127 protein-coding genes and 1 tRNA gene (1 of these 128 only partly in view) are annotated in these 169625 nt (G+C 55.6%); 99 read left to right on the plus strand and 29 right to left on the minus strand.

Annotated elements, in window-relative coordinates; translation table 11 throughout:
• From LAO21_07015 to LAO21_07040, 6 genes are all read left to right on the plus strand, one after another.
• Positions 1-107: the final stretch of an ABC transporter permease gene (locus LAO21_07015; GenBank protein ID MBZ5552453.1), read on the plus strand. Its footprint begins 676 nt before the window's first position; 107 of the gene's 783 nt are visible here — the last part of the coding sequence; the start codon falls outside the window, past its left edge; the stop codon is at positions 105-107.
• Positions 104-955, plus strand: coding sequence for an ATP-binding cassette domain-containing protein (locus LAO21_07020; protein ID MBZ5552454.1), 852 nt, complete (start codon positions 104-106; stop codon positions 953-955). The genes LAO21_07015 and LAO21_07020 overlap by 4 nt, the downstream gene beginning before the upstream one ends.
• A gap of 81 nt (positions 956-1036) precedes the next feature.
• Positions 1037-2110, plus strand: a complete 1074-nt coding sequence (locus LAO21_07025; GenBank protein ID MBZ5552455.1) for an MlaD family protein — start codon at positions 1037-1039, stop codon at positions 2108-2110.
• An 83-nt stretch (positions 2111-2193) separates the two neighbouring features.
• Positions 2194-3999, plus strand: coding sequence for a hypothetical protein (locus LAO21_07030; GenBank protein ID MBZ5552456.1), 1806 nt, complete (start codon positions 2194-2196; stop codon positions 3997-3999).
• A 38-nt stretch (positions 4000-4037) separates the two neighbouring features.
• A complete protein-coding gene (locus LAO21_07035; GenBank protein MBZ5552457.1) occupies positions 4038-6341 on the plus strand; it encodes a transglycosylase SLT domain-containing protein in 2304 nt (767 codons plus the stop codon).
• 93 nt (positions 6342-6434) lie between these two features.
• Entirely contained in the window at positions 6435-7580 is a 1146-nt protein-coding gene (locus LAO21_07040; protein MBZ5552458.1) for an aminotransferase class I/II-fold pyridoxal phosphate-dependent enzyme, read from the plus strand.
• Between the two features lie 17 nt (positions 7581-7597).
• On the opposite strand, the gene LAO21_07045 is transcribed toward LAO21_07040, so the two are convergent.
• The 4 genes from LAO21_07045 to LAO21_07060 all read right to left on the minus strand — a co-directional run bounded on the left by LAO21_07045 (position 7598) and on the right by LAO21_07060 (position 11105).
• Positions 7598-8530: a hypothetical protein gene (locus tag LAO21_07045; protein ID MBZ5552459.1), complete on the minus strand. Its 933-nt coding sequence runs from the start codon at positions 8528-8530 to the stop codon at positions 7598-7600.
• Between the two features lie 90 nt (positions 8531-8620).
• Positions 8621-9424 (minus strand): zf-HC2 domain-containing protein, encoded by an 804-nt coding sequence (locus LAO21_07050; protein MBZ5552460.1) that lies wholly within the window; start codon positions 9422-9424, stop codon positions 8621-8623.
• Between the two features lie 119 nt (positions 9425-9543).
• A complete protein-coding gene (locus tag LAO21_07055; GenBank protein ID MBZ5552461.1) occupies positions 9544-10128 on the minus strand; it encodes a sigma-70 family RNA polymerase sigma factor in 585 nt (194 codons plus the stop codon).
• 254 nt (positions 10129-10382) lie between these two features.
• Complete coding sequence (locus tag LAO21_07060) at positions 10383-11105, minus strand: hypothetical protein (protein ID MBZ5552462.1); 723 nt, start codon at positions 11103-11105, stop codon at positions 10383-10385.
• Positions 11106-11153: 48 nt separating this feature from the next.
• Here LAO21_07060 and aroC point away from each other — a divergent pair, with 48 nt between their 5' ends.
• Positions 11154-12335 carry a chorismate synthase gene (gene aroC, locus LAO21_07065; protein ID MBZ5552463.1) on the plus strand — a complete coding sequence of 394 codons (1182 nt, stop codon included), beginning with the start codon at positions 11154-11156 and terminating at the stop codon, positions 12333-12335.
• A 59-nt stretch (positions 12336-12394) separates the two neighbouring features.
• Complete coding sequence (gene def / locus LAO21_07070; GenBank protein MBZ5552464.1) at positions 12395-12901, plus strand: peptide deformylase; 507 nt, start codon at positions 12395-12397, stop codon at positions 12899-12901.
• 6 nt (positions 12902-12907) lie between these two features.
• Here def and fmt read toward each other — a convergent pair whose 3' ends face one another.
• Positions 12908-13852, minus strand: coding sequence for a methionyl-tRNA formyltransferase (gene fmt / locus LAO21_07075; protein MBZ5552465.1), 945 nt, complete (start codon positions 13850-13852; stop codon positions 12908-12910).
• Positions 13853-14224: 372 nt separating this feature from the next.
• On the opposite strand from fmt, the gene LAO21_07080 reads away from it, so the two are divergent.
• The 10 genes from LAO21_07080 to LAO21_07125 all read left to right on the plus strand — a co-directional run bounded on the left by LAO21_07080 (position 14225) and on the right by LAO21_07125 (position 28973).
• Complete coding sequence (locus LAO21_07080) at positions 14225-14950, plus strand: PASTA domain-containing protein (GenBank protein MBZ5552466.1); 726 nt, start codon at positions 14225-14227, stop codon at positions 14948-14950.
• A 16-nt stretch (positions 14951-14966) separates the two neighbouring features.
• On the plus strand, positions 14967-15668 hold the full coding sequence (gene rpe / locus LAO21_07085; GenBank protein MBZ5552467.1) for a ribulose-phosphate 3-epimerase: 702 nt from the start codon (positions 14967-14969) through the stop codon (positions 15666-15668).
• Between the two features lie 37 nt (positions 15669-15705).
• Entirely contained in the window at positions 15706-16962 is a 1257-nt protein-coding gene (gene bamD / locus LAO21_07090; GenBank protein ID MBZ5552468.1) for an outer membrane protein assembly factor BamD, read from the plus strand.
• 99 nt (positions 16963-17061) lie between these two features.
• Complete coding sequence (locus LAO21_07095; GenBank protein MBZ5552469.1) at positions 17062-18747, plus strand: response regulator; 1686 nt, start codon at positions 17062-17064, stop codon at positions 18745-18747.
• A 284-nt stretch (positions 18748-19031) separates the two neighbouring features.
• Positions 19032-21803, plus strand: coding sequence for a valine--tRNA ligase (locus LAO21_07100; GenBank protein ID MBZ5552470.1), 2772 nt, complete (start codon positions 19032-19034; stop codon positions 21801-21803).
• 185 nt (positions 21804-21988) lie between these two features.
• Positions 21989-22996: a biotin--[acetyl-CoA-carboxylase] ligase gene (locus LAO21_07105; GenBank protein MBZ5552471.1), complete on the plus strand. Its 1008-nt coding sequence runs from the start codon at positions 21989-21991 to the stop codon at positions 22994-22996.
• A gap of 249 nt (positions 22997-23245) precedes the next feature.
• Positions 23246-24010: a type III pantothenate kinase gene (locus LAO21_07110; protein ID MBZ5552472.1), complete on the plus strand. Its 765-nt coding sequence runs from the start codon at positions 23246-23248 to the stop codon at positions 24008-24010.
• A 178-nt stretch (positions 24011-24188) separates the two neighbouring features.
• A complete protein-coding gene (locus tag LAO21_07115; GenBank protein ID MBZ5552473.1) occupies positions 24189-24977 on the plus strand; it encodes a hypothetical protein in 789 nt (262 codons plus the stop codon).
• Positions 24974-26200 (plus strand): class I SAM-dependent RNA methyltransferase, encoded by a 1227-nt coding sequence (locus LAO21_07120; protein MBZ5552474.1) that lies wholly within the window; start codon positions 24974-24976, stop codon positions 26198-26200. The genes LAO21_07115 and LAO21_07120 overlap by 4 nt, the downstream gene beginning before the upstream one ends.
• 157 nt (positions 26201-26357) lie before the next feature.
• Positions 26358-28973, plus strand: coding sequence for a ComEC/Rec2 family competence protein (locus LAO21_07125; GenBank protein MBZ5552475.1), 2616 nt, complete (start codon positions 26358-26360; stop codon positions 28971-28973).
• A gap of 124 nt (positions 28974-29097) precedes the next feature.
• Here LAO21_07125 and LAO21_07130 read toward each other — a convergent pair whose 3' ends face one another.
• Positions 29098-31839 carry a hypothetical protein gene (locus tag LAO21_07130; protein ID MBZ5552476.1) on the minus strand — a complete coding sequence of 914 codons (2742 nt, stop codon included), beginning with the start codon at positions 31837-31839 and terminating at the stop codon, positions 29098-29100.
• 102 nt (positions 31840-31941) lie between these two features.
• Positions 31942-33519 (minus strand): S41 family peptidase, encoded by a 1578-nt coding sequence (locus LAO21_07135; GenBank protein MBZ5552477.1) that lies wholly within the window; start codon positions 33517-33519, stop codon positions 31942-31944.
• A gap of 230 nt (positions 33520-33749) precedes the next feature.
• On the opposite strand from LAO21_07135, the gene tatA reads away from it, so the two are divergent.
• From tatA to LAO21_07150, 3 genes are read left to right on the plus strand one after another with little or no spacing between them, the layout of a single operon-like run.
• Positions 33750-34073, plus strand: coding sequence for a twin-arginine translocase TatA/TatE family subunit (tatA, locus tag LAO21_07140; GenBank protein ID MBZ5552478.1), 324 nt, complete (start codon positions 33750-33752; stop codon positions 34071-34073).
• A 38-nt stretch (positions 34074-34111) separates the two neighbouring features.
• Positions 34112-34828, plus strand: coding sequence for a twin-arginine translocase subunit TatC (gene tatC / locus LAO21_07145; protein ID MBZ5552479.1), 717 nt, complete (start codon positions 34112-34114; stop codon positions 34826-34828).
• The gene (locus tag LAO21_07150) at positions 34825-35790 is read left to right on the plus strand and encodes a M28 family peptidase (protein MBZ5552480.1); all 966 of its coding nucleotides are present in this window, start codon (positions 34825-34827) and stop codon (positions 35788-35790) included. Before tatC ends, LAO21_07150 begins: the two co-directional genes overlap by 4 nt.
• Positions 35791-35796: 6 nt before the next feature.
• On the opposite strand, the gene LAO21_07155 is transcribed toward LAO21_07150, so the two are convergent.
• From LAO21_07155 to LAO21_07180, 6 genes are all read right to left on the minus strand, one after another.
• Positions 35797-36222, minus strand: a complete 426-nt coding sequence (locus LAO21_07155) for a peptidoglycan-binding protein (protein ID MBZ5552481.1) — start codon at positions 36220-36222, stop codon at positions 35797-35799.
• 215 nt (positions 36223-36437) lie between these two features.
• Entirely contained in the window at positions 36438-37106 is a 669-nt protein-coding gene (locus tag LAO21_07160; protein MBZ5552482.1) for a hypothetical protein, read from the minus strand.
• Between the two features lie 242 nt (positions 37107-37348).
• Entirely contained in the window at positions 37349-38911 is a 1563-nt protein-coding gene (locus LAO21_07165; GenBank protein ID MBZ5552483.1) for a Do family serine endopeptidase, read from the minus strand.
• 331 nt (positions 38912-39242) lie between these two features.
• Entirely contained in the window at positions 39243-40124 is an 882-nt protein-coding gene (locus LAO21_07170) for a DMT family transporter (GenBank protein MBZ5552484.1), read from the minus strand.
• A gap of 24 nt (positions 40125-40148) precedes the next feature.
• The gene (locus LAO21_07175) at positions 40149-40742 is read right to left on the minus strand and encodes a CDP-alcohol phosphatidyltransferase family protein (protein ID MBZ5552485.1); all 594 of its coding nucleotides are present in this window, start codon (positions 40740-40742) and stop codon (positions 40149-40151) included.
• A 30-nt stretch (positions 40743-40772) separates the two neighbouring features.
• On the minus strand, positions 40773-41246 hold the full coding sequence (locus LAO21_07180) for a transcription elongation factor GreA (GenBank protein ID MBZ5552486.1): 474 nt from the start codon (positions 41244-41246) through the stop codon (positions 40773-40775).
• Between the two features lie 462 nt (positions 41247-41708).
• On the opposite strand from LAO21_07180, the gene LAO21_07185 reads away from it, so the two are divergent.
• Positions 41709-43193, plus strand: coding sequence for an oligosaccharide flippase family protein (locus tag LAO21_07185; GenBank protein ID MBZ5552487.1), 1485 nt, complete (start codon positions 41709-41711; stop codon positions 43191-43193).
• Between the two features lie 99 nt (positions 43194-43292).
• Here LAO21_07185 and LAO21_07190 read toward each other — a convergent pair whose 3' ends face one another.
• The 3 genes from LAO21_07190 to LAO21_07200 all read right to left on the minus strand — a co-directional run bounded on the left by LAO21_07190 (position 43293) and on the right by LAO21_07200 (position 45470).
• Entirely contained in the window at positions 43293-44213 is a 921-nt protein-coding gene (locus tag LAO21_07190) for a site-2 protease family protein (GenBank protein MBZ5552488.1), read from the minus strand.
• A 185-nt stretch (positions 44214-44398) separates the two neighbouring features.
• Positions 44399-44665 (minus strand): integration host factor subunit beta, encoded by a 267-nt coding sequence (locus LAO21_07195; protein MBZ5552489.1) that lies wholly within the window; start codon positions 44663-44665, stop codon positions 44399-44401.
• Positions 44666-45029: 364 nt separating this feature from the next.
• The gene (locus tag LAO21_07200; protein ID MBZ5552490.1) at positions 45030-45470 is read right to left on the minus strand and encodes a DUF420 domain-containing protein; all 441 of its coding nucleotides are present in this window, start codon (positions 45468-45470) and stop codon (positions 45030-45032) included.
• A gap of 301 nt (positions 45471-45771) precedes the next feature.
• On the opposite strand from LAO21_07200, the gene dcd reads away from it, so the two are divergent.
• The 5 genes from dcd (at position 45772) to trpD (ending at position 49968) form a co-directional block, all read left to right on the plus strand.
• On the plus strand, positions 45772-46326 hold the full coding sequence (gene dcd, locus LAO21_07205) for a dCTP deaminase (protein MBZ5552491.1): 555 nt from the start codon (positions 45772-45774) through the stop codon (positions 46324-46326).
• A 35-nt stretch (positions 46327-46361) separates the two neighbouring features.
• Positions 46362-46889, plus strand: coding sequence for a peroxiredoxin family protein (locus LAO21_07210; GenBank protein MBZ5552492.1), 528 nt, complete (start codon positions 46362-46364; stop codon positions 46887-46889).
• A 215-nt stretch (positions 46890-47104) separates the two neighbouring features.
• Positions 47105-47638: a gamma carbonic anhydrase family protein gene (locus LAO21_07215; protein ID MBZ5552493.1), complete on the plus strand. Its 534-nt coding sequence runs from the start codon at positions 47105-47107 to the stop codon at positions 47636-47638.
• Entirely contained in the window at positions 47635-48903 is a 1269-nt protein-coding gene (gene hisS, locus LAO21_07220; GenBank protein ID MBZ5552494.1) for a histidine--tRNA ligase, read from the plus strand. Before LAO21_07215 ends, hisS begins: the two co-directional genes overlap by 4 nt.
• Positions 48904-48939: 36 nt before the next feature.
• Positions 48940-49968 (plus strand): anthranilate phosphoribosyltransferase, encoded by a 1029-nt coding sequence (gene trpD / locus LAO21_07225; GenBank protein ID MBZ5552495.1) that lies wholly within the window; start codon positions 48940-48942, stop codon positions 49966-49968.
• A 4-nt stretch (positions 49969-49972) separates the two neighbouring features.
• On the opposite strand, the gene LAO21_07230 is transcribed toward trpD, so the two are convergent.
• From LAO21_07230 to LAO21_07245, 4 genes are all read right to left on the minus strand, one after another.
• Positions 49973-50593 (minus strand): hypothetical protein, encoded by a 621-nt coding sequence (locus LAO21_07230; protein MBZ5552496.1) that lies wholly within the window; start codon positions 50591-50593, stop codon positions 49973-49975.
• A 2-nt stretch (positions 50594-50595) separates the two neighbouring features.
• Positions 50596-51240 (minus strand): hypothetical protein, encoded by a 645-nt coding sequence (locus LAO21_07235; GenBank protein MBZ5552497.1) that lies wholly within the window; start codon positions 51238-51240, stop codon positions 50596-50598.
• 5 nt (positions 51241-51245) lie between these two features.
• Positions 51246-51899 (minus strand): sigma-70 family RNA polymerase sigma factor, encoded by a 654-nt coding sequence (locus LAO21_07240; GenBank protein MBZ5552498.1) that lies wholly within the window; start codon positions 51897-51899, stop codon positions 51246-51248.
• Positions 51900-52093: 194 nt separating this feature from the next.
• The gene (locus LAO21_07245) at positions 52094-52681 is read right to left on the minus strand and encodes a periplasmic heavy metal sensor (protein MBZ5552499.1); all 588 of its coding nucleotides are present in this window, start codon (positions 52679-52681) and stop codon (positions 52094-52096) included.
• A gap of 274 nt (positions 52682-52955) precedes the next feature.
• Between LAO21_07245 and LAO21_07250 the strand changes: the two genes are divergently transcribed.
• The 4 genes from LAO21_07250 (at position 52956) to LAO21_07265 (ending at position 59700) form a co-directional block, all read left to right on the plus strand.
• Positions 52956-54710: an ABC transporter ATP-binding protein/permease gene (locus tag LAO21_07250; GenBank protein ID MBZ5552500.1), complete on the plus strand. Its 1755-nt coding sequence runs from the start codon at positions 52956-52958 to the stop codon at positions 54708-54710.
• Between the two features lie 173 nt (positions 54711-54883).
• On the plus strand, positions 54884-56686 hold the full coding sequence (locus tag LAO21_07255) for an ABC transporter ATP-binding protein/permease (GenBank protein ID MBZ5552501.1): 1803 nt from the start codon (positions 54884-54886) through the stop codon (positions 56684-56686).
• A 47-nt stretch (positions 56687-56733) separates the two neighbouring features.
• The gene (locus LAO21_07260) at positions 56734-58821 is read left to right on the plus strand and encodes an oligopeptide transporter, OPT family (GenBank protein MBZ5552502.1); all 2088 of its coding nucleotides are present in this window, start codon (positions 56734-56736) and stop codon (positions 58819-58821) included.
• 171 nt (positions 58822-58992) lie between these two features.
• Positions 58993-59700: an rRNA pseudouridine synthase gene (locus tag LAO21_07265; GenBank protein MBZ5552503.1), complete on the plus strand. Its 708-nt coding sequence runs from the start codon at positions 58993-58995 to the stop codon at positions 59698-59700.
• A gap of 258 nt (positions 59701-59958) precedes the next feature.
• On the opposite strand, the gene LAO21_07270 is transcribed toward LAO21_07265, so the two are convergent.
• Together LAO21_07270 and LAO21_07275 are read right to left on the minus strand one after the other, a co-directional pair.
• Entirely contained in the window at positions 59959-60945 is a 987-nt protein-coding gene (locus LAO21_07270; protein MBZ5552504.1) for a VWA domain-containing protein, read from the minus strand.
• An 84-nt stretch (positions 60946-61029) separates the two neighbouring features.
• A complete protein-coding gene (locus tag LAO21_07275) occupies positions 61030-61947 on the minus strand; it encodes a VWA domain-containing protein (protein MBZ5552505.1) in 918 nt (305 codons plus the stop codon).
• Between the two features lie 267 nt (positions 61948-62214).
• Here LAO21_07275 and kdsB point away from each other — a divergent pair, with 267 nt between their 5' ends.
• The 9 genes from kdsB (at position 62215) to LAO21_07320 (ending at position 72957) form a co-directional block, all read left to right on the plus strand.
• The gene (kdsB, locus tag LAO21_07280; protein ID MBZ5552506.1) at positions 62215-62985 is read left to right on the plus strand and encodes a 3-deoxy-manno-octulosonate cytidylyltransferase; all 771 of its coding nucleotides are present in this window, start codon (positions 62215-62217) and stop codon (positions 62983-62985) included.
• Between the two features lie 65 nt (positions 62986-63050).
• A complete protein-coding gene (locus tag LAO21_07285; GenBank protein MBZ5552507.1) occupies positions 63051-64694 on the plus strand; it encodes a CTP synthase in 1644 nt (547 codons plus the stop codon).
• 266 nt (positions 64695-64960) lie between these two features.
• Positions 64961-65794, plus strand: a complete 834-nt coding sequence (kdsA, locus tag LAO21_07290) for a 3-deoxy-8-phosphooctulonate synthase (protein MBZ5552508.1) — start codon at positions 64961-64963, stop codon at positions 65792-65794.
• Positions 65791-66747, plus strand: a complete 957-nt coding sequence (locus LAO21_07295; protein MBZ5552509.1) for a KpsF/GutQ family sugar-phosphate isomerase — start codon at positions 65791-65793, stop codon at positions 66745-66747. Before kdsA ends, LAO21_07295 begins: the two co-directional genes overlap by 4 nt.
• A gap of 114 nt (positions 66748-66861) precedes the next feature.
• Positions 66862-67401, plus strand: a complete 540-nt coding sequence (locus LAO21_07300; protein ID MBZ5552510.1) for an HAD-IIIA family hydrolase — start codon at positions 66862-66864, stop codon at positions 67399-67401.
• A 525-nt stretch (positions 67402-67926) separates the two neighbouring features.
• The gene (locus tag LAO21_07305; protein MBZ5552511.1) at positions 67927-70515 is read left to right on the plus strand and encodes a protein kinase; all 2589 of its coding nucleotides are present in this window, start codon (positions 67927-67929) and stop codon (positions 70513-70515) included.
• A 41-nt stretch (positions 70516-70556) separates the two neighbouring features.
• Positions 70557-70991, plus strand: a complete 435-nt coding sequence (locus LAO21_07310; GenBank protein MBZ5552512.1) for a hypothetical protein — start codon at positions 70557-70559, stop codon at positions 70989-70991.
• Between the two features lie 587 nt (positions 70992-71578).
• Positions 71579-72400, plus strand: coding sequence for a phosphodiester glycosidase family protein (locus tag LAO21_07315; GenBank protein MBZ5552513.1), 822 nt, complete (start codon positions 71579-71581; stop codon positions 72398-72400).
• A gap of 200 nt (positions 72401-72600) precedes the next feature.
• Complete coding sequence (locus tag LAO21_07320; protein ID MBZ5552514.1) at positions 72601-72957, plus strand: response regulator; 357 nt, start codon at positions 72601-72603, stop codon at positions 72955-72957.
• 198 nt (positions 72958-73155) lie between these two features.
• On the opposite strand, the gene LAO21_07325 is transcribed toward LAO21_07320, so the two are convergent.
• Both LAO21_07325 and LAO21_07330 read right to left on the minus strand, forming a co-directional pair.
• A complete protein-coding gene (locus LAO21_07325) occupies positions 73156-74358 on the minus strand; it encodes a PP2C family protein-serine/threonine phosphatase (protein MBZ5552515.1) in 1203 nt (400 codons plus the stop codon).
• 227 nt (positions 74359-74585) lie between these two features.
• Entirely contained in the window at positions 74586-75056 is a 471-nt protein-coding gene (locus LAO21_07330; GenBank protein MBZ5552516.1) for a hypothetical protein, read from the minus strand.
• Between the two features lie 521 nt (positions 75057-75577).
• Here LAO21_07330 and LAO21_07335 point away from each other — a divergent pair.
• From LAO21_07335 to bshC, 30 genes are all read left to right on the plus strand, one after another.
• Positions 75578-75928, plus strand: coding sequence for a hypothetical protein (locus LAO21_07335; GenBank protein ID MBZ5552517.1), 351 nt, complete (start codon positions 75578-75580; stop codon positions 75926-75928).
• A 364-nt stretch (positions 75929-76292) separates the two neighbouring features.
• Entirely contained in the window at positions 76293-77237 is a 945-nt protein-coding gene (locus LAO21_07340; protein ID MBZ5552518.1) for a tetratricopeptide repeat protein, read from the plus strand.
• An 832-nt stretch (positions 77238-78069) separates the two neighbouring features.
• Positions 78070-78486: a hypothetical protein gene (locus tag LAO21_07345; protein MBZ5552519.1), complete on the plus strand. Its 417-nt coding sequence runs from the start codon at positions 78070-78072 to the stop codon at positions 78484-78486.
• 1986 nt (positions 78487-80472) lie between these two features.
• Positions 80473-85245 carry a hypothetical protein gene (locus tag LAO21_07350; GenBank protein MBZ5552520.1) on the plus strand — a complete coding sequence of 1591 codons (4773 nt, stop codon included), beginning with the start codon at positions 80473-80475 and terminating at the stop codon, positions 85243-85245.
• Between the two features lie 472 nt (positions 85246-85717).
• Entirely contained in the window at positions 85718-86398 is a 681-nt protein-coding gene (locus LAO21_07355; protein MBZ5552521.1) for a hypothetical protein, read from the plus strand.
• A gap of 55 nt (positions 86399-86453) precedes the next feature.
• Positions 86454-90479: a C39 family peptidase gene (locus LAO21_07360; protein MBZ5552522.1), complete on the plus strand. Its 4026-nt coding sequence runs from the start codon at positions 86454-86456 to the stop codon at positions 90477-90479.
• 335 nt (positions 90480-90814) lie between these two features.
• On the plus strand, positions 90815-91321 hold the full coding sequence (locus LAO21_07365) for a hypothetical protein (GenBank protein ID MBZ5552523.1): 507 nt from the start codon (positions 90815-90817) through the stop codon (positions 91319-91321).
• 149 nt (positions 91322-91470) lie between these two features.
• Positions 91471-91881, plus strand: coding sequence for a hypothetical protein (locus tag LAO21_07370; protein ID MBZ5552524.1), 411 nt, complete (start codon positions 91471-91473; stop codon positions 91879-91881).
• Between the two features lie 135 nt (positions 91882-92016).
• Positions 92017-92874 carry a hypothetical protein gene (locus tag LAO21_07375; protein ID MBZ5552525.1) on the plus strand — a complete coding sequence of 286 codons (858 nt, stop codon included), beginning with the start codon at positions 92017-92019 and terminating at the stop codon, positions 92872-92874.
• 316 nt (positions 92875-93190) lie between these two features.
• Positions 93191-94588, plus strand: a complete 1398-nt coding sequence (locus tag LAO21_07380) for a hypothetical protein (GenBank protein ID MBZ5552526.1) — start codon at positions 93191-93193, stop codon at positions 94586-94588.
• 199 nt (positions 94589-94787) lie between these two features.
• Positions 94788-94859 (plus strand) — tRNA-Gly (locus LAO21_07385).
• Between the two features lie 136 nt (positions 94860-94995).
• Positions 94996-95352: a four helix bundle protein gene (locus LAO21_07390; GenBank protein MBZ5552527.1), complete on the plus strand. Its 357-nt coding sequence runs from the start codon at positions 94996-94998 to the stop codon at positions 95350-95352.
• Positions 95353-95468: 116 nt separating this feature from the next.
• Entirely contained in the window at positions 95469-97004 is a 1536-nt protein-coding gene (locus LAO21_07395; GenBank protein ID MBZ5552528.1) for a UbiD family decarboxylase, read from the plus strand.
• Between the two features lie 480 nt (positions 97005-97484).
• The gene (locus LAO21_07400; protein MBZ5552529.1) at positions 97485-97664 is read left to right on the plus strand and encodes a helix-turn-helix domain-containing protein; all 180 of its coding nucleotides are present in this window, start codon (positions 97485-97487) and stop codon (positions 97662-97664) included.
• Between the two features lie 55 nt (positions 97665-97719).
• Positions 97720-98766 (plus strand): pilus assembly protein PilM, encoded by a 1047-nt coding sequence (locus LAO21_07405; GenBank protein ID MBZ5552530.1) that lies wholly within the window; start codon positions 97720-97722, stop codon positions 98764-98766.
• 5 nt (positions 98767-98771) lie between these two features.
• Positions 98772-99362, plus strand: coding sequence for a PilN domain-containing protein (locus LAO21_07410; GenBank protein ID MBZ5552531.1), 591 nt, complete (start codon positions 98772-98774; stop codon positions 99360-99362).
• Positions 99363-99386: 24 nt separating this feature from the next.
• On the plus strand, positions 99387-100037 hold the full coding sequence (locus LAO21_07415) for a type 4a pilus biogenesis protein PilO (GenBank protein MBZ5552532.1): 651 nt from the start codon (positions 99387-99389) through the stop codon (positions 100035-100037).
• 35 nt (positions 100038-100072) lie between these two features.
• Positions 100073-100612, plus strand: a complete 540-nt coding sequence (locus LAO21_07420; protein ID MBZ5552533.1) for a hypothetical protein — start codon at positions 100073-100075, stop codon at positions 100610-100612.
• Positions 100609-102984 carry a type IV pilus secretin PilQ gene (gene pilQ, locus LAO21_07425; GenBank protein MBZ5552534.1) on the plus strand — a complete coding sequence of 792 codons (2376 nt, stop codon included), beginning with the start codon at positions 100609-100611 and terminating at the stop codon, positions 102982-102984. The genes LAO21_07420 and pilQ overlap by 4 nt, the downstream gene beginning before the upstream one ends.
• 134 nt (positions 102985-103118) lie before the next feature.
• Complete coding sequence (locus tag LAO21_07430; protein MBZ5552535.1) at positions 103119-103481, plus strand: roadblock/LC7 domain-containing protein; 363 nt, start codon at positions 103119-103121, stop codon at positions 103479-103481.
• A 519-nt stretch (positions 103482-104000) separates the two neighbouring features.
• On the plus strand, positions 104001-105077 hold the full coding sequence (locus tag LAO21_07435; GenBank protein ID MBZ5552536.1) for an aminopeptidase P family protein: 1077 nt from the start codon (positions 104001-104003) through the stop codon (positions 105075-105077).
• A 64-nt stretch (positions 105078-105141) separates the two neighbouring features.
• The gene (gene accB, locus LAO21_07440; protein MBZ5552537.1) at positions 105142-105630 is read left to right on the plus strand and encodes an acetyl-CoA carboxylase biotin carboxyl carrier protein; all 489 of its coding nucleotides are present in this window, start codon (positions 105142-105144) and stop codon (positions 105628-105630) included.
• A gap of 102 nt (positions 105631-105732) precedes the next feature.
• Positions 105733-107091, plus strand: a complete 1359-nt coding sequence (gene accC / locus LAO21_07445) for an acetyl-CoA carboxylase biotin carboxylase subunit (GenBank protein ID MBZ5552538.1) — start codon at positions 105733-105735, stop codon at positions 107089-107091.
• Positions 107092-107096: 5 nt separating this feature from the next.
• On the plus strand, positions 107097-107717 hold the full coding sequence (gene thiE, locus LAO21_07450; GenBank protein ID MBZ5552539.1) for a thiamine phosphate synthase: 621 nt from the start codon (positions 107097-107099) through the stop codon (positions 107715-107717).
• Positions 107718-107946: 229 nt separating this feature from the next.
• The gene (locus tag LAO21_07455) at positions 107947-109362 is read left to right on the plus strand and encodes an amino acid permease (GenBank protein MBZ5552540.1); all 1416 of its coding nucleotides are present in this window, start codon (positions 107947-107949) and stop codon (positions 109360-109362) included.
• A 233-nt stretch (positions 109363-109595) separates the two neighbouring features.
• Positions 109596-111185: an amino acid permease gene (locus LAO21_07460; GenBank protein ID MBZ5552541.1), complete on the plus strand. Its 1590-nt coding sequence runs from the start codon at positions 109596-109598 to the stop codon at positions 111183-111185.
• Between the two features lie 408 nt (positions 111186-111593).
• Positions 111594-113687, plus strand: coding sequence for a SpoIIE family protein phosphatase (locus LAO21_07465; GenBank protein ID MBZ5552542.1), 2094 nt, complete (start codon positions 111594-111596; stop codon positions 113685-113687).
• A gap of 78 nt (positions 113688-113765) precedes the next feature.
• Positions 113766-114356: a GGDEF domain-containing protein gene (locus tag LAO21_07470; protein MBZ5552543.1), complete on the plus strand. Its 591-nt coding sequence runs from the start codon at positions 113766-113768 to the stop codon at positions 114354-114356.
• 77 nt (positions 114357-114433) lie between these two features.
• Positions 114434-115327 carry a dihydrodipicolinate synthase family protein gene (locus LAO21_07475; protein ID MBZ5552544.1) on the plus strand — a complete coding sequence of 298 codons (894 nt, stop codon included), beginning with the start codon at positions 114434-114436 and terminating at the stop codon, positions 115325-115327.
• 26 nt (positions 115328-115353) lie between these two features.
• On the plus strand, positions 115354-116994 hold the full coding sequence (gene bshC / locus LAO21_07480; protein MBZ5552545.1) for a bacillithiol biosynthesis cysteine-adding enzyme BshC: 1641 nt from the start codon (positions 115354-115356) through the stop codon (positions 116992-116994).
• Between the two features lie 242 nt (positions 116995-117236).
• Here bshC and LAO21_07485 read toward each other — a convergent pair whose 3' ends face one another.
• A complete protein-coding gene (locus LAO21_07485; protein MBZ5552546.1) occupies positions 117237-117956 on the minus strand; it encodes a methyltransferase domain-containing protein in 720 nt (239 codons plus the stop codon).
• Positions 117957-118141: 185 nt separating this feature from the next.
• On the opposite strand from LAO21_07485, the gene bshB1 reads away from it, so the two are divergent.
• From bshB1 to LAO21_07500, 3 genes are all read left to right on the plus strand, one after another.
• Entirely contained in the window at positions 118142-118882 is a 741-nt protein-coding gene (gene bshB1 / locus LAO21_07490; protein MBZ5552547.1) for a bacillithiol biosynthesis deacetylase BshB1, read from the plus strand.
• Entirely contained in the window at positions 118879-120006 is a 1128-nt protein-coding gene (gene bshA / locus LAO21_07495) for an N-acetyl-alpha-D-glucosaminyl L-malate synthase BshA (protein MBZ5552548.1), read from the plus strand. The genes bshB1 and bshA overlap by 4 nt, the downstream gene beginning before the upstream one ends.
• A gap of 195 nt (positions 120007-120201) precedes the next feature.
• The gene (locus LAO21_07500) at positions 120202-120684 is read left to right on the plus strand and encodes an NYN domain-containing protein (protein MBZ5552549.1); all 483 of its coding nucleotides are present in this window, start codon (positions 120202-120204) and stop codon (positions 120682-120684) included.
• A gap of 8 nt (positions 120685-120692) precedes the next feature.
• Here the strand turns inward: LAO21_07500 and LAO21_07505 are convergent, their stop codons facing one another.
• Together LAO21_07505 and LAO21_07510 are read right to left on the minus strand one after the other, a co-directional pair.
• A complete protein-coding gene (locus LAO21_07505; protein ID MBZ5552550.1) occupies positions 120693-121034 on the minus strand; it encodes an MGMT family protein in 342 nt (113 codons plus the stop codon).
• A gap of 40 nt (positions 121035-121074) precedes the next feature.
• A complete protein-coding gene (locus LAO21_07510) occupies positions 121075-121524 on the minus strand; it encodes a tRNA (cytidine(34)-2'-O)-methyltransferase (GenBank protein ID MBZ5552551.1) in 450 nt (149 codons plus the stop codon).
• Between the two features lie 698 nt (positions 121525-122222).
• Between LAO21_07510 and LAO21_07515 the strand changes: the two genes are divergently transcribed.
• The 11 genes from LAO21_07515 to LAO21_07565 all read left to right on the plus strand — a co-directional run bounded on the left by LAO21_07515 (position 122223) and on the right by LAO21_07565 (position 144707).
• Positions 122223-125084, plus strand: coding sequence for a PAS domain S-box protein (locus LAO21_07515; GenBank protein MBZ5552552.1), 2862 nt, complete (start codon positions 122223-122225; stop codon positions 125082-125084).
• Complete coding sequence (locus tag LAO21_07520) at positions 125077-126618, plus strand: response regulator (protein ID MBZ5552553.1); 1542 nt, start codon at positions 125077-125079, stop codon at positions 126616-126618. Before LAO21_07515 ends, LAO21_07520 begins: the two co-directional genes overlap by 8 nt.
• A gap of 7 nt (positions 126619-126625) precedes the next feature.
• A complete protein-coding gene (locus LAO21_07525; GenBank protein ID MBZ5552554.1) occupies positions 126626-127999 on the plus strand; it encodes a sigma-54 dependent transcriptional regulator in 1374 nt (457 codons plus the stop codon).
• 504 nt (positions 128000-128503) lie between these two features.
• On the plus strand, positions 128504-128875 hold the full coding sequence (locus tag LAO21_07530) for a response regulator (protein MBZ5552555.1): 372 nt from the start codon (positions 128504-128506) through the stop codon (positions 128873-128875).
• Positions 128876-129420: 545 nt separating this feature from the next.
• Positions 129421-131934: a hypothetical protein gene (locus LAO21_07535; protein ID MBZ5552556.1), complete on the plus strand. Its 2514-nt coding sequence runs from the start codon at positions 129421-129423 to the stop codon at positions 131932-131934.
• Positions 131935-132442: 508 nt separating this feature from the next.
• Positions 132443-134008, plus strand: coding sequence for a hypothetical protein (locus tag LAO21_07540; GenBank protein ID MBZ5552557.1), 1566 nt, complete (start codon positions 132443-132445; stop codon positions 134006-134008).
• A 996-nt stretch (positions 134009-135004) separates the two neighbouring features.
• Positions 135005-137779, plus strand: coding sequence for an Ig domain-containing protein (locus tag LAO21_07545; GenBank protein MBZ5552558.1), 2775 nt, complete (start codon positions 135005-135007; stop codon positions 137777-137779).
• Positions 137780-138089: 310 nt separating this feature from the next.
• Complete coding sequence (locus LAO21_07550) at positions 138090-138596, plus strand: UpxY family transcription antiterminator (GenBank protein ID MBZ5552559.1); 507 nt, start codon at positions 138090-138092, stop codon at positions 138594-138596.
• A gap of 1096 nt (positions 138597-139692) precedes the next feature.
• Positions 139693-140448: a FecR family protein gene (locus LAO21_07555; GenBank protein ID MBZ5552560.1), complete on the plus strand. Its 756-nt coding sequence runs from the start codon at positions 139693-139695 to the stop codon at positions 140446-140448.
• 442 nt (positions 140449-140890) lie between these two features.
• On the plus strand, positions 140891-142036 hold the full coding sequence (locus tag LAO21_07560; GenBank protein MBZ5552561.1) for a polysaccharide export protein: 1146 nt from the start codon (positions 140891-140893) through the stop codon (positions 142034-142036).
• 346 nt (positions 142037-142382) lie between these two features.
• On the plus strand, positions 142383-144707 hold the full coding sequence (locus LAO21_07565) for a polysaccharide biosynthesis tyrosine autokinase (GenBank protein MBZ5552562.1): 2325 nt from the start codon (positions 142383-142385) through the stop codon (positions 144705-144707).
• A gap of 113 nt (positions 144708-144820) precedes the next feature.
• Here the strand turns inward: LAO21_07565 and LAO21_07570 are convergent, their stop codons facing one another.
• Positions 144821-145198 (minus strand): four helix bundle protein, encoded by a 378-nt coding sequence (locus LAO21_07570; protein MBZ5552563.1) that lies wholly within the window; start codon positions 145196-145198, stop codon positions 144821-144823.
• 167 nt (positions 145199-145365) lie between these two features.
• Between LAO21_07570 and LAO21_07575 the strand changes: the two genes are divergently transcribed.
• The 14 genes from LAO21_07575 (at position 145366) to LAO21_07640 (ending at position 164342) form a co-directional block, all read left to right on the plus strand.
• Entirely contained in the window at positions 145366-146850 is a 1485-nt protein-coding gene (locus LAO21_07575; protein ID MBZ5552564.1) for a hypothetical protein, read from the plus strand.
• A 186-nt stretch (positions 146851-147036) separates the two neighbouring features.
• Complete coding sequence (locus tag LAO21_07580; GenBank protein ID MBZ5552565.1) at positions 147037-148620, plus strand: O-antigen ligase family protein; 1584 nt, start codon at positions 147037-147039, stop codon at positions 148618-148620.
• Positions 148621-148737: 117 nt separating this feature from the next.
• On the plus strand, positions 148738-150078 hold the full coding sequence (locus tag LAO21_07585; GenBank protein MBZ5552566.1) for an oligosaccharide flippase family protein: 1341 nt from the start codon (positions 148738-148740) through the stop codon (positions 150076-150078).
• A 155-nt stretch (positions 150079-150233) separates the two neighbouring features.
• On the plus strand, positions 150234-151658 hold the full coding sequence (locus LAO21_07590) for an O-antigen ligase family protein (protein ID MBZ5552567.1): 1425 nt from the start codon (positions 150234-150236) through the stop codon (positions 151656-151658).
• A complete protein-coding gene (locus LAO21_07595) occupies positions 151645-152832 on the plus strand; it encodes a glycosyltransferase family 4 protein (GenBank protein ID MBZ5552568.1) in 1188 nt (395 codons plus the stop codon). The genes LAO21_07590 and LAO21_07595 overlap by 14 nt, the downstream gene beginning before the upstream one ends.
• A 39-nt stretch (positions 152833-152871) precedes the next feature.
• Positions 152872-154113, plus strand: a complete 1242-nt coding sequence (locus LAO21_07600; GenBank protein MBZ5552569.1) for a glycosyltransferase family 4 protein — start codon at positions 152872-152874, stop codon at positions 154111-154113.
• A 31-nt stretch (positions 154114-154144) separates the two neighbouring features.
• Positions 154145-155143: an NAD-dependent 4,6-dehydratase LegB gene (locus tag LAO21_07605; protein MBZ5552570.1), complete on the plus strand. Its 999-nt coding sequence runs from the start codon at positions 154145-154147 to the stop codon at positions 155141-155143.
• Between the two features lie 7 nt (positions 155144-155150).
• On the plus strand, positions 155151-155852 hold the full coding sequence (locus LAO21_07610; GenBank protein ID MBZ5552571.1) for an NTP transferase domain-containing protein: 702 nt from the start codon (positions 155151-155153) through the stop codon (positions 155850-155852).
• The gene (locus LAO21_07615; GenBank protein MBZ5552572.1) at positions 155853-156767 is read left to right on the plus strand and encodes an NAD-dependent epimerase/dehydratase family protein; all 915 of its coding nucleotides are present in this window, start codon (positions 155853-155855) and stop codon (positions 156765-156767) included.
• 161 nt (positions 156768-156928) lie between these two features.
• Positions 156929-158746, plus strand: a complete 1818-nt coding sequence (locus tag LAO21_07620; protein MBZ5552573.1) for a carbamoyltransferase — start codon at positions 156929-156931, stop codon at positions 158744-158746.
• Between the two features lie 88 nt (positions 158747-158834).
• The gene (locus tag LAO21_07625; GenBank protein MBZ5552574.1) at positions 158835-159590 is read left to right on the plus strand and encodes a class I SAM-dependent methyltransferase; all 756 of its coding nucleotides are present in this window, start codon (positions 158835-158837) and stop codon (positions 159588-159590) included.
• Between the two features lie 243 nt (positions 159591-159833).
• Complete coding sequence (locus tag LAO21_07630) at positions 159834-160676, plus strand: class I SAM-dependent methyltransferase (GenBank protein MBZ5552575.1); 843 nt, start codon at positions 159834-159836, stop codon at positions 160674-160676.
• A gap of 387 nt (positions 160677-161063) precedes the next feature.
• The gene (locus tag LAO21_07635) at positions 161064-162788 is read left to right on the plus strand and encodes an undecaprenyl/decaprenyl-phosphate alpha-N-acetylglucosaminyl 1-phosphate transferase (protein MBZ5552576.1); all 1725 of its coding nucleotides are present in this window, start codon (positions 161064-161066) and stop codon (positions 162786-162788) included.
• 240 nt (positions 162789-163028) lie between these two features.
• Positions 163029-164342: a glycosyltransferase family 4 protein gene (locus LAO21_07640; protein ID MBZ5552577.1), complete on the plus strand. Its 1314-nt coding sequence runs from the start codon at positions 163029-163031 to the stop codon at positions 164340-164342.
• Positions 164343-164375: 33 nt separating this feature from the next.
• Here the strand turns inward: LAO21_07640 and LAO21_07645 are convergent, their stop codons facing one another.
• Positions 164376-165362, minus strand: a complete 987-nt coding sequence (locus tag LAO21_07645; protein ID MBZ5552578.1) for an NAD-dependent epimerase/dehydratase family protein — start codon at positions 165360-165362, stop codon at positions 164376-164378.
• 1783 nt (positions 165363-167145) lie between these two features.
• Here LAO21_07645 and LAO21_07650 point away from each other — a divergent pair.
• Positions 167146-169625: Ig-like domain repeat protein (locus tag LAO21_07650; GenBank protein ID MBZ5552579.1), on the plus strand; the 2480-nt coding region annotated here is incomplete at its 3' end.

The following is a 169625-nucleotide window of genomic DNA, read 5'->3' on the forward strand; positions in this document are numbered from 1 at the left end:
CCCAGGGAGTGGGACGGAGCACGACCCAGGCGGTCGTGGCCGCTTCCATTCTGATTCTTGCGGTCGACGCGGTTTTGACCCGGATCGCCCTGGTGTTTTTCCGATGACGTCACCTTCCCCATTCCGCATCGAGGCGCCCGCAACCGAAGCGGTCATTGAAGTGAGGGAGGTGGGTCTTTCCTTTGAGGATTTTCGAGTCCTGGACAGGGTATCCTTCGTCGTCAAAGAAGGGGAGACCAAGATCATTCTGGGGGAGAGTGGATCCGGCAAGACGGTCCTCATCAAACTGATTGCCGGGTTGATTCGCCCGGACGAGGGGCGGATTTTTGTTAATCGTCAGGAAATTACGGCGCTCAGTGAAGACAAACTCATGCCCATCCGGAAGAACATCGGGATTGTTTTTCAAGAGACAGCGCTCTTCGATTCCTTGACTGTGCTGGAGAATGTCGCATATCGATTGCATGAAGAAGGAGGACAGGGGGAAGGAGAGATCGAACAACAGGTGCGCGAAGTGTTGGGATTTGTCGGGCTTGAAGATGTCATTCATCTGATGCCGTCCGACCTCTCGGGCGGGATGCGGCGACGGGTCGCCCTGGCACGGGCCTTGATCACCAAGCCGAAAATCATTCTCTATGATGAGCCGACCGCGGGCCTGGACCCGCTGACCGGTCGGACCATTGTGGAAATGATCTTGAAGTTGCGAGACCGGGAAGGCGTGACCTCAGTTTTTGTGACGCACCGTTTGACCGATGCCTTTACGCTTGCCAGCGAGCGGGTAGTGGCGGCAGGAGGCGAGATTGGCTTTGACACCGTCGATTTACGAAGTCCACAATCTCTCGATCTGCATACTTCCTTCATTGTTTTGAAGGACGGAAGGATCGCATTCGAAGGGAACGAAAGGGAACTGTTGCAGGCCAAACAGACTCATCCCTTCATCCGGCAATTTTTGTCGTGATGGCTCGTTTGGGTCGTCCGGGTGAGAGCGAAATGCTGAATCCCCGAACGGAGGGCGTGCTCGAGAAGTTAAGGAGATCCCATGGCTCAATCCAGAAAAGTGACATTGTCAGAGGTGCGGGTCGGGATGCTTGTGGTGGTGAGTTTTGCCATCCTGGTCGTCGCAATTTTCTTCATTAGCGGCAAAGGGGGCGTCTTCACCTCACGGTTCCACGTAAAAACGTACCTGCCCGCCGCCTCGGGACTGAAGGAAGGCGCCCCCGTGTGGCTGGCGGGTGTGGAGGTCGGGAAGGTCGACCGGGTGGCAATTTCCACTAACCAGGATCCGCTCCGGGCGGTTGAAATTTCGATGTCGATCAGAAATGATTATGAAAAGGACATCCGCACCGATTCGAAAGCCCGTCTGGGTTCCATTGGCCTCTTGGGGGACAAGTACATCGAACTTACCCGTGGGATGAGAGGAACGCCTGTCGGGGAAGGCGGGACCGTCGAAGGATCGGAGGAGGCAGACATCAAGAAACTGGTCGAATCGTCAAACGATTTGCTGGCGAACCTGGATGTCCTCAGTGATAAAGTCAAATCGATCACTGAAAAAATCGACAAGGGGGAGGGATCGGTGGGTAAATTTATCAATGACCCGACCCTGTACAACAATGTCTCCCACACCGTCCAGGTGGCCTCTGACCTCATGGACCAGATGAAGCGGGGCCAGGGCTCGATTGGCAAACTCCTGGTCGACACGGAGTTGTACGACCATTTTAATGTGGCGGCGGAGAAGTTAAACCGGATCGCGGATCGTTTGGAGGCGGGGCAGGGTACGATTGGGAAGCTCTTGAAGGACGAGACGCTTTACAACAACCTGAATGAGACCGTCGGGAAGTCAAAAACAATCGTCGGTCGGATCGAGAAGGGAGAGGGGACCCTCGGGAAATTGACGACAGAGCAGGAACTCTATAACAAGATGAATCATGCCCTCGACCGGATCACCGCCCTTGCCGACAAGATTGACCGGGGTGACGGGACTGTCGGACGGCTGATGAACGACAAGGAGTTGTACAACAACCTGAATGCCGCCTCGGCGGAGGTCGTCAAGTTGATTTATGACTTCCGTAAGAATCCGAAACGCTTCCTTACCATTAAGGTCAGGATCTTCTAAATCCGCTCCTGACTTTGTTTTCCGTTGACATTGTCTTCGCTCTCGATAATAATTTTTGAACGTTTCCTAAAGAAAGCTTTCCCATGGCAACCAGCGACGAGATCATTATCAAATTCAAGGACGAGATCCTAGGCAACTTGTCCTCGCAGAATCAGTCCGTCAGGGACCGCATTGGAACACTTCGGGCCCAGTTTCTGGAGAGCATGAACCAGCTCGAAAATGAGGTCAATGCGGCTGCCTCCCCTCTGGCGGAGCGGTTGGAACAGAGAATCCATGAAACTTTTGATTCGTTCTTAGATTCGACTGAACGCCTGAGTCAGCAACAAGCCACTTGGAATGAAGAGATTACAAAACTCAAGGGTGAGGTTGAACAACTCCAGGGGGAAATCAACAATCTGCGTCAGGAGAAGGGTGAATGGACGGAACAGGTCTCTCGATTCAATGAAGAGATTGCAAACACGAAGTCGCAGGTTGAGCATCAGGAGGGCGAGAACAGTAACCTGAGGCTTGAAAAGACCCAGTTGGCCGAACAGATTGCCGGGTTGAATGAAGAGGCGACGAAGCTGAGAGAAGAGATCGAGCTTCAGGAGAGCGGAAAGACCAGTCTGCGCATTGAGATAGGGCAGCTGACCGAACAGATCTTTCGGTTGAATGAGGAGACGGGCAGGCTCAAAGGGGCTGCCGAACAATTTGAAGGAGAGAAAAATAGTCTTCATTCGGAAAAGGCCCAACTAACGGAACAGATCTCGAAGCTCTCGCAAGAGTTGTCTGAGAAGAACGAGCATGTGGGCCGCCTGACTGAGGAGCGGAAGCAACTGGATCAGCGGGTAACTACTCTGGTGGAGGAGCAGACGAAGGAAAGGTCAATTGCAGCCCAAAGCCCTCACCTCCTGTTGCAGCGATTGGTGGCCGCCCTGGATCAGATCGAAGGGAAGAAATCGCAGGTCGATATCCTGACCGCCTTTCTGGACGAAGCGGCCCAGTTTTCGGCGCGGGTGGCCTTGTTTGTGGGAAAGGGTGATTTGTTTTTGGGTTGGCGGTCCAAGGGTTTTTCTTCTGATGCCTTTTCAGATCAGGACATAAAGACGGTTCACTTCTCTTTCGAAAACGAGACGATCCTACGGCAGACCTTTGAGGAGAAGCGCGCCATTCAAGGCAATCTGCTTTCTCATCGAGACAACGGCCTGCTCCTGGAGCGTCTTGGAGCGCCCTTAACCGACTCCTTTGCGGCTGTTCCCCTCGTCGTAAAAGGAAAGTCAACGGCAGTCCTGTATGCGGACGGGGGGACGCAGCCCGACGGCACTTTCGATGTGGCGGCCCTCGAGCTGTTGGTTCGTCTGGTGGCCCTCTCGATCGAGCTATTGGCCTATCGAGCCCGGGTTGTAGCGCCCACACGGCAAGAAGTCCGGGCCGGAGAGCCTGCAGGGGAGGGTGCGCCTGTCTCCCCGGCGGCTGAGGCACGACCCGCTGCCGCGCCACCGCTAATTCCGAGGGTTCCTCCTTCAATTCAGGAATTTCAGACACCCGAGCCCGAACTGCCACCCGCGGCCGAGCAGCCGCTACCCGCCGCCGCGACAGTTCCTTCGGACAGCGAGCAAGAACTCAAGCTCCACAACGATGCCAAACGATTTGCGCGTCTCCTCGTCTCAGAAATCAAGCTTTACAATGAGCAGAAAGTGCAGGCAGGACGCAAGAGCCGCGATCTTTACGACCGGCTAAAGGAAGACATAGACCGCAGCCGCGAAATGTACATGAAGCGTGTGTCCCCGTTGGTATCGAGCAAGGTCGATTACTTTCATGACGAGTTGGTGCGCACGCTCGGCGAAAATGACCCGGGTGCTCTGGGCAGCGATTGCCCCGGACCCATGATCGGGGCGGCGGCGGAATAAATTTTTGCGGGGAGAAGTCTGAGATCGATCGAAAGAATTTGAATGTCAAGCAATCCTCGGGACTAGACGGCGGGCGCGTCGTTTGTTTTCCTGCCCTTCTGCATCATTCCTCCTGGTTGAATCGTGCGGTCGTCCTTCTTGTGTGCCTGCTTTCCCTTCCCGTTGTTGGATGGGGTCCGGGAAGTTGGGCCGCCCCGTCACCCCAATCCGAATCATTAGAGACCCTGGCCAAACAACTGGCGGCAACAGGGGCTCCCTCGGTGGCGCACCAGCTCGCCCTGATCTCCCAGCAGTCAGAAGATCCTGAGGCTGCGGCGCTAGCTTCCTTTGTCCTGGGTTATTCTGCATACCAGAACGGCGATTTCAAAGCAGCGGCCGGGTTCTTTGCCCATCCCAATCTTAACAATCTCATTATTGCAGATTATTCCGTACTATTCCTGGCGCGGAGTCAGCATCGACTGAAGTCTTATGCCGCCGCCATCACCACACTTGAGAATTTTTCGAGCCGATTTCAAACCAGCCGTTTGGTGATCGATGCCAACATCGAACGCTGTCAGGTTTGGAATGAGAATGGCGAGTCTGGTCGTTGCGTTCAGCTGCTGCAGTCGCTTCCTAATCTGGAGACTACGCCTCGGCTCATGCTTGTCTTGGCCCAAGCACATGATTCGGGCTCAAACTGGAGTGCAGAAGCCGGCCTCTTGCAACGAATCGCCTATGAGTATCCATTGAGTCCGGAAGCTCCGCAAGCCAGGGACATGCTCCAAACCCTTCGCCGCCTTCACGCGACGTCGGTTGCTATGCCCTTGGCGGCCGCCGTGTTGGCTCGGGCAGAGACTTTTTATGGTCAGAAGCGATATAAAGAGTCCCTCTCTGACTATCAGAGTCTCCTCATTTCCGGAAAGAAATCAAGCCAGCGCTTGTCAACAGAAGAGCGGGCCTACCTTGGGTTGAAAATAGGCGAGTGCCTGTTGCGTCTCGGACGCCTTCGAGAAGCTGGAAATGCGGTGGCCAAGGCGACTCCGCTGGCGGGGGAGAAAGAGGCCGAACGACAATATACCGCGGCGGAGCTAAAAAGAAAGAAATCGGCACGATCCTCGGAGGACTTTGAACGAGCCGTCATTCAGCTTGAAGAAAAGTTTCCCTCCAGCCCTTGGACAGAGGCGGGCATCTTCTCGCTGGGGAATTACTTCCTCGTTCATCATGACCGTCCCCGCGCCACAGTCGAGTTTGAGAAGATTGTCCAGCGATTTCCCAAGGGCAGAAATGCTTCGGAGTGCCTCTTCCGGGTGGCCTGGAGTGCCTACTTGAGACGAGACTATCCCGCTGCGCAGGCGGCCTTCAAGAGTTTTGTGGGGCTTTATCCGGATTCCAGCCGGGCGGGTCCGGCCCTTTATTGGATAGGACGAATCGCCGAGATGTCGAATCCCCAGGAAGCTGCAGGCTATCTGGCTGAGGTGAGCCGGGCATTTGGGGAAAATGTCTATGCTCAATCGGCTCGCGGGCGGCTGTCCAAATTGCGCCTCCGTGAAGACGAGGAAAAACTGGAACCGGCGCTACCTAATCTCAAGCCAAAGATTTCCCTGGAGGACCCTGCGCCAGCGGAGATGGCGACAAGCGATTCCTTGAAGCGTGCCGATGTATTCAGGAAGCTCTCTCTGCTGGACCTGGCGGCCCGGGAACTGCGCACCCTTCTTGACCGAACCCGCTCGGTCGAAGCCACCAAGGAACTTGCCGGAATTTATTTGACTCGTCAGAACTATGGCGCCGCCATGGCGACGGTGAGACAGGCCTTCCCCGAATACTACCGGGCTTCACTGGACCAGCTGCCCGTGGAGTTGTGGCAAGCGCTCTTCCCGCTGCCTTATTGGTCCACCATCCGTGCCGAAGCACAACGGAAAGGCGTGGATCCCTATCTCGTGGCAGCACTCATCCGGCAGGAGTCAGCGTTCGATACGGATGCTAAATCCCATGCAAATGCGCAGGGGTTAATGCAGTTGTTGCCGCGGGAGGCGCGAAGATATGCAAAGAAGGAGAAGCTCTCTCGTTGGCGCCCTAAAAACATCTACACTCCCGAAATCAATATCCGGTTGGGTGTGGCCTATCTGGTAGACACCCTGCACCGTTTCAACGGGAGATTAGAGCTGGCACTGGCCGCTTACAATGCGGGCGATGACCGGGTGATCGCTTGGACGCAGGAACAGTCAATGGCGGGAATGGCAGAAGATCCCATGGAGTTCATTGAGAGTATTCCGTTTACTGAGACCCGGGATTATGTTCAAATCCTCCTGCGCAATCTCAATTATTACAAAAAAATCTATCCCCAGAACGGGACTACCCCCTGAATAAATTTGCTATAGCGCTTTGAGAGGGCAAGCGTGTCCAAGAAGATCACTTCCTTTAAGTCGGACCAGTTCACAGAGTCTGTGATTCGCGAGATGACTCGACTGGCCATCGAATACAAGGCCCTCAATCTGGCTCAGGGATTCCCCGATTTCCCTGCACCGGCGGAGATTAAAGCCGCCGCGAAGGAAGCGATTGACAGCGACATCAATCAATATGCGATCACCTGGGGGGCGCGATCCTTCCGGGAGGCTATTGCTGGAAAGGTGGAACGGACGCTGGGTCTCTCCATTGATCCGGAGACAGAAATCACCGTCTGCTGCGGGGCGACGGAGTGCATGATGTCGACTATGCTTGCCATCATCAACCCCGGGGATGAGGTGATTATCTTTGAGCCATTTTACGAAAACTATGGTCCGGATGTGGTCATCAGCGATGCGACGCCGCGGTTCGTCCGCTTGCAACCCCCCGCAAAGGATGACTCCACCGGGGTATGGCATTTCGATCGGGAGGAACTGGAGGGGGCCTTCAACCAACGGACCAAAGCAATCGTGATCAACACACCTAACAACCCCACCGGAAAGGTCTTCACGAGGGAGGAGCTGGAGTTTATTGCATCATTATGTCTTCGATGGAACACCCTGGCCATCACCGATGAGATCTATGAACATATCCTGTTCGATGGGGCGAGGCATGTCGCGATGGCAGCCATTGACGGGATGCGGGAACGGACCGTGCTGATCAACGGAATGTCGAAGACGTACAGTGTGACGGGCTGGCGGGTGGGTTATGCGATCGCCCCACCGGGGATCACCAATGCGATCCGGAAGATGCACGATTTTGTCAGCGTGGGGGCCCCGGCACCCCTGCAGGAAGCGGGGGCAGTCGCCATGCGTTTCCCTCCGTCCTACTACGAGCAATTGGCGCTCGGGTACTTGCATCGCCGCGACCGTCTGTTGGAGCTTCTATCACGCGCCGGCTTTCGATGCTTCAAGCCGTTCGGGGCGTATTACATTATGACCGATATTTCTGAGTTCGGTTTTCAAAACGACGTCGGGTTTGCCGAATTCCTGGTCAGGGATGTGGGAGTCGCAGCAGTTCCGGGGAGCAGCTTTTATAAGGATCCTGCCAATGGGAGCCAGTACCTTCGGTTCGCCTTCTGTAAGACCGAGGAAACTTTCAGGGAGGCAGAGATCCGGCTCGGGAAAATCAAAGCCAAGATGGAACGGCAGGGAAGATAGTCTGTTCGGGCCGTTCCCTAATTCTCCCCGATCTTCGCCCTCGCCTCCAGATCCGCGTAGGAAAGCTTTCCTGTCTTATACTCACGCAAATCGCGCACCGAAAAACGGATGACCGTGGAAGTTCGAGTTTCCGGGGAGAACAGGGAGTAATCCTGCGGGACGGGGGCCTTCAGAAGGACCGAGATGTATTCACTCGGCTGTAGCCCGGGGATGGAACTGCCATAGTCGGCAACCGCCCTCATGATGGCGTCCTGCAGGTGCTTCCGCTGGGCCTCCGACTTTGATTCTTCCTCGGAGGGTCTTTCCGTGTCCGTTTCGGCGCCTTCCTCCAGAAGACTCGACTCAAACACATTCAATTGAGGGACGAGATTGGCCTCCCGGAGTTTTGAAAAAAGCTCACGCAGGGCGATTTCCTTATTTGGTCCTTGCGACTGGCGCACATAAGCCTCGATGAGTTTGGAGAAGGTATCCAGCGGCGTCTTGGGGGCGAGGTCGGACTTCGTTTCCACCAGGACACGGGTTGAGGGATCGGATTGAGCGGGGGTGGGTCCCGTCGATTGTGCACGGACCGTCCTTCGGCCAGGGACCACTCCGAACGATTTCTTGAAGATCCAGTTCATGGATCGTTGTTCGCTGAAGTTGGGGAGATACACCTCAAAGATCACACCGTATCCGTCGAGGTAAATGCCTTCAGCGCGGTTCCCTTCGCTGCTGCGCAGATACAAGACGGTCGGATTGTTCTCGTCCCCTTTCTTTGCCACGGTCATGGCGACGGTGCTGAGCGCTTGCTGCCTCACCGTATTGAGGACGTTTTCGACGATTTGGATGCTCCGCTTCATTTGTTCGTGATCGGTGGGGGGAGATTGATTTTGTGCGCCCCACGCGACCGTCGCCACAAGAATTCCAGCTCCCCCGGCGACGCATACAGCTAATTTTCGAAGTGTCTTCATTGATGACCTCTTTCCGTTCTTACTGATCCTAATTTTCCTTCCCTCCCGGCCCGCTCAATGAACGGGGCGCGGCGGGGCATCCTCAAGGAATCATTTAGGTTGATATGAGGCTTTCTGAATCAGATCCACCAACTGTTGCGTCTGTTTTGCCTGCTGCGAAGTGCGTGCGTCCAGCGATGTGAAAGCCATGCGAATCTGCTGCAGGTCGGCCAGCCGCTGTTGCTCGAGATTGTCATACACCGCCACATAATCCAGTTTGTGTTTATCGTTGAGCCGCCTCGCCAGGTCGGCCAGCTGGGTTCGATATCCGGAGGTCAATTGATTCACGAGACGGATCTCCTCAGACTTGACGAGTTGTTCCTGCCGGTTTTCGCTTTCCTGGATCAGCCGGCTAACCTCGCGGAGGATATCGGACCTTGCCGGCTCCTGCGCATTGATGGAAGAGGGCGACGGAAGTACCGCCGGGCTTGCCGGCGAAAGCCGCGGTTCGGCAGGGGTCGAGGGGGCCGAGTCGGGCCGCCGCAGCAGGTCAGCTCGAAATGCAAAGCCGTTCTTTGAGATCTCGATCTCAGTGCCTAAGACGGAAAATGCCACCAGCAGGAGAAAGGCGGAGGCGGTCGCCAACGCCGCGACGTTTCGCAAGCCCCACTGCTCCGGAATCAACCATTGTTTTAGGAATCCCAGGGGGGATGGATAGGGAACCGTAATCGAGAAATCGCGGGCGGCAGGGTCCTTCCACTCGGCGAGATCACTCCGAACGAGCTTGAATTCATTCACCTCGGCGTTGCAGGAAGAGCACGCCTTCAGATGGAGGACCGCTTCAGCCCGTTCTTCCTCCGGGATTTCCTCGTAGAGAAAATCCAGAACCTTCTCTTTGAATTGATCGCAATTCATACTCTTCTCCCCACTGTCTGACTGTCCTTACCGGATACTCAGGGTTCTTTCCCTTGTCACCCGCACTCCCCGTCCTGATACATCCCGTCAAATCCCGGATACATCCTTCCGTCCTCCTTTTAAGCTTCGTGCAGCCCTTCGCGGGCCAGGCGTTTTTTCATTTCGCTGAGTCCCGCATACATCCGCGTCTTAACAGTGCTGGTCGGAACGTTCAGGACCTCTGCAATCTCCTTGAACGTGAGCCCGTGATATTCCTTCAGGATGAGGACAATCCGGCAGTCCGGAGGCAGGTGGTCCATGGCGCCCCGGACGCGGCGGGCTCTGTCTTGCTCAATGGCATGGTCTTCTATGCTGGGTCGCGGCCCAACGTTCCACTGAACCGCTTCGAGATCCGCCATCGTCCCTTTCTCGCGCATTTCGTCCAGTGACTCCCAAGCCGTGCGCTGACGCTTCCGCAGGTGGGAGGTGCTCAGGTTGATCGCGATGCGGTACAGCCAGGATGAAAACTTGGCTTCCCGCCGAAAGTTCTTGAGATTGAGGTAAGCGGCGGTAAACGCGTCCTGACACACCTCCTCTGCCTCGTGTTCTTTACCGAGCATCCGGTACACGAGGTTATAGATCACACGCTGCCAACGTACCACCAGCTCGTCGTAAGCGTGCGTGTCGCCTCGAACGGTCCTCTTTACCAGGGCTTCATCGGTCATCACTACAGTTCACCTTCGCAACGAAAGCGCTTGAGTTTTGACTGGCCTCTTCGCCATTGGCGCGTCAAGGGACCCTCTCCATATTTGCACGCTCCTGAATGTCTGGACTACCGGAAACATGAGGTGACACGGAATCTGCATCCATCCGAAGCCGGATCGGGGCGCTTCACCGCCGGCCACTCTCCGTCCCGCTCAAATCCGCACATTCTATTAGACTTTGTTCATAACAAAAAAGTCGGAAAAAAATTAAGGGCTCATGGAGGCGTCACCGACTTGGGTACCTCGGTAATCGCTGAAGCGGATCTCTTGCTTTGATGAGACAGGAGGTCCAGCGAAAACCCTTTTGAGGCAACTTTAACCAAACCCAAAGGGCCAATGCGCGCAGACCACCAAACTTCGGCGGCCCTCCCGTCCGCAAAGGAGAACCTCTGGTGCCTGGTCTTGAATTTCCCGGCCCTGGTTTCGACGGATTCCTCACCAAGAGTTTCAACCGACACAATCTTGGATGGTTGCACAGCGTGCCCTGACAGCAAAAAGCGTTCTTGAAGAAGGCGGATCGGAATCGCGAGGGCCGGCTCGGTGTTCTGTTTCGTGACGAAATCCCCGGTCGCTCCCTCCAACAAATAGGTCAGGTCCCCGAAAGGGCGGACAACGGAGTTGATGGTGGTGTGGCGATCGGTATCGAGCTCCGTAACCTGCGACTCGACGGTATAAAACTTTACCCGGCCGCGCCACTCTTCGGAGAGAACGGCGAAGCGCAATTTCTTAACTTCTTTCTTCAATTCCTGCTGAGTGACGAGCACATATTCCGAAGATTCACCCGCCCGCCACTCCGCCACCCCGTAGAGCTGAGGGTCCAAGGGCAGTCGCATGGCTGGGTTGGAACGGGGCACCTCCATCGCGGATCGCTGGGACGAGTTGGGGCTCGGCATCAGGACCCCGGCCAGGGCAAGCAGGAAGCAAAGTTTTTGACGCATTCTTTTGGTTTACGTTAGAATCCCTGTTCAGTTTGAGTGAATTATATCATGAGGTTTCATTTCCTTACTTCAGGCGAGTCTCACGGACCGGTGCTGACCACGATCCTCACCGGGCTTCCCGCTGAGGTCCCTGTCGATTTGGATTTTGTCAATGAGGAGTTGGCGCGCCGACAGGCCGGATATGGCCGCGGTGCCCGCATGAAGATCGAGCAGGACCATGCCACGATTCTCTCGGGCATCCGCTTTGGCAGAACGATCGGTTCGCCGGTGACTCTGCAGATCGAGAATCGCGACTGGGTCAACTGGCAGACCGCCATGGATGCGAAGGCAGAGCCCGCTGATGTGGTTGAAAGGAAAACCGTGGCGCGTCCGCGACCCGGTCACGCCGACCTGGCTGGGGCCCTAAAATATAACACCAAGGACCTTCGCAACATCCTGGAACGCTCCAGTGCCCGCGAAACCGCGGCGCGGGTGGCGGCGGGTGCGGTGGCCAAACTCTTTCTCTCGCAGTTCGGGATTGAGGTGGCAAGCCATACGGTCGCGGTCGGGCCCGTAGCCCTCAGCGAATCCCGCACGGTGAGCTTCGACGAAATCCAGGCCCTTCGATCGAAACCTGACTCGCGGTTGAGGTGTGTGGATGAAGAGACAGAACAGGAGATGATTCGCGTCATTCAACAAGCCGCCTCGGAGGGCAACACCGTGGGCGGATGCTTCGAGGTGGTAGGGAAGGGCATTGTCGCCGGCTTGGGGTCCCACATCAGCTGGGAGACCCGCATCGATGGCCTGTTGGCCCGGGCGGTGATGTCGATCCAGGCGGTCAAGGCCGTGGAAATCGGAGAGGGCATCCAGAATGCATTTCGGTTGGGCGCCCAGGTCCACGACGAGATTCTTTACCAGAGCGAGGAGCACAGGTTCTCGAGGGCCTCGAACCGTTCCGGGGGCATTGAAGGCGGGATGACCAATGGCGAAGAAGTTCGACTGCGCGGCTATCTCAAACCCATCTCGACCTTGAAGACCCCGCTGAAGTCCGTGGACATCTCTTCGAAGACGGTCGACGAAGCCGCTTTTGAGCGGTCTGATGTGAGTGTCGTGCCGGCCGCGGGCGTTGTGGCGGAGGCCATGGTTGCCCTGGTCTTGACAGGATGCTTCCTTGAAAAATTTGGTGGTGATTCCCTGGGGGAAACCCGTCGGAATTATGATGGTTATTGCGATCAGTTAAGAAACTTTTGAAGCAAGGAGTTTGGATCTTGGAAAACAGGATTTCGATCGTAGAGCAACATCGGCAGATCATGCGGGTGCTCAGATACGGCGCGGAGGTCCTGCAAGTGAAAGCGGCGCCGGTAGTGAAATTCGACAGCGAGTTACGCAAATTGTTCGACCGCATGATTGCCACGATGCATGCGGAGCATGGTGTAGGTCTTGCTGCACCGCAGGTGGGAGTTTCGCAGCAAGTGGCCATAATTGACATTTCCGGCGGTGAAGATCCGGGCAAGCTCATTCGAATCTGTAATCCGGAGATCATTGAGCAGCATGGGAAACAAAGCGTGGAGGAAGGGTGCCTGTCTTTTCCGGAAATTCGTGCCGTCATTACACGGCCGATGCAGGTTTTGGTGCGCGGGCAGGATCCCGAGGGGAAGGTCATCGAGATCGAGGGTAAAGACCTTCTGGCGCGCGCCTTCTCACATGAGATTGACCATCTCAACGGAGTGCTGATCATTGATCATGTTTCTGCGCTGAAGCGGGACTTGATCCGGAGGCGAATCAAGAAAAAGATGGCGGCGGGCGAGTGGGGATAGGCAGGCTCAGACCAGTTGCTCTCCAGGGGTAATTCTAAAGCCATTCAAAAAATCGATTCCTTCCATGCGGCGGTGACCTGCCGGTTGGACTTCCAGGAGGCTCAAACATGCGCCTCCCCCCGTCCGCACCTGCAAAGCGGAATGCGGTCGGTGAATCAATGTTCCCGGAGGGGATTCTGTTTCCATGTCCCCGGCTTCCGTTGGCTTCCCCGTTCTCCAGACTCGAAGGTACCCTCCTCTAAAGGTAGTGAAGGTTCCGGGCCAAGGGTTCAGTCCGCGAACGCAGTTGTGGATTCTGTTTGCCGGCCAGCCCCAGTCGAGCTTCCCATCTTCCTTTTTGAGAATCGGCGCCAGGGTCGCCTGAGAGTCGTCCTGCGTCCGGGGATGGAGGGAGCCTTCCTCGATTCCCTCCAGCGATTCCATCAACAGTTCGGCTCCTAGTCCAGCCAGTTTGTCATGCAGGGTCTGTGCATTGTCCTCCGGAAGGATTGCCACCGCGCGTTGAAGAAGTATGTTGCCGGTATCCAGGCCCGCGTCCATTTGGAGGGTGGTGACCCCCGTGTGGATCTCTCCGTTTGCTACCGCCCATTGGATCGGGGCTGCTCCGCGATATTTGGGGAGCAGGGAAGCGTGAACATTGATGGCGCCGTATCGGGGCATCTCGAGCATCCAGGGGGGAAGGATCTTTCCGTAGGCGACAACGACAATGACATCGGGCCCGAGTTGCGCCATCGTCTCCCGAACGTCATCGGTCCGAATCTTCTCAGGCGAATAGACAGGGAGATGGTGAATGGCAGCGAACCGTTTGACCGGCGGCGGGGTGGGGGTATGCGAGCGGCCTACGGGACGATCGGGTTGCGAAAACACCCCTGCCACGGTGTGTCTGGATTCCACCAGCCTGGCCAGCGACGGGAGAGCGAAGATGGGTGTACCCATAAAAAGGATATTCATGATTGGACAAGCGATCAGCGGTCAGCAATCAGCGATCAGCTTTCAGCAAGCAATTATCATCCATTAGGTATCAGTTCTCAGAATATGATCTTGTGCGACCGGTAGTTGGCTCTAAAACTTCCCTCCCATCTCTCGGCCTCTGTTGAGCTCTCCTCGAGTCAACCAGCGCTTAGCAAGAATACCGGAGTAAACTCAATATCAAACCTCGACCCTCGAAGGCAAATAGCTGGTTGCTGTTCGTTGATGGCTGACCGCTGATGGCTGATCGCCAATTGCTGATTGCGACCCGAAGTTCGCTATGCTAAACTTTGTTTTTCGGAACGCAAGCAGGAAGGTTGCGCGAATTCTGACGGCGGCAGAATAGCATTTCAGATGCTTGTAGAAAAGTTGAAATTGATCGGCCGGACTTTACTCACCGTGTTCATCCTGGTGAGTGTCGCGTTTCTCAGCGCCCTGACGGCGATGCGATTTGCCATTCGCGGGCAGGTGGTCCGGGTCCCCCAGGTGGTGGGTCTGGATCAGGTTCAAGGCGAGGGTAGGCTTGCCTCCAGCAAACTGCTTCTGAAAGTGGAGTCAAAAGTTTATAATGACTCCCAGCCGGCAGGTGTCATTGTTTCTCAGGATCCTCCGGTCGGCGCCCAGGTGAAGACTCACGGAAAGGTAAGCGTTGTTTTGAGCCTGGGGAGGCGCAAGGTCCCCATCCCGGACCTTATCGGGGGAACCCTGCGGGCCGCGCGCATCAATCTGGTAAGGCGGGGATTGACCCTGGGATTGGTGGCGTCGGTGAGCAGTGGGACAGTGGAAAGGGACCGGATCGTCTCGCAGGAACCTCCGGCAGACTCCAAGGAAGTTTTGAGTCCGTCGGTGGATGTTGTGCTGTCACGCGGCGCGGGAATTGAGGCATACCTGGTCCCCGATTTTATCGGGATGGATTTTCGTCAGGCCTCGGAGATCGTTACTGGGGAAGGATTTGTCCGCGGGGCAGTGAATTTGCAGAGTTATCCGGATGTGGCCAGCGGGCTTGTAATTGCCCAGCAACCCCCCGCCGGAAGTAAAGTAGTGCCTGGCGCCTCGATCGGATTCACGGTGTCAAGATAGGCCATTTACAAAAACGATGATTGATATTCTACCCTCCATCCTTTCCGCAGATTTTGCCCATCTAGCCGACGAAATACGCACCGTGGAGGAAGCGGGAGCCACGATGTTGCATGTCGACGTGATGGATGGGCACTTTGTCCCCAACATCACCATCGGCCCCCCGGTGATCGAGTGCATCCACAAGGCAACCTCGTTACCCCTGGATGTGCATCTGATGATTACAGAACCCGAGCGCTATTTGAGAAACTTTATCGACGCCGGGGCCGATTCGATCTCTGTCCAGGTAGAATCCACAGTCCATCTGGACCGGGTGATCCAGTTCATCAAGAATGAAGGCCGCAGTGCCGGCGTCGTCCTGAATCCCGCGACGCCCCTGACGATGGTGGAGGAGGTCTTGGAGAACGTCGATCATGTGCTCATCATGTCAGTCAATCCAGGCTTTGGCGGGCAGAAATTCATCGATTACAGTCTGGACAAGATTGCGCGTTTGAAGGAAATGATTGAAGAAGCCGAACTGGACTGCCGCATCGAAGTGGATGGCGGGATTGAAAGCGGGAATTTGCGCGAGGTGCTGGAAGCGGGGGCGGAGATGATCGTGGTCGGCTCCCACATTTTCCATGCCGAGGATCCCGCGGAAGCGCTGCGGGAGTTGTTCCGCATCGCCCGGCAGTTTGAGGGGGAATCCAGCGTGGAGTCCACCGCACGATTCGAGTCTTGAATCGAGATTTTCAAAAATGGGAAGGAGAAAGTTGGGCATGTTGAAACGATGGGTGATGGGAATTGGGATCGGCCTGATGATAGGTTCCCTGTACGGGTGCCTGTTCTTTGGGCATAAGAAGGCCGCCGCCGTGGCACCCACGACGGAAACGGAGCCGGATAAGATCCTCTTTGAGCGGGGAGTCGCGGAGATAGAAAAGGGGCGCTATGATGTCGGGCGCTTGACCCTGCAAACTCTGATCAACACCTACCCGGACAGTGAATATCTTTCCAAAGCGAAGCTGCAAATTGCCGATTCGTTTTATAAACAGGGGGGAACGACGGGATTGGTCCAGGCGAAGGCGGAATACATGGATTTCAGGACGTTCTTCCCCAACGATCCTGACGCGGCAGAGGCCCAAATGAAGGCCGCGATGACCAACTATCGACAGATGGAAAAGCCCGATCGCGATCGCACCCAGGCGCGAGCCGCAGAAGAGGAATTCAAATTCATGCTGGCGCAATACCCCAAGAGCCAGTATGCCCCCGAAGCACAGCAGAAACTGCGCGAAGTACAGGAGGTTCTGGCCGAGGGAAATTTTGAGGTGGGCCGGCAGTATTTTTTGCGGCGCTCCTACCGGGCGGCCATGGACCGGTTCCGGGAAACGCTGCAAAAGTATCCGGATTATAGCGGACAGGACAAGACGCTGTGGTTGTTGGCCCAGTCTTTCGAGCGAACCAACAATGACCGGGGCGCCGCGGAGACCTTCTCGAAAATCATTCAGTACTTTCCCAGCAGTGATTACTTTGATAAATCGAAAGAGCGCCTGGCCGATTTGAACATGCCGATTCCGGCCACCGACCCCAAGGCCGTCGAGGTGGCACAACAAGAGGAAGCAAACCGCGCCCACAAGGGCATGATGGGTCATGTGTGGGGGATGATGAGGAAGAGCCCGGATGTCACCTTAGCCCGGACAACCCCGTCACCCATGCCGCCTTTTCCCACCGAAACCGCATCGAAGCAGCCTCCACCCTCCCCCGAACCGGGTGCGGGAGGCGCCTCTGCGGAAATCACCGTGGGTCGGGTGTCGAGTTCGCCCGCCAGTTCCAAAGCGACCCCTGATTCCAACGCGAGTGCCCCAACCCCATCCTCGGGAACCAGCAAGGATGCCAACCCTCCGGCCGCCGCCCCCCCGCCCACCGACGATAACAAACCGGCGGTCAGTCAGGACAAAAAGGACTCATCTTCTGAGACTTCGAAGTCAACCTCCAAGAAGAAAAAGAAGAGCCTAAGAAAGAAAATCTTGAGGTTTTGAGCTTCTTCCGTTTATTATCGGGGGAGTCTTGGGGCAAACAATGCGCCCGATCATCAGAGACGCATAAGGGAGGCGCCCATCCAGAAAGAAGACTTCTCAATGCCTACAAAAATTCTACTCGCGGACGACAGTATTACCATTCAGAAGATCGTCCATCAAACCTTTGAGCATGAATCGGTCGAGTTGACCCTGGTGGGGAACGGGGACGCCGCCATTCGTAAGATGCACGAGGTCGCACCCGATCTCGTGCTGGCCGATATTTTCATGCCGGGGAAGACCGGCTATGAGGTCTGTGAATACGTCAAGCAGCAGCCGGAGCTGGCGTCGGTCCCGGTCATTCTGCTGGTTGGGGCCTTTGAGCCGTTCGATGAGAAGGAAGCTGCGCGGGTGCACGCGGACGATCACCTCAAGAAGCCCTTTGCACCGCAGATGCTGGTGGAGACGATCCGGAAATTTGTAGTGCTTGAACCGAGTGAATTGAAGGGACGAGAATCAACAGGGCCTGAAGCATCTGAAGTGATGCCTCCCCCGCCGGCTCCCGCTGAAACCCAATGGCATGCAGAACAATCCGAAGTCATCCCGTTGGCTCCCCCCGTCGATTTCAGTCGCGCTGTTACCCGACCCCTTGTGGAAGAGCCCCCGCCGCTGCCCTCGGTGGCGCGGGAAGAACCTCAGGAATCGGCGGTCGGGCGCCGAGTGGAACCAGCCCCCCCGGTGGCGGAATTCCCGAACTTTATGGAAGAGAGTGAGGCGCCGCTCGAGATATCACACGTGCATGAACCTCCCGCGGACGAAAGTGTCATGGAAACACAGCGGTTGATGTCCGGACCCGAAATGGTCCCACCCCCACCAAGTTTTGAACGGGTTAGGGAAGAGGCCTCGGCTGCGGCGGAACCAGAGCCCTGGGAAGCGCAGCCTCCGCTGACCTTGGAGGAACCTCCTGTATTTTCCCCTGGGCCGACGACGGAAGTGGAACCCGTGGCCCTGTCGGAGCCAAGCCGAGAGTATTTATCTGAACTAAGAGAGACACCTGTTTTAGAGCCTTCGGAAAGTGCAGCCTTGGAAGCGTCGGCAGAAAGAGGGTTCCATCTCAATCCAGCCTTTCCGGTCGCTGAGGAATTCTCAAAACCCCAGGAGGTTCTGTCTCCACCTTCCCTCCCTGAGACGGCTTCTGAATCAGCCCCCGCGGTAACGGCTCCTGAGATGGCGACATCGCGCACACCTCACGCCGGCGAATCCGAGGAATTGGGATCAGCGCTCACGGATGAGTTTAAGGAGTTTCAACGTGAGCTGGTGCGCCATGCCCCTAACGTCCTGCCTCAACTGGTCGAAGAGCCGCTCGCCGAGGAGCCTCCCTTTCAACCTTCTCCGGTGGAAGGCGTCGCGCCCGTAGAGGAGGAGGTGATGGGACCTCCCGCTCCTTTCATGCCCCGTGAAGAGATCCCCGCGGCGCCACCGCTGGAGCTTGCGGCGATCCCGACGCCTCCACCACTTGATCTTGGAGAACCGTTTGCGCCACCTCTTCTTGATTTTGCGGAGACCCCCGCATTTGCTCCGCCGGAACTGGCGGAAGCCTCCTTGCCTGTCCCAGCGAAGGCGGGAGAGTCTCTGCCGGCCCCAGCGCCGTCTCTCGGTCCCGGAGAACTCTCACAAGAGATGATTGATGCCATTGCGCGGCGCGTCGTGGAACAAATGTCATCTCGCGTCGTCGAGGAGATTGCCTGGGAGGTCGTCCCCGAGATTGCGGAGACGCTCCTGCGGAAAAACATCGCCGAGAAAAAGTGACCTCAGCAACCATCCCCCTGCCTGCCCGCCCGGCCGGCTGCAAAGATCAATCCAGTTTCTAATGTTGATAAGTTCTGATCTCGCCCCCCGGTAGGTGTCCGTTCCCAAGACGATCCCCCGATCCTTCAGTTTCCCCTCCTTCGACCCTCCTTATCGGATGTAAATCGACGATCCTCAGTTCAGGGGATATTGAGCATTCCCGGCAAGTGAAGGGGGAATGATTCATGCTATAATCCCCTGTTTTCAAAGCAATTTGAGAAAGCATCGTGAGGACGTTGCGGGAAATGAAACGCGAAATCTCGAAGGTGTACGACCCGAAGAGTGCAGAGGAGAAGTGGTACCCCTTGTGGGAGTCCAAGGGGTACTTCGTGGCCGACGTGCACTCGACCAAGCCTTCTTATGTCATGGTCATCCCTCCCCCTAATGTGACCGGGACACTGCACATGGGGCATATGCTGGTGTGTACGCTGCATGACATTGTGGCACGCTGGCGGCGTATGAGCGGCGACAACGTGCTGTGGCTTCCCGGAATGGATCATGCCGGCATCGCCACACAGAATGTCGTCGAGCGACTGCTCCTGGAGGAAGAACACCTGACTCGGCACGATCTGGGGCGGGACGAATTCGTGAAGCGGGTCTGGCAATGGAAAGAGAAAAGTGGCGGAATCATTTTGAGACAGATGCGCCGGCTGGGGGCTTCGCTGGATTGGACGCGGGAGCGGTTCACCCTCGATGAAGGACTCTCGCGCGCGGTACGGGAAGTATTCGTCCGACTTTTTGAAGAAGGGTTGATCTATCGTGCCAAGCGCCTGATTCATTGGTGCCCCCGATGTACAACGGCCCTTTCCGACCTGGAGGTGAAATATGAAGAGCGGAGCGGCCGGCTTTGGACGATCAAATATCCGCTTAAACCAACGAGCGCAACTGCCGGGGCTGAGGAGTTTGTCACGGTGGCCACGACCCGTCCGGAAACGATGTTGGGGGACACGGCGCTGGCGATTCATCCTGAGGACGAGAGGTACTTCTACTTGAAAGGCCGGACGGCGATCCTGCCGCTGATGAAGCGGGAGATTCCCATTGTTGAAGAAGGGAGCGTCGATCCTGAATTTGGAACGGGGATTGTCAAGGTCACTCCGGCGCACGATCCGAATGATTTCGAGATAGGGGTGAAGAACAATCTGCCGCAGATCTCGATCCTCGACGAACAAGGGAAGATCATTAATGCCGGGGCGTACAACGGCCTGGACCGCTTCGTCGCGCGCAAGGAAGTGCTTGAGGACCTGAAGGCACAGGGACTGCTGCTCGAAGAAAGCCCGCACGTCCACAACGTCGGGAAGTGCGACCGCTGTGGGACGGTGGTGGAGCCGCTCATCTCGACCCAATGGTTTATGAAGATGAGCGACCCTGATCCTTCGAAGAATCTCTCGGCCCCCGCTCTCAAGGCGGTCGAAGACGGCTATATCCGGTTTGTGCCTTACAACAAGATCAATGTCTACCGGGAATGGATGACCAACATCCGCGATTGGTGCATCTCCCGGCAGCTGTGGTGGGGACATCGCATCCCGGTGTGGTATTGCGATGCGTGCGGTCACACGATGGCGATGGTCACCGACCCGTCCCAATGTAGCAAGTGCCAGAGTGATCGGGTTCGCCAGGACCCGGATGTGCTGGACACGTGGTTCTCCTCGCAGCTTTGGCCGTTCTCCACGCTGGGATGGCCTGAACCGACGGAGGATCTTAAGAAATTCTACCCCACCACCACGATGATCACCGCCGCTGATATTATTTTCTTCTGGGTCGCCCGAATGATCATGAGTGGGCTGCGGTTCATGGGGCACGAGCATTGGCGCGCCGGGAATTCAAGCCTGAAGAGTTACCTGGACTGGACGCCCCTGGAGTGGGAGGCCTCTGTTCCGTTTCACACCGTGTACTTCAATGTGCTGGTGCGCGATGCGGAAGGCCAGAAGATGTCAAAGTCCAAGAAGAACGTCATTGATCCCCTCGAAGTGACGGAACAGTATGGGACCGACGCAGTCCGTTTTACGCTGGCCGCCATGGCGGCTCCCGGAGCCGACATTGCTTTGTCCAAGGAACGTATGGAAGGATATCGGGCCTTTGCCAACAAGATTTGGAATGCGGCCCGCTTCGTCCTGATCAACCTTCCCGAGGAGAGGGTGGAGTTTCATCCCGATGCGGATCTCGACTGCGCGGAAACTGTGTTTGACCGCTGGATCCGTTCCCGTCTCGCTTCAGTCACTGAGGAGGTGAATCATGCCTTGGAAGAATTCCGGTTCCATGAGGCCGCCCATGTGGTCTATCAATTTTTCTGGCATGAGTTGTGTGACTGGTACCTCGAGCTGGTGAAGCCGGCGCTGACCGATGTGCTTGGCCCGCTGGAAACCCGGGCGACGCAGACGCGTTCCCTGGTGGCGGTTTTCGATTATGCTTTGCGGTTGCTTCATCCCTTCATGCCGTTCATCACGGAAGAGTTGTGGCAACAGTTGCCGGGGGCAGGGGAGTCAATTTGTGTGGCACGATTTCCTGGACACTTGATGGAACATTACGCAGACCCGCAGGCTGAAAAGATGGTCCACTTGCTCCAGGGTGTGGTCACAGGCATTCGGAGTTTGCGGGCGGAGAATGAGATCGGGCCTTCCCAGAGAATCCCGGCCCAGGTTTTTCTGGTGGATCCCACCCACATGGGGGTGTTGGAACAGTTTGAACCTCAGATCCGGATGCTGGCCGGACTGAATACACTCCAGCTTTCTACAGGGGGCGTGACCGCCATCAAAGGCCTCAAGCATATTGAAGCGGAATTTGCGGTTGTTATTTCGGCTTCGGCGGTGGGCAACCGTGCCAAAGAGGTCGAACGGTTAACGCGCGAGAACCAGAAGCTGGAAAAAGACATTGAGAACATTAAGAATAAACTCAACGACCCAAAATTCATCGAACGGGCTCCGGAGGTGGTGGTGGCGGAATGGCGTGCGCGCCTGCAGGAACTGCTGACCAAACGTCAGCGCATCGAGGAAAGCCTGAGCGCCTATTCCGAGAGCTGAGAAGAGGTGGGTGGACATGGGCCTCATCTCTGCACGGTGGGAATCAGCGATCATTAAAGCAATTGACGCCACGATGCCGAGGTGATTTTTAAAATGGCGAAAGGCGGCCCTCAGGAAGTTTTTGAATCGGGAGGTCACCACCCATCGCGGACCCGGGCAGCAGGATTTCCCACAGATGAACACCTATGGATGAACTCACCGTCAGGAAAATCGACAAGCTGTTGAACCTCATGGTCGACAACGCCACGGTGGTCGTGTCCGGCGAGAAAATTGCCAGGGAATTGAGTGTCACCCGATCACAGGTGTGGCAATGGGTTGAACGGCTCCGGAACTTAGGCTGTGAAATCCAAGGAGTCCCGGCAACCGGCTACCGGCTGAAAAAGCTGCCCGATCTCCTTGCGCCTGAGCTGGTCCGGCGGGAGCTTGGCTCAAGTTCCTTCGGAAAGACCATCCATCATTTTTTGGAGATCGACTCCACGAACGATTATGCTACCCAGTTGGCAATATCGGGGGGAGCAGAAGGGACGGTTGTCCTTGCCGAGGAACAAAAGGCCGGTCGCGGGCGCATGGGCCACCAATGGCACTCGGAACCCCTGAAAGGGATCTATTGCTCGGTCATCCTCCGTCCCGGGTTGCCTCCGGTGAAGGGGCCCTTGTTGACCCTTGCCGCGGCCCTGGCGGTCCGAGATGCCGTTTGCCGGATGGCCGACCTGAAGGTGGATATCCGCTGGCCCAACGATTTGATGATCGGGGGGAAAAAATTCTGCGGCATTCTCGCGGAGATGAATGCCGAAGTGGGACGGATCAGGTTCGTGGTGCTGGGGATCGGGGTCAATGTGAACCATACCTCTTTCCCCAAGGAGATCTCTCATTTGGCCACCTCGCTGAAATTGGAAACGGGGAAGACGTGGTCCCGGATCGAATTGACGGGACAAATGCTCAGGCGCCTTGAATTGCTTTGCCGCGAGATGGAGAAGGCGGGAGGCGACGGCATCATCAAACGATGGAGTGAGATTTCATCTTTTGCAGAGCATAAGAGGGTGGAGGTTCACTCCAACGGGACTTCGTTTTTTGGCGAGACGGCAGGGTTGGATGAAAACGGGTTTCTTCGAGTGAGACGTGACGACGGACGCACCGAGACGATTTATTCCGGCTCGATTTCCGAGGCGAGCGAGCGCACGAAGGAGTCGTGAAATTCCGGTGTCGCAGAGGAAGACTCAGACACCGCAGCATGGAGGCCATCCCCTGGGATCTTGATCGGGGGAGTCGCGGATTTAAAACCGAGGTCCTGGACAGGTGGATCCACAGATCCGGAGAGGAAGCCGACATTCGCAATCGGCATCAGGCAATGGGATGACGTTATGAACTGAAATGCCATCGGGCCGATTGACGATGGCAGGAGGCGCCGGATTCATCCGGTGGACGGAATGGGGAGGTCATGAATGATCCTTGTGGTGGACGTGGGGAACACGAATACGGTCCTGGGTGTTTATGATGGAGAAACCTTGTTAAACCACTGGCGCCTGGCCACGCGCCCTGAAGCCACCGTCGATGAGTACGGGATCTTGAGCCGCAACCTGTTTTCCCTCGCCCGGATCGACTCGTCAAAGATTTCAGGGGTCATCATCGCTTCGGTGGTTCCTCCTCTCGATCCCATCCTGAGGCAGATGGCAGTGCAGTATTTTCATCTACAGCCGATGTTTGTGGAACCGGGAGTCAAGACCGGATTGGCCGTGAAATATGATCCGCCCCAAGATGTGGGCGCGGATCGGATTGTGAATGGCGTCGCGGCCTGGAAGAAGTATGGCGGCCCGTTGATTGTGGTGGATTTCGGAACAGCGACGACCTTTGATGCGATTTCGAAGAAGGGGGAATACCTGGGGGGAGTGATTGCCCCCGGGATCGTGATCTCTTCGGAGGCGCTCTTTGAGCGCGCGGCGCGACTTCCGCGTGTGGATATTCGGCCGTCGCGGAAGGTCATTGGCACAAGCACTGTCGGTTCCATGCAATCGGGCCTCTTCTACGGCTATGTCGGACTGGTGGAAGGTCTCATCGTGCGGATGAAGAAGGAACTGGGTAGTGATTCGAAGGTCGTGGCCACGGGAGGCCAGGCCGAAATGATCGCCAAGGGAACCGACGTTATTGACCACCTGGAACCGGATCTCATTTTGGAAGGTCTTCGAATTATTTATGAGCTGAATGTTTGAATCGCAGCTCGTATGACCATCACGTCGGGCATTCGTCTCTTTCGCACTTCGGCTGCAGGGCCCGGAAGGACTTTCCCCTCGCAGTCGTGATCCTCCCTGCTCGGAGAGAGACCCCGCAGAAACACTACCCACGATCCGGGTCGAACGTTCGGTCCTGATATCGCCCCCTTGGAACTACATGCGTAACTACTTCAATTACTTCACCGAGGTCGAGGAATACTTCCAGCAAAAACGCGGGGCAGGGATGTTGCTCTCGACCCTGGACTGGGCCCTGATCGACACGTGGCGCGAGGCCGAAATTCCCCTGGAGGTCGTCTTTCGGGGCATCGATGTGACATTCGAGAAATGGGAGAAGCGGCGCGTGAAGACACGGCGCATCAATGGACTGGCGTTTTGCCTCCAAGAGGTGATGACGGCCTACGAAGAACACAAGGAGGCCTCGGTTGGAAAAGGTGCATCGACGACTCGAACGGTGCGGGAAGAACTCTTCAATCCGCAGGAACTGAAGTCATTTTTTGCGGGTGTTCGAGCCTCCATCGGGGCGGCAGCCGAGATGCTTCGGGGTCCATCCTCCGGAATTCACGTGGCCCTCCACGAGGTAATGGGCACCGCGAATATCCCGCCCGTGGCAAATCCTCTGGGTCTGGCCGGGGACCTGGAAAGGCTCGTTGTCTCTCTGGAACAACTGGAACAAGAGTTCCTGTCCCAAGACAATTCCAGCGGAATTGATTTCGAACAACTGGAGCGTCGACTAGGGGCTGTCGAAGAAAAGATGCTGTCCGCGATCAAGAATTCGATCGACGACAGGACACTCGCTGATCTGGAAGCAGAATCCGACCGCGCCCTGGCGCCTTACCGGCAGAACATGCGGGCGGAGATGATTCTAAATTTGCGAAAACAGTTTATGCACAAACGGCTCCTGGAGCACTGGTCTCTCCCCCGGCTGAGCCTCTTTCATCTCCAGTGAATCCACCGATTGAATTGACCATCGAGAAGCTCGTCTATGGCGGCTACGGCCTGGCCTTTAAGGGAGAACGAGCGTTTTTCATTTTAAATGCCTTGCCCGGGGAAATCATCCGCGCCGAAATCATCCGCGAGAAGAAAGATACCTCCTTTGGGAAGACTGTCGAGGTCGTTCGTCCGTCGCCGTTGCGGATTGAGGCCCAGTGCCCTCATTTCATGCACTGTGGCGGCTGTCATCTCCAGCATCTTGGTTACCCGCAGCAACTCCAATTCAAAAGGGCAATCCTTGAAGAGACCTTCCTGCGGATCGGCCAGATAAAGCTTGCGGAGGTTGAGGTGGTGCCAAGCCCTCCGTGGAACTACCGGACCCGCGCCCAGTTCAAGGTGATGAAACGCCCGGGGAACGTCCAGATTGGCTTTTTTGCGGCGCAGTCCCACCGGCTTTGGGCGATCGATCAGTGCCCGCTTCTGGCAGGCAAGCTGAACGAATCACTCCGCGGTATTCAAACGGAGCGAGATAGTTTCTCCACGCCGAATGTGACGGCGGAGGAATTCCAGATTCGGACAACGGGGGATGAATCGCAGTGGGCGATGGATTTTGTAGGGCTGCCGCCGGAGTTCGACTTTGCAGAAGAGAGCCCGACCCTGGTCCCTGACGGAAATCTCACGCACCGGACGCAGGACGGGAATTTTCGTGTGGGGAGCAATTCTTTTTTTCAGGTCAATCGGTTCCTTCTGGAGTCGCTGGTTTCCAAGAGCATTGAAGGTGCTGCCGGGGCTAAGGCATTGGATCTGTTTTCGGGGGTCGGGCTCTTCACGGTCCCTCTCTCTCGAAAGTTTGAGCGGGTGGTTGCGATTGAAGAAAATCCGAGTTCGGTCAGTGACCTGCGGGAGAATCTGAGAGCGAATGGATGCGCCAATGTACAGGTCCTCGGTGGCGACGTATCGGTAGTCCTTCGCTGGGGCCCCAAGGACTGGGAAGACGTCGATTTCGTGCTGTTCGATCCGCCCCGTCAGGGGGTTGAGCGCAGGGTCCTCGGGCAGCTCGTGGAACATCAGGTGCCGGAGTGCGTCTATGTGTCGTGTGATCCGACGTCCATGGCTCGCGACCTGAAGGTCCTCTGCGCGGGAGGGTATCAAATTAAGGGAACCAGACTCTTTGATTTCTTTCCACAGACGTACCATTTCGAAACCGTCGTCCGCCTCCAGCGGCTCCTTTCCTCATGAAGGTGCAATGATTAAAGGACGACCATCCCGCCGAAACTCTCCGAAAGAAACGTTCCAGCTCCCTGGGAGCTTTTGCATTTAGACGAATACCTGATAAAATTGACCGTTATTGATTTTCAGTCCCCCGCAAACTTCCATTTCCCCCCTCTGTTGAGCTATGAAAGCCCCGCTGCTTTGGGTTGCATCAAGTTTCTGTGCGGGCATTGCACTCTCACCTTGGGTGGCGGCCCATCTGCTCCTGCTCCTCTTTATCACGATAGGACTCTTCATCCTGGGAATCATCGCCCACCGGAGGAACGCGCCGCTTCTCGTGTGTCTCTCGGTGTCCCTGATGTTTGCGGTGCTGGGGGTTCTCTGGGTGGCGGTTGATGCGGCCGATTTTCCTCCCCATCATCTGAAGGTGAGACTGGCGCTCAAACAACTTGACTTGAGCCAGCCGTCAAGAGTGGTGGGCACGGTGAATCGTGACCCGGTGAAGACCCCTTTTGGATATCTTCTCCGATTTCAAGTGCACAGTCTTGAAAACGCGAGAAGATTTTATTCTGTCGCCGGCGACGTGCGCCTTGCCCTGCCCATGAATCAGTTGAATGGCTTACCGATGCCATATCCACTCCGGTACGGAGACAGGGTCGAGGCCCTCGTTTCATTGCGCAAACCGAAGGGTTTTCGCAATCCGGGGAGTTTTGACTATGCCGCCCAATTGGAGCGAGAGGGGATCTTTCTCGTAGGAAACATCAAGTCACAGCGTTTACTTCTGAAGAAAGGAAGTGAAGAAGGATCCCTTTGGATTGATCTCATTTACCGGGTCCGGCATCGTCTGGACGCTGAAATAGACCGGGCTTATTCCCATGAGGGGGGAACGCTGACTTCTGCGGGGGCTGCCCTGAAGGCGATATTGCTTGGAAACCGGTACTTTCTGGACCGCTCTTTGGAGCAGGATTTTCAGGCGACAGGAATCTATCACGTTCTGGTCATCGCCGGTCTGCATGTGGGAATCATCGCTTGGTTCCTCTTCATGCTCCTTCGTTGGTTCCGAGTGCCGCGTTCCGTTGCGACCCTGTTTATTATTCTGTTCCTTGTTTCCTATGCATGGATGGTTGAGGCCCGGACTCCGATTGTCAGGGCCGTGGTCATGGCTTCGACCTACCTGGTCGCCTCGCTCCTGGAAAGAGACCGTTCGCCGTTGAATGCAATTGGGCTGGCGGCTGTGCTCATCTGTTGCTGGCAGCCGGGGCAGGTCTATGATCCCGGATTTCAGCTCTCCTTTGCCTGCGTCCTTTCCATTGCGAGCATGGGAACCCCGCTTGTAAGTCGATGGATACTCCCCCGGGTCCAGGCGCTCGATAAGCTGGAAGACGTGGGGCGGGATGTTCACCTCCCGCCCCCGCGGGCGGCTCAACGGGTGCGCCTGCGCTTTAAAGTGGAGAAATTCGACGACCGCCGTTTCCTTCGATTCCTTTCTCCAAGACTGATTGGATGGTGTTACGTTCAGACCCATCGTGTGGTGCTCCGCGTGGCCTCCCTGTTCATCTTTTCGATGGCGATCCAAGGCACCTTTACCTTGCTGATGGCGGTCTACTTCAATCGAGCCTCCTTGTCATCGCCCCTCCTGAATCTCATTGCGGTTCCCCTGATGGGGATCATCGTGCCGATTGGGCTCGTTGAGCTGGCAGTCTCCTTCCTCAGCCATGGAATGGCCGACTTTCTTGCCGGGGGGGTCTCTCTTGGATTGATGTCGTTGATCCGAATCAGCCATCAGGCGGCATCGATAGGGGCCATGAATCTCCGCGTCGTCACGCCTCCCGCGTTGCTGCAACTCATTTATTTGGTCCTCATCCTCGTTTTCGCGTGTGGCGTGTGGTTCAAATTCCAAAGAACGACGCTTGTCAGTGGTTTACTCCTCATGGCGGCCATGTTGATGATCATCCTTTCTCCGTTCTCTCCAAAGCCTGTCTCTCCGGGATTGACACTGACGGTGTTGGATGTTGGACAGGGGGATTCAATGCTGGTTCACTTTCCAGAGGGTCAATTGATGTTAGTGGACGGAGGAGGGCTTGCCGCGGCTGGCTTTCATGAAGGTCAGCAGGAACGTCGGATCGACATTGGCGAGGATGTACTTCTGCCATACCTGTGGAACCAAAGAATCCAACGACTGGACCGGGTCGTCCTGACGCATGCGCATAGCGACCATTTGTCGGGATTGATCCCCGTGTTGAAGCAGTGTTCCGTGGATGAGTTGTGGGTTGGTGAACTCCCGTCTGTCCCGCTGGTGAGAGAACTGCTGGAAATAGCAAACGACCGTGGTGTGAGGGTGCGCAAAGTCCGGCAGGGAGAAAAGCTCTCTGAAGGGGGAGCCGAGACTTTCATCCTTTCAGCGGGTCGGGGGATTGCTCATTTGGCAGAATCCAATGATGCGGATGCGGTCGTCCTGGGCATCCGGTTCAGGCAGACCGCCATGGTGTTGATGGCTGATCTCGGGAGCGCAATGGAAAAGCGGATCTCCTTTAAGGAGCTGTCAGGGGTACGATCCACTCTGTTGAAGGTGGCACACCATGGCAGCAAAACTGCGACCAGTGAGGGGATGCTGGAGGTGTTGAAGCCGGGTGTTGCCATTATCTCCGTCGCATCGCCGAGCCCTTTTGGGCATCCCAGCCCCGAGGTGCTCGATCGGCTCGCGCGTCACCACGTCGCCGTGTATCAGACAGGCAACGAAGGCGCCATAGAGGCGAACAGTGATGGTCAAAAATGGTTGGTGAAAAAGTTGATGCCTTGAAAGGGAAAGAGAGACTCCACAGAGACCGCGAAGCCGCGGTGGGGGACCGTTCTTCAACCATTGCCAGGTCGAGGGCCGCTGTAAAGCAGGCCTTCTTTTCTGCCCATCCCTGCGGCGGACAACGTCAGCGGATATCCGGGTTCTCGACAGCCCCGAAAAAGATGCTATTCAGGAACAGGCGTGACGTGCCTTCCCAGAATGACCTGAAGTTAGGATCGTCCCCGTAAAGGATGACATGTCCGCGTCCGGTGGTTTCACGGATCAAGTAAGCCGTGTTGGGAAACTTCTTCAGGTTGTCCTCCGTGATGAAGCCGCTCACCCGGAGGTTCTCTTTTGGGTAGTAGCCCACATTGTCACCCTTGGCGGTGAGCGACAGAATCGGGCTGGTCATGTTGGCAACGACCACCTCCTTGCCGTAACCAAAAGCCAACGGGTGAGTATTGTCGAGCTGAATTCTCATCAATGCTCCGGGGATCCGGTCGGTCTGGGTTTTCTCCTCCTTCTGTTCCCAGGTTTTCAACTTATCCGCCAGTTCCCGGGCCTCATTCTCTTTTCGACTCTTCTCGTCGGGGGGCGGCGGGCCGGGTGCTGATTCTGAGGGCCGGGCGGGAGTTGCGCCGGGAGCCGGTTGAGCCGCGGCTTTCTCCTCCTCCATTCGCGCGTCATCATCGCGTTTCAAAACGTAGTGGTATGTAACAGAGGAGAGCCCCGATCTCTTTTCGGTTGCAAACACGGCGCCACCCTTCAAGCCAATTAACGTTCCCCCGTCACGAACCCAGGCCTTGAGCCGATCAGTGGTGCCGCGGTCAATCGAACGGGAGTAGCCGCGCCCCGTCCCCATGTCATCGGGAAAGATGAGCACATTGTAGTCCTTCAACTCGCCACCCCGCAGTTGATCGATCTTGAGGGGGGTGAATTCGATGCCATATTGATTGTCGAACATATTCCAGATGGCGCCGTACTCGGAGGGAGCGACCGGTGGACCCGTCACGACGGCGATTTTCGGCTTGCGGATCTCTCGAACGAAATTGGATCCAAGATCGATTCCGGACTGGGAGAGCATGGTGTTTTCCGCGTACACAGCGACATGAAACTCCTTGGCCGCCGAAGCCATCCTCTCGTGAAGAGTCTCGGTATTGCGCGCGACGGGAACCACGATCGAACCGGCCATGAACTGTCGTCCCTGGATCGCGAAGGGTTTGAGCGCCACCGAAGCTTTAATGTCTTCTCGGAGCAGGGTGGCGAGCAACCGGGCTGCGGAATTGGTCCTCCACTCAAATACGTAGGCGGCCCTCGCTTTCCCATCCACGCCGCCGGCCTCGTAGGAGGCCCGCTCCACGTTTTGCGATGAAACAGAAACGGCACTGTCGGTATAGAACGCTTCGATTCCAAAGGCCAAGGGCATGGACCATGCGGTAATGTCGTAAAAAAACTTTTCCTTTAGTGTGGCGTCTGGCTCCAGCAGGGCGCGAACAAGCCGACCCAGCGGCTGGGCGACCCGGACTATATGCGTCCCCTCAGGAAATTGTCGCTCCGGCAGGGTCGCCCCAAAATAGTCATGGATGCCGGGGACGGTGAAATTCTGAGTTGCCTTCAGCACCTCGATACCTTGCGAGAGAAGCAGGTTGACCAGCGATGCCTCTCGTTCAGGGTCAGGGCCGACCGGAATCAAATAGGTCTTCACCGGACCGCGCTGCCCCTGGTCGATGGACTCCTGTTTCCCCTTATAGTAATCCCGCAGCAGGGCCTCTCGATTATGGGCAGTCGTCAGCAAGGTGCTCATCGAACTGGTGACGTGATGGTCGACGCGGTCCCGGAGTGTAAGGAAGGTTTCATCGCGTCGTTTGAACCGGAGTCCGCCCATTCCACCGCCGGCCTGCTCATAGGTCATTCCGACCGCCCCGTTGAAGGCCGGCCACGAGTCCCCATAGGCGGGATAAAACAGATCGAAGTCTTCATGGGTAAAATACTGCCATCCGTGCGCATCAAACGCTTTTGCGTTCTCCTCGCCAAAGATCTTCAGCCATTTGACAACCTGGGATGAAATGTTGGTATTGATCGGAAGCGCGTTCGGAGGGAAGTAATAGGTGGATTCCGCCCCCATCTCGTGGTAGTCGACATGCACCTGGGGGTTCCATTGCCGGTACATCCGGATCCGGTCCTGCGTTTCGCGTTGCGTCTGCCAGGCCCAATCCCGATTCAAGTCGAATAGGTAATGATTGAATCGGCCCCCAGGCCAATTTTCACTGTGTTCAGCTGCATTGGGATCCGGATTGGGACGGATTCCGACTTGTTGCTCGTAAAAATTGACATAGCGCTCATGCCCGTCGGGATTGACCAGGGGATCAATGATGGTGACGGCGTTTTCCAATATGAACCGGGTGTCCGGATCATTGCCCGCGGCCAAACGGTAGATCACTGCAAACGCAGCCTCGGCGCTGGAGGACTCGTTTCCATGGACGTTGTAGCTCAGCCAGCATACCGGCGGAGTCGTCGAGAAAAGAGTCTCAGCGGCCGCAGGGTTTGTCCTCCGAGGATCGCTGAGGGCTTGCAGGTTTTTCTGAATGATGTCGAGGCGCTTAAGATTCTCGGGGGCCGAGATGATCAGGAGATAGAGGGAGCGGGCCTCATAGGTTTCTCCATATTTGACAAGCCTGACCCGGTCGCTCTTTGCTGCTACGGCCCGGTAAAATTGTTCAGCCTGGAAAAAATGCGTGAACTGTTCTCCGACGCTGTGCCCGATCACCGATTGGGGTGTAGGGACCTTCGGATCGAACTCCGCCTGGGCCTGGAGAGGTCGGATAGGGCAAAACAGGAACCAGAGAGCCAACGGGAGCAAGGCATGAACGGATGCGTGACGAGACATGAGTCTCCTTCCCCAAACTGAGTCGGCAGGCGCCCCGATCCACCGCGGACCGGAGCGCCCCACAGCAATCGAACCACTTATCGATGGAGTTTTACTGAGGGATTACTTTGCCACTCGCTCAGCAATGGCTCGCCGCGCACTTTCAGCCAGTGACCTCGCCTCGGGCATGACTGCAACGGCCTTCTGGACCTGTTCGTCCGAGTCCAGGGTCGTGCGGTAAGCCTCGACTTGTCCGAACTGGGATAGGAAGAGCTGGTACTTGAGGGTGCGTTTAATGAAATCGAGGTTTTCCTGAATGTCGGCCTCTTGAAACCGGATCTTCTCGGAGTCCAGGAATTTACGGAAGTCGTTCAGCACCGGTTCGTTGATTTCAAAGTCTTTGCCGATCCTCTCGTGTTCTGCGAGGAAATGGCTCGCAAAGTTGAAGAACGCATATTTTTGAACGAGCAGGGTCTGGAAGGAGTTCACTTCAGGGGATCGAACCTTGACATCAGGAGTGATGCCTCCCCCGCCAAACATCTCGCGGCCGCTGTCGGTCAACTTGATCATGGTGGGTTGATTCTGGTCGTCCTTCTTCCCGTAGAAGTAATCGAAGAAAGACTGATGGTGATAATCGCGTTGGATGAGCCGCCCGCTCGGGGTATACCACTTGGCAACGGTCAGGGCCAAACCTGTATGGTCATCAAGAGGATAGACCGTCTGAACCAATCCCTTTCCGAAGCTGGTTTCTCCCACAATCAAGCCGCGATCATGGTCTTGAATCGCGCCCGCGACAATCTCCGCCGCGCTGGCACTGCCCGAGTTGATCAGGACCACCAGCGGATAATGATGATTGCCATTCCCATGCGGGGCGGTAAACCGCTGTTCCGGGTGGTTCCGTCCTTTGGTGTAGACGATAAGCTGCCCCTTATTCAGAAACGTGTCTGCCACGCGGACCCCTTCGTTCAACAGGCCTCCGGGATTGTCACGAAGGTCCACAATCAGTCCTTTCAGGGAGTCTTCCCCGATGGCCTGCAGTTTATCGGTAAGTTCCTTGTCCGTTGTTTCATTGAAATTATTAATCCGGATGTAGCCGATTCCCCCATCCAAACGATAGGCGAAATCGATGCTCCGCCGTGGAATCTCGTCCCGGGTGATCGTAAATTCAAAAGGTTCTTTGGCGCCTTCTCGCACCACCGTCACCTTGACCATCGTGCCTTTGGGTCCTTTGAGGAGACTGGCCACCTCGGTGGTGGAGAGGTTATCCGTGGATTTGTCATTGACCCGGGCGATAACATCGCCGGGCCGGATCCCTGCGCGGTAGGCAGGCGATCCCACGAAGGGCGCCACCACGACCACCTTTCCGTTGCGTGAAGCGACCGTCATTCCGACGCCAAAGTACTTTCCCGTTTGTTCTTCACGGAGGGCACTAAAGGCCTTGGCGTCAAAAAAGGTGGAATGGGGATCAAGGGTCCTTAACATTCCATTGATAGCGCTGTAAACCGACTTTTGAGGATCGACCTTTTCGGCGTAGTTGGCTTCTACCAGGTCAAGCACCTGTGAAAAGGACTTCGTGACTCCTTCCAAATCGTCGGGAGAGCTGGCTGAAGTGGCCAGCGCATACTTGCCGAGTGTCCCTCCCAGAAGGGAGCATGCGGCAATCACCAGAATCAATATCCATCCACGGCGTCCAAGTTTCATGTAGTCAATCTCCTTGAAAATACAAAACAAAGTATAGCACAGAGGGTTTCCTGTGGGATATGAATGTGTTGGGAACTTAACCGTCAGCGATCCGCTGTCAGGCGACGGCTGATGGCTGAGTGCTGAAAGGTGTCTTGAGCTTCTCTTGACTTCACTGCATGCTTGAAATATCATCAACGGGATTGGAGCGGGAGAAGATTCTGTTAAGGCGGTAGTGCGTTGAGGGGACTATGAATCTCGGGATGCCTGAACTGATTTTCATCTTTGTCCTGGCGCTGCTCATCTTTGGCCCCAAGAAGTTGCCGGAGTTGGGCAAGACGATCGGGAAAGGACTTGCTGAATTCAAGAGAGCCTCCAACGAGTTGAAGAGTTCGCTCGAAGAGGAGATTAGTACCGTCCAAACTTCCGCCAAGGATGCCTTCGGTGAACCCGCCAAACTCCTCGAGGGTGTTCTCGACACCAAGCCTGAGGCCAAGACAGAGGTCAAATCCGAAGCCGTTCCAGCGAAAGAAATTCCAACTCCCACTGAAGGAAGCACCCCTAACCACGGATGACCGCCGAACCAGAGCCGAACCAAACCGCTGAAGGCAGGATGTCTTTTTTTGACCACCTGGAGGAGCTGCGCCGGCGCATCCTGTACTCCATTGTCGGATTTGCTGTTGCCTTTTTCGTCTGCTGGGGCTACTGGGAGCAGATCTATAACTTTCTGGCCAGGCCCATCAATGACGTGTTGGGGGGCGAGAAGCTCATCTATCTTAACCCCACCGAGCCCTTTACCCTGTCCATGAAGCTGGGTTTCATCGGGGGCATTTTCCTGGCATCCCCCTGGCTCCTGTGGCAGTTATGGCTCTTCATCTCCCCCGGTCTTTATAAGAATGAAAAGCGGTTTGCCCTGCCTTTTGTGTTGTTCTCCTCGGTCCTGTTTGTCGCGGGTGGGAGTTTCGGGTATTATCTGGCGTTTCCCTACACGCTCAAGTTTCTGATCGGTTACGCCCCGAGTTTCAAGCCTCAGGTGACCATCAGCGAGTACTTCGACCTGGCGAGCATGGTATTGATCGGACTGGGGATCATCTTCCAGCTTCCGGTCCTCATCATGGTGCTATCGGCGTTCGGACTGATCACCCCGCGATTCCTCTGGAAGAATTTTCAATATGCGATGCTCATCATTGCGGTCCTCGCTGCAATCATTACTCCTACCACAGACATCCCCACCATGCTGCTCTTCATGGCTCCCATGCTGGGTCTCTACCTGATGGGAATTCCGATTTCCTGGATGTTTGCCCGCAAGCGTGCCAAGAAGAGATCATGAGATGTTTTTTGCGAACTGTCGTCGCAATGTGGTTCATCACATCGCTCGTCGCGTGTGGTAAGCCATCCAGCAATTTTTCGGCAACGGACTCGACGGCGAGCCCCGCGGGCAAGGAAGCAAATCCGGGTCGTGTGTTTAACGGAACCCGGGCCTATGAGTATCTGAAGGCCATGGTTGAGGTGGGACCGCGACCTTCAGGTTCAGAGGCTAATGTCGCCACTCAAAAATTCATCCTCCAGACCCTCAAACAGCAGGGGATTGCGGTTGAAGAGCAGCCGTTTCTCGCAACGACGCCCCGTGGGCCGGTTTCGATGAACAATCTGATCGCGAAAATTCCGGGCGTTTCTTCTGAGATCATCGTTCTTGGAGGCCATTACGACACGAAACTCTTCGAAACCTTCCGTTTTGTCGGGGCGAACGACGGGGGATCCAGTGCGGCCTTTCTTCTAGAGATGGCAGGGAACTTGAAGCGTCGGAAGAATCCCTTCACCGTCTGGTGTGTGTTCTTTGATGGGGAGGAAGCCGTGCACGAATGGACCGACACGGACAGCCTTTACGGAAGCCGTTACTTTGTACAATACATGAAATCGTCCAGCCAGCTCTCGAAGATCAAGGCCATGCTCTTGGTGGATATGATTGGAGATCGCGATCTGAACCTGTTGAAGGAAAGCAATTCCACGCCCTGGCTGGTTGACATTCTCTGGAACTCAGCGGCCGATCTGGGCTACAAGAAAAATTTCTTGCCGGAGTCTTTTTCGATTGGAGGGGACGATCACTTTCCCTTTTTGCAGGAGGGCATCCCCGCCATGGACCTCATTGATTTTGACTACGGGTTCTCCAATGTCTACTGGCACAGTGAGCAGGACACGGCGGACAAGTGCAGTCCCCGGAGTCTTCAGATTGTCGGGGAGACGGTTCTGAAGGCCTTGCCCGCCATCGAGGCCCGACTCCAGCGGAAGTAATCTCCATCAGGACTTCAGCCCCATCGCTTTCAGCGTCTTGACATCCAATTTCCCGGTGGCATTCAGCCCATGCATTTGTTGGAACTTCCGGATCGCCCCCTCCATCTGCTGGGAATCCCATACTCCATTCGAAGGTCCCGCCATCGCCCCTGAATCAATGAGCTTTTCTTGAATCTCGCGGGTGCGCTCGGCATCCGGTTTGAGTTGTCCTTTCGGCCTCGCGGACCGTTTCTTTCGGGAGGTTTTCTTCTTGGAACTGAACGACTTTCCTTTATTTTGCTGGAGGGAAGAAGACGGCTTCTTTGCCCGGGAATGAACCTTCAGACGGGAGGTTCTTGAGTTGGGGAGAGCCTTTGAACTTTCATTCCGGGACTGAGCTGACACGGGAGGGGCACTCAGTCCAAGCAACAGCACGAAAAGGCTAACAAGCATGACCGGCCGCAAGGTTCCCTCCGAATTTCGAAGTATAAGAATTGGGCACATTTGAAACGGGTTGGCTGACACATTCACAAATTGACGGGGTAGAGAGGACGGACCTGAAAGAGGAAGGACGCTCAACCCACTCCGCCCTTACTGGAAGAGCGCTCCGCCGTGATCTGCCAAAGGGGAGCGCCCTTTTTCTACTGTCCGGAGGGAACCCCGTCGGACTATCTATTGACCGGGACCTGCATGGTGAGCGGGCGATCCAGACGGATTACCAGGGAAGTTCCCGCGGGCAGTTCGAGGTCCTTGCCGCGTCGCCGCATGGAATCGGCAAGCCCAATGATGGCGCCCACGCCTCCGCCAATAGCGGTTCCCTTGGCCCCACCCGCAATTGCTCCTATCCCCGCGCCGACCCCACCCGCGCCGGCGACCTCGCCGGCATCCCGTTTCCTGGATGATGGACCGGAGATGGTGCCTTCTTTGCCGACCTTGGTCTTATCGGACGTTTCTGCGCCGGTTGTGGAGGCCACAATCGTCTCCGTGTAGCCGTTCGGCAGTTGAATCTTCTCAAAGGCGATATCCAATTTTCCGACGCCATGGGTTCGTCCTGGGCGCTGAACCTCGGCGACGCGGCCGTCGACCCGCGTCCCATAAGGAATCGCCTCTTTGCCATTGACGTAAATCGGTTCACGAAGTGTGGCGCTAAACCTGTCCCCCACGCGGGCGGACTTGGTCGAGAGAGTCGTGTCGAGCGCGACCCGAAGGTTCGTACCCTCTTGAACCGTGACCGTCGCGGAGTTGTCATCACCGCGAGGCTGTGCAAAAGCAACCACCCCGAACGTCCCCAACGCAAAGACAAGAGTGAAATACGCAAGAGCTAATCTCTTCTTCATGAAAATCCTCTCCTTCCTTAGGTCCCTTGGTGCCTTTGGGTGTTGGATGCCTTGGCTCTCGAGCGCGTTGTCCCGGGAAAACCTAACGCTTTGATAATTCAATCTCAGCTTCCGGACGACCGGGGCAACCACAGGGCTTGACTGACGCTCCTCGCTGTTCCGGTTGCGGCCCGCCCAAAGGAGAACCTCTTGGGAGGTTTCACGCAGGCTTCTTCGAAGAACTGTTCCGCAGGTCAGGACCTTTATGGCAGGGTCGTCCCCACGTAAGTCGTGGTCCCTTGCCCTTTGTCCTGCGCCCGCCAGAACAGGAACATGACATCGTCACCTGACTTCAACTTGGCTTCGATCCGACGAAAATCGGTAATGTTATGGACCGGCTCACGATTGATTTCCAGGATGACATCATACCGCTGCAGCCCGACATCATCGGCCACGCTGCCGGGCTCAACTCGAGTGATCAAGGCGCCATCCACTTCCTTCAGGTTGAGTTGACGAGCTATTTGGGGAGAGACGTTTTGAATCGTCATTCCAAATTTGACCTGGCCGGATTCCTTGTCTTCTCCCGTGGTGACCGTTGGCTCGCCGCACCGGTCCGGGAAAACCTTGCATCGATCGAGAATGGTGACCTGGGCGGTCTGATCCTGCCCGTCGCGCAAATACTTCACCGTCACCGTTTTCTCAAGCGGGGTATCCGCGACAACTTGTACGAGATCATCCCAATTGCTGATAAACTTCCCGTCGATGGTGCGGATCACGTCGCCCCGCTTCAACCCGGCTTTCTCGGCAGGACCATCCTTCTCAACATTTTCGACGACGACCCCTTTTCCATCCTTCGCACCAAATGATTTGAGGACCACTTCGCTCTGCGGCCGGCCCGTATGCGAAATGCCGATCGAGCCGCGTTCCACGCGTCCGCGTTCAATGAGTTGATTGTAAACCTTGATGGCCGTGTTGGATGGAAGGGCGAATCCATAGCCCTGCCACACGCCGGTGTTTGTGGCGATGGAGGTGTTGATTCCGATGACTTCGGCATCCATGTTGATGAGCGGGCCGCCGCTGTTGCCGGGGTTGATCACCGCATCGGTTTGGAGGAACTTCTTAAACTGCGCTCCGGGATCGATCTGATCGCGGTTCTTCGCGCTGATGATGCCGGCCGTCAAGGTTTGCTCCAGCCCGAATGGACTCCCCACGGCCAAAGCCCAATCGCCGACGTTGACGCTGTCCGAATTGCCGAACTTTGCGACCGATAATTCGGCTCGAGGCTCAATCTTGATGACCGCCAAATCGGTTTCCGGATCGGCCCCGATCACCTTGACGTTCTTGTACACGTCGCCATTGGCCAATTTAACGGTAATCCGTTCGGCATCCTTGACCACATGGTTGTTGGTCATGATGTAGCCCTTCTTGTCGACAACGAAGCCGGACCCGGAAACTGGGGCAACAAAGCCTTCGGGCGGCTGGGGCCCCTCGAAAAAGTGGAAAAAATCAAAGGGGTCGTCAAACTGGTTCGGCCCGGGGGTCCTCCGAAGCCGATTGCGGTCGGGCTTGATCTTCAGGTCAGCCGTAATATTAACCACCGCTGGCTCGACGGTCTTGGCAACTTGAGAGAATTGTGACGAGAGTTGTCGAGGAGCAGGAATTGTGAGCGGTGTGGCGTCGGCCGCGGCCTTTTTGTCGGCCCGCACTCCATGAGTCACAAGGGTCCCGATTAAGATTCCCACGGCCAGTGTCGAAAAAATGACCAGGCCCGAAAGCAACGCTTTCTGTTTCGAAATTTCCTTCCACCGCTCAATCATTCTAACCATGAAATGCTCCTCTGCAACCCGTTTCTCTTGTCCCTCCAGGCCGGAAAACCCGGCCGTAACACGGACCCTCGCATGCAAACAGTTACCGTGCATTTTAGCACGCGGACTCTTCTTTAGGCGAGTCTCAAAATTCATTCTCAAAATTCATTCTACATCCTGCGCTTGGGTGCCGCCGCACGAAATGTCCTCTTCGTGGCGTCTCTGGAGGCCCATCGCTCAGTGGAGAAAATCCCGGATTTCGAAATCCGGAACTCAGGCTGCCAGGAAGGTGACCCACTCGGCGCGAGAATACCCCAGCCGATCCGGTCGACACTGCTTCATGAGGATCCCACTAGGCCATGGGCTCGATGGATATCTTTTCCTTGCTGCGAATCTCGGAGGCGATGATTCCGATAAAGATCAGGCCGCACCCAGCCGCCATTTGCGCATTCCAGCGCTCATGGAGAGCGTAGTAGGTGACCACCGCGGCAAAGACCGGCTCCATGCTGAAGATGAGGGCGGTTCTTGAGGGAAGGGTATGTTTCTGAGCCCAGTTCTGTGTATAGAAGGCGAGGGCGGTTGCCAGGATGGCGGTCACCAGGATTGCCGCCACAATCCTTCCTGAGAGGTGCAAGGGCGGAATTCCGTTCCTCATCGAAAGGACGCTGGAAGCCACTGCGGTCACGCCAATTTGACCGACCACGAGGACCTTGAGATTTCGGGCGCGCGCATAGTGGCCGACCACGATGACATGAATTGCAAAACCCACGGCACAAAGGAAGGTCAGGAAGATTCCCCAGTCGATGGGACGGAGCGAACGCGTACCCGTGAGCAGATACAGGCCGACCAGCGCGCATGCTGCGCATAGCAGATTGACCGCGGAGGGAATCTTCCGCTTGAGGACCCCTTCAAAGAGAGGAACAAGGATGACCGAAAATCCCGTGACGAAGGCCGATTTTGAGGGAGTTGTCAGTTCCAACCCTTTGACCTGAAGAGTAAAGCCCACCCAGAGAAGCAACCCAATCCAGACCGCGGCAACCAGGTCACTCTTTTGACTCTTTCTGAGATCCCCCCGGAAGAGAACGACCAAGACGAGAGTGGCCACAAGAAACCGCAGGGCCAGAAATTCCAGGGCATCGATCCGGGCGATGGCATCTTTGACGATGGTGAAGCTGGTGCCCCAGATAAAGGTGATTCCGAGCAGGGCAAGCTCAGCCTTGGTCTGGATGGACATGGGGGAGGAACCAGCAGTCAGCTATCAGCTCACCTTCGGGCTATTGAGGGTTTCCTTCCAGGTATACAGGCAACGGTGAAATACTGTGACATTGGAGAGCACCGCAATCACCCACAAGACGGCGGCCATTCGATTGAAAAGGGCCCCGATGATAATCAACACGATCCGCTCTGGCCGCTCCAGGAATCCCACCTTGCATTGAGCGATGAGCGATTCCGCCCGGGCTCGGGTATAACTCACCATCACCGAGCCAGCCATCACAATGGCCACCAGGACGACGTAGAAAAATCGCCTCGCCCGGGCATAGTAGATGAGCAGACCGATGAACAGCACCACATCGGAGTACCGGTCAATCACGGAATCCAGGAAGGCGCCGAAGTCGGAAACGCGGTTGGTCAGCCGGGCGACCTGGCCGTCCAACATGTCAAACAACCCCGCAAAAATCACCACCCCGCCCGCGACTAGAAAGCGGTCCTCGGCAAACAGGTAGGCGGCATAGAGATTAATGAGCAGTCCGACAATCGTCAGCATGTTCGGGCTGATCCGGAGCAGGGACAGGACATAAACGATCCGGTCGATGATCCATTGACAAACCACGCCGATGGTATGAGTGATCATGATGGGTGATGGCGGTTGTGCCGGCAGAGCTCAGGGCTTGGAATCATGAATGGTCATCATCTTCAAGACCTCAAATTCCCGGACCCCCGCTGGAGTGCGGACCTCGATCGCGTCCCCGATCTTTTTGCCTAACAGGCTGCGCCCGATGGGCGAACTGATAGAGATCTTCCCTTGGCTGACATCAGATTCTTCGGCGGAGACCAGCGTATAGACGACTTCGGTGTCACGTTGCAAGTCTTTCAGGGTCACGGTCGAGCCAAATGCGATTTCGCCGCGGGGAATCCGGTCGAAATTCACCATGGAGGCGTCTGCCAGTCGCTTCTTCATTTGGGCTAGCCGCAGCATCAGGTAATCCTTCCGTTCCTTGGCCGCCTGGTATTCGGCGTTCTCCCTTAAATCACCCAGTGCGCGGGCCCGTTCCAGTTCTTTTGGAAGGACATGATGCAGCTCATGCTCCATCCCTTTGATTTCAGCTTCCAACTGTCTGACCACAGCATTCGACATGGCATTTAGAGGTGATTCAGCGGAACCACTGAAGCCTGAACCTTTCCTGCCTCAGGCGCATCCGAATTCGACACCGCATCTCCGGTAAGAGGTTTTATAACACATTCAAGAAAAATGAATCAACCCCGAATAGACCGTAGCCAGGATCGGCCTCCCGACCTTGAGAACCGGGACGACCGCTGTTTATTTGCCGGGATGCATTTCAAATCAGTGTAGAATAGGCGCGATCAGGAGAGACTTGGGGATGAACCGGTGGGAAAACATCCTCCCGCGAACGCCCTGGAAATCTCAGGCAGGATCTCCTTCGTTGCAATCCATTTCAGTACTTGGAAGTCCTCTATCAGCCATGCACCAGCTCGTTCTCCGGGCTGCCCATGACATCCGGCGAAAAAGCGAAACGCGCTCATTGTTAATTCTCCAGAGGAGAACAATCTTCTTCGTTGGTCCGAAACAGAAGCGATCATGAAGAGAATACTCAAGGCAAGCACGATGACAGGGGGCGCCGCCGCTTTCAGCCTTCTCGCCAACGCTGTGCGCGTCAAGATTGTCGCAGTGCTGGTGGGAACTGCCGGATTAGGGGTGATCTCCTACCTCTACAACCTGGTTCAGCTGGCCTCCTCGGTGAGCAATCTGGGGGTTGGGAGTGGGGTAGTTAAGATGACCAGCCAGAACCTCTCCCGGGGTGAAGGGGAAGGGATTGACCGGCTTAAAGTCACCGCATTCTCGCCGACCTTCTGGCTGTCCGTTACGGTGTCGCTGGCCCTGATCGCGGCGTCGAAAAATCTATCCATCTGGCTCATGGGGGACGCGCGCTACGCGACTTACGTACAACTGGTGGCATTAAGCATTCCGTGTCTGACCCTGAGCCAATCCTTGACCTCCGTCCTGAATGGGTTCAAGGCGATCCGTGAGATCGCGCTCATTACAGCGGGGGGGGGCTTCATCACCGTGTTGCTGGTCGCCCCGCTGGTATGGAAATACCACGTGACCGGAGTGGTGCTGCTTCTGGTTTTACAATCAGTGGCGGTTCTGATCCTGACCCTCCTGTTCTATCACGGGAGAATCCCGGGTCTGGGGGTAATTCGGGCCCTCTCTTTCCGGGGATTTGACTCGCGCGTGGCCCGCTCGCTTGCGGCCTTTGGGGTCGCAACCTTCCTGCTCAACGTTTTTCAAAGCCTGACATTTCTGATGGTCCGCAAGCTGATCCAACAGAGATTTGGAGAGCACGGGGTTGGACTCTATCAGGTGCCTTATGGACTCACGCTCCAGTACTTGAATATCGTCTTGATTTCGCTGATGACTTACAGCTTGCCGACGATGAGCGCGCTTCGAGAGGAATCGGCTCTGTCTGCTGAATTGAACCACACGCTGCGGGCTTCGGTACTGGCCATTGTCCCGATTATCTCTGCCCTCCTTGTCTTGAAAAGATTTCTGGTCTTGCTGCTGTATTCTCCCCAGTTTCTTCCCAGCGTGAGTTTGTTGGAAATTCAGTTGATCGGAGATTTCTTCAAGGTCGTGGCCTATGTCTTCGGGGTCGCGCTGCTGTCCCGCCCGCGTCTCATCGCCTGGCTGGTATTGGATCTTTTCTGGGATGCGGTTTTCATCGGTTCCAGTTATTACCTTTTGGGGCGTGTGGGTCTTGTAGGAGTAGCGATCGCATTCCTTGGAGCGTATTTTGTAACGTCCGTCGGGTTCGCACTTTTCGCGAGGCGAAGCATGAGGATCGGCCTCAACGCCGCGAACCTGAAGTTGATCGGGCTGTCGGTTGTGGCTCTCGCGTCGATCGCCTGGGCGGCCCATGCCACGCTGCCCGTCTCAGCCGCAGCCGCAGTCGCTGTCCTGGCCCTCTGGTTAGTGGTGTGTTTTAAGAAGAGCGAGATTCAAAGGGGTCTTGCCATGCTCAGAAATCTCTCGTGGGGCGACGAGAAATCGGCACTCTTGCCTTGAGGTCGGATCGCGTACCTCGCGGCCGTGTTTTTGAGGGGAGGTCTCTTTGGATCAGGAGGTTGATTGGGAGGCCGTCAGGATCTCATCATTGAAATCGCTCTATCGGAAGGAAATCGGCGACAGAGTAAAGCAGAGGACAAAAATAATCAGCGAAACAAAGGCCAGCCACTGACGGCCGGGACCAAGCTGGATCTCCTCATCAATGAGGCGAGGATGGCGCGTTCCCAACACCAGCATAATGCCCGCCCAGAACAGCCATCCCCCCCAATAGACAACGCCCAATGGTATCAAAGTGATCACAAAAATACGCGAGAGGAGCAAATGCCTCTTTCCGAAGACGGAGTACAAAATGTGCCCGCCGTCGAGCTGACCAATAGGGAGCAAATTGAGTGCGGTTGCAAAAACTCCGACCCAGGCCGCAAATCCGATGGGGTGCAGATAGACGTCGTAACCATCGGGGATTTTCATTCGAATAAGCTTTTCCACCACCTTAAAAATCAGTGGATCGCCAAATGCGATCGAACTCCCAGTCCCTGCGGAAATGGGGACCACTTTGGAGAACATCAGGGACATCACAAGGGCCGGCACCGCAAATACGAACCCGGCGATGGGTCCGGCCACACCGATGTCGAAGAGGGCTTTACGATGGGTGATTGGGCCTTTAATCCGGATGAACGCGCCCAGGGTTCCAATCAAGGTTGGGGCTGGAATGAAATAAGGAAGGGTGGCGTCGATTCGATAGATCCTGCAGGCGATATAGTGCCCCATCTCATGGGCCAGAAGAATTCCCAGCAGGGTAAAGGAGAAAGGAACACCCGCCAGCAGAATGGAGGGATGAAAGAAAATCGTCAGGAAGAAATCGAGCGAGGGATCGACGCTGTTTTGGGAATGAAACGCGAGGGCCAGCGCCGAGCCGACGACAAGAGTTGTGAAGATCGTTCCCACAAATAACAGGCCATGGAGCCAATACTTCGGACGTCGCGGGGCCGGATGCGTATAGTCCTCAAGGGACAGCGTCACAAAAGGTTCTGAAGACCGGGATTCAATAGGTTGAGACATCGCAGGAATGAGCCTTTCCCCCTGGGACGACCTTCGGTCCGGGGAAAATAAAAAAGCGAGACCATCCAGCTCTGTCTCGCCTTCAACGAGTTCCTTCGAACCCTGCGAAAACCCTCGCACGGCTCTGTGACTTTCATACACCCCAGCTAATCAAGATGCAGTTCTTTGCCGGGCTTGAATCGAACCGCTTTGCCGGGCTTGATGGCGACTTCAGCCCCGGTGCGGGGGTTGCGGCCAATCCCGGTCTTGCGAGGCTTCACGTTGAAAACCCCGAAGCCGCGCAATTCAATGCGCTCGCCCCTTTTCAAGGCATCCTTCATGGCCTCGAAGACGCCTTCCACTGCCATTTCCGCTTTGGTCTTGGAGATCCCCGTCTTATTCACCACTTCATTCACAATGTCGAGCTTGATCAAGGCGTCCTCCTTTGTTTCCATCACTCTGCAGCGCGGGGCGATGTCGGCATGGAACTCATCCAGCGCAAAGAAAAGAGAACTTATGCTAATGAACCGTGCGCATTTGTGTCAAGGGTTATCTCATCGCCTTGTATTATCGTTGGTTGGGTCTTCACAAAGTTGACGTGGCATGGCACACGGTGAATCGACGATTCTTTGGAGTGAGTGGTGACCTGCCATTTGGTGGGGAAGGCCGGACGGGATCCTACCGGGGGCGAGTAATCAGTCTCCGGTTTCTCGATGCCGGCAGGGCGGCGAGGGCTGACAGGGCCTCTGAATGCCCGGTGTCACTGCCGGCCTACCGGTACTAATTCGTTGCCCGGTACTAGAAGAGATAAACCCCAACACCCGTGAAGATGACTAGCCACCAGAGGACCAGTTCCACACGCATCCATAACTTCCAACGATGAAAACGAAGCCGTTGCGGGAGAAGGTTCGTTCCGGCCACCACGGCGATATAAAGTCCGAGTAATTCAGCCACACCTCCCATCACGGCGTGGATGAGAGCGATCGTGTAATATCGCTCGCCCAGATGTTCCGGCAGCGGCGGCAGGACTTGTCGGTGAAACGTTGGCCACATCAGCCACCCGATCATCACCGCATTCAGAAGCAGTACCGTCGCCTGACAGATTCCGTGCGCAATGAAATGCTTTCGCCGGGCCAGCAGCGCGCCCGCCACCAATGCCACCCCCATGACCAATTGTGCCAGCAGATTGGCGTCCGATTTAAACGAGGCCCCCGTCCCGAGAAATCCCTGTGTGGGCATGCGTGCCGCCTCTTCTTTCTGGGGGGAGGCTGTGCCGTACCACCTGCGCCCCTGCTGAATTGAGTGCAATTAGGATGACCCAGGATTGGGTTTTTTATTCCCGTGGCTTCAACATTGAGGAGGGTCAGGGAGCCGATGAGGTTCCTTTGCTGGCTCGGGCCAAATCCTGGAGCAAGCCACGATGGGGTGTCCGCTGTATAGGTCACAAACCTGGCCCCAATTCGTGTTGCCAAGCAAAATCCATCAATGGTATCTTTGGCGTGCCTTTCGCTTCCCACTCTTCGAGGAGACTTCATCCATCTTGAGCATAAAATCGGACACGTGGATCCGCCGCATGGCGATGGAGCATCACATGATCGAGCCGTTTGCCGACCGGCAGGTTCGAGAGGGAAAGATCTCATTTGGCGTCTCTTCATACGGCTACGATCTTCGGGTGTCCGATGAGTTCAAGATCTTCACAAACATTAATTCGACCGTAGTGGACCCCAAAAATTTCGACGAACGCTCGTTTGTTGAGGTAAGGAATGACGTGTGCATCATTCCGCCGAATTCCTTCGCGCTGGCCCGGTCCGTAGAGTACTTCCGCATACCTCGAACCGTCTTGACAGTGTGCGTGGGAAAATCCACTTACGCACGATGTGGGATCATCGTGAACGTCACCCCTTTTGAACCGGAATGGGAAGGATTCGTAACGCTCGAGATATCAAACACGACCCCGTTGCCCGCAAAGGTGTACGCCAATGAGGGACTGTGCCAGATTCTTTTTTTTGAGGCCGACGAGGTGTGCGAGATCTCTTACAAGGATAAACACGGAAAGTACCAGGCCCAAAAAGGAATCGTTCTTCCCCGGATCTAGCCCTTCACCCTTGCCCGTCGCGAGAGGAGGCCGGTATGCCTTCCCGAAAATCGAAGTTCCAGTTGGGGGATCGGGTGCCTGATTTTGTGCTGCCGGACAGTGAGCATTCCAGGTTCTCTCTTCGGGAGCACGTCGGTCGCGGGCCATTGCTGCTGGGATTCATCCGCGGAACCTGGTGTCCCTTCTGTCGCCGCTTCATGCAGCAGGTGCTTCAGTCAATCGAGGAGATGCAGTCTCTGGGTTGCGAGGTCGTCCTGATTGCGTCACAACCCCTGGCGCCCATCCTTCGATTCTCACGGCAGGAGAAGCTTCCATTTAGGATCCTTGCGGATGCGGACCGTGCCGTGACGCGGGAGTACGGGGTCTACCAGGCCCTCGGGTTGATGGGAGTCAACGTAGCCCGCCCCGCGGCGTTCCTCCTGAATGAAGAGGGCCGAATCCTCTACCAGTTTGTCGGTTCTGCGACGGACCGTCCACCCATCCCCGAAATCTTGAAGATGGTCAGGACCTCTGCGGGTCGGAAGGGATCTCATCCCGCAGCCGGGTACAGAGTGAAGGCCTAATCTCCCTATAATTCTGAGGTCGTTCCCCGCCGGATTCGTTGAGCCCGAATGCAGGCCCCACTCCCTATTCCTTCCCCCTTAACGTTCCGCCCGCGATCCTCGTGTTTCGCGGCTCGTCCTTTCGCAAATGCCCCCGTTTTCTTGCCAATTCAAAATCCTTGTGTTAGGTTTTGCGTTCATTTGCACGTCGTGATGGCAGGGCCAGGGAGAGTGTGATGATCCTATCCTATCAGGGCAAGAAACCCCGGATTGCCAATGGGGTATACATAGCGCCCAGTGCCGACATCATTGGAGACGTGGAAATCGGGGAGCACTCTTCGATCTGGTTTCAAGTTGTGATCCGGGGTGATGTCCATTCGGTTCGAATCGGGACTTGCAGCAACATCCAGGATGGATCCGTCCTGCATGTTCACCGGGGGGAATATCCTTTGACCCTCGGCGACTATGTCACGGTCGGGCACTCCGCCACCCTGCACGGGTGCACGGTCGAATCTAACTGCCTGATCGGGATGGGGGCGACCGTCTTGAACAATGCCCGGATTGGCACTGGTTCCATCGTTGCCGCGGGATCGCTGGTTCCGGAAGACACGGTCGTTCCGCCGCAGAGCCTCTTCATGGGGACTCCCGCAAGATTCATTCGCCGTTTGAAGGAGGCGGAGCAGGAGAAGATTCTGCAGTACGCCAGGAACTATCTCGAGTACAAGGAGATTTATCTGAAGGAGTCTGGCAACTCATTTTCGGCCCCATGATCAAAACCATCCGAGGCACCCGAGACATTTTGCCCCCCGAATCCCGACTCTTCACGTATGTGGAGTCGGTCGCCCGCGAGGTGTTTCGCCGCTTCAATTTTGATGAGATTCGCACTCCGGTCTTTGAAAAGGCGGAACTGTTTGCCCGGAGTGTAGGCGAGGAAACCGACATTGTTTCGAAGGAAATGTACACTTTCACGGATCGGGACGGGACGGCCCTGGCGCTTCGCCCCGAAGCCACCGCCTCCGTGGTCCGGGCATTCCTGGAGCATCAAATGGGCAATGACCCGGGTCTGAAACGATTTTACTACCTGGGTCCCATGTTCCGTCGCGAGCGTCCGCAAAAGGGGCGGTACCGCCAATTTTTTCAGATCGGGGCTGAAGTTCTCGGGGGCGATCACCCTGCCCTCGATGCGGAAGTGATTGAAATGGTCACGGAGTACCTGCACCGCCTGGGCATCAAGGACTTCTCGCTCCTGCTCAACTCCATTGGGGACCGTCAATGCCGCCCTGCTTTCCTGCAGGCCTTGCGGTCGGCCGCGGAACCGGTGAAAGAGAAGCTCTGCGAAAATTGCCGGAGGAGGCTGGTGACGAACCCTTTGCGAATTCTCGACTGCAAGGAGGAGTCGTGTCAGCCTTACATCAACCAGTTCCCCTCGATCTTGGATTTTCTTTGTGCAGAGTGCCGGGCGCATTTTGAGAGACTCTGCGCACTGCTGGACAGCCGCGGCCTCCGCTATCAATTGACCCCGCGCATGGTGCGAGGGTTGGATTATTACACGCGGACCACTTTTGAGATCACGAGCGATCAATTGGGGGCGCAAAACTCCCTGCTCGGAGGCGGTCGTTACGATGGGCTGTCAGAAATGCTGGGCGGACCCGCGGTCAAAGGGATCGGGTTTGCCATCGGTTTGGACCGCTTTGTGCTGGTCCTTTCACAGATTCAGCCGGCCCTGGGGGAGGATCCCGTGCAGTTGTATGTGGCATGGCTGGGCCCGAATGCTTTTTCCAAAGCATACGAACTCACCCAGAAGTGCCGCCAGGTCGGCGTGCGCTGCGTCATTGAATTCGATGAGCTTAAGCTGAAAAAAGCCCTGTCAAATGCAGACCGAATGAAGGCCGGGCAGGTGTTGATCGTGGGAGAAGATGAGATTGCCCGGAATTCCTTCCAGTTGAAGGACATGAAAGCGGGTACGCAGGAGTCCCTCAGTGAGAGCGAGTTACTGGCGCGGCTCTCGGCCTTAGCCGAGGAATCTCGAAGATAATGATCTTTGAGGAGAGAGGACTCGATCTAAAATCTCGTGGAAATCCTGGAAAAAGTTCTTACCTTTCAGTCTCTCGCATTTGAAGAAGCCCGCCTGCTGATGCAGCAGATTCAGCAAGGCACCTTCTCGGATGACCAAATTCGAGCCATCCTTCTCGCGTTGCGGGCCAAGGGGGAGACGGCGGATGAGATAGCGGGCTTTGCCAGCGTCATGCGTGAGAATGCCCTCCCGGTGCATCCGGAATCCCCGATCGTTGTCGATACGGCGGGGACCGGGGGAGACGGGCTGAACACCTTCAATATTTCCACGACCGCCGCGTTTGTCATCGCCGGCGCCGGAGTCCCGGTCGCCAAGCACGGGAACCGGGCAGCATCGAGCCAGAGCGGCAGTGCCGACGTCATGGCAGCCCTGGGTGTGGAGGTGGATCTGCCGCCGGAGGCTGTCGAAGAGTGCCTGCGCGAAGTGGGCATCGCCTTTTTGTATGCGGCTACGTTTCACCGGAGCATGGCCTGCGTCGCCAAAGTCCGCCGCGAATTGGGTGTCAAGACCATCTTCAACCTGCTGGGGCCGCTGACCAATCCCGCCCGAGTCAAGCGACAGGTGATCGGGGTGTGCAGTCGCGAGATTGCAGATCGAATCGTCCGAGTGTGCCAGCGCCTGGGGAGCGAGCACGTGTGGGTGGTGTCCAGCGACGATGGGACCGACGAACTCTCGGTCACGACACTGAGTTACGTGAGCGAGTTCAGGAATGGGGAGTTTTCCAGCTTCGAGGTGATCCCGGAAGAGGTGGGATTTGAACGCGGTGAAATTGATGACCTTCGCGGAGGGACTGCGCAGCAAAATGCCGATTACCTGCGCAACATTCTTCTCGGGACTGACCAGTCGTCACGGCGTGATGCCGTGGTTTTAAATGCCGCTGCGGGAATTTACGTGGCTGGGGCGGAATCGTTTGACGTCGCCTTGCGGCGCGCGCAGGATTCGCTGGACGATGGTGCGGCTTACGAAAAGCTCCAAGGACTGATCGAGACCTCGCGAAGACTCAAGAATCCTCCAAACATCCATTAATGGGTCAGCGCTTTTGACTTTCCGGATTCGTTGGTCGCTTCTTAGGAGTGGCTCGCATGGCGCCAGGTGGAGGGCCTCCCTGCATGCGCTGCATCCGCCGCCCTTCCCGGATCTGCTGAATCATGTGACTGATCCGCTGATCCGTGCGCTGCTGGTACTGCCGGAAGCGCGCGCGTTGACGGACATCGAGCTTGGAATCAACCTCTGACAAGGCGGATTGCAGGTTCTGTTCGTTCTGTTTCTTCACCTCATCGAGCTCTTTGAGTTTGCCTTGCACCTCGTCATCGGGGGCTCCACTGTCCAACATTTGATTGAGCTGTCGCTCCACGAGGCGCTTCTGACGCGCCCCGGCCTGACGCACCCGCAGGTAGTTCTTCACGACAGGAATGGTGGCGGCGTATTGCTCGTCACTCAGTTTCAGCTCTTCCTGAAGGCGGCTGATGTAGAGGGCTTCGATCAATTGCTGGACTTCGTTCTCATTGCGCGGCGCCGTCTGCACCTGGCCGTCCGCCCCGGGTGACTTTTGAGCGGGCGGCTCGGTCTGGGCAAAACGCGGCTCGGTGGTCACGATCCCCAGCAACAGCGCTCCCAGGAGGATTACACAGGCGTGATGTAAACGCGTCATGGCTAACTCTTGAGTTGTTCCTTGATCAGGGCTTTCAATTGCGTCACCTCTTCCGGCCTCAGATCGGGAATATGCTGGAAGGGGTCGGAAGAGAACTCACTCGCCACCCCCATTTCATCGTCGGACGAGCCTTCTGAATCCACCGCGGCCTCGAAGAGATCACTGGCCTGCAGGTTCTGACTCGCGAGGGCATCTTCTGTGGCTTCCACCGGAACACTCAGGTCTGATTCGGGATTCGCCGTTTCAGGGGCGTCCCGTGCCACTTGGATCGGCCCGGTGTGGATTATCTTACCATATCGATATTGGAAGACCGAGACGATTGAGAAAACCAGAACCGCAGTGATCACTGCACCGATCACGGCATAATGGAAGGGAACGAGGTGCCGGAGCGGATTCCAACGTCCCCAGAAAGGACCAGGCTCCGGGACGAAACGGATCTTTCGACTGAGATCATGACGAAATTGCAGGGCCTTGGGCTCGTCCAGATCCGGAGCCGTGTCACTGCGGGCCAGCACCTGCAATACGTCGCGGATCGACGCCAGCTCCGCGGTGCATTCCGGGCAAGTCTCTAGATGCGCCCGCGAACTCTCGTCAGCCCCCCCGGTCTCCGCCCACTCGAGAAGTCGATCACGCTTAAGATGTCTCATAACCCTCAGTCCTTTTCCCCTCGATGCACTGCTCCCACTTTCATCACTTTCCGCAGGTTGGCCAGGCCGAAGAAGACGTTGGTCTTGGCGGTGGAGACAGTGCACTTCAGGATCTTCGAAATCTCTTCGTAACTCAGTTGGTCATACACGCGCAGCTTCAACGCAGCCTGCTGGCGGGGCGGGAGCTTGTCCACCGAAGCCCGCAGTGCAAGAAGCTGCTCATCCTGCTCGACCCGGTCGTCAATACGCACAGAAGGATCTTCGGCCGATTCGACTTCGACCTCTTCGCCATGCGACCGCTGCCGGTGAAGGAAGTTGATGCAATTGTTAATCGCCACCCGGTAAAGCCACGTTTTGAAGCTGGACCGGCGGTTAAAGGTTCGTAGGCCCTGGTAAGCTTTCAAAAAAGCGTCCTGCGCCAGGTCGTAAGCTTCTTCGGGATGGTGAGAATACCGAAAACACAGTCGGTAGATGGGCCGTTGATACGCTCGAACGAGTTCGTCGAAGGCCTCCCGTTCACCTTTCAGGCACCGTTCCACCCGTTCGAGGTCTGTCATCGTCTGTGCGTCGCGACCCGGGTCCTTGGATTCGGCGCGCAGAATACTGCTGGCCATTACCTGCGAGCCGATGTCCGCCCATTGTAGCTTAAGGGTTTTCATTTTTCATTTCAAAAGGGGAGGCCGCTCCACCCGCCCTGTCTCCATTCGGCCCACATCCAGCCTGCCCGGAACGGCCCCGGTTCACGACCCTCCCTGCCATCCCGGGTCCGGGCCCTGCCCGGCCCAGATCCCTGCACGAAAAACAAAGAGTTGCACCAGGGATCCATCAGGCACTCCGCCGTTCCCGCGATTGCTTACTGCGGCTCAGAAGGATTATCCGGTTTGGGGGGTGCCGAAGGCGGCGGTGCCCCTGGGCCTCGCGGGCCGACCCCCATCCGTCCGGAACCTCGCATCATCCCCATTCGCTGCTGCATCCGTTCCTCTCCGAAGCGCTTCATCTGAGCTTGGCGCCACTCATGCAGTTTATTCAACTGGTCGGCGGTGAGTGTTTCCTTCACCGTCAGACGGGTCTGAATCTGATTTTTTAACAAGGCCCCCTGCAATGCAGAGATCTCATTGATCTTCAGGTCAACTTGAGCGTGGTCCACCTTGTCGGCATCCATCAGGCTGGCGAGCTCAAGACGTTTGATCCTCAGATCCGCCTTATTCTTAATGGCTGTCCTGGCTGAGTTCAGGAAAGCGGTTCGGAGCTTGGCATATTGTTCATCTGTGACCCCCAGCTTAGCGCGCAGATTCTGGTCCCGGAGCGCCCTAACCAGGCCTGAGTGTTGATTGACTATGCGCTTGGCGCGAAGCGGTGCGGGACCCGGCTGGGCCCACAGCGTCAACCCCATCGGCAACATAAGCATCGCGCCCAACACGATAACGATTCGACGTCTCATATAAACTCCTCCTTGAATTTACTCAATGACATAGACACTGAAGCTAACAGAAAGTTTAATCAAGGAGTTAGAAAAACTGCTTTCCATGTTGCCGGGTTTGAAAGGCTGGGATAGAATCGCTCGCTTGTGACCGCTGAAAAGTTGGCTTCCACGACTTGAACGGAGGAGAGCCTGTCGCCCCTGGGGAGAGGAAATTGCGCTGGGGGAGGTCCACACCCGGGTGGCAAGCTCTCGCGGCGTTGGATCTTGACTTGGCAAGGGATAGATAGTGTCTATGGGCAAACTTGGAACAAGTCTCCGGCCTCTGGCAGCTTATATCAAACGATATCGCCGCCGGATCGTCCTGGGTTTTCTTTGCGTGGTGACTACCAACGCCGTCGGGATGGCGTTCCCCTGGGTATTGAAGGGCGCGATTGATGATCTAACGAGGGCGCTGACTTATGAGAAACTCATTCGCTATCCTTTGATTCTGATTGGAATCTCCCTGATTCAGGCGGTGTTCCGCTTTTCCATGCGTTGGATCCTCATCGGGGTATCCCGAGATATTGAATATGATTTGCGTAATGATTTTTTTTCCCGCCTCCTGGAACTTTCTCCGCGGTTCTATCATCACAACCGCACCGGGGATTTGATGTCCAAGGCGACCAACGACATCGCCGCGGTGCGAATGCTGGTGGGCCCGGGCATCATGTACACCGCGAACACCGTGCTGGCTACCATCCTGGCCCTGAGCATCATGTTCAGCATCGACGCGCGGTTGACCCTCTACGCGATGATTCCCCTGCCGCTGGTCAGCGTCGCGATGCGGTTTTTCGGCTCCCGGATCCACGAACGGTTTGAGAAAATCCAGGCCATGTTTTCTGATATCAGCGCCCGCGTGCAGGAGAATCTCTCGGGCATTCGGGTCGTCAAGTCCTTCTGTCAGGAGGAGTCGGAAATCGAAGCGTTTAAGCAGACGAACCGGGAGTACATCCAGAAGAATCTTAGCTTGATCCGGCTCTGGGGGACCTTTTATCCCACTTTGGAACTGCTGATCGGTCTGGCATTTGTCGTGGTGCTGTGGTTTGGGGGAATGCAGGTCATTGCGGGAAAAATCTCCTTGGGTTCTTTCGTGGCCTTTAACACCTACCTGGGGATGCTGGTGTGGCCGATGATCGCTTTCGGTTGGGTGATCAACCTGGTGGAGCGTGGGGCGGCCTCCATGGGCCGCATCAATGTCATCCTCGAGACAAGGCCTGACATTGCAGACGGCCCTGAGGTCTCGGTGGCCGCTGGATTCCCCATTGAAGGCGAGATTGAATTTCGAAATCTCTCGTTTGCTTACAATGGCCAGCCGGTCCTCCAGAACATCAATCTTAGAATAGCGCCCGGACAACGCGTGGCAATCGTCGGGCATACCGGGTCTGGCAAATCGACGCTGGTCCATCTCATTCCCCGGCTCTACGATGCCCCGCGGGGAACCGTCTTCATCGACGGAAGAGACATCCGGCAATACCCCCTCGCGGCCTTGCGCTCTCAAATTGGATTCGTTCCGCAGGAGACGTTCCTGTTTAGTGAGACCGTGGCCGAGAACATCGCGTTCGGCGTCTCCGGGGCCGAGCGGCAGTCCATCGTCCGGGCCGCCGAGGTGTCTCATCTCTTTGGCGACGTTCAGCGCTTTCCCAAGCAATTCGACACGATGGTGGGGGAGCGGGGAATTACTCTGTCGGGGGGACAGAAACAACGGTCCGCCATCTCCCGGGCCGTCATACGCAACCCTAAGATCCTGATCCTTGATGATGCCCTTTCGAGCGTCGATACCGAGACGGAAGAAAAAATCCTGCGGGAACTCGATGCGGTCATGCGGAATCGCACTTCGCTCGTCATCTCGCACCGGGTTTCCACCGTGAAGAACTCCGACAAGATCATCGTCCTCTCCGAGGGCCGAATCGTTGAGGAGGGGACCCACAACGAGTTGTTGACCCGGGATGGATATTATGCGGAGCTGTATCAGAAACAGTTGCTGGAAGAAGAGCTGGAACAGATATGAAACAAGCCGTCAGCCATCAGCTTTCAGTTTCGGAACCTTCAGCATATTTCGCTTGGTTAGAAGTGTTGGTTCCCCTCATGCGACCGGATGCTAGATTTAGGAAATGTTTCGATGAAACCCCTGAAATCTGATTTTTGAGAGCTGACGGCTGACCGCTGATCGCTCATATTCCAATGGCCCAATTCCACGAAGAGGAAGCACTCGGGAAGGCATACGACCACAGGCTAATGGCCCGGTTGTTGCGCTATGTTCGCCCTTACTGGCACATGGCAACCGTCGCGATGGGGTGCATTCTTGTCTTCGCCGTGCTGCAGGCAGTCCCGCCGTATTTGACCAAGGTAGCCATCGACCGCTACATCCTCACGCATAACTACGCGGGGCTGGGGAAGATCGGCCTTCTCTTCATTGCAGTTCTGGTGGCCTCATTTGTCCTGGAGTTCTTTCAGACCTTCCTGACCCAGTGGATGGGTCAGCTCATCATGTACGACATGCGTGTGGAGATCTTCACGCATCTTCAGAAGTTGCAGTTGAAGTTTTTTGACAAGAATCCGGTGGGGCGGCTGATGACCCGGGTGACGACCGACGTGGATGCCCTCAACGAGCTTTTTGCGGCAGGCCTAGTCACCGTCTTTGGCGACCTCCTGACCCTGCTGGCGATCCTGGCGGTCATCCTGCGATTGAACTGGCGGCTGGCGCTCGTCAGCTTCGCGGTCATCCCGTTCATCGTAGTCACGACCACGGTGTTCCGCCGCAAGGCGCGCGATTCCTACCGTGACGTTCGAGCGGCGGTGGCGCGTATCAGCGCCTTCCTGCAGGAACATCTTTCGGGGATGAGCGTGATCCAACTCTTCAACCGGGAGGGCAAGAGTTTCCAGCAGTTCGAGACCATCAATGAGCGCCACCGCAAGGCCAATTACGATTCCATCCTGGCTTATGCAGTCTTCTTTCCTATCGTGGAAATCCTGAGTGCGACGGCGGTGGCCCTGATTATCTGGTATGGGGGCCATGAAGTCTTGAAGTCAGCGATCAAAATGGGGACCCTGGTGGCCTTCATCCAGTATTCACAACGCTTCTTCCGGCCTATCCAGGACCTCAGTGAGAAATACAATATCCTTCAATCGGCGATGGCCAGTTCAGAGCGCATCTTTAAGCTGCTGGATACGCCGGTTACCATTGCCTCGCCCAAGACCCCGCACCCCCTTCAGACCGTCCAGGGCTCCATCGAATTTCGAAACGTCTGGTTTACCTACTCCGATGCGGCCGATCCGGCCCCGGAGGAATATGTGCTGAAGGATGTTTCCTTCCGGGTGGATCCGGGCAAGTCGGTGGCCATTGTGGGACATACGGGGGCCGGAAAAACCACTTTGATCAGTTTGCTTCAACGGTTCTATGATGTGAACCGCGGTTCCATCCTGCTCGATGGCATGGACCTGCGTGAATTGGACCTGGGGGAGCTGCGCCGCCACTACGGTGTCGTGTTGCAGGACGTCTTCATTTTTTCGGGGACGTTTGAAAGCAACATCCGGCTGGGGACACCCTGGATTGACGAACAGCAGGTGCAGAATGCCGCCGTGGATGTCAACCTCTACGACTTCATCCGCGAGCTGCCCAACGGCCTCAAGGAAGAGGTGCGCGAGCGCGGCAGCACGCTCTCGGTAGGCCAGAAGCAGTTGATGGCCTTCGCACGGGCCCTGGCGCATGATCCACGAATCCTGATCCTCGATGAGGCGACCTCGAGCGTGGATACGGAGACCGAGCTCAAGATTCGGGAGGCCCTCGCCCGCCTGATGAAGGGGAGGACCTCCATCGTCATCGCCCATCGGCTCTCGACAATCCAGAATGCCGACCAGATCATCGTGATGCATAAGGGACAGGTTCGAGAGATAGGGAATCACCAGGAGCTTTTGGCGAAGCGAGGCATCTATTACCGGCTCTATCAGCTCCAATACAAGGAACAGGAAACGCGAGTGGCATAGAAACGTGATCCGCTAAGTCGTTCTTTCAACTTCCGAGGAAAAACTTCATGGCACAATCTCAGAAGGCGCAGGAGTTGCCCCCCCAGTTCAAACCCTACGTCAGCGCAGAAGAAACGATGGCGGAGCTGACCATGCGAGCCCTGTTGCTGGGAATCCTCATGGCGGTGTTTCTGGGCGCAGCCAACGCCTACCTCGGCATGAAAGCCGGGCAGACCATCTCTGCGATTTTCCCGGCAGCGGTGATCGCCGCCGCGGCTTTTCGACTCCCTTTCTTTCGCGGGACGATCCTGGAGCAGAATATTGCTCGAACCGCCGCCGCCATGGGAGAAGCGTTGATTGCCGGAGCCATCTTCACCATTCCCGCATTTCTCATCGTCCAGGTCAATGGCCAGCGGCTTTGGACGAGCTTTCGCTACTGGGATTCAACCCTCATTATGCTGGTCGGGGGGCTCTTGGGGGTATCGTTTATTATCCTGTTGCGCCGGACGCTGGTGGAAGATGTGTCGCTGCCTTTCCCGGAAAGCGCGGCGTGTGTTGAGATCGTTAAAGCCGGCCAGAAGGCGGACAGCGGGGCGAAGCATGTTTTCTCGGCGCTGGGGTTGGGAGCGGCCATCGAGGTATTAAAGAATTCGAGCGGATTCACCTTGATTCGCGATGTGACTTCGGGTTTCATTCAATTGCCTCGATCAATTGTGCACCATTTCAATGTGAACAAGGTTCCGATCGGCGACGTCGCCCATCAGGGGGCTATCCCGTGGTCTTCTCCGGTGGCCTCACCGGCATTGATGGGGGTGGGATACATCATCGGGCCGAAGTGGGCGGCGGTGAACTTTTCAGGCGGTGTCATCGCGTGGCTGGTGTTGATCCCGTTTGTCCTGTTTGTGGATCCGGACTTGGCTCGCCGGCTCTCCCTGAATGGTCAGCCTGTCGGCCTGGAGGATCAGGCGAATTCCGTGTGGTACAACATCGTCCGTCCGATTGCGGTTGGAGCCATGCTGATCGGCTCGGTGAACACCTTGTGGGGAATGCGCCAATCCCTGGCGAAGGGGTTGATCCACTCGTTCCGCAAGCAGCGTGACGCCTCGAATGACCCCAACGCATCCTCCTCCCGCCTTGAACGTGACCTGAACTTCCGGTGGGTCATTGTGGGCATCCTCCTCCTGCTCATTCCGATGGTCGCCATTTATTACCGTTATATGCACACCATGGGAGGGGCGGTTTTATCGGCCCTAGTCCTCGTTTTGACCGGTTTCATTTTCACCGCGGTCGGGGGGTATCTGGTCGGTATTATCGGGGGTAGCAATCAGCCGGTCTCGGGCCTGACCCTTTCGGCGTTGATCGTGGCAGCACTCATGATGCTGGCCATCGGTCAGCGGGGACCCGCGGGGGTCGCCGCCGTTCTCGCGGTTGCCGCGGTGGTGTGCTGCGCCGCGTCCGCCGGGGGATCCCTCATCCAGGATCTCCGCGTGGGCCATTTGCTCGGGGGGACGCCCTGGAAGATGGAGGTCGCTGAAATGATCAGCGTTACCGTCATCAGTTTTCTGTTGGTCTTTCCGATGATCATCCTGCATGAAGGGAATATCGCGAAAGGGGGCATTGGAATCGGAGATCAAGCACTCCCGGCGCCCCAGGCCGGTCTGATGGCACAACTCGCCAAGGGCATTGTGGGTGGAGACATGCCGTGGGGACTGCTCATTATGGGGATGGCATTTGCCGTAATGCTGATTTTGATCAAGGCCCCCTCGCCTATGTTGATCGCTGTCGGAATGTACCTCCCGTTTGAAACGACCTTCGCGATCTTTGCTGGGGGGATCATTCGTTGGGCTGCCATGACCCTGGCCACCCGGCGGAACATGCCGGAAGACCGGCAAACGGCGCTGGCCAATACCGGTACCCTGCTCGCATCCGGCTTCATTGCCGGCGAGGCGTTGATGGGCGTTGCCCTTTCCGGCCTCGTGCTCGTGGGCCTTCCTTCAGTGACCAAAATGATCACCGGCCGCGATGAGTTGGGATTGCTCCATACGGGGGGTGGATGGCTGTCGATCCTGGTTTTTGCGTGCGTGGCTTATATTTTGATCAGGATTCCGATCCGCAGCGCTGAAAAAGGTGAAGGGGTAAGCGTCCGGCTGGAGTAATTTATATCCGTCCCTAAAGAGACTTTGTGGCTTGGCGCCCTGGCGCGGGAAGGGGTTGCGCGCGGCGCCACAAAGCCCGCAAAGACAGTTAACTTCTTGAAAATACCTGCCCCACGAAAACTAAAGGCCTCCCACCACCCTGTCCAGTCGGCTTCTTCCAGCAAGACCCAGATGACCCTGGACCGGGTCTTATCTCGGCACGGTCTCGCTTCAAGGACGGTGGCTGCAGAATGGATCCACACCGGTCGTGTGCGAGTGAATTCCACCATTGAGCGGAACGAGGGACGCTGGATTGATTTGAAACGGGACCGCATCAAAGTGGATGATCGAGCGGTTTCCACCGCAAAGAAGGTCTATGTAATATTGAACAAGCCGGCCAACGTGGTGACCTCGCACGGCGATCCGCAGGGGCGGAAGACGGTTTATGATTATTTGCTGGGGCTGACTGCCTGGGTGTCTCCTGTGGGCCGCCTCGACAAGGACACCTCGGGTTTGCTTCTGCTCACCAATGACACGGACTTCGGAAACCGGCTGACCGACCCTCAGTCAAAAATCCCCAAGAAGTATTGGGCCAAGGTGAATGCGGTGTTAGAAGAGGAGGAACTGGTCCGGCTTCGGAAGGGGATCGAGATTGAAGCCGGATTGATGACCCGGCCTTGTATCGTCACTTGGCTCCGGAAGTCGGAAAAGTATTCGTGGCTTGAAATCACGATCACGGAGGGAAAGAACCGCCAAATCCGTCGGATGATCGAAGCACTGGGTCGTAAAGTTATCAAACTGGTTCGTTTACAAATCGGGGGCCTCCGGCTGGGCGAGTTGGCGGTGGGGAAGTGGCGGGAGTTGACGAGTGCGGAGGTTCGGATGTTGAAGAACAAGTGAGGGAATGATTGATCGATCATAGGTGTCAGGTGCCGGGTGTCAGGTGTCAGAGAAGAGCATGAGAGAAAAAATGCGAGTCGATGCTCTGGTGCTTGGTCCCGTGGTTTGGCCCACCGATCACAGGGTGCGTTTTTGCGACACCCGACACCCGACACCTGACACCTGACACCTGACACCTGACACCTGACACCCGACACCTGACACCTGACACCTGACACCTTTCTGCCTGATCCCATCCTAAATTGGCAGAATACGCGACTACCCCTTTGGTGCGTTATAACCGCGCTTGCAGCGGACATAGATCTTTTTGGAACTCGATTTGGGCGTGATCTTGACTTGGAGGCTACGCCAGGTCCCATCCCGGCCCGTGTTGGTCGGATAATAGCCCAGGAGATACTGGCTGCGGATGTCGTGGGCAATCTCCTTGGTGACATTTCCGATATCGTTGACGGACTGTGGAAAATAGACCTTTCCCCCAGTGGCTTCCGCCAGTTCTTTTAAGATTTCGGCTTCCTTAGGAAGGCCTTTCTTGAAGAAATGAGATTTGGGAGGCTCGTCGAGCAGGCCAACGGTAAAGATTTGAGCCCCGGATTCGACCGCAAAATCAAACGCCTGCTTGAAGGTGAAATGTTTTCCCGGTCCGGGATTGTCCTTGCCATCCGTCACAAGGAGAATCACCTTCTTATCGTACTTTCCTCTCTTGATGTGATTCAAGGCCAGGTAGACGGCGTCGTAAAGCACGGTGCTGCTTCGAAACTGGACATTTTCCAGGGCCTCGCGAAGTTCTTCGACGTCACTGGTGAAGTCCTTGTCGAGTTCCAGGTAAGCCTCATCCGCGAAATCAATCAGGAACACCTGATCGTTAGGATTGCTCAACTGCATGAAGTCGACGGCCGCGGTGTTGACCTTCTGGCGCTTGGGGTACATGCTTCCACTCGCATCCAGCAACAGTCCCACTGTGACCGGGACATCTTCATGCTTGAAAACCGAAATCGGCTGTTCGATGCGGTCCTCATAAAGATGAAAGTCATCTTTGGTCAGGTCGCTGACGATTTGATCCTTCTCGTCGGTCACCGAGACGTCCACCAGGACCAGGTTGACTTCGACCTTGATTCGCGGCGCTTCCGCCTGGGGCCTCTGGGGAGGACTCCAGAAAGACGGGTGTTGTGCTGCATGCAATGAGAGGGCGAGGATGGCGCACAGCCCAAGAGCGGTCGCCATGAGATGCCTCGAAATGAGCTTCAATCGGCTTCTCCTGAAGGGATTCGATTTATAAGGTCTCGACGTGTTGGTAAAGGAACCATGCCATTAGACGGGAATGAGCCCGCATCAGTTGCTCGGGGCGTAATAGCCCGCTTTGGCATTGACGTTGAGGGGGGGTAGCCCCCGGGGCGGGTTGAGTTTAACTTTGATCTTTCTCCAGTGACCATCATGCTGTTCATTCGATGAAACATACCCCAAAACGTACTCGTTCCGAAGTTCGATGGCAATCTTCGTGACGATATCCTCAAGATCGCCCACGCTGTTCAGGGTGTAGGTGCGTCCTCCGGTGATTTCCGCCAATTCCGTCAGCAGCGCGGGACCCCGCTTTTCTTCGGGCGCATCGGCAAAAGGATTGTAAATGCCAATCGCAAACAGTTGGGCGTCCGACTCCTTGACATACTCCTTGACATCCTTCTCGCTGTAGCGGCTGTGGTTGTCGCCTCCGTCGGAAATGATCAGAAGCGCCTTGCGGGGGTAGCGACCGTGCGCCACCTTCTCGATTCCAAAATAGATCGCATCCAGGAGCGCCGTTTGACCCTTGGCCTTGTCAAAGATCACCTTCTTGGTAATGTCGTCCACCTGCGACGTAAAATCGTGCTCCAAGTACACCCGGTCGCTGAAACCCACGAGGAAAAATTCATCCTGGGGATTGGCCAGTTTCATGAACTGGATGCAGGCTTCACGCGATTTTTCGATCTTGCTGGTCATGCTCCCGCTCGTGTCAAAAATGATCCCAATCGAGATCGGCATGTCCTGGCTGCTGAAATGCACGATGCTCTGTTCGATCTTGTCCTCGTAAACGGCGAAGTTATCCTTCTCCAATCCCGTCACAAAACGGTTGATGGAATCCGTCACGGTGGCGTTGACCAACACCATCGAGACGTTGACCTGCATTGGCTTTTGAAAGTTGAGCGGTTCGGGTTTGGCCTGCTTGTCGTCGTCCGCCTGCAGGACGGAAAGGGCCGCCAAGAGGGAGAGAAAAATGAGGGTCTTATGGGGTTTCATCTATCATCTCTCCTGCACACTGTGACTCCCCGCGTCACATTTGTTGCCCCTGGCTGAATATGATATATACTTTTTAGCACAGGGACAATTCCTGTGCAACAACTTCGTTTGCGAAAGTTTTCTCTCCTCCGGGCAATGCACCCGCGGGATCACCCGGAGAGGCCAATTGGGTCCACAATCGTTCACCCGGATGGTTAGCCCGGCAGCGGTATTCGCAACGCCGGATGGGCATCCCCACAGGTCTGAATGAAGCCACAGGTTCTTGCAGTCATCCCGGCGCGTTACGCCTCCACCCGATTTCCCGGAAAAGTCCTCACTCCCATCGACAACCATCCCATGCTGGAATGGGTCTTCCGGCGTGTTTCCCAGGCGCAACGCATCACTTCAATTTGCATTGCCACGGATGACCGGCGCGTCGAGGCGGCCGCCAGCGCTTTCGGAGCACAGACCCTGATGACCTCCAGGCGCCACCATTCAGGCACCGATCGAATCGCCGAGGTGGCGCGCCAGGTCTCGTTTCCGGTGCTGGTCAATGTCCAGGGGGACGAGCCTTTGATTGAGCCCCGGGCGATCGACGATCTGGTGGCCGGTTTCCTGCGCGCCCGGCGGCGATTTCTTGCAGGAACGCTGAAATCGCCGATCCGCCGCTTGTCCGAGGTTCGGGATCCCAATGTCGTCAAGGTGGTGACCAATGCCCGGGGCGAGGCCCTCTACTTTTCCCGTTCCCCCATCCCGCACGTGCGCGGGCTGGATCTGCGAGGCCTGGATTTTTTGAGACAAAACATTTTTTTCAAGCACCTGGGGATCTACATCTACACGCGGGAATTTCTCCTGGAGTGGCCCAGGTTGAAGCCTTCAAAGGTGGAACTGCTTGAAGCGTTAGAGCAGTTGCGCGTATTGGAAAATGGTTATAAAATGCAGGTCCTTGAAACTTCCTTTTCGTCCCCAAGCGTCGATACACCTCGAGACGTCAGCTTCGTCGAAAGAGAGATTGTTCGACGGAAGATCGAATTCTGATTTTCCGGGCTCAAAACATGCTCCCGGGGCAGAGCAGTTTTTTTGATTGCGGAGGAACCACAGCTATGAAGTACATATTTGTCACGGGCGGAGTCGCTTCCGGATTAGGCAAAGGGCTGGCAGCCTCTTCAATCGGCGCGCTCCTTGAGAGTCGCGGCCTGCATGTGACGTTGATGAAGTTCGATCCCTATCTCAATGTCGACCCGGGGACCATGAGCCCGTTTCAGCATGGGGAAGTTTATGTCACTGATGATGGGGCGGAGACCGACCTCGATCTGGGGCACTATGAACGCTTCACGAATGCCCGGCTGACCAAGGACCATAATTGGACCACGGGACGGATTTATGAGCTGATTATCGCCAAAGAGCGTCGGGGTGATTATCTCGGGAAGACCGTGCAAGTGATCCCGCATGTCACCAACGAGATCAAGGCCGCCATCAAGAAAGTCTCGCACGACGTCGATGTGGTGATCGTCGAGATCGGAGGAACCGTCGGGGACATCGAATCCCAACCTTTTCTCGAGGCCATCCGGCAGATGCGGAACGAAATCGGCCGGGAGAATTCCGTCTTTGTTCACCTCACCCTGGTTCCCTTTATCCATGCCTCGGGGGAGTTGAAGACCAAACCGACCCAGCACAGTGTTAAAGAGCTACGCGGCATCGGGATTCAACCGGATATCCTGCTCTGCCGCACCGACCGGTTCCTTTCCAGGGAGTTGAAGGCGAAGATCTCGTTGTTCTGCAATGTCCCCGAAGACTGTGTCATCACGGCGAAGGATGTCGATATCATTTACGAAGTCCCGATCGTTTTCCACCAGGAGGGGCTGGACCGTTGCCTCGTCCATCTGTTGAGACTTCCCGAACGGGAGCCGGAGCTGGACCCGTGGCTTGACCTCGTCCTGCGTCTGAGGCACCCCCAGGACGTTGCAGTCATTGGCATCGTCGGCAAGTACGTGGAATTTGAAGACTCTTACAAGAGCCTGAAGGAAGCGATCGTGCACGGGGGGGTGGCCAACAATCTCCACACCGACATCCGCTGGGTTGAAGCGGAAGGGATCGAAGGCGATGCCTGGGATGCCCAACTGGCAGGCCTGGATGGAATCCTCGTTCCGGGCGGGTTCGGGAAACGGGGTATTGCGGGCATGATCCGGGCGATTGAATTTGCCCGTTCCAGGAAAGTGCCCTTTTTCGGCATCTGCCTGGGAATGCAGTGCGCCGTCATTGAATACGCGCGGAACGTCTGCGGGCTGGAGGGGGCCGATAGTTCCGAGTTTGATCCCGCCACCCCGCACCGGGTGATTTATAAATTGCGCGAGTTGAAAGGGATCGATGATTTGGGCGGCACCATGCGATTGGGGGCGTGGCCGTGCAAACTGGAGCCCGGATCGGTGGCCCATCGGGCCTACGGCGAACTGGAAATCTCAGAGCGGCACCGGCACCGGTACGAATTCAACCGCGAGTACGAGGAGACGCTGGTCGCCCACGGATTGAAAATTACGGGGACAAGCCCGGATGGAACCTATGTGGAGACTGTCGAAATCCAGGACCATCCCTGGTTCTTTGGTTGCCAGTTTCACCCCGAATTCAAGTCGAAGCCAATCCAGCCCCATCCCTTGTTTCGCGCCTTTGTGGCGGCCGCATATCAGAACCGCACGGCAAGGGCAGGGCACTTGACGGAAGTCCCGGCTGCGGCGAAGGTGCTGCCGTGAGCTAAGAGAAATTCCAAAATCCAAATAGATTCCAAATTTCAAAAACCAAGCTTCAAACCTCAAGCAACAACTAAGTGGAATCGCCCAATTTCATCTTCACAACGGGCCGCATTGGTTAGACCGCAAATGAGATGAAACGACTTTGCATTGTGAATTGGGTTTAAAGCTCCGCTGGAAGTTAAGGTTTGTGGTTTTGACTTCCGTGTGGTAATTGGAATTTGGAATTTTTGTCGAACGCTCCTGACATGTGGTCTAATGTGTTCCCAATGACGCGATCCTTCACAGTCGGCGATTTCAAGATTGGCAACCGTCAGCCACTGTTCCTAGTGGCGGGTCCGTGCGTGATTGAAAGTGAGCGGCACGCGATGCGGATGGCGGAATCGATCGCGCAGATCTGCTCCGACCTGAAGGTCCATTACATCTTCAAGGCCTCCTACGACAAGGCCAACCGCACCTCGGTCCACTCGTTCCGGGGTCCGGGTTTGAAGAAGGGGCTTTCCGTTCTGATGAGGATCAAGCGCTCCCTCCACCTGCCGTTGCTCACTGACATCCATGAAATCTCGCACGTGGGGCCAGCCGCCGAAGTGTGCGATGTGTTGCAGATTCCCGCCTTTCTTTGCCGTCAAACCGATCTGCTGGTGGCGGCCGGAAAGTCCGGGCGGGCCATTAATATAAAGAAAGGGCAATTCGTGGCGCCCTGGGAAATTCGTCATGCCGTGGAAAAGGTGCGTTCCGCAGGCAACGAAAAGATCATGGTGACCGAGCGCGGCGCCATGTTTGGCTACAACAACCTGGTCGTGGACATGCGCTCCATTCCGATCATGCAGGAGATCGGATATCCGGTGGTCTTCGACGCGACCCACAGTGTTCAAATTCCGGCGGGAGCGGGGAACGCCTCCAGCGGGCAGGCCCAGTTCATTCCACACCTGGCGCGGGCCGCCGTGGCCGCCGGCATTGATGGCATCTTCATGGAGGTTCACGACCACCCCGAGAAGGCACTCAGTGATGGCCCCAACGCCCTTCATCTCAAGCTTCTTCCGGGACTCCTGAAAACCTTGCTTGAGATCAGTCACATCGTGAAAGCTGAAGTCAAGGCATGAGCATCGAATCCGCCAGGAGATTTCTCGCCATTGAGGCCGAAGCGATCATGGAGCTGATTGCCCGGCTGGATCGCAGTTTCACGCAAGCGGTGGATTTGATCGAAGCCTGCAAAGGGCGGGTCGTCATCACCGGAATCGGGAAGAGCGGCATCATTGCTCAAAAAATCTCCGCCACCCTCTCATCAACCGGCACCCCCTCGCTGTTTCTGCATCCCGCTGAAGCCGTGCACGGCGATCTCGGCCGCATGGTGGCGGGAGACCTGGTGCTGGCGCTTTCTTACAGCGGGGAGACCGAAGAGATTCTGTTGCTTCTCGACACCCTCAAGCGTCTGGGCATCCCGCTGATCGCAATGTCCGGGAGTTTGGATTCGACCCTCGCCGAAGCCAGTGACGTCGTCCTTGATGTGTCGATCAAGAAGGAAGCGTGTCCCCTCGGACTGGCACCCACCGCGTCCACCACGGCAATGCTCGCGCTGGGAGACGCGCTGGCCCTGGCGGTCCTCGAACGCCGGGGTTTCACTGAAGAAGATTTTGCCGCCCTTCATCCCGCCGGTGGGCTGGGACGAAAACTAATGCGGGTCGAGAACCTGATGCACAGCGGTGACGCCCTGCCGAAGGTCAAGGCCGACACTCGGATGAGTGAGGTAATCTATGAAATCTCGAAGAAGGGGCTGGGAATGACGAGTGTCGTCGATGGGGATGACCACCTGGTGGGGATCATCACGGACGGCGACCTTCGTCGACTCCTGGAACGCGGCGACCAGATTCTTTCTAAGACGGCAGGTGAGGCCATGCATCCCCGCCCGCTCACCATTCATCGGCGGGAATTTGCCACCCATGCTCTGAATCTGATGGAACAACAGAAAATCACCTCGCTCATCATCGTCAATGAGACCCGGTGCGTTGAAGGCGTCCTTCATATCCACGATCTCTGGCGGACAGAGATGTTTTGAACCAGCGGGGGCCCCCCTCGGCCGAGGCTTCCGGCGCGTCCGCCCTCGTGCGGAGGACCCCTGTCCCTCGTGGGCCGTAGCGTTGAATGATCTGTTCTTTCGAGCGACTTTCAAATGTCAAGACTCCCCAAGAAGATTTTGACCCGCCTCAAGAAAATCAAGTTGCTGGTGTTCGATGTGGATGGCGTTTTAACTCCCGGAGACATCCTGGTTCATCCGGACGGGAGTGAGTCCAAGAGCTTTGACGTGCGGGATGGAATTGCGATCCGGTTTGCCCATCAGGCCGGCTTGCAGCTGGGTTTGCTTTCTGGAAGATTCTCTGAAGCCGTGGCGCAGCGCGCGCAGGACCTGGGGGTTGAAATTTGCGTTCAGGGATCGGTAGGGAAGAAGCCCGATTTCCTGGGAATCCTTGAGAAGCTCACTTTGACGCCCGAGGAAGCGGCTTACGTTGGAGACGACATTGTCGACCTTCCGGTCCTGCGCCTCGCCGGTTTTGCTGCGACCGTCGCCGATGGTTGCCCCGAGGCCCGGGAAGTGGCGCATTACATCACCAGGGCTCATGGGGGACACGGGGCCGCGAGGGAAATCATCGAGCTTGTCCTGAAAGCGCAGGACCGCTGGAATGGAGTGGTTCAGCAATTCCTCGAGGATTAGAGCCGCTCTCGTGTGGCTTGGGACATGAATCGAAAGGGCGGCAACGGATCCGTTCCGGCTGCTTGCCGCGAATTCGCCCACCGGAAACTGGCGAGGAAATGCGCTTCAGCGAGCACCCCCGGGAAGGCTCCGACGCATCGTGCTTCTCGCAATATAACCGTGGATTCAACTTGATTTTGACTCTGCAACGGTCTACACTTCTGCATGGTCAGACGACCTCCCTTAACCGACAATCCTTTCATTGATCGCCTGGCCCACATAAGCAAATAGGGCTTTCCCTCTCTCATAAAATTTTCTCCGGTCATTTGCGTTGGGAGTTCGCATTTTCCGCGCTGGATGCATTGCTCCGCCCGCGGGGAGCCGACCCGCTTGACGTGGGGCAAAGGTGTCCTTTTTTGTTGGGGAGGCATCCTTATTCCTAATCTATTTCGACGAAGCGTTGAATGTTGACACCGCAGTTCTTCCTTCCTCGCTGGCCGCATTGGGCAGGCAATAGAGGAATGATGAGAGAGGAGAGGTTTTCATATGGTGGTCGAAACATTGGAGAACCCTTCGCTGCTCGGTCTCGAATTGGGTCACTACCGCATTGCCGAGAAGATCGGCCAGGGTGGGATGGGAGAGGTGTATCGTGCGCAGGACGAACACCTCAATCGCGAGGTGGCGATCAAAGTCCTCCCCCCCGGAACCTTGGTCGACGAGGCATCCCGCAAGAAATTTCGCAACGAGGCGCTGGCTCTCTCCCAGCTGAACCATCCCAACATCGCCACCATCCATGATTTTGATACGCAGCAGGGAGTGGACTATCTGGTGATGGAGTACATCCCGGGCATGTCCCTCAGCGAGAAACTGGGGACGGGACCGCTGACCATCGAGGAAACCACGAGCCTCGGCCCACAACTGGCTGCGGGGATGATGGCGGCGCACGAACACGGAATTGTTCACCGTGATCTCAAGCCCGCCAACCTGCGGTTGACTCCGGACGGCCGATTGAAGATTCTGGACTTCGGACTGGCGAAACTGGTTCGCCCTTTCGGCACGGACATGACCACCGAAACGGTGGTGGGGGCGCGTGCCCCGGCAGGGACCCTGCCATACATGGCCCCCGAACAATTGCGCGCTGAACAGGTGGATGTTCGCACCGATATTTATGCCGCGGGCGCGGTGCTTTACGAGATGACGACCGGGAAATGGCCGTTTCGGGAAACTGTGAGCCCTCGACTTATTGACGCCATTCTGCACCAACCACCGGCTCCGCCTTCTACGGTCAATGGGATCAGTACCCCTGAATTGGACAGCGTCATCTTGAAGTGCCTCGAGAAGGATCCCGACAAGCGCTATCAATCGGCGAGAGATTTGCTGCAAGACCTGCCCAAGCCAAAGACGGGTTGGCCGGCCCGTCGATCCATCGCTTCGCGCGTGGGGCGCCTTGCGGCATTCGCCGTCATGGTCGTGGTTTTTCTTCTGGCGGCCCCCTCGGGCAAACTGGTCATAGAAAGGTGGCTTGGCGGGCCCCCGGAGTCAAAGCGTGTGGCTGTCATTCCCTTCAGCTATAAGGGCGACAACGCCTCGCACCAGGCGATCAGTGACAGCTTGGCGGTGATACTCACCAATCAGCTCACCCAGATCGAAAGGCTTCGCAGTTCTATCGCCGTCATCCCCGAAAGCGAAATAAGGAGCAAGGGGGTGCGGAGTGCTGAGCAGGCGCGGAAGATTTTTGGAGCCACATTTGTGGTGACCGGAAATGCCCTGACCGAAGGAAATGACTTACGCCTTTTGCTTCAGCTGGTGGATACCCAGACCCTCAAACAACTCGATTCGAGGGATCTCCGGGGATTGGCAACTCTCGAACCCCAATGTCTGCGAAACCTGGATGAGATGCTGGGGACGAATCTGCGGACCCGGGATTTCGGTGTGCTGGCTGCGGGCGTGAGCAGGGTCCCCAGCGCATCGGCAAGCTACCTCGAGGCACGAGGCAACCTGCTTCATTACGACATGCCGGGAAGGGTGGATACCGCAATCCGGCTTTTTGAGGACGCCGTGCACAAGGACCCGCGCTATGCCCTGGCGTATGCGGGTCTGGGTGAGGCGTATTGGCGAAAATATGTGGCGACGAAAGACACGCGCTGGCTGGAGCCCGCGGAACGCAGTTGCAACCAGGCGCTGGAACTGGACAAAGGACTGGCGCCCGTCCACATCACTTGCGGGTTAATCAAGAAGGGCAGGGGAAACTACGCCCAGGCCGTAGAGGATTTTCAGCGCGCGCTGCTGATCGACGATCGCAGCTATGACGCCCACCGTGAGCTGGCAAACGCATACGCGAATCTTAGCCAATTGGACTTGGCGGAGACAACGTACAAGAATGCCATCCAACTCCGACCGGACCTTTGGACCTGCTACAACGATCTGGGCGGCTTCTATCTTTCACATGGCCGCTACGAAGATGCTGCCGTTCAATATCAGAGGGTCATCGACAAGGCGCCCGATAGCATCTGGGGTTACAACAACCTGGGGGCATCCTATTTGTACATGGATCGGCTGACCGAGGCGCGCACCATATTTGAGAAGGCCAATCAAATCGGACCGGATTACGGGGTCCGATCCAATCTGGGCACCCTCTATTTTACAGAAGGGCGCTTTGCCGAAGCCGCTCAGATGTATGAAAAAGCACTCGAGCTCGATAACACCAAGTATGCGCTATGGGGGAACCTGGCTTCCGCCTATTACTGGACGCCCGGGCAGCAGCCCAAGGCGCGTGAACTTTACCGCAAGACCGCCGGGATGGCTGAGGAGGTCCTGAAAGTCAATTTGAAGAATGAGACGGTTCTATCCCGGCTGGCTGTGTACTACGCAATGCTGAACGATCGGGCCCGATCCCAGGCGGATCTCAAACGGGCCCTCACCCTGGCCCCAACCGACACCGATGTTCTCTACCGGGCCGCATTGGTGCACGAGCATCTGAGGGAACGGGACCAGGCTTTACAGTGGCTCGGGAAAGCGGTGGAACACGGATACTCAACGGCCAAAGTCCAACGCTCTCCCGAACTGAAGAATCTACGCGAGGATCCGCGGTATCCAGGGCTGGTGCGGAGCCCGCAGGGTAATAGTAAAAAGTAAAACATAATGATTGAGGATTAACCTTATAGGAGGAACAAGTCATGACGAAAACCCTATCAACGCTTGAGGAAGGAACCATCCCAGAGGAAACCATGCTGAAGCATGAGCCTGTCCATAAGGTGGTCATTTACGCCGACCACAATGGGTGCAAGGTACATCCCCCTCACCTGCTCGTTGAACCAAACGAAACAATCGTCGTCAAAGCCCTCAAAACGGATATCCAAGTGTTTTTGCCCGAAGGTGGGCCGTTTGATTTTGATCCTGCATTAATTGGTGAAAGGGTGATTCGACTCCCTTGGGAGCCAAGAGGGGTGGTCGTCTCGATTAAGGCCGACAAGGAAGTCAAGTTCAAGGTGAAAGAGCACGCTCCGAATGGCCGATATCCCTACGCGGCCTACTTCCAGGGCGAAAACCTCAAAATGTTTGCAGTGGGGGGCTCCGATCCGGAGATCATCGTTCATGGCGCCGGTACTTAGCAGCTACTGCGCCCGAGCGTTGACTCAGCAATTCAGCGGCAGGCATCAATGCAAGGTTGAATCTGATTGCTGGGTGTGAGACCCCGCTGTTCGGGTTATCGAGGGACAGTTTCCTGTTTCTCAAAGATCCAAACCAGAGGCAAGGAACTGTCCCTGAGAAATAGGTATCTTTGAGCTTCCTGGGCCCGCCGGGCGATCTGCTCCCCATGGAAGGCGCAAGAAAACCCCGCTCTCTGAACAATTCCAGGGCGGCTTGGATGATCTTGTCCGAGGTGACTCGCCTCATCTGCTCCCACTTCGTTTCAGTCCGTGGTGACATCGAAGATCTCCCCAGACACTCTATATTATTGAATGACCCGACAACCTAAGAACAAATGATTGTCGGTCCACCCTGGTCCGGAGGAAGGTTGACCTGTCCGTGGCGAGAGGGCGGCGCCTAGAGCAAGGCCGGGGTATTCCGAATTACCTCAGAGGCACATTTCAAAAATTCAAAGGGCCTGATATCCTCAGTTGGATTCCGCCTGTTCAGGGAGATTGACTGAAGAAAAGGGAGGTTTCGCATCAAGTTAAGTTGCCCAGCGTCTGTAGTGAAATCTATTCTGGCGGTTCTACTGTTCATTCCGCAGGGTGTTGAGGCCGGGGCGCGTTGGCAAACCTTGGCTCCCGGACTGGAGTTAGGACTACTCCGGGCGACCAAGCCCAGTGCGGTCGGCGACTCCAGGATCACCATTCTGCGCATTGATCCCAAACTCTGGGAACTGACCTTTGTGGGCCTCAGCCAGGGTGGGGAACGCGGGGGAATGACGGCGCGGGAATGGGGCCGGAAGCACAATCTCGCGGCGGCGATTAACGCGGGGATGTTTTTGGGGGATGAGAAGACCCACGCCGGATACCTCCGGTTCCGAGATCATGTGAACAATGAGAAAGTAAATGCTTATCGCTCGGTGGCTGCATTTGACGCCAAGAGCGATGCCGTCCCTCCCTTTAGGATGTTTGATCTCGATGCCGCGGGCGTTACCATGCAGACCATCCTTCGGGACTACTCCTCCGCCGTGCAGAACCTGCGGATGATCAAACGGCCGGGTCAGAATCGGTGGGCCGCCCAGGACCGGATGTGGAGTGAAGCCGCGCTGGGAGAGGACCGCGCGGGGAGGATTCTGTTCCTGTTCTCCAGGTCGCCATTCAGGATGCGGGATTTGATTCAAGAACTTCTCTCGTCCGATCTCGGCGTGGTATGCGCCCAACATCTTGAGGGAGGACCGGAGGCGCAACTTTACGTGGGCGTCGGGGGAGCAGACCTCCAGTGGTTCGGGAGTTATGAAACATCTTTTCAGGAAAACGACAATAACCAGCGAGGATGGCCTGTGCCGAATGTGCTCGGAATTCGGCCGAGGCGTTTAACGAAATGACCGGCTGACCCGAATCGTATTTGCTGAAGCACCCCTCAAGCCGACCCCTTGACTTGGCCCTGGTCACACAAAAAGCTAGCCCCCTGGGGGGTGAAATATGGTTAAATTAAAGGGAGGCGGCGGAAATTCAGAGGCCTTTGTGAAGGGATTCAGACGACCACCGCAGTAGTGACACCGCAGGCCACTGAGGAGGGAGTCCTATGTCAGAGATTCTGATCATCGATGACAACCAGGCAGTTCGAGATGTTCTGGGAGAAGTGCTTCGCGGGGCCGGCTATGAGGTCTCAACGGCGGCCAATGGGGCAGAGGCCCTGACTCACATGCGAGCCAAGGGGGCCCCCGCTCTCATTCTGCTCGACCTGATGATGCCTGTGATGAACGGCTGGGAGTTTCGATCTGAACAGCTCAAGGACCCCTCGCTGCGCGCCGTGCCCACCATTATCCTCACCACCGTCGCCAATATTATGGCAGAGGCAAAGCTGCTTAAGGCGAACGGTTTCATTTCGAAGTCCACAGCCTACGGATCCATTCTCGAATTGGTCCGCACCTATTGTTGAGCCGGCTTGATTCGAAGGGAATCTGCATTGCTCGACGCCCTGTTCTTTCTTCGTGGCAGGACGAACCCCATCACTGAATATTGGACCCTCTCCGATTTTCGTGCTTGGAGACGGGAATCATTCGAAAGACCTCTAATCCTTAGGAGGGAACCCACGATGACGCCGCTGTCGAGGAAGGCCAGATCCCCTGTTTGGGCGCTACTGGATGGCTACGACCACGAGGGTGGCGTCATCATGGAAGTTTTTCTGGCAGAACGCCGTGACTTCCTCCATGATCTTTCGTTGCATGTGGAGCGCGGTCCCATCCTGGAGGCGGGCGGCCTGGACGAGCCGCTCTTCTCCAAACTCCTCGGCCTGGGGATTGGCGGCTTCCGTGATGCCATCGGTAAAGAGCAGCAATCGGTCGCCGGCGTCCAGCGGCATCTCAGAATCCTTATAACTCCAGTTTGGCAGCACACCAAGGACAGCCCCATTCCCACTGAGCGACTCGACTCGTCCCGCTTCCTTCAGCAGAAGCGCTGGGGAGTGGCCGGCGTTTTCGTAGGTTACCGTTCGGCGGTCGACGTTCAACACGGCATAGAAAAAGGTAATGAATTTGCCGGGCGCTACATTGCCGCAAAGAAATGCGTTCAACTTCGAGCACACCTCTGCTGGGGTCGCCTCAGCTGTGGCAAAGGCGCGGAAGGCGGCTTGAAGGTTGGCCATGAGGAGTGCGGCCGTGATCCCTTTTCCGGCGACATCGCCGATACAGATGCCGAGTCGTTGGCCGTCGAGTTGAATCACATCAAAGTAATCCCCACCGACCGTTCTTGCCGGCTGCCATGCCCCGGCTATCTGCACCCCCGGCAATTGCGGCAAAGTCTTAGGCAGCAGGTTTTGCTGAATCTCGCGGGCCCGGTCCATTTCCTGTTCCTGTTTCTGGAGGGCCACGCTGCCTCTTTCGACCGCCTGCTCCAGCGCCAGGTTCTTCTCCCGGAGCCGGCGTTGAATCTCGCTGCTCAAATAAGTAACCGTCCCCACGACCATGCAGACCACCAGGACCAGGGGAGTGGTCTCACGGAACAAAAGCCGGTAGGGCGGCCTGCTGGGTTCCAACCAGTGGTTGATGACGACGGTCGCGAGGGCGCTCGCCAGGCTGGCAGCCCCCATGATGGGCAAGAAGATCACCCAGTTCCACGGAAACGCGCGCCGCGCATAGATCTTCTCCGTGGTGATCATCAAAGGAGACAAGACATTGCCTACCGAGAGCGTGATGGCGAGCATCCGGCCCAAGGAGGCGTGGAGCTTCATTGCCGCGAACATGGCATAAACAACCACGGCGACGAAGACAAGAAGCTGTTGCACCTTCAGGAAGCGGTTGAACCGTGGTGTGGCAATCTTTTTCCAGGACGCAGTGGTCATCAAGATGTTTCCTCGAGACACGCGGACTAAAGGTTGAGCGCCGCCCTCTGTCGTTTGAGCACGAGTCGGTGGTGGAGTGCGGGGCCAAGGATATCAAAAGGGCGGGGCACCGACAATCGACAAAAGAAGCAATGGGGGGATGTCGATCGATAGTCGCCAAAAACGAAAAACGGCTGACAGCACGCGCTGCCAGCCGTTCGTTTTACCAGCCAAAAGAGCCGTTTCAATTATCGATGTCCGCGGCCTTCGAACCCGCGACTGGAACCACGGAAAGAGAAGGAGCCTCTGGAGGGGCTACCTCGAAACGCCCGCACGGAGTGTCCGCGATCGAACGCGGGGCCACCCCTGAATCCACGCACAAACGGTCCGCGTTCAAACCGCGTGCCACCTCGGAAGTCCCGAACAAAGGGGCCGTGTCCAAAACCGCCGATGAACCCGTTTCGAAAGCCCCGGTGGAACCCGCCGAACCATGGCCCGGCGCCGATGAAGACGCCTCCCGCGAAGAACTCAGGTCCGTAGTAACCATAAGGCGCGCAAGGGTAAGGATAATACCCGTAGTAGCCGTACGGGCAGATGGGCGGAGGAGGAAGGTAACCGTAGCTCGGGCCGACGAAAACGCCCACGGAAACATGTCCCGCGTACCCCGCAGCAGGAATCATCAAAATACACAGGATGGCAAGATACTTGAAATACTTCATTTTTCTACCCCCCGTTCTGATCCGAGATATTTACCACAAACACAACCGGATCTCAACAACCTTCAGTGACCTCTCAGGTTGCCCTGAAGGGCGACCTGTTAATGGGATGATGAAAGAGAGCCAAGAGTTGCCGGGACAGCCTTTTTTGAACAGTCCGAACGAGAGTGAAGTAGGCGGAAACAATCAGACCTTTCAAATCCTATTTGAACAGCGCACAAGATCCTTGAGCTGTTCCTCATATCGACATGACCGATCTTCGCTCCGAAGAAATGCGTGGAACACGAGAGCTGTATGCGGACAGGACCGTCAGCTCCGTTAGGAGCGACCCATTTATATACTCCCAAACCCACCCATCCGATCCAGCTCCCTTGGGAGCGCCATTTGATGATCAAGACCCTTATCGGCACCTACCGCGAAAAGGGGACAGACACCTCCTTCAAAGCAGTTTTCAAATTTCTATGAGAACAGGTGTCTGACCCCATCAACTCGAGACCATTCAGGGAACTTACGCCTATCGATGCATGGGCAACACCGCACCTTTTCCAGACGCACCGCTGGTTCCGGCGGTTGGCCAGGGCATCGTCGTCAGCGATGCCAGGGGGGTGTTCAAAGGAGGAGGAACGCTCAGCCTGGGAGGAATGATCATTGAACAGAGTATTGTGGGAACCGCTCTGGTGAACCACGACGGCACAGGTTCAATTACATATGATGTCTCCATCGGCGGAGTTCATGCCTTTTACTGGGACATCAACTTTTTGATTCTCGACGGCGGTGATGAAATCTGGGGCATGCCCTACGACACAGGGAGCGCCCTGCTGTGCACTCTGAAACGGATGGGGGAAGCCAAGTCGGACAAGCATGACGACAAGTAGCGGGCTCGCCAGTCGCGCAGCATATTGGCCTGAGTCTTCAGTTTAGTGCGTGGGGCCGGGTCTCAGGTTCTCTTTTCAACACTTGTTGATTTTTGAGACCCGGCAGCACTGTTTTGTCGCACCACTGTTTCGTCGAGCAAATAGATCCCGATAGTCAAATTGGAGGGACTGTCCCTAGGGACAGTCCCTTTTACTGGTATATCCGTTTGATCAGGGCGCCTGGGTTTTCTCAGGTGGCCTTCTTTTTTACTCTTTGTTGTCTAATTTCATTGTACAGTCGTTGCATGAAAAGCGTAATTCGCAAGTGAATTATCTCAAGACGCATTTGTTGTACAGCTCGTTAGCCGCTCAAAGGGGGCATAGGATGAAAAGACTCATGACAGCATTATTGGCGTGCCTACTTATTGTCTGCACAGGCATCCAGGCCCGAGCACAAGGTATCGAGTGGAAGACGCTCAACGACGAGGCCATGTCTCTGTACAGCCAGGGTCGCTATGATCGCGCTGTAGTAGTCGCAAAAAAAGCATTGGATGTAGCCGAAAAAGCGTTCGGCCCCGACCATCCCAATGTGGCCCAAAGCCTGAAGAACCTCGCATTGCTGTATGCAACCCAGGGCCAATATGCGCAGGCGGAGTCGTTGTACAAGCGGGCGCTGGCGATCCGGGAAAAGGCCCTCGGCCCGGATCATCCTGATGTGGCCCAAAGCCTAAACAACCTGGCGACGCTGTACGCGACCCAAGGCCATTACGCACAGGCGGAGCCGTTCTACAAGCGCTCGCTGGCGATCCGAGAAAAGGCCCTCGGCCCGAATCACCTTGACGTCGCATCGGAACTGAACAACCTAGCGGTGCTGTACTACCACCAAGGCCAATATACGCAGGCGGAGCCGTTGTACAAGCGGGCGCTGGCGATCCGAGAAAAGGCCCTCGGCCCGGACCATCCCGATGTGGCCGAGAGCCTGTACACCCTCGCGGTGTTGTACTACTACCAAGGCCAATATGCGCAAGCAGAGCCGCTCTATAAGCGCTCGCTGGCGATCCGAGAAAAGGCCTTCGGCCCGGATCATCCCGATGTGGCCGAGAACCTGGACAGCCTCGCGACGCTGTACGCAACCCAACGCCAATACGCGCAGGCGGAGCCGCTCTACAAGCAGGCGTTGGCGATCCGAGAAAAGGCCTTCGGCCCGGATCATCCCGATGTGGCCATAAGCTTAGAAAATATTGCTGATGTCTACAGAAAGACTGGCCGGAATAAGGAAGCGGAGAAGCTCGAAAAACGGGCTGCAGCCATCAAGGTAATCAAACAGTGAAACGAGATGGCCAAATACCGGTTGCAGCAGACGACGCCGTGGGTCGCGGCTAAACCGAATTGTTGAACTGCTCACCCTGAACTAGGAGGGACTGTCCCTAGGGACAGTCCCTTTTTGGCAGGGGCGGTGACTGTGGTCGTGGCGGCGTTGTTTCGGACAAAGCAAGTCAGTGCCTTGTGAAACAATTCTCTTATATTGACTTTAGCAGAGACTTTGTGATAACCATCACATGTTGTCAGACTTCTATTCTGGGGTTGGAGCCAGAGGGTAGCGGAGTCGCGGCACTAATATTTACTTTGAATTTTTCACTCCAAAATTTACCCCACCTAAAGATCCCAAAGGTTTGACCAAGAAAAGGCATCACGGCCCGTCCTTGAAGTTTGTAAGAGCAGGTGTTTCATGGGGGGGGCGTACCGGTGCAGTTCGAGCTTTCAAAGCATTTCTTCTGGTTCGTGCATTTGAAGGGATAGGACTGCCTCGTGAATCGCCATCTGGAAGAGCAAGAGCTGACGGACAAGTCTGTGTTTTGGTTCTGACCCACTCGTCCCCCGTGCCAGAGATCTATCGATTATCGTGAATTAGAATTTCGGCATGTGAAAGCATTAAGGCTGTTTTTGCACCCTGTTCCTCGGTTCACCGGCCCCTAATTTAACCCTAAGTAAGGACATCAAGAATATGTTGCGATCCCCATTCCGTATTCTCATCTCTTCCATCGGATGGCCTTCCAACCAACAAACAAAGTATAGCGCCCTCTTCCGAGCGTCGCCTTCCCACGGAAATCGGTATCTACGCGAAGAAAGATAACACGTGGGTCGAGGTTCAGCCCGAGGTAGTGAACTGGAAGACGGGGGGAGTGCTCAAGATGGTCGCCACAGCAGGCATCGTCAAACCCGATGTGAACGGCCGCATCAACGGTCCGCGCAGCCGCAACCAGATCAAACCACCGCTGGATTTCCTCATCATTGCCCCGGAAGGTGTGGCGATTACCGAATACCAGTTCCTGCATCTGCGTGAGCAGAAGGACGCCCGGGAATTTCGGACGGTCACTGGAGGAGTGTTTCACGCCTCCGGTGGGGCGACGCGTGATTTGGTGGCGTTTGAAGGAAAAAAAATCGCTTCCCGAGTGTTCACGGTGACCTTTGCGGCCCTGGCTCCGGGAGAGTACGGTTTTCTCCCTCCAGGCTCTTTTACTCAATCGAACGCTTCAGCCCAGCTGGGGAAGATGTATACCTTTCACTTAGCAGAGTAGATTTCTGCTCACAATGAAGGAGAGGCGATGTTCCCTCTTTACAGATTGATCAGTATTGTTTCGATTGTTCTAAGCCTCCTAGTTATGGGGGGATTCAGCGAGTCGCTACTGGCGAATGATCATATTCACTCAATTTCAAGCCACAGCGATTGGATTGAAGGTTTTACATTAATTATCATGGACCACAATGACGTGGCCGCAGCAAACCAGGCTCGTGATTATGTCATACGCCAAGGTGGGAGAATCGCCATTCTCATTCCTCCGCATGCTATGTTGGGTTGGGTCCCTCCTGAAGTAGCGAATAAGCTGGTTGGTGAACATGGCATTGAATCCGTCTCCCGAAGTCCAGTAGCCTTATCCAACCTCAAACACAATGACGATCAGACTCTGGCCGCTGTTTCTTTTTTCAATTATGTCTCATCTGGTTCACTGATCCGCGAAATGGTGCTTTCTAAAGAAATGAAAGGTGCGCCGTTAGTTGGAGATACGTTAGAACATCGTAAATTAAGTTACCGCAATTTTGAAGAAAATCTCCGGAAAACGGGATCAGTGTTATCTCCGGAAAAATTCCCGTTATTACAAGAAAACAGTGTGACGATGACGGGGAGTGTTTCTGTGACATTATTCTTTGTTGAAAGCAATGGGGCTCATGATGAGGACAAATATACTTGGTCTGATAGTGATGAGCAGAATGCCTACAATCGAGCTCTTGCTGGACTGGCATGGTGGTCAAGTAAAGCCTCGGCTTATGGGGCGAGTGTCAGCTTCACGCCGTCTATATACAATCATGCCAGCTCAGTGACGCAGCAAGGGTACGAACCCATTCTTCACCCGCATACTGATGATTACCTGTGGATCAATGCAATAATGGCCAACTTAGGATTTACGGAGGGCGATAACGGCGACAGGGTCACGGCTTTCAATGCATCTAGGCGGTTGGCGTATGGAACAGATTGGGCTTACTCCGTGTTTATAGCTTACAATCCGAGCGGTTTTTTTAGTAGTGCTCCGACTACGTTCGCTGACCCGACAGGTGATTGGTTTGCATACGCCTACCAAGGTGGCCCTTATGTTCAAATGCTGTTTAGAAACGATGGCTGGAGTGAGAATAACATCGGTCTCGTCCTGACACATGAAACCGGCCATATCTTTTGGGCCTGCGATGAATACTGCCAGCCAGGCCATGGCTGCTGCGGTTCCTGTGGTGCGTGCGCATCCTCAGGTCCAAGGCCGACTGTTAATAACGGAAATTGCCAGGCATGCAACGCAAGTTGGGTTCCCTGCATGATGCACATCAACGAAGACGCGCTGTGTGAATTTACCGCTCTACAAATTGGGTGGACAGGCATTGGCAGGGGAGCTCCCGATCCCGGGATTTTCATAGAGGCCGCCAATAGGGAGAACAATAAATTCTTTCAAAACGTTTTGTTTCCGCCCATTAACAACGTTCATCGTTGGGATTGCTTAACCTGCGACCCTGGGAACGCGAACTGGGGGAAAGGTTTGATTCAGGATTTCAATGGCAAGGACGCGGGCGTTCACGATGCTCTCATGGTTCCAGATAGTAGCGATTTCGTCGCAGTGATTTACGGCGGCATGTGGTCGAAGTTTATTCAGATGAACGGAATTAATTTTAATGGCAACTTTATTCTTGGCTACCCAATTGCCGATCGTAACTGCTCAGACAAGGATGCTACCTGTTTTTCAGATTCCCAGCTAGCCTCCTATTATGGGACATCCTATCACTATCAGAGATTCCAGGGGGGTGCGCTTGTTCTCCACAAATCTGGGCTCAATTTGGACAAGACGTATGAAGTTCATGGGGCAATTCGGTCAAAGTGGCAATCGTTAAGCGGTCCTGATGGAAGTCTTGGTCTCCCTGTCAGTGATGAGTACGCATGGCAGGGCAATAAAAGGAGGAGTGACTTCGAGGGGGGAACTATATGCTTTGACCCCGCAACAAATCAAACATTGGTAGGATGCGATTTGGATGCCAATGGTCCGAGTGCGAGCATTACTAGTCCCAGCAACGGACAGACGGTGACCGTCAGCCCATTTACTGTTTATGGTACGGCCTCCGACGCTGGTCATGGGGACAATGGCATTTCGTCGGTGAGCGTGAATGGTTTTCGCGCCAGCAACGATACCGCAAATGGCTCGGCAACGGCCAACTGGAGTCTTGCGGTCGCGCTGAATCAAGGATCAAACCCCATCACGGTCATCGCAAAAGACAACAGCAGCAATCAGAATGCTACTTCCCTCTCTATCACAGTCAATTACCAGCCATCGTCAATGCCGGCGCCAACACTGGTTTCACCGGCCAACGGAGCGACCGGAGTCCCGGTGGCGACGACATTAAATTGGAACGCGGTCACCGGCAGCGCTGGCTACCAAGTATATTTGGGAACGACGAATCCGCCCCCTTTTCTCACTTTAACGACGAGTTCTCCTTTCACTCCAACATTGAACCCAACTACAACTTATTACTGGAAGATCGCGAGCCGCGACCCCAACAATGGCAATGCTGAGTCTCCTTCTCCGATCTGGTACTTCACCACAGGGGCGCCGGTAACTTACACCATTTCCGGAGTGGTTACGCTTTCCGGCACGGGGCTGGGCGGCGTGACGGTTAATCTGAGTGGGACGCAGAGCAACTCTGCCATTACAAATGGCTCGGGAGAGTATAGCTTCAGTGGACTTGGAGGCGGGGGCAACTATACGATCACTCCGTCACTCAGTGGGTACAATTTTAATCCCTCGAGCCTTCCATTTAACAGCCTGGCCAGTAATCAGACAGCCAACTTCACCGCGACTCCCACATCTTGGGTGCTTCAACGCAGTGGAACCGAGAATATCTTGAGCGTTTACTTTGTCAACGCAAACGACGGATGGGCTGTTGGAGGGTCAGGAACCATTCTTCATACGTCGAATGGAGGTACGTCGTGGCAATCGCAAACCGGTCCGTCGTCAAATTACCACTATTATTCAGTTTATTTTGCAGATGCCAACAATGGCTGGGCAGCAGGAACTGCAGGTGGAGGAGTGATCATTCATACTAGCAATGGCGGAGCGACCTGGTCAGTGCAGTATGACGGCGGAGGCGACGGCAATACTCGTTTGTGGTGGGTCACTGGTGTAGATGCGAATCACCTTTGGGCCGCATCGAGCAGTGGGTTGCTGTTTTCAACAAGTAGCGGCACAAGCTGGCAACTTAAAGCAATGGACCCCCTATGGAAGGTAAGATTCGTAAGCACAAATACGGGGTGGGCTACAAAAATAGGCGGAGCACTAATTCGTACAACCAATGGGGGAGATACCTGGGAAACGAGATACAGTCCCTCTGGGGGTGGGAATATCCTCGATCTGAGTGTTTCAGATGCCAATGTCTGGGCACTTGGGACACTCCCATATTTCAAGATTGCCCACTCTTCGGACTCCGGCTTGACCTGGAACTTACAGGATGCAGGTACGACGAATGTTATTCGCAGTGTGAACTTCATTGATGCATTCAATGGTTGGGCAGTCGGCGACGGGGGCACGATCCTTAGTACAAATAACGGCGGGGAGGCCTGGTCTGTTACCACTATTTCTGAGGTATACAACCTCTGGGATGTGGCCTGTAACCCTGGGGGCGCCTGGGTTGTCGGAAGGAATGGAACCATTCTTAAGTACACAGGTTCTATGCCAACGAATGCAGACTTCACCCTTTCAGCGAACCCGTCGTCAATTGACGTTAACCAAGGTGGGAGTGGGGCTAGTACGGTCACAGTCTCCTCCAAGGTCAAATTCAATAGCACAGTAAACCTAAGTTGTTTCAATCCGCCGGCAGGAGTGACGTGCGACTTTAATTCCAGTCAGGTGATTCCTCCGCCCAATGGTTTTGTTGACAGCGTACTGACAGTCAGCGTTGCTTCCGGCACTTCCGCGGAAACTTATAACCTGCAGGTGCAAGGCACAAGCGGCGGCCTGACCCATACTGCCGACATTGCCCTAAAGGTGAATGTTCCAGCGCCCATTACGCACACGCTCACCGTAGCATCCTCCAATCCCAGCAGTGGAGTCTCGATCACCGTGTCTCCTAACGACAACAACAACCAGGGAAGCGGCTCAACCCCGTTCATACGGACATACAATAACAACACCAGCGTGACTTTGACCGCGCCCTTGACGGTTGGTGGAAACCACTTCCACTTATGGCAGCGCAATGGGGTGGACGATACCCCATTTGCCCAAACCAATATAATAATGGACGCCGACTATACGATGACGGCCGTGTATTTGACACCAAGCCTGAATCCCCACTTCGTTCTCACTAGCGTGAATACTCCGATTCGCCAGCACGGACAGACGGAAGTGGTGGGCGACGTTATCCTGACCTGCGATGTGGCGGGAACATTTCCAACCTCCTCAGGATTTACCGTAACTTACTCGCCGGTCTTTGGCATTGTAAATTCTAACAGTGGCGTATTCACCTTCGCGAGTGGAGTGGCATCAAATGCTCGTGTGGCCCATGTCGAGAGTGAGCCTGCGACGACAGGGATTGCAATCGGCTCCGCCATTTGGACGCCGGGCTCAAACAACATCATCACGGTCAGCATCAGCGGAGTGGCTGCAGTTGGTGATGTCATTCGCATTTCGGCAATTCGGGTAAATGCGGGCGAGTCCAATCTGGTCCCAGCTATGTTGGTCACTGGCACCGTCGCTGCGGTTCCTCCCGGGGCTTTTCTAGTCGACAGTAACACCACCGCGAGCGTGGCTAATGTCCAGAATGAAGTTCAGGTGGCTGTGACTTCGACGGCGATTCAGGCATGCGGTACATCGTGTGGCACTGGGACGATCCGGGTGGCAGAGCGGTTCCCATCGGCCTTAACCACAGTTACCGAAGAAAATGATATCCTGCACAGGCCTAGCGCCCCCTTTACGAAAGCGGCATCGTCAGGAAGCACACTCCTCATTACCATCGCCAATGTCCCCCCGGGCGTAAGGGTGTCTTGGCCAGGGAATCTGACGGGCTCCGATTCTTTAACTTCGACCCTGATGGATCCCGCTACCACGAGCTTTACCAATACGTCACTCACAGCCTTTGCCAGCGTCCCTATCACCTACGTCGTAACAGGGGACAGCCCGACGCTGGGCGAGTTTATAGACATTCCGATAACGCTATGTCCTACGGTTTTTATTCCGGCACCGCCAATACTGGGAACTGGGACGGCTCAGGTTAAACTAGGCCCAAACGCGGGCACTGGCTTCAGTGGGGAGCAACCCTCGTCGAAAATTGTTAGCTTCGTGCCCAATCCAGTGAATGTTCCCCCTGACTCGATTGGAGTCTTGCAGGCCTGCACAAACAATCCTGCCGTAATGACTAACCCTCAATCAGGCTCAACATTCACCAGCTCCAACCTCACCTTCACATGGAGCGAGGGCAGTGGCGCGACCGAGTACTACTTGCAGGTGGGAACGACCCTGGGAGGGCAAGAGCTGTACAGTTTGAGCGAAGGGACCAACCTGTCGGCCACGGTGATGGCGCTGCCGACCGACGGCAGCACGGTGTACGTGCGGCTGTGGTCGAAGATTGGGGGGCTGTGGTCCTACAACGACTATACCTACATTTCCTGCACCGGCTGTACGGCGACCAAGGCGGTGATGACGACGCCGGCGCTTGGGTCGACGCTGAGTTCTTCAATGACGACCTTTTGGTGGAGCGCGAGTCTAGGGAGCGAGTGTTATCTGCAGGTGGGCACGACCGTGGGCGGGCAGGAGCTTTACAGCGCCGGGCAGGGAACGAATCTTTCGGTGCAAGTCCCCACGCTGCCGACCGACGGGAGCCCGGTGTACGCACGGCTGTGGACCAACATCGGCGGGGTGTGGTTGTACAACGATTATACCTACATGGCGTGCAGCGGCTGCACCGCCACCAAGGCGGTGATGACGAGTCCACTCTCAGGGTCGGCCCTGACCGCCTCGTCGGTGACCTTCACGTGGAGCGGGAGCCTCGCTTCGCAATCCTACCTACAGGTGGGGACAGTGCCGGGAGGGCAGCAGATTTACAGTGCGGGGCAGGGGACTAACCTGTCGACCCAGGTGACGGGGCTGCCCATCGGCGGGGGCAACGTGTATGCGCGACTGTGGTCGGAGTTGGGGGGGATGTGGTGGTACAGCGACTACAGTTACTTGGCGTGCAGTGGGTGTACCCCGACGCAGGCAGCGATGACCACCCCCGCGCCGGAATCGACCTTAAGCTCCACGATGGTGACCTTCACGTGGGGCACGAGCCTGGCGTCGGAGTGCTACCTGCAGGTGGGAACCACAGCGGGAGGGCAGGAAATTTATAGTGCCGGGGAGGGGACGAACCTGTCTTCACAGGTAATGGGCCTGCCGAATAACGGGGGTTCGGTATATGTGCGGCTGTGGTCGAAGATCGGCGGTGCCTGGCTGTTCAACGACTACAACTACACGGCGTGCACAGGATGTACGGCGACGAAGGCCGTGATGGTGACGCCCGCCGCGGGATCGACGTTGAGTTCGCGGGCGGTGACGTTCACCTGGAGTGCGAGCTTGGCGGCGGGGTACTACTTGTTTGTGGGGACGTCGGCCGGCGGGCAGGAGATCTACAGCGCGGGGCAGGGGACGAACCTGTCGGTGGGAGTGATCGGTTTCCCGAATAACGGCAGCGCGGTGCATGTGCGGCTGTGGTCAAGGATCGGGGGAGCATGGCTGTTTAATGATTACACCTACACGGCCTGCACGGGATGCCAGTAGAAACTTATCTGTTTGGTCTCGTCAGTCTGTTTCGTTGTTTGCTCGGTCGAGAACGATCAGCTGTCAGCCATTAGCGGGCTTTAGGAGGCTTCGGGAAATTAAAGGTTTGAAAGTTTAAAGTGAATTCCAGGCTCGGGCGAATGGTTGTTCCACTGTCAGGCATTGTTCGCCATACAAGGATCTTCGGACAACGCAGAACCCTTGGGTCTGGAGATCGTAACTTTCTCTTTCGGCAAATAGTTCTAGCCGCGTTCCGGGTCCAACGGTCCCTGACTTACCGATTAGAGACTATACCCGGCATCCCACTTTGATCAGTATCAACTGAGGTAAGACACAACCTTCTGGAGGTCAATCTTCTATTCATCGAAATCCCTCTGTTTTGCTATTCAAGTAAACAATTGGAAGAGTAGTGAAATAAATCATCAATGAGCTCTCCATCGCCGACTTGGGTGAAAAAAAGAAGGAGGAGTCAATGAACAAAATCCGGCTAATGACATTAGGCCCAGTTATGTTTTTCGCGATCATCTTGAGCAGCCTGACGTTGGCAGCGAACGATCCGCCTAATGATGTTGTGAATGCTGCAGAATCAGGGATTAGGGATTTGATCAAGAGTGGAGTGTTTCACGACTTAGATCTATTGGGATTTCCTGGTCAGCATGAAATTGACGATGCAGCTCTGGGGGAAGGCTTTCAAATATTCACCGTGGGCACCGCTGTGCTCGTAGGAGATACCGCAACAAGTGATCTGTCAACAAACGCTTATCCTTTGGAGTTGTGGCAGTTTCTCGTCATGTCAAGGAGTGAAGCAAGATGCATACTGACAGTTGGTCGGGTCAAGGGCAAGTGGACGGCTGTTTCCATAGGAGCCACCGGACTTGCTATGAGACTCAGCGGAGCCATGAAGGCTTGGCCTAGATCACTGGGTTATCAATATCGATTTATTCGATTGTACCAAGCGAGCTCGGATTTTCTGGAGTTGAGCGGAACGGCGGCTGTTATTGGTTTCCTTCCCCTGGCTTCGGCCCGAGAGGCATTGAATTTGAAGAGTAGGGATTTCGACGTGCACGACATCCGTAGTTCATGGGACATTCTCAATGAAATTCGGCCCGTAGTGAAAGCCAATCTTCAAAAGGGCGAGGGCGAGAAGAGATAAACCGGCCGAAGGATGCGACTCAGTGAATATTAATGTGTTCGTGGAGGCTAAAGAGATGAAACCTGAAGCGTGGGCGTTTTCACGTATCGGCATCGTCATAGGAATTTTCCTTTTACTTGTGCTTATTGATTCTTGTTTTGGCCAAACCACTCTAACTCTAAATGTTTTGAGCAATACTCAGGAACATAGCGAATGGTGTTGGGCTGCATCGAGCAAGGCAGTCCTCGACTATTACAGTCACCCCCAATCTCAATGTTCGATCGCAAACTGGGCATGGAATAGGAGCGATTGTTGTGGGAATGAGGAGTTCGTTTGGGATCATCCATGCAACAAGCCGATTTACACATTTGGCACGCCTAGTGTTCAGGCCATTTTGTCGAACTGGGGTGTCAACAGTAGTGCATCAAGTAGCGCACTTTCACCCGATGCCAGTGTTGCTGAGATCAATGCCGGGAGACCCTTTGTAATTAGGTGGGCACTAAAGAGCTGCAACTTAGATTGCGGTCACTTTGTGGTAGGGATGGGCTGTGATCTCGATCTGAGCAAGGCCCTTTGGATAAGCTACCAGGATCCCGCGCCAGGAATTGGATACCAGAAGCATTTATACTCTGCGGTTGTCGACGATGTCCAACACACATGGACACACAGTCTCCAAATCACTGTCCCCGCTGGAGTTTTAGGGGACACCTATGAAAATCCATATATCATCCCTGCTGGACCCTTTCCTGTGGTCATGGGGGGGACAACAGCAGGTTTTAACAATGACCTGGCAAAAGCTCCAAGTTGCCTAAGTGGCATTGACACTTGTGGTCCCGATGTTTTCTTCAGCTTTACGGCTCCCGCTTCGGGTGACTACATTGTCTGGATCCAAGGCAATGACTGGTCATGGCCCGCCCATACATGGGTGTCTGCCGCACTTGGAGCATGCGGCTGTGCGTCGCCTCAGTCGAGTGCCCAAGGCCCAGGGGTCAATTACTATCCGATCTCAGCGATTGCCGGTACAAATTACAGAATCGTCCTTGGCGGCCAGGGGGTCCAGGAAACTGGACACTGCAGCGCGGGGACATACACGCTAGAAGTGGGTCCTTGCTCTGATCTTCACACGCCAGGCGGTCTTGCAGCCTCGGCTATCAGTTCTACGTCAGCAAAGATGAATTGGGATGTGGCTCGACAACCCCCAGGAACTAATACGGCATTAAAGAGATACCTCCCTGGAGATACTGAGGGAGCGATAGTATTTTCCGGTCCCGACGGGGGAGACTTCCTCGATACGGGTCTTACCCCGGGGACGACTTACTCGTATCGAGTCGCTGCTGCCCATTCATACTGCGTTCCTTTTCCGCCGCTATCAAACCCCGTTTATGTGACACTCCCCTCTTCGTACATACTTACCGTGGCTAAGGCAGGCACGGGAACTGGAGCAGTGACGAGCAATCCTCATGGGATTGATTGTGGTGCGGGATGTTCCAGTGAATTTGGTTCAGGTACTCAGGTGATCCTATCCGCACAACCAGTGGCTGGTTCCAACTTTGTAGGATGGAGCGGCGAAGGCTGCAGCGGCACGGAGTCATGTGTCGTGACGATGTCACAAGCGCGCACCGTGACTGCGACGTTCGACTTGGTTCAGCCGAACCCGACGTTGACTGTGACCAAAAGTGGGCTGGGTATAGGCACGGTGACCAGCAATCCATCAGGAGTCAGTTGTGGATCGACCTGTTCAGCTTCGTTCCCCAATGGAACGCAAGTCAGGCTAACTCCGACCCCTCAATTTGGTTCGACTTTTGGTGGATGGAGCGGGGGTGGATGTTCAGGTACCGGACAATGTGTGGTCGGGATGAGCACTGACCAGAGCGTCCAGGTCATCTTTAATCTAATTCCCCAACCGCAGACCGGCAAGATCGTTTACATCAAAGGTGGAAATGTATGGATCATGAACACTGATGGCACCTCGCAGACACAATTGACAAGCGGAGGTGGCGCGACGATTCCCCGGCTTGCGAACGGGGTAGTTGTGTTCCAAGAAGGGGGCCAACTTCGTAAGACTGATGCTGCCGGAACCAGTCCGAGTCCTATTCTAAATACAGTGGGTGTCCTGGAGTACGACCTCGATCCCGCAGGTCAAAGAATAGTCATGACCTATAATGGCATGGCCGGCTCCAATTACAGAAACTTCATCCTGTACACGATGAACTTGGATGGCTCAGGAAAAGTAGCCATCAACACGACAAGCAACATGCATCAGTTCTGCCTTTACTGGGGCCGTGATGGATATATTTATCTGGACCAGACGATTGTTGGCGACCCTTACAAGCAAAAGGTCTTTCGTATTCCTGAGGGAGGAGTAGACAATCCGACCTTGCTGGTCAACTACTTTAGCCAGTACGCCGCTGAGGGTGGACTTTCTGGTAAGGTGGCATTTCTCTATAATCAACCCGCGCCCAAACTGGGGATGATAAATAGCGATGGATCAGGGCAGATTGATGTGGCGAACTCCCCAGCCGGTATTTTGGGTAGGATTGCCTACGATTATGATCAGGAGACCATCTATTTCCGCTATAACAACCAGATTTGGAGAATCAATCCCGATGGGACTGGTTTGCGGATGCTAGTTTCGAGTTTGGCTGGTACGGATTACGATCTCGATTACGGCACGGTTGCGAAGTCATCCGGCATAGCCGCCATGACAATTCCTCCGCCGGGATCGACGCTCACCTCCTCGACGGTGACCTTCGCATGGAGCGCGGGGTCAGGGGTCTCCGAGTACTACTTGCAGGTGGGCACCACGCCGGGAGGACAGGAGCGATACAGTGTGAGCGAAGGCCTGAACCTGTCGGCCACGGTGATGGGGCTGCCGACCGACGGCAGCACGGTGTACGTGCGGCTGTGGTCGAAGATTGGGGGGCTGTGGTCCTACAATGACTACACCTATGTGTCCTGCACGGGCTGCACCACCACCAAAGCGGAGATGACGACGCCCACGCCGGAAGCGACCTTGTCCTCCTCCATGACGACCTTCTGGTGGAACGCGAGTTTGGGGAGCGAGTGTTATCTGCAGGTGGGGACGACCATGGGCGGGCAGGAGATCTACAGTGCAGGGCAGGGGACGAATCTTTCGGTGCAAGTGCCAGCCCTGCCTACCGACGGGAGCCTGGTGTACGCGCGGCTGTGGACCAACATCGGAGGGGTGTGGTTGTACAACGATTACACTTACACGGCGTGCAGCGGCTGCACCGCGACCAAGGCGGTGATGACGAGCCCAGCGACAGGATCGACTCTGAACTCGTCGTCGGTGACCTTCACGTGGAGCAACAGTCTGGCCTCGCAGTACTACCTGCAGGTGGGGACAGTGCCGGGCGGGCAGCAGATTTACAGTGCGGGACAAGGGACTAACCTGTCGACCCAGGTGACGGGGCTGCCCATCGGCGGGGACAACGTGTATGTGCGACTATGGTCGGAGTTGGGGGGGATGTGGTGGTACAGCGACTACAGTTACTTGGCGTGCAGTGGGTGTACCCCGACGCAGGCAGCGATGACCACCCCCGCGCCGGGATCGACCTTAAGCTCCACGATGGTGACCTTCACGTGGGGCACGAGCCTGGCGTCGGAGTGCTACCTGCAGGTGGGAACCACAGCGGGAGGGCAGGAAATTTACAGTGCGGGGGAGGGAACGAACCTGTCTTCACAGGTGATGGATCTGCCAAATAACGGGGGTGCCGTGTATGTGCGGTTGTGGTCGAAGATCGGAGGAGCGTGGCTGTTCAACGACTACACTTACACGGCGTGCACGGGATGTACAGCCACGAAGGCCGCGATGGTGACGCCTGCCTCGGGGTCAACGTTGAGTTCGCGGGCGGTGACCTTCACATGGAGCGCGGGGCTGTCGGTGGAGTACTACTTGTTTGTGGGGACGTCGGCCGGCGGGCAGGAGATTTACAGCGCGGGGCAAGGGACGAACCTGTCGGTGGAATTGAGCGGGATACCGAATAACGGCAGCACAGTGCGTGTGCGGCTGTGGTCAAGGATCGGGGGAGCATGGCTGTTTAATGATTACACCTACACGGCCTGCACGGGATGTCAGTAAAGGACAGTCTGTCCGGTCAATTCGGTCTGTTCAGTCTTTTCGGTCACTTCGGCCAAAGGTCCGCGATGCTGGCGAACCGAACACTTCGTGCATTTTGTGCGGAGGGGTCTGTCTGGCTTCTTTAGTGTTGGAAACGGGTCAAGCACTGACATTTACTTTAGCTAGCCACCGCAGATAGTGGCTTGTCATCGTAGTATGAGTATTCCGGTAGCGCCCCCCCCCGCGGAATGGACTTGCAGCTAATGCTCGATCATCATACGGGAGATATCTGGGCCGGTCTCCCGATGAATTCGATTCCCGTGTTGATGAAACATTTGGGAGAGCTAAGGAGTAGCATGATCGTGCTGCGCACAATGCCGGTGACGTTACTTTTAATGATGGTCCTCTGTTCATGCTCGGACGCACCCAAACCGTCCGAGCCAATGACTCCACCTGCCGCCCACCTCGTCACCTCAGAGGGGACACCTGTCTCAGGTGCCCCCGAACCAGAGGTGGTGCAGTTAGAGAAGATCGAGACAACTGGCACAGAAAAGCGCGTAACCGTAGGAAACGTAGCCGGAGAGTATGTTTTGGTTTGTAATGAGGATGCCAACAATGAGGAACATGGCATACGTAGTTGTCTCTCGCCGCGTCCGCAACAAGACTATTTGCTATTTCGAGCAAACACAAGATGGCTCATCAATGGCGCGAAAGAGCCTGTGAATCTCAAATTCATGCAAGATTGGTCGGTGGCATACAACCGCGGGGAAAACATCGGACTTTTGCCTGCAAAAAAGTCTGATGCCGAACAATTTGGCGTCTACTGGCTAATGTCGTGGACGGGGAAAAACCCTGCTCATTGAGGGACGACATCCCGGCACCCCGCCACGATCAAGCTCTTCATGGACCTTCCCCTCAGCAGTCCATCGAAGAAACCTTCTCAAAACAGATTCTCCTCCTCTGGCAATCGGCTTGTGTAAGTGCGGGATTCCCCAGGCCGAATGAGCATGGTGTGGATCTTCGCAATGGAGAGCTTGCGGCTGGTTACGCCAGCAAGTGGGGGTTAGAATGTGTATTGACTAAGTCACACATCAAGAAGGGAAAGGAAGAACACAGAAGCCCGTGGGACTTGCTGAGGGACTTCGCCGAGACGGGGGATTCTGACTTTGCCGACTGGTTCAAGGCGTACGCATCAGCTTTCAAGGGAAAGCATCAGCTCTGTTGGAGTAAAGGGCTTCCCGAGGAGCTGGGGATGGGGAAAGAGAAAAGCGATCAAGAACTTGTGGACGAGTTAAGGGAAGAAGCGGTTCTGTTGGGTACGCTGAGCCCTTCGGAATGGGCATTGTACTCAAGGCAGAGGCGCGGGCAGACGTTCTTAAGGCTGCTGAGGTCTCTGGATGGGCAGGAGTGCAGGAACTTCTAATACGGCTTCAAAGGATTCGGGCAGATGTTGTGGAGTCGGTGGGAGATAGACACCAAACATGAGGAGAAGGATGAGCGAGACTAATGCCAGATTTAAGTAGTGGGCCAAGAACAGGTGGATTTATAATGGCTGTCTATGTCAAAAGAAACACTGGGGATTTTTCTTGCAATAATAGGTCTTGCAGTCGCATTTGTTCTATATTTGATTGACAAGTCTGGAAAGAGCACCCCGGTTATCACGGTTATTCTATTGCTGATTACCGCAGGACTTTTCATTTGGGCTATATTGATATTGCCCTGGGTATGGACGCCGCAGTCCAGCGTGCTAAGAATTTGGAGAGTATCAGCGGTATCGTGTGTTGTGCTTCTATTGGTGGTTCGTTTCGCAATATGGATCTGGCCCCCCAGAGCGCACCCCATCTTGGATACTGAGGAACGGTCATCAAATGAGCACCAGAAACCAAGTGAGCCTGTCACTGCTTTCTCCCCAAAGGATGAGCGGCAGCTTCCTAAATCCCTCCAGATAGATGTGAAATTGCGGTTTGTGTACCCGAAAGAGCCAGCTTTAGTGATCACAAATCCGTGTGGCGCGGCTGCCAAAAATATAAAATGGACAGTCGCGCTATGGAACATGGATCTGCCCGACCGAAACGATCCATTGCCGATCCCAGTCTCCATATTTGATTGGATAAAACCGCACGAAGAAGGAGGCCCACAAAACCTCTTTAGTAGCCCTCTTGTAGCCCCACTATTGAAACCGGGCAATCGGTTGTTTGGGTCAGCGTCAGTAGATTGCCCCGAATGCGTTAGGGGGAGGACGTATGTTGTCTATATCGTTCTGGGCAGCGGAGGTTGGTTCTCAGAAATGGAGACCGAAAAATCAGGCGACATTCTTATCCCCAAGAATTTTTTGAAGGAGTCAAGAGAAGAATATTTCAAATCACTCGAAGCCGCAGTCCCGGTGGCCTCGCGGCTCCCCATTGCTGAGAAATGATGACATTTTTCGAATCTTTTCCTGATTTCAATTCATAATTATTCAGGAGAAGGAATTTTGAAGCTGCGACTCGAAGCAAAGACAGATGTCAAAATGAAAGGCCTGGACGTGGGACATTTTTTAGCCTCCCCCTCGAAATGAAAATTGAAAAGATCTCGCCCCAAGCTTATACTCTAAATTGATGGGCCAGCTGGCCTTCTTGTTTGAGTGTCGAGTTTAACTGGGTTGATTAGGCCGCCGTGATTGTGGGGTCTTCTTGTAAGCCTAGGCCTAGTACGATTAATCCTATGGTAGGTGCCCTGGGTTTGGAGGCATGATGGAACTGGACTTACCCCCTGTAGCGGTTCTCGCTGCCAGTGAGAAGCTCTGGGTCGCAGAGTCGGTAGCTGACCTCAAATCCCACTTGGAGCGGTCTGGGCTAAAGAAGGAACTCCTGCGTCAAGCCGGCTGGACACTGGACAGCTATAATTACGTGTCCCCCGCCGCGTCTGGCTTTGTCACATCGCCTGCTGGTTCTCTGAATCCATTCTCACCGGCCTTCAAGTGTTCAAACCTCGAATGTCGGCTGCGATCCGCTGACGATTTCGTCAAGACTGTGGCGCTGTATGTCGATCACTTGGTGGTGCCCGATCCACTAACGGGCGCGTTCGCCCAAGACGAAGTTGACTACGACAACTTGTTCTCGTTATTGGCGGTATATCGATACGTCCTACCACTAATACGCGAAGGCCTACTTAGCTTTGCTCGCCCTGTGAGGCACTACTGCAAAGAGTGCGCTGAACGTGTTGATGGGAAGGCGGGCGTGGCCGCTGAGCGCATCCTCGCAGAAACCACGGCCGACCTGAGGATTGAATTCTGGACGCCGGAGATCCTAGCGGTTCGCTGCCCCGCACTGTTCGCAGACCCCCAGCACCCTTTGACATGGGCGTTTCCTTTGTCCAAGGAGGATGCGGCGCGATTCGCAGCCCAATCAGGCGGCCTTAGTAGGCAACGTCTCCTCGAATTCGTTATGCCCCTGCTCGCGCGGAGGTTGAAGTCCGTAGCTTTGACCGCCTTGTTAGAAATGTCCACAGCACAGGACGTCCACGCAACAGTCTTAGCCAGTGCACGTGCTGAGTTGCTTTGTTTTGCCGAAACGGACGGTGTGCGACCGTCCATGGTCGGGCTCGAACAATGGGAGGACCTCCGATCTATCGACCTGCCTTGGATTCATGAATTGACTCCAGCTGAGTGCTTGGTGCTCCGAAGGGAGGCCAAGACGGCGTTGCCGAGGCTGAGGGCACTGTTGGCCGCGGCGTTCGACAAGGACAATGGCGCACCACGAAACATCGAAACAGTCCTGACTGATTTGAGGGCTCAGGTGGCAGAAGTCGAAGCTGAGATCCGAACGGTGGAAAAGCTGGGTGAAGGACGCTACAAGGTGGCGGTCGAGGGTCTAGGGCTTGCGTTCGTGCTGTATGGGCTCTCAACAGGTATTCCGGCTATTGCAGGTGCTGGGTTGGCCGGCCTCATGGCGGCGTTGGCTCACACCCAGAAGGGCGAGCGCGAGACCGTCAGTAAAAAGCTCAAGATTGAATCAGCCCCGGCGTTCGCGCTCGTCACGGCGAAGCAAATCCTCGGAAGACGTTTGGCCGGCGAGGCGCCTAACCAGCGCCTGAAGCCGACGCCCACGAAGTCTAGGCGGACGCAGCCGCGCATTAGACGTGGACGTTAGGTCGGATTCGTGGAGCTTGGAAAGATTGAGCACTTGCAAACACCAAGAAATTCGGTATATTGATGAGCATGAAGATGTGCAACAGACTGGTTATTGCCGATGCCAAACGGGTGCTTCTCTTGGTCAATTCTGTTGTACATTCGTTGCTTGTCAATGACGCATAATTGCTAACTAATTCTGAATAAACAGAGTATCGAGAGCGGGCGTAATTCAGCGGTAGAATGCCAGCTTCCCAAGCTGGACGTCGTGGGTTCGAGTCCCATCGCCCGCTCTGGATACTCTCAGAAAAAGATTTCAACCATCCCCCGCTTTTAAATTCCAAATTCCAAAATCCAAATTCCAAACAAAACCCAAATTCCAAAATCCAAACAGAAGCTAACCCCCAAAGAATCGCGGGAGACTCACCAATGGAGAACAATAAACCCAAGGATCTTCAGGAAAGGACATTTCTGTTCGCTAAAAACGTCAGAGATTTCGTGAAGCTTCTGCCTCGGACGGTGTGCAATCTTGAGGACGTACGGCAATTAATCCGAAGCTCGGGTTCCGTCGCTGCGAATTTCGTTGAGGCGAATGAGTCTCTGAGTAAGAAGGATTTCTTGATGCGGATTAAAATATGCCGGAAGGAGGCCAAGGAAAGCCATCTCTGGCTCCGTTTGCTTGAGGTGGAATCCACAGGAAATTGCGAAAAGGGAAGGGAATTGCTCCTGGGAGAAGCAAGAGAACTTGTTCTGATCCTTTCTTCCATCATCTCCAAGAACAGTTAGGACGGGCTATTGGAATTTGGATTTTGGGTTTTGTTTGGAATTTGGATTTTGGAATTTGGAATTTCGTCTCGCTTGGGGCACAATAGCGCAAATTCCTATCCATCGAGGAGGACAGCTTGGCATACGAGGACCTGCGAGGGTTCGTTGAAGCATTGGAAAAAGCCGGCGAGTTGAAGCGCATTACGGCTGAGGTGAACTGCGAGCTGGAGATCACCGAAATCACCGACCGCATCTCTAAGGCCGGCGGCCCGGCTTTGCTGTTCGAGAACGTGAAAGGTTATTCCGTCCCGGTGTTGATCAATGCGCTCGGATCAGAAGGCCGCATCCTGCTCGGCCTTGAGGCGAAATCGTATGCAGAGATTACCGAACGCATTGAAGCCTTTCTCGACTTCAAATCCCCCGAGGGCCTCATCGATAAGATCAAGCTCGTCCCCCAGTTGATGGAAATGGGATCTTTCTTTCCCAAAAGCGTCGGCAGCGGATCCTCGAAAGAGGTCATTCTGAAATCGGATTTCGATCTCAACCGCTTTCCCATTCTGAAGTGCTGGCCGATGGACGCGGGACGCTTCATCACCTTTCCCCTGGTCTTTACCCACGACCCGGAGACGGGCCGGCGCAATTGCGGGGTCTACCGCATGCAGGTCTTCGATGGACAGACCACCGGCATGCACTGGCAGATCCACAAGCACGGGGCGGAGCATTTTCGCCATGCCCAGCGTGCCGCCGGGACGGGCCCGCAACAGGACAAGAAGGAAACAGCGGATGTTGCCGGAGGCAAGTCACGACCTTCAAGCCGGCGCCTGGAAGTGGCGGTCGCCATCGGCAGTGATCCCGCAACGATGCTGGCCGGGGTCCTCCCGCTTCCCGAAGGGGTCGACGAGATGCTGATCTCGGGTTTTCTCCGGAAGAAGCCGGTCACCCTGGTCCGAGCGGAAACGGTGAACGTGGAGGTCCCCGCCAATGCGGAGATCATTCTGGAAGGGTACGTGGACCTCAATGAGTTGCGGAAGGAAGGACCATTTGGTGACCATACCGGCTACTACTCGCTGGACGATCTTTATCCCGTCTTTCATTTGACCTGCATCACGCACCGCCGCAATCCCATTTACGCCACCACGATTGTCGGTCGCCCCCCCATGGAAGACTGCCACATGGGTTACGCGATCGAGCGCATCTTCCTGCCGCTGATGCGAAAGCAGTTTCCGGAAATCATCGATTACCACATGCCGTTTGAGGGGATTTTCCATAACCTGATGATTGTTTCCATTCGAAAATCCTATCCGGGTCACGCCCGGAAGGTGATGAACGGGATCTGGTCGTTGCCGCAGGCCATGTTTACCAAATGCATCGTGGTGGTCGATGAGGACGTAGCGGTGCGCGATCCCCGGGAGGTCGTGTGGAAGGCGCTGAATCACATCGACCCGGAGCGGGACATTCAATTTATGCTGGGTCCGGTGGACTCTCTGGACCATTCCTCGCGACTTCCCAACTTCGGCTCCAAGATGGGCATCGATGCCACCACCAAGTGGCCTGGTGAAGGGTTCACCCGCCCCTGGCCGGGGGAGATCAAGATGGATGAGGAAACCATCCGGCGCGTGGACGAGATGGTTCCCCTGCTGGGTCTCTCCGCGTGGCTCAAAAAGAAAGGCTGAGGACGATTCCCGTCCGCCGGGGAGCGCCCCGCGGGGGTCAGATTTCGGGAGCCTAAGAGGCGAAGGAAAGTTTTAATTGAATTCGCCTGAAAGGTTCTGTGTTATGATGCGCGCCATGAGTGGCGTCATGGCAGGGGGCACGCACTCCGCTCGAGGGTTGCACGGTCTTGAGAGCCTGCCGTGGAAGTTCTCGCGCGCGAATTTCACTCGCTCACTTGTGACTGCCGTCACAGGATTCCCAAAGAAAATCAAGGTATTCTAATAGTGGTGATTGCAGGGAAGCCCACAGCGTGTTGTACGAAATTTCCAAAAAAGGGGTAAATTAACCTAAATAACAGGCGCAATCCCCGAAGAAAGAACTTGACTCGAACAAACGGGATGTAATAGAACCCGAGGCGCTGAGACCCGTCGACCTTGAATCCATCATTCAAGGGTTTTTTACTAGCCAGGACAAACGCCATGAACATCCCGAAAGAAGTGATGAATATCCGCGAGGCCTCTCAATACCTGGGCATTTCACCTGACACACTGTACAAGTACGTGTCCTCAGCACGCATCCCGGCTTTCAAGCTCGGCAATCGCTGGCGCTTTAAGAAGACCATCCTCGATTCGTGGATGGAGCGAAAGAGTACCTTCCCCATCCGGTCGCGAAGCCGTTAATGGGCGGGGGGATTTAGATTGAAGGGTTGCTTCTCAATCAGGGCGGACAAAAATCATGTTTGGACTGAGAGAAAAATCGGTTGTGGGGCTCGACATCGGCTCGAGCACGGTCAAGGTGTGCGAACTGAAGAAAAAGGGCCGCAGCATGGCGGTGGTGGCCGGGGGATTTGAACCCCTGCCCGCCGACACGGTGGTGGACGGTGCCATCATGGACGCCAACTCCGTGGCCGAAGCCGTGAACCGGCTCTATCAACGGCTGGGAATCAAAAACCAGCGGGTGGCGACGGCGGTGTCGGGGCATTCCGTGATCTGCAAGAAGATCACGGTGCCTCAGATGACCGAAGAGGATTTGGCCGAGTCGATTCACTGGGAGGCCGAGCAGCACATCCCCTTCGACATTTCCGACGTCAACCTCGACTACCAGGTCCTGAAGAGCTCCAGTGCCACGGCCCTGGATGTCCTGCTGGTGGCGGTCAAACGCGACAAGATCTGGAATCATACCCAGGCACTGATCCAGGCCGGGAAGAGCCCCGCCATCGTCGACTTTGATGCCTTCGCGCTTCAGAACGCCTATGAGGTCAATTACGAGCCGGCCCCGACGCTGTGTGTCGGCCTCCTCAACATCGGCGCCAGTGTGATGAACATCAACATCGTGAAGAACGGGGAGTCGCTGTTTACCCGGGACGTTTCCATCGGCGGAAACCAGTATACGGATGTGTTTCAGAAGGAGATGAACCTGGGCTTCGAGGAGGCAGAGAAGGTGAAGCGCGCCAAAGGGCCTGCCCCCGTCGACGAGAAGACCCGCCACACCCTGATTCAGTCGGTCTCGGAAGTCATGTTGCTCGAGATTCACAAGACGTTTGACTTTTTCCGGGCCTCCCCCACGGGCGAACCCATTCAGCGAGTGTATGTGTCGGGGGGCACGGCGCGCATTGAAGGCTTGATTGAATATCTCCGGGAGAAATTGGGAATCCCGGTGGAAGAACTGGACCCGTTTCGCAAGATTAGCCTCGACGAATCCAAAGTGGATGCGGCTAAATTGCGGGACATCTCACCGGCCATGGCCGTAGTCGTTGGCCTGGCCTTACGCAGCTTCGACTAAAACTTATGATACGCATCAATCTGCTCGGTGAACGCAAAAAACCGCTTGTTACTTTAAAGACGCCGTCCGGACCTCCCAAGTCGTCCTTCCTGATCCTGATGCTCCTCCTGGTCTTCGTCGCGGCGGCTGCCTACCTCTATCAGCGCTATTCGATGTTGAACCGTGAACTGACCACCGTTCAGGGTCAGGTCAACGACGCCAAGGCGCAGAAAGAGAAGAAGCAGAAACTGCTGAAGGAGATCGAAGGGTTTGAGAACAGGAAGAAGATCCTGGAGGCCCGGATCGCGGTCATTGACGAACTGAAGAAGAACCAGCTGGGGCCGATCCAGTGGCTCAATGCGCTCAGCGAGGCGGTCGATCAGAGCCAAACCGTGTGGCTGATCTCGGTCGGGCAGACGGAAGATCACATGACCATTGACGGGCTCTCGACCTCCCTCAACGGGGTGGCGAATTTTGTGGCGACCTTGAAACGATCGAGCGCTTTTTCCAACGTCTCCATCAACGAAACCACGCAGACCAACGTTTCGGGGATGGAGGGATACTCTTTTTCTGTCACTCTGGACACGAAAGTAAGAAATCTGGCAGCTAAATCGTAAATCGAAGAAGAAGGTTTTCCCACCATGGCCTTCGAAAAATTCACCAACATACCCTGGTATTTACAACTCCTGATCCTTGCCGTCGTCGCCGGCCTTCTGGTGGTTGGCGTCGAGGCGGTCTATTTTCGGGACATGTCCACGAAAATCGATGATCAAAAAAGTCAGCTCGACAGCCTGAAGAAGGATCTGGAGAAGCTGGCGGGGGTCGAAAAGCGCCACAGTGATTTCAAGGCGACGAATGCTCGCCTGGAACAACAGCTGGCGGGGTTGCGTACGGTCCTTCCCAATGACCGTGACACCGATGTCCTGATCAAGCAATTCCAGGAGATTGCGTCGCGGAGCAACGTTCGATTGTTGCATTTGCTGGCCAAACCGGTGACCAAGCGTGAGACCTCCTCTCCTCAGGAGGCCCCGGCCAAGAAGGGCGAAGCCCCGCAACCCCGGCTCTACAATGAGATTTCCTTTACGCTGGAGCTGTCGGGCAGCTATGCCGGCATGGGCATGTTCTTCGACCGCATCGGGCATTTGCCGAGGATCGTGAATGTCAGCGATCTCGCGATCGCCACCGCGACCAATCCCGGGAAGGTCCACTTGAAGACGGCGCCTGCGAAGGGGACGACGGACACCATTGTGGCCTCATGCACCGCCACCGCTTACTTTACCTCGGAAGAGTAGAAGGCTCCGGGGAGCGAATCCTGGATTTGTGATTTATGAGAAAAATAAAAACATTGGGCATCCAGTTGGGGCGTCTCGCGTTCATCCTCGTGATTCTCGCGTTCCCCGCTTTCGGGGCACAAAAATCCGTGACTGGACGCGAAGACGCGAAGAACAAGGCGGCCGCTTCAAAGAAGACGGCGTTTCCGTTGCCCTCCGTGGCGCAGGCCATTTCCTCTGCGGAGGACAAGGGGGAGATGCGGGTGCCCGCGCGAGATCCATTCCGGGCTTTGGTGGTCCGCCCGAGTGACGAGCCGCTGTTTCCGGTGGTTCCGGGCAAGCGGGGGATTCGTGTCAGGCAGTTACAGCTCAAGGGAATTGTGAAGGCAGAAGGACATTATCTTGCAGTGATGGATACGCGGCAATCCACGGGGACCTTGTTGTTCCGCGAGAATGACGAGGTGTCTGACGGCCGCGTGGTGTCGATTACCGAGGACACCGTATCTTTTCAGGAGCGTTCCGTCGATCCGTTAGGCAAACCCGTGTGGCGGGATGTTATTAAGAAAATCTCGGGTTCGGGAGGAGTGAATCCATGAGGGCGCAGCACGGTCATACAAAATTCTTCATTACTTTGCTGGTGGGGTTCGTGATTGGCTTCATTCTGATGACGATGCCGGCCTGGTCCGGAGAGGTCAGTACACGCCCACCTTCCGTCACACCATCGAATTCCGCCCGGCCCCTCGTCGTGCAAGGCGTGAACGTTCGCCCCGAGGGCGGAAAACTCATTATCGACGTGCAGACCAACGGCACGCCTACCTACAAGAGCTTTGAGTTGGAGAACCCGCAGCGGGTCGTCGTGGATGTGGCGAATGCGGTCCTGGAAACGGAACAACATCATTTCCCTGTTGACCAGGCCAACATTCGATCCGTCCGACTGGCCCAATTCTCCAGCACCGCTCCGCAGACGGTTCGCGCGGTCATCACCTTTAAGAGCAAGGTGCCGTACGTCTTTTCGCGCGACGGCAATGCGATCCGGATGGTCGTGGACAAGGGCGACAAAGCCACGGAACCCGCGCCCAAGTCGACCTCTCCGGTCACGGTGGCGAAGGCCGAGAAGCCTTCAACCCCGCCGCCTGGAGCCCGCGCGGAGAAGTCCTCAACAAAGCCGGAGCGCAAGTCGGGGCCGATTGCCTCCACTGGAACTCCGGGTGCGGTGAAGACTGAGTCAGGCCCTCTGGTTGCCTCGTTGAAGCCCTCGGAGGTGGCGCTCCCCAAGGCCTCGGCTCCTGCAAAAGTGATAGACCCGCCCGCGGCAAGCAAGGCACCGGTGGAGAAGCAGAAGACTGGCGACAAACCAGCCACCGGGGCGAGTAATCCGGCCGCTACCAAGCGGACGGATGCTGTGGAAACCACGCCGGCAAGGGAGTATGTTCAGGCGGTGCCGACGAACGAACCGAGCAAGAAGACTGTTGAGACTCCGACCGGCAACCCCGCTCCAGCGACTGCGTTGGTCAAGACTCCCAGCGACAATGTGCCCGTGAGCGTGGCCGCTGTACAACCACCGTCGCCCGTCCAGCCCCCTCAGAAGATGGCGGCCCCCCAACAGGCTCCCGTACCCCTACGGCCGGCACCTCAAGCCGCCTCGACGGGTCCCATTGGCAGCGCCCCCAACGCCAGTGACATCATCTCGCTCGACCTTCGCGACGTGGACATTCGCGATTTCTTCCGGTTAATCCACGAGGTGAGCGGTTTGAACGTCATCCTTGACCCCAGTGTGCGTGGGACGCTGACGATTGCCCTGAAAGACGTCCCCTGGGAACAGGCGCTGAAGATTGTCCTCCTGAATAACCAGCTGACCTCCAAGCTGGAAGGGAATGTTCTCCGCATTGTGACCATCAAGGGGGCTGAGGAAGAGAATGTCGCTGAACGCAAAATGAAAGAATCACAAGTGGCGATGCAGCAGGTCCAGGTGGAGCCCAAGAGGATATATACCCGGACTCCAAACTACATGAAGGCAGAGGATCTGAAAAAGGTGTTCGAGCAGTTGTTGGGGAAAGGGACCGATCTCGTTTACACCGACAAAGACACCAACACGGTTCTTGTGCGGACAACCCAAACGCGGATGGATGATCTCGATGCCGTCATGGGGAAAATGGATATCAAGAAACAACAGGTGGAAATCGAGGCCCGCGTTGTGACGGCCAACCGCAGTTTCCTGCGCGACCTGGGAGTCCAACTGGGGCTCCAGGCGTTCTCCATCGGCGCTAATGGATTACCTAGGAATATCTTTACAGGTGCACCCGTCACGAGGCTTGATAGTCCCAATGTCCGGCAGCCGCGGCCGCCGATTTCTACCTCGCCCCCTGCGACCACGCTGGGCCAGCCGGTCATCGGGCCGCTTCCCTTTAATATCAACCTTGGGGCCGCAGCGCCCACCAGTTCCCTAGGTTACGTTTTTAACGGGGCGAATGCTTTGATCGATTCCTTCATCACAGCGTCTGAATCCAAAGGTCTCGCGAAGCTTCTGTCGAAACCGAGGATCATCACCCGGAACCACGAAGAGGGTGAGGTGAAGCAGGGCACGAAGATCCCGATCCAGACGGTCGTCAATAACACCGTCAGCACCATCTACACGGATGCCGTGCTCGATCTGACCGTGACGCCGCATATTACGGAAGAGGGAACCATCTTCCTGGACGTCAAAGTGACCCGCGACACCCCGGACTTCAACCAGTCCGTTGGCGGCATTCCCACGATTCAAACCCAATTCCTCCAGACCAAGGTTCTTCTCACGGATGGAGGGACGGTCGTGGTAGGAGGGGTGCTGGTGGACGACAATGAATACAGTATTCGGCAAGTCCCGGGCCTGGGGAATCTTCCCATCATCGGGAATGCCTTCAGGAACAAGTCGGTGACCCAATCCACCCAGGAATTGCTCTTCTTCCTGACTCCAAAGATCGTTCAATAGTCTGTCGCTGGGGAGGGCGGGTGAATCCGCCCTCCTTGGCGGATTCAATCCAGCGCTTCCCGTGATTCGGTTCGAGAGCCTCAGAGCTGAGGCTGTTGATGATTGGGTTTTGACGCCCAAAGGTTTGATTTTCAATGTTGAACCAGACGCTTGAGGCCATCATTCAAAAGGTCGAGGGAACGGTCGCGGTGATGGTTGTCGGGCTGGACGGCTTCATCATCGAGCAACAGACCGGTCCCGACGTTGATCTCTCCCTGGAAGCCGTGGCCGCTGAGATTGCCACCTTGCTTCGACAGGCCCAATCCTCGTCGGCCGATATGAATGTCGGTGGGTTGGAAGAGATGGACCTGAGAACTGAGCGTTACTACATCCTCGTCCAAGAAATCACCAACGACTATTTCCTGTGCCTCGTCCAGGGATTGGATGGAATCTTCGGCCGGGCCCGGTTTGAGCTCCGAAAAGCGCGATCCCTGCTGGCAAGCGAGTTTGTCATATAGGCGATTGAAATTGCGCTCGAACCGATTGGTGGGTCAGAAGAATGAACCTCTCTGACACCGCCGCTTCCATTGCCTCTCCAGGGCTTCATTGCTCCACAACCTGATATTCCCCACATCTCACACTTTGAACTGCGAAGAAGCTTTTGGGGCGATTCCGCGCTCAAATTCCGGACGTCCGGGGAGATTGGGAGGGAAACGCGCAATCCGCTCACAGATGGTTCCGTCCGGAGTCCCATTCCTCGATCCCATCTTGACCCAGCCGGTTTGAGGGAATGACGCATACGTGTTGATCAAGAGCGGGGAAGTAGAAACAAATTCGATCTTCACCCCAACCGGTTGCTAATGGTAGAATCATTCGAAACCCGAGAAGGATATTCCGACAGTTTGCCAGAGGGGATCGGAACTTAACCTCCCGATCAGAGCAGTCGAGTCAGACCTTGGCGTTCTTTCAATGTTCATGGCTTCAAGGAGTGCAGGGAAAGAGCCGATCGCAGCCTGTGTTCTTGGAGCACATCCACTATGAAACGGTCCAATCCCATCCGACAGCTCCAAAGGAATCTCGAGGAACTGAAGCTCGACGCCATCCTCATTACTCATCTTCCCAATATCTTTTATCTGACCGGGTTCACCGGATCCTCCGCAGCCCTGCTCGTTTTCAGGCATTCGGCGGTGTTTCTCACCGATGGCCGGTATACCGCACAGGCCACGCGGGAGGTCAAGGGCATCCGAATCGGATGGTCGCGGAATGGACTGATGCCGGAGGCGGCTTCGGTCGTGACAAAACACGGAGCTCGCCGGGTTGCCTTTGAGTCGCGCCACATCACTCATGACATGTACCGTTGGTTGAAGCGGGCGCTGCGCTCCCGCAGCCAACTGGCCCCCTGCATTGACTGGGTGGAGGAACTCCGTGCAGTGAAGACTTCGGAGGAGGTGGCGAAGATCCGCGCTTCGCTGCGCACCGTGATGACTGCGTTTGAGGAAACCCTGCCGATGGTGCGCCCCGGGATAAGGGAAAGAGAATTAAGCGCCGAGCTGGAGTATCGCATGAAACGGCATGGGGCTCAGAAGGTTTCGTTTGATCTGATTGTGGCTTCGGGCCCGCGCTCCGCTTTGCCCCACGGCATTGCTTCCGAGCGAAGGGTCCGTAGAAATGAGTTTCTGGTTTTTGACCTCGGTGCTATACTGCGCGGATATTCGAGTGACTTCACACGTACAGTCTACGTGGGACGACCGTCGGCAAGGGCTCGTGAGATTTACAAAACCGTCGCGGAAAGCCAGGAATGTGCCATTGCAGGAATCGGGGCAGGCGTTCCTGCCGCCCAGATTGATCATCTCGCAAGAAACGTCATCGAGCGAAAGGGTTACGGAAAGAATTTCGTCCACAGCACAGGCCATGGGATTGGCGTGGAAGTCCATGAAGCTCCATTGATCGGCGCCCGCAGCACGGCGGTCCTCCGGGCCGGGCAGGTCATTACCGTTGAACCCGGCATTTACATCCCTCACTTTGGCGGTGTGCGCATTGAAGATATGGTGGTGGTGGGAGACCGGGGCTGCCGCAATATGACAGAAACGACCAAAGACCTCATCACTCTTTAATCCAGCAATCAGGTTAATCTCTCCGATGAAGAAGACAGTGGTCAAACCGAATGAAGTAGCGGCGATGGATCTGGATGAAATCCGGCGGCTCATTGATTTGGGCGAGAAGAAGGGGCTCTCGGAATTTGAGGTTGAAAAGTCCGGGGTCCGGGTGCGCATTAAGTACAACCGCGGGGCCGAGTACATTCAAGTGTCGCCGGCCGGTGCTGCGGCAAATCCGGGTATCCCGGCCGAAGGCTTCGCCCCGGCAACAGAGAACTCCGTCTCCGCCGCGCCTCAGCTGGCTGTCCCCGAGGAAGCGGAAGACAAAGAGCGTTTTGTGGTCAAATCCCCGATCGTGGGGACCTTTTATGCGTCCCCGGATCCCAACTCGCCTCCTTTTGTGAAGGTGGGAGACCGCGTGAAGGCCGGACAGGTGTTGTGCATCGTGGAAGCGATGAAACTAATGAACGAAATTGAGTCGGAGGTCTCAGGGGAGCTGATCAAGGTGTATGTCGAGAATTCCCAGCCCGTTGAGTATGGCGAGCCTCTTTATGCGATCCGGGTCAGTTGATGGGAGGCCGGGAGTCCGGCCATGACCCGCGGGCTGTCTCCCCGGGCATGAGCCACCCAATTGGTCCACAACCTTGATTGAGTCCCCACCCTTTCAGTCACTATGTTCAAGAAAATTCTAATCGCCAATCGTGGCGAAATCGCATTGCGTGTTATCTGTGCCTGCAAGGAATTGGGGATTAATACGGTTGCCGTCTATTCGGAAGCTGACCGCAACTCCCTGCATGTGCGATTTGCCGATGAGGCGGTATGCATCGGCCCTGCCCGCAGCAGCGAGAGCTACCTGAACATTCCCAGTATCATCAGCGCGGCGGAGATCACCAATGTCGACGCCATTCATCCCGGATACGGGTATCTCTCGGAGAGCGCCTATTTCGCCGAGGTCTGTCAGTCCTGCCATCTGACCTTCATTGGTCCCACTCCTCCGGTGATCCGGTTGATGGGCGACAAGGCGAAGGCCCGGGCTGCGATGCGAGAGGTCGGCCTTCCGATACTTCCTGGAAGCGAAGGAATTCTTGAAGACGAAGCGGAAGCCGAAGCGGTCGCCATGAAGATTGGCTTCCCGGTGATCATCAAGGCGTCCGCGGGCGGAGGGGGGCGCGGCATGCGTGTCGTGCGCAACCTCGAAGAATTGCGGACATCGTTTCGAACCGCCCAGTTGGAGGCGACCCACGCATTCGGAATCGAGGATGTCTACATTGAGAAATACATCGAGCGTCCCCGCCATATCGAATTTCAGGTGCTCGCCGATTCTCACGGCCGGGTCGTCCATCTGGGCGAGAGGGAGTGTACGATCCAGCGGCGGCATCAGAAGGTCCTGGAAGAATCTCCGTCACCGGCGGTGGACTGCGCGCTGCGTTCCTCCATGGGAAGCCGGGTCGTGAAGGCGCTGGAAGCCGTCGGGTATCTCAACGCCGGGACGATGGAATTTCTCATGGACGAGGACCGGAATTTCTACTTCATGGAAATGAATACGCGCATCCAGGTGGAACATCCGGTCACCGAGTTCGTGACGGGATTGGACCTGGTGAGGAAACAGATTCTGATCGCGGCCGGCGAAGGGATTGACACGATCTGTTCGGAAATGAAGCTGCGGGGGCACGCCATCGAATGCCGGATTAATGCCGAGGATCCCGATACGTTTCAGCCCTGCTCCGGCCAAATCACGGCGTGGCATCCCCCCAGCGGCACCGGCGTCCGCGTGGACACGGCCATGTACGCCGAGTCCGAAGTCACCCCCTATTATGATTCGTTGATCGCCAAGGTCATTGTTCACGCGCGAAACCGGGAAGAGGCGATCCGCCGGATGAATCGGGCCTTGGATATGTTCATCGTGGAAGGCATCCGGACCAACCTCCCGTTGCACCAGCGGATCATCAACGATCCCGATTTTGTAGCGGGGAATTTTGACACCCGGTTTCTGGAACGTTATGCCGGAAGAGCCTCTCGTAAGGTAGCCTAGCCGGGATGCGACTGGAAAAGCTTTACGCGATTCTCGACCCTTCGGTTCGAAGTGAACTCTCCGTGCCCACGATTGCAGCGCGGCTCTTGAAGGGCGGCGCCCGGTGGATTCAATACCGCAACAAGTTCGCGGCCGGCCGCGAGATGCTGGCGGATGTGGCAACGCTCGTCCGGGCGGCCCGGGCGGTGAAGGCACGGATCGTGGTCAATGACCGGGCCGATGTGGCATGGCTGGCGCGTGCTCATGGGGTGCATGTGGGCCAATCCGATTTAAACGTCCGGCAGGTGCGCCAAATCCTGGGTCCCCGGAAAATGGTCGGAATTTCGACGCATGACCTGGATCAAGCCCTTGCGGCTGCCAACACGAGCGCCACTTACATTGCCCTGGGGCCCATTTTTCCCACGACCACAAAAAAGAATCCCGATCCAACCGTCGGCCTTGAGGGCCTGCGCGAAATCCGCAAGTACCTCGCGGCCCCGATCGTGGCGATCGGCGGCATTACCGCCGACAACGCGGCGGATGTGATCGCGGCCGGAGCGGATTCGGTGGCAGTGATCAGCGATTTGCTTCGCGCCGAGGACATTTCGGAACGAACGCGGCTTTTCTTGAAGGTTTTGGGAAAGTGATGGGAAAGAATTCTCAGTTGTCAGATGTGAGTGCTCTCAGTACCCAGGAAGCAATTGAAAAGGGCTTTTTTCCTTCACCCCGAGATCGAAGCAAGAAGGGGGATTGAGGGCCGCCCCCGTCAAGTCGTCACCGCAGTTCACTGACCACTGACCACTGACAACTGACCACTGAGAACTGACCACTGAGAACTGACCACTGAGAACTGACAACTCTTTCCAGGAGTATCTGATGTCCACCGAGCCTTCCACTGCTCGCCCTGAGCTTGTCAAAGGGCTGGGACTGTTCTCGTCGACCACCTTGGTGATGGGGTCGATGATCGGGTCCGGGATTTTCATCGTCTCCGCTGATATGGCGTCTCAGATCAAATCCCCCGGGCTCCTATTGCTGGCTTGGGTGGTGACGGGGATCGTGACGATTATCGGGGCCCTCTCCTACGGTGAGTTGGCAGCGGCCATGCCACGAGCCGGAGGGCAGTACGTCTACCTGCGCGAAGCGTTTGGTCCCATGTGGGGGTATCTGTACGGCTGGACGATGTTCTTTGTGATCCAGACCGGCACCATTGCAGCGGTGGCGGTGGCGTTTGGAAAATTTCTCAGCGCCTTTTTTCCCGGCGTCTCTCTGGATCCGCGATGGCACCTCTTCACGCTCCACCACTGGTCCGTGGGAGTCAGCACGGGACAAATCGCGGCCATTGCGGCACTGCTCTTCCTGGGTTTGACCAACTGCCTTGGGATTCGATGGGGGGCTGCCATACAAAATGTGACGACGGTGTGCAAGACGGCCGGTCTGATGGGATTGATTCTCCTGGCTATTTTGTACTCCCGGGGCGATTGGTCACACCTCTCTCCGCTGAAACCTTCCGGTGTGGATCCCTGGTCGATTGGATATCTCTTCATTTTCGGAGGAGCGCTGGTGGGATCGCTTTTTTCCGCGGATGCGTGGAACAACGTCACCTTTACGGCCAGCGAGGTCAAGAATCCGAAACGCAATCTGCCCCTTTCTCTGGCGCTCGGAACGATGATTGTCATTGGACTTTACCTTCTGGCGAATTTTGGGTACCTGCATGTCATGTCCCTGAATGAGATCATGGCCTTTAACGAGTCCAAACGGCCCCAAACTCTGACGCTGGGAGTCCAAGTCGCCAATATTGTGGGAGGAGCACTCTGGGGGAAGCTGCTTCTGGCAGCCATCCTGATCTCGGTCTTTGGCACGATGAATGGCATGTCGCTCGCCGGGGCCCGAATCTATTACGCCATGGCTCGAGATGGGGTCTTCTTCAGCCGGCTGGGGAGGATCCATCCCCGCTACCATACGCCGGCATTCGCCCTGCTGGTTCAGGCCATTTACGCTTCCGCCCTGACGCTCTCGGGAAAGTACAACGAGCTGTTGGATCTCGTCATGTTTGCCGTCATGATTTTTTATGTCATGACGGTTGCGGGCCTCTTCGTGTTGAGGCGGAAGCAACCCGGACTTGAAAGACCCTATCACGCCATTGGATTTCCACTTTTGCCAGGGCTTTATATTGTTCTTGCGGCCCTGATCAGCATCGCCATCTTGCATGAAAAGCCTTATGCACTGCCCGGATTATTGATCACCCTTTCGGGGATCCCATTCTATTTTTTGTGGAAGAGAACTCGAACCTGAGCGCCCCTGTAACGTTTCTTTGCTTTGCCTGCTTGTCTCAAGACTTGACAGAATCCTTGGCCCGATTGGGGTTCCTATTTCCCTTGACATCTCCCTGATGCCGCATAGAATGGCTGCAACTTCGGAGGCGCACCAAGCGTCTTTTGGAACAACCCCGCCGGGGGATGAGATGAAATTCGTTGTCTTCGGCCAGGCCCACGAGAAGCACCCAAAAATACCTAGAGGAGAAGTGCATGGGTAACCCACTGTTTGCCAAAAAGCCAATGCGGATGTTGACGGAGGAGGCTCATGAGTCGGGCGAGCATACCCTGAAGCGCACCTTGGGACCGGTCTCGCTCACGGCCCTGGGAATTGGCGCTATTATCGGGGCAGGAATCTTTGTGTTGTCCGGCCTCGGAACGCAGTATGCGGGACCGGGTTTGATGCTCTCCTTCGTGCTTTCGGGGCTCGGCTGTGCTTTTGCGGGGCTGTGTTACGCCGAGTTTGCTGCCATGATCCCGCTTGCGGGGAGCGCATACACCTATGCGTATGCGACGCTGGGCGAGTTGTTTGCCTGGATCATTGGTTGGGATCTGACTCTCGAATATGCCATGGGGGCCAGCACCGTCTCTTCGGGCTGGTCCAACTACTTCATTAAATTCATGCATGTCTTCAAGGTGGATATCCCCTTGTGGCTTGCCTATGATCATTGGACCGCGCTGCATACTGCCGAAAAGGCGGTGGCCCGCGAGATGGCCAAAGTGGCTGATCCTTCCCTGGTCGAAGGATCGCGGGCCTTTGTCGACAAAGTCGATTCCATTGTGGCGGCGAAATCCCCCGAACTTCTTCAGCGGGCCCACGACATGATCAACGCCCCGCATATCTTTGGAGTCGACTTTGGATTCAACTTGGTGGCTTTCTGTATCGCCCTGCTCATTACCGTCATCCTGGTCATTGGGATTAAGGAGAGCGCCCGGTTCAATGCCACGATTGTGGCCATCAAGGTGAGCGTCGTTCTGTTTGTAATTGTGGTCGGCTTCAAATACGTCAACACCACGAACTGGGGTCACGACTGGACCACCTTCGCCCCCATGGGTTTCGCTGGGATTTCCGCTGGGGCGGCCTACATCTTTTTTGCTTACATAGGATTCGATGCCGTCTCAACCACCGCTCAGGAGGCTAACAACCCGCAACGCGACCTGCCCATCGGAATTATTACGTCCCTGCTGGTTTGTACGGTGCTGTATATCCTCGTGGCGGGCGTGCTGACCGGAATGGTCCCCTGGAAAGAGGTCAATGTCGAGGCGCCGATCGCTCAAGCCTTCCTGGATAACGGTTTGACGAAGTCCTCGTTTCTGATCACGGCCGGGGCGCTGGCGGGATTGACCAGCGTCATGCTGGTTATGTTGCTCGGTCAGACCCGCGTGCTGTATGCCATGGCCAAGGACGGACTGCTTCCCCCCAAGTTTTTCGCCGCCATTCACCCTAAATATAGAACTCCTTACAAGAACACGATTCTGGTGGGGTTCCTTGCGGCCATCGTCGGGAGTCTCACTCCCATTGAAGACATCGGAAAAATGGTGAATATCGGGACCTTGCTCGCGTTTGTCATTGTGTCGACAGCCGTTCTGGTGCTTCGAAAGACCAACCCCGGTCAGCCCCGTCCCTTCCGGACACCCCTGGTTCCTTTGGTGCCAATCCTGGGGATCCTCTTCAACGGGTACATGATGTATTACCTGGGATGGGTCAACTGGCTGCGCCTCATTGTATGGCTCTTGATCGGCTTGGTCATCTACTTCACCTACAGCCGAAAACACAGTCGGGTCAGCAGTCTGAAGGATTAGGAACGCCGGTTGGCGAATCGAAGGCTATGTACTCTCTTCGCGGTCTGGTGGTTGACCTCTTGAGGAAAGGGTTTTCGAACACGGATGCGTCCACGCCCCGAGAGTTGTGAATTTCGAGCACAAGAGAGAAGCCAGCCGACGGGCTGGCTGTTATCTTTGAGTCGCCGTTAGAAGACGGAGCCATCCTCCCCCGGTCACTTAATGGACATGGGTTTCCCTCTTGGTTTTGAGGCAGTGATGGAATAGCCTGCCCCTGAGGATTTTGCATCGTTTTGCATACCCGTGAGTTAAAATAGGCGGGATCTTGGTAGACCTACGATGCACGCTTTGCTCACGGACGCCCTAGGGGGATCAAAGCGTCATTTCTTGTCGAGAGCCATGAGACCTATTTCCGAACTTCTCAGACAGATGAGACCGGTTTCCCGGTTCGCAAAGTTCTCGACGGGGGTGATCGGTGTTTATCTCCTGCTTCGGGTCGTCGGACTCTTCCTGAAACCTCCCCAATTCATGATGTCGGCTGCCAACCTGGCCCTGTTCATAGTCGTTGTCCGTTACCTCTTCAAATTGATGCGATGGGCGAGCCGGAGGCTCCTGTGGCGGTTGCGCCGCCGCCTGGTCGTCACTTACCTTTTGGTCGGGGTGGTGCCGGTCATTCTCCTGTTTTCCATCATGGTGATCGTGGTCTATGTCTTCTTTGGCCAGCTGAGCAGCTACTATGAATTGAATGAAATCGACCGTCTGACCGGCAAGCTGGAAACGGCGAACCGGGCCATCTCGGGAACTTTGCTCGACTCCCTGGCGAGCAGTGGTTCTGACACGACCTCCTGGGGCAAGCAGCTCTCTCCATTGCTGTCCGATCTCGGCGCCAATTTTTCACGCGTCTTGATTGATGTGGAGGGTGGGACGAGGCACATGGCGCTCGAACTGGCGGGGGGAAAACTGGCTGAACGTCAGGACGAGGTGGTCAAACCCTCCTGGCTGACCGGCAACACGGCTGGTCTTTTCGAGGATCAGTCCCGGCTGTATTTCACTTCACTGGTTGCCGGAGGGACCTCTCAGGCACCAGGTTATGTTCTGCTGCGCGCTCCGCTCGATACGGTGATATTGAAACGGTTTTCCGAACGTTTTCAGATTTCCATCAGCATTATGGCGTTGGTCCCCGCCAGCGAGAGGCGGGGGAATAATTCCTTAAAGTTCTCCTTCGGAGACAAGGTGTACGCACAACGGGAAATCCGTCAGGTGGACCCGGGTGTGGCCTCAGAATACACTCGTCGACAGGCGTGGTACGATTTTGGGACCCACTCTCTCTTCTTCCCTCCAACCGTGCGAGTTTGGAAGACCGGGAATTCCTTGGAATTGATACCTTGGATGCACCTCCTGGAGTCGACCTGGGTGCGGTTGGCGCGGCCATTTTTCACTCAGGATTTTGCGGGAGGAGAGAACATCATTCTGGTGTTGCTGGTCGGTGCCTCGGTGTTCTTCCTCATTATTGAGTTCGTGGCACTTCTATCTTCGCTCCTGATGACACGGACGATTACCGGCGCCGTTTACAATCTTGACCTTGGTGCCAAGCACATCATGCGGGGGGATTTTTCTCACCGGATCCAGGTCAGGTCACGGGATCAACTCAGTTCACTGGGCGAGACGTTCAATTCCATGACGGCTTCCATTGAACGACTGTTGAAGGAACAGGCCGAGAAGCAACGGCTCGAGAGTGAATTGGCCATCGCCCTAGAAGTTCAAAAGCAGCTTTTCCCGCGCGAGTCGCCCCGACTGAAGACCCTGGAAGTGGTTGGGGCGTGCCATCCGGCCCGGATCGTCAGCGGAGACTACTATGACTATATCTTAATTCCGCCGGCGTCGGTCGGACTGGCACTGGGTGATGTCAGCGGGAAAGGGGTCTCAGCCGCCCTCCTGATGGCTTCACTACAAGCCGCCTTGCGAAGCCATTCGAGTTTCTTGGGGAATCGTTCCCTGGCCTTGGCGAGCAGCGGAGCGGCGCCCTCTACCAAGGGCGCTGCGATGCCTGGTGTGTCGGACTCTGTCGCCGAAATCGTGTCGTCGCTTAACCAGCAGTTGTATCAGAACTCCCCGAGTGAAAAATATGTGACGTTTTTCTACGGGGTCTATGATGAATGGCGGCGGCAACTCACCTATACCAACGCCGGTCATCTTCCCCCGCTGGTCTTCAACCGCGAGGGGGTTCGCCGTCTGGAGGCGGGAGGGACTGTGTTGGGATTGATCGACGAAGCCAAATATCAGCAGGGGGAAGTAAAATTTTCTCCCAAGGATGTTTTGGTAGCGTATACTGATGGGATTACTGAGGCGGAGAATTCCTTCGAGGAGCAATTTGGAGAACACCGGCTCATTCAAGTCGTTGAAAGATCAATCGAGAAAGCTCCCGTTGAGATTCTCGATGCCATTTTGGAGGCCGTTGGGGACTGGGTGGGGTCAGGCGAGCCTCAGGATGACATGACTTTGATCGTGGCAAAGGCGCTTTGAAGAGAGACGTCGTCACAATGATGTAAACATTGACGGTTATGTTAGGGTTGGCGTCTAATATACTGTTCGAGTGAAACTATGGCCAAAGAAGCAAATCCATCCGAAGATTACGCCCGGGAGATTGCTGAGCGTGAAAATCAGATTGATCAACTGCTCAAGATCATCCGTGAAATGGCGCTCAAAGATGCCCTGACCGGTGTCTTCAACCACGCCAACTTCCACGAACGCCTCCAGAGCGAGATCTCCCGCGCCCAGCGGTTCTCTTCCCAAGTGTCTCTCGTCTTGATCGACATCGATGACTTTCGTGCGTTCAATGAACAGCACGGGCACATTGTCGGTGACCAGGCGCTGGTAGTCCTGGGTCAGATTATCCGAACCTATTTGCGGCGCTATGACGTTCCGGCCCGATACGGGGGAGAGGAATTTGCCGTAATCCTCCCGGATACCTCCACCGAGGACGCCCTCAAGGTGGCCGAACGGATTCGCACCAACGTCATGGAGCGCGACATTGCCGCCGGACACACCACCACCCACTTTACGGTGAGCCTTGGGATTGCCAATTTTCCTGTCCAGGCCGACAGTGGGCTGGTGTTGGTCGCATGCGCCGAAGCCGCCTTGCAACGCGCCAAGGAACTCGGAAAGAATCGAGCCGAGATTTTCATTCCCTAATTTCCCCGAAGTCGTTTACACTACCTCGCGCCCCGCTACTCGAGGGGAGCTTATTTTTCAGGATATCCGCATTGCCCATGAGAATTGATCTGGCCGGCGTTTTCCCGCCGCTTACGACACCATTCGACCGTTCGGGTCGTCTTGATCTGGGGGCTTTTCGAAGTAATCTCAGGGCCTACCGCGCTTACTCGTTGCGGGGCTACCTGGTCCTCGGTTCGAGCGGGGAGGCCGGCAGCGTCGATTTCGACGAACGAATCAAGCTCATCGAAACAGCCCGTAAGGAGATTCCTGAGGGCAAAGTGCTGCTCGTGGGTACAGGCGCGCCGTCCTTGAAGGAAACCTTGAAGCTCACGCAGGTCGCCGCTTCCAATGGGGCTGACGCGGCGCTGGTGCTTCCCCCTTTCTATTACAAGCCGGCTATGACCACCGCGGTCATGGTGCAATATTATTCGGAGCTGGCTCGAGCCGCAAAGATCCCTCTCATGATTTATTCCATCCCCCAGTTTACGGGCATCCAGCTGGAGGTGCGCGCAGTGACCGAGTTGTCGAGGAAGTCGAACATCATTGGACTCAAAGAAAGCTCGGGCAACCTGGCCTACCTGGCGGAGATCATCGAATCCACGCCCAAGCGATTTCAGAATGTGACGGGTTCGGCGTTGACGTTTTTGCCCTCTCTTTTGGCGGGCGCCGTGGGCGGGATTCTGGCAGTCGCCAATGTGGCGCCCGGTGAGTGCGTGGAGATTTTTGAGGATTTCAAGGCAGGACGGATGACCCTGGCCGCCAGGAAACAGCGGGCCCTCTTGAGACTCGCCCGCGCTTTAACCGTGCGCTTCGGAATTGCCGGCCTGAAGGCGGGGGTCAGCGCGGCAGGATTCCAGGGGGGTTGTCCCCGATCACCTCTCCGGGCTCTCTCCCGTCCGGATTACAAGGCAGTTTCTGAGCTCTACCAGGAGATGAGGGCGAATTGGTGAAGCCCGATCACAAAATCCCATTTCGCTTGATTCCCAAGACTCCTCCCTTATTCGTCGATTACCTCGAACAAGGCCCTGCCTCCAGGAGGTTCTTTCCCGGCCATTTCCGCGATTCCGGTTCCTTTCATCGGGTTTCCGCGGCATTGCGCTTTGACGATTCTCATCGGAAGTCGCTCGTCCAGACACTGATCCGGCAGAATGAACGTTGGGGGATGAGCGAAAGAACGCGCCAGAACCTGGAGGCCCTCTCCAGGCCCGGATGCTTTGCGGTTGTCACGGGCCAGCAGGTCGGGCTCCTGACCGGCCCATGCTTTAATATGTACAAGGCATTGACGACCATCCGGCTCGCCCAGCATTTGGCGGGGCAGGGAATACCCAGCGTTCCCGTCTTCTGGATGGAGACGACAGATCATGATCTTGAAGAAGTGGATCATGTGGTCCTTCTCGATGGCACATCCCAATCTGTGAGTGACCTCAAGCTGACCTTTGGCCCTCAGACTGAGGGGCGGCCCGTCGGGAAACTCGTCCTTGGACCAGGCCTCTCCGAGTTTCGGAACGCGCTGCGAGCTCAATTCCCGGCCAATTCAGGGTTCGTGGATCTGGTCATGAACCTGGTGGATCAGTGCTATCATGAAGGGAAGACCCTCAGCGAAGCCTTTGCTTGCATGATGGCACAGCTGGTCGGAGAATACGGCCTGATACTGTTCGATCCGATGGATGAAGCCCTGTCAGGACTCTCGCGGCCAATTTTCGAATGGGCATTGCAGCATGGCAATGCCCTTCAAGAACACATGGCGCAGCGGACCCGAGAGATCACCGAGTACGGCTTTGAGCCTCAAATCAAGCTTGATCCGCAGTCGACCTTCGTTTTTCATACGGAAGGGGGGGCGCGCCGGCTGTTGCTGCAGAACGGCGATCAGGTGTGGCCGAAAGGGAATGATCACCGAATGACCATTGAGCAGGCGCGTGCGCTTGTCGGAACGGAACCGGAGAAATTCACCGCGTCCGTGGCTCTCCGACCTCTGCTTCAGGATCACCTGCTTCCCACCATCGCTTATGTGGGAGGTCCTTCGGAGACGTCCTACTGGGCTCAACTGGGCGGGTTCTATCAGGTCTGGGGACGGCCGATGCCCGTCCTGGTTCCACGTGCCAGTTTTACCGTGTCGACGGAGAAGTCTCAAAGATTATTGGCCAAGTATGGACTGGAGTTCTCATCGGTGTTCCTGGGAGTTGAGAAGCTGACGGCTGAAGTCTTCGAGCGATCGGTGTCCTCCGAAGTCTCACAGCACTTTGAGTCCTTGCTGACGGGCGTGACCGAGGGGCTTTCCCGGTTGAAGCCGGCGCTTGAAGGGACAGAGGCTACACTCGCCGGCGCGCTGGAGACCGCACACCAGAAAATCGAATACCAGATCAACAATCTGAAGGCAAAATACCTGCGCGCGGAAGAACGGCGGAATGAAAAAATAGTACAACACATTGTCGCGCTGGAGAATCTGTTGTGGCCGCGGAAGAATTTGCAGGAGCGCGAACTGAATGTCTGCTACTTCCTGGCGCGTTATGGGCGGGAGTTTCTGAAGATGATTTTCGAGGCGACCGAGCCGCTGCCTGACTCGCACGTGCTGCTTCAAATGGACTCCGCCGGCTCCCGTGGGGGCAGGGAGGATTGATCGCCGATCAAAAGAATTTTGCGGGCAAGGGCAGGGAAAATTTATCATTAGCAGGCCAGGAATACCGGAAGTTAAAGACCTTCAATCGGAACAAAACCTGATGCTCCCGCCGCGGCGGGCTATCCATTGATGACCGATCTCCCGGCTTCCTAATAAAATCTGGGCTTGGTTCCGGCTCGTCCGGATTAGGCGAGAGTGCTGGACTGAGGTGCCAAGGCTGCGGAGGCGAAGGGCGTCCGTCTTCATTTGAGGGCCGCTATCCGCCGCCGCCCGTTCTTGGCGAACTCCAGGAAATACTGAGAGGGGAGCATCTCATGACGGTGCACCAAACGGAATCCGGTTTGTTCCGCCAATTTGATGACCCGCTCTTCGGACAATCGTTCGTCCCGGGGTGGACCGGGAGGACCGTTCTTCCCGGCACTCCAGTCGATGATGGTGAGGCGACCACGATCTTTCAAGGCCATGATCACGTTGGCCAACATGGTCTCCTTATCTTTTACGACGCTGAAGGTGTTCAGGAGGAAGGCGAGATCCAGAGATTGGGGAGGGAGTTTCAAGTCCGATTCAGTGCAGAGCACAGGTTTGATGTTCTTGATGGGATAAAACCCGATCTTTTCACTCAGCAGCCGGATGGCCTCCTCGCTGATGTCGACGGCGAACACGTGCCCTTGGGGACCCACCGCCTGCGAGAGCCAGCCGGTGAAGTACCCGGCGCCCGCGCCGATGTCGGCGACCGTATCTCCGGGTTTAAGGTCCAACGCTTCGATGATCTCGACGGGTTTCTGCCATTCATCTCGAGGCGTGTGCTCCGGAAAAATCTGACCTGCCCGCGGAGGGACCCCGGTCTGTCCCGTGGTCACGAGGCCGAATGTCAGCCAGATGACCAACAGAAGGACCGCTCTCGCGTCCACGCTGGGTAAAACGGAATTGCGGAGAATTTCACGATTTTGATGGCTTGTCATCACGCACGCTCCTCTGAGGTCTGTCCTTTTGCGTGGTTGGCTCTCGCAGCTCGAACCCGCTCCTCCAATACAAAGGACGTAAAGAAGCGTTCCCGCGCCACTCGGTTTTTTGATGATTTTTAACTCAAGTTGCATAATTTTACAAACGAAATCACGCGCTGATCCTATGATGAGGCCCGGTGAACATGACACTGAATCTTGATCTTCTCGCATTTGGAGCTCATCCCGATGATGTTGAACTAGTGGCCGGCGGGACGCTGTTGAAGATGGCCCAGAGCGGGTACAAGACGGGCATTGTCGACATGACTCGGGGGGAACGAGGAACCCGCGGTTCCCCGGAGATTCGTGCTCGGGAGGCCCTGGCGTCGGCGAGAATCCTCAAGTTGAGCGTGCGTGAGAATCTCTCGATGGAGGATGCTCACGTGACGGTGGGCACGGGTTCCCGGCTCAAGGTCATCGACGCGTTGCGGAGATTCCGGCCCCGGATTGTGATCACGCACTACTGGGAGGACCCCCATCCCGATCATCGCGCCACCAGCGAGATCGTGACGGATGCCTGCTTCTTAGCCGGATTGATGAAAATCGATACCGGGCAACCGCGATTCCGGCCCCAAAAGATCTTGTATTTCATGCTGCCGGATCATGTCCTGCCCACCGTGGTGGTGGATGTCACAGACCAATTTGAAGCACGCATGCGCGCGTGCCGGGCCTACCGTTCTCAGATCTACAATCCGCAGTCCAAGGAACTGGAAACGCGCCTTTCGACCCCCGACTTCCTCGACCGCCTCGAAGCGGACCATCGCTACTACGGGAACCTGATTCAGACAAAGTACGGAGAGGCCTTCTATTCCAAGGAAGTTCTGCGGATCGATGATCCAGTCGCGTTTTTTAAAGGCCCGGTCCAGAAGAAAGGCAGGCGGAGATGAAAATTGGAATTACCTGTTATCCCACCTATGGCGGCAGCGGGGTGGTGGCCACCGAACTGGGAAAAGAGCTGGCGTATCGGGGCCATGAGGTTCATTTTGTGAGTTACGCGCTGCCGTTTCGCCTGAATCTGTCCAGCCCCCGGATCTTCTTTCATGAAGTGGAAGTTTCCGCCTATCCCCTGTTTGAGTACCGCCCGTATACCCTGGCGCTGGCCAGCCAGATGCTTCAAGTGACCTTGGACGAGAATCTCGACTTGCTGCACGTGCACTACGCGATTCCTCACAGCGTCAGTGCTTACCTGGCGAAGCAGATGATCGCCCCCCGGAAGTTGCCCGTAATTACGACGCTGCACGGGACTGATATTTCACTGGTGGGAGTCGACCGCTCCTATCTGGCCATTACCCGATTCTCCATAGAACAGAGCGACGGGGTCACCTCGATTTCGGAGCACTTGCGGGAACGGACCTACAAGGAATTTGGCGTCGAACATTCCATCGAGATGATTCCAAATTTTGTGAATTGTTCCGAGTTTACAAAGAAATGTGCGTGCGAGCTGCGGAGAAGGTTTGCTCCGGATGATGAAAAGTTGCTCATCCACATCTCCAACTTTCGGCCGGTCAAGCGGATCACGGATGTCGTGGAAATCTTCGACCGGGTTCAGAAGGAGATCCCGGCGCATCTGCTCATGGTGGGGGATGGGCCCGAGCGGGCGGAAGCGGAATACCTGGCGGGAATGAAGAAATTGCGCGACCGGGTCCACTTTGTGGGCAAGCAGGAGGCCATCAACGAATACATGGGTCTCGCCGATCTATTGTTATTGCCGAGCGACAACGAAAGTTTTGGGCTGGTGGCCCTGGAGGCCATGGCGTGCGAGGTCCCGGTGATTGCGTCCAAGGTGGGAGGCCTGCTGGAGGTTGTCCGGGACGGTGTCGACGGGTTTCTCATCCCGCCGCGGGAGATTGATATGATGGCCCGTCGCGCCATTGAAATCCTCTCTGATCCCGCCTTGGCGGAGCGCCTTGGCAAGCAGGGGCGGGAGCGCGCTGAAGGCAATTTTTGCACGAGCATAGTGATCCCGCGATATGTGTCATTTTATGAGCGGGTCATCGCGGAGGTTAAATAGGAAGCTCGAACGGAGCCGCGTTCATTCCTGTCCCCTTCACGGAAAGCGGGGGCCAGGTGGCTCCCCCTTCACTCCTCCTCCTACCCGCGGGCGCCATGGAATTTCCTCTTTGCTAGACGCAGATTCATGAATCGTGGGTCCTTGCTGTGATTCGTCAGGGCAATGTCCGGCCCCTTTTTGATTGGATTTTCCATCATGCCGTATCTGGTCGATGGGTATAATTTATCACGAAGATCAGGGCAGTTTAAGCAGCCGTCTTCTCGGGAGACTGACGCTGTAGTGCGGTATCTCAACCGTTTTGCCAGGCTGAAACGGACCAAGGTGACTGTGGTGTTCGACGGGTTTCCTCACGACGGGGATCGATCTCACGCCCTCTCTTCCACCTTTGATGCCATCAAGATTATTTACGCCGGGGCGGATTCAGATGCTGACGGAAGGATTCGAAAGCTGGTCGCTTCTCTAAAGAACCGGGCGGGCTGGATCGTAGTCTCAAGTGATCGCGCGGTGTATGGATACGCCCGCGCCAGCGGCGTGCGGGCCATGCGCTCTGAGGAGTTTCTTCAATCAGCCAACGCGCTCTTGTCTCAGCAGGGCAAAGATGAGGTGGAATCCACGGGCGGGGAAGTGGAATACTGGCTGAAGATTTTTGGAGAACCCAAGAAAGGGACCTCTTCGTAGGCATCCGCTTAACGGGACGAGCGGGGGGAGACTTTGCGGAGCCCTCGCTCCCATTGGGAACGGCTCATCACGATGCGGTTCCCGCGGAATTCGACTCCTTCCTGTTGTAATAATCTCTTCTGGATTTGAAAGTATTGAACCGCCTTGCTGATCACCAGGCGGCCGCCGGCACCCACGACACGATGCCACGGAACCGGTCGAGCCGATGATGAAGCGCTCATGGCCCATCCCACCATGCGTGCTGCATGAGGCTTTCCGGCCAGGCGCGCTACCTGCCCATAGGTGGCTACCTTTCCGCGCGGTATAAGGCGAACCACCCGATACACCTTCTCAAAGAAGCTCTCCATCAATCTCCTCTGTGCGAGTCCCGGGGCTGTCCGCCGCTCACCGTTAAAATCCTTTTACCTGACGCAGGGCCTCGTAAAGAATAATCGCCACGGCATTGGACAAGTTCAGACTTCGAGTGTCGTTCCACATGGGGATAGTGAGTCCCATCTGCGGGTGCGAGAAGATAAAGGGTTCCGGCAAGCCGTGTGTTTCGTTTCCAAAAATCAGGTAGTCACCTTCTTGAAAGCGAGCCTGCGTATAAAAGGTCGTGGCCTTGGTGCTGGCAAACCAGCACCGATCCGCTTGATGGTCTTTCCAGAACGACTCAAACGAATCATGGAATACAGGGCGCACCTTGTCCCAGTAGTCCAAGCCGGCGCGCCTCAAATAGTAATTGGTGGTCTCAAAGCCCAGGGGTTTGACCAGATGAAGTTCACTCTGCGTGATGGCGCACAAACGGGCGATGTTTCCGGTGTTCTGGGGAATCTGCGGCTCAACGAGGACGATGTGCACCCATAGATTCTATGGGAAGGATTCAAGCGATTCAAGAACCCGAAACAATTTTGTAACAATTCGACGTTAGTTTCGTCCCTTGTTGTGTATTGATACAACCGGGTTGTGATTCGAACATTTCAGACAGCCAGCGCTCAGGATGAAACACATTCTGGAGTTCGAACGATTTCAGGTTGGATACGACCATTGATCGTGAGCTTGGGTTGCCATACCAACAAGAATTAGGGCAAGACGAAAATTCATCTCCATTGAGGTGGCTTTGAATTCCGTTATTTTTTTCCGTCTTACGTAAGGAAGAGTTTTGAAGAATGGTGACTCAGAATGGATAAAGTGTTGTCAAGTGATTTTTTCTGCCCCTCACAGAGGCTCGAGGCGATGTTCCAAAACATTACAAATAGGGCTTGCTCTGAGGGAAGGAACGAAAGTATACTATTTCACAAGCTGGGCGGGAGGCTCTGCTCGGTGGCAACTCTCTCTCCGTTTGCCGGGCTTTATGGTGCGGAATTCAACAGAGAGAACCCAATCCATGCCAAGTGAAGGATATAGGTCAGACAACGTTTCAAGGGAGTACACGCTGAAGCTGGTGTGAAATCGCTTCATCGACCTCCGACGAACTCGCTCTCAGATCCGTTGTATACTTCGGCCTAAATCCGAAAACTGCAATTCGATAAAAAGAGGGTTCCACATGGAGGGTAGCCATGAAGAAACAGACCCTTAACCTCAAGCTTATCCTCACGTTCACGGTTCTGACCATCATCCTCACGTGGCTGGTTATTCTCACTTGGGAGCAATGGCTCCGTCTACCCTTTTACACCTGGGTTGAAGCTCACTATACCGGCACAGATCGGCAATATCGAATTGAGCAGCGCACCGAGCATTTCTTCATCTCCACCGCTGTCGATGTCATCGTGGTTACCCTGTTGCTCCGCCTCGTCAACCGCCAGCAACGCAAATTGCAGGCCAGTGAGGTCCGGTACCGGACCTTGTTTGAGCATGCCAATGATGGCATCGGGGTAGTGACTGCGACCGATCACCGGCTCGTGGAAGTCAACAACCGGTTTGGTGAGATCCTGGGATATCAGCCTCAGGCACTTCTTGGCAAAGACATTCGGGGTCTGGTGCGGGGAAACGGGGACCGGGCGGCCTCCGATGCGTTTATTGCGCTGTTGGACCGGATCGATTCGGGCGAGGGCGAGCTCACCATGCAGAAAGCGGGGGGGGAGACCCTGCCGGTCATGGTGTCGTTTAGCAAGCCGTCGATGGAAGAAGAGAAGCTCGTGGTTCTCATCATCCGCGACCTCTCCGAGCGCAAGCGGGCGGAGGCGAAGTTCTCCGGACTGCTCGAATCCTCTCCGGACGGGATCGTGATTTCCCGAAATGACGGAAAGATTGTTCTTATCAACGCTCAAACGGAGAAGATGTTCGGCTATCGCAAAGACGAGTTGTTCGACCAGCCTGTGGAGATCCTCATGCCGGAGCAATTCCGTTACCCGCATATGGAACACCGGGCAGGTTACCTCTCGGCGCCCCGTATCCGCCCCATGGGTTCGGGGCTGATTCTTTCCGCCCGACGGAAGGACGGGAGCGAGTTTCCGGTCGAGATTAACCTCACGCCCATGTTCACCGAAGATGGGCTCCTCGTCATCAGCGACATCCAGGATATCACCGAGACCAAGCGGGCGAAGGAAGCGCTGAGCAAACTCTCCAGTGCCGTGGAGCAGACCGCCGATACCGTCGCCATTACCAATAAGGAAGGGGTCATCGAGTACATCAACCCGGCCTTTGAGAAGTTGACCGGCTACACCATGCCGGAGGTGGTGGGCAAGACGTTCCGGATCCTCAAGTCGGGGAAGCATGAGCAGGAGTTTTATCGGAATCTTTGGGTGACGATCCTCTCGGGTCAGCCCTTCCGTGGTGTTTTGATCAATCAGAAAAGGAACGGGGAACTTTATTACGAAGAAAAGACGATCACGCCGTTGAAAGATGGCAAGGGGAATACGACGCACTTTGTTTCCACCGGGAAAGACATTACGGAGCGGAAGCAGGCCGAAGAATCGCTGCGGGATTCAGAGAAGCGCTACCGTTTGATGTTCAAGAGCAATCCGCTTCCCATGTGGGTCTACGACCTGGAGACCTTTGCCTTCCTGGACGTGAACGAAGCAGCGGTCCGTCACTACGGATATTCGCGCGATGAATTCCTCAACATGACCATCAAGGACATCCTCCCGTCCAATGGGGCTCCGGTGGTCCTGGACGGGGGTTCCGCCCTCCGCGAGGGACGTGAAATCGCGCCCGTCTGGCGTCACCGAAAGAACGAGGGAACCGTCATCTACGTGGAAATCAGCTCGCACACGCTGACCTTCGCGGGCAGGCCGGCGGAGATTGTACTCGCCAACGATGTGACCGAGCGAATGAAGGCGGAAGAGGCCGTGCGGGAGAGTGAAGAGCGCTATCGCATGCTGTTCACCAGTGCCAACGATGGAGTGTTTGTCAATACGCTGACCCCGGACGGCCGGATGGACCGGTTCATCGAGGTCAACGATGTCGCCTGCCAGAGCCTCGGGTACACGAGAGAGGAACTTCTGAAACGGACGCCAACCGACATCTATCCGGATGAGTTCCGCGGAGTCGTCCAATCCTTAATGCAGAGAATCCTGTCGGAGAAACACCTCCTTTTCGAGAGTGTGCAGGTGGCTGCGGGGGGCAGGAGATTCCCCGTTGAAATCAATCTCCATTTGTTTGACTATCGCGGGCAACCCCTCATTCTGTCGATCGTGCGCGATATCACGGAGCGGAAGCAGCTCGAGGCGGAAAAAGAAGAAATGCAGCGCCAACTGTTCCAGTCCTCCAAATTAGCTTCCATCGGAGAACTCTCGGCCGGGGTAGCGCATGAGATCGGGAATCCGCTGAATTCCATCATCAACTTCGGCCAGTTGCTCAAGGATGCCGGCCTGGCGAGGAGCGAAATTGAGCGGCAGGTCATCGATGGGGTCATTGATGAGGGGGGGCGCATCGCCAAGATTGTCCGGGACCTGCTGGCCTTCGCACGGCGCGATTCACAGGAGGTGGCCCGGGTCAATATCTCTGAGACCATTAAGAACTCCATGTCGTTGTTCGGCCGCCAATTGGATACGGATGGAATTTCCGTGGAAATCGATGTGGGGGAAGATATCCCGCCGGTCATGGCGAGCGGGTCTTTGCTCCGCCAGGTCATTGTCAACATGATCACCAATGCCCGCCATGCCTTAAGGGCGAAATCTACCGATAACAAGGTGTTTCGCATCACCGCTCAGGCGTTGGAGCGGGGAGACGGCACGGTCGTTCGCATCGAGTTCTTCGACAACGGAGTCGGAATCCCCCGGCAGAACCTCGACAAGGTGTTCGATCCGTTCTTCACCACGCGGCGCGACAGCGGGGGGACCGGACTGGGGTTGAGCCTGAGTTTCGGCATTATCCGCACCTATGGCGGGACGATCACCGTGGAGAGCGAAGAAGGGGCTTTTACGCGGTTCAGGGTCGAGCTTCCTGCTGCCACATCGAGGGAGGAGGAATATGCCTAGAGTCTTGTTGGTGGACGATGAGCCCAACGTGCGTTGGACGATGGCGGAATTCCTGACCCGGGCAGGCTATGAGGTCCTCACGGCCTCGGACTTTGACAGCGCCGTGGCCCATTTGGAAGCGGCCGCCTCACTCGATGTGGCGGTCTTTGACATCATCCTGCCGCGCAAGAGCGGGATTGAGTTGCTGAAAGAGGCTCACCGTCGGGATCCGGATCTGCCCGTCATCATGATCACCGCAGATCCTGACTTATCGCGGGTTCCCGAGATCGTCCGCGAGGGCGCCTACGATTTCATGGCCAAGCCGGTGGTGAAAAACGCGCTCATCAATGCGGTTTCCCGGGCGTTCGAAAAAAAGCGGCTGACGGACGAAAAGCGCCGGCTCGAGGAAGAGATCCGGCGGCATGCCGAACATCTCGAGGGCCTGGTCGCCGATCGCACGCGCGAGCTCGCGGAGGCCCACAATTTCCTGAACACGGTGCTCGAAAGCTCCACTGAATACGCCATTATTGCCATCGATACCGACGACCGCTTTACTCTTTTCAACCGGGGAGCGGAGCTCATGTTCGGGTATCTTGCCGAGCAGGCCTTGGGGAAAGAGGTCAGGGAGATCGTGGCGGACGCGAAGTTCGGGCCGGAGGACAAGCCCTTGCTGAAGTGCGGGGAGGAGGCCGTCGCCACGGGACGCCACGTGGTGGAGATCCGGTTGGCCCGGGCCGACGGCAGTTGCTTTGTCGCCTCCGTGGCCATGACACCTCTTCGGAAAGCCGACGGGCCTCTGCTCGGATATTTGGGCATCATCAAGGATCTGACCGTGGAACGGGAAAAGGAAGAGGAACTGCGGCGAATGCAGGCCCGGCTGGCCCACAACGAGAAGATTGCCGCCCTTGGCCGGGTGGCAGCCCAGGTCGCACACGAAGTCAAGAATCCTCTCGCCGGCCTGAAACTCTATTCCCTCCACCTGAAGAACAAGGTGGCCGGACAACTGGGTCCGGCCGAAATGGAATTGGTGGAGAAGATCGTCCTCAGTATTGACCACCTCTCGGATACGGTGGAAAAGGTCCTGGACTTTGCCCGACCGGTCAAACTGGTGCGCCAACCGGTCGATCTCAATGGCGTCGTCAACGAAGCCTTCCACATGCTTGAGTCCCAGATGGTCGCCAACAAGATTGAGAAGGATCTGAGCCTCGCCGGCCCCGATGCGGGCGGTATGCTGGATGAGACTTCGATCCGTTCCGCCGTGGTGAATCTCATGGTCAACGCCATTCAAGCGATGCCGGACGGCGGCCGACTCCATGTGACGACGACGCGATCGAATAGACAACTGACTTTGACCATTTCGGATACGGGATGCGGGATGAGTGAAGAGCAAGCGAAGAACGTCTTTGAACCCTTCTATACGACCAAGAACAAAGGGCTCGGTCTGGGGATGCCGTACGCCAGGAAGGTGATCGAAGAACACGGGGGGACCATCCAGCTCAAGAGCCGGCTGGGAGAGGGTACTCAAACGGAGATTACATTGCCAGTCGAGGAGTAATATACCCATGCGAGCCAATGAGAGGATTCTCGTCGTAGACGACGAAAGCAGTATCAGCGGGGCGATGAAGGTGATTTTGGGGGAGCGCGGATACGAGGTCAAAACGGCGGAAAGCGTCGGCCAGGCCACGACCATCCTTAACGGCCGCCCATTCGACCTGGTGTTCACCGATCTCAAGCTCCCGGATGCCTCCGGGATTGACCTGCTCGGACAGATTAAGAGCGATACTCCGGACACGGAAGTCATCCTGATGACGGCCCATGGCTCTCTCGACGTCACCATCGAAGCGATCAAGAAGGGGGCCTATTACTACATTGAGAAGCCCTTCGTCCCCGACCAGGTGGTCATGCTGGCTCAGCGGGCCCTGGAGGCCGCCGCCTTTCGTCGCGAGAATCAAACTCTCAAACGGGTGCTGACAAGCGAGGACGAGGCCTTTGGGATCATCGGACGCAGTCCCAAGATGCGCCAGATTTATGACACCATCCGCGCCACCGCGGCGGCGGATGCTTCGGTGCTGATCGAAGGAGAAAGCGGGACAGGAAAGGAACTCATCGCCCGGGCCTTTCATCTTCAGGGAACCCGCGCCGACCGGCCCTTTGTGTGCATTAACTGCGCCGCCATCCCGCGTGACCTGATCGAGTCGGAATTGTTCGGCTACAAAAAGGGAGCTTTCACCGGCGCGGACCGCGATAAACGGGGATTGATGGAAACCGCCTCCGGCGGGACGCTGCTGCTGGACGAGATTGCCGAAATGCCGGTGCACCTTCAGACCAAACTGCTTCGGGTCTTGCAGCAACGAAAACTCCGCCGCGTCGGGGATGAACAGGAAGTGGATGTGGATTTCAAGTTGATTTCTGCCACCAACCGCGACACCCTGCAAGCCATCCAACAGGGGGAGTTGAGGGAAGATCTCTATTACCGCATCAGCACGATCAAGATTAAGGTCCCTCCCCTGCGAGAACGGCTCGATGACCTGGTCCTTCTCGCTGAGCGTTTCCTGGAACGATACAGCAAGAAGTATAACAAACATATCGTGGGGATCGCACAGCCGACCTTTGCGCTGCTGGCACGATATCCTTGGCCCGGCAATGTCCGGGAACTGGAGAGTGTCGTGGAGCATTCCGTCCTCTTTTGCCAGGGTGAACACCTTGAGCCGCAAAACCTGCCCGAACACATCCAGGCCGCCCGGAGCAGTCGCTTCCGATGCGACGTGCTTCCTTATATGACCCTGGAAGAGATCGAGCGAGACGTGATTGAACAAACACTCGAACGAACGGGAGGTAATGTAAAGAAGACCGCTGAAATATTGAACCTCCATCGCCCCACCCTGTATCGCAAGCTGCGAAGCTATGGGATTAAAGGAAAACGCGCTGTTTCATAATAGAACACAATGTTGTGTGTGTTTCATAAAAAAACAGCTTGTGATCCCATATTCATTTTCTTTCTATCCTTTTAGCGAACCCTAAGGTCGTCCCTCGATAAATATTGTTGCGCCGATTCCAGCCAACCCAGTGTGCAGAAACAATTGCTTGGCGGGTTCTTTGCTTCAATTCACCTTACCAATCCAGTATTTCCACTATTTGCATGCAACTTATTGCATTAGTGGTGCATGAGTTGCTGGTACTACTGCCTTGTTGAAGGACCTTGTACTCGCCGCCGAGTCCTCCGGGAATCCCCCCGCAATGCCAGGGGGAGGGTACAACCTCGGGCCGGAGTTTATACTCTGAGACAAGTGTCCGGTTCCAGAGTACATGTGGAGTCGATTGCGCAAGTGATCTGGGTTTGGTCGCGGTGTCGTGCTATTCCCGGCCGTAGACTTGCCTCTTTCGCCACGCAGTATTCGGTTCAGACGTTGCCCAAAGGTAAGATGAAGATGGAGTAGCCCGTGGCAGAGAAAATCAAAATCCTCATCATCGATGATGAGCCAAGCGTTGTGGACGCTGTCAAACTGATCTTGAATGACAACGGCTATGACGCGGTGGGCGCCATGACCGGCCGCGATGGGATTGAAGAAGGTCAGCGGGCACGATTTGATTTGACGATCACCGATCTCCGTCTTCCGGATATGTCTGGCTTTGATGTCCTCCGCTGGATCCGTGGGAAGGATCCGCAAAACCGCGTCATCATCATTACCTCCCATAGCACCCCTGAGGTTCTGACCAAGGCAAGAAACGGGGGCGCGGTCGATGTCCTTCCCAAACCATTCTCTCCGAATCAACTCATCCAACTGGTCAACCACGCCTTGGCCATTCGTTGAGCCCACGTCGTTGATTCTGAGCGCCTCCCATAGCATTTAATCCTCCCCAATTCCACATCGAAGTTTAATATTTCAAAATCGATACATAGTATCAATTTGAAACACAATATCGTAAAAGTGATTCATTACTCATATGTGTTCTCGTCCAAATCGAAGTGTTATTTGTTTGTAAGTTATTGTATTTAATATGATTGTATTAATAGCTTACGTTGGCATCACATTTGCTCTTAGGTTTGTTCGTGTGGATGGAACTGTGTTCTTCTATGCAGGCAATTTCGGTGAATCTGGACTCATTTGAGGGATCGATGATTCTTGATAGACGAAACTTCAGAGGATGCTGTTGGTTATTTCATGGAGATGAGTCAAATCCGCGCACGCTCCGTCTTGCAGTTTCCAAGTCTGCTGGAAATTACAGCGAGCGCGAAAGCAGGACTACTTCAAGCAAGGGGGGTGCGTGGAAAGACGCGAGACCTGGAATTTTTTAACTAGAACAAAAACAACAATAACCAATGACGCTCTGTAGTATCGGCGCCAAGGAGAAAAACATGAACAAAAGAAAGATAACCGCTTCAGAAAACCTAACCAGCCGCAAAGGGCAGTGGGCGTCATTTGCCGTGGCGTTCCTGCTTCTTGCTGTGTTGGCGTGGACCGGGACCATCGTGGCCCAGGGTCCGATTTCACCGACACAGTTCGACGTGACCGGCTTCCTCCAGGAAGCGACGTTGACGACCCCCGGTGATGCGCACTCGGGTGGCCAGCTGAAAGTCAATGGCCACGTGATTACCGTACCGCGGGAAACGATTGTGGTCCTTCCTGCCAACCAGCTCACGTGGCAGGAGCTCTTTGCTCAGTCGCCAGCCCCTTACACGAACGTATCGACGGGCTTGGCGATGGCCGACGTTCCAACGCCTCTCACCCAGTATGAAGTCGAGGCGGTGGGCAACCGCGTGGGTGACACCTACATTGCCGGGCTCATCTACATCTCCCAGCAGACCCTGAACTCAGGGGCGGGGTTCATCAATTTCATCGACTATACCTTGGGTGAAATGCGCGTGGGTGGAGTCATCAACGACGCGAACTGCGCACAGGGTGGTACTGCCGCATCGAACCCCCTCTGCTCCGGCGCACGGGTACGACTCAACGACCCGACGGGAAAGTTCGGTCGGGCAAATACCCCGGATCAACGCTTCACGCTTGACCCCGATAACCCCACGGTTATGAGCGGGACCGGCTACCCTGCCTGCTTGCCGCGCACCGATCCAGCCGGGGCGGCACCCGATGCTCTGTGCCCCGAGGGCCAGCGCCCGAAGGATCTGACGGGTGCTTATGTTGGCAAGTTCTTCACGAATGCTCCAGTAGCTGCCCCCGGAGTGACGCCGATGCCGGATCCAAACATCCAGGCGCCCTTCGAAGTGGGTGACTACATCACCTTCGCGGGAACGCTCGTTACCGACAACGCGGCGGCTCCCACTGCGGGCCCATGGCCAGCTAATGGCGCCGCAGGCACCTACATCTCTGCTCACACCATCACCAGCAACGTCGCCATCTTCACCGCCGCGGGAACCGCTCCCGCGTACGTGATGACCGATACCTTCATTCTCGGTACTGGCGGCTTGACGGTCCTTGGCGCTGCTGAGGCCGTGATCCGAACCCGGTTTGAAGGGATGACCACCGACTTCAGCCGGCAGATCCACCTCTATGGAATCGATTATAACGCCTCCACTGGGGCCCCCAGTGATCGCGATTGGGGTACCATCGGCGTCGATCCGGGTCCGCCCGCGGGCGCAGTTCTGGGCCGTTGGCGCTTTCGTCCTCCGTGCGCACCTTTTGGGACCGTTCCAACAAAACCTGACAAGCAGTGCGTCATGAATGCGTTGGGTGTCTTCCTGCCGGCGACGCGTGAGATGCGTGCTGTAATCGAAGGCGCATGGGTTCCCGGGCAGACCACCACCTATGCGAACGGACTCATTGCCGGGCAGTACCACGCCCCCATCACCGAGTTGATCTTCCCGGAAAACATCCCTGGAAGCCCGATCGTTCCGAACAACTTTGAGGCGATCCCGTTCCTGGCCTGTGGCGGTTATTCGTCCACCACGGGAGTGCTTGGCGGGCAGCTCAGTCCTTGGCCCGGTGCTGCGGCTCCCTCGCTTGCGAATTGCGCAGGGGCCGTGACGCCTCCAGTTGCCAACGCCGGTCTCGCTCAGACAGTGGCTTCTGGTGCGGCCGTGACACTCAACGGCAGCGCCACCGGGACGGCCCCTTTGACATTCGCTTGGGCCCAAAATCCGGCGGATGCTACCCAGGTGGTCCTCACCGGCGCGAATACAGCCAATCCGACCTTTACGGCACCCGTTGTCGGAGTGACGACAGTGTTGAACTTCACCTTGACGGTGACGAACAGCGCTGGATCCTCTTCAGCCTCCGTGACGGTCACGGTCGACGCAGCAGCGGCTCCTACGGTCAGCGTTCCAGCGCCCCAGACAGTGATTTCCGGAACGCTGGTGACCTTGACGGCCACTTGCACTGATCCGCTTGGACTGGCCTGCACCTTCAGCTGGCTCCAGACGGCACCTGCGGCACCGGTCGTAATCAACCCGAACCCATTCAGCGGCGCGACCATTAGCTTCACACTCACGCTGCCGGTGGGTACGACCACCAGCACGGTCCTACAGTTCCAGGTGATTGCGACGAACTCTGCAGGCGTCAGCTCCTCAGCCGGGTCAACCTCAGTGACTGTGAACCCAGCTCCGGACGCTGTCATCATCACGTCAGCGGTCTACCGGATCTCGAAGCAGAGGTTGGACCTCACCGCTTCATCGTCAGTCATCAGCCCGAACATCATCCTGACCTTGCAGCCTTACGTCACGACCTCGGGAGCTACCTTCAACCCCTTGACTCTGGGGGCCGGGAGCAACATCATGACAAACACCGGTGGTGGTCTCTACACCATGACCCTGGTGGGCGCACCTGAGCCCGCCGTGCCACCGGCAACGCCTATCATCGTCACCTCCAACATCGGAGGGAGAGCGACCTCAGCGTTGACCCTGATCCGGCAGTAAGTTAGCGAGTTCCTCACCGGTCGGAGAGCAGAATCTGCTCTTCGACCGGTTTTTTTTTGCAAGTTCACCCCTGCTGCCTCTAAGGACCAAAAGACCTTGGCATTGGGCAAAGTCGGATAGGGGTGAAATTGAAATCTAGACTTTGCCCCGAGAAACGGCTCAGTGTGCCCCCCCTTACCCAGCCCACCTTGAAAAATTGGCTCAAACTTTCCATTGATCTGCTGTGCTCCAAAGATTCTCCCAAAATATCCCATTCCAGAAAGTAAATTCCTCTCACCGCCAGCGTCCAGACCACCGATTTCAATTGAAAGTTTTTTCGCATTAGGTATATTTTTGTACACTTTTGCTCACCCTATATACGCGAATGATACAGATGTTCTAGATTGGCCCATCGCTGAGGCGGTGACTGACCAAGGTTCTTGGGGCATTACTTGATGCATAGGCTGAAGAAGGGCATGACGACGTGGAGACTCGGAACAAATAAATTCATCCTCAAGGAGAAGCAAGCATGAAATGGCTCTTACGAAGCGTATGTATGGTTTTAGTTTTTTGCATGGGGGCAGTATGCGCTCAAGCGCAAACATGCTCCACCTCGGTGGCCCAATTGATCAGCCCTGCGTCTGGGTCCACACTGGTTCCGAACCCAACAACAGGTGCGATCGACCTCTTGTGGTGCAATGCCAGCGCCGACTACTTTGTAACCATCGAAAGCGTACCCGGTGCCCATGATATTTTCTTTAACTTCACCGGAGGGGTAGGCGGCGGGGCCGGCCAGAATTTTCTGAACCTTGGTCCGGCTTGCAACATCCCCACTGCAACGAGCCCTACGACGGGGTGTATCCCCGCGCTCGGCGAAACCATTTTCTTCACGTTGCAGACGGTGAAAAATAAACAGATTTTGGGCTCTTTCCAGTACACCTTTACGGCCCCCGGCACGCCCGCAAACAAGGCCGCAGTCATAGTGGCCCCCACGCCGGGGTTGACACTGACCTCCTCGGAGGTGAACTTTAGTTGGTCAGAGAACCTTGCGACTGAAACCTATCTGCAAGTGGGTTCCACGCTGGGCGGACAAGAGTTTTATAGTGCGGGACAAGGGACCAACGTCTCAACCCAGGTGATCGGACTGCCGACTGACGGCACCCCGGTCTTCGTACGGCTGTGGTCGAATATTGGAGGTTCGTGGTCATTCAACGATTACAACTACGTGGCTTGTTTGGGTTGTACTCCGACAACCGCACGGATGACAACTCCTGCCACAGGATCAACCTTGACGACCTCCGAGGTGACTTTCTCTTGGAGCACCAGCCTGGCCACAGAGTATTATCTGCAGGTGGGCACGGCGCCGGGCGGGCAAGACCTCTTCAGCGCAGGACTGGGACCAAACTTGTCGGCATTGGTGTCGGGCCTTCCCATCGGCGGCCAGCCGGTGTTTGTGCGGCTCTGGTCGAACGTGAATGGGGCCTGGTTGTTCAACGACTCCAGCTACCTCGCCTGCACCGGGTGCACCCCCACTACAGCGACAATGTCGAGCCCCGGGCCGGGAACGACACTCACCTCCTCGGTAGAGACCTTCAATTGGAGCACTAGTCTGGCGTCGCAGCACTATCTGCAGGTTGGGACGACCCCTGGAGGCCAGGAGATTTACAGTAGTGGTGAAGGGGCGAACTTGTCGGCCCAGGTGATGGCCCTGCCTAACGATGGCAGCCCGGTGCATGTGCGGTTGTGGTCGAATGTCGGTGGCGCGTGGCTGTTCAATGATTATACTTATTCAGCCTGCACGGGATGTACCGCTACAAAGGCCGCTATGACAAGTCCTGCTGTCGGGGCGATCCTGAACTCCACCTCCCCGACCTTCTCGTGGACCACGAGCCTGGCTTCCCAAACGTACCTCCAAGTGGGAAGGACCCAGGGCGGACAGGATATTTATAGCGCGGGACAAGGCTTGGGCCTTTCGACCGCGGTGGCTGGGGTTCCGAATGATGGAAGCTCCATCTTCGTCCGGCTGTGGACCAATGTCGGTGGGGCGTGGTTGTTCAATGACTATAACTACAAGGCCTGTACCGGGTGCAAGTAGAGAGAAGCGGATCGATGGACCTCGACAAATCGATCCTAAGGCACTAAACGCTGAGCAGCACGCAGTGGGTACCAAAGCAGCCCCGGGATTTCGGAAGTGGATTCCGAAATCCCGGGGCATTTTAGTTCCACCGGCCGGATCGAGCTGGTCGATTCAATCGTTCGTACGAGCCCATCGGAACCGGGTGTCTCGATTGCTGTGTCCTCACAGTAGATTCTGTTCCTTCTGATTCACCCTTCCCTTCACAAGCGTGATCATCAGTGTGGCAAACTTGAAAACTCAAGAATGTGGTTCGAAGGGTGGCAGGAAACATTCATTGAAAATTCTTCTCTCCCACCGGGCCAGGGCCAATTCCATTCATCAGTTGCTCCCGGGAATGACTCCGCTCTGGAACCAGCGGCGAGAAGTAAGGTATTGGATCGGGCCGATTGCGACGGGGTCATGAGCCTTCCACGGATCGGCTGCTGAAATCTGAAATTTCAAATTTGAGATTGCGGGTCTGCTGGGCAACGATTAAGGAGAAATGTCCCGAAAAGGAGATCCCGTGTCTCCTCGGACGAGGGAGAGGAGAGTGACCTGTGAATCATTACGATCAGTCGGGATCAGCAAGTTTTAATTCTTCCGGGGATCAGGCCTTGTCCGTTGGGCGGGTTCGGGAGAGTCGGCTGACGACTCTTGGGCGAAGGATTCCCCTGTGTCGACAGGCCTCTATTAACCTTAACGTCAGCTGTAACACATAGAAAATTCACCATTTGACAACACAAGCTTGGGGTGTAGTATTCATATTGGTTGTATGTAATAAAATCCATCACTTCCAGTCGAATAAATATGAACTCATCAAATCAAAAGCCTTTTGGTATCGATTTTTTTTTCATTGGATTAGTCTTGGCAACTTTCTTCCTCTTGAACCCAATAGGGACGGGGCAACTGACCGCAGCAACCAGTCATAGCAATGGGCCCGTCTCGACGGCAACTTCACAGTCAAAAGGACCAGAATTGAATTCGTTTGCAGCCGCTGGATTCGATAGGGGAGGCAAGTTCGATCGGACTGCGGCCAACGATGTCTTCAACGAAGCTTCAACCCATCCGAGCATACAAACCGGCGCCTCTCGCTCTCGGGTGAACTACCCAGCACAATTGAGTCAGAGCCCTGTCGCGGGGGTGGGCCTCAATGGCGAGAGCGAAGCTGTTCTTCTCGCCGCAAACCTAGTGGGCGCCAATTCCTCGTCCTCACCGAGTGAATTCTTTGCTTGCCCGACAATTCCCATACAGCCAGCGACACTTCCAAATGGACTGCTGGGGGTACCTTTCAGCCAGACGCTCGTTGCCAGTGGTGGAGTGTCTCCGTACAGTTTTGCAACTGTTCCCGCTATTCTTCCCGCCGGGTTGACGCTTTCTTCAAGCGGTACACTTTCAGGGACGCCCACGGCGACGGGCCTTTTTTCTTTTACGGTGACTGCAACCGATGCGAATAATTGCACGGGAAGCATGGCATACTCAGTCGCCATTAACTGTCCGACGATCGCCTTGTCACCGGACACACTTCCCAATGGCGTTGTGGGAGCGGCCTATAACCAGTCGATCTCAATCAGTGGTTCATCCGGCTTCACTTTTTCAGTCCCTCCGGGAGGCTTGCCGCCTGGTTTGACGCTCTCGCCCACGGGTACCCTTACGGGCACACCGACTGCAGCGGGCACTTATTCATTTACCGTGACTGCCACTGGCCAGAACAATTGCGGCGGCAGTAAGATTTATACCCTGATTGTGACCACTGCGGTGTGTACCCCGGTGACCCTGTCGCCCGCAACATTGCCGGGAGGCGTAGTAGGGACAGCGTACAACCAGACGATCACCGGAAGCGGCTCTTTAACCTATACCTTCACCATCTCCACGGGCGGTTTGCCGCAGGGGTTGGCGCTCACGCCCTTCGGCGCCCTCATCGGGACGCCGACCAAGCCTGGCGCATTCCCTTTCACGGTCAAGGCGACCGCCACGAACGGTTGCACTGGGACGCAGGCATACACGATCACTATTAATCCCTCTGGGTGTCCAGCCATTACCTTCTCGCCAGCTTCGCTCCCTGCAGGCATTGTCGACACGCCCTACAACCAGACCATCACGACCAGTGGAGATCCACTACCCTCTACCTATTCGGCGCCGCCCGGGGTCTTGCCTCCGGGTTTGATACTCAGCGTGAATGGCGCACTCTCAGGAACTCCAGCGTCGGCCGGGACGTTTTCCTTTACAGTCACGGCGACGGATCTTAATGGGTGTGCGGCGAGCCAGAACTATTCCATTACCATTTCAGGGTCCACGAACTCACACTCTCAACTGAATCTTTCTCTGCCCCAGGGAGGTGCTGGGACCACTTCAACGATCGGAGGCGCGGGCAGTGTTCGGACAGGGTATGCGACGGTCACATTGAATTCGGGTACGTCAACCGACGGCACGGCCGTGTTCAGTCTTAGCTCGAATGGTTTTGTCGTCACTGAGGCGGGTGTACCCGCTTCGCCGCCGACCACGCATGCCAAGATCTTCATCGACTTTCGCAGCAGTGTTCCCGCCAAAACCGCGCGGCTCAATGCAGGCACCATTAACATCAACACCGGCTGTGCCATCGTGAACCGCGGCACGGGTCCGGCGCATATTACCTACACCCTGAGGGATTCCACCGGCACAACAACCCTCGCTACAGGAACTCAGACCTTGGATCAAGGTGCGCACGACGCCCGCTTCATCGACCAGATCAACGAGAAGGCCCCGAGCTTTGTGGTGCCACAAGATTTCAGTACCATCACGAAGTTCGGCTCGCTTGAAATTCAAAGCGATCAGCCTCTATCGATTCTTGCGCTGCGATTGACCGGCAACCAACGTGGCGACACCCTGCTGACCACCACTCCCATTGCCGATCTCACGAAACCGCTATCGAGCAATGCGCTTTACTTCCCCCAGGTGGTCGATGGGGGAGGCTATCAGACGACCGTTATTCTGCTGAATACCTCTGCGGGAACCGAGACCGGGATGTTGAGCCTGTTCAACGACTCGGGCTCGCCTCTTGCCGTCAAGCAGAGCGGTGGAGCATCTAACTCGTCGTTCCGCTACAGCATTCCGCCCGGTGGGGTATTCCTCCTGGAGACCGATGGCTCTCCAGGGACCATCAACGCCGGTTCGGTGCAGGTCATACCCGATCAAGGGACCTCTTCACCCGTAGGGGCCGGGGTGTTCCGATTCACCCAGAATGGCATTGTCGTCACCGAGTCAGGGATTCCGGCGGCCAACCCTACGACTCATGCCCGCATATACGTCGACACGTCCGGCGGCCACAACACGGGACTTGCCCTTGCTGCCCCCACGGGCGATCCCGTCAGTGTTGTGGTGAGTGCTTTTCAGTCCGATGGCAACACGCCCGCAGGGACGGGAAAGGCCGTGCTGTTAAGTGGTAAGGGACACACCGCACAATTCGTGGGGGAGATGATTTCCAGTTTTCCCAGCGGGTTCACTGGAGTTCTGGATATCCATTCGACCTCTCCCTTTGTGGCGCTGACCCTGCGTTCGCTCGACAACCGGCGCGATTTCCTTTTGACGACCTTCCCCATTGCGGACTACAGCCAGCCGGCAGTCGCGCCGCTTGTCTTTCCGCACATCGTGGATGGGGGAGGGTACCTCACGCAATTTATCTTGTTGGATACCGGGGATGCCGCCAGTACCACCTTGAACTTCTTTGACGATAAGGGCTCCCCTTTGCCGGTGGGAAAGATGGCAGGAAGATAGCAGGACGTTGAGCTCCAGACGATGGAGCATTCAAGATGGATGTTCGTCACTTGTCGGGGTTTTGGAATCAGGGCTTCTCCGGGAAGGGGGAAGTGGACTGATAAATCGTATTGACTCGACGCCGTCCTTCAACAAAACAATCTGGTCGACATGAGAATGACACAATTTTCGGCTATTAGTCATGCGGGGGATTTGATGGGTTCACCTTTGGGGAGCGAACTTTTTTTCCGCCTCGTGCGGAGTTCGATATCCTCCCGTCTTCCATGAAGGCCCCGCAGGGTTGAGCCAACCTTTGAGGGTCGGCAATCACATGAATGAATCCAACCACCCTGCCTGGTATGCCGTTTGGACCGCAAGCCGCCACGAGAAAGTGGTGAATCTCGAGTTGTCGAAGAAGAGATTGGAGACTTTCTTGCCGCTCATGAAAGTCCTCAGCCAGTGGAAGGACCGGCGCAAGCTTGTCGAAAAGCCGCTTTTCCCGGGCTATCTATTCGTGCACACCACACTGGACCATCGTCTTGATGTTTTGAAGACGTCCGGGGTTGTTCAAATCGTGGGAATCAAGAACGTCCCGGAGCCCATCCCAGATCAGCAAATCGAAAACATTCAAATTCTTTTGCGGTCGGATTTGAAATATGACCCGCATCCCTCCCTGACCGTTGGTCAGCGGGTGCGTGTAAGAACAGGAGCCTTGCAGGGTTGTGAAGGGATTCTCGTACGAAAGAAAAATCTCTCGACGCTGGTTCTCTCTATTGAGTTATTGCAACAGGCCGTGGCGGTGGAGGTGGATGCCTTAAACGTTGAGCCACTTCACTAACGGGCGAAGAGGATTGCCTTTCGCCCCGATAAGACCTTTCCGGGAGCGATGAGTATATAGTCTCCTTTCAGACCACTTGTTGCGCCAGACCTTTTGTGTCAACCACTCTTCATCTGGAGGGTTTGATTTTTTTAAATTTGTGGGGGGGGGGGAAAGGATTTCCTAAAAAAAATTGTTTGTCTCTGATTTTGCAAAAGTGTATAATATTGCACAGTTAGTGCATTTGATGAATTAAGTGGGGGAAAAGTCAAGGTATTAGTTTTTAAGCGTCGGAAGTGGTTGTAACTGCGGGAATTGCGAATCGAGGCTTTTTGTTCAATGTGTTTTAAAATAAGGGCCAACGGCCTTCAAACCTAACAGACACGCGAACCGGACGTTTTGGTTTTTCGAGTGTTTCAGATTCCTGATCATGTCTTTGTATAATTGCGGAGTGTGTGGGTTTTTGGTCTCAGATTGACGTCTCGCCTCACGTTCTATTCGGGCGAATCCTCTCACTCCTGTATTGAAACGGCTGTATTTTTGAAGCAGGGGCGGAGTTCAGACGATCCAACGGGGTATGGGCGCATCGATATGAAAGGCGCATTTGTTTTGGATGGGAATCATTGTAGTTCGGCGATTCGAGCAAAGGGGGCGCTTGAGGGGACCGGTCGGTTCAATCAGGTTTCCGGTGTGGTTTCCCAATTGCTCTTATTAAAGAAAGTTTCACGGCCCGGGCTCTCTGGGTCGGAGGGCCCCGCATACTCTGGCGCGAAGACCGAAGCAGGAAATGTTGCGGCCAGGGGTGCTCTTAAGACTCTTGTCGAAATCCATTGCGCGTAATCGGTCTTCCCGCTCGAAAAGGGACCCTTGTAACCGGTCGATTGTGACTGAGAGGGCGAAGCTATAAAAGGGGACTCTGCGGAGGCACTCGATTCAAGTCGACTCGGCTCTCTGTCCTTCGTCGGAACAAACAAACCGGGCTTGTGCTGCAAAGCAACGATTGAGCCGACGATGAAAGAAACAGGGTGAGCGCAGCCGTGATTTCCCTTGACTTTCCGTATTCGCGGAGAATACCATAAATCAAACAACGCAGTCGTTTGACTGGAGGAGGCGTCGCATGAACCCCCTTTTCATCAGGAAGGATTGGTTTGCAAAGCTGATCATCGGCCTGCTGATTTTATCAATCAACTGTTTTTATGTTCCGATGACGCCCGTCTTTGGGGCGGCGATGCCCATTGGACAAATGGTTGTCAGCGGGACCGCCTCTACGACGCAAGCGGAGTCTACCGTCTTTAATGGAGATGTTGTCAGTACGAGTCCCGGTCAACCCGTGGCCATCACGTTGAAGAACGCGGGGCTGCTCAATGTTGCGGGCGCTTCTCAGGTTCGACTGGAGCAGGACAGCGGCAATTACAGGGTGGAGTTGACCCGCGGTGAAGTTCTGTACTCTTCGCCGAAGCTGAGTCATGAGGGCATGAAGATCCGTGCTTCGGGCGTGGAGATATCCATCGCTGCAGCCAGCGCGGCCAGAGGGAAGGTCATGAGCACGCCGGAATATATCCTAGTGAGTTCTCTCTCCGGCGAGCTACAGGTCGCCAGCAACGGTCGGTCTTATGCAGTAAGCGAGGGCGATTCCAGCGTGATCCCAATCGCTGCGGCTTCAAATGCAGGCTCAAATAATCCGAGGCCGGACAACGCAACGTCGAAAAATAAGAAGAAGGCGGGAACGGGAGCGAGTGCTCCTGCCGGAAGCAATGGATTTTTTGGATTGGGTGCGGCTGCGACTGCTGCCATCGTCGCGGGAATCGGCGTTGGCACAGGAATCATCATTTGGCAGGCCACGAAGAACGATAGCAGTCCGTCCCGGCCATAGATGGGTCGGCGCTTGCGTCCGCCGGGTTTGTGGCGGATTCGGTCGGTTTAATCTAGTCGGTAGTTGTAAGCATAATACGGCATTCTCCTTCCAATATATAGCAGCATTTGCTACTCCTCCGAACATCTCCCGATTAGAACGGGCCAATCTCTCGTGGTGTCCGCGGACCCGGTGATTAGTTCCTGTGCGCGTTCTATCTCCACGTTCTTCCAGGTTCCTCTTTTCAGCTGTTCTGTCGCGACCAACTGAATAGATCCGCCACGCAGCCGGCGGACCTTTGACCAAATAGACCGAATAGACCGAAAAGACTGAATAGACCGGACAGACGGAACAGACCCAATAGATTGAATCCGACACGCAGCCGGCGGACGCACGCGCTGACCGAATAGACTGAACAGACTGAATAGACCGGATAGACCGAATCGTGAGAAAGCCGAAACTTATGAAACCAACAAATCTCCTGATTTTATTCATCGGTCTCCTTGCCGGCCTCTCAACGGGATCTCTGGGGCAGACGCGAGTAGGGGACCAGAGGCCTGGCGAACCGCCATCGGCGCAATGGCCCCGGGGAGAAACCGGTAGTGACGAAATCAACACCCTGAACCAGGCGCTGGCGAAGCGGGCGGCGAGTCGGACCACCAACAGCGACTCGGGATCGGACTATGTCATCGGGGCCAACGATCTGGTAGAGATTGCGGTCTTCGATATCAAGGATCTCGACCGGGTCGTGCGGGTGAGCAACCAGGGGAGGATTTCGCTCCCGTTGATTGGCTCCCTGCAGGCTTCGGGTCTGACGGCCCGCGAACTGGAGGTGGTAATTGCCGAACTGTTGCGCCAGAAATACGTCAAGAATCCGCAGGTCAGCGTTTTCATCAAGGAGTTTCAAAGTCGTCCCGTCGCGATTTATGGGGCCGTAAAGAAGCCCGGCATTGTGCAGCTTCAGTCTCCGCGGACCTTGATTGAAATGCTGGCAATGGCAGAAGGGTTTTCCGAGGACGCCGGCGATTCTGTCACCGTCAGGAGACACTCCGCCTTGGAGATGGCTTCTTCCACGGCGCCGTCAAAGGAGGGCGAGATCGGCAGTTCAGGGGCTCCCAGCGCCCCGGAAGTTGCGCCGGACGGTTCCGGCTCCAAAGGTTCCTCCGGGCAAGTAGAGATCATCAAGGTCAAGATCAGCGATCTGATCAACTCGAACGAGCCCCGATATAACCTCCTCATTCAACCCGGCGACGCCATTAATGTCGCGAAGGCAGGAATTGTTTACGTCACCGGGGATGTGGGACGCCCGGGTGGATTTGTGCTTAAGGAGCGCGAATCACTCACCGTGTTGCAGGCTGTCTCGTTGGCCGAAGGCGTCCACGCCACTGCCGCAAAGAAGGCTGCCCGTATCATTCGCAAACACGAGGATGGAACGAAAGAGGAGATCCCGATCAACCTGGCCAAGGTCTTTGAAGGGAAAGAGCCTGACATGACGCTGCAAAACAATGACGTCCTGTTCATCCCTGCCAGCGCCAGCAAGAGCGCCCTGCGTCGAGGGGCCGAGGCAGCTCTACAGACAGCCACGGGAATTGCGATCTATCGGAGATAGGTGAGGCGGTCCATTTCGTCTATTCGGTCTGTTCAGTCTGTTCGGTCGGGGTCGTCGAGTGGGTTTTAGGGGTTTGATGTGGGTAGAAGTTTCTTAGTGCATCCTTTTCAGAATGTTGCTAATCGTTGTTGAAATGGTTGTGCACAAGGTCCCCCGGTGAACCACCGCGGAGCAGACCGATTAAACCAAGTAGACCCACCGAAGACCCGGCGAACCCCCGACCGAACAGACTGAACAGACCGAATCCGCCAAAACCCCGGCGGACGCAGGCGCAGACCGAATAGACCGAACGGACCGAATAGACTGGACAGACGGAACAGACCGAAAAGCCTTCCTGGAAAAATCTATGGATGAAGCCATCGAAGACAAACTCGTACCTCGCCATCGCGAGCCGACCGCGCTGGCCCGACGCTCGGAGCTGGAACCCTTGATGACGCCCTGGGAGGAGGAACCTCCCCCCAAGGTGCGCGACTTCTATCGGATCATCAAGAAACGCCGTTGGGTCGTTTTCACCGTGCTGGTCACCATGGTCACGGTCGTCACCATTTATTCCTTCAAGGCAACGCCGATTTATGAGGCCAAGGCGTTGGTGCAGATCGACCGGGAATCCCCCAATGTCGTCAGCTATAAGGATTTCGTGACGGAGAATGCGGACAGCGAACAGGTCGCGGTGCCGACCCAGGCCAAGGTACTGCAAAGCCGGACCCTGGCCCACCGCGTGATTGATCAACTGGATCTCCGACGCCACCCGATGTTCGATCCCGACCGGTCCCGGTCACCCTTTGACTTCCTTAAATCCCCCGATAAGAAAACCACTCCGTCCACGGTCAAAACGGCCAGTGATGAGGAAGATGTAAAGAAGGAGTCGCTGGTGGTGGACCAATTTCTAAGACAGCTTGACGTGAAACCCCAGCGGAGCAGCCGGGTGATTGAGGTCTCCTTCAGTTCGCCGGACCCGGAACTGTCGGCCCGAATCACCAATGCGCTGATCAATGGATTTATCGACCTCAATCTCGAATCGAAGTATGACGCCACCCTGAAAGCATCCGAGTGGCTTCTGAAGCAGTCCGTGGACCTGAAGGCGAAGGTGGAGAAAAGCGAAGAGGCGCTGGTCAATTACGCGCGCACCAACCAGATCATTTCCGTCGACGAGAAACAAAACATCGTAACCCAGAAACTCTCCAACCTGAATGAAGAGTTGACCAAGGCCCAGTCCGACCGCATCGCAAAGGAATCACTCTACCGCGAGATTCACTCTGCTGCGGGAGGAGATGTGAACCTGATTCGCGAGAATTCCTTGATCAAGACGCTTACCGAGCGCCAGGCCGACCTGGAACGTCAATACGCGGACCTGGCGGCCAAGTTTCAACCGGGTTGGCCGGCGGCACAGCAGATCAGGTCTCAACTCGAGGAATTGAAGAAACAAATCGCCTCCGAGACACAGCGCATCTTGAAGGGGATTGATGCCGATTATTTTACGGCTGTCAAACGGGAACAGCTGCTCCAGAACGCCCTGGATCAGCAAAAACTGGAAGCCAACGCGCTGAATGAGAAATCGATTCAATACAACATTCTCAAACGTGAAGTCGACACCAACAAGCAGCTCTACGAGGGACTCCTGCAACGACTCAAAGAAGCAGGAATATCGGCCGGGCTCAAATCCAGCAACATCCGGATCGTCGACCTGGCCGAAGTGCCCAAGGATGCCGTGAAGCCGAAAAAAGCAATGAACATCCTGTTGGGTTTGGTTGTAGGCCTGATCTTTGGTGTCGGAATGGCGTTCCTCCTGGAGTTCATGGATACCAGCCTTAAAACCCCCGATGAGGTGGAGCAGCTTCTCCGTCTGCCTTCGCTGGCACTGGTGCCGGCCCTTGTTCCTTCGACCTCACAGAAGATGCTGGCAGGCCGACAGAGTCTGTCTGGCCGGAATGGAAGCCCTCACGAAAGGCGCCATGCCATCGATCTCATTTCCCAGACCGAGGCGAAATCCATCGTCTCCGAGGCCTTTCGCACCCTGCGCACCTCGGTGCTACTCTCCACCAATGGCCATCCGCCCCGGAGCATTCTGATCACGAGCGCCGGTCCCGGAGAAGGGAAGACCAGTACTGCCATCAACCTCGGCATCACCCTGGCGCAAATGGGGAGCCGGGTGCTGATCATCGACTGCGATATGCGCCGGCCCCGTCTCCACCGGGTCTTCGAGATGCCGCCCGGGAATTCAGGCTTCAGCTCTTTCCTCTCGGGGAATGCGAAGCTGGTGCCCTTGATCGTGGAGACCGAGATTCCGAATCTCTATGTCATTCCCGCCGGCATCACTCCTCCCAATCCATCGGAACTGATCGGGTCGGAAATCATGAGGCAATCGCTGGAGATGCTGTCGGCCCACTTTGACCACGTCATCCTGGACTCCCCTCCGGTCATGTCCGTGACTGACACCACGATCCTCTCCACCCTGGTCGATGGGGTCGTCCTGGTGGTTCAGGGGGGAACCACGAATCGCGACGCGGCGGCACGCGCTGCCCAGCGGCTGCGCGATGTGGGCGCCCGCGTCTTCGGGACAGTCTTGAATAACGTCGACGTGAGTTCGGCGGACTACGATTACTACTATCACCAGTATTATTACTACTCCTACTATTCGGAAGAAAAAGAAAAGGACGGAAAGGCCGGGTAATAAGTTCGGTCTATTCGGTCTCTCCAGTCTCTTCAGTCTGTCCAGTCTCTTCAGTCTGTCCGGTCTTTTCAGTCTGTTCGGTCTCTTCAGTCTGTTCGGTCTATTCGGCCTGTTCAGTCGAGGGGTTTTGGATGGCTTCGCAAATATCTGATCAGGGCGGAGATCATCTTTCCGGTTTTTCCGGAATATTGATAAGCATAACTGAATTGCTCCTCTGCGATGTATCCCTGATCCAAGGCAACATAGAGGTGACTCTTGACTTCAGAAGCTGAGGCCATAGCAATATAAAGGAATTGGACGAATTCCCGACCGGCGCGGCGTTGGAATCCTTCAGCGATATTGGCCATTATGGAAACCGAGGCTCGTCGCATTTGATCACGCAATCCAAAGTCGCGATGAATTCCACCGCTCTTTGTCAAACCATAAATGAGCTTTGTTAACTCTCTTGCCTCCTGCCAGCATTTTAGATCTTCAAATCTATGGACAGTCATGTCAATTATCCAGGGGGAGTATTCTTGAAACGCTGGGGGACTCATAAGACATTACAACTCGTTGGCTCATTTTTGAATGCAATAACACCTGACCCTTCCCCGACCGAATGGACCGAACAGACTGACAAGACCGAATAGACTGAAAAGACCGAATTGACCGCTTCCCCTTGTCTTTTCCCCTCAAAATTATCGTCTTTGCCGCCGTTTTGATTCTCTGCCTGACCCTCGCCTATTTCACAGTCCGGAATTACACTGTAGAGACACTCCTCGATAGAGCCCCCACCAAGAGCAACCTCCTGGATCTGGATCGAACCGCACCCGACAACCCGTTTGTCAACGCAGCCCTCGGCCGACTGTATCAATATTCCGGCGAGGATTACGACTTGCAGCAAGCCATCACGCGCTACCTTCGCGCCTCAGCGGCCAACCCCTACGACTCCGGGACCTGGCAGAATCTGGCCAAAGCCTATGAGGCCTCGGGCCGTGTTGGAGACGCTGCTCGTGCGCTTCAAAATGCCACCGCAGCGGCGCCCTCCTCAACTGCAGCCCATTGGGCGATGGCCAATTTTCTTGTGCGAAACGCCTCCGATCCCACGCTCTTAACCGCAGGGCTCATGCCTTCAGTTGATTCCACCGGCAGGGAGCCGACGACCAACCGGGTCGACCGAAGCAAGGAACAGATGGAAGGCCCCGCGAAGTTTGAAATCTCGCCACAACTCGAAGGGATCCTTCTCGAAGAGCTTAAACGGACGACCGACCTTGATTCCGATTCACTGACAGATGCCTTGTCCCTGGCTTTCCGCGCGGGGATCGATCCCCGAATCACCTATCGGACCATCGTTCCCGGCGACGCGCCAGATCAATATGCTGCCATCAAGTGGTTCGCCGCCATGAAGGAGTGGGACACCGCTACCCTGGCGTGGGACAGCCTCTCGAATTCAGACAACCCCATCGAGATTCAGCAGACTATTCCTTACATTGATGCCCTCATCTTTAATGATCGCATTTCTGAAGCGACCGCGACGTGGTCGCGGGCACTCTCCCTCACCCACTATCTGGAAGCGACACTCTACCGGACCGCCCTCGATCCGATTGGTTCAGGGAACTATAGCCGGAACAATGGCATTACTTCCGACCTCTCTCATTCAACCCAGAATCTCATCTTCAATCCCACCTTTTCGCGCGAGCCGCTCAATGGGGGCTTTGATTGGCGGATCTTCGATAGTCGCGAGGTCCCGATTCGTATCGACAAGCAGACCTTTCTCAAGAATCGCCGTTCCCTTCGAATTGAATTCACGGGCAGTTCAAATCAGGATTTTGCACAGGTGTATCAGTACGTTCCGGTCAGACCGTCGACCCCTTACGATTTTTCCGTCTGGCTCAAGACCCAGGGAATTAGTACTGATCATGGCCCCTATTTTGAAATCATTGATATTCATCTTGCCGGCCAGAGTCCTCAATCCGCCGTGGTCCTCTTCCAAACGACGCAACTCTTGGGCGACAATGAGTGGACAGAACTGGACCAGCACTTTACGACGGGACCTTCGACTCAACTTCTGGTTGTTCGTCTCCGTCGGTTCCCCTCAACTAAATTCGATAACCTCATCAAGGGACGGGTCTGGATCGGGAATGTGGTGCTTGTGGAGAAGTGAAACGGTTTGTTCAGTCTGTTCGGTCTTTTCGGTCGTTCGGTCCATTCGGTCAAGAGTGCGCCGGCTTTATGACGGATCTGTTAAGTCTACGCTCCCGTCCCCTGGCCGAACCGACCGACTGACTCAACAGACCGAAAAGACTGAATAGACCGAACGACCGAATAGACCGTTTAGACCTAACCTCCCATGCTTAAATTTGTCCAATACGGAATTCTGGTTGTACTCGTTGCCTCGCCCCTGGCGTTCGGCTCCGTCGAGCCTTGGGCCTATTCCTTGATCAATCTGGTGGGCCTCCTGCTCCTGCTTATTTGGGCCTGCAACCGCCTCATCGTGCCATCCCCGGAGAGATCTGCCAATCCAGACGGCATGAACGGCGGTCCGGTCGGGCCAATAGAAATGGCTGAGCGGCGCGGAGGTGACAGAGCCGCCCGACAAAAGGGCATAGCACTTTACCTGTTGGCTGCCTTTATCGGACTGGTGGTTTTTCAGCTGATACCACTTCCGGTTTCTCTTGTCCGCCTGATTTCTCCTGCCCGTACCCATTTCATCGAAAAGCTCCATATGGTCAGCCCGAGCACTGTCCCATTGTCGGCAAACCCCTATTTGACTTCCATCGCCTTACTAAACCTCATCGGTCTGCTGGTCTATTTCTTCCTCCTCACACGTTTGATCGCTTCTTCGAGCGAACGGGTGACTATGCTGGACAGGCCTGACACTGAGACTGACCCAATGGCCGGGCTGAATGAACATCCGAGCCGATTCCGAGTTATCGCCAACCATGTGTACCGCAAATCCCGTCACGTCGCAGTGAGGAATTTATTTTTGAAGAAACTCACTCTTGTAGTGATCGCCATGGGTTTTGTGGTGGCGTTGTTTGGAATCATTCAAAAGCTTTCCGGCACTCAGGAGATTTATTGGTTTCGAAGGCTTACCCACGGGGGCTCCCTCATGGGTCCGTTTGTGAATCGGGATCACTTTGCGGGATATATTGAGATGAGCTTCGGCGTGACGCTGGGGCTCCTGCTTTTCCTGAAACGTAAGTCAGGTTATCGCTGGCTGTTGGGGTTGTCGGCGGTGTTGATGGGGGCAGCGATGCTTTACTCGGGATCCCGCGGGGGCGTCCTTTGTTTTCTCTTCGAACTGGTCTGTGCAGCAATACTCCTCTTCGCATTCCGGCCTGAAGGGTCACTTCGACTCAACAAACCTGAGAAACCGTCAACCTCAGGGCTTGTCATCCCCCTCCTGCTCATTGCGGTGATTCTCATGATTTCATGGATTGGTCCGGAAGCGGTCCTGGGCCGGTTGAATGAAGACGCCTCGCAGAACGACCGTCTTCCCGTTTGGCGTGATACGTGGGCCATCGTCAAGAGTTTCCCCATCTTCGGCTCGGGCCTGGGAACATTCCGGAGTGTTTTTCCCCACTACCAATCGAAGGATTTTCCGGTCCAGTTCTTGCAGGCCCACAACGACTACCTGCAATTACTCTCGGAGACCGGAATTCTGGGAGCGGGCATGATCCTGATCGCGCTCGCGACACTCGGATACCGCCCGTTTCGCGAACGAAGGATTTCCTCCCGACAAATCCAATGGCCCGAACACCGGGAGCGGCGAGGCTCTCTCAAGGGGGGGCATCATTTCAACCGGGCGGTCCGACTGGGGGCCCTGATCGGGATTTGCGGGATGCTTCTCCATAGCTGTTTTGATTTTAATTTGCAGATCCCCTCAAATGCCCTGCTCTTTATAACTCTCTACGCCGTGGTGTCGAGTTGACAGGGACAACAGAACCAACTCACGAACTGATGGATGGCACTGTTCTGACCAACTGACTGTTCTTCTCGCGATGGGAAAAAGACGCATCGCTCGACATCTCAAGTCAGGTCGCCTCATTTGACTTATTGGAAACAACTGATAGGAATCGAGGGTGGCGATTCGCTGGCCTCCCCGGGCTTGCGCCTGAGGGCCGGTATCGCGTGGAACTTCGTTGCAGTATTTTTCAATCAGGGCAGCACCCTCGCCATTAACATCGTGGTCGCCCGTTTGCTGGGGCGTGAAACCTTTGGCGAGTATGCCATGCTCTACAGCACCCTGGTGGTCATCTCGATCGTGGCGCAGCTGTCCACCGGATACACATCCACGAAATATGTCGCGGAGTTCCGAACCGTGGACAAGGAAAAGGCGGGGCGCCTTCTCACGCTGTGTTTTCTGGTCTCCGCCGTCTCGGCGGCCGTTGGCGCTTCTGCGTTGTTGTGGAGTTCATCCTGGATTGCCTCAGTGGTGTTGCGAGCCCCTCACCTGGTACTCGGGCTGAAAGTCGGGTCGGTTTTTTTATTTTTCTCGACCATCAACGGATATCAAATGGGGGCACTGGCGGGCCTGGAAGGATATCGAGGTTTGGCCAAGGCCGGTGTCGCCAGTGGACTGACCGCTCTCCTCGGTGTCTCACTCGGAGCTTACGCGTACGGTTTGAATGGAGCGATGATCGGGCTCGCCCTGACCGCCCTTCTCCGGTGTCTTCTCCACAACGTGTGGCTGCGCCGGGAGCTGTCCCGGCAGGGATTCGGCCTGCGGTTCGATGGGCTGGGGAACGAGGGTGCCATCCTTTACCGGTTTGCGCTGCCGGTGGCCATCATGACGTATTTGTCGTTCCTGACAATATGGATCGCGAATCTGCTGCTGGTGCGGCGGCCGAACGGGTACGCCCAGATGGCACTCTATAGCGCTGCGACCAGCATTCGGCTGCTTGTGCTTTTCCTTCCCAATGTGATCAACAGCGTCGGATTGTCGGTCCTGAACAATGAAAGGGGAAAGGGTGACCTGCGCCGCTACCGGGAGGTATTTCGAGTCAATGTCACCATGATTTGTCTGGCTGTCCTCATTCCGGCGATGGCGCTGGCGATTGGCGGGAACGTGGTCCTGGGTGTCTTTGGCCGGAGCTTTCACGAGGGCTACCCGGTTCTTGTCTTGCTGCTCCTCTCCACGATTCCGGAAGGCCTGAGCATGGGTCTATACCAGCTCATCCAGTCGCAGGAAAAAATGTGGCTCTCTTTTGCTCTCATTGTCGTTCCGAGAGAGATCGTGTTTGTGACGTTGGCTTATGCATTGACGAGGCAATACGGAGCGTTTGGTTTGGCGGGGGCCTATTTGATTGCCGTTACGCTCGGACTGGTGAGCCACTCCGCGATGGTTTTACAGCTCACTAAGAAACAAAACATAGCCGCCTTTGCATAGGGGGAGTTGGTCGCCTCCATTGGGATGATCGACGGAGGCTGATTCGGAAAGCGGGGTCGGGTTGAGCAAGACAGACTTGGTTGTTGAGTGCCTGCATGTGGAGCTTATCGAGAAGACACCCCTCAGAAGAACGGTTGGCCATTGAAAGGAGATAAGTGAATTTCGCCCGCACCATGCCCGGCTGGGAAGTCGTCTTTGTCTTCTTCACGCTGGTGCTTCTCTCCGTGGGCAGCCTGTATTACTTGAACAGTGTGGAGACCCCTTTCTCCATTTGGCTTCTGGTCTTGATTCCGGCGGTCCCGCTTTTCATGCTGGTGATGCACAAACCACAAATCGGTTTCTATTTGAGTGTTTTGTCGTTCATGTTGGACAGCCAGACAATTCCTGGCCCGATGAACCTTTCGGTCTCCAATGTTCTGCTCGTGGTGACTCTCGTTGCGATCTGCATTAGACGAGTGACTGCCTCCCGGACCCCATCGAACCGCGAATTTGGTCGCGTCGATAAGCCCACTCTCCTGTTGGGCGGCTGCCTTCTGGTGGCGGCCCTTCTGTCGCTGTTTGTGGCGCAGTTCCCGGAGACTGTTCTCCGCATGATGGTGACCCTCATGGGGGGGTTGACCGTTCTCTACCTGACCCAGGTGCTTTCGCCGGATTTGTCAAGGGTCGTGAAGATTGTCAAGTTCTATGTCTGGGGGGCGGTAGTTTGTGCCGGTCTGGGGGTCTTACAGTCGCTCCTGGCGGGACTCGATATCTACTCCTGGGGAATCAATTATTCCGAGGTCGGACGGTTCTCATTGCCGCTGCCTCGGGTGACATCAACATGGCTTGATCCGAACATTTTTGGCCTATTTCTGTTGCCAGCTATATTTTACGCGCTTGCCGTGTTAACCGGCAAAGTTACTCGGTTGGTGGTCGTTACGATCTTGCTTTCAGGGGTGGCATTGTCCTACTCAAGGACTGCTTGGACAAGCGTAGTCATCGGATTGTTGGTGTACTGGGGAGCCGGCCTTTTGAGTTCCAAGTCAAGCCGGCCTAGGAGTCTTCCGCACGCGGCACTGCGAGGGTATCTTGCTGTTCTGGTTCCCCTGGGCGTTGGGCTCATCGTCTGGCGAGCAGGAATTTGGGAATGGCTAGTCGATTTGAACCGAGAATCCGTGGACTTGCGAGTTGATCTGAACCTTGTTGCGTGGAGATATTTCCAGTCTTCGCCGATCTTTGGAATCGGGCCCGGGAATTTCTGGGAAATCTTCAATACCATTTCTCACAATTCATTCCTGGCAGTACTGGTTGAGTATGGCCTTGTTGGAGGCTTGGCTTGGTGTGTGATGCTAGGCATTACCACTTGGAGGGCGATGAAGATCATATTTGGGCGTGTAGATGAAGCTTTAAAACGCCTCATGCTTTGTTCAGTAGGTGCTTTCGTGGGGCTGCTGGCAGGCGGCCTTGCCATCGAAATTCAGAATGCCAAGTTCGTGTGGCTCACGCTCGCGATGATCACCGCACTCTCCTTACAGACACCCAGGGACCTGCTCACAGTGGTGCCTGGAGATCAACGAAGTCGTCCACATGCGAAAAATTAAGATCGTCTGGCTTTGCATGCCATTTGTCTGGCCCGGAGGAGGAACCCTTCGTCATCTGACTAACTGGACGAGGTCCATGGATTGGGATCGGTTTGAAGTAACCTTGATTTTAGGTGGGCCATTTCCCAAAGATGTTGCAAAAGCTAGGGAACACCTTGAATCCATCGGTCCTGTGCATGTTCTGTATCTTGACGGATTAACGCCGAGGAAACTGTTTTGGGGGGGCATGAAACAGTTGCAGGAGCGTTTGGTGGCCTTGAGACCGGATGTTCTGCACACGATCTTCATCCAAAGTGATATTGCCGGGAGCTTTGCCCGCCGAAAGGCCGGGGTCCCCGCGCACGTTTCCTCACTTGAAGGAGCACTTGTACCTCCGACTGCTCCCCTCCTCAAGCGCCAGGTCTACAAGTTAGGCTACGCTATCGTCCGGTCACATCTGGACGCGGTCATAGCAATTTCCGACGCGGTGGGCGATGAGGCCGCACGTGATTTCGGCATCCCGTTGGACCGAATAAGGACTATCCATAGCGGGATCGATCTGGACGAATTTCAACTCAAGCAGGGCTGGCCTTACTCCTCTGTCAACCCTCCCAAGACCGTAGGGATGATTGCTAGGCTTAGCTCCGAGAAATTGCCGCAGCTTCTCGTATCCGCAGCAGCTCGGGTATTGGCCCGTTGTCCCGGTGTTCATTTTGTATTTGTTGGCTCCGGTCCTGAAGAGATCCGCCTCAAGACCTTGACTCGTGATTTGAATGTAGAAAAACACTTTGAGTTTTCTGGCTGGTCTGACTGTGTTGGAAAAAGCCTACTGAACATGGACGTGTTTGTGTTCACCTCCAAGTTTGAGAAGTTCGAGGGCCTACCATGGACCGTACTTGAAGCCCAAGCGGCTGGCGTGCCCACAGTCGCCTCCGCGGTGGGAGGCGTTCCAGAAATTATAACCGATGGTCAAAACGGGCTGCTGTTGCGAGAAAATACCCCGGAGGAGCTCGCCGAGAAGATCGTATGGATGCTGGAGAACCGTGAGCAGGCCGCGGCAATGAGCAGAACCGGTCGTCGTCAGGTGGAGTCCCACTTTACGGCTCAAAGAGAAGTCGAAGAAATTCAGGCCTTGTACGAGAGTCTCTGCCCCTTCCCTCATATCCAACGGGCTGAACAGGTCTCTGTGGGCTAGTCAAGTTCCCCTGGCCTCAACGACGAATTGTGGAACGAAATGGAACCTCGAAGAATTCTTTTTGTCGAGCCGTATAACTGGGATTGTGGACCCCACCGGGTCTTGCGTGGTTTGATTACCCACCTGGACAGGACGCGCTTCATACCGGTCGTGGCCCTTCCCGCGCCGTGTGACATTGCTGAGGAATTTCTTCAACGGGGCGCAGAGGTGCGGTTCATTCCGGGAATAAGGACGATTCCGCGGTCGATCTCCTTGACCCGACAGTTCGGGTTCTGGGCGGACACTAGAAGCTCTGCCCACGATCTCGAAAACCTGATCCGGGCTGAGAGTATCAGATTGGTTCATAACAATTCGGAGGCTTGCTGGACCGGCCTGTTCGCCGCAAGGCGAGCTCACGTTCCCGCAGTTTGCCACCTCCTTGGATTGAGTGTCCTCTCTCCCGGTGTGGTGGGTCACATTGTAACCCGGACTCTGAACAAATATTCCCATGCTCTGATCGCCTGTTCCGGCCCTGTGAAGAAAGCCTACATGAAGGGAGGTGCCCGAGAGGATCTTCTGAAGGAAATTCATAACGGCGTCGATGTGGCACTCTTCGACCCGACGCGCGCGGCACCCGGACTTCGGAGTGAACTCGGCCTCCTGGATACACAACCTTTGGTCGGGATGGTTGCCAATTTTGATCCTCGCAAAGGGCATCACCTCTTCATTGAGGCTGCCGCATTGGTACTCCAGCGTATTCCACAGGCTCATTTCGTCCTGGTGGGTAATGTGCACTTCAAAGGCGGGGCCGATTACTTTGACCGAGTTCAAAGGCTCGTGGTCAAAAAGGGTTTGATGAAAACGATTCATTTCCTGGGTTTTCGTCCAGACCTTCCCGACGTTCTGGCCTCACTGGACGTTGTCGTTCAGCCATCTCTCACCGAGGCCGGTCCCCTAGCTCCCCTCGAGGCAATGGCCATGGGACGGCCGGTGGTAGCGACCGATGTGGGCGGGAACTCTGAAGAGGTAATTGACGGACAGACCGGCATCGTCGTCGCGGCTGGAAGCGCAGAGGCGATCGCTGACGCCGTGACCAGACTTGTTTCGGATCCGGCACTGGCTCATCAGATGGGAAAGGCCGGAAGAGATCGTGCTTTAGGCCTCTATACTGAAGGAGTCTTTGCACAAGAGGTGCAGCAATTGTACGACGTCCTACTTGGGCCTGGAATTGAGTTTAAAGACGGCGCGGGAGGCCGCACATTGTTGGCTGACCAAGAAGCGATCGAGTGCAAGCAGAAATGAAAAGGGTAGGATCACGGGAGACCGATAGCAGATGAAATTGCAGAATAAGAAAGTCCTGGTGACAGGCGCAGACGGATTTATTGGGAGTCATCTGGCGGAACGATTGGTTGGGCTGGGGGCAACGGTTCGGGCGATCGCCTATTACAATTCGTTCAACTCCTGGGGATGGCTAGATACAATGTCTGCGGAAGTACTGAATGATATGGAAGTGGTGACGGGCGACGTCCGCGACCCCTCTTTTGTGCGGCAGGCCGTGAAAGGGAACGATGTGGTGTTCCACCTGGCGGCCCTAATTGCCATCCCCTATTCCTACCAATCCCCGGGAAGTTACGTTGATACCAACATCAGGGGGACCCTCCATGTGATGGAAGCAGCCCGCGACCTGGGGGTCGAAAAGGTAATCCATACCTCCACTAGCGAGGTCTACGGAAGCGCCCAATATGTTCCCATCAATGAGGACCATCCGCTGCAGGGACAATCGCCTTACTCGGCATCCAAGATCGGCGCTGACCAGATTGCGCTTTCGTTTCATCTTTCATTTAATACACCTGTGGCCGTCCTGCGGCCGTTCAATACTTACGGACCGAGGCAATCACTACGGGCGGTCATTCCGACCATCATCACCCAGATCGCCTCCGGAAAAAACAAAATCAGCCTGGGGGCGTTGCATCCGACTCGGGATTTTAACTACGTTGAGGATACCGTCACGGCGTTCCTCGACGTCGCCGCAAGTGATCTAACGTCCGGAAAGGTGATCAATTCGGGAAGCGGCCGGGAGATTTCCATCGGCGATGTGGCGGGGGAGATCGCGCGTCTCATGAATTCGAATATTGAAATAGTTTGCGACAAGGACCGATTGCGCCCCGAACCCAGTGAGGTCCAGCGGCTGCGCGCCGACAACACGCGGTTGAAACAACTCACCGGCTGGTCCCCCCGCTTCACGCTCGAGACTGGCCTCGAAAAAACCATAGCGTGGTTCACTCAGCCGGAGAACCTGGCACGTTACAAAGTCGATATTTACAACCGGTAGAGGTCCTATGAGAGCAGTGATTCTGGCCGGAGGGAAGGGGACGCGACTCAAGCCGTATACCACCAGCTTGCCCAAACCCCTGATGCCCATCAACGGCGAGCTCCCGATCCTAGAGATCGTGTTGAAACAACTGAAGCGGGACGGCTTCACCCGCGTCACCTTGGCGGTCAGCCACCTCGCTGAGATCATCATGGCCTTCTGTGCCGACGGCAGGAAATGGGGACTGGCCATCGATTATTCCATGGAGAAGGCTCCCCTTTCCACCATCGGGCCGCTCACACTGATTGAAGACCTGCCGGAATATTTCCTCCTGATGAATGGAGACATCCTCACGGATCTGCGCTTCAATGCTCTGGTGGAGGCCCATGTCCAGAGCGGTGCCGACGTGACCGTAGGGACGTTCAAACGCTCCGTGAAGATGGATTTCGGCGTCATCGAATACGCCGACCGGTGCATATGCACCTTCCAAGAGAAACCAGTCTATCACTTCGATGTGAGCATGGGGATCTACGTCATCAACAGGAAGGTCATCGACGCCCTCCAGAAGAACCAGCCTTACGGGTTTGATAATCTGATGTTGGATGGAATCAAGAACGGCATGAATATGCGCGCGTTTCCCTATGATGGGTTCTGGTTGGATATCGGCCGGCCTGATGATTACGATCTGGCCAACGAACAATACGAATCGTTAAAGGACCGGTTTCTGTAAATGAAGAGAGTGTTGATTACGGGGATCCTGGGTTTTACGGGAAACTATCTCCTACCCCACCTCGTCGAACGAGAGGGGCCATCCGCAACCTTCTTTGGACTGGACATTCACGGCCAGGCAATGGCGGGGGTGGAGTATCTCTCCTGCGACATGGTGGACAGAGACGCGGTCAGGCGCGCCGTGGTAGAGATCCGTCCGGACGAGATTTATCACCTAGTCGGCAGTTTTACGAACAACTACGAGATGGATTATGCCTGCAACTTGAGTGCCACGAAAAACCTGCTGGACGCGCTCTACGAAAGTGGTTTTTTGAGAACAAAAATACTGGTGATCGGCTCAGCGGCAGAATACGGCCTCATTCACATGGAGGACAGCGTCACGGAAGAGGCACAGCTCGTTCCTTCCGATTTTTATGGCCTTACCAAGGTTTTTCAGACTTACTTGGCCCAAGGCTATGTCCGGTGGAAAGGACTCCACGTTGTCATTGCGCGGCCGTTCAATATCATTGGAAAGGGGATTAGCAACCGGCTTTTTGTGGGGCACCTGTACGAGCAGATTCAGGATTTCCGAAAGGGAAGGATCAGGTCCATTCCCCTGGGAGAATTAAACGGACGGCGTGATTTTGTCGATGTCCGGGATGTGGTGGCGGCCTATGCAATCCTCATGGAAAAGGGAACGGCGGGGAAGGTGTATAACATTGGAAGAGGAGAACTCATTACGATGGAGCACCTGCTTCATTTGTTCATGGAACGGTTTGGCATCCCTCGTGACTGTGTCTGGGAGACAAAGGAGGACCGTCGCGATGGGGGCAGCGCGAGTTTCAAAGCCGACAACGGGCGGCTGCGCGGACTGGGATGGGAGCCCACTATCGATTTGGCGATGTCGGTGCGGCTGATGTATGAGGCTGCCCAGTGAGGACGAGAGAATAGAGCGGCGTCTTTGGAGAATCCGGAGGTGGAACGTCCCTTCCTCTGGACCGCGACCGCTTTCAGCCTCATGCGGGGAATCGCGCGCTGAGAAGAAGCGGTAGAGGCACAACACTCACGGTATAAAGTGGGACAGGGAATGGATAAGCAATGAATATTATTGGTATTAATGCCTATCACGGCGATTCCGCTGCCGTCCTTTTTCAAAACGGAAGCTTGGCGTGTGGGGTGGAAGAGGAACGCCTGAATCGCGTGAAACACTGGGCGGGATTTCCGGCACTGGCAATCCAGACAGTCTTATCGGCGGCCCATCTGTCTGTGGGGGAGATTGAGCATGTGGCCATTTCGCGGGACCCGGGCGCTCACCTCTTCGATAAAGTTCTCTATACATTCCGAAATCGGCCTGGCTTTGATGCCATTAAGTCCCGGCTTGCCAATTACCGGAGCGTGCAGGGCCTCGGGGAGTTGCTCGCCTCCCTGGATCGGACCGGTGGGCGGATCCGGGCAAAGATCCATAACATCGAGCACCATCGCGCCCATTTGGCGTCTGCTTTCTTCTGCTCCCCCTTTGATGAAGCTGCTTGTCTCACCGTCGATGGCTTCGGTGATTTTCTCTCCTCCATGAGCGCAGTCGGAAGGGGGAACCGGTTGGAGATCCTCGATTCCGTCACTTTCCCGCACTCCCTGGGGATTTTCTACACGGCGGTGACGCAATTCCTGGGATTTCCGAAATATGGGGATGAATACAAGGTGATGGGATTGGCCGCTTATGGAACCCCCCGTTTCCTTCCCCAGATGAGAAAGATGGTTCATTCAATAGGAGAGGGCCAGTTCGAATTGAACCTGGATTACTTTATCCATTCCTCAGAAGGGGTGACGATGTCGTGGGCCGGGGGTGAGCCGATAGTGGGACCGCTGTGGTCAGCAGCATTTATCGAGGAGTTTGGACCTCCGAGAGAGCCGGGGGCCGACTTGACGGAGCGGAACCGCGACCTGGCGGCTTCCCTTCAAGCCATGTACGAAGAGGTTTTCTTTGAACGTGTCAACTGGTTACAGAAGAAAACCGGACTCAAGGCCCTCGCCCTGGCGGGTGGATGCGCCATGAATTCCGTGGCCAATGGAAAAATCTTCAACAAAACGGGTTTCTCGGATGTCTTCATCCAGTCGGCAGCGGGGGATGCAGGAACGGCGCTGGGGTCGGCTCTTTATGTCCGGCATCAGGTGCTCGAGAAGCCCCGTGATTTTATTATGGAGCACTCTTACTGGGGGCCTGAGTTTAGTGAAATGGAGGTGCTCGCGGCCGTTCAAAAGGCGCTGCCCGGCCTCGCCGGAGTGGACGAGTCCGCCGCTTTTGTGGATTCCGCCGCCACCGGAAATGGGGACAATGGTTTTGCGGCGCACAAGTACACAGATCCGGACATGCTGTGTCGTGACACGGCAGACGCGATCGCCAACGGAAAGATCGTGGGTTGGTACCAGGGCCGCAGTGAGTGGGGCCCCCGGGCGTTGGGAAACCGGTCCATCCTGGTCGATCCGCGGCGCCCGGAAATGAAAGAGGTCTTAAACTCTCGAATCAAGAGACGGGAACCCTTTCGTCCGTTCGCGCCGTCCATCCTCGAAGAACGCGTGGGAGATTACTTCGAGGAGTCTTATCCTGATCCATTCATGATCAAGGTGTATCCGATTCGAGCGGAGAAACGGGCGGAGATCCCTGCGGTGACTCATCACGACGGCACCGGCCGCCTCCAAACCGTTTCAAAGAAGCAGAATCCGCTCTATTGGAAGTTGATCAAGGCCTTTGAGGAGAAGACGGGCGTGCCGGTTGTTCTGAATACTTCGTTCAATGAAAATGAGCCCATTGTGAACACCCCCCAGGAAGCCGTCGCCTGCTTCATCAGAACACGGATGGATTGGCTGGTGATGGGGAACTGGGTGGTCGCGAGGGCGGACGGGCCGGTTGGCAAATGAGCCATAGCGTGATGCCGTATTCGGTTTCGTCCAGAGTGGGTTTTGAAGGCTGGTACAACGAAAGGCGACCCTGGGTTGATCCCTTGCCATGAACTTTGCAGCAAACAATGTGAATCCTGGCCTGACGTGGCAGGAACGCTATCTTGCGCGATTCTACGACCGGGAATCCGGATGGATTGATGGCACGGAAGAATTTCACAACCTTTGCACCCGGGTCATTCCGAGGGGAGGAAAGATCCTCGAGATTGGTGCAGGCCCCAATAACCCGACGTCGCAATTTCTATCGATACTGGGGGAACTCCACGGGCTTGATCCTGACCCAACAGTTCACGAAAACATGGCCCTGAAGAGCGCAAGACTCCTGACGGGGAATGAATTCCCATTCGAGACCGCGAGTTTTGATGCGTGCGTTTCCAACTATGTGCTGGAGCATGTCCAGAATCCCGCGTCGCATTTGCGGGAGGTCGGGAGGGTCCTGCGAAGCCTTGGTGTTTATGTTTTCCGGACGCCAAATCGTTTTCACTATGTTTCGTTGGTATCCTCGATGACGCCTCACTGGGTTCACGACTCCGTCGCCAATCGTCTGAGAAACTGTCCGGCCGGGGCGCATGACCCCTATCCCACTTTTTACAGAATGAATTCTCAGGGCGCCGTGCGCCGCCTCGCCGCGGGAGCGGGGTTCAACGTGGACTTACTTCGGATGGTCGAAAAGGAACCCTCCTACGGAATGTCCTCCCGAGTATTGTTTCTGGCCTTCATGACGTACGAACGGGTCGTGAATTCAATGAATCTGGCAGCCGGCCTGCGAGCCAATATTTTCGGGGTGCTTCGGAAAGGATCATAGAGTTTGTGGTTCAGTTGATATGCCACAGATTGGCATGAACGCCCAAGCTCGGCATCACTTTGAGATCTCCTAACAGATGGCTCGTAGTTTCGGCGTGGAGCCCCCTCGTTGGCACAGGCCTCTTGGAATTCAGAGTGGACGGGTATATTCACGAGTCTTGCTTGGAGTGGAATGAAACCAGCGGTTTGATGTGTCCCGTCGGAGAGCTCTCATGCAGGCTATTTGATTTTCAACCAATCTTTTATGGAAAAGACGCTTAAGTACAGGGAAGCCGTTAAACTCCTTCAGGATCGATTTCCTTTTGAAGAGTATTGTGTGCAAGCTTCCGAAGGGAGTAGTGCGTACTCCAACATCGCCCTCACGTGCCGCCGTTATTTGAAGCCAGGAAGCAGGATTCTGGACTTTGGATGCGGACCCTGTGACAAGACCGCCTTGCTACAATTCTTGGGGTTCCAGTGCTCTGGTTATGACGATCTTTTAGACCACTGGCACATGATACCGGGAAACAGAGAGAAGATTATCGCGTTCGCCAGGGAATGTGGTATCGAGCTCCAGGTGGCAGGAAGTAATGGAATATCATTTGGAAGGAACACCTTCGACATGATTATGCTCCATGACGTATTGGAGCACTTGCACGACTCTCCCCGCGATCTTATGAACGATCTGCTTGAACTCGTGAAGCCCGAGGGTTACTTATTTGTAACGGTTCCTAATGCCGTGAATATCAGGAAGCGGTTAAGTGTTCTTTTTGGGAGAACAAATTACCCTAGCTTTGAAGACTACTATTGGTATCCTTCAGCGTGGAGAGGACACGTCAGGGAGTATGTCAGAGAGGATCTCATAAAGCTCTCGAAATACCTTAACTTGGAGATAGTCGAGCTGAGAGGCTGCGATCACATGTTGCACCGGTTGCCTGTGGCATCTCGACCTGTCTATGTTCTACTGACGGCCATCTTCAGCGGTTGGAAGGATTCATGGATGCTTGTTGCCAAGAAGAAGAGGGGCTGGGCGACGAACAAGACTCTACCGGAGGATGAACTGGCTTGTATTCTGCGGAGGGACACGCCTTACAAGTATGCAGAATAGAAATCCGGTATCCCCCGAGACCTGCGGTTTTCCCGTGACCAGGCGCGCAGGGATTTCTTCTCTACCTGAATTGGGTAAGCGTGAGCAAACCGTTTGGGCTCCCAAAGTCATTGGTGCTTTGTTAACGAAGTCCTGGAATTAGAAGGTTTCTCTTAAAGACGATATCGTCTAAAGACGAAGGAGAATGGGTTCATACGCGCTCTCCCCTCCCCTCATAGTCCAATCCAATTAGCCGGCCCCCTCTGCAACGACTGGGTGCACTGTGGATCACTGTTCAATGAGACTCGGCCATGGCCATCGATGCTCAGAATCACCGTTGAATAGAAGGATAATTCAGCAGGGGCTGCGCCGTCCTCCCTCCCTGCGGATGGAAGAGGATAACCTGAAATGAATAGCTACCTCTTTGCCTTTCTCGTCGCGCTCGCGGGCTCGCTGTTCTTGACCCGCACAGTGAGGAACTGGGCCCGGAACCGAGGGTGGGTCGATCTTCCCGACTCAGTCCGCAAAATGCACCCTTCTCCGGTCCCCCGCGTGGGCGGGATTGCCATTTATCTTTCGATGCTCATCGCGCTTCTGCTCGTGTGCCTGCTCCCCACGAATGTGGCGAAGAATCTCAAGGAGAACTTCGTCTCGGCGGTGACAATTCTTGGCCTCGTCGGACTCATGATGCTGGTGGGCTTATGGGATGATTTGAAGGGCCTTTCCGCCTGGAGGAAGTTTTCAGCTCAAATCCTGCTGGCAGTGGCATCCTGGGCGCTCGGTTTTCGAATCCTCGAGAGTTGGGGGCGCGCCGGAACAATCCATCCCCTGGGTTTACTGTCCCTGCCGCTGACCATCATTTGGATTGTAGGGGTAACGAATGCCTTTAATCTGATTGATGGCATCGATGGACTTTCGGCGGGCGCGGCCTTGTTCGCCATGATCTCGATGATCGTTTTATCGATCGCCAATAACATTCAACTCTCTCCGATCCTCTTGGTCGCATTAGCGGGCGCGACGCTGGGTCTCCTCAGGTATAACTTCAATCCCGCTTCGATCTTCCTGGGTGACTCCGGTAGTCAGTTACTGGGGTTCATGTTGGCCCTGCTGGCGATTCGCAACTCCCAGAAGAGCCCCACCGCCTTTGCGATCGCCGTACCGATTGTGGCTTTTGGCCTGCCCGTGGTGGATACCGCCATGGCTATCCTGCGCCGGTTCTTAAGCGGCAAGCGGATTTTTTCAAGCGACCGGAAGCATATTCATCATGTCCTGATGGAGCGGGGGCTGACGACACGTGGCGTGGTGATTCTCCTCTATGGAGTGTGCGGCCTGTTCGGTTTGATTTCTTTGCTTTTCATTAATCCCGTTGGAAAGACAGCGGGTCTCATCCTTGCCATCCTCGGAGCATGCGTGTGGTTCGGAATCCAGCAGTTGCGCTATCCCGAACTGAGAGAGATGAGCGCCCATTTTTCCCGGAGCCTCATGAATCAACGGAAGCTCATCGCGGGCAGTGTGGCCGTGGGAAAGATGAAAGAGGGGATCCGTTGCGCTCGGGGGTTGGAGGAGTTCTTGCAGACGGTATCGATGGGGCTCGAGCAGTTGAGCTTTTCGCGGTTCGAGTTGCGACTTCCAGCACAGAACAAATCAACCATCTCCCTTGAAGGGCCGTGGAAGGTGATCCCCGACGGACCGGGACAACTCGTCCTCCAGTGGACCTCCCCTTGCCTGAGCTGCAGTCTCTACCAGGATCCTGGACAATCTGGTCAAGACAGAATAATTCCCGATCGGGAAGTGGCCCCGGGGTTGTCGGAAGGATCTCTAGTTCAGTTGAAGCCACGCGCGTCATCCTGCAACGAATGCGATGTAATGAATGGCTCGCTGTTTCCCAACGAGTTGCGCGAGGCAAACAAGAGGGGAACAGCACATTTCAAACTGGAATACGACCTCCACTTTGGCGGATCGGGCGATTCTCCCGGGGTTAATTACCCGGTCAGTCAGGGGGGATCAATCATCTTCTATCATCCCGCCCTTTTGGAGTACCCCGTCTCAGCCATGTCCGTCCTAAGCCAAAAAATGGGACAGGAATTTGAGGTGGCGTTACAGAGGATCATCAAGAAACCAATCAACAATTGACCGCATACAAATCTGTACCATTTATTTTGTCTCACCGCTCCGCCCGCCCTCGACGATTACTGAGTTTCACTGGGTCTTGCAAGCAAGAAGCTTGAGATTAAAGCCCCAGAGAATAGTAGATGTTTCAAGGGCTCCGGGGTCTTGTCCTTCCGTCTTCGGCTTTTTCGGATCCTCTATACTTGAGTCTAATCGGTCCGTATGGGAGCCGAAGCAAGGTCTTTTCTCCTTTACCCGATCAGCATGCCGTCAGCTCCCGAAGTGGAGGAGTTGACAATTCCAGCCACAGGCGAAATGACACAGTTGCAGGCGGTTCGCGAATCCATGCACCTTCCTACGGCGCTCGTTCTCTACCACTATCTCTATCCCGATGATGTAGTGAGCGCTATCCATTTCACCGAATTGTCTACGGGCCTGGCTGCAAAAGGCTGGCGTGTAGTAGCGAGCAGTTCTAACCGGTCATGCCGGACCGAGCGGCGCAAATTCGCAAGACGGTCCGTCTGGAGTGGAGTGGAGTTTCACCGTATCTGGCGGCCGCCTTTGGCGCAGGCGTCCAGATTTGGAAGAATGGTGAATACGCTCTGGATGATCGTCGCCTGGAGTCTCCTCGCGCTGAATAGGAGCATTCGGCCCGACGTGCTCATCGTTGGAACTGATCCTGTCCTCAGCCCTCTGATTAGCATCGTCTGGAAGAGATTGCGTCCCCATGTCAAGCTTGTGCATTGGTGTTTTGATCTGTATCCAGAAGCCGCAGTTGCGGACGGATTGTTGCGGGAAGGTTCTCTATTGGTACGGCTCTTCAAGAATCTTATGCGAAGCGCCTACCGGAATTTCAATCTCATCGTTGATATTGGCGTGTGCATGCGCAAGCGATTAATGCAATATGGGTTCAGGGCGGCAGCGGAAACGATAGCTCCATGGGCTCTTGTAGAATTGACCACGCCGGCCCCCATTCCAGTTGCTGAGAGGTGCGAACTGTTCGGCGACAGCACCTTGTGTCTGTTGTATTCAGGGAATTTCGGCCGGGCGCATGCCTGGGAGGGTATTCCAGAAATCGCCGAGGCGTTGCACCCGGCCGGCGCCCGGATAGTGTTCAGTGTGCGAGGGAACGCGGTCGTGGAGCTTCGCGAAGCACTTGACCGCGCTCGGGTGCCAATCGGCTGCGTCGCTTTTGCTGGAGCAGAAGGGCTCATTGCGAGGTTGAGTGCCGCCGATATCCATATTGTCAGTCTTCGTGATGAATGGACGGGAACCGTCGTTCCCTCGAAGTTCTTTGGGGCATTGGCCGTGGGCCGCCCTGTGCTCTTTGTGGGCCGCGCCGATTCGGCCATCTCCAAGTGGATCACACAGTGGGAGGTGGGGTGGGTCTTAGATCCCTCGCGGAGCGGGAAGCTGGCGGGTGAGCTCCTGCAATGGTCGCAATCCCCTGAAGCAAAACTCCGACTCTTTCAGCACTGCCACGATGTCTATAGACGGGAATTCTCCCGCGAGCAGGCAATTGATCGCTGGGACAAAGTATTGCGGGCCCTCATATCGCAGCGTGATGCGCCCACATAACTGTGACCTCAGTCCGAGCGAACGCCGTCTTGTCTACGTGAGAGAAAAGCTCGCAATCTGACGCCGGGCGGCCACCTGTCCCTCAATCCACCTGTAGGTACAACGTAAGCCCTCCATAAGGGGCGTTGACGGCGCCCATCCCAATTTCGCAGCGATCAGGCGATTGTCGGAATTTCGCCCCCGCACACCCAGCGGTCCTGACACATGAATGATATTCAATTTTTTTCCTGCGATGGCCATAACCATTTCGGCCAAGTTATTAATGCTTACCATCTCCTCAGATCCAATGTTCACTGGACCGTTGAAAGTTGACTCCATCAGGCGCCGTACCCCTTCGAGACATTCGTCAATGTACAAAAACGAGCGAGTCTGATTGCCGTCTCCCCAAATCTCAATGCAATCGCCCTCCCGTGCCTCCGCTACCTTGCGACAGATAGCAGCAGGTGCCTTCTCGCGGCCCCCGTCCCATGTGCCCTCCGGGCCAAAAATATTGTGAAATCTCGCAATATGTACCTCGATGCCATAGTTCCTCATATACGATAGATAGAGCCGTTCGCTGAAGAGCTTTTCCCAGCCATATTCACTGTCCGGCGCCGCAGGATACACGGAGTCTTCAGAGCAAATCGGATTGTCTCGGTCTCTTTGGTTATGCTCGGGATAAATGCAGGCGGACGAAGAGTAGAAGAGCCGCCTCGCTCCAGCCAGGCGCGCAGCTTCTAGGATATTCAGGTTTATCGTCGCTGAGTTGTGCATAACTGCCGCGTCATGGTCGCCTGTGAAGATGTATCCAGCGCCACCCATGTCGGCAGCAAGTTGGTAAATCTCTTCGACTCCCTCAACCACGTGCGCGGCGACACTTTGGTCCCTAAGATCTCCAATAATGAACTCGTCGGCAGCCGTCTCAGCAAATTCAGGGTTTTTGAGGTCAACGCCACGAACCCAGAACCCCTCTGCTTTAAGGCGCCGAACCAAATGTCCACCTATAAAGCCTCCCGCTCCGCCAACAAGGACTCGTCTCATAGTTTTATTCTCCCGCCTTCGTTGCAAGCTTATTCAATCAAGCTTTCAACAGTGGGTCAAGTCTCTTTTCTTTGGATAATGTAGCGGTCGTTTAGAGTTCGAAGTCCACCTCTCCCGGCCGCATGAAACTGCCGCTGCCGCCAGGGGGAACGGATCGCCAGGATTAGTGACCTTTTATCATCCTGCGTCTGTGGAATATCCCGTTTCCGCCATGTCCGTTCTGAGCCAGAATATGGGATTGGAGTTCGAGACAGCATTGCAGAGGATCCTGAGCAACAATAATTGACGATCGCGCCCTGGGTTCGATTAGGCCTCTGAGTTAATGGTTCCTTTATGATTTGATCTGCCTTTTTGTTCGACCGATAAGAACTTCCACCCACGAGACCGAGTGGGAAAGAAAAGTCAAAGCCCCGGGATCTCACAGATCCCGGGGCTTTTTGTTTTTCCAGACCGGGACTGTCCCTGGGGACAGTCCCTTTTCCGGTCGTGAATCAGCAACGTTCGGCCGGACTTTCGGATTTGAAGGCTTGAACATCCTCACCACAGGGTCGCGGAGTCCTTTCCTCGATTGGCTACCCGGAGCTGAGATTTCAAATTTGAGATCAGGTGCTCCTCCTTCTGGATCCTGGGTCTCTGTTGTGGCGATCATTTCATGCCTTGAGCCAGTTCTTATGGCTTGTGGGATGGTACATTGTTCAGTGCTCCATCGGTCTGTTCAGCCCCCTCCCCCATTAAAACCACTAAGTTCATCTGCCGTTTCCAACTGTTCGGTTAGTTTTTTCGCTAGTATTTGGCCCTTTCTTCCTCAGGTTTCATTTCGATTCACAATTACATTGATTCTGTTTCGAATATGTACATTTTTAGATGGGCTTCTGTAGGGCTGATATTATTTCGCTTGATCCATTGCGAAAAAAGTTTTTTTGATCAAGTTGAGGCGCGTCTATGTTTTCTCTAATATATTCATTAATTTATAAGCAAGCTATGGTCGTAGCATAGAATTCGTCTTCGTGATGTTGCGGAAAAAGAGGCTTTTCTGGATGGTTATTTGCTTTTTGGATCCGTGTGAATGAGTTGGGTTGCTTCGGATCATAAATGCATTCGTTAATGAGAGTTCGTTACGAGAATCGCTTGGAAATCATTTTCTATCTGATTGAAGTTTATTTGTTAATGGGTTTTTAATACAGCGTCATACGGAACAAATGCTCTCTGATTCGCGGCGCTTATACCTCTTGTTCTTGACTCAAGCCGGAAGGCAAATGAGTGTAGACGCTTCCCTGAAATCGAGTCGCAAGGTGCTTAAGTCATGCGAATTTCAGAGAACGACCCCTCTAAGGAAAATGCGAAAGAAGAGAAAAAACAACTGAAATACTTCCAACGGAGCGCACCTAAATCCTCAATGCAAAGGTGCTTAGAGGTAGTAAGCGTTGTCTGGAGAGCTCAAGGGCATGGCAAGAATGCATATTGATTTCATTGTGTTAGCAAAGCGGAAAGGTTGCAGAGAAGTACTTGGATTAATGCATCTCGGGAATACCAAGAGTGAGCACTTTTGCACATTTTGGAAAATGATTTGCTTGATGTGACGTTGAACACTATTTGTGCACGGTTCTAAAGGAGTGCACGTCGCTCTTCACTCGGCCCGCAAGGACCCATCTTTAAGGGCCATTTTCTAACCGCAGTTTGTAAGACGGGGCTAAAAGGGTACCGCTCGAGGTGTGCCCAAAATGTGGGTGAGCGGCCATCAAGGTTAACTTCAGTGCGCGGTCAATTCGAGAGGAGAACAAAGATGAGCACTTCCAGGGGGCGTCGTTATCAAATCGGGGGGAGATTGAGCTGGCTAATACTGGGAATTCTGCTGCTGACATGGAACCTCGGTTCGATGGGGATCCTTATGGCGGCCGGCAGATGTACCGCGCCGACCTTCTCTACAGCCGTAAACTTAACTGTTTCAGCAAGCCCCAGCGCAGTGATCGTGGCTGACTTTAACGGGGATGGCAAAGCCGATCTTGCAATTGCAGACCAGGTGTCCAATACGATCGCGATCCTTCTCGGCAATGGGAATGGCACCTTCGGGGCCCCGATCGTCACCTCCGCGGGGGGCTCGACGCCCCTGGGTTTAGCTGCGGGCGACTTTAACGGGGATGGCAAGCTCGACCTGGTGGTGGCGAACGGTGGTGTTCAGGGAGGAAAGAACCCTATCCCTGGCAACGTGGCGGTCTTGCTCGGCAACGGGAACGGCACGTTTGGAGCGGCCAGCACCTTCGCGGCCGGAAACAAGCCCCTCGCAGTCGCAGTGGGTGACTTCAACAAAGACGGCAAGCTCGACTTGGCCGTCGCAAACGGCATTAACTCTACCCCCCGGAACGATATCACCATTTTCTTCGGCACGGGTCTTGGGACATTCGGGGCGGGCACTGCCCTTTCGACCAATGGGAATCCCTCTCAAATTATCGCCGTTGATCTCAATAATGATCTGAACCTGGATTTGGTAGTGCCGCTCGGTGGCACGGCTACGGGTAGCGTAGGAATCTTGAATGGTAGCGCAACTGGAACTTTTGCTGGGGTGCGAAAGACGACCGTTGGATCCACTTCCGCGGCTGTAGGGGATTTTGATAATGACGGGGTCCTTGATCTGGTGGTTGTCGACTCAACCGCCACGACCGGCACGGCGGTCATTTTAGAGCAAAACCCAATCGGCACTTTCACTCCTTTGGCGGGTGCACCGGTGGGGAGCGCTCCAATTTTCGTCGTCTCGGGTGACTTTAACAACGATGGAAATACGGACGTCGCGGTGGCAAATTCAGGGACCGGCACTGTCACCGTTCTGCTGGGTACCGGGGCCGACGCTTTTCTTACAGGAGTGGATTTCGTCACAGGGCTAACTCCCTCCGGAGCTGCTGTTGGAGACCTCAATGGGGACGGTCTGCCCGACCTGGCGGTGACGAACTCTGGTGCAGGGACCGTTTCGATCCTCCTGAATGCATGCGGCACCACCACCACAGCAGTGACCTCTTCACTGAATCCGTCGATCGTGGGCGATTCCGTCACCCTCACGGCCACGGTGACCCCGGTGGGTGGAGGAGGATCGCCTACGGGTACGATTACGTTCAAGGATGGTGCAACGATCATTGGCACGGTGCCAGGGATTGTTGGAAGCGCCTCGTTGACCGTTTCGACCTTTACGGCCGGCAGTCACTCCATTACCGCAGCTTACGGTGGAGATACGACTTTCAGTGCGAGCACCTCCCCGGCGCTGACCCAAACGGTGAGCGCGCACGCCACAACGACTGCCCTGACTTCGTCATTGAATCCTTCCAATGTCGGGCAGTCCGTCACTTTGACAGCAAACGTAACGAGTACAGGAGCCGGCACGATCACCGGGACTGTCACTTTTCATGATGGTGCTGCGACGATCGGCGCGGGCACCATCTCAGGCGGCACAGCGACATTGATTCTTACCACGCTGACGGTCGGCACCCATTCGCTGACGGCCTCTTACCCGGGCGACGGTGCCTTCAACTTCGGCCCGAGCACCTCCGCTCCAGTCAGTCAGGTGGTCAACCCGCTTCCGACGACGACGGCCTTGACCTCGTCACTTAATCCTTCGAATAGCGGCCAATCCGTAACCTTCACGGCAACCGTCTCGACAACAGCGACCGGGACCCCCACCGGCTCGGTGACCTTCAACGATGGAGCGACGGCCCTGGGCACCGGGACGCTCACGGCCGGCGTCGCGACCTTTTCGACTTCGATTTTGACCGCCGCGACTCACTCCATTACCGCGGTCTATGGCGGAGATGCAACATTCGCGCCAAGCACCTCGACAGGGGTAAGTCAGGTGGTGAACAAAAATACAACGACCACGGCGTTGACTTCGTCGCTCAATCCCTCGAATGTCGGGGATGCGGTGACGCTGACGGCGACGGTGACCAGTGGCGGGACGGGAACCATTACCGGCACGGTGACGTTCAACGACGGAGCGACAGCGCTCGGCACGGGAACAGTCACGGCCGGCGTGGCGACCTTTGCAACCTCGGCGCTGACAGCCGGCACGCATTCCATCACGGCGGTCTATGGCGGCGACGCGGCGTTCAGCACGAGCACCTCAACCGCCGTCAGCCAGGTGATGAACAAGAACGCATCCACGACGGCGTTGACCTCCTCGCTCAATCCCTCCAATGTCGGGCAGTCGGTGACCTTGACGGCGACGGTCAGCAGCACAGCGACCGGGACACCGAGCGGGACGGTGACCTTTAATGATGGAGC

It is taken from the genome of Terriglobia bacterium, assembly GCA_020073085.1.
In the GTDB taxonomy this organism is placed as follows: domain Bacteria; phylum Acidobacteriota; class Terriglobia; order JAIQFV01; family JAIQFV01; genus JAIQFV01.

Coding starts and splice junctions, on each gene's coding strand:
- LAO21_07020 (MBZ5552454.1), top strand. CDS start 104: ATGACGTCACCTTCCCCATTCCGCATCGAGGCGCCCGCAACCGAAGCG.
- LAO21_07025 (MBZ5552455.1), top strand. CDS start 1,037: ATGGCTCAATCCAGAAAAGTGACATTGTCAGAGGTGCGGGTCGGGATG.
- LAO21_07030 (MBZ5552456.1), top strand. CDS start 2,194: ATGGCAACCAGCGACGAGATCATTATCAAATTCAAGGACGAGATCCTA.
- LAO21_07040 (MBZ5552458.1), top strand. CDS start 6,435: ATGACTCGACTGGCCATCGAATACAAGGCCCTCAATCTGGCTCAGGGA.
- LAO21_07045 (MBZ5552459.1), bottom strand. CDS start 8,530: ATGAAGACACTTCGAAAATTAGCTGTATGCGTCGCCGGGGGAGCTGGA.
- LAO21_07050 (MBZ5552460.1), bottom strand. CDS start 9,424: ATGAATTGCGATCAATTCAAAGAGAAGGTTCTGGATTTTCTCTACGAG.
- LAO21_07055 (MBZ5552461.1), bottom strand. CDS start 10,128: ATGACCGATGAAGCCCTGGTAAAGAGGACCGTTCGAGGCGACACGCAC.
- LAO21_07060 (MBZ5552462.1), bottom strand. CDS start 11,105: ATGCGTCAAAAACTTTGCTTCCTGCTTGCCCTGGCCGGGGTCCTGATG.
- aroC (MBZ5552463.1), top strand. CDS start 11,154: ATGAGGTTTCATTTCCTTACTTCAGGCGAGTCTCACGGACCGGTGCTG.
- def (MBZ5552464.1), top strand. CDS start 12,395: ATGCGGGTGCTCAGATACGGCGCGGAGGTCCTGCAAGTGAAAGCGGCG.
- fmt (MBZ5552465.1), bottom strand. CDS start 13,852: ATGAATATCCTTTTTATGGGTACACCCATCTTCGCTCTCCCGTCGCTG.
- LAO21_07080 (MBZ5552466.1), top strand. CDS start 14,225: ATGCTTGTAGAAAAGTTGAAATTGATCGGCCGGACTTTACTCACCGTG.
- rpe (MBZ5552467.1), top strand. CDS start 14,967: ATGATTGATATTCTACCCTCCATCCTTTCCGCAGATTTTGCCCATCTA.
- bamD (MBZ5552468.1), top strand. CDS start 15,706: ATGTTGAAACGATGGGTGATGGGAATTGGGATCGGCCTGATGATAGGT.
- LAO21_07095 (MBZ5552469.1), top strand. CDS start 17,062: ATGCCTACAAAAATTCTACTCGCGGACGACAGTATTACCATTCAGAAG.
- LAO21_07100 (MBZ5552470.1), top strand. CDS start 19,032: ATGAAACGCGAAATCTCGAAGGTGTACGACCCGAAGAGTGCAGAGGAG.
- LAO21_07105 (MBZ5552471.1), top strand. CDS start 21,989: ATGGATGAACTCACCGTCAGGAAAATCGACAAGCTGTTGAACCTCATG.
- LAO21_07110 (MBZ5552472.1), top strand. CDS start 23,246: ATGATCCTTGTGGTGGACGTGGGGAACACGAATACGGTCCTGGGTGTT.
- LAO21_07115 (MBZ5552473.1), top strand. CDS start 24,189: ATGCGTAACTACTTCAATTACTTCACCGAGGTCGAGGAATACTTCCAG.
- LAO21_07125 (MBZ5552475.1), top strand. CDS start 26,358: ATGAAAGCCCCGCTGCTTTGGGTTGCATCAAGTTTCTGTGCGGGCATT.
- LAO21_07130 (MBZ5552476.1), bottom strand. CDS start 31,839: ATGTCTCGTCACGCATCCGTTCATGCCTTGCTCCCGTTGGCTCTCTGG.
- LAO21_07135 (MBZ5552477.1), bottom strand. CDS start 33,519: ATGAAACTTGGACGCCGTGGATGGATATTGATTCTGGTGATTGCCGCA.
- tatA (MBZ5552478.1), top strand. CDS start 33,750: ATGAATCTCGGGATGCCTGAACTGATTTTCATCTTTGTCCTGGCGCTG.
- tatC (MBZ5552479.1), top strand. CDS start 34,112: ATGTCTTTTTTTGACCACCTGGAGGAGCTGCGCCGGCGCATCCTGTAC.
- LAO21_07150 (MBZ5552480.1), top strand. CDS start 34,825: ATGAGATGTTTTTTGCGAACTGTCGTCGCAATGTGGTTCATCACATCG.
- LAO21_07155 (MBZ5552481.1), bottom strand. CDS start 36,222: ATGCTTGTTAGCCTTTTCGTGCTGTTGCTTGGACTGAGTGCCCCTCCC.
- LAO21_07160 (MBZ5552482.1), bottom strand. CDS start 37,106: ATGAAGAAGAGATTAGCTCTTGCGTATTTCACTCTTGTCTTTGCGTTG.
- LAO21_07165 (MBZ5552483.1), bottom strand. CDS start 38,911: ATGGTTAGAATGATTGAGCGGTGGAAGGAAATTTCGAAACAGAAAGCG.
- LAO21_07170 (MBZ5552484.1), bottom strand. CDS start 40,124: ATGTCCATCCAGACCAAGGCTGAGCTTGCCCTGCTCGGAATCACCTTT.
- LAO21_07175 (MBZ5552485.1), bottom strand. CDS start 40,742: ATGATCACTCATACCATCGGCGTGGTTTGTCAATGGATCATCGACCGG.
- LAO21_07180 (MBZ5552486.1), bottom strand. CDS start 41,246: ATGTCGAATGCTGTGGTCAGACAGTTGGAAGCTGAAATCAAAGGGATG.
- LAO21_07185 (MBZ5552487.1), top strand. CDS start 41,709: ATGAAGAGAATACTCAAGGCAAGCACGATGACAGGGGGCGCCGCCGCT.
- LAO21_07200 (MBZ5552490.1), bottom strand. CDS start 45,470: ATGCCCACACAGGGATTTCTCGGGACGGGGGCCTCGTTTAAATCGGAC.
- LAO21_07210 (MBZ5552492.1), top strand. CDS start 46,362: ATGCCTTCCCGAAAATCGAAGTTCCAGTTGGGGGATCGGGTGCCTGAT.
- LAO21_07215 (MBZ5552493.1), top strand. CDS start 47,105: ATGATCCTATCCTATCAGGGCAAGAAACCCCGGATTGCCAATGGGGTA.
- hisS (MBZ5552494.1), top strand. CDS start 47,635: ATGATCAAAACCATCCGAGGCACCCGAGACATTTTGCCCCCCGAATCC.
- LAO21_07230 (MBZ5552496.1), bottom strand. CDS start 50,593: ATGACGCGTTTACATCACGCCTGTGTAATCCTCCTGGGAGCGCTGTTG.
- LAO21_07235 (MBZ5552497.1), bottom strand. CDS start 51,240: ATGAGACATCTTAAGCGTGATCGACTTCTCGAGTGGGCGGAGACCGGG.
- LAO21_07240 (MBZ5552498.1), bottom strand. CDS start 51,899: ATGAAAACCCTTAAGCTACAATGGGCGGACATCGGCTCGCAGGTAATG.
- LAO21_07245 (MBZ5552499.1), bottom strand. CDS start 52,681: ATGAGACGTCGAATCGTTATCGTGTTGGGCGCGATGCTTATGTTGCCG.
- LAO21_07250 (MBZ5552500.1), top strand. CDS start 52,956: ATGGGCAAACTTGGAACAAGTCTCCGGCCTCTGGCAGCTTATATCAAA.
- LAO21_07255 (MBZ5552501.1), top strand. CDS start 54,884: ATGGCCCAATTCCACGAAGAGGAAGCACTCGGGAAGGCATACGACCAC.
- LAO21_07260 (MBZ5552502.1), top strand. CDS start 56,734: ATGGCACAATCTCAGAAGGCGCAGGAGTTGCCCCCCCAGTTCAAACCC.
- LAO21_07265 (MBZ5552503.1), top strand. CDS start 58,993: ATGACCCTGGACCGGGTCTTATCTCGGCACGGTCTCGCTTCAAGGACG.
- kdsB (MBZ5552506.1), top strand. CDS start 62,215: ATGAAGCCACAGGTTCTTGCAGTCATCCCGGCGCGTTACGCCTCCACC.
- LAO21_07285 (MBZ5552507.1), top strand. CDS start 63,051: ATGAAGTACATATTTGTCACGGGCGGAGTCGCTTCCGGATTAGGCAAA.
- kdsA (MBZ5552508.1), top strand. CDS start 64,961: ATGACGCGATCCTTCACAGTCGGCGATTTCAAGATTGGCAACCGTCAG.
- LAO21_07295 (MBZ5552509.1), top strand. CDS start 65,791: ATGAGCATCGAATCCGCCAGGAGATTTCTCGCCATTGAGGCCGAAGCG.
- LAO21_07300 (MBZ5552510.1), top strand. CDS start 66,862: ATGTCAAGACTCCCCAAGAAGATTTTGACCCGCCTCAAGAAAATCAAG.
- LAO21_07305 (MBZ5552511.1), top strand. CDS start 67,927: ATGGTGGTCGAAACATTGGAGAACCCTTCGCTGCTCGGTCTCGAATTG.
- LAO21_07310 (MBZ5552512.1), top strand. CDS start 70,557: ATGACGAAAACCCTATCAACGCTTGAGGAAGGAACCATCCCAGAGGAA.
- LAO21_07320 (MBZ5552514.1), top strand. CDS start 72,601: ATGTCAGAGATTCTGATCATCGATGACAACCAGGCAGTTCGAGATGTT.
- LAO21_07325 (MBZ5552515.1), bottom strand. CDS start 74,358: ATGACCACTGCGTCCTGGAAAAAGATTGCCACACCACGGTTCAACCGC.
- LAO21_07330 (MBZ5552516.1), bottom strand. CDS start 75,056: ATGAAGTATTTCAAGTATCTTGCCATCCTGTGTATTTTGATGATTCCT.
- LAO21_07335 (MBZ5552517.1), top strand. CDS start 75,578: ATGGGCAACACCGCACCTTTTCCAGACGCACCGCTGGTTCCGGCGGTT.
- LAO21_07340 (MBZ5552518.1), top strand. CDS start 76,293: ATGAAAAGACTCATGACAGCATTATTGGCGTGCCTACTTATTGTCTGC.
- LAO21_07355 (MBZ5552521.1), top strand. CDS start 85,718: ATGAACAAAATCCGGCTAATGACATTAGGCCCAGTTATGTTTTTCGCG.
- LAO21_07360 (MBZ5552522.1), top strand. CDS start 86,454: ATGAAACCTGAAGCGTGGGCGTTTTCACGTATCGGCATCGTCATAGGA.
- LAO21_07365 (MBZ5552523.1), top strand. CDS start 90,815: ATGATCGTGCTGCGCACAATGCCGGTGACGTTACTTTTAATGATGGTC.
- LAO21_07375 (MBZ5552525.1), top strand. CDS start 92,017: ATGTCAAAAGAAACACTGGGGATTTTTCTTGCAATAATAGGTCTTGCA.
- LAO21_07380 (MBZ5552526.1), top strand. CDS start 93,191: ATGGAACTGGACTTACCCCCTGTAGCGGTTCTCGCTGCCAGTGAGAAG.
- LAO21_07390 (MBZ5552527.1), top strand. CDS start 94,996: ATGGAGAACAATAAACCCAAGGATCTTCAGGAAAGGACATTTCTGTTC.
- LAO21_07400 (MBZ5552529.1), top strand. CDS start 97,485: ATGAATATCCGCGAGGCCTCTCAATACCTGGGCATTTCACCTGACACA.
- LAO21_07405 (MBZ5552530.1), top strand. CDS start 97,720: ATGTTTGGACTGAGAGAAAAATCGGTTGTGGGGCTCGACATCGGCTCG.
- LAO21_07410 (MBZ5552531.1), top strand. CDS start 98,772: ATGATACGCATCAATCTGCTCGGTGAACGCAAAAAACCGCTTGTTACT.
- LAO21_07415 (MBZ5552532.1), top strand. CDS start 99,387: ATGGCCTTCGAAAAATTCACCAACATACCCTGGTATTTACAACTCCTG.
- LAO21_07420 (MBZ5552533.1), top strand. CDS start 100,073: ATGAGAAAAATAAAAACATTGGGCATCCAGTTGGGGCGTCTCGCGTTC.
- pilQ (MBZ5552534.1), top strand. CDS start 100,609: ATGAGGGCGCAGCACGGTCATACAAAATTCTTCATTACTTTGCTGGTG.
- LAO21_07430 (MBZ5552535.1), top strand. CDS start 103,119: ATGTTGAACCAGACGCTTGAGGCCATCATTCAAAAGGTCGAGGGAACG.
- LAO21_07435 (MBZ5552536.1), top strand. CDS start 104,001: ATGAAACGGTCCAATCCCATCCGACAGCTCCAAAGGAATCTCGAGGAA.
- accB (MBZ5552537.1), top strand. CDS start 105,142: ATGGATCTGGATGAAATCCGGCGGCTCATTGATTTGGGCGAGAAGAAG.
- accC (MBZ5552538.1), top strand. CDS start 105,733: ATGTTCAAGAAAATTCTAATCGCCAATCGTGGCGAAATCGCATTGCGT.
- thiE (MBZ5552539.1), top strand. CDS start 107,097: ATGCGACTGGAAAAGCTTTACGCGATTCTCGACCCTTCGGTTCGAAGT.
- LAO21_07455 (MBZ5552540.1), top strand. CDS start 107,947: ATGTCCACCGAGCCTTCCACTGCTCGCCCTGAGCTTGTCAAAGGGCTG.
- LAO21_07460 (MBZ5552541.1), top strand. CDS start 109,596: ATGGGTAACCCACTGTTTGCCAAAAAGCCAATGCGGATGTTGACGGAG.
- LAO21_07465 (MBZ5552542.1), top strand. CDS start 111,594: ATGAGACCGGTTTCCCGGTTCGCAAAGTTCTCGACGGGGGTGATCGGT.
- LAO21_07470 (MBZ5552543.1), top strand. CDS start 113,766: ATGGCCAAAGAAGCAAATCCATCCGAAGATTACGCCCGGGAGATTGCT.
- LAO21_07475 (MBZ5552544.1), top strand. CDS start 114,434: ATGAGAATTGATCTGGCCGGCGTTTTCCCGCCGCTTACGACACCATTC.
- LAO21_07485 (MBZ5552546.1), bottom strand. CDS start 117,956: ATGACAAGCCATCAAAATCGTGAAATTCTCCGCAATTCCGTTTTACCC.
- bshB1 (MBZ5552547.1), top strand. CDS start 118,142: ATGACACTGAATCTTGATCTTCTCGCATTTGGAGCTCATCCCGATGAT.
- bshA (MBZ5552548.1), top strand. CDS start 118,879: ATGAAAATTGGAATTACCTGTTATCCCACCTATGGCGGCAGCGGGGTG.
- LAO21_07500 (MBZ5552549.1), top strand. CDS start 120,202: ATGCCGTATCTGGTCGATGGGTATAATTTATCACGAAGATCAGGGCAG.
- LAO21_07515 (MBZ5552552.1), top strand. CDS start 122,223: ATGAAGAAACAGACCCTTAACCTCAAGCTTATCCTCACGTTCACGGTT.
- LAO21_07520 (MBZ5552553.1), top strand. CDS start 125,077: ATGCCTAGAGTCTTGTTGGTGGACGATGAGCCCAACGTGCGTTGGACG.
- LAO21_07525 (MBZ5552554.1), top strand. CDS start 126,626: ATGCGAGCCAATGAGAGGATTCTCGTCGTAGACGACGAAAGCAGTATC.
- LAO21_07535 (MBZ5552556.1), top strand. CDS start 129,421: ATGAACAAAAGAAAGATAACCGCTTCAGAAAACCTAACCAGCCGCAAA.
- LAO21_07540 (MBZ5552557.1), top strand. CDS start 132,443: ATGAAATGGCTCTTACGAAGCGTATGTATGGTTTTAGTTTTTTGCATG.
- LAO21_07550 (MBZ5552559.1), top strand. CDS start 138,090: ATGAATGAATCCAACCACCCTGCCTGGTATGCCGTTTGGACCGCAAGC.
- LAO21_07555 (MBZ5552560.1), top strand. CDS start 139,693: ATGAACCCCCTTTTCATCAGGAAGGATTGGTTTGCAAAGCTGATCATC.
- LAO21_07560 (MBZ5552561.1), top strand. CDS start 140,891: ATGAAACCAACAAATCTCCTGATTTTATTCATCGGTCTCCTTGCCGGC.
- LAO21_07565 (MBZ5552562.1), top strand. CDS start 142,383: ATGGATGAAGCCATCGAAGACAAACTCGTACCTCGCCATCGCGAGCCG.
- LAO21_07570 (MBZ5552563.1), bottom strand. CDS start 145,198: ATGACTGTCCATAGATTTGAAGATCTAAAATGCTGGCAGGAGGCAAGA.
- LAO21_07580 (MBZ5552565.1), top strand. CDS start 147,037: ATGCTTAAATTTGTCCAATACGGAATTCTGGTTGTACTCGTTGCCTCG.
- LAO21_07595 (MBZ5552568.1), top strand. CDS start 151,645: ATGCGAAAAATTAAGATCGTCTGGCTTTGCATGCCATTTGTCTGGCCC.
- LAO21_07600 (MBZ5552569.1), top strand. CDS start 152,872: ATGGAACCTCGAAGAATTCTTTTTGTCGAGCCGTATAACTGGGATTGT.
- LAO21_07605 (MBZ5552570.1), top strand. CDS start 154,145: ATGAAATTGCAGAATAAGAAAGTCCTGGTGACAGGCGCAGACGGATTT.
- LAO21_07610 (MBZ5552571.1), top strand. CDS start 155,151: ATGAGAGCAGTGATTCTGGCCGGAGGGAAGGGGACGCGACTCAAGCCG.
- LAO21_07615 (MBZ5552572.1), top strand. CDS start 155,853: ATGAAGAGAGTGTTGATTACGGGGATCCTGGGTTTTACGGGAAACTAT.
- LAO21_07620 (MBZ5552573.1), top strand. CDS start 156,929: ATGAATATTATTGGTATTAATGCCTATCACGGCGATTCCGCTGCCGTC.
- LAO21_07625 (MBZ5552574.1), top strand. CDS start 158,835: ATGAACTTTGCAGCAAACAATGTGAATCCTGGCCTGACGTGGCAGGAA.
- LAO21_07630 (MBZ5552575.1), top strand. CDS start 159,834: ATGGAAAAGACGCTTAAGTACAGGGAAGCCGTTAAACTCCTTCAGGAT.
- LAO21_07635 (MBZ5552576.1), top strand. CDS start 161,064: ATGAATAGCTACCTCTTTGCCTTTCTCGTCGCGCTCGCGGGCTCGCTG.
- LAO21_07640 (MBZ5552577.1), top strand. CDS start 163,029: ATGCCGTCAGCTCCCGAAGTGGAGGAGTTGACAATTCCAGCCACAGGC.
- LAO21_07645 (MBZ5552578.1), bottom strand. CDS start 165,362: ATGAGACGAGTCCTTGTTGGCGGAGCGGGAGGCTTTATAGGTGGACAT.